The 230686-nt window shown below is 48.5% G+C and carries 196 protein-coding genes, 1 other RNA gene and 3 pseudogenes (2 of these 200 running past the window's edge); 97 read left to right on the top strand and 103 right to left on the bottom strand.

Annotated features, from left to right (window positions below; translation table 11 throughout):
* Both ACJJI4_RS19295 and ACJJI4_RS19290 read right to left on the bottom strand, forming a co-directional pair.
* Positions 1–518: the 5' portion of a LamG domain-containing protein gene (locus tag ACJJI4_RS19295; RefSeq protein WP_444926174.1), read on the bottom strand. Its footprint begins 2002 nt before the window's first position; the window shows 518 of its 2520 coding nt (coding positions 1–518); its start codon is at positions 516–518; its stop codon lies off the left edge, out of view.
* Positions 519–521: 3 nt separating this feature from the next.
* The gene (locus ACJJI4_RS19290; RefSeq protein WP_444926173.1) at positions 522–1748 is read right to left on the bottom strand and encodes a hypothetical protein; all 1227 of its coding nucleotides are present in this window, start codon (positions 1746–1748) and stop codon (positions 522–524) included.
* A 225-nt stretch (positions 1749–1973) separates the two neighbouring features.
* On the opposite strand from ACJJI4_RS19290, the gene ACJJI4_RS19285 reads away from it, so the two are divergent.
* From ACJJI4_RS19285 to ACJJI4_RS19260, 6 genes are read left to right on the top strand one after another with little or no spacing between them, the layout of a single operon-like run.
* Positions 1974–4589: an HzsA-related protein gene (locus ACJJI4_RS19285; protein ID WP_444926172.1), complete on the top strand. Its 2616-nt coding sequence runs from the start codon at positions 1974–1976 to the stop codon at positions 4587–4589.
* Positions 4590–4592: 3 nt separating this feature from the next.
* A complete protein-coding gene (locus ACJJI4_RS19280; RefSeq protein ID WP_444906969.1) occupies positions 4593–5456 on the top strand; it encodes an outer membrane beta-barrel protein in 864 nt (287 codons plus the stop codon).
* On the top strand, positions 5426–6079 hold the full coding sequence (locus ACJJI4_RS19275) for an outer membrane beta-barrel domain-containing protein (protein WP_413663673.1): 654 nt from the start codon (positions 5426–5428) through the stop codon (positions 6077–6079). Before ACJJI4_RS19280 ends, ACJJI4_RS19275 begins: the two co-directional genes overlap by 31 nt.
* Positions 6080–6110: 31 nt before the next feature.
* Complete coding sequence (locus ACJJI4_RS19270) at positions 6111–6587, top strand: TlpA disulfide reductase family protein (protein WP_413663672.1); 477 nt, start codon at positions 6111–6113, stop codon at positions 6585–6587.
* 4 nt (positions 6588–6591) lie between these two features.
* Positions 6592–6807 carry a DUF4266 domain-containing protein gene (locus ACJJI4_RS19265; RefSeq protein ID WP_413663671.1) on the top strand — a complete coding sequence of 72 codons (216 nt, stop codon included), beginning with the start codon at positions 6592–6594 and terminating at the stop codon, positions 6805–6807.
* Entirely contained in the window at positions 6743–7954 is a 1212-nt protein-coding gene (locus ACJJI4_RS19260) for a DUF3570 domain-containing protein (protein ID WP_413663670.1), read from the top strand. The genes ACJJI4_RS19265 and ACJJI4_RS19260 overlap by 65 nt, the downstream gene beginning before the upstream one ends.
* 83 nt (positions 7955–8037) lie before the next feature.
* Here ACJJI4_RS19260 and ACJJI4_RS19255 read toward each other — a convergent pair whose 3' ends face one another.
* Both ACJJI4_RS19255 and ACJJI4_RS19250 read right to left on the bottom strand, forming a co-directional pair.
* Entirely contained in the window at positions 8038–8340 is a 303-nt protein-coding gene (locus ACJJI4_RS19255) for an antibiotic biosynthesis monooxygenase family protein (RefSeq protein WP_444906970.1), read from the bottom strand.
* Complete coding sequence (locus ACJJI4_RS19250; RefSeq protein WP_444906971.1) at positions 8340–8678, bottom strand: NIPSNAP family protein; 339 nt, start codon at positions 8676–8678, stop codon at positions 8340–8342. Before ACJJI4_RS19250 ends, ACJJI4_RS19255 begins: the two co-directional genes overlap by 1 nt.
* Before the next feature lie 89 nt (positions 8679–8767).
* Between ACJJI4_RS19250 and ACJJI4_RS19245 the strand changes: the two genes are divergently transcribed.
* Positions 8768–9460, top strand: a complete 693-nt coding sequence (locus ACJJI4_RS19245) for an ArsR/SmtB family transcription factor (RefSeq protein ID WP_444906972.1) — start codon at positions 8768–8770, stop codon at positions 9458–9460.
* Between the two features lie 8 nt (positions 9461–9468).
* On the opposite strand, the gene ACJJI4_RS19240 is transcribed toward ACJJI4_RS19245, so the two are convergent.
* A complete protein-coding gene (locus ACJJI4_RS19240; protein WP_444926171.1) occupies positions 9469–10059 on the bottom strand; it encodes a DUF998 domain-containing protein in 591 nt (196 codons plus the stop codon).
* Positions 10060–10317: 258 nt separating this feature from the next.
* Between ACJJI4_RS19240 and ACJJI4_RS19235 the strand changes: the two genes are divergently transcribed.
* Both ACJJI4_RS19235 and ACJJI4_RS19230 read left to right on the top strand, forming a co-directional pair.
* Positions 10318–11706: a pyridoxal phosphate-dependent decarboxylase family protein gene (locus ACJJI4_RS19235; protein WP_444926170.1), complete on the top strand. Its 1389-nt coding sequence runs from the start codon at positions 10318–10320 to the stop codon at positions 11704–11706.
* A gap of 332 nt (positions 11707–12038) precedes the next feature.
* Complete coding sequence (locus ACJJI4_RS19230; RefSeq protein ID WP_444926169.1) at positions 12039–12926, top strand: alpha/beta fold hydrolase; 888 nt, start codon at positions 12039–12041, stop codon at positions 12924–12926.
* 70 nt (positions 12927–12996) lie between these two features.
* Here the strand turns inward: ACJJI4_RS19230 and ACJJI4_RS19225 are convergent, their stop codons facing one another.
* Entirely contained in the window at positions 12997–13782 is a 786-nt protein-coding gene (locus ACJJI4_RS19225) for a DUF2884 family protein (RefSeq protein WP_413663664.1), read from the bottom strand.
* A 184-nt stretch (positions 13783–13966) separates the two neighbouring features.
* Here ACJJI4_RS19225 and ACJJI4_RS19220 point away from each other — a divergent pair, with 184 nt between their 5' ends.
* Positions 13967–16360, top strand: coding sequence for a zinc-dependent metalloprotease (locus ACJJI4_RS19220; RefSeq protein WP_444926168.1), 2394 nt, complete (start codon positions 13967–13969; stop codon positions 16358–16360).
* A 51-nt stretch (positions 16361–16411) separates the two neighbouring features.
* Here the strand turns inward: ACJJI4_RS19220 and ACJJI4_RS19215 are convergent, their stop codons facing one another.
* The 3 genes from ACJJI4_RS19215 to ACJJI4_RS19205 form a co-directional block, all read right to left on the bottom strand.
* Positions 16412–17248 (bottom strand): transglutaminase domain-containing protein, encoded by an 837-nt coding sequence (locus tag ACJJI4_RS19215; protein WP_444926167.1) that lies wholly within the window; start codon positions 17246–17248, stop codon positions 16412–16414.
* 4 nt (positions 17249–17252) lie between these two features.
* On the bottom strand, positions 17253–17483 hold the full coding sequence (locus ACJJI4_RS19210) for a DUF350 domain-containing protein (RefSeq protein ID WP_108734840.1): 231 nt from the start codon (positions 17481–17483) through the stop codon (positions 17253–17255).
* 317 nt (positions 17484–17800) lie between these two features.
* Positions 17801–18094 (bottom strand): putative quinol monooxygenase, encoded by a 294-nt coding sequence (locus ACJJI4_RS19205; RefSeq protein WP_444926166.1) that lies wholly within the window; start codon positions 18092–18094, stop codon positions 17801–17803.
* 171 nt (positions 18095–18265) lie between these two features.
* Between ACJJI4_RS19205 and ACJJI4_RS19200 the strand changes: the two genes are divergently transcribed.
* On the top strand, positions 18266–19249 hold the full coding sequence (locus ACJJI4_RS19200) for a LysR family transcriptional regulator (RefSeq protein ID WP_444926165.1): 984 nt from the start codon (positions 18266–18268) through the stop codon (positions 19247–19249).
* Positions 19250–19376: 127 nt separating this feature from the next.
* Here ACJJI4_RS19200 and ACJJI4_RS19195 read toward each other — a convergent pair whose 3' ends face one another.
* Entirely contained in the window at positions 19377–20879 is a 1503-nt protein-coding gene (locus ACJJI4_RS19195; RefSeq protein ID WP_444926164.1) for a S8 family serine peptidase, read from the bottom strand.
* A gap of 745 nt (positions 20880–21624) precedes the next feature.
* Positions 21625–22023 carry a globin gene (locus ACJJI4_RS19190; RefSeq protein WP_413663658.1) on the bottom strand — a complete coding sequence of 133 codons (399 nt, stop codon included), beginning with the start codon at positions 22021–22023 and terminating at the stop codon, positions 21625–21627.
* 589 nt (positions 22024–22612) lie between these two features.
* Here ACJJI4_RS19190 and ACJJI4_RS19185 point away from each other — a divergent pair.
* The 3 genes from ACJJI4_RS19185 to ACJJI4_RS19175 all read left to right on the top strand — a co-directional run bounded on the left by ACJJI4_RS19185 (position 22613) and on the right by ACJJI4_RS19175 (position 26028).
* Entirely contained in the window at positions 22613–23776 is a 1164-nt protein-coding gene (locus ACJJI4_RS19185) for a phosphoglycerate kinase (RefSeq protein ID WP_444926163.1), read from the top strand.
* An 89-nt stretch (positions 23777–23865) separates the two neighbouring features.
* On the top strand, positions 23866–24930 hold the full coding sequence (fba, locus tag ACJJI4_RS19180) for a class II fructose-bisphosphate aldolase (RefSeq protein WP_282930878.1): 1065 nt from the start codon (positions 23866–23868) through the stop codon (positions 24928–24930).
* A gap of 114 nt (positions 24931–25044) precedes the next feature.
* Complete coding sequence (locus tag ACJJI4_RS19175; RefSeq protein WP_413663656.1) at positions 25045–26028, top strand: alpha/beta hydrolase; 984 nt, start codon at positions 25045–25047, stop codon at positions 26026–26028.
* A gap of 202 nt (positions 26029–26230) precedes the next feature.
* On the opposite strand, the gene ACJJI4_RS19170 is transcribed toward ACJJI4_RS19175, so the two are convergent.
* From ACJJI4_RS19170 to serA, 8 genes are all read right to left on the bottom strand, one after another.
* A complete protein-coding gene (locus ACJJI4_RS19170) occupies positions 26231–26671 on the bottom strand; it encodes a DUF6326 family protein (RefSeq protein WP_413663655.1) in 441 nt (146 codons plus the stop codon).
* The gene (locus tag ACJJI4_RS19165) at positions 26668–27399 is read right to left on the bottom strand and encodes a DUF4386 domain-containing protein (protein ID WP_444926162.1); all 732 of its coding nucleotides are present in this window, start codon (positions 27397–27399) and stop codon (positions 26668–26670) included. Before ACJJI4_RS19165 ends, ACJJI4_RS19170 begins: the two co-directional genes overlap by 4 nt.
* A gap of 440 nt (positions 27400–27839) precedes the next feature.
* Entirely contained in the window at positions 27840–29012 is a 1173-nt protein-coding gene (locus tag ACJJI4_RS19160) for an MBL fold metallo-hydrolase (RefSeq protein ID WP_444926161.1), read from the bottom strand.
* A gap of 146 nt (positions 29013–29158) precedes the next feature.
* Positions 29159–29608 (bottom strand): cupin domain-containing protein, encoded by a 450-nt coding sequence (locus tag ACJJI4_RS19155; protein ID WP_444926160.1) that lies wholly within the window; start codon positions 29606–29608, stop codon positions 29159–29161.
* A gap of 138 nt (positions 29609–29746) precedes the next feature.
* Positions 29747–30529 (bottom strand): LytR/AlgR family response regulator transcription factor, encoded by a 783-nt coding sequence (locus ACJJI4_RS19150; protein ID WP_444926159.1) that lies wholly within the window; start codon positions 30527–30529, stop codon positions 29747–29749.
* Complete coding sequence (locus ACJJI4_RS19145) at positions 30526–31602, bottom strand: sensor histidine kinase (protein ID WP_444926158.1); 1077 nt, start codon at positions 31600–31602, stop codon at positions 30526–30528. The genes ACJJI4_RS19150 and ACJJI4_RS19145 overlap by 4 nt, the downstream gene beginning before the upstream one ends.
* A 51-nt stretch (positions 31603–31653) precedes the next feature.
* Positions 31654–32562: an EamA family transporter RarD gene (rarD, locus tag ACJJI4_RS19140; RefSeq protein WP_444926157.1), complete on the bottom strand. Its 909-nt coding sequence runs from the start codon at positions 32560–32562 to the stop codon at positions 31654–31656.
* Between the two features lie 200 nt (positions 32563–32762).
* Positions 32763–34010, bottom strand: a complete 1248-nt coding sequence (serA, locus tag ACJJI4_RS19135; protein WP_413663649.1) for a phosphoglycerate dehydrogenase — start codon at positions 34008–34010, stop codon at positions 32763–32765.
* 150 nt (positions 34011–34160) lie between these two features.
* On the opposite strand from serA, the gene ACJJI4_RS19130 reads away from it, so the two are divergent.
* The 7 genes from ACJJI4_RS19130 (at position 34161) to ACJJI4_RS19100 (ending at position 39301) form a co-directional block, all read left to right on the top strand.
* A complete protein-coding gene (locus ACJJI4_RS19130) occupies positions 34161–34823 on the top strand; it encodes a fumarylacetoacetate hydrolase family protein (RefSeq protein WP_444918466.1) in 663 nt (220 codons plus the stop codon).
* 84 nt (positions 34824–34907) lie between these two features.
* Positions 34908–36416, top strand: a complete 1509-nt coding sequence (locus ACJJI4_RS19125; protein ID WP_444926156.1) for an aldehyde dehydrogenase — start codon at positions 34908–34910, stop codon at positions 36414–36416.
* 269 nt (positions 36417–36685) lie between these two features.
* A complete protein-coding gene (locus ACJJI4_RS19120; RefSeq protein WP_444926155.1) occupies positions 36686–37084 on the top strand; it encodes a hypothetical protein in 399 nt (132 codons plus the stop codon).
* Positions 37085–37180: 96 nt separating this feature from the next.
* A complete protein-coding gene (locus tag ACJJI4_RS19115) occupies positions 37181–37492 on the top strand; it encodes a putative signal transducing protein (RefSeq protein WP_282930890.1) in 312 nt (103 codons plus the stop codon).
* Positions 37434–37925 (top strand): VOC family protein, encoded by a 492-nt coding sequence (locus ACJJI4_RS19110; RefSeq protein WP_444926154.1) that lies wholly within the window; start codon positions 37434–37436, stop codon positions 37923–37925. Before ACJJI4_RS19115 ends, ACJJI4_RS19110 begins: the two co-directional genes overlap by 59 nt.
* A 141-nt stretch (positions 37926–38066) precedes the next feature.
* Positions 38067–38453 carry a SpoIIAA family protein gene (locus tag ACJJI4_RS19105; protein ID WP_413663643.1) on the top strand — a complete coding sequence of 129 codons (387 nt, stop codon included), beginning with the start codon at positions 38067–38069 and terminating at the stop codon, positions 38451–38453.
* Positions 38454–38542: 89 nt separating this feature from the next.
* Positions 38543–39301: a TerC family protein gene (locus tag ACJJI4_RS19100; RefSeq protein WP_444892256.1), complete on the top strand. Its 759-nt coding sequence runs from the start codon at positions 38543–38545 to the stop codon at positions 39299–39301.
* 62 nt (positions 39302–39363) lie between these two features.
* On the opposite strand, the gene ACJJI4_RS19095 is transcribed toward ACJJI4_RS19100, so the two are convergent.
* From ACJJI4_RS19095 to ACJJI4_RS19055, 9 genes are all read right to left on the bottom strand, one after another.
* Positions 39364–39816: a phosphate-starvation-inducible PsiE family protein gene (locus tag ACJJI4_RS19095; protein ID WP_282930894.1), complete on the bottom strand. Its 453-nt coding sequence runs from the start codon at positions 39814–39816 to the stop codon at positions 39364–39366.
* A gap of 55 nt (positions 39817–39871) precedes the next feature.
* On the bottom strand, positions 39872–40468 hold the full coding sequence (locus tag ACJJI4_RS19090) for a lipase family alpha/beta hydrolase (RefSeq protein ID WP_444926153.1): 597 nt from the start codon (positions 40466–40468) through the stop codon (positions 39872–39874).
* 213 nt (positions 40469–40681) lie between these two features.
* Positions 40682–41611, bottom strand: coding sequence for an alpha/beta hydrolase (locus ACJJI4_RS19085; protein WP_444926152.1), 930 nt, complete (start codon positions 41609–41611; stop codon positions 40682–40684).
* 100 nt (positions 41612–41711) lie between these two features.
* Positions 41712–42539: a DUF5694 domain-containing protein gene (locus ACJJI4_RS19080; protein ID WP_444926151.1), complete on the bottom strand. Its 828-nt coding sequence runs from the start codon at positions 42537–42539 to the stop codon at positions 41712–41714.
* 260 nt (positions 42540–42799) lie between these two features.
* Positions 42800–43261: a YccF domain-containing protein gene (locus tag ACJJI4_RS19075; RefSeq protein WP_444926150.1), complete on the bottom strand. Its 462-nt coding sequence runs from the start codon at positions 43259–43261 to the stop codon at positions 42800–42802.
* Between the two features lie 214 nt (positions 43262–43475).
* Complete coding sequence (locus ACJJI4_RS19070; protein ID WP_444926149.1) at positions 43476–44000, bottom strand: nuclear transport factor 2 family protein; 525 nt, start codon at positions 43998–44000, stop codon at positions 43476–43478.
* A gap of 292 nt (positions 44001–44292) precedes the next feature.
* Positions 44293–44523 (bottom strand): hexameric tyrosine-coordinated heme protein, encoded by a 231-nt coding sequence (locus ACJJI4_RS19065; protein ID WP_108734816.1) that lies wholly within the window; start codon positions 44521–44523, stop codon positions 44293–44295.
* Between the two features lie 88 nt (positions 44524–44611).
* On the bottom strand, positions 44612–44989 hold the full coding sequence (locus ACJJI4_RS19060; RefSeq protein WP_444926148.1) for a PH domain-containing protein: 378 nt from the start codon (positions 44987–44989) through the stop codon (positions 44612–44614).
* 231 nt (positions 44990–45220) lie between these two features.
* Positions 45221–46147, bottom strand: coding sequence for a LysR family transcriptional regulator (locus ACJJI4_RS19055; protein ID WP_444926147.1), 927 nt, complete (start codon positions 46145–46147; stop codon positions 45221–45223).
* 161 nt (positions 46148–46308) lie between these two features.
* Here ACJJI4_RS19055 and ACJJI4_RS19050 point away from each other — a divergent pair, with 161 nt between their 5' ends.
* The 3 genes from ACJJI4_RS19050 (at position 46309) to ACJJI4_RS19040 (ending at position 50174) form a co-directional block, all read left to right on the top strand.
* Entirely contained in the window at positions 46309–47754 is a 1446-nt protein-coding gene (locus ACJJI4_RS19050) for an NAD-dependent succinate-semialdehyde dehydrogenase (protein WP_444926146.1), read from the top strand.
* A 126-nt stretch (positions 47755–47880) separates the two neighbouring features.
* Positions 47881–49194, top strand: a complete 1314-nt coding sequence (gene aptA, locus ACJJI4_RS19045; RefSeq protein WP_282930904.1) for an omega-aminotransferase AptA — start codon at positions 47881–47883, stop codon at positions 49192–49194.
* Positions 49195–49589: 395 nt separating this feature from the next.
* Entirely contained in the window at positions 49590–50174 is a 585-nt protein-coding gene (locus ACJJI4_RS19040; protein WP_444926145.1) for an HdeD family acid-resistance protein, read from the top strand.
* Between the two features lie 96 nt (positions 50175–50270).
* On the opposite strand, the gene ACJJI4_RS19035 is transcribed toward ACJJI4_RS19040, so the two are convergent.
* Both ACJJI4_RS19035 and ACJJI4_RS19030 read right to left on the bottom strand, forming a co-directional pair.
* Entirely contained in the window at positions 50271–53009 is a 2739-nt protein-coding gene (locus tag ACJJI4_RS19035; RefSeq protein ID WP_444926144.1) for a M1 family metallopeptidase, read from the bottom strand.
* Between the two features lie 129 nt (positions 53010–53138).
* Entirely contained in the window at positions 53139–54689 is a 1551-nt protein-coding gene (locus tag ACJJI4_RS19030; RefSeq protein WP_444926143.1) for a CocE/NonD family hydrolase, read from the bottom strand.
* Positions 54690–55015: 326 nt separating this feature from the next.
* On the opposite strand from ACJJI4_RS19030, the gene ACJJI4_RS19025 reads away from it, so the two are divergent.
* Both ACJJI4_RS19025 and ACJJI4_RS19020 read left to right on the top strand, forming a co-directional pair.
* A complete protein-coding gene (locus tag ACJJI4_RS19025; protein ID WP_444906998.1) occupies positions 55016–56518 on the top strand; it encodes a hypothetical protein in 1503 nt (500 codons plus the stop codon).
* A gap of 227 nt (positions 56519–56745) precedes the next feature.
* Positions 56746–58953: a transporter substrate-binding domain-containing protein gene (locus ACJJI4_RS19020; protein ID WP_444926142.1), complete on the top strand. Its 2208-nt coding sequence runs from the start codon at positions 56746–56748 to the stop codon at positions 58951–58953.
* Positions 58954–59029: 76 nt separating this feature from the next.
* Here ACJJI4_RS19020 and ACJJI4_RS19015 read toward each other — a convergent pair whose 3' ends face one another.
* From ACJJI4_RS19015 to ACJJI4_RS18980, 8 genes are all read right to left on the bottom strand, one after another.
* Complete coding sequence (locus tag ACJJI4_RS19015) at positions 59030–60091, bottom strand: Kelch repeat-containing protein (RefSeq protein ID WP_444926141.1); 1062 nt, start codon at positions 60089–60091, stop codon at positions 59030–59032.
* A 26-nt stretch (positions 60092–60117) separates the two neighbouring features.
* On the bottom strand, positions 60118–60579 hold the full coding sequence (locus ACJJI4_RS19010) for a GNAT family N-acetyltransferase (RefSeq protein WP_444907001.1): 462 nt from the start codon (positions 60577–60579) through the stop codon (positions 60118–60120).
* Between the two features lie 266 nt (positions 60580–60845).
* Positions 60846–63539 carry an aminopeptidase N gene (pepN, locus tag ACJJI4_RS19005; RefSeq protein ID WP_444926140.1) on the bottom strand — a complete coding sequence of 898 codons (2694 nt, stop codon included), beginning with the start codon at positions 63537–63539 and terminating at the stop codon, positions 60846–60848.
* A gap of 139 nt (positions 63540–63678) precedes the next feature.
* Positions 63679–65019, bottom strand: coding sequence for an omega-aminotransferase AptA (gene aptA, locus ACJJI4_RS19000; RefSeq protein WP_444926139.1), 1341 nt, complete (start codon positions 65017–65019; stop codon positions 63679–63681).
* 233 nt (positions 65020–65252) lie between these two features.
* A complete protein-coding gene (locus ACJJI4_RS18995) occupies positions 65253–65816 on the bottom strand; it encodes a phosphoribosyltransferase (protein WP_413663623.1) in 564 nt (187 codons plus the stop codon).
* 11 nt (positions 65817–65827) lie between these two features.
* Entirely contained in the window at positions 65828–67189 is a 1362-nt protein-coding gene (locus tag ACJJI4_RS18990; RefSeq protein WP_444895840.1) for an NCS2 family permease, read from the bottom strand.
* Position 67190: 1 nt separating this feature from the next.
* Positions 67191–67976, bottom strand: coding sequence for an outer membrane protein OmpK (locus ACJJI4_RS18985; RefSeq protein ID WP_444907004.1), 786 nt, complete (start codon positions 67974–67976; stop codon positions 67191–67193).
* Between the two features lie 764 nt (positions 67977–68740).
* Positions 68741–70348, bottom strand: a complete 1608-nt coding sequence (locus tag ACJJI4_RS18980) for an ABC-F family ATPase (RefSeq protein ID WP_444926138.1) — start codon at positions 70346–70348, stop codon at positions 68741–68743.
* Positions 70349–70850: 502 nt separating this feature from the next.
* Between ACJJI4_RS18980 and ACJJI4_RS18975 the strand changes: the two genes are divergently transcribed.
* On the top strand, positions 70851–71267 hold the full coding sequence (locus ACJJI4_RS18975) for a VOC family protein (protein WP_282930918.1): 417 nt from the start codon (positions 70851–70853) through the stop codon (positions 71265–71267).
* A 75-nt stretch (positions 71268–71342) separates the two neighbouring features.
* Here ACJJI4_RS18975 and ACJJI4_RS18970 read toward each other — a convergent pair whose 3' ends face one another.
* The 4 genes from ACJJI4_RS18970 to ACJJI4_RS18955 form a co-directional block, all read right to left on the bottom strand.
* On the bottom strand, positions 71343–72263 hold the full coding sequence (locus tag ACJJI4_RS18970; RefSeq protein WP_444926137.1) for a DMT family transporter: 921 nt from the start codon (positions 72261–72263) through the stop codon (positions 71343–71345).
* Positions 72260–72850, bottom strand: coding sequence for a cysteine hydrolase family protein (locus ACJJI4_RS18965; RefSeq protein ID WP_444926136.1), 591 nt, complete (start codon positions 72848–72850; stop codon positions 72260–72262). Before ACJJI4_RS18965 ends, ACJJI4_RS18970 begins: the two co-directional genes overlap by 4 nt.
* An 87-nt stretch (positions 72851–72937) precedes the next feature.
* The gene (locus ACJJI4_RS18960; RefSeq protein ID WP_444926135.1) at positions 72938–74464 is read right to left on the bottom strand and encodes a cryptochrome/photolyase family protein; all 1527 of its coding nucleotides are present in this window, start codon (positions 74462–74464) and stop codon (positions 72938–72940) included.
* Positions 74465–74502: 38 nt separating this feature from the next.
* A complete protein-coding gene (locus ACJJI4_RS18955; protein ID WP_444926134.1) occupies positions 74503–76062 on the bottom strand; it encodes an ATP-binding cassette domain-containing protein in 1560 nt (519 codons plus the stop codon).
* Positions 76063–76411: 349 nt separating this feature from the next.
* On the opposite strand from ACJJI4_RS18955, the gene ACJJI4_RS18950 reads away from it, so the two are divergent.
* Positions 76412–77095 carry a glycine-rich domain-containing protein gene (locus ACJJI4_RS18950; protein ID WP_507021922.1) on the top strand — a complete coding sequence of 228 codons (684 nt, stop codon included), beginning with the start codon at positions 76412–76414 and terminating at the stop codon, positions 77093–77095.
* 39 nt (positions 77096–77134) lie between these two features.
* On the opposite strand, the gene ACJJI4_RS18945 is transcribed toward ACJJI4_RS18950, so the two are convergent.
* The 4 genes from ACJJI4_RS18945 to ACJJI4_RS18930 all read right to left on the bottom strand — a co-directional run bounded on the left by ACJJI4_RS18945 (position 77135) and on the right by ACJJI4_RS18930 (position 83014).
* Positions 77135–78331: a CaiB/BaiF CoA transferase family protein gene (locus ACJJI4_RS18945; RefSeq protein ID WP_444915305.1), complete on the bottom strand. Its 1197-nt coding sequence runs from the start codon at positions 78329–78331 to the stop codon at positions 77135–77137.
* 53 nt (positions 78332–78384) lie between these two features.
* The gene (locus ACJJI4_RS18940) at positions 78385–79533 is read right to left on the bottom strand and encodes an acyl-CoA dehydrogenase family protein (protein WP_444926132.1); all 1149 of its coding nucleotides are present in this window, start codon (positions 79531–79533) and stop codon (positions 78385–78387) included.
* A gap of 105 nt (positions 79534–79638) precedes the next feature.
* The gene (locus tag ACJJI4_RS18935; protein ID WP_444907012.1) at positions 79639–81795 is read right to left on the bottom strand and encodes a 3-hydroxyacyl-CoA dehydrogenase NAD-binding domain-containing protein; all 2157 of its coding nucleotides are present in this window, start codon (positions 81793–81795) and stop codon (positions 79639–79641) included.
* 10 nt (positions 81796–81805) lie between these two features.
* Positions 81806–83014 (bottom strand): acetyl-CoA C-acetyltransferase, encoded by a 1209-nt coding sequence (locus tag ACJJI4_RS18930; protein ID WP_444926131.1) that lies wholly within the window; start codon positions 83012–83014, stop codon positions 81806–81808.
* 383 nt (positions 83015–83397) lie between these two features.
* On the opposite strand from ACJJI4_RS18930, the gene ACJJI4_RS18925 reads away from it, so the two are divergent.
* Positions 83398–84642, top strand: coding sequence for an OmpA family protein (locus ACJJI4_RS18925; protein ID WP_444926130.1), 1245 nt, complete (start codon positions 83398–83400; stop codon positions 84640–84642).
* Positions 84643–84735: 93 nt separating this feature from the next.
* Here the strand turns inward: ACJJI4_RS18925 and ACJJI4_RS18920 are convergent, their stop codons facing one another.
* Positions 84736–85770, bottom strand: a complete 1035-nt coding sequence (locus ACJJI4_RS18920; protein ID WP_282930930.1) for an AraC family transcriptional regulator — start codon at positions 85768–85770, stop codon at positions 84736–84738.
* A gap of 364 nt (positions 85771–86134) precedes the next feature.
* On the opposite strand from ACJJI4_RS18920, the gene ACJJI4_RS18915 reads away from it, so the two are divergent.
* Positions 86135–86467: a helix-turn-helix domain-containing protein gene (locus ACJJI4_RS18915; protein WP_413663608.1), complete on the top strand. Its 333-nt coding sequence runs from the start codon at positions 86135–86137 to the stop codon at positions 86465–86467.
* Positions 86468–86492: 25 nt separating this feature from the next.
* Here ACJJI4_RS18915 and ACJJI4_RS18910 read toward each other — a convergent pair whose 3' ends face one another.
* The 3 genes from ACJJI4_RS18910 to rpiA form a co-directional block, all read right to left on the bottom strand.
* Entirely contained in the window at positions 86493–86870 is a 378-nt protein-coding gene (locus ACJJI4_RS18910) for a DUF4168 domain-containing protein (RefSeq protein WP_444926129.1), read from the bottom strand.
* Between the two features lie 313 nt (positions 86871–87183).
* Positions 87184–87810 carry a transglycosylase SLT domain-containing protein gene (locus ACJJI4_RS18905; protein WP_282930933.1) on the bottom strand — a complete coding sequence of 209 codons (627 nt, stop codon included), beginning with the start codon at positions 87808–87810 and terminating at the stop codon, positions 87184–87186.
* Positions 87811–87827: 17 nt separating this feature from the next.
* A complete protein-coding gene (gene rpiA, locus ACJJI4_RS18900) occupies positions 87828–88499 on the bottom strand; it encodes a ribose-5-phosphate isomerase RpiA (protein WP_444892233.1) in 672 nt (223 codons plus the stop codon).
* A gap of 207 nt (positions 88500–88706) precedes the next feature.
* Between rpiA and ilvA the strand changes: the two are divergent.
* Together ilvA and ACJJI4_RS18890 are read left to right on the top strand one after the other, a co-directional pair.
* Positions 88707–90224, top strand: a pseudogene (ilvA, locus tag ACJJI4_RS18895) (threonine ammonia-lyase, biosynthetic); the annotation flags it as partial.
* Between the two features lie 244 nt (positions 90225–90468).
* Entirely contained in the window at positions 90469–90606 is a 138-nt protein-coding gene (locus tag ACJJI4_RS18890) for a hypothetical protein (RefSeq protein WP_192879435.1), read from the top strand.
* Between the two features lie 93 nt (positions 90607–90699).
* On the opposite strand, the gene ACJJI4_RS18885 is transcribed toward ACJJI4_RS18890, so the two are convergent.
* The 4 genes from ACJJI4_RS18885 to ACJJI4_RS18870 all read right to left on the bottom strand — a co-directional run bounded on the left by ACJJI4_RS18885 (position 90700) and on the right by ACJJI4_RS18870 (position 92144).
* The gene (locus ACJJI4_RS18885; protein WP_444915310.1) at positions 90700–91278 is read right to left on the bottom strand and encodes a 5-formyltetrahydrofolate cyclo-ligase; all 579 of its coding nucleotides are present in this window, start codon (positions 91276–91278) and stop codon (positions 90700–90702) included.
* 28 nt (positions 91279–91306) lie between these two features.
* Positions 91307–91487: non-coding RNA, 6S RNA (gene ssrS, locus ACJJI4_RS18880), on the bottom strand.
* Positions 91488–91572: 85 nt separating this feature from the next.
* Positions 91573–91902: a cell division protein ZapA gene (locus ACJJI4_RS18875; protein ID WP_413663605.1), complete on the bottom strand. Its 330-nt coding sequence runs from the start codon at positions 91900–91902 to the stop codon at positions 91573–91575.
* Positions 91902–92144 carry a TIGR02449 family protein gene (locus ACJJI4_RS18870; protein ID WP_444918431.1) on the bottom strand — a complete coding sequence of 81 codons (243 nt, stop codon included), beginning with the start codon at positions 92142–92144 and terminating at the stop codon, positions 91902–91904. Before ACJJI4_RS18870 ends, ACJJI4_RS18875 begins: the two co-directional genes overlap by 1 nt.
* A 169-nt stretch (positions 92145–92313) precedes the next feature.
* Between ACJJI4_RS18870 and ACJJI4_RS18865 the strand changes: the two genes are divergently transcribed.
* The 8 genes from ACJJI4_RS18865 (at position 92314) to gcvH (ending at position 100834) form a co-directional block, all read left to right on the top strand.
* A complete protein-coding gene (locus tag ACJJI4_RS18865) occupies positions 92314–92868 on the top strand; it encodes a UPF0149 family protein (RefSeq protein WP_413663604.1) in 555 nt (184 codons plus the stop codon).
* Complete coding sequence (locus ACJJI4_RS18860; protein WP_444926128.1) at positions 92868–94220, top strand: aminopeptidase P N-terminal domain-containing protein; 1353 nt, start codon at positions 92868–92870, stop codon at positions 94218–94220. Before ACJJI4_RS18865 ends, ACJJI4_RS18860 begins: the two co-directional genes overlap by 1 nt.
* 64 nt (positions 94221–94284) lie before the next feature.
* Positions 94285–95523, top strand: coding sequence for an FAD-dependent monooxygenase (locus ACJJI4_RS18855; protein ID WP_444907017.1), 1239 nt, complete (start codon positions 94285–94287; stop codon positions 95521–95523).
* A gap of 50 nt (positions 95524–95573) precedes the next feature.
* Complete coding sequence (locus ACJJI4_RS18850) at positions 95574–96812, top strand: UbiH/UbiF/VisC/COQ6 family ubiquinone biosynthesis hydroxylase (RefSeq protein ID WP_282930941.1); 1239 nt, start codon at positions 95574–95576, stop codon at positions 96810–96812.
* A 149-nt stretch (positions 96813–96961) separates the two neighbouring features.
* Positions 96962–97903 (top strand): rhomboid family intramembrane serine protease, encoded by a 942-nt coding sequence (locus ACJJI4_RS18845; RefSeq protein WP_444926127.1) that lies wholly within the window; start codon positions 96962–96964, stop codon positions 97901–97903.
* Between the two features lie 5 nt (positions 97904–97908).
* A complete protein-coding gene (locus ACJJI4_RS18840) occupies positions 97909–99024 on the top strand; it encodes a CNNM domain-containing protein (RefSeq protein WP_444907019.1) in 1116 nt (371 codons plus the stop codon).
* Positions 99025–99292: 268 nt separating this feature from the next.
* Positions 99293–100381: a glycine cleavage system aminomethyltransferase GcvT gene (gcvT, locus tag ACJJI4_RS18835; protein ID WP_444926126.1), complete on the top strand. Its 1089-nt coding sequence runs from the start codon at positions 99293–99295 to the stop codon at positions 100379–100381.
* A 66-nt stretch (positions 100382–100447) separates the two neighbouring features.
* Complete coding sequence (gene gcvH / locus ACJJI4_RS18830) at positions 100448–100834, top strand: glycine cleavage system protein GcvH (protein ID WP_444895858.1); 387 nt, start codon at positions 100448–100450, stop codon at positions 100832–100834.
* A 198-nt stretch (positions 100835–101032) separates the two neighbouring features.
* Here the strand turns inward: gcvH and ACJJI4_RS18825 are convergent, their stop codons facing one another.
* Together ACJJI4_RS18825 and ACJJI4_RS18820 are read right to left on the bottom strand one after the other, a co-directional pair.
* Positions 101033–102007 (bottom strand): hypothetical protein, encoded by a 975-nt coding sequence (locus tag ACJJI4_RS18825; RefSeq protein WP_444926125.1) that lies wholly within the window; start codon positions 102005–102007, stop codon positions 101033–101035.
* Positions 102008–103106: 1099 nt separating this feature from the next.
* Complete coding sequence (locus ACJJI4_RS18820; RefSeq protein WP_444926124.1) at positions 103107–103379, bottom strand: hypothetical protein; 273 nt, start codon at positions 103377–103379, stop codon at positions 103107–103109.
* A gap of 1543 nt (positions 103380–104922) precedes the next feature.
* Between ACJJI4_RS18820 and csrA the strand changes: the two genes are divergently transcribed.
* A complete protein-coding gene (csrA, locus tag ACJJI4_RS18815) occupies positions 104923–105111 on the top strand; it encodes a carbon storage regulator CsrA (protein ID WP_444926123.1) in 189 nt (62 codons plus the stop codon).
* Positions 105112–105204: 93 nt separating this feature from the next.
* Here csrA and ACJJI4_RS18810 read toward each other — a convergent pair whose 3' ends face one another.
* The 6 genes from ACJJI4_RS18810 to ACJJI4_RS18785 all read right to left on the bottom strand — a co-directional run bounded on the left by ACJJI4_RS18810 (position 105205) and on the right by ACJJI4_RS18785 (position 109128).
* Positions 105205–105570: a hypothetical protein gene (locus ACJJI4_RS18810; protein WP_444926122.1), complete on the bottom strand. Its 366-nt coding sequence runs from the start codon at positions 105568–105570 to the stop codon at positions 105205–105207.
* A gap of 100 nt (positions 105571–105670) precedes the next feature.
* The gene (locus ACJJI4_RS18805; protein ID WP_444926121.1) at positions 105671–106462 is read right to left on the bottom strand and encodes an MBL fold metallo-hydrolase; all 792 of its coding nucleotides are present in this window, start codon (positions 106460–106462) and stop codon (positions 105671–105673) included.
* Between the two features lie 280 nt (positions 106463–106742).
* A complete protein-coding gene (locus tag ACJJI4_RS18800; RefSeq protein ID WP_444895864.1) occupies positions 106743–106961 on the bottom strand; it encodes a DUF6500 family protein in 219 nt (72 codons plus the stop codon).
* A gap of 99 nt (positions 106962–107060) precedes the next feature.
* The gene (locus ACJJI4_RS18795) at positions 107061–107408 is read right to left on the bottom strand and encodes a hypothetical protein (protein ID WP_444926120.1); all 348 of its coding nucleotides are present in this window, start codon (positions 107406–107408) and stop codon (positions 107061–107063) included.
* A 73-nt stretch (positions 107409–107481) separates the two neighbouring features.
* Entirely contained in the window at positions 107482–107862 is a 381-nt protein-coding gene (locus ACJJI4_RS18790) for a hypothetical protein (RefSeq protein WP_444895866.1), read from the bottom strand.
* A gap of 453 nt (positions 107863–108315) precedes the next feature.
* A complete protein-coding gene (locus tag ACJJI4_RS18785) occupies positions 108316–109128 on the bottom strand; it encodes a hypothetical protein (protein WP_444926119.1) in 813 nt (270 codons plus the stop codon).
* Between the two features lie 340 nt (positions 109129–109468).
* On the opposite strand from ACJJI4_RS18785, the gene ACJJI4_RS18780 reads away from it, so the two are divergent.
* Positions 109469–110410, top strand: coding sequence for an IS110 family RNA-guided transposase (locus ACJJI4_RS18780; protein ID WP_444926115.1), 942 nt, complete (start codon positions 109469–109471; stop codon positions 110408–110410).
* Positions 110411–110443: 33 nt separating this feature from the next.
* Here the strand turns inward: ACJJI4_RS18780 and ACJJI4_RS18775 are convergent, their stop codons facing one another.
* The 3 genes from ACJJI4_RS18775 to ACJJI4_RS18765 form a co-directional block, all read right to left on the bottom strand.
* The gene (locus ACJJI4_RS18775; protein ID WP_444926118.1) at positions 110444–111007 is read right to left on the bottom strand and encodes an ankyrin repeat domain-containing protein; all 564 of its coding nucleotides are present in this window, start codon (positions 111005–111007) and stop codon (positions 110444–110446) included.
* Between the two features lie 107 nt (positions 111008–111114).
* Positions 111115–111465, bottom strand: coding sequence for a hypothetical protein (locus ACJJI4_RS18770; protein WP_444926117.1), 351 nt, complete (start codon positions 111463–111465; stop codon positions 111115–111117).
* Between the two features lie 594 nt (positions 111466–112059).
* Positions 112060–112518, bottom strand: coding sequence for a hypothetical protein (locus ACJJI4_RS18765; RefSeq protein ID WP_444926116.1), 459 nt, complete (start codon positions 112516–112518; stop codon positions 112060–112062).
* Between the two features lie 333 nt (positions 112519–112851).
* Between ACJJI4_RS18765 and ACJJI4_RS18760 the strand changes: the two genes are divergently transcribed.
* Entirely contained in the window at positions 112852–113793 is a 942-nt protein-coding gene (locus ACJJI4_RS18760) for an IS110 family RNA-guided transposase (protein WP_444926115.1), read from the top strand.
* Positions 113794–114506: 713 nt separating this feature from the next.
* Here ACJJI4_RS18760 and ltrA (ACJJI4_RS18755) read toward each other — a convergent pair.
* Entirely contained in the window at positions 114507–115796 is a 1290-nt protein-coding gene (gene ltrA, locus ACJJI4_RS18755) for a group II intron reverse transcriptase/maturase (RefSeq protein ID WP_444926114.1), read from the bottom strand.
* Positions 115797–116991: 1195 nt separating this feature from the next.
* Between ltrA (ACJJI4_RS18755) and ltrA (ACJJI4_RS18750) the strand changes: the two genes are divergently transcribed.
* Positions 116992–118263 carry a group II intron reverse transcriptase/maturase gene (ltrA, locus tag ACJJI4_RS18750; RefSeq protein ID WP_444926033.1) on the top strand — a complete coding sequence of 424 codons (1272 nt, stop codon included), beginning with the start codon at positions 116992–116994 and terminating at the stop codon, positions 118261–118263.
* 72 nt (positions 118264–118335) lie between these two features.
* On the opposite strand, the gene ACJJI4_RS18745 is transcribed toward ltrA (ACJJI4_RS18750), so the two are convergent.
* The 4 genes from ACJJI4_RS18745 to ACJJI4_RS18730 all read right to left on the bottom strand — a co-directional run bounded on the left by ACJJI4_RS18745 (position 118336) and on the right by ACJJI4_RS18730 (position 122784).
* Positions 118336–118854: a hypothetical protein gene (locus ACJJI4_RS18745; protein WP_444926113.1), complete on the bottom strand. Its 519-nt coding sequence runs from the start codon at positions 118852–118854 to the stop codon at positions 118336–118338.
* 110 nt (positions 118855–118964) lie between these two features.
* A complete protein-coding gene (locus ACJJI4_RS18740; RefSeq protein ID WP_444926112.1) occupies positions 118965–119243 on the bottom strand; it encodes an Imm32 family immunity protein in 279 nt (92 codons plus the stop codon).
* A 673-nt stretch (positions 119244–119916) separates the two neighbouring features.
* Entirely contained in the window at positions 119917–122169 is a 2253-nt protein-coding gene (ptsP, locus tag ACJJI4_RS18735) for a phosphoenolpyruvate--protein phosphotransferase (protein ID WP_444926111.1), read from the bottom strand.
* 108 nt (positions 122170–122277) lie between these two features.
* Positions 122278–122784 (bottom strand): RNA pyrophosphohydrolase, encoded by a 507-nt coding sequence (locus ACJJI4_RS18730; protein ID WP_282934628.1) that lies wholly within the window; start codon positions 122782–122784, stop codon positions 122278–122280.
* A gap of 335 nt (positions 122785–123119) precedes the next feature.
* On the opposite strand from ACJJI4_RS18730, the gene ACJJI4_RS18725 reads away from it, so the two are divergent.
* Positions 123120–123788, top strand: coding sequence for a histidinol-phosphatase (locus ACJJI4_RS18725; RefSeq protein ID WP_444928247.1), 669 nt, complete (start codon positions 123120–123122; stop codon positions 123786–123788).
* Positions 123789–123830: 42 nt separating this feature from the next.
* Entirely contained in the window at positions 123831–125015 is a 1185-nt protein-coding gene (locus tag ACJJI4_RS18720; RefSeq protein ID WP_413663580.1) for an imelysin family protein, read from the top strand.
* 68 nt (positions 125016–125083) lie between these two features.
* Here the strand turns inward: ACJJI4_RS18720 and mepK are convergent, their stop codons facing one another.
* From mepK to ACJJI4_RS18695, 5 genes are all read right to left on the bottom strand, one after another.
* Positions 125084–125617: a peptidoglycan L,D-endopeptidase MepK gene (gene mepK / locus ACJJI4_RS18715; RefSeq protein ID WP_282930973.1), complete on the bottom strand. Its 534-nt coding sequence runs from the start codon at positions 125615–125617 to the stop codon at positions 125084–125086.
* A gap of 863 nt (positions 125618–126480) precedes the next feature.
* Entirely contained in the window at positions 126481–127659 is a 1179-nt protein-coding gene (locus ACJJI4_RS18710) for a L,D-transpeptidase family protein (protein WP_444926110.1), read from the bottom strand.
* A 56-nt stretch (positions 127660–127715) separates the two neighbouring features.
* Complete coding sequence (locus tag ACJJI4_RS18705; protein ID WP_413663578.1) at positions 127716–128939, bottom strand: L,D-transpeptidase family protein; 1224 nt, start codon at positions 128937–128939, stop codon at positions 127716–127718.
* A 187-nt stretch (positions 128940–129126) separates the two neighbouring features.
* Entirely contained in the window at positions 129127–131079 is a 1953-nt protein-coding gene (locus ACJJI4_RS18700) for a L,D-transpeptidase family protein (RefSeq protein ID WP_444926109.1), read from the bottom strand.
* A gap of 414 nt (positions 131080–131493) precedes the next feature.
* Positions 131494–132315, bottom strand: coding sequence for an NRDE family protein (locus ACJJI4_RS18695; protein ID WP_444926108.1), 822 nt, complete (start codon positions 132313–132315; stop codon positions 131494–131496).
* An 88-nt stretch (positions 132316–132403) separates the two neighbouring features.
* Between ACJJI4_RS18695 and lgt the strand changes: the two genes are divergently transcribed.
* The 10 genes and pseudogenes from lgt to ACJJI4_RS18645 all read left to right on the top strand — a co-directional run bounded on the left by lgt (position 132404) and on the right by ACJJI4_RS18645 (position 140968).
* A complete protein-coding gene (lgt, locus tag ACJJI4_RS18690) occupies positions 132404–133255 on the top strand; it encodes a prolipoprotein diacylglyceryl transferase (protein WP_413665894.1) in 852 nt (283 codons plus the stop codon).
* A gap of 6 nt (positions 133256–133261) precedes the next feature.
* Positions 133262–134095 carry a thymidylate synthase gene (locus tag ACJJI4_RS18685; RefSeq protein WP_444926107.1) on the top strand — a complete coding sequence of 278 codons (834 nt, stop codon included), beginning with the start codon at positions 133262–133264 and terminating at the stop codon, positions 134093–134095.
* Positions 134096–134104: 9 nt separating this feature from the next.
* Positions 134105–134614 (top strand): dihydrofolate reductase, encoded by a 510-nt coding sequence (locus ACJJI4_RS18680; protein WP_444926106.1) that lies wholly within the window; start codon positions 134105–134107, stop codon positions 134612–134614.
* Positions 134615–134901: 287 nt separating this feature from the next.
* Positions 134902–135684 (top strand): DUF3450 domain-containing protein, encoded by a 783-nt coding sequence (locus ACJJI4_RS18675; RefSeq protein ID WP_444926105.1) that lies wholly within the window; start codon positions 134902–134904, stop codon positions 135682–135684.
* Positions 135681–137051, top strand: a pseudogene (locus ACJJI4_RS18670) (MotA/TolQ/ExbB proton channel family protein). Before ACJJI4_RS18675 ends, ACJJI4_RS18670 begins: the two are co-directional and overlap by 4 nt.
* A 14-nt stretch (positions 137052–137065) precedes the next feature.
* A complete protein-coding gene (locus ACJJI4_RS18665) occupies positions 137066–137593 on the top strand; it encodes a MotA/TolQ/ExbB proton channel family protein (RefSeq protein ID WP_282930984.1) in 528 nt (175 codons plus the stop codon).
* A 112-nt stretch (positions 137594–137705) separates the two neighbouring features.
* A complete protein-coding gene (locus ACJJI4_RS18660) occupies positions 137706–138107 on the top strand; it encodes an ExbD/TolR family protein (RefSeq protein WP_108734754.1) in 402 nt (133 codons plus the stop codon).
* 5 nt (positions 138108–138112) lie between these two features.
* Positions 138113–138730 (top strand): energy transducer TonB, encoded by a 618-nt coding sequence (locus tag ACJJI4_RS18655; RefSeq protein ID WP_444895889.1) that lies wholly within the window; start codon positions 138113–138115, stop codon positions 138728–138730.
* 15 nt (positions 138731–138745) lie between these two features.
* Positions 138746–140098 carry a tetratricopeptide repeat protein gene (locus ACJJI4_RS18650; protein WP_444926104.1) on the top strand — a complete coding sequence of 451 codons (1353 nt, stop codon included), beginning with the start codon at positions 138746–138748 and terminating at the stop codon, positions 140096–140098.
* Positions 140099–140323: 225 nt separating this feature from the next.
* Positions 140324–140968: a TonB family protein gene (locus ACJJI4_RS18645; protein WP_444926103.1), complete on the top strand. Its 645-nt coding sequence runs from the start codon at positions 140324–140326 to the stop codon at positions 140966–140968.
* 42 nt (positions 140969–141010) lie between these two features.
* Here the strand turns inward: ACJJI4_RS18645 and ilvD are convergent, their stop codons facing one another.
* The 6 genes from ilvD to ACJJI4_RS18615 form a co-directional block, all read right to left on the bottom strand.
* Positions 141011–142843, bottom strand: coding sequence for a dihydroxy-acid dehydratase (gene ilvD / locus ACJJI4_RS18640; RefSeq protein WP_444926102.1), 1833 nt, complete (start codon positions 142841–142843; stop codon positions 141011–141013).
* A 127-nt stretch (positions 142844–142970) separates the two neighbouring features.
* Positions 142971–144293, bottom strand: coding sequence for an amino-acid N-acetyltransferase (gene argA, locus ACJJI4_RS18635; RefSeq protein ID WP_413663566.1), 1323 nt, complete (start codon positions 144291–144293; stop codon positions 142971–142973).
* A 59-nt stretch (positions 144294–144352) separates the two neighbouring features.
* Positions 144353–145516 carry an acetylornithine deacetylase gene (gene argE / locus ACJJI4_RS18630; protein ID WP_444926101.1) on the bottom strand — a complete coding sequence of 388 codons (1164 nt, stop codon included), beginning with the start codon at positions 145514–145516 and terminating at the stop codon, positions 144353–144355.
* Positions 145494–146372, bottom strand: coding sequence for a carboxylate/amino acid/amine transporter (locus ACJJI4_RS18625; protein WP_444926100.1), 879 nt, complete (start codon positions 146370–146372; stop codon positions 145494–145496). The genes argE and ACJJI4_RS18625 overlap by 23 nt, the downstream gene beginning before the upstream one ends.
* Before the next feature lie 182 nt (positions 146373–146554).
* The gene (locus ACJJI4_RS18620; protein WP_282930993.1) at positions 146555–147829 is read right to left on the bottom strand and encodes an inorganic phosphate transporter; all 1275 of its coding nucleotides are present in this window, start codon (positions 147827–147829) and stop codon (positions 146555–146557) included.
* A 10-nt stretch (positions 147830–147839) separates the two neighbouring features.
* Positions 147840–148517 (bottom strand): TIGR00153 family protein, encoded by a 678-nt coding sequence (locus ACJJI4_RS18615; protein ID WP_413663563.1) that lies wholly within the window; start codon positions 148515–148517, stop codon positions 147840–147842.
* A 146-nt stretch (positions 148518–148663) separates the two neighbouring features.
* On the opposite strand from ACJJI4_RS18615, the gene tfpB reads away from it, so the two are divergent.
* From tfpB to ACJJI4_RS18600, 3 genes are all read left to right on the top strand, one after another.
* Positions 148664–150439 carry a type IV pilus assembly ATPase TfpB gene (gene tfpB / locus ACJJI4_RS18610; protein ID WP_444926099.1) on the top strand — a complete coding sequence of 592 codons (1776 nt, stop codon included), beginning with the start codon at positions 148664–148666 and terminating at the stop codon, positions 150437–150439.
* Positions 150440–150608: 169 nt separating this feature from the next.
* Entirely contained in the window at positions 150609–153452 is a 2844-nt protein-coding gene (glnE, locus tag ACJJI4_RS18605) for a bifunctional [glutamate--ammonia ligase]-adenylyl-L-tyrosine phosphorylase/[glutamate--ammonia-ligase] adenylyltransferase (protein ID WP_444926098.1), read from the top strand.
* Positions 153453–153511: 59 nt separating this feature from the next.
* Positions 153512–154465 carry a branched-chain amino acid transaminase gene (locus ACJJI4_RS18600; RefSeq protein WP_444895899.1) on the top strand — a complete coding sequence of 318 codons (954 nt, stop codon included), beginning with the start codon at positions 153512–153514 and terminating at the stop codon, positions 154463–154465.
* A gap of 52 nt (positions 154466–154517) precedes the next feature.
* Here ACJJI4_RS18600 and ACJJI4_RS18595 read toward each other — a convergent pair whose 3' ends face one another.
* Both ACJJI4_RS18595 and ACJJI4_RS18590 read right to left on the bottom strand, forming a co-directional pair.
* Complete coding sequence (locus ACJJI4_RS18595) at positions 154518–155861, bottom strand: UDP-glucose dehydrogenase family protein (RefSeq protein WP_444926097.1); 1344 nt, start codon at positions 155859–155861, stop codon at positions 154518–154520.
* A 24-nt stretch (positions 155862–155885) separates the two neighbouring features.
* Positions 155886–157163 (bottom strand): O-antigen ligase family protein, encoded by a 1278-nt coding sequence (locus ACJJI4_RS18590; protein WP_444926096.1) that lies wholly within the window; start codon positions 157161–157163, stop codon positions 155886–155888.
* Positions 157164–157503: 340 nt separating this feature from the next.
* Here ACJJI4_RS18590 and ACJJI4_RS18585 point away from each other — a divergent pair, with 340 nt between their 5' ends.
* Entirely contained in the window at positions 157504–158394 is an 891-nt protein-coding gene (locus ACJJI4_RS18585) for an ELM1/GtrOC1 family putative glycosyltransferase (protein WP_444926095.1), read from the top strand.
* Here the strand turns inward: ACJJI4_RS18585 and ACJJI4_RS18580 are convergent.
* Together ACJJI4_RS18580 and ACJJI4_RS18575 are read right to left on the bottom strand one after the other, a co-directional pair.
* The gene (locus ACJJI4_RS18580; protein WP_444926094.1) at positions 158391–159056 is read right to left on the bottom strand and encodes a YrbL family protein; all 666 of its coding nucleotides are present in this window, start codon (positions 159054–159056) and stop codon (positions 158391–158393) included. The two genes, ACJJI4_RS18585 and ACJJI4_RS18580, sit on opposite strands and share 4 nt — an antisense overlap.
* Positions 159049–160179, bottom strand: a complete 1131-nt coding sequence (locus ACJJI4_RS18575) for a glycosyltransferase family 4 protein (protein ID WP_444926093.1) — start codon at positions 160177–160179, stop codon at positions 159049–159051. Before ACJJI4_RS18575 ends, ACJJI4_RS18580 begins: the two co-directional genes overlap by 8 nt.
* Positions 160180–160416: 237 nt before the next feature.
* On the opposite strand from ACJJI4_RS18575, the gene ACJJI4_RS18570 reads away from it, so the two are divergent.
* Positions 160417–161337, top strand: coding sequence for a glycosyltransferase family 2 protein (locus ACJJI4_RS18570; RefSeq protein ID WP_444926092.1), 921 nt, complete (start codon positions 160417–160419; stop codon positions 161335–161337).
* A gap of 103 nt (positions 161338–161440) precedes the next feature.
* Positions 161441–162766 carry a lipid IV(A) 3-deoxy-D-manno-octulosonic acid transferase gene (waaA, locus tag ACJJI4_RS18565; protein ID WP_444926091.1) on the top strand — a complete coding sequence of 442 codons (1326 nt, stop codon included), beginning with the start codon at positions 161441–161443 and terminating at the stop codon, positions 162764–162766.
* 14 nt (positions 162767–162780) lie between these two features.
* Here the strand turns inward: waaA and ACJJI4_RS18560 are convergent, their stop codons facing one another.
* Positions 162781–164304: a TolC family outer membrane protein gene (locus ACJJI4_RS18560; protein ID WP_444926090.1), complete on the bottom strand. Its 1524-nt coding sequence runs from the start codon at positions 164302–164304 to the stop codon at positions 162781–162783.
* A 350-nt stretch (positions 164305–164654) separates the two neighbouring features.
* Here ACJJI4_RS18560 and ACJJI4_RS18555 point away from each other — a divergent pair, with 350 nt between their 5' ends.
* The 4 genes from ACJJI4_RS18555 to ACJJI4_RS18540 all read left to right on the top strand — a co-directional run bounded on the left by ACJJI4_RS18555 (position 164655) and on the right by ACJJI4_RS18540 (position 168932).
* A complete protein-coding gene (locus tag ACJJI4_RS18555; protein ID WP_444926089.1) occupies positions 164655–165308 on the top strand; it encodes a paraquat-inducible protein A in 654 nt (217 codons plus the stop codon).
* A 136-nt stretch (positions 165309–165444) separates the two neighbouring features.
* The gene (locus ACJJI4_RS18550; RefSeq protein ID WP_444926088.1) at positions 165445–165981 is read left to right on the top strand and encodes a paraquat-inducible protein A; all 537 of its coding nucleotides are present in this window, start codon (positions 165445–165447) and stop codon (positions 165979–165981) included.
* Positions 165974–168358 carry a PqiB family protein gene (locus tag ACJJI4_RS18545; protein ID WP_444926087.1) on the top strand — a complete coding sequence of 795 codons (2385 nt, stop codon included), beginning with the start codon at positions 165974–165976 and terminating at the stop codon, positions 168356–168358. Before ACJJI4_RS18550 ends, ACJJI4_RS18545 begins: the two co-directional genes overlap by 8 nt.
* A 22-nt stretch (positions 168359–168380) precedes the next feature.
* Positions 168381–168932 carry a DUF4136 domain-containing protein gene (locus tag ACJJI4_RS18540; protein ID WP_444926086.1) on the top strand — a complete coding sequence of 184 codons (552 nt, stop codon included), beginning with the start codon at positions 168381–168383 and terminating at the stop codon, positions 168930–168932.
* Positions 168933–169001: 69 nt separating this feature from the next.
* Here the strand turns inward: ACJJI4_RS18540 and ACJJI4_RS18535 are convergent, their stop codons facing one another.
* The gene (locus ACJJI4_RS18535) at positions 169002–170054 is read right to left on the bottom strand and encodes a glycosyltransferase (RefSeq protein WP_444892191.1); all 1053 of its coding nucleotides are present in this window, start codon (positions 170052–170054) and stop codon (positions 169002–169004) included.
* Between the two features lie 36 nt (positions 170055–170090).
* On the bottom strand, positions 170091–171131 hold the full coding sequence (locus tag ACJJI4_RS18530) for a glycosyltransferase family protein (RefSeq protein WP_444926085.1): 1041 nt from the start codon (positions 171129–171131) through the stop codon (positions 170091–170093).
* 146 nt (positions 171132–171277) lie between these two features.
* On the opposite strand from ACJJI4_RS18530, the gene ACJJI4_RS18525 reads away from it, so the two are divergent.
* The 9 genes from ACJJI4_RS18525 (at position 171278) to asnB (ending at position 183855) form a co-directional block, all read left to right on the top strand.
* A complete protein-coding gene (locus tag ACJJI4_RS18525) occupies positions 171278–171940 on the top strand; it encodes an NUDIX domain-containing protein (RefSeq protein WP_444926084.1) in 663 nt (220 codons plus the stop codon).
* Positions 171941–172027: 87 nt separating this feature from the next.
* Positions 172028–172549 carry a DUF1249 domain-containing protein gene (locus ACJJI4_RS18520; protein WP_444926083.1) on the top strand — a complete coding sequence of 174 codons (522 nt, stop codon included), beginning with the start codon at positions 172028–172030 and terminating at the stop codon, positions 172547–172549.
* A 41-nt stretch (positions 172550–172590) separates the two neighbouring features.
* Positions 172591–173415: a 3',5'-cyclic-AMP phosphodiesterase gene (cpdA, locus tag ACJJI4_RS18515; protein WP_444926082.1), complete on the top strand. Its 825-nt coding sequence runs from the start codon at positions 172591–172593 to the stop codon at positions 173413–173415.
* A gap of 344 nt (positions 173416–173759) precedes the next feature.
* Positions 173760–174434 carry a hypothetical protein gene (locus tag ACJJI4_RS18510; protein ID WP_444926081.1) on the top strand — a complete coding sequence of 225 codons (675 nt, stop codon included), beginning with the start codon at positions 173760–173762 and terminating at the stop codon, positions 174432–174434.
* A gap of 102 nt (positions 174435–174536) precedes the next feature.
* Positions 174537–175130 (top strand): YqiA/YcfP family alpha/beta fold hydrolase, encoded by a 594-nt coding sequence (locus ACJJI4_RS18505; RefSeq protein ID WP_444926080.1) that lies wholly within the window; start codon positions 174537–174539, stop codon positions 175128–175130.
* A gap of 12 nt (positions 175131–175142) precedes the next feature.
* Positions 175143–177029, top strand: a complete 1887-nt coding sequence (parE, locus tag ACJJI4_RS18500; protein ID WP_444926079.1) for a DNA topoisomerase IV subunit B — start codon at positions 175143–175145, stop codon at positions 177027–177029.
* Positions 177030–177522: 493 nt separating this feature from the next.
* Positions 177523–178032 carry a hypothetical protein gene (locus ACJJI4_RS18495; protein WP_444926078.1) on the top strand — a complete coding sequence of 170 codons (510 nt, stop codon included), beginning with the start codon at positions 177523–177525 and terminating at the stop codon, positions 178030–178032.
* A 1362-nt stretch (positions 178033–179394) separates the two neighbouring features.
* Positions 179395–181050, top strand: a complete 1656-nt coding sequence (locus ACJJI4_RS18490) for a histidine kinase (protein ID WP_444926077.1) — start codon at positions 179395–179397, stop codon at positions 181048–181050.
* Between the two features lie 870 nt (positions 181051–181920).
* Positions 181921–183855 carry an asparagine synthase (glutamine-hydrolyzing) gene (asnB, locus tag ACJJI4_RS18485; RefSeq protein ID WP_444926076.1) on the top strand — a complete coding sequence of 645 codons (1935 nt, stop codon included), beginning with the start codon at positions 181921–181923 and terminating at the stop codon, positions 183853–183855.
* Between the two features lie 138 nt (positions 183856–183993).
* Here the strand turns inward: asnB and ACJJI4_RS18480 are convergent, their stop codons facing one another.
* Positions 183994–184785, bottom strand: coding sequence for an SDR family NAD(P)-dependent oxidoreductase (locus ACJJI4_RS18480; RefSeq protein WP_444926075.1), 792 nt, complete (start codon positions 184783–184785; stop codon positions 183994–183996).
* Between the two features lie 111 nt (positions 184786–184896).
* Here ACJJI4_RS18480 and ACJJI4_RS18475 point away from each other — a divergent pair, with 111 nt between their 5' ends.
* Both ACJJI4_RS18475 and ACJJI4_RS18470 read left to right on the top strand, forming a co-directional pair.
* A complete protein-coding gene (locus ACJJI4_RS18475) occupies positions 184897–185253 on the top strand; it encodes a winged helix-turn-helix transcriptional regulator (RefSeq protein ID WP_444907094.1) in 357 nt (118 codons plus the stop codon).
* A 60-nt stretch (positions 185254–185313) separates the two neighbouring features.
* A complete protein-coding gene (locus tag ACJJI4_RS18470; RefSeq protein ID WP_444926074.1) occupies positions 185314–186027 on the top strand; it encodes an NUDIX hydrolase in 714 nt (237 codons plus the stop codon).
* A gap of 143 nt (positions 186028–186170) precedes the next feature.
* On the opposite strand, the gene ACJJI4_RS18465 is transcribed toward ACJJI4_RS18470, so the two are convergent.
* Both ACJJI4_RS18465 and ACJJI4_RS18460 read right to left on the bottom strand, forming a co-directional pair.
* On the bottom strand, positions 186171–187586 hold the full coding sequence (locus tag ACJJI4_RS18465; RefSeq protein ID WP_444926073.1) for a nicotinate phosphoribosyltransferase: 1416 nt from the start codon (positions 187584–187586) through the stop codon (positions 186171–186173).
* 206 nt (positions 187587–187792) lie between these two features.
* Positions 187793–188875 (bottom strand): bifunctional nicotinamide-nucleotide adenylyltransferase/Nudix hydroxylase, encoded by a 1083-nt coding sequence (locus ACJJI4_RS18460; RefSeq protein ID WP_444928246.1) that lies wholly within the window; start codon positions 188873–188875, stop codon positions 187793–187795.
* A 169-nt stretch (positions 188876–189044) separates the two neighbouring features.
* Between ACJJI4_RS18460 and ACJJI4_RS18455 the strand changes: the two genes are divergently transcribed.
* Positions 189045–189440 (top strand): hypothetical protein, encoded by a 396-nt coding sequence (locus ACJJI4_RS18455; protein WP_108734714.1) that lies wholly within the window; start codon positions 189045–189047, stop codon positions 189438–189440.
* Between the two features lie 57 nt (positions 189441–189497).
* Here the strand turns inward: ACJJI4_RS18455 and ACJJI4_RS18450 are convergent, their stop codons facing one another.
* Positions 189498–190412, bottom strand: coding sequence for a LysR family transcriptional regulator (locus ACJJI4_RS18450; RefSeq protein ID WP_413663530.1), 915 nt, complete (start codon positions 190410–190412; stop codon positions 189498–189500).
* Positions 190413–190529: 117 nt separating this feature from the next.
* On the opposite strand from ACJJI4_RS18450, the gene ACJJI4_RS18445 reads away from it, so the two are divergent.
* Together ACJJI4_RS18445 and ACJJI4_RS18440 are read left to right on the top strand one after the other, a co-directional pair.
* Positions 190530–191252 (top strand): SDR family oxidoreductase, encoded by a 723-nt coding sequence (locus tag ACJJI4_RS18445; protein WP_444926072.1) that lies wholly within the window; start codon positions 190530–190532, stop codon positions 191250–191252.
* 131 nt (positions 191253–191383) lie between these two features.
* Positions 191384–191914, top strand: coding sequence for a hypothetical protein (locus ACJJI4_RS18440; RefSeq protein ID WP_444895923.1), 531 nt, complete (start codon positions 191384–191386; stop codon positions 191912–191914).
* A 67-nt stretch (positions 191915–191981) separates the two neighbouring features.
* Here ACJJI4_RS18440 and mmsB read toward each other — a convergent pair whose 3' ends face one another.
* Both mmsB and ACJJI4_RS18430 read right to left on the bottom strand, forming a co-directional pair.
* The gene (mmsB, locus tag ACJJI4_RS18435; protein WP_444895924.1) at positions 191982–192875 is read right to left on the bottom strand and encodes a 3-hydroxyisobutyrate dehydrogenase; all 894 of its coding nucleotides are present in this window, start codon (positions 192873–192875) and stop codon (positions 191982–191984) included.
* Positions 192876–192893: 18 nt separating this feature from the next.
* Positions 192894–194405 (bottom strand): CoA-acylating methylmalonate-semialdehyde dehydrogenase, encoded by a 1512-nt coding sequence (locus tag ACJJI4_RS18430; RefSeq protein ID WP_444926071.1) that lies wholly within the window; start codon positions 194403–194405, stop codon positions 192894–192896.
* Positions 194406–194721: 316 nt separating this feature from the next.
* Between ACJJI4_RS18430 and ACJJI4_RS18425 the strand changes: the two genes are divergently transcribed.
* The 3 genes and pseudogenes from ACJJI4_RS18425 to ACJJI4_RS18415 form a co-directional block, all read left to right on the top strand.
* Positions 194722–195774 (top strand): hypothetical protein, encoded by a 1053-nt coding sequence (locus ACJJI4_RS18425; RefSeq protein ID WP_444926070.1) that lies wholly within the window; start codon positions 194722–194724, stop codon positions 195772–195774.
* Between the two features lie 347 nt (positions 195775–196121).
* Positions 196122–196637, top strand: coding sequence for a hypothetical protein (locus ACJJI4_RS18420; RefSeq protein ID WP_413663526.1), 516 nt, complete (start codon positions 196122–196124; stop codon positions 196635–196637).
* A gap of 124 nt (positions 196638–196761) precedes the next feature.
* Positions 196762–196917, top strand: a pseudogene (locus ACJJI4_RS18415) (DUF7661 family protein); the annotation flags it as partial.
* Positions 196918–197128: 211 nt separating this feature from the next.
* On the opposite strand, the gene ACJJI4_RS18410 reads toward ACJJI4_RS18415, so the two are convergent.
* On the bottom strand, positions 197129–197731 hold the full coding sequence (locus tag ACJJI4_RS18410; RefSeq protein WP_282931039.1) for a GNAT family N-acetyltransferase: 603 nt from the start codon (positions 197729–197731) through the stop codon (positions 197129–197131).
* A 461-nt stretch (positions 197732–198192) separates the two neighbouring features.
* Here ACJJI4_RS18410 and ACJJI4_RS18405 point away from each other — a divergent pair, with 461 nt between their 5' ends.
* Complete coding sequence (locus tag ACJJI4_RS18405) at positions 198193–199668, top strand: DEAD/DEAH box helicase (RefSeq protein WP_444919254.1); 1476 nt, start codon at positions 198193–198195, stop codon at positions 199666–199668.
* A 126-nt stretch (positions 199669–199794) separates the two neighbouring features.
* Here the strand turns inward: ACJJI4_RS18405 and ACJJI4_RS18400 are convergent, their stop codons facing one another.
* Positions 199795–201096 (bottom strand): M20 family metallopeptidase, encoded by a 1302-nt coding sequence (locus ACJJI4_RS18400; RefSeq protein ID WP_444926069.1) that lies wholly within the window; start codon positions 201094–201096, stop codon positions 199795–199797.
* Between the two features lie 817 nt (positions 201097–201913).
* Between ACJJI4_RS18400 and ACJJI4_RS18395 the strand changes: the two genes are divergently transcribed.
* The 3 genes from ACJJI4_RS18395 to ACJJI4_RS18385 are packed head-to-tail and all read left to right on the top strand — an operon-like array spanning position 201914 to position 206263.
* Positions 201914–204271: an efflux RND transporter permease subunit gene (locus tag ACJJI4_RS18395; protein WP_444926068.1), complete on the top strand. Its 2358-nt coding sequence runs from the start codon at positions 201914–201916 to the stop codon at positions 204269–204271.
* Positions 204252–205067, top strand: a complete 816-nt coding sequence (locus tag ACJJI4_RS18390; protein ID WP_444926067.1) for an outer membrane lipoprotein-sorting protein — start codon at positions 204252–204254, stop codon at positions 205065–205067. Before ACJJI4_RS18395 ends, ACJJI4_RS18390 begins: the two co-directional genes overlap by 20 nt.
* An 11-nt stretch (positions 205068–205078) precedes the next feature.
* A complete protein-coding gene (locus ACJJI4_RS18385; RefSeq protein ID WP_444915382.1) occupies positions 205079–206263 on the top strand; it encodes a hypothetical protein in 1185 nt (394 codons plus the stop codon).
* Positions 206264–206332: 69 nt separating this feature from the next.
* Here ACJJI4_RS18385 and ACJJI4_RS18380 read toward each other — a convergent pair whose 3' ends face one another.
* Positions 206333–206926, bottom strand: a complete 594-nt coding sequence (locus tag ACJJI4_RS18380) for a TetR/AcrR family transcriptional regulator (protein ID WP_444903287.1) — start codon at positions 206924–206926, stop codon at positions 206333–206335.
* Positions 206927–207278: 352 nt separating this feature from the next.
* On the opposite strand from ACJJI4_RS18380, the gene ACJJI4_RS18375 reads away from it, so the two are divergent.
* The 6 genes from ACJJI4_RS18375 (at position 207279) to ACJJI4_RS18350 (ending at position 214394) form a co-directional block, all read left to right on the top strand.
* A complete protein-coding gene (locus ACJJI4_RS18375; RefSeq protein ID WP_413663518.1) occupies positions 207279–207575 on the top strand; it encodes a hypothetical protein in 297 nt (98 codons plus the stop codon).
* A 60-nt stretch (positions 207576–207635) separates the two neighbouring features.
* Complete coding sequence (locus ACJJI4_RS18370) at positions 207636–207947, top strand: cupin domain-containing protein (protein WP_413663517.1); 312 nt, start codon at positions 207636–207638, stop codon at positions 207945–207947.
* Between the two features lie 329 nt (positions 207948–208276).
* Positions 208277–208585: a DUF1272 domain-containing protein gene (locus tag ACJJI4_RS18365; RefSeq protein ID WP_413663516.1), complete on the top strand. Its 309-nt coding sequence runs from the start codon at positions 208277–208279 to the stop codon at positions 208583–208585.
* A 191-nt stretch (positions 208586–208776) separates the two neighbouring features.
* Positions 208777–209739, top strand: a complete 963-nt coding sequence (gene glk / locus ACJJI4_RS18360; protein ID WP_413663515.1) for a glucokinase — start codon at positions 208777–208779, stop codon at positions 209737–209739.
* 167 nt (positions 209740–209906) lie between these two features.
* A complete protein-coding gene (locus ACJJI4_RS18355) occupies positions 209907–212750 on the top strand; it encodes a TonB-dependent receptor (protein WP_444926066.1) in 2844 nt (947 codons plus the stop codon).
* Positions 212751–212882: 132 nt separating this feature from the next.
* Positions 212883–214394: a tryptophan halogenase family protein gene (locus tag ACJJI4_RS18350; protein WP_444895934.1), complete on the top strand. Its 1512-nt coding sequence runs from the start codon at positions 212883–212885 to the stop codon at positions 214392–214394.
* Positions 214395–214484: 90 nt separating this feature from the next.
* On the opposite strand, the gene ACJJI4_RS18345 is transcribed toward ACJJI4_RS18350, so the two are convergent.
* The 5 genes from ACJJI4_RS18345 to ACJJI4_RS18325 form a co-directional block, all read right to left on the bottom strand.
* Positions 214485–214784: a hypothetical protein gene (locus ACJJI4_RS18345; RefSeq protein WP_444926065.1), complete on the bottom strand. Its 300-nt coding sequence runs from the start codon at positions 214782–214784 to the stop codon at positions 214485–214487.
* A 31-nt stretch (positions 214785–214815) separates the two neighbouring features.
* Entirely contained in the window at positions 214816–216732 is a 1917-nt protein-coding gene (locus ACJJI4_RS18340) for a VCBS domain-containing protein (RefSeq protein ID WP_444926064.1), read from the bottom strand.
* A 287-nt stretch (positions 216733–217019) separates the two neighbouring features.
* Complete coding sequence (locus ACJJI4_RS18335) at positions 217020–219191, bottom strand: tetratricopeptide repeat protein (RefSeq protein ID WP_444926063.1); 2172 nt, start codon at positions 219189–219191, stop codon at positions 217020–217022.
* A 3-nt stretch (positions 219192–219194) separates the two neighbouring features.
* Positions 219195–221192: a DUF3857 domain-containing transglutaminase family protein gene (locus ACJJI4_RS18330; protein ID WP_444926062.1), complete on the bottom strand. Its 1998-nt coding sequence runs from the start codon at positions 221190–221192 to the stop codon at positions 219195–219197.
* Positions 221193–221590: 398 nt separating this feature from the next.
* Positions 221591–222439, bottom strand: coding sequence for a DUF3014 domain-containing protein (locus ACJJI4_RS18325; RefSeq protein WP_444926061.1), 849 nt, complete (start codon positions 222437–222439; stop codon positions 221591–221593).
* A gap of 270 nt (positions 222440–222709) precedes the next feature.
* Between ACJJI4_RS18325 and ACJJI4_RS18320 the strand changes: the two genes are divergently transcribed.
* Positions 222710–224356, top strand: a complete 1647-nt coding sequence (locus ACJJI4_RS18320) for an alpha-amylase family glycosyl hydrolase (protein WP_444926060.1) — start codon at positions 222710–222712, stop codon at positions 224354–224356.
* 67 nt (positions 224357–224423) lie between these two features.
* Here the strand turns inward: ACJJI4_RS18320 and ACJJI4_RS18315 are convergent, their stop codons facing one another.
* On the bottom strand, positions 224424–225275 hold the full coding sequence (locus tag ACJJI4_RS18315) for a universal stress protein (RefSeq protein ID WP_413663505.1): 852 nt from the start codon (positions 225273–225275) through the stop codon (positions 224424–224426).
* A gap of 593 nt (positions 225276–225868) precedes the next feature.
* Between ACJJI4_RS18315 and ACJJI4_RS18310 the strand changes: the two genes are divergently transcribed.
* The 3 genes from ACJJI4_RS18310 to ACJJI4_RS18300 form a co-directional block, all read left to right on the top strand.
* A complete protein-coding gene (locus ACJJI4_RS18310) occupies positions 225869–226639 on the top strand; it encodes a hypothetical protein (protein WP_444926059.1) in 771 nt (256 codons plus the stop codon).
* Between the two features lie 35 nt (positions 226640–226674).
* Positions 226675–227775, top strand: a complete 1101-nt coding sequence (locus ACJJI4_RS18305; protein WP_444926058.1) for a hypothetical protein — start codon at positions 226675–226677, stop codon at positions 227773–227775.
* 2288 nt (positions 227776–230063) lie between these two features.
* Positions 230064–230686, top strand: partial view of an alpha amylase C-terminal domain-containing protein gene (locus ACJJI4_RS18300; RefSeq protein WP_444926057.1) — the 5' end (the start) only. 1927 nt of this gene lie beyond the right edge of the window; the window shows 623 of its 2550 coding nt (coding positions 1–623); its start codon is at positions 230064–230066; the stop codon falls past the right edge of the window.

Below are 230686 nucleotides of genomic sequence, written 5' to 3'. Positions count from 1 at the left end.
TCACGCTCGACAGGTGCGACAAGGGTGATTGTATTGCTTAGGCCGCCGCTAGCCCGAGCCCATTCCTCGATGTAGTTGGTAATAATTTCCGCACAGGCATCATCGCTGGAAAGCCAACAATTGTGCCCACCACCAACCTTGGTTACCAAACGGGATTCATCGGGAACTGATAGGTTAATTAACTCGCGTCCGGCATCGTAGGCAGCATTAATATCATCGCCGCGGACAAAATGTGGACTCTGGTTATTTTCAATATGACAGCTGCCGCATCGATTTGTCGCTGCCAGGTTATCCCAGATGTACTGTTTATATTGATTGACATCATCGGTTTCAGGATCCGGTCCGGAATAGGCAGCGGTGCCATCGTTGTCGCTGGTATCCGGTTGGCTTTCGGTGCCCTCTCCACTGCCACCACTACAGGCACTGATTGCCAGGGCAGCACAAAATAGTGAAGCGATACGAAGCGTGCGAACTATCAGTGTATTTTCTATCACTGGGAGACTTTTATAGGTTTTCATTTTTTAATCTCCCGCGCAGTAAACCGCAGTGTCTGCGTATACCTGCTTAAGTTTGTAGCCGGTATTGCTGAAATCATCGGTAATAGTTTCGATTCGGTTGCGGTCGGTAGAATCTTCCGGCTCGCGCAGACAAACTTGGCGAAACACCTTAGTTACTTGGCATTTGGCGAAAGCTCGGCTGTTAGACAACTCCTCTCCCAGGGATTTGATGCCGTTGCCGTTGCCGGATAAGGTGTCGCTCCAGCCCAGATGCATATTTATGCCCTCGCGCCAGTAGTTAACCCAGCTGTCGTCGGGAATAATAAAACCGTGGGGAAAATTGCCGCTGTTGATCAGGTTTTTGGCCTTAACACGGCTGCCGGTTTTTGGATCTATATCACCGGCTGCGTTGTAATCCAGGGCTCCCTCTTCTCCATCGGGATCATTGTCTGCATCGTATACATAGTCGTAATAAGCGAATGCCTGTGCCATGGGGTCCATGCCGCTGTGGCAACCGATACAGTTATTTTGGAATACCCGACTGTCGCCCCCAGGGCTGCGGCTTACATCCTGGCGAATACGATCCGGTGAGCGGGAAGTATCCTGCACCTGCTCCATGTCGTTACACAGGTGATTGAGCATGGTAAAGCGAAACATGGCGCGATTGGTTCCCGCACTAAAAAAAGCCTTGGCGGCGGCGCGGCTGGTAAGAACGCCGGCGGTGGCATCTGCGGGGAGACCATTGAGAGAGGATTGAGCTTCCTGCACTAGGTTGTCCTGCAGGGAATAACCCCCGGCTTCCAGTGTCTCGTAGTGGTCGTTATTTCCCGTGTTGTAGGAGGGCAGGCCAGAAATATCACCGGTGTAGAGAATATTTGCCGAGAGCAGTTGGCGGAAGTCCATATCGTCCCGAACCATGCCGATTACCGTCGCAGTGTAATCATTTAATGGTTCAAATACGTCCTGCTCCTCATTAGTCCAGGGAGTGGCCAGATTTTTTAGAGTGACATTATAGAAGGCGTCATTCTCCATTGCCGTATACGCCGCAGCGGTGGGATCACCGTTTTCTATATCCTCTGCCATATCCAGCAATACACTCTCGCTGGGAATGGTTCCGGTGATGCGGCTGTGAATTTGGAGAGCCTGGTCCTGCGATGCTGATAGGGCAGAATTACTCCACAAACCTACTCCGAGCAGTGCGGTTACCGTGGTGAGCCGGAGTACACGCGCTCGAGACGAATTATTTTTCATTGGACTATTTTTGTCGGTGAGATCACTGGGATGTGGCAAAGCAGTCTAAAAGCAGATTTCAACAATGTCAGAATGACTTTCAATATTTGCGTCCCAGTTGGCAAACTTTTTGTGCGCAACTTGCGAGAATTAGCCTCAGCGGTCAAAGCCGTATAAAAAAGTTCTTAGGCTAAGAGCACAAAAAAGGCGTGTGCTGCTCGTGCCAAACCCGGGTGGATAACAAAAATGAAATGTTTGCGTGCGCTACCGCTTTTGCTATTGGTGACGGCCTGTAGTGGCGGTGGCAGTTCCAGTGGTGGTGAAGACCAAGCCGAAGATCCCGTGGTGGAGGACTATCCTGTTGCTTTTGTACTTCGTCAATTAAGTAGTGACGATGATGGCAGCCTCCTTCAGGATAATATTTATGAGCCCGCGGAATTTTTTGCCGGAGCTCAACTGATTTTAAAAGACCGTGCAACCGCCAGTGCTGCAGAAACTGTCATTACTGCAAATATATTTGACGGTGATTACGATGTAAAAGATCTGAATACTTCAGCAGATGGCAGCCAGCTTATATTTGCTATGCGGGCACCGGAAATAGAAGACGCTGATGACGATGAGCAGCCTACCTGGAATATTTGGGTATACAACACCGAAACAGAAGAACTCAATCGGGTAATTGAGTCAGATTTAACTGCTGAAGAAGGCCAGGATATCGCTCCCGCTTTTTTACCCGATGGACGCATAATTTTTTCTTCTACCCGCCAGCGGCGCTCCAGAGCTCTTTTACTGGATGACGGTAAACCGCAATTCTCGGCCCTGACTGAAAATCGAGAGGAGCCGGCATTTGTACTCCATGTAATGGAGGCGGACGGAACCGATATCACTCAAATATCGTTTAATCAGAGCCATGATTTAAATCCAGTTGTACTGAGCGATGGACGGGTCCTGTTTAACCGCTGGGACAATGCGGCAGGTATCGATAAATTAAGCTTATATACAGTAAATCCAGATGGTTCTGACCTGGCGGTTTATTACGGTTATCACAGTCAAAATACGGGTACAGAAGAGACCGAGGCCGCCTTCAATCGACCGCACGAAATGCCGGATGGCCGCCTTTTGGTAACGTTGCGCGCTCCCTCTGGGCTCACTTATGGTGGCGATCTCGTGACTATCGACGGCATTGTTTATAGCGAAGCCTACAGTGAGCCGGAGCAAAGTGGTGAAATGGTCGGGCAGGCTTCTATCACTGTCGGAGAAGTCACTACCGACGATACTATTTCTCCCCACGGTACTTTTGCTTCCGCATGGCCATTCTACGATGGGACAAGTCGTTTGCTGGTAACCTGGAGTGAATGCCGGGTTATCAATGAAGAAACCGAGCTGCTGGAGACCTGCCCGGATACTCTTGCCGAAGATGAAGAAGTTCAATTGGCGGACCCACTCTACGGCCTGTGGATTTACGATTATATCGCCGGCACCCAGCTTCCTATTGTGGTTGTGGAAGAGGGAGAAATGATATCCGAAGGGGTTACTCTGGAGCCTCGCACTGAGCCCACCTATATTCCAGACCCCGTCCCGGGAGTCGATGTCGATGCGGATCTGGTGGAGGAATCTGTCGGAATCCTGGATATTCGCAGTGTTTATGATTTTGATGGTGAAGATATTGCCGGAATCGAAACCTTGGCGGATCCCGCCCAAACCACAGCAGATTTTCGGCCTGCACGATTCTTGAAAATCTCCAAGGCCGTGGGCATTCCCGATGATGATGTTCTGGACTTTGATGGGGCAGCATTTGGCCGCAATGGTAATCAGGGCATGCGTGAAATATTGGGTTATACCCCAATTCAGCCCGACGGCTCCGTAAGGGTAAAAGTTCCCGCAGATATGCCCCTGGCAATTTCCGTTGTCGATGCAGATGGAAAACGCATTTTCGATAGTCATAACAACTGGTTACAGCTACAAGCGGGTGAAGTGCGCGGTTGTAACGGTTGTCATACTAGCGATAGCGAAGCTCCTCATGGCCGCACGGATATGCAGTTGGAATCAGCTTGGGTTGGAGCGCCGACCTCGGCAGCACCATTTGCCAATACTGAGCCCGCGCTACTGGCGGAAATGGGCGAGACTATGGCTCAATTATTGGCCCGTTATATTGGTGAGGCTGAACTTGAAGGAGATCTGCACTTTACCGATTTATGGACTGATCCTGCGGTACGGACTAAGGATGATGAGTTATTGCTTTCATACGGTGATTTGAGTACGGATGCACCGGTGGAATCCACTTGTTTAACAGAGTGGGAAAGTAATTGTCGAATCGTCATTCACTATGAACAACATATTCAGCCGCTCTGGGATTTCCCCCGTGAAGTATTGGATAGTACAGGAGCAGTAATAGCTGATTATACCTGTACAGTCTGTCACTCTCCTGTTGATGCTGCTGGAGCAACTCAAATACCCGATGGGCAATTAGATCTCACAACCTCGGCTTCCTCTGTTAATGATGCTTGGTTTGTTTCCTATTCCGAGCTGGTGGCCGATCGCGCTGAATTGGAGTTATCCAGTGGGGTGCTAACACCGCGGCTTGTACAGGAATTTGATGATGATGGAAATCCTGTTTACGAGGTTGATGAGGATGGTGAATTAGTTCTCGACAGTAACGGTGATCCGATTCCGGTAATGGTTACCGTCAATATTTCCTCTCCCTTGACGAGCTCTGCTCTTGAGAGCTCGTTTTTTTCTCTCTTTGAAAGTGGTGGCGCACATCAAGGGTACTTAGAAGATGCCGAGTTGCGCTTGATTGCCGAGTGGTTTGATATTGGCGCTCAATACTATAACGATCCTTTTGCGGCGCCGGCAGATTAAAGCATGTTGAAGTTACACCAAAATTCTATTGGCAGTTTCGCGGTATTTGTATTGCTGCTACTTTTTTCTGGGCAGGCTTCTTCTGGACAAACTTTGATGGAATCTGATTCTTCAGATGATACCCCACAAGAAGAATTGGTTGAGACTGAGACTGAGACTGAGACTGAGACTGAGAAAAAATATAAAGGCCTTGAGGATGCAGAGCCGGTTACAGTCGGTAATGCATTTATTAATATTTACCGAGGCCCGGGGCGCGGTTACCCGATATTCTATGTCGCTGAGTATGGTGAACAAATTTGGCTGCTTAAACGCCGCACCGACTGGGTAAAAGTGCTTACTTCACGCAATAAAAGTGGCTGGGTAAAAGTTGACGACTTACGTGAAATCTACGGAGAAAATGGAGAAATTGTTCGAGTTCCTCTGCCGGATTTTTCCGATGTTGACGACGGTTACTTTTACCTAGGTATGAATTACGGTGATTTTGCTGGAGCGGACTCTCTGGGAGTTAGCCTGGGCTACCAATTTACTGTCAATCTGGCTACTGAAATACGTGCAACCCAGGCGGTAGGTTCCTATTCAGACAGCCAAGTCTATCAGGTGGCAATGGTCCACCAGCCATTTCCACGTTGGAAAATATCCCCTTATTTTGTTTTGGGAGCCGGGATAAATGTTACCTCTCCAAACGCAACTATCGTTGCCACCGAAGATCGGCAAGATACAACGATGTTGGCGGGCGTAGGGTTGCGTACTTACTTATCGCGCCGTTTTGCCATCAGGGCTGAATACACAAATCACTACTTGCTTACTACGCAGGAAAATAATCAGGAGATAGTCGAGTGGAAACTTGGTTTCGACGTATATCTGTAGGCTCTGCGGCGCTTTCCGCACTGGTGGGGACCCAGGTATGCAGTGCTCAGCAGGATGATGAAGTACTTGCGGATATTGTCGCACCTGAACTGGAGCGGCGAGAGATACGTGACGCCCTGATAGATAGTGAAAATATAGAAATTGGTTTGTTTGCTGGTGTTATCAATGTCGAGGATTTTGGCTCAAACTCCCTGTACGGCACTTCAGCGGCCTACCATATCAGCGAAGATTTCTTTATTGAGGCCACCTATGCCCAGACTGAGTTGGGAGAATCCAGCTTTGAAAGATTGAGCGGTGCAGCACCGCTGTTGACTGATGAGCAGCGTGAACTCAGTTATTACAATACCTCTGTGGGCTGGAATATTTTCCAGGGTGAGTACTTTGTATTTGATGACTGGGCTTTTAATGCCAATTTTTATGTTGCGGGAGGTGTGGGAAATACCTCGTTTGCTGACGAGGAGCACTTCACTTACAACTTTGGTGCAGGAGTGAGAATGCTTGCCAACGATTGGCTCGCAGTGCGCCTGGATGTTCGCGACCATGTTTTTGAGCATGAATTATTTGGCGAGGCCCAAGTCACCAATAATCTGTCTGCCCAATTGGGACTTACCATCTTTTTTTAATTGATCATCAAAAAATAACAAGGACTCTTCCATGAAATACCTGGCTGCTTTCCTGACGCTGCTTTTATCGATGTCACAGGCTTCCGCCGCAGAGCCCTCTAAGGATTTTACCTTGAGTTCCAACCAAGGCGGAAATTTGAGGCTTGCAGAGCAGCGCGGCGATGTCATTATGCTGAATTTCTGGGCTTCCTGGTGTGGCCCTTGTCGTCAGGAAATGCCGCTGTTGGATCAGCTACATGCTCGCTATGAAGCTGCTGGCTTCCAGGTTTGGGGAGTCAATGTGGATGCACAGCGTAAGGATGCGGACTCGCTATTAGCGAAAATTCCAGTGGATTTTCCGATTCTTTTTGATAGCAAAGGGGAAGTGAGCAAAATGTATGGTGTTGCCGCTATGCCCAGCACCGTATTTATTGATCGTGATGGCAACGTTCGCTATATCCATAAAGGTTATCGTGATGGGGATGAAGCTGCCTATAAAAAAATGATTAAGGAATTGATTCGGGAGTAGTGTCATGCGTGCACTATTGCTAGTTTGCACTTTCTTGATGAGTACAGGTTGCACTGTTAACCCGTGGATTGCACCCTACGAACGGCAATTTCTTGCGGATCCTATTATGGGCTTTGAGCAGGATCCGGTAGCTGCTCGCTATATGAATCACGTGTATGAAGCTCGCGAAGCTGCGCGTGGAGCTGAAGGAGGCAGTGGAGGTGGATGTGGTTGTAACTAAGCTTCTATCTCGCTGGGGCGGGTTGGCATTTTTGGCACCGCTCGCTGCCGTGGCCGCAGTGCTTCCCGAAGAGCGGGCAGACAATATGTATCACGCCTATAGCGGTGGTGGAGTGACCATTGATGGGCCTTCAGTATTGATTCGCCAGAATGTTGGCAATAATGTTTCCCTGTCTGCCAATTACTATGTGGACATGATTTCCGGGGCCTCTATTGATGTGGAGGCCACGGCCAGTGAGTATTCGGAGCAACGGGATGAGTACTCTTTGGGCGCTGACTACCTGGTGGATAAAACTACGATCAGCGTGGGGTACACCAACAGTTCTGAGAATGACTACGAGGCACAAACCGTTGCTTTCGGCATCAGTCAGGGTTTCTTTGGCGATTTAAGTACTATCGACCTGCGGGTTAGTTACGGAAGTGATGATGTGTTCCGCAATGGCGACGATAATTTTGCCGAGGAAGCGCAACACCGTCGCTACGCATTTAGTTGGAATCAGATTCTCACGCAAAAGCTGATTGCAGAGGTGAGTGTCGAAACTGTATCGGATGAAGGGTATCTCAACAACCCTTATCGCAGTGTTAGGTATCTCGATGAAGCATCTGGAACAGGATTTAGCTATCAGGCCGAGGTTTACCCCAGAACTCGAAACAGTGATGCGGTTGCCCTAAGGGCCAAATATAGATTGCCCTATCGCGCAGCGATTAAAGGGGAGTATCGACACTATGCGGATAGTTGGGGAATCGTTGCAGACAATGTAGAGTTTCGCTATACCCATCCTTGGAAAGAACAAGACGAGTGGGTTTTTGAAGGAAAGATCCGTTACTATCAGCAGAGTAGTGCAGATTTTTACAGCGACCTTTTTCCCTATCTCAACGCTACCAACTTTCGTGCTCGTGATAAGGAGTTGAGCAATTTCACAACCTTGGCCCTTGGCCTGGGAGTGTCCTATGAGTTGCCACGGCGCTGGTCTCTATTAAATCGCAGGAATACAATTAATCTTTACTGGGATCATATTCTATTTGACTACGATGACTTTCTCGATGTCACAGTACACGGTTCAGCTACATCTATCAGTCCCGGTGACGAACCCGCTTATAGTTTCTCTGCCAATGTAATTCGATTATTTTGGTCGGTACGTTTTTAGGAATGGGGGCCTCTGCGTTCTGTTTTTCAGTAAAAGAACAAGATGCAGAGGCTTTATAGTTTGAGTCAAATTTGACTGTTGATTTATTGCATAGAGTAATCCCGAAGAATTTTTCCAATCCTTATACGATAGGTGTCAAATAGTTGTTTTTTTCCTAGGTGTTGTGCATCACAGTGAGCCTTGTGATTTTTCCAGCTCACTACAGATTCTTCATCCCGCCAAATAGAGAGTGACAAAATTTTTTCTGGCTGATTGAGGCTTTGAAATCTCTCGACAGAGATAAATCCATCGAAGCTGGTTAGGTGTTCTTTTAGGTCGGCTGCAACGGCCAGATATTTGTCTTTTCCTGAAGGCTTTGGTGTAACTTCAAATATGACGGCGATCATCAGTGATTTTCCTGTGGGAACTTCAGGTAGGTTTCTGGCACAGCATTTAAAAAGCTTCGCTTCTCTTCAAGAATAAACTTCTCTCTCGTCGCAAACTGAAAATTTTCACTGCCCTGAGGAGACTGCTTAAGCAGTTTTCGATATTGTTCATAATGAGCCAAGCTATCGAAATTAATAATACCAAAGGCCTGAAAGTTGGTGCCCTCAGAAGGTAGAAAATATCCTAATAGTCGTCCGCCACAATTGGGAATGATCTTGCCCCAGTTCTCAGCATACTGCCGGAAAGCATCAAGCTTAAACGGATCGATCTTGTATTCAATAAAACAGGTAACAGTCATCTAAGTTGCCTCTATTCATAATTTGCTGGCATTCTAGATGGTTTAATTTTCTATACTTCGGTGTTCAGCGAACTGTTGCGAGGATAACCATGGAACCTGACATTTCGGTAATATCCAGTTTGATTGGGGATCGGGCGCGCTCAAAAATATTGATGGCGCTTATGAGTGGAAAAGCACTGACAGCAACAGAGTTAGCCTGTGAGGCTGATGTGACTGCACAGACTGCAAGTAACCATCTTTTCAAGCTGGTAGATAGCAAGCTGCTGATAGTTCGCAAGCAGGGTAGGCACAAGTACTTTCAGCTGGCGAGTCATCAAGTTGCCGAAGCGCTAGAGGCACTGCTCAATCTGAGTAGCACCCTGGTACCTCAAAAAGTTACCACTGGACCCGCAGATCCAGATTTAAGGAAGTCCCGCATCTGCTATGACCATTTAGCAGGAATGGCTGGTGTACTATTGTACGAGGCCCTCTTGGCTAGTGAGTTGCTCTCCGAGCAATCACAGCAAGTTTCCTTGACTAGAGAGGGTGAAATATTTTTTCAGGAGCGAGGGGCAGCCGTAGCTAGTTTTAAGCAGCGTAAGCGCCCTGTTTGCAAGTCATGCTTAGACTGGAGCGAACGAAAAAGCCACCTTGCAGGCAGCTTGGGTCAATGGATACTCGAAGATGCCTTGGCAAAGCAGTGGGCGGTAAGAAGAGCGGACTCCAGGGCGATTACTTTCTCCCAGAAGGGGCTTTTACTGTTCTCGAAGCGTTATCAGATTGATCACTCCAAGTTGCTATAAATTATTTGTCAGCTCGTTATCAGATTAAAGGAAAGCCCCGTTAACCATATCAACTGTGCTCCATAGCTGAGACGTTGGTGCAGACCGGGGTTGGTTTTTTCTTCGTAGGCTTTTTTTAAGGTAACAGTAAAATAGATAGAAGCGAGCAAGCAGGCTGTACTAAATAGCCTGAATTCTATTGAGAAGTAACTACTGAAAGTACTTAGCAATGGCGCAATGAGTAAAGACAACAACATAAGCATCCCCGCCCAGGAGTGTATCTGGCATTCAAGACTAGGGGTTTTTGTATAGGGATCTGCATCCATAGGAAAATAACCCGCAACCCAGGTTCCAATACCGTGGATGATAATTAAAACTCCAATGATGGTAAGTACAACTGGGGCCTGTTCAATTTGAATTATATGCAGGCCAAATAAGAAGAATAATATGCCAAGTGGGTAGTTGTTAATGAGGGGGGAGAGCTTCTGGGTTGGGCTTCCAACGGCTCCTAGTTCGCTACAGAATTGTCTTGAATGGCTATAGCCAGAGTATTTTGCTCCTGCCAATGTAACACCTACAACCATCCATACCAGCGAGATAAACCCCAAGTAAGCAAACACTGTATGAGCCCCGACTGGTTATGTTGGGGCAGAAGATAGCACTAGATAAAAAGTCCTTTCAAGTTAATCCTTGTCTTCAAACGTGCCAGGTTTATTGTTATTTCAACTTTATCTAAAAGCGATTCTTGCCATAAAGATAGGTGTTTTTGTCCTTATTGTTCGTATCGTTTTAATTAATTTTTTATTAGTTTAAGTCTAATAGAGTAATTAATTTTTTATACTAGATCAGGTACTGGAAAAGGAGTTGAGGGGGCGAAGATGGATAATAATGACAGCAAAAATTTTTCTAATGCCATAGAAGTACTATCCCTGGCAGCGCGGTACGCTGAGGAGTATGTTTCCGATATTCGCGATCGCCGCGTAAGTCCGTCCGCCTTTGATATTGATCAAATGCAATTTTTTAACAGCGACTTGGCCCGGGCTGGGGAACCGGCAGAGGCTGTTGTCGAGAGCCTGCATCGTTATGGTTCTCCGGCAACAGTTGCCAGTACCGGTGGGCGATTTTTCGGATTGGTGGTAGGTGGGGCTACGCCAGCTTCTATGGGCGCGGCGGTAATGAACGCCGTTTGGGACCAAGTGGCGGTTCTGGAGGCGTCGGCGCCTTCTGCAATTTATCTGGAGCGTATTGCGGCAAACTGGATATTGGAATTGTTAACCTTGCCGATGGAAAGTAGTGTGGGTTTCACCACAGGGTCATCTATGGCCAATATGGTGTGCTTGGCTGCTGCGCGAAATACGCTTTATCAAAAATTAAATATCGACCTGGCAAAAAGCGGGCTAGCCGGTGCGCCGCCACTGCGTATTGTTGTTTCTGAACAGTCCCATGTCACAGTTCACAAGGCGCTCTCTATTCTTGGATTTGGTATGGATCAGGTGATTAAAGCGCTCTGTGATGAACAGGGGAGGGTGCGAGCAGATACTTTTCCCGAGGTTGATGAAACCACCATTATTTGCCTTCAGGCGGGCAACGTAAACTCCGGCAGTTTTGATCCGTTTGCAGACATAATTCTCGAAGCTAAATCCAAAGGTGCCTGGGTACATGTCGACGGTGCCTTTGGTTTGTGGGCAGCGGCATCTCCAGTGAAATCAGTGTTGACTACTGGAGTAGAACAAGCAGATTCCTGGGCTGTAGATGCTCATAAATGGCTAAATACGCCTTATGACTGCGGTTTGGCAATTTGTCGAAAGCCGGGGGCTGTACACAATGTGATGACAACCCAGGCGCCATACTTGCAAGTGGGATCGCTGGTGCCCCCCAAGGATATGGTGCCAGAATTCTCACGTCGGGCCAGAGGGGTGGAAGTGTGGGCGGCGATTCAGGAGATGGGCCCGAAGGGAGTAGCGGCGATGATTGATCGCTGCTGTATCCATGCCCAGCATCTGTGCGAAGGCTTGGCAGAAATGGGCTATGAGATCCTTAACGATGTAGTGTTAAACCAGGTGGTGGCAACTATTGGCACTGCGGAAGACATTCAAGAGATAGTCAGGACCATACAGGAGGAGGGCGTTTGCTGGTTTGGAACGACTACCTGGAGAGGAAAAGCGGCCCTGCGTATTAGCGTCTGTTCCTGGGCGACTACCGATAATGATATTGCCCTTACCCTGGATGCTATTTGCCGGGCGACGGAGGCTCAGATGTCCAGATAACCCTTTGTGTGACTTGAAGTACTAGGGGGCCTTCTCAAGTAAATAGCACTTAATGTTTACGTCTTTTAGGTCAGGCTGGGGTAGTTGGTGAATTATTTGGAGGCCCTCTTGTTTCCACCTTTGGCGGTAGCAGCCAGTTTCAGTTACGAGAGCCGTCTATCCTTGTTGAATGGGCGCGGATCTGGGCCATTATTTTCAAGCTTTTGCTTGCGGTATTACTATTTCCGCCAACTCAGCCACTTTTTCAGCGCATAAAGGTGAGGGGCTCGGGTAGAACGATGACTTTTTGGCTGGTTTTAATTCTTTTTCTAATTCTACTCTGGCTTCTGTGGATGGCGTTTTGTAGTCCCAGTTTAAGTCGCAATGAGCTACTGAAATTCTCTTTTAATCAACTTACGCTAGCCGGTGGTTTATCCGTTAATTATCGCGAGATGGGGCCAATTGATGGCGTTAATATACTTTGCCTTCACGGTGGTGGTGATTCACTGAGCGCCTGGAATGCCTGGGCGACAAAATTGGTAGAAAAATATCATGTTATTTTGGTGGACTTACCTGGGCATGGATTGACCGACCCGTTACCAGGAGGCACTTATACACCTAAGCATTTTGCCGATTTTATTGCAGAATTTGTCGCAACCCTGAAACTTAGGGACTATGTGATCGCTGGCCATTCATTTGGTGGAAATGGGGTTTTACGCTATTTAACAGGACATCCGAATATACCCAAGGCCGCTATTCTTGTCTCTCCCGGTGGTTATAAATGTGGCAAGGGACTGGAAATGCCTGCTGGTATTGCTCGATTTGCCACCAGCCATTGGGGGCGAAAAATGGTTGCGCACATTGGTAGTCGTGGATTATTGAGAAAAATGCTGGCTTCCAAATTTTTCTACAATCCGCAGGCTCTGCCGGGGGAAATGTTGGAACGAATCTATTTGCTTTCCCGCTATGAGAAGAACCGCGGTACAGCGATCAATTTGGTTGCTAATGCCACAATCAATTTCCAGCCGTTGCCGGACTTGGAGACTATTAAAATTCCAGTTTTATTTATCTGGGGGGCAGAAGATCAAATTATTCCCTTGTCCGTAGGAAAGTATTTCTCTGACAAGTTGCCTAATGGAGAGTTAATCGTGTATCAGAAGATGGGGCATATGTCCCATGTCGAAAATGCTGAACAAAGTGTCACCGACGCAATGGAGTTTTTGCAGCGTCAGGGGCTGTGACAATACTGTGAAAAATTTAAAAAAGAGGCCGCAGTGCGGCCGAGTTTGGGGGGATGAAAATCAAGAGCGCCTAATTGATGACAACCAGGCCGGCTTTCACTATGTCGTAGTGACTGAGTTCTGGTACCTGCTGGTGTAGGTCGCTTTCCAGTCGATCGATGGATTCCAATTGTGTACACAAGCGGTTTGCAGACTGCTCAATACTTTTACCGCGCTGTTCCAGTAAGCGCTCCGCCTCTTCAGTGGCCTGTTCTTCAATGCTTTCCCCGCCGGTAAAGGCAGCTTTGAAGGCATGCCAGGCAATAGTCCCCGCGGACTCCATAGCGAGGCGTTCGATACGGGGTTCAAACTCTTCAGAGATGGTTTTCTCTATATAGTTACCCATTTCCTCGTTTCCCAGCTGGTAGATTTCGCCCTCTCGATTGAGGCGGTCCTCAGTGCGCTGGATCAGGTCGGCGGAAAACTGTTGGAGTTCGAGGATATCCGGGTGGTCCGGCCCGGCGAGGGTGCTGATGGCAATGGATAGGCCATCCATTGCAATATCGACCGCCTCAAGGGTGAGTACCAGTGTGTCGCGACCGGCGATGTGTAGCTGTTGGCGGTATTCCTGAAGCAGTTGCTCCTGCTGAGAATTGAGGGACAGCAACTCACCATCCACTGATAGCTGGTTGGGCAGCTGAAATGTCACCAGTTTTCCGTCTTCCCCATCGACGGTAAAGAAGTCCGGGCCTACTTCAATAGCGTAATTCGTAGACACTGTGCAGGTGCTGGTATCGACATGAAAAGAATCGTGGGCCATTGCCTGGGTACTGATACCGAGGCCTATCAAGGTTGAAAGTGCGATTGGCTTCCACATATGCCGGTTTCCTATAGTGTGTCTTTTCAATGTGACGCGCCTGAGTCGCCGAACAGATGCAGGCAGCTAGAAATATTTTTCATTTTTTCCTGACGCAGGCCCGGGGAGTGATGGCCAGGCGTGGATGTTCCAGCGGGTATTCTGTATTTTTAGCCCATAACACTTAATAAATTGAGGGTATTCAATGTTCATAAGCAGGCACATTGCCGCACTGTGCTTCTTGATAGTCAGCACAATGGCACAGGCCGGGAGCATCGCGGAGTACACCGCAGGCATGCATAGGCACAGCGGCTTCCACGACTTTTACTGGGACGAGGCTAACGGCCGGGTGTTGCTGGAGATCGATGAGTTTGAGCGCGAGCTGCTCTTGCTCACCGGGCTGGCCCAGGGACTGGGTTCAAACCCGGTGGGCCTGGATCGCAACCAGGTGGGTGAGAGCCGCTTGGTGAAGTTCCAGCAGTCGGGTAACAAGGTATTACTGCATCAGGTGAACCTGAAATACCGTGCCCAATCAGCAAATGCGGCTGAGCGCCGCGCGGTTGAGGAAGCTTTCGCTTCGTCCGTACTCTGGGGCTTCAAGGTGCTTGCCCAGAGCGATAAGGCGGTACTGGTGGACTTTACGCCCTTCCTGTTGAGCGATCAGCACCGCATTGCTACACGTCTCAAGGGCGCAGAGCAGGGCAGTTACAGTGTGGATAAGAGCAAGTCGGCAGTTTATCTGCCCCGCACAAAAAACTTTCCCAAGAATAGTGAGTTTGAGGCCCAGCTAACTTTTGCTGGATCAGCTCCGGGAAACTATCTGCGCGAAGTGGTTCCGACCCCTACATTGGTGTCCCTGCGCCAGCATATCTCCCTGATTGAATTGCCAGATAACGACTATGAGCCCCGCCGTTTTCACAGCCGCAGTGGCTACTTCCCGTTCGCTTATCGAGATTACGCTACGGCGATTGAAGAGCCTCTGGACCAGCGTTATATCTACCGTCATCGACTGGAGAAGAAGTCGGGTAGCGATGAGGTTGTGGAGCCGATTGTTTACTACGTAGATTCCGGAGTTCCTGAGCCGGTGCGCAGCGCCCTGATCGAAGGGGCGAGCTGGTGGGACCAGGCATTCGCTGCAGCAGGATTTAAAAATGCGTTTCGCGTAGAGATTCTGCCGGAGGGCGTCGATCCTTTGGATGTTCGCTATAACGTGATTAATTGGGTACACCGCTCCACTCGCGGTTGGTCCTACGGTTATTCGGTTTACGATCCCCGCACCGGCGAAATTCTAAAAGGCAATGTTACCTTGGGGTCCCTGCGTGTTCGCCAGGACTTTCTGATTGCTCAAGGGCTTGTACAGCCCTACCGCGGCGACACCGTCAGTACTGAGCAGCTAAAGAATATGGCCCTGGCCCGTATCCGTCAGCTATCCGCTCACGAAGTAGGCCACACCCTGGGGCTGGCGCACAACTTTGCTGCCAGTAGCGAAGAGCGCGCTTCAGTAATGGATTACCCGGCTCCGCTGGTCTCTCTGCTGGGAGGTAAGTTGGACCTGACAGATGCTTACGCCACTGGCATCGGCAGTTGGGATAAGTTGGCGGTTCGCTATGGCTATGGCGAGAGCGATGATGAAAAAAGTTATCTCGACAGTGTTATCGCTGAGGCCGGGGAACAAGAGCTGCGCTTTATTTCAGACCCGGACTCCCGCACCATCAATAATGCTCACGCAGTCTCACACCTTTGGGACAACGGCACCGACCCATTGACGGAATTCCAGCGGATGGTCGATTTGAGGCGTCATGCCCTGGATAACTTCTCTGCGGCGGCAGCGCCGTTATCCGCGCCCCGCTCTGACCTGGAAGAGACCCTGGTGCCTGTGTACTACGGTCATCGCTACCAGGCGGAGGCTGTGGGCAAATTGATTGGTGGCTTGGACTATGACTATGTCTACAACGGTACCGATCAAAATAGCTATACCCTGGTGCCCGCAGAGCGACAACAGCGGGCAATTGATGCACTGCTGGATACACTTTCGCCGCAGTTTCTCACCTTGCCGGAGCAGGTCTTGCAGCTGATTCCGCCCAAGTCCTATGGCTACGAACGTACTATCGAGAGCTTCCCCTCATATACGGGGGTAGCTTTTGATGGGGTGGCTCTGGCGGAAGCGGCTGCTGGGCATACGCTATCAATCCTGATGGACCCGCAGCGCGCGGCGCGAATGAATCAACAGAGTGCCCGCAGCAGTGAGGTACCGGGGTTTGCTAGCCTATTGCAGCGCTTGAGCGCACTGGCTCTGCAGGGTGAGGGTTATACCGGTCTGCAGGCGAGTGTGCACCAGCGGGTTAATCACGCCTATATCGAGCAGTTGATGTTACTGGCCAGTAATGCAAAGGCAGACGAATCAGTGCGGGCCAAAGCGCATTTGGAGTTGGCAAAACTTCTTCAGGAAATTGGTTCTATGCGGCTGTTTGGCGATGATCCTGAGGGCTATAGTGCGCACTATTACTATGAGGCACAGCGCATCGATGCCTTTAAGCAGAGCAAGCTGGAAGTAAAACCTGGTGCGGTTAAAGCGTTGCCGCCAGGATCTCCGATTTGATCTGAAACGGATAAAAGGGGGTGGGCTGTAAACGCTCACCCCCTTTGGGCATTAACCGCGAATAAACTGGGACTTCTTTACCCAGTGATTTCCTCGGTATTGTCGAGTGGGGATTGGGTTTTTCTTCGCCCAGAAAAAGTGGCGGTTAAACTGAAATTCCGCATCGTAACCCTCCGCCAGCGCTGCCAGGGGCATGGCTTGCCAGCTGGTCTGGCGGCGTTTGCTGGTTGCCTCCAGCAGGTACTCTTGATCGTTCAAGATGGCCACTACCCAGGCGTGACCCTGACCTTTATGGGTTCCGAGTGCCACCCGCGCATCAACTCCCAATTCGATCAGCCAATCTGCCAGTAAAATAGCGTGGTCTTCACAGTCACCACGCTTTTGGTAATAGGCCTGCCGGGATGTTTGCCAAATGTCTGACAAACCGGCGTATTGCAGGTGATCGTATTGGTACTCTTTATTCATAGCCAGTGTATAAAGAGGCACCCAAAGCTGTTGAGTCTTAAAGGGCTTGAACCCCACCAGGTAGCTGTTGGCAAAGTGGTGTTGCTGGTCCAGTCCCCGGGCGGAAGCTGTCGCCGCCTCAATTCCCTGCCAGTTCCACACTGAGACATGAGCGCTCTCTTCCAGTGAGCGTTTGTCGACTACTTTCTGGATGGTTTTTTCTTCCAGAGGATAGCGGGTACCCACCACTCGCACTACTCCTTGTTGTGAGTCCACAATACTGGCTAATTGACTGCCGCTGCTACCAAAGCTCCGTAAATTATCGGAAAGGGGGATTTCCGGTGTGCTTTTAGTTGGCGGCTCCTGTGTATTAGCTCGCCGTACAAGTTCAGGGGTGATCAGTGCGAGGGAAAGTATCAGTGTGATAGCCAGCCACTTGCGCATAGTGCTATCCCTTGAGGCCAAACGAAATAATGATGGCAACAAATATCAATATGGTTGATGCAAATATAGATACGGCGATATTGCCATTTTTTAGCTCGCCTTCGATATCTACAGAGCGAAGCAGTTTCTTATCAATGGTAATCAGTGCGGTGATACCAATAAATAACGCTAGCAGCGTATAAATCAGGTTAATGCCCAGGTTAAACAGGGTTGCCGTTAAAAATTCCAGTTCCATAAATCCTTCAGGCTAATTATGTTTATTAGTGACTGTTAATGGAATAATTTAAGCATAGGGCCTGATTGAGTGCAAAGGATGACCGACCCAGATAAACCGACAGCTTAATTTACAGGTGATTATCAACCTTAATTGGCAATCCGAACTTGTTGATTAGTATTTCATTTGGCTGGGTTGCTACTGGGGAATAGCTCTAGACGAAGAGTTGCTCCGTCGAAGGGCTTTTACGCTTAATTTACCGGGAAAGCCTTTTGAAGAAGTGTATTTATTAGCTCGGTGTTATCCAGGCGGGAACCTGGATAACACACCGAGTTTGATTAGTTATCAATCTCGTTCATTTCATTCAATACAAACTCTTCAACGGCACCCTCGGTTGCCTTCATATAGTCTTCCAGGTGCTTATTGTTCATGTGAGTTTGCCACAGATCGCGAGTTTCCCAATTTTCATAAAACAGGAAGTGTGCAGGATTGTCATTGTCTTGATGAAGGTTGTAATTAATGCAACCAGCTTCTGCTCGTGTTGTATTAATGAGTTTTAACAATTCAGATTTCACCAGGTCAATTTTGTCGGCCTTGGCTTTAATGTTGGCAACGATAGTGAGCCTGCTCATGTGAACGCCTCTTTGTTTCAATATGTGTTGGATTAAGGTTTGTACTCTTTTCCTTGATCCTTTCAGAGGAGACCTAGTGAACAGCTTAGCTGCCTCCTGGGTAAGGACTGGGATGTCGAGCTGATGAAGTCATTCTAGATCTAGATTGCATTGCTAGAAACACTATAATCTTTGAATCTTTATCAAAAATATATTGAAAATATGCAGCTTGAAGACTTGAGGGTCATTCTTAAAGTGGCCGAGTTTCGCAGTATCACTGCGGCCGCCGCCAGTCTCGACTTACGCACTGCAACTGCCAGCGCAGCGATCAAGCGTGTGGAGAGCGCGCTGGGAGCGGACTTGTTTATTCGCACTACGCGGCAATTGCGGCTATCCAGTGCTGGGGAAAGGTTTATTCCCAAATGTGAGGAGGCCCTCCTGACTTTGGACCTCGCCCGGCAAAATCTCAAGGAAGACAGCGGTCAGATAGATGGCGAGCTTCGCATAGGTGCATCCTCGGACCTGGGAAGGAACCTCGTAACTCCTTGGTTAGATCAATTGTTGCAGGAACACCCGGGGCTGAGTCTAAGAGTGAATATCAGTGATAGCCAAGTGGACTTTTACCGGGATCCTGTGGATATCGCGTTGCGCTACGGCCCCCCAGCGGATGCCAACCTGTATGGTTTTAAGATTTGTGACGTGCCCCGTTTATTGTGTGCAACCCCGGCCTACTTACAGGAAAAGGGTTCCCCGAAAACACCGGAGGATCTCTCCGCACATAATGGCCTTTTTTATCAGCTTCACGAGATTGTGCACAATAATTGGGAATTTTTTCGGGGCGAAGAGATATACAAGATACGTATGTCTGGGAACAGGTCGTCAAATGACGGTGACCTGGTGCGACGTTGGTGTACCTCTGGCTATGGACTTGCCATTAAGTCATGTCTGGATATGTCTGCGGATTTACTTTCCGGTCAGGTAGTGGCCACTATGCGAGACTATAAACCCAAGGCAACGGAGCTATGGTTGGTATCTCCGGGGAGGCAGTCAATAACACCGACGGTACGATTAGTGCGCGACACTTTGAGAGAACGGTGTTCGGGGGTTTTAAAGCAGCTGCTCGCTGAGGGATTACTCTCTGAGAGCGATTTCAGTACGGGGGTGGATATATCTTGAGTCCCAAATAGTTTCTTAACCCTGTGGCTATCTATAAAAACTCTCAACAGGTTTTTCTCGGTTCTGGCAAAGGAAAGGGGAGCTTTGCTCCCCTTTCTTATTTAAGCCCTAGTTAATCCGAATGGGATCAGGAGCCGGAGCAGCCGTAGGTATCCAGGTAGTCATAGGCTGCTTTTGCCTGGACGAGGCCGTAGCCGTAAGCATTATCTCTTCCCGCATCACCGAGATCTTCCGCTGTGGCCGTAAGGGCGTTGCGGATCTCTGTATTGCTACAGTTGGGGAAGTGGCTCCATACCAATGCGGCAACACCGGCAACGTGTGGGGTAGCCATGGAAGTGCCATTGAAATATTCGTAGCTTGTAGCCTCATTTTCCAAATCTACGCTGGCACTCAGCTGCGTGAGCAGAGTTGCACCGTCAGTGTCAGAAATACCAACCGAGGGAATAGTGGTTACAGTATCGCTCAGGGTTGCGCTGGAGAGTAATCCCTCTTCATTGTTGTAAATAATCGCTCCGATACCACCACCGGACTCACAATTTAAAACTTTCTCCGCAAAGCTGATATTGCCTCTCGCAATTAGGCAAATCTTACCCGCTGCACTGGTGCAAGCGGATTCAGCCGTACCACAGTCTTCCATTGAACCGGTGATTGCACCAGCTGGGGTGCCTGATATTGGGGCTGATTCGATGTCAACACTGCCGACGGTTAAGCTAGAGATTCTGCCAGTATCAGTGGGAACAGAAGATAGAACCTGTACTCCGGGGGCGGAAAGTTCTACCTGGTCAGTCTGCTGAGAGGAGGACCAGATAGCTTTATCGCTATCGATAGCACCGACGGATACAACGGAAGAGTATGAGGCTGGATAGGAGTGCGCGGTGTTGCCGTCGTTTCCGGCTGCCGCGATGGACAGGATTCCCTGGCGATTTAGGTTGTTAAAAGTTCGTCTTTCTAGGAAGTTGGCACTTTCACCGCCCAGACTCATATTGATGACGTTGGCACCATTGTCGGCACAAACCTCTGCAGCTGCCATCAGAGAGGAGGAGTAGGCCCAGCCGTCGCCATCAAACACTTTTACAATATGCAGGTTAATATTACTGCTGGGCATCACGCCAACGACACCGGTACCATTATTCATCGCAGCGATAGTGCCGGCCACATGGGTACCGTGACCGCTTTGATCTTCATACCAGTTACCTGCGCCGCTTGGGTCACTGGTACCAGTGACGGCGTTTCCGGACAAATCTTCGTGAACCAGGTCGTAGCCGGAATCAATAATACAGACTGTGCGGTTGCCGGCCTGAGTATCACCTAGTTGATCTGCCTGCACCATGGTAATCCCGTAGGGGGTTTCCTGGGACATCGGATACCGCTTAACGTCTTCTTCAATAAAAGCAACATCCGGGTTCGAGCGCATTTCTTTTAGGGTTGTTGCAGACATATGTGCTGCCATCGCATTCTGGCGGCGTATTTCAAGAGCCTGTCTTCCGCCTCTCTTCTTCATAAAAGACTTAACGGATTCGCCTTTTCCCTGCTTGAAAGTCACGATATAACGCTTGTCCTCAGCAGTGGCGTTGCCGGTTACGGCGAGCGCTAAAATGCTGGCTGCAAATACAGACAAGGATTTATTCATTGGATGCTCCTGAAGGTTGCTAAGTTTATTTTTATTTTTGTCGACAATTTAATCTAAAATTTTTTTATTATTAACTGTTGTTTCAAGGTCGACTGGCGGAATTTAGCAGGATTTTTGTGTCGTATGAATAATTCTTTTATTTGCATTTTTATTTATGTGTTTGGTTGAATTTTGTTTTTGTTTTACTTGGCTTGTTTGAAGTATATTTCTATGTTGGGTTGCTGATTTTTGAGGGTGTTTTATTTGAATTATTAAATTTTTAGTTTGTTTATTTCTTTGTGCGCATTGTGTGAGATTGTGTAGTTGAATTTAGGTGCATCTTCCGGTACGGGATGCTGGCCAGTATTTAGCAGGCGTGGTTTCTATACGTTATTTTCCATAATAGGCATAGTTAAAATGCCTCGCTCGAATAATAGAGGGATCGGTTTGTTTGTAGATGACCATATAAATTTCATTTGGGTGAATTAATTTCTTACAGTCTACTGTTAACTCGTCCTTAAGATTTCGAAAAATAGAATTTTTTGGGTTTATGCTTTTTCTTACTTTAGCATTTCAATGAGAGTGGGCAGTGAAATACAAGGACATAGGAATGTATATGCTTCGATAAAGCTAGGCTTTGAGCCCCATGCCGAAACAGGAAGTTCTGTATTGGCTTCAGCTGCGAGGTTAGCCGAATTTTGCCGCTACAAAGAGTTAGCTTGGGGCCTGGAGGAGTTAAGTTGTCTTTTTCCTAGAAGCGTGGAAATCAATAAGCTTGACGTATGATTTCAATACCCGGAAGGATTGCTCGATTCCAAGCAGCGTCAACTTCTGGCGAGTATTCTTCGTCGTGCTGCCTAATCGTAGCGAGCAGGGCGTCGAGCCAGAGACGATACCATTCTGGGCGGATATTATAGCCATTGCGATCGTGGCTTTTACCCAGAGCGCGCAGTTTGGTGTCTGGCATGCCGCGTGAATAAAGCACCAGCTGCATAATGCCGTTACGCAAAAGATGGCGCTGGGCCTTCATATCTGTATTGGCAAAGAGCTGGCGGATGTCTGTAGAACTTCCCATAAAGCGATCATAAAAATCCACAAAAAACTGTTCTTTATTGCAACAGCGCCCATAGCTTTGAAAAACGATATCACTGTCCGTTGGTTGCATCGTTTTGGTTACCTCTTATGTTGGCCACTCTCAGTTTTACTTTTAAGTGGCCTCTGTGACTAATATGCATTTGGAAGGGGGGCGGCGATTCTATCGATCGAACTTGGGTGCGGGAAGAGTAATTTGACTGTAAATGCGTGTTATCTGGCGTAATTAAAAAGTAGTTCTCAACCGGCGAATTACTAAATCGCCATTGTCACTTTGGGTTCCAATCAGCTTTCTCCTTATCGCTAGATGCCGATCGTGAGCCCCAGAGCATATGTATGGACCCTTATAGCTACTTAAATAGCGGAGCGATTGCGGCAGGCTCGTGAGGAAATCTAACGTTGCGATAAAGCTGTTTGAAAATTGGCTCCAGGTGTCATCTTAAATGGGAGTGATTGCTCGCTTATAGCGCAAGTCAAGGGCGATAAGCATCGACTACAACTGATTATATGACCCAGAAGACAGTAACAACTGCGCTAATAATGCGTAGATTGGCTGTTATAACAACGTATTCCCCTGTTTTTAATATCGGCATCGATAGGTTCCAGTTGATATAATCGCCGCCCACATTTTTCAGTTAATCGAAGTAGAAGAGGATTGGCTAATGGCGGTCAAACTGATGGCAGATCTCGATCTCGCTGGTAAGCGCTTACTTATCCGTGAGGACCTGAATGTACCGGTTAAGGACGGTCGTGTAACTTCCGATGTACGTATTCGCGCGGCACTACCGACGATAAAAGCCGCCATCGAAGCCGGGGCTAAAGTGTTGTTGATGTCCCATCTGGGGCGCCCCACAGAGGGGGAATACGCGGAAGAATTCTCCCTGGCCCCTGTTGCTGCACACCTGGGTGAGCTGTTGGGCCGTGATGTGGCGCTGGTCAAAGAATGGCGCGATGGCGTTGAACTGGCCGATGGGGAAGTTGCCCTGCTGGAAAATGTACGTTTCAACAGCGGTGAAAAAAAGGACGATGAGTCTCTAGCAAAGGCCTATGCGCAATTGTGCGACATCTTCGTGATGGATGCCTTTGGTACTGCCCACCGGGCCCAGGCTTCCACCCATGGTGTGGCTAAATTTGCACCGGTTGCTTGCGCCGGCCCTCTGTTGGCTGCTGAGCTGGACGCATTGGAGAAAGCCCTGGCTGAACCGGCGCGCCCGCTGGTTGCTATTGTTGGTGGTTCCAAAGTTTCTACAAAATTGACGGTACTCGAAAGCCTGGCTGACAAAGTCGATCAGCTGATTGTTGGTGGTGGTATTGCCAATACCTTCCTGGCAGCCAGCGGCAAGCCAGTGGGCAAGTCCCTTTGTGAGCACGATCTGGTAGATACCGCCAAGGCCCTGATGCAGAAGTGTGATATCCCTGTGCCAACTGATGTAGTCACAGGTAAAGAATTCAGTGAATCCGCTGCAGCAGAAACCAAAAGTGCCGATGCTGTGGTTGAAGACGATATGATTTTTGATATCGGTCCGAAATCCTCCGAGCAACTGGAAGATATTCTCAGCAGTGCGAAAACCATTATCTGGAATGGTCCTGTAGGTGTGTTTGAATTTGACCAGTTTGGCAACGGTACCGAGCACCTCTCTAAAGCCATTGCCGAGAGCGCAGCGTTTTCTATAGCTGGTGGCGGCGACACTCTGGCAGCTGTGGATAAGTATGGCATTGCCGACAAGGTTTCCTATATCTCCACGGGTGGCGGTGCCTTCCTTGAATATGTTGAAGGTAAGAAGCTTCCAGCGGTCGCTATACTGGAAAGCCGCGCACAAGACTAAATAACGAAAAATAAGGCCTGTCGCAATTTTCAGGCAGGTCATAAAAGCAAAAATACAAATACTACGAGTAGACGAGAAAGGAATTAATTATGGCTCTTATCAGCCTGCGCCAAATGTTGGACCATGCCGCAGAGCATGGCTACGGTGTACCTGCATTTAATGTAAACAATCTAGAGCAGATGCGTGCGATTATGGAAGCGGCCAAAGAGACCGATTCTCCAGTAATCGTTCAAGCCTCTGCGGGCGCCCGCAAGTACGCCGGTGCTCCCTTCCTGCGCCACCTTATTCTTGCGGCTATTGAGGAGTTCCCTGAGATCCCGGTAGTTATGCACCAGGATCACGGCACCAGCCCCGCCGTTTGCCAGCGCTCTATCCAACTGGGCTTTAGCTCAGTGATGATGGACGGCTCCCTTGAGGAAGACGGCAAGACCCCGGCTTCTTACGAATACAACGTAGATGTCACCAAGCGCGCGGTGGATATGGCCCACGCCTGTGGTGTTTCTGTTGAAGGTGAGCTGGGCTGCCTGGGTTCCCTGGAAACTGGTATGGCGGGAGAGGAAGATGGTGTTGGCGCTGAGGGCAAGCTGTCCCACGACCAGCTGCTGACCGATCCGGAAGAGGCCGCTGACTTCGTACAGAAAACCAAGGTGGATGCCCTGGCAATTGCCTGTGGTACCAGCCACGGTGCTTACAAGTTTACTCGTCCGCCCACCGGGGACATCCTGGCCATCGACCGTATCAAAGAGATTCACGCTCGTATTCCTGGCACCCACCTGGTAATGCACGGTTCCTCTTCTGTACCCCAGGAGTGGCTGGCTGTAATCAATGAGTTTGGTGGTGAGATCCCGGAAACCTACGGCGTTCCTGTTGAGCAGATCTGTGAAGGTATCAAGTACGGTGTGCGCAAGGTCAATATCGATACCGACCTGCGCTTGGCCTCGACTGGTGCCACACGTCGCTTCCTGGCTCAGAACCCATCTGAGTTTGACCCGCGTAAGTTCTACAAAGCCGCTATGCAGGCGATGAAGGAAATCTGTATCGCTCGTTATGAGGCGTTTGGCACTGCTGGTAATGCCAGCAAGATTCGCCCTGTTAGCCTCGATGTTATGAGCGAACGCTACGCTGCCGGTGAGCTGGAGCCGCAAATCAAGTAACAGTCTTCCACTGTTGCGAAGAGGTGGGCTCTATGCCCACCTTTTTCTTTTCAGGTTGTCTTTCCCGCTACGATATCACTACCCCTACCGCCAAAATGCAGTACCATTGCACTAATGGATACTTTGCAAGACCTCAGCACCTACGATAATAGTCCGGTAATAAAGCGCCCGGACTACTCGGCATTGCGTCAGAAGTTGCCTGAACTGGATTTCGGCGCTGACGAAACCCCTCTGTGCAAAGAGCTGCGGGATTATCGTAATTTTTACGATTTGCATTTTCCCCGAGCCCATAAGACCGGGGTAGGCACTTTTAAAGTTGCCGGATTTGAACTGGTTTCACAGTATTGGATGGTCGAGAAACCCAAGGGCACCTTGTTTATTTGCCACGGCTATTTTGATCATACGGGTATTTATGGCCCGGCAATCCGCTTTGGCTTGGAGCGGGACCTCAATGTAGTGATTTTTGATTTCCCCGGACATGGTTTATCCAGTGGTGAGCGTGTTGCTATCCATACTTTCCTGCAATACCGCCAGGCGTTTGATGGACTGTTGGAAATTGCGCGAAATAAGTTGCCCGGGCCCTGGCATGCAATGGGCCAGAGCACCGGTGGCGCTGCACTACTGGCCCATCTGCAATACAGCCGCTGGCAGCCTCTGGATAAGGTCTTTTTGTTGGCTCCCTTGGTAAGGCCGTCAAACTGGGCCTGGCTAAATCGCTGGAAATATTATGTGGGCCGCCTGTTTATCCGCGAACCCGGCCGGGCCTTTACGATTAATACCCACGATGTGGAGTTTTCTCGACGTCAGGCACTCAGGGACCCCCTTCAATCTCAATCAATCTCTATGAGCTGGCTCAGGGCGATGGTGGATTGGTTGCAGACATTTCCCCGCACGGCACGCAACCCGCGCCCGATCCTTTTGGTTCAGGGAACGGATGATAAAACCGTTGATTGGCGTTATGGTCTTCATGCTGTTCGGAATCGTTTTCCCAATTGCCACCGGGTATTGATACGCGGTGCCCGGCACCAGATGATTAACGAAACCCAACCTTATCGCCATCAAATATTAGCGGCGATGGATGAGTGGTTAACCAAATAGGCTGTGAGCGATAACTTGTATCGCTCAACTCGCAGAGTTTTGACCTGCACTTTTCACTCGGAAAGCCTTAGCGAATCTACTTAGTTAGAAGAAATGAACGCTCTGTAAATTTCCCCGATAAGGTCGAAGACGCCATCCATGCCTTATGCGGCGGTGCCCAAGTACAATATGTTCTTTCCTTCTCCTTTGGTCAAAAACTCTATTAATACTCCTCATGAGGCCAGCGCCAAGCCAGCCAAATAATAGCTAATTTGAGAATAATCTCGATAAATCCCAGATAGAAGTAGAAATACCAGGTGGACATTAAAAATGTTACAAATAAGAAAATAATGAAAGCTGAGGATGTAATAATATTTATCCAGCGAGAGATAGATGGTTTAAGTAATAAAGTAAGGGCAACCATAATGCAGGGGAGTGACACAATGATTGATACAGTAAGTAGTGACTCTTGTGTGACCGCTCCAAATGGCCCGAACCCCTCAATTATTCTATCTATTTTTCCTGTCCTAAATAGCCCAAAGAAATCCCCATAGATGTAAAGTAGTACTACTGAAGCCCATAGCCCGGCTATTTTAATCTTAACATCTATATGACTGTCAGTGAGCTTGGTCGATGTGCTCTTTAAGTTGTCTTTATCGTTCATGACATTCCCTCGATCTTACTGGTAGATAACTTTTGATTTGAATCGGTAATAGTTGGTGGAGTTCTAATGCCCATAATTAGTAACCATAGACAGGTTCCGATCTCCCCTAGAGAGGCGGGTACTCTAATCAAATCGGGGATTTGATATTCAGGGAAAAGTAAATTTGCGCAGAACCTTACTAAATAGCTAAGGCATCCTGCCATTAACAGTATGCCCAGTATTTTTGGTAGTAAGTTTGATTTGTAGACCAGGTATCCGAAAGGAAGTAACCATAATCCCCAGAGAACATGGATTATTTGGATTCCGTTGCTGTACGATTTTAATAACAATAATACCTGGGTATAAATTTGTTCTTTCTCAAAAGTTAGGAGGTATTCTGCTCCGCTGAGAAGTTTGAGAGCATCAACTTTGTTAACTATATTGAGTAGAGTAAATGGTATACTGGTGAGGACAAAAATAACCATTAACAACGCACATTCTCTATTTACAGATTCAAATGTGCGATATAAAGCTAGTGGCAGTATTGAAAACAGTATGTAGAGAAGTATCCCGCCTAAAATTCCTATTCTATATAGAAATTCATATTCCAGGATATTTTGCGCTGTTAAAGATGCATTTTCCCACGCTGTGGGAATTTGAGAAGGCACGTATACTAAAGAAAATATTCCCAGCAATATAACAAGTAAATAAATAAGCCCAGAAAGTCTGGCATATTCTTTTTGAGTCATTTTATAGCCTTGTAAAATCAAATTGATAGATAGAGAGCCAAAAGTTGGTTAGGTCCTAGTCGCTGTAGCTATATAAAGGGTGCTACGGTGAACTTCCAACCACGGTAATCAGCTGGAATTTCATAAGAAGAATATGGTCACCAAAGACGTAATTATGGTGTTGTTCCGTTGTGAATAGAGGTAAAGATTCTGTATCGCTAACGGTACTGAGACTATTGGGTGTGGGGTACTAGCTATTGACGCCATGGTGGTCTCTTTAGAGTCACTGTATGCAAAGAAACCTATTGGAATATTGAGTTGTGCGCTACCCAGCTAGGCATAGGCTGCGGAAAGCGTGGTTTGAAGTGCGGAATAGTGAGATAAGTGATTTGGGATGGTATGGCCATCCAGAAGCTTTGTGAGTCGCCAACCGTATGCGGCTCACACTGTTTAGCCTGCTGTTAATCGGGTTGTTGACTGGCTTTCTTGGATTCGGAGGGACTCGGTGTGGAGGCTGGCTTCTTGCGGGGTTTATCACTTTTCTCCGAAGTCTGTTTTGCACTTGTGGGAACTTTGTTAGTAGGGTATTCAACCTTACAGGTACCCTGTCCATTGTCCGATAGCACAATTTCATCCAGGTCATCCATTACCCGAATTGGGCCCGAATAGAATTTACGCATTCCCTTAATAAAGCCGATCTTGTCAGCTTCAGTAACGGGGGGTGGTATTAGGTGTGTTAAGGCAACCGATTTTACTCCCGCTTTGGTTGCCATCTTGGCAATGTCCAGAGTATTGGAATGGTAGTGGATAATTTGATTTGCCTTCTCATATCGCAAACGAGCGCGACGGTTATCCCCGGTTTGCTTCAGCTTGCTGATGTATTGGGCATAGCTGAGAGCCTCAGAAATCAGTAGATCGGCATCCCGTTCAATTGGCTCTAGCGCATCGAAAACATGGGTATCACCAGTAATGATGACTTTACAGGGGCCAAAACGTATCTCGTAACCAAATGCGGGAAAAACCGGTTCGTGATGTACGGCAAACACAGAGACATAAGTATCCCTGTGGTGCCACACATCTTGTACGACCTCGCTTTGATCCCCGGCAATATTCACTAGGTGGGGAGTGGCGACCGCTAGGACTGGATCGAGAATTCCCTGCCTATTTGCCGATCGAAAAAGGATGTCCGGCCCAAAACTCTTGTTAATTCCATCCAAAATGCGATGGATGCCGTAGGGTCCGTAGACATTAATAGGGGAGTCGGCACCAACAAACCAGGACTCGTTGATCACCATGGCCAAACCACCAAAGTGATCCGAGTGCCAGTGGGTAATAAAAATGGGGTCCAGCTGGGCGAGATTAAGGCCGAGCTGGCCAATTCTTGCTGTAGCTCCTTCGCCGGCATCGACGAGGAATAGCTTCCCACTGCTGCGAATAGCAACGCAGGCGGGATGGCGCAAGTATTGATAGGCCGGATCTGGCGTGCCAGTTCCACAAAAGTAGATGTGCATTTTGCCATCATCTTCCACATAAGGTGGGTAACGCTTCAGAGATTCAGGCTGCTCGGCCAGGCTTGAAATCGCGAAAAACACCCCGAGGGCAAGAGTGGCAAATATATCAACGATCAGTCGCATGGTTTTATAGATTCCAGTCGGTGCGGAAAATACATACCAAGGATATGCAGACATTTTTAAACGTACAAAAAGATGATTAAAATTTTGGTCAAGTATGTAGATAACATGGAGTCAGGCCTTGTAAAGGAACAGGATTTAGGCTGCTATTAACTTAGTTTGTCATCAGGATTTTTATAGATGGTGGTTGGCTGTCCTTCCAGGCCAGAGTAAAAGAGAATAATAGTCACCGGAGTATCACCATCATTGCGCCCATAATGCCATTTGTCGGTAACCTCGATAAATGCCTTACCCGCCCCCAGAGTAAGCGTTTCGTTTTGTCCTGGGAGTACAATGGTTAAAGTACCCTCTGCTACATAGACACCATTTAGCACTGGATGCTTGTGTACGGGCATCTGTTCGCCCACCGGAATAGTAACGCTAACAATCGTTAATTCCGGTTGCCCCGGTTTCATTTTTGGTAGGGAATGTCCTTCCCAGTCCTTTGTAGAGGAAACTAGTGTTTCAAACTTTACGTCGTTGGTTTTGTCCTGGCCAAATATATTTTCCGAGATAAATGCAAGTGTCAGAATGGCAAGGAAAAGGAGGTGGCGGCTCATTGAACTTTCCGGCAATCTTATGGAGATTTATGTAATTCTCGTTCAAGAATTAATGCTGTCCAATAAATTCGGGAAAATCTCTACGGGCCTACATCGGAGAAAAAATTGGCTTTTAAATGCCCCCTACTGACAAACTGATTACATTTGGCGGAATAGATGCAAGTAACGCCGGCTTACGGGGAGTATTTCCTCCCTATTTAGCAAGGTAATTTGAGCGGTATCTCCGTCCCTTATTACGTGGCGGACGGCCTTTAAATTGACGACAACAGAGCGATGAACCTGGGCAAAGAGTTCGGGGTCAAGTTGGTGGGTTAGATCCTTTAATGGTGTGCGAATACAGGCCTCCAGATTGTTGTTGCCGGATTCGCTCCAGGCTACCAGGGTATACTTCTCATCTGAACGCAAATAGTGCACATCTTCTACCGGTATCATCCGCAATTGCTGGCCTATGGAAGCGCGAATCCAGCGCAGGTATGGTTTGTCTCCTTTGGATTGAAGCTGTCTCGCTAATTGCTCGAGTAACTCCTGTTGATGATTGACGGGTTTGCAACTGCTGAGCCTTTCCCTAAGCCGCTCGGCGGTATCGGCGAGCCGCTCAATCTCTACCGGTTTTACCAGGTAGTCCAGTGCACCCTGGCTAAAAGCTTCCACGGCGTAGTTGTCGTATGCGGTAACGAAAACTAAATGGGCCCGACGCCCGATACTCTGGGCTGCCTCAATACCGGACTTACCCGGCATATGGATATCCAGAAAACAGATATCGGGCTGCTTTTCTTCAAATAGTTCTACGGCTTCACGACCATTGCGGGCCTCCGCAACAACCTTCAGCTCCGGCCAAACACTTTTGAGTTTGCGGACCAAAGACTGGCGCAGCAGTGGTTCATCGTCAGCTACTAGGGCGGTGGTGGGCGTGGCACTCATATTTGCTCCTCGGCGGGGAATAGCAATTCGGCACAAAGACCTGTGGGCTGTTGGCCGATCAAACGCAAGCCTGCACTATCGCCATAGGTGAGTTGTAGCCGCTCTCTCAAAGTTGCCAACCCTGTCCCGAGACTGCTGGAATTGTCCTGGATGCCGATACCGCTATCGGTGACTGTGGCAATACAGAGGCCCCTTTCCAGTTTTATTTCAATATCGATACGTCCCCCGTCCTCACTGGGGTCTATGCCATGGCGGACGGCATTTTCAACCAGTGACATCAGAGACATGGGCAGGCAAGACTGACTTCGCACCTCCTCACCAGCGTTGATAGAAAATTCCAGGCGATCCGGCATACGCATTTGCATCAGGCCCAGGTAAGCCTGCACCAGAGTTAGCTCTTGCTCGACGGTACTTTGCTCCGACTCAAGTTTCGGTACTGCGGCGCGCAGGTAGGCAATCAGGTTGTTCAGTAGTGCGGGTGCCTGAGGGGATGAAGACTCTACCAGCTCTTGTACATTGGCGAGTGTATTAAATAAGAAGTGTGGGGCCACCTGGGATTGCAATAAACGCAGCCGCGCATTGAGCGCCTGGTGCTCCAGGGCACCCCGCTGCCGTTCAAAAAATTGCGCCTGCTCTCGTACAGCAATATCCCGCTGGCGCAACAGCGCAGACATAGCGAGCCAGGGCCCGAATAACATGCCGGTCACCGCTATCAGGAGAAAACTCCAGTGTCGGCTGTGGTCCTGCCAAAGTGGAAGTGCCCCCGGTTCTGTCAAGGCAGGAGACAGGATTAGTAATGTCAGTGGAATAGAGATTGCCACACCCACCACCTGTATTACCCAGCGGGGTAATCGTTGAGGCAAGTTGCGCGGCCATTGCTCGAACAGGCAAAAAGTAACCAGTGCTGATATGGCAGCTGTGCTGGTTTGCAGTAGGAGCTCTGTATAAGTACCTTTCCAGCCGAAGCTGAGTAGCAGGGTCCAAAGCAGAGTAGCGAGCAAAACAGTCAGCGACCGCTGCCTGCTGGGTAGCAGTCGCACTTGAGGTGGGTTGGCTGTCGGCGAGTAATTCATGATGGCCGCCTTCGGTTAATTTCAGCGGCCATTCTTACACAGGTTTTACCGTTAAAGCGCTGCTTTACCTTGTAGATGCAGCTTTCTACGCTGTGCCAGTGCATCGACAGAGTAGAGCGCTAGCCCCAGCCAGACAAACATAAAGGTGGTGAGCTTTTCTTCGCTGAAAGATTCACCCAATACCTGGGTGGCGACTACCAGCATCAGAGTGGGGCCTATGTATTGCAGGAAGCCCAATGTGGATAAGTTGAGCCTGCGCGCGGCGATTGTAAACAGCAGCAGGGGAACCAGGGTAATGGGTCCCGCAAAGAGCAGCAGGCTGTTTAGTTCCAGGCTGTTGTTCAGCAAATTACTGGTGGGACTGCTGCTCCAAAACAGGTAGATTACGGCCACTGGCAATAAAAATAGAGTTTCCACCGCGAGGCCGGTAAGGCTTTCCACAGGGGCTTGCTTGCGGGCCAAGCCATATAGCGCAAAGGAGCAGGCCACAAACAGGGCAATAATCGGTATGCGACCAAATTGCCACAGCTCATAGGCAATGCCGGTAGCGGCCAGCGCTACAGCGATCCATTGCAGTCGCCGCAATTTCTCACCCAGGAACAGGACCCCCAGCAAAATATTGATCAGTGGATTGATGTAGTAACCCAGGCTGCCTTCGAGCAAATGGCCGTTATTGATCGCCCAGATAAACACCAGCCAGTTGCCGCCGATCAATACCGTGGTCAGGGCCAGCACACGCATCTTCTTGCCATCGCGCAGGGTTGCCAGAAAATCCGGCATTTTGCGTACAATCAGCAGAATACCAATAGCGAGCACCAGCGACCAGATACTGCGGTGGGCAAGGATTTCCGCTGCAGGGATATCCTGCAACTTGTTGAAGTACAGTGGCGCCAGTCCCCAAATAAGGAAGGCGGAAATCCCGGCGAGAAGGCCGGTTGAGGCGGAATCATTACTACGCAAGGGAGCACCTGCTGTGGATAACTCTGGCTTTGATTCAGGGGTAGCACGTGGATGTGGTCACCTGGGCCTGAAGCAAAAGAATAGGTTTGGCCATTGTAGAAGCGGTGGCCGGAGGGGATCAATCTTTTTTACCGCGTGGAAGGCTCCGATTGGCGTGTCATTGGCGGGTATTTGTGGGTACCCGCCAATGACCGAAAGGCTTAGAAAAGCACGCGGCAGCGCAGGGTGCCGGGGATACTCTTCAATTTTTCCAGTGCCAGATCAGAATACTCTGCGTCCACATCGATCACTACATAACCCACTGTCTCATTGGTTTGCAGGAACTGTGCGGAGATATTGATGGCATTTTCTGAGAACACCTGGTTGATGGCGCTCAGCACGCCGGGCACATTCTTGTGAATATGCAGCAGGCGGTGGGTATCCAGGTGACCGGGCAGTGCTACTTCCGGGAAGTTCACAGAGCTGGTGGTGGTGCCGTTATCGGAGTAGTGAGCGAGTTTCTCCGATACTTCTGTACCGATATTCTCCTGGGCCTCCACAGTGGAGCCACCTACGTGAGGGGTCAGCAGCGCCTTATCGATTCCGCGTAGGGGAGAGACGAATTCGTCGCTGTTGCCACGGGGCTCAACCGGGAAGACATCGATTGCCGCACCGGCCAGGTGATTGCTCTTGAGTGCTTCTGCCAGGGCATCAATATCTACCACAGTGCCGCGAGAGGCGTTGAGGAGAATACTGCCGGGCTTCATCTGCGCGATCTGCTCGGCGCCCATCATCATTTTGGTGGAAGGCAACTCTGGTACATGCAGGGAGACCACATCGGATTCCGCCAACAATTCCGGAAGTGAGTTTACTTGGGTGGCATTGCCCAGCGGCAACTTGGTAATCACATCGTAGAATCTGACTCGCATCCCGATAGCTTCGGCCATAACAGAAACCTGGGAGCCGATAGCGCCGTAGCCGATAATGCCCAAGGTTTTGCCCCGGGCCTCGTATGAGCCCACCGCTGACTTCTGCCAGCCGCCGCGGTGACACACAGCATTTTTCTCTGGAATACCGCGCAGCATAAAAATAGTTTCGGCAATAATCAGCTCGGCAACGCTGCGAGTATTGGAGTAGGGCGCATTAAATACCGCGATACCCAGTTCCGTCGCCGCCTGTAGATCCACCTGATTGGTGCCGATGCAAAAACAGCCTACGGCTACCAGTTTAGACGCATGTTCCAACACTTTGCGGGTTAACTGGGTACGCGAGCGAATACCGATAAAGTGCGCATCGGCAATTTTCTCGATCAATTGATCTTCAGGCAGGGAGGTCTTGAGGTACTCCACATTGGTGTAGCCTCGGGAGCTGAGTAAGTCGACGGCGGACTGGTGTACGCCCTCCAGCAACAGGATGCGGATTTTATCTTTTTGCAGGGACTTCTTTTGATCGGAACTGTGCGGAGCCATAAACTATCTCTTCACTGAGTGCGAATAACAGGTGCAAAGTGCTTAGATCACTTCTTCGGGGGTGCCGCAATTTTGGCGAAGGCGCGATCATAGCACATGCAGCCTCCAAGGCTTTATTCGAAATTTCTATCCTAACTATCTTGTTTATCTATGTACCAGCATCAATTTACCTGTGGCAGTGAAGTACCGTTTGGTTTGGGGAAGGTTGTCTGTGTGGGGCGCAATTACGCAGACCACGCGGCGGAGTTAAATAATCCGGTGCCAGAAGAACCCCTGCTATTTATCAAGCCGGCAACAGCCGCGGTACCTATGGTAGAAACCATCCATTTACCAGCGGGGCGCGGCAGTTGCCACTTTGAAGGGGAGCTTGCCCTGTTGATTGGTAAGCGCTTGAGTAATGCCAATGTGGCAGAAGTCCCCGGGGCAATAGCTGGCTTGGGCCTCTCCCTGGATTTAACTTTGCGCGACCTCCAAGCGAAGCTGAAAAAAGCGGGACATCCTTGGGAAAAGGCCAAGGGGTTCGATAAGTCATGTCCACTTTCTCCCTTTGTGAAACTCGATTGGTTGCCGGACTGGGACAAGCTCAGCTATTCCCTATGGCTGAACGGTGAACTGCGCCAGCAGGGTAAAACCGAAAATATGCTGACACCAATTCTCGATCTGGTGGCCTATGTCAGCAGTTACTTTACGCTCGAACCCGGCGATGTGGTTTTGACGGGCACACCGGCGGGAGTGGGCGAATTACACCACGGCGATAATCTGGCGATGCAGTTGGAAGATGATTGGCTGCGTGTGGAAACGCAGGTGGCCTAGTTTAGAATGACTTTAGCTCTTTGATTTGTGATCACATTTTCGATATAACCGGGAAAACTATCTCCAAATTAAATGAGGTGTGTCATGTCAGCGAAAAATAATATCCCCCAAAACCTGCAGGAATGGCAGGCTCTGGCGGCCTCACTGAAGATCGAGGGCCGTGCCTTTATCAATGGCAGCTATGTCGATGCCCTCTCCGGTGAAACTCGCGCCACTTTTAATCCCGCAAATGGTGAAGAGCTGGCGCAAATTGCCAGTTGCGGTCCAAATGACGCGGACTTGGTGGTAAAGGTGGCTCGGGAAACCTTCGAGTCTGGCGCTTGGTCGAAAATGCCGCCAATGCAGCGCAAAAAAATTATGGTGCGCTTTGCAGAGCTGATTGAAGAGAATCTGGTGGAAATTGCCCTGCTCGAGAGCCTCGATGCGGGTAAGCCGATTGGCGATACCATGGCCGTGGATGTCCCTGGAGCGGCCACTACGATTCGCTGGAGCGGTGAAGCAATCGACAAGATTTACGATGAAGTGGCCCCGACCGGCCCCGGTGAGCTGGGCTTGGTTACCCGTATGCCCCTGGGGGTGGTGGCCGCCATTGTGCCCTGGAACTTCCCTTTATCCACCACCGCCTGGAAACTGGGGCCGGCCCTGGCCACCGGCAACAGCGTTATCCTGAAGCCCGCGTCTAACACACCGCTGACCGCGATTAAGCTGGCGGGCCTGGCTAAGGAAGCGGGCCTGCCGGATGGCGTGCTAAATGTGCTACCGGGGCCGGGAAGTAGCTTGGGTAAAGCCTTGGGCCTTCATATGGATATCGATTGCCTGACCTTTACAGGTTCTACCGAAGTAGGCAAAACCCTGACCGAGTACTCAGGTCAGTCCAACCTCAAGCGTACTTTCCTTGAGCTCGGCGGTAAAAGCCCGAATATTGTATTTGCCGATGCAGATCTGGATAAGGCGGCAGAAGCTGCGGCCCTGGCCATTTTCTACAACCAGGGGGAGACCTGTACCGCCGGATCGCGTCTGCTGGTTGAAAAATCTATTGCCGATGAATTTATTCAAAAGGTGGCTAAAGCGGCAGAGTGCTTTAAGCCCGGGCATCCGCAAAACCCAATTACCCGTATGGGTGCCCTGATCGATCGCAGCCAGTTTGATACGGTTGAATTTTACGTGGCCAAGGGCCTGGAGCAGGGTGCCCAATTGGTTTGCGGCGGCAAACCGGTAGATGAAGTAGCAGGCGGTTACTACTATGAGCCAACGGTATTTCGCGGTGTCACCGGTGACATGACGATCGCCCGTGAAGAAATCTTTGGCCCGGTACTGTCTGTTATCGAGTTCGAGACAGAGGAAGAAGCACTCGCCATTGCCAACGACTCAATCTACGGCCTGGCGGCGGGTATCTGGACCAATAACCTGGGGCGTGCCCACCGTATGGCCCGGGATATATACGCCGGCTCTGTTTGGGTAAATAACTATTTTGGTGGTGATATCACTGTACCATTTGGCGGTTTTAAGCAGTCTGGAAATGGCCGCGATAAGTCGCTACATGCGCTGGATAAGTACTGTGAACTCAAGTCCACCTGGATTGATTTGAGTTAGCTTCTCAGATTTGAGGGCCGGACTCCCGGTCCTCATGCATTTTTCCCACTCACGCCGGAATTACCACTAGACATACAGGGCTCCGGTGTAGTCAGTGTTTATCTCCCTCTACCTCCATACCAGCTGCCGGATCGACGCGCAGTGGATTTTCTGGCGTGAATTATCTAGTCAGCTATACCTAACTTATTGCCCTGAGAAAAGTTTGGGGCGACATTTTCAGGATATGAGTATTCCAGTTCACGAGTTTTATAGCGTGTAGGGGTGCTGATTTGAACAAAACTACCGTTCTATTTGTGGCTTTAAGTGCCATTGGTGCGACCTATGCCCATGCTGAAAAAGCGCCAATTTTTGGCGAAATAGCAGGGCTTGTTAGCGCAGAAAAAATTTATACCGGTATGTCTCACAATAACAATCTCAAGCAGAGGCAAAGAGAGTGGATCAGGCTATTTGTCAATCGTGGTGATCAAGTCAGAAAAGGGCAGAAAATTGCTGAGCATCGCAATAGAAAAGGAAAAGTTGTCCTTGAATATATTGCCAATCGCTCAGGCAGAATTCTATTGAACAGCCGTTCAGCAGTTGACTCCGTAGAGTCTATTCTGGAGATCATTACGGTTGGAGAAGAGAAATACTGTGAATATGAAAATTGTGGTTTGATCGGTGTGCGCTGAGAATTTTCAGGAATTGCCTGCTTGGCAGAAGCAGGGTTTGTTTGCAGATTAATAGCTGTGTAATCTGGGGATTCCTGATATTTGTGCGGCCCAATTATGAAACTTATTTATACCCATGAAAACCGTTTGTTGGTTGAGTTGGCAAAGAGTCGACTTGAAGTTGCGGGAATAAAAACACAATTAAAAAATGAATATGCCCAGGGGGCTACTGGTGAATTAGCCCCCAACCAGGTTTGGCCCGAATTATGGTTAGAGCGTGACCGCGATTTGGAGCGGGCCCGACAGGTCCTGGCTGAGGCTGAGGTGGATTCGAATAGCTGGTTCTGCCAGGCATGTGGGGAAGATAACGGTGCAGCTTTTGATTACTGCTGGCAATGTGGAGAACCCAAGCCAGCAGGAGCTGACTAAAGCGGAGTTTTGTGGGTCGCATATCACAATGCAAGTACTTCTCAACATTGATGTCGATGACTTAAACCGGGCGATCAATTTTTATCGAGATGCATTTGGCCTTTACGAAGGTCGCCGCCTGGGAACGGATATGATTGAGATGCTCGGTGGCACTGTGCCTATATTTCTACAGCAAAGGGATTCGGGGATCTGGCCGATAAACAGTAAAAAAAATATAGGTAGCTATGATCGGCACTGGACGCCGGTAAATATGGATATTGTTGTAGAGGATTTGCTTCTGGTAATAGAGCAGGTGGTCGATGCTGGTGGACAGATACAGGGTGAAATCCAGAAAAAAGAATGGGGAGTTAAGGCTTCATTAACTGATCCCTTTGGAAATGAGTTCTGTCTGGTACAGTTTGATGGCAGTGGTTCTGATACTATCAGCTTGTAAGAGAATAGCTATTCAAATACTTAAACCTATCACCTTTCAACTAATATGAACTTGTTATCTTAACTCATGAATTCATGGCTTTTTCGATGATTAAAGTATGGATTATGTAGTGATAATTCGTAAGAGATTTATAGGTGTCTTATGACTGTTACGTCCCATGGTGTGTCTATCGGTTTGGAACAGAAATCCGATTATATTTTCCTTACTGTGAAGGCCCGTGGTAAGTTGACCCATGATGATTACGAAACCATGGTGCCAATGTTGACCGCAGCGATAGAAAAAGTTGAGCACCCAAAGATAAACGTATTTATGGATGCTCGAGAATTGGAGGGGTGGGAGCCTCGGGCGGCTTGGGATGATTTTAAGTTGGGTATTGAATACGGCCGGGAGTTTAACCGGGTTGCCGTACTTTCAGATAAGCGCTGGCTGAAAGTCGCCGGAAAAGTAGGTAGCTGGTTTATCGGTGGTGAATATCGAACATTTGAATCAGAAACTGAGGCGAAAGCTTGGCTGGAGGAAGATACCTAGATTTTGAAGTGATAAAGCCAGAATAGAAAAATAAAATATTTGTCCATTAAAGGCTTATTAAATAATAAATTATATAAGGATTAGACCGTATGTTTGAGTGGATAGCCAGCCCTGAGGCCTGGATAGCACTGGCCACATTGGCTGCCCTGGAGATAGTGCTGGGCATCGATAATATTATCTTTATCTCCATTTTGGTTGGACGGTTGCCTCCAAAACAGAGAGAGCCCGCGCGCTTTATCGGTCTTACCCTGGCAATGGTGACCCGGTTGGCTCTGCTTTTCTCTATTGTATGGATTATGGGCTTGGTCGAGCCACTATTTAGTATCTATGGCATGGAGATTTCAGGGCGTGATATTATTTTGGTTGGCGGAGGGCTGTTCCTAATCGCTAAAGCTACCCATGAAATTCACAATAGTCTCGAGGGCGAGGAGGAGAGTGCATCCTCTCTCGGCAGTGCGGGATTTTGGATGGTGCTACTACAAATTGCACTATTGGATATTGTCTTTTCCTTGGATTCTGTAATTACCGCTGTCGGATTGGTCGACGAGATCTCAATCATGGCAATAGCGATTATTCTGGCGGTAATCGTTATGTTGGTAGCGGCTAAACCAATCGGGGATTTTGTTGATCGTCATCCTACCGTGAAAATGCTGGCACTATCCTTCTTAATTATGGTGGGCTTAACTCTGGTGGTTGAAGGGTTTGATGTCCATGTACCTAAGGGATATATCTACTTTGCTATGGCGTTTTCAATGGCTGTGGAGTTCCTCAATTTGCGTATGCGCAGCAAGAAAGTCCGTAAGACCCCACCGGTAAGGTTACATCACGCTCTACGTGAAGATAGTTAATATAGTGAGAGGGTGGAGGTGTTCCTCCACCCCGGATTACTGTCTGGTTTGCAATAGTACCCTTAGTTACTATTTTTAAGCTTCAATATTAAGTAAGTAAGGCCCAGCGCGAGAGTGGCAGTAGATAACCCCAAAAGCTCGCCAGCATTGACCTTATCCAGATCTAAAATAATAAATTTTCTGGATAAAGCCAAAATAGCAATAAGTACGACAACTTTGGTTTGAATAATACTCTGTTGACGTGTAACTACATATTGAAGTGTATGGCTAAATTCCAGTGCAATCAGTAAAGTAATAATCTCGCCAAATATTGTTTGAAATACCTTGTGGTCCAGAGGGTCCTGCATGCCCACCAGTAACATATTGTATACAGAGTATCCCAATCGGCTGATCGCGACTATTACGATTACAACAATAATAAAAGTCAAAATTAGGGCAATCAGGCTTTCAAATTTTCGATAGTAGTTGTGAATTGCCTTATCTGTAATCGAAGTTTTTTCTTCTGGGCTGTCCATGCCTTACTTCTCGTTAAACTCATAAAATTAAAGCTAGTCTCTGTCAGTGAGCTTCTTAATCCAATCCTGATTTAATTTCCTGTTTTAGTAATGAAATTACCTTGCTACTTAGCGGCATCATTCGATGTAGTATCACTGGAACTTCGTAGGATGTTCCCAAGCCCAGGATAGCACTACTATGGGGCATAATGGTTATGTCATAGGGTGTCCAGATTGAAGCCGGTTCGGTAACCTCCAATTTTTGAATGCCTAAGTTCAACGCGCGTAAAAAATCACTGCCGATCCGCAATTGTTTCCCACCTTTGTAAGGAAGAAAGTTTGCCCAGTAACTACCATGGTGGGGAGAGGAAATTGATATAAATTTATGCACCCGCTCCAAACCATTAAGGGCTTGTAAATAATACCGAGCGATTATCCCTCCCATGCTGAATCCCACCAGGGTACAGGTAGTTTCTTTATCTACGACATGCTCCAATTTTGCGAGAAGCTGGGACGAAAGGTGTTCCATACCATGCCAGCCGGAGTTATAGCGTAGGTGGATATAGTGTACGTCATAATTTTCGGCAGCTAATTCGTGCTGCATTCTAAGTAAGGAGGTTCCTCGATCAAAAATTCCAGGTATTAAAAGAACTGTTCGGCTTTTACGTTTCATTCTTGTCGCAGGAGAAGTGATGCGTTAGGAAAAGCTTCAATCCCAATAGTTATTTGTCTGCCAAAAACTATTGGGAGCTTGATAGAGAAGTGTAGTTGCAGAACTATTGTTGGATGCCACAAAGTAGCAAAGTAGTCTTAAGGGATAAGTTGGAATGCCGGCAACTATGTCTTTTATTTATATAGACGCCGGCATCTGAAATAAAAAAGTAATTCAAGCGTCTGTTTGAGGGTTTCCAAATAGAAATATTAATATTTCATCGAGTCTAGAATTCCATGATTTCTCATCATGGGCATGACCTTCAAATACTTGGGTTTGCCAATTTGAAAAGGAATACCCTTTCTGGCGCATGATTTTATCCACAGTCCGTTGCAGAGGTGGGTAATAAGCATCCAGGGTTTCTGTACCATGGTCAAAATAAAATCGGTGACTTCCAGGCTTAGGTAAATTTGCCTCTAGATAGTCGCGAATAGCCTCAGCTATCGGTAGTTTGTCGTCGGGGTTAATCCCTGGCCAATGGGTGGATATAGCTGCAGCCGTAGAGAACACTTCGGGGTACTCTGTGACCGCATAGAGTGATATTAATCCCCCCATACTCGCGCCGGCAATAAAGGTGTCGCTGGGATCACCACTCACAGCGTAATGACTATCAATATAGGGTTTCACCTTGGTCACCAAAAATTGTAAGTAAAGATCTCCACGCAATTCGGCTTGGTTAAATGGATGTTGGACCTGTGAAGCTTCTTTAGGTAAAAAACTCCGAGCTTTCTGGGGGAAGTAGTCACCGTGGCGAAGTGTCTCAATGTTATCGATAGCGACAACTATGAAGGGACGTACCTTCTTTTCTGCTATTAACCGAGAGGCGACTTCATCCATGCCCCACTCCTGACCATTCCAGGTGGTTTTACTGTCGAACAGCATCTGTCCATCGTGCATATAAAGGACGGCATAGGGTTTCTGTGTAGGATATTGATCAGGCAGCCATACATGAATTGGGCGCTCAGCAAGTCCTTCCAGTGTCAGGGAGGGCAGTGTTTCAAGCTTTCCTGCCGATACTTGTACTTCTTTAGGGGGTTCTTCAGCTGTACACGGTGGTATTAGACTGAAAAGAATACCGAATAATAAGGTCTTATAGATATCCATAGCGCCCTGCCTTTGGGGTGTAGATAAAGTTCTACTCTATCTATAAAACCAGTGGCAGGGCTCCTCCCTCTAAGGGGCTGACTTTGGTGTTGAGCCCTCTTTAGAAATAACTGCGGACATCCCAGGTTTCACGTTTATCATCCAATTCGAGCATCGGTCTCATTATAGAGCTATGCCCCTGTCCACCGAGAACGAAAACTTTGGTACCCGGTTGGGCGACGGCTTGGATATTGGCATACATACGGAAGTTTCTGGACCACCATTTGGAGGATAGATCGGCCCCGATAAAGTTATCACCTTGGCCAACATCATTGAGCATTATATAGGAGCCTACGTTTACTTTATCTTCAGTGGGGTCATTGTGCTTATCCAGAACTTCCTCCAATGACAGTGAGGCATGTATCTCATTAAATCGAATGCCCCAAGCCTTCAAAAATTCATCAGTTATTTTTTTTCGCTCGGGCGAATTACTTTCTAGATAGGATAAAAGTTCGCCATAGGGGAGATCTTGGCTAGCATCATAGCAGATGACCTTAGACAGGCCGGCCTTCTTGGCTATCCTGAATCCCAGCTGTTCGCTTTCTCCTCTATTTAGCTTGTGCTCACCCTTGACATATTTGGTAAGGCGCTGATTCATTTTACTTTCGTCATTGGTGTGGCATTCCAGAAGAACATGTGTTGGCGAGTCGGCGGCAATCCGTGAGGATAGGTCCTCCAAATACCTTTGACTTTCTTCGGTAAAAACATCAATAACTTGTGTTTTCACCACATCTTTGCTGGGTTTGCTGAAGTGGCTAAAGTGAAAACTACCAAAAAGCATAACTTGTGCAGGCTCTGTAGTTTCTACTGACTCAGCATAGGCACTTAGGCCAATAAGCCCCAAAGAAAGTATAATTGAGCTAGTGACTTGTCTTGCTATGTTTTTCATTTAATACCCTAGTTGTTTATTTTGTTTCTATAGTTTACCTATGCATTACACGAAATGAATAGCTTTACATTTTATGGTATTAGATGGACTCAAGGTTGAATGTACTAAATTAGTAGTGTCTACTTATAACAAGGTAAACAGAGTGATTTTTCTGATCTGAAAAAATTTTTTATTAATTTATTGCGGTGGGACTTGACAACTCAGGGCTATTTTAGCAATAGCCCTAAGTTGGTACGGTATCATTGTTAATGTATGTTTACTTAAGTACCACTTCTTAATCTGGTCACTTCAACATCGGCATTACGCATTTTAGCGGAATGGGCTACTTCCTTGCTGACAATAGTCTTTCCTATCGGAGAGAGTGAAATTGCTGCAAGCTTAAGGTGCTGCAAACCAAAAGGTATACCAATAATGGTAATAAAACAGGCAATAGCGTGCAGAAGGTGGCCAATAGCGAGCCAGATGCCAGCCAATAGGAACCAGATAATATTTCCTACTAAACCAAAGCCACTTGTCCCAATATCACCGCGCAGGGTGAGTTCTTCTCGGGAAATTGCCTCCTTGCCGAAGGGGAAAAAAGAAAATTTGCCGATTACAAAGCAGGCTCTTCCCCAGGGAATACCAATAATACTGATAAAGGCAACCAGCGAGCAAAACCACCAGCAGAGTCCCATAAAGACACCGCCAAGGATAAACCAGAGGAAATTTCCAAGTGTTCGCATAACTACCCCTACCAATTCGGTAAAATTTATTAGTGAAAACGGTAATCTACTGATGTTACCGCAAATCCTAATCGCTATATTGTTTATTTAAATTACAGTAGTTAGACGCAAATGCCCACGCTTTGGATTCAGTTATGGCTATTTTCGCTGGCCTATTTATGACCGATCGGTCAGATTGGTGGCCGGCTTGGATTTTGCCCTTTGGGTATAAAAGTTACGGTATCAGCTCATTTGCCGGAGCATTACTATTTAGCAAGCGATGACATTGACTACTTCCTGTTACTGGTAGACCTGACTGCAATATACCCAATTGATCCAATACAGTCGCTTGGTCCCAGTAAATATGCTCAGAGCTGATTTTTCTATTGGAGAAGCTAATAATTCCCACATGGGGGACTGATAGCTTCTTCCCTGTTGCTTCGATACCAGGTGCGAACCAATCCATACGAATAGAATGGGTAAAGTGAAGAATAAACTCATCCACTAAGCTGTCTTTGCCCACGGTGCGGGAAAGAAGCTGTAAATTTATATCCGCTGGCATTTGAGGAATAAATATATCCCTATAAAATTTTCGTAAGGGTTCTTTTCCCGTTGCGCCGGTATTAACCGGTACATGAATTAATACGGGATTTTCTGTCATGGTAGCAATTGCGGCGTCGGCATCTTTTTGATCGAATTCGGCCTCGGTATGGGTTTCCCAAAGTTGAATTAAGTACTTTTCATCGTCATTGTATTCCATCTCATTCACCTTCCCATTTGAGGCGCAATATTACTGGTCGTTGAGTTAATCTATCTTGTGCCAAAGACAGTATCGCAATGTTTATAAATATCAATAAGGTCGAGAGCGTCAACAGTGAATATGACGATCTTGCAGCTACCTATAGTGATGGCTAATTTTTAGTACAGAATCAGAGTGTTTGTAGTACTAAAAGACCATAAATTATTGAGGGGAGGATGGAGGAGGATTGTTTGAAGCTTTGTAGATCTAGAATGCGTTACCCGTTCCATAAGGGTAACGCATTTTTAACCCTTTAGCCGCGCCAGTAATTATTGGCTGCTGCAACGGTTTGGAAGTTAATGGCAACAACCTGAGAGGAGGCGATCAGGCTGTCTGCATTTTCCTCATAGGCGGACCTCAGCTTACCCCGTACTTCATCTGAAGGCTGGGTGTATTTTACTCCCATCCTGGATAGTTTCATTGCAAGTTCAAAGCCTTGTTGTGCATTTTCAGTAATTAGGCTTTCTAACCAGATTTGCGACATGGACATCCCTCTCTACTATCGGGTTGATTGATAAAGTTGTGGGGGCTGCTGAGCCCCAGTTATTTTGTATATTTACTAAGGGTTGAACTCAGTCCAATATGTATTGGCTGATATATTTGTTGAACTGAATAAGATCGAAAGAACCTCTTATTTCGAACCTTACCTTACCGATCTCGCTTAAATAAACTTCTATTTCACAGTCCAGATCAAAAGTGCTAGCGGTCTCAACAGAGAATGCCTGGATCTTGCTGAAAGGCAAAGAGGTGTAGTCTACTTTTGAGCCGGTGATACCCTGAACATTGGCGGCAATAATACGTTTGTTGGTGAAAACTACCTGATCGCGAATAGTTTTAAAACCTGCAAAAATAAACTCCCCCTCGATCAGGAACTTATTAAAGTCATCCCTGGATTCAGAGATATCTATAGGCTTGAGTTTAAATACTGGTGAGTTTTTAAAATCTATCACGGGTTATCCCTGTAATTCTATTGGAGGAGGAGATTACCACTGTGGCGTATTAAGTTACAGATGATTTACTTTTTGGTTGTGTTTTTATGTTTAAATTTATTTAATTATCATGACAACTTCCACAATAGAGGATCGATCATAAGTAGTTGGTAATTTTTGAAATGCTTATCTCTCTATTCACTGGATTCTTGACTCGATTATTTCAGTATCACTAGGGATAAACAGCAGTGGCTATATCTGTCTATTGATTTGTAAGGCTTCCAAAAAAAGCTGCACAGCGGGATGAGTTGTTGCACTTTTTTTGAAGGTGACAGCATTTTGTATTTGGTAGTGAAACTTCTCCGGTAGCAGGGGGAGCAGGGTTCCTTCTCCGACATATCTGCGGGCCAGGTATTCCGGTAGGAAACCCACAAAGCACCCAGAAAGTATCATCGCCAACCTGGCCGCCATATGGTTGGCTGTGGATCGCTTGGGAAACAATCGATACAGGTGCGCCGCACCAGAGAGAACAGTATGACTGGGCGCAGCTAACTCCTGCTGGGTGAGTAGCTCCTCATCAATAGCTGACACCTGGGCACAGGGGTGGCTGTTACTGCAATAGAGAATCGATTGGTGATAAAACAGGGGTTGGTACTCCAGCCCCGGTCGACGTGAGTGCAGGGGGTTGATACCGATATCGGCGCGGCCTGCGAGGATTTCCAACTCGAGTTCCTGAGGGGCGGCCAGTTGTACTTCGAGGTGCAGTTGTGGGGCCTTCTCACGCAGTTGGGCAATAGTTCCGGGCAAGTTCAGTTGCGGTATTTCCAATACATCGTCGGGCATTACCAGGCGCAGGGTACCGGTGAGTTGGGATTGGATTGCATTGACCTGGCTTTTGAAGGTATCCAGGTGCCCATCGAGCTCCAAAATAGCCCGATACAAGGCCTCCCCCTCCGGGGTCAGTTTGAAGTCGGCCCTGCCTCGAGAGCGCAAGCACAACTGCATACCCAGCCGTGTCTCCAGGTCGGAGATATGCACACTGATCGTAGAGCGGCTGATATTCAGAGTGACTTCGGCAGGGGTGATGCCTCCGGCGTGCACAACCTCGCGGAAGACGCGCAGCAGGCGCAAATCCATATCGCTGAGGCGGCCTCCCAGGGCGTTTTTGGTTTTGCTCATAGCTGCACTTCCTGGGGCGCTGAGATGGTTTCTGGCTGTAGATATAATTAAAGTTTGATAAATATAAACTTTAGTTGGAAAAATACTACTATTCTCCTCAGTTAGCTGCGGCCAGAATCGCCGCATACTACTAATAACATCTATTTACTAGGAATTTCCCTGTGAAACTTGCAAATTCGGACCTGTTGAAATTTCAGAACTATATAGCGGGCGAATGGCGTGACGCTGCCGCCACTGTAGATGTATGTGACCCGGCCAATGGTGAGTTGCTGGGCCGTGTGGCCGACGGTACCGCAGAGGATGCCGAGGCGGCAGTGGCGGCGGCCAATGAAGCCTTCCCCGCTTGGAGCCGCCGTACAGCCGGTGAGAGAGCTGCAGTTCTCAAGCGCTGGTACCAGCTGATCGTGGATAACAGCGATGACCTGGCAATGATCCTTAGCCTGGAGCAGGGCAAGCCGGTAGCGGAAGCGAAAGGTGAGATTATCTACGGGGCTTCCTTTATTGAGTGGTTCGCGGAAGAGTGCCGTCGGGCCTATGGCCAGACGATCCCGACTCATAACCCGGCCATGCGCCTGAATACCATCCGCCAGCCGGTGGGTGTGGTGTCCTGTATTACCCCCTGGAACTTCCCCAATGCCATGATCACCCGCAAGGCGGGTCCGGCACTGGCGGCGGGCTGTACTGTGGTGATCAAACCGGCCCTGGAGACGCCACTATCTGCTCTGGCGCTGTGCCAATTGGCGGAAGAAGCGGGCCTGCCCAAGGGGACTATCAATGTAGTTACCGGCAGTGATTCCCCAGGAATCGGCAAGGTTCTGACCCAAGATCCCCGTGTGGCCAAATTCACCTTCACCGGCTCCACTGCTGTGGGCAAGCTGTTGATGTCCCAGTGCGCCAGCACCGTGAAAAAAATGTCCATGGAGCTCGGCGGCAACGCGCCGTTTATCGTATTTGACGATGCGGATATGGATACCGCAGTCAGCGCCTGTATGGCGACCAAATTCCGCAATGCGGGCCAGGTGTGCGTGGCCACCAACCGCATTTACGTGCACGAATCCGTGCACGATGAGTTTGTGGAAAAGCTGCGCGAGCAGGTTGCCGCCCTGAAGATCGGCCACGCTACCGAGGAAGGGGTTAATATGGGCCCGATGATCTTCCGCAGGGCTGTGGACCGGGTTCAGGGGCTTGTACAGGACGCGGTTGAGGCCGGAGCAAAAATTGAAATTGGCGGTGAGCAGCTGGCCAATGGCGATAACTTTTTTGCGCCAACCATCCTCACTGGAGTTACCGATACCATGCGTATCGCCAAGGAGGAAATTTTTGGCCCTCTGGCGGCGATACAGAAGTTTTCCGATGAGGAAGATGTGGTTCGCCGTGCCAATGAAACGCCCTACGGCTTGGCGGCTTACGTGATGAGTGAAAACATTCGCCGAGCCAATCGTGTGGTAGAGGCGCTCGACTACGGCATGATTGCCTGTAACACCGGGGTTTTCTCCACCACTGTGGCACCCTTCGGTGGTGTTAAAGAGTCCGGCATTGGCCGCGAGGGCGGTGTCGAGGGTATGGCCGAATTTTACGAGACCAAATATTGCTGTTTCGGGGCCTGAGTCCGGGTCTGAACACAACTGGCCTGCGCTTGTCCTAGGTGACAAGCGCTCGAACAGATTTTCGGGAGCCTGTGGCTCCCCTAATTAAGAGTTTGAAACTTCAGGGAACTTGCGGAGATTAATACTATGTCTGAGATGCAAACCGATGCTTTCTGGATGCCGTTTACCCCCAACCGCACCTTTAAGTCTGCACCGAGAATTGTGGAGCACGCCGAGGGGATTTATCTCACGGAGAAAGGCGGTCGCCAGGTTATTGATGCGACTGCGGGTTTGTGGTGCAGCAATGCGGGCCACTGTCGTTCTGAAATTGCAGAGGCAATTTACCAGCAGGCAAAAACACTCGACTACAGCTCTATTTTTAATTTTGGTCACGAGTTGGGTTTTGAGTATTCCGAGCGTCTGGTAAAGCACACTCCCGATGGCCTGGACCATGTGTTCTTCGGTAATTCCGGTTCCGAGGCAGTTGAGAGCGCCCTGAAAATTGCCCTGCAATACCAGCGTGTACGCGGCAAGGGCACTCGCACTATGTTTATCGGCCGTGAGAAGGGTTATCACGGAGTAAACTTCGGCGGTATTTCTGTGGGCGGTATTCCTCCCAACTACCAGGGTTTTGGCCAGCCGGTGAAAGCCAACCATATGCGTCACACCCTGGATATCGAGCGCAATGCATTCAGTCGTGGCCTGCCGGAGCACGGTATTGAGTTGGCTGAAGACCTGGAGAGACTGGTAGCTTTCCACGGTGCCGACCAGATTGCCGCTGTGATTGTTGAGCCATTTGCCGGTGCCGGCGGTGTGGTATTGCCTCCCAAAGGCTACCTGCAACGCCTGCGGGAAATTTGTGATAAGCACGACCTGCTGCTGATTTTTGATGAAGTCATCTCCGGCTGGGGCCGTACCGGTTCTGCATTTGCCTCCACGGAGTTCGGTGTGACCCCGGATATGATCACCTCCGCGAAGGGGATTACCAATGCCACAGTGCCCTTGAGTGCGGTATTTGTCAGCGACGAAATTTATAAAACCGTGATGAATGCGGCTCCCGATGGTGCGGTGGAATTCTTCCACGGTTATACCTACTCAGCACATCCGGTTGCTTGTGCGGCGGGTATGGCGACTCTGGATATTTACGAGCGCGAAGGCCTGTTGACCCGCGCTGCCGGTGAAATTGGCCAGCACTGGGAAAATGCTTTGCACAGCCTGGCTGACCTGGACAATGTGATCGATGTGCGCAATTACGGTTTAGTGGGCGCTATTGAGCTGCGCGCGCCGCAGGATCTGAAAGGGAAATACGGAGCCAAAGTCTCTGGTATGGCCTGGGAAGCTGGAGTGATGGCCCGTGGTATTGGCGATGCCCTGTGTATGTCCCCACCGTTGATTATCGAGAAGCACGAGATCGATGCTGTTGTGGATAAACTGCGTGGTGTGATCGGCGCTCTGGCCTGATTATGCTATTGCGGCAGCCCGTTCGGGCTGCCGTTCTCTCCAAATTACTCTTGTGTCAGAAGGAAAGAATATACATCTCTCGAGACGCTCCGTGTATACATCCCTGTAAACTCATAATCGGCATCCATGCCTCATACGGTCCCGAGTGCAGTCTTGCCTTATTAGTTTTCTCCCTTCCTCTCCTTTCATGACCCGCAGGGCAGTTTGCGTAACTTCCCTATTGTCGTTTAGAGCTACACTGAAAATAGTGGTCTGCGGCGCGGTCACAGTCTTTGCAGAGTCGACTGCCTGGCCGCGCTCGTAGGCTGCCTTTAAAAACCGCCGGGGAAAAATTCAATTCCCTGATGGTAAGGGACTCTTCAATATGGAAAGTTACTCAACCTGGGGACTTTTCTATGTCCGCTGACACTCCTCCCCTGGCGACCGGACCTATTTTGCAGGTGTTGTCTGCAAACTGGTGGCTACTCCTGCTGCGCGGTATTGTCGCGGTGATTTTTGGCGTGCTGACTTTTGTCTGGCCGGGATTGTCCCTGTTGACCCTGGTGTTGCTTTTTGGGGTTTACGCTTTCCTGGATGGTATTTTTTCCCTGGTTGCAGCGGTGATGGGGCGGCATAAGTCCACTCCACTGTGGTGGTTGATTGTCTCGGGGCTGATCAGTTTGGCCGCGGGAATTGTGACTTTTATTTTCCCGCAGGTTACCGCTTTAGTGTTGGTGATTTTTATCGGTGCCTGGGCCCTGGTGCGGGGTATCTTTGAAATTGTCGGCGCTGTTCGCCTGCGCAAGGAAATTGATAACGAGTGGCTGCTGATCGCCATTGGTGTTCTCTCGGTGATTTTCGGAATTGCAATTTTAGTCAGCCCCGGGGCCGGTGCTCTGGCGTTGCTCTGGGTAATCGGTGCCTATGCGATTATTTTGGGGCTGCCATTGATCTGGTTATCTTTCCGACTGCGCAAGCATAATAAATCCGCTTCTTCATAACCGTTTAACTCAAATACGCTCAGTAATAAAAAAGGCCGGTATTACTTAGTAATACCGGCCTTTTCGAATTGCTATTTAAATAACAACTTCTGTTTTTTATTGCTTAGCGGCGAGATTGACTGCCTTCGGCAATGCCCCCATTAACGCTTTGCCTTTTTTCTCCAGTGCCATACACAGCTGGATTCGCTCCTCGGCTTGCGCGAGGCTGCGCTGGTACCCGGGGGCTAAATCACCTTGCTGGGCAAAGAGTTGTTGCAGTTCGCCCAGGTGCTGTTTATCGCAGAAGGCAGCGGCAAGTGATGGGGTGCGGCGGCGGATCTGGGCCGGAATCTTATCTACTACCTTGTCAAAGTTCTGTTGCAGCCACTCCCAGTGCTGTTCCTGAACCCTGGGCTGGGCCAGGGCGTAATGGATCAGGCCAAATGATTCTCTCGGCCCCATTTCGTCGCTGAGCGCTAATGCTTGAATGGTTTCCACTTGCTTGGGATTGTTGCTGGTACCGATGGCATTGGCACTGGCATTTTCAAAGCGGGGATCATCCAGCTCGGCGCGGACTTTGATCAGGTGTGCGAGGAAATCCTCCCCCGCATCCTGTATTGCCACACTCAGGGCTGCCTGGTATAGGTCAGAGCTTAACGCCTTCGCATCCCGTTCCTGTTTAAAGCCGGTAAAGGCGGTTGCCATTTCCTGTAACTGCTTGCGCGAGTCAGGATCTTCTGCAACTTGTGCCATAAAGGTTAGCAGGTCGCTGTGCAGCATCTGCTGGTCGCTATCACTGCTATTGGCGCTGCGATTTAGTATCGGCAGGTACAGGTTCTGGGCAAAATTTAGGAATGCAGAGCGCTGGGATTCACCCAGGTAATTATCCCGGTACTTCTGCAGGTAGCGCAGTGGCATGGTGATCACCTGGCGCTTGTCCGCCACTGCGGATTTGCGCACTACTTCCAGCAGTGGTGCCGCAGTGAGATTGCCGGCCTCGAAAGCTGAGAAGGCGCTGTCGATAATGGACAGCTGCTCAGTGGCAGAGAACAGGGCAAATTGTTTAATCAGTGCCTGCCACTGCGTCTTGGGAAGGTTCCAGCGGTAGTAGCCGCTGCCCTGAGCATTGGGCATTACCCAATTTGGGCAGGCACCGCCGGTAATCTCCAGGGTTTCCCTTGCCTCAGTCAGGATCTGGCACTGCTGCACGCCGCTATCGGTGCTGAAGCAGAAGGGGATGCTCCATTTATCGCTGGCGTCGGCGATAGGGGAGCCGAGTGGCTTGTAACGGCTCTGCTGAACCACTAGCGAGGCCTTGCCGTCGCTATTGCAGTCCATGGAGATATCCAGTTGTGGAACCCCTTTTTGCTCGACAAAACTGCGGAAAGTCTCGGTCAGTTCCGGGGTGTTGGTTTCCTGGCCGATCACTTTGTAGAAGGGTGGTGAGTCGGCCACGCTGTCGGAGAAGGTTTCCAGGTAACGTCCCAGTGCCGGGCGGAAGTTTTCCGCTCCGAAATAGGTGTCCACCATGTGGATAACGCCCAGGCTCTTCGAGTAAGTGATCGAATCGTAGGCGTTGCGAATGTTGTTGTTGTCCGCGATGGGCTCACGAATGGCGCGGGTGCTGGCCAGGGAGTCTAGCTGCATGGCGCCGATCGCATAAGTCGCTGCGTTTAGGTCGTGCCCCTCTTCAGGTTCCATAATGGTGAGGGCCAGCGCCTCCCCCCAGGTAGCAAAACCTTCCTTCAGCCACAGGTCGTCCCACCAGGGGGGGGTGACCTGATTGCCAAACCACATATGGGCAATTTCGTGCGCATGAACTTCTACGAGAGCCAGGCGGGTGCCGGGAGCCGGGTTGTCGCCCACCAGGATACGCTGTTCGCGATAGGTAATTGCCGCGGACAATTCAGTAGCGCCACTGGGCCATTGGGGGGCGGCAATAATGTCCAGCTTCTTGAATGGGTAGGGGCGTTGCAGCTGGGTCTCGAAGGTCTCCACCATTTTGGGGGTGATATCGAGGATGTAGTTCATATCTTCACCGCGACCTTTACGGGCGAAGCCTCGCAGGGGAATGGGGTCCTTGCGGTATTTACTCGGCGGAATGGCTGGGCGCTCAACCTGGTCAAAGGGGCCGACAGACAGGGACAGCAAATAGGTTGACATCGGTGGTGTGGTGGCGAAAGTGACTTTCTCCATGCCGTCACCTGCCGCTTCGCGCTTCAGCTCGGGCCCATTGCTAATCGCTGCGTAGCCTTCGGGTATTGTCAGGCTGACGGTAAAGGGCGCTTTCAGGCCTGGCTCGTCGAAACCGGGTAAATACTTGCGGGCCTGGATCGATTCGGATTTTGCCAGGGCATAGGCATCGCCCTGTTCCTCGACCTTAAAAAGCCCGGCCAGGTTGCGATCAAATGCAGCACTGTAGTCGATGTGCAGTTTGAAAGTGCCCGCATCGATCTTCTCAGCAAACTCTACTGCGGCAACACCACTGTCCAGTACTTCCCGGTATTCGGCCGGAATCTGGCGGCCGTCATCGAGCTGTGCGTAGATTTCGCCCACATTCAGGTTTTTGCCATGCAGCCAAATATGTCGGGCACCTTCCGCCAGCTGGATATCGATATCCACCTTGCCGGTGAAGGTGTCTTTGCGAGGGTCCAGCACCAGTTCCAGCTGGTAATCCAAGGGGGTAGTGCCCTCGGGCAGGCGCCCTTCGGGAGCCTTATCAAAATCGAGGCCTTTAGCCTCGACTTCCTGGGCAGTATTGGTTTTTGCTGGTTCCGATGCTTTTTCTGCGGGGTTACAACCTGCTACTGAGAGCAGGGCCGCAGTTAGCAGGGCGAGCGGGATGTTCTTTTTCATGGTAGGGGGAGCACTCAGCCAAAAGGCTGATTGTACCGCTTTGGAGAAAAATTACGCGATGCAAATAGTTGGGCTGAGGGGAAGGTGGGAGGAAACCCGGCAGTGGATGCCGGGTTTCTGTAGTGAGACTTACAGGTGCGGTACGGTCAGGCTAGAGACCTTGCTGCTGCTGTAGGGCACTGTGATGGTGTAATTGGTATTTTCCGGCTTCTGGTAGATGTACCCCTGAGTATCGATGGCCAATACTACACGGTGGCCAACCGGGACATCGTAGCTGGTGGTGAAAAAGTCCACTTCGAACTTTTGTTTTTGCCCAGACTTGTCTGAATGCAGGGTAATGGGGGCGTGAGTTATCAGGCGTCCCAATCCCAGCGGACCCACATCGTAGAGGTGCACGTTGAGTTGCACTTCTTTTTTGCTGGGTTCCACCCACATTTCGAGTTTGGGTTCGCCGCGAATCTTCAGGGTTTCCCACTGAATCGGTGATTTGTACTCGATGGCGTAGTAGCCGTTGATAGCGATCATGGGCGCGTAAACGGGGATACCGAAGCCTTCCAGTGCATCGGAAACCAGCGGGATACCGGTGCCTGCAAAGGTATCTGAGCCGCCGTGGAATTCGTTACTCCAGCTCCAACCGTCGTACTTGTCGCTCTCCATTTTTGCATTGTTAAACATGGTAAAGCGTGGCTGCAGGTACCAGGTGGTGCTTTCGTCCGTTACCGGGTAGTCCTCGAATTGCTCCAGCTCATTGCTGATGCGCACAGTCATATCCACCTTGGGTTCGGTGTCGATCCCGTTGTCCTCGCCTTTAAGGTGGTGGTCGAACCAGCGGAAACTGGTGGACCAGATATGGCCATTGTTACCGGTAAGAGTCTCGGTAATCGCGTGGGTGCCGGGGTTTAGCATGAGTTTCTTGGGCCCTTCGAGCAGGGAGTAGAAATCGGTCATGCTATTCGGCTTAAACAGGTAGTCGGCGAAATTGTTTGAGAGCAATACCGCTGTGCCGTTTCGATTGATTTCGTCCACGTAACTCATTGCGGAGCGCTCAGCACCGAAATTAATTACCTGTTCCATATTTTCGCCGTCGCGCAGGTTGCTCCATACCTGCTCGAGTTCGGCCTCTTTCTGGAAGGCCGTAGTAACAAGCAGCGTGCCCCATACCAGGTTGACGGTTTCATTGGGGTACAAAGCTTCTACTACATCTGCCCAACCGGATAGCGCAGCTACTGCATCGACGCGAGGGTGCTTGGCGGCACTCAGTAGTGAAATTCCACCGCCGTAGGAAATTCCGGCCATACCCAGCTTGCCCACCGGGTAATTGGTTTCCAGCCAGTCGATCAGGACTCCCACATCGTTAAGGCTGTTATCCCCTGCGACGTCAACAAGTCCTCCCGAGTGCCCAAATCCCCGGGTGGAGTAGCTGAGCACCAGGTAGCCGTTTTCTGCCAGCTCTTTGGCCTGGAAGTGGTACTGGTGCTTCTCCAGCCCCCAGCTGTTGGTAAAAATAACGGTGGGGTAACCGTCTGCTGGTGCGGGCGTCTCCGGGATAAATAAGTTCGCATCCAGGACCGTACCGTCAAAAGAAGTAATATCCACGTCGGCGATATATTCCGGTGCCGACCAGGCATGAGCAGACATTAGGGCGCCGCCAAGCAGCGCCAGTAGTGGCTTGGTATTCATTAGTTTTCTCTCATCTGATGAAATCATTATTATTTTTTTGACCAGGATTCCCTCCTTGGTCGACCCCGTACTATAGGAGTTCATCCTAGTTTTGTACGTAAACAGGGCTAAATTTGAGACGTTTGTCTCGCTTCATGTCGCAATCTGCTGCAGAAAACTATCTATGAACAGCTATCTATTTTGTGTCTTTCCGGTCACACAAAAACAGGCGAAAAGCCGTTTTGTGATCAAATTGATCTTTTTTTGATCAGTGAAAACCGGTACTGTGTCGTCTTCGCTAATCAGCTAGGGAGGGCTTCAGCAACAATGACTCGGTGGCCCGAACTATGGTTTCTCGTTCAGTTGTTCTATTAGTACTTTGTTTCGGATTTATCGCTTCAGCCTACGCCGCGCCGCGCAGCTTGGGGCAGGTGACCTGGTATGAAGTCGACAGTGATAATTTTCGCGTGATTACCGATGGTGATCCCAACGCAGTCAAAAGTCTGGTAGCAGACCTGGAGCGCTATCGCGCAGTGGCCTTGGAGTTACTCGATGCAGATCCAAAAAGCGAGCGATTAACTATTTATGCGGCCGCAGACCGGGACACCTATGCAAACCTGGTGGGTGTTGAGCTGGCGGATATGACCAACGGTTTGTTCGACACCTCTGCGGAGGGTAACTATGCCCTGGTAAACCTGGATGGTCGCAGCGTTGAGAGGCAGCTCAAAGCGCGCGAATTCCTGTTCCATGAATACACTCATTTTCTGAGCTATAACGGCAACACCACCCACTATCCCTATTGGTATAGCGAGGGGTTTGCTGAATTTATGGCAACCATGTCATTCCCGGAAAAAGGCACCTACGAAATTGGCTCCATTCCCAGCGAACGGGCCATGACCCTGATGTATACCGGGCTTATGCCGCTGGAAGACCTGTTGCGCGCGACGGTGTACAACACCGATGCGGACGAAAAGGCAGATGTCTATGCCGGAGGTTGGATTCTGTCTCACTGGTTGATGATGAAAAGCGGCAAGCAGGATAATTTCGATAATTTCGTCAAAGCCTATAACGATGGTGCCGACCCAGTACTTGCCCTGGAAGAAGCGCTGGGGATGTCGGTGAAAGAAATTGAAAAGGCCTATGTCGCCACTTATAAGGCGGATAGCTTTGAACATTTTAGTGGTGCTATCCCCGCGGACTTTAAAGAGGCCAGCCCTACGGTTAAACGCCTCAGCAAAAGAGAGTCGGTGAGCATCCTGGCTGGATTTATCGCCCAGTCCGGTTACAACCTGCTGGCTTTGGATGAGTTGATTGAATATGCCTACAGTACGGGTATTTACAGTACTGAGCTGGCTGCGATTAAAGCGAGTGCCGATCTGCGATTGGGTAATTTCCCCCAGGCCAGCCACCTTTTGGCCAGTGTCCCCACTAAGGACCGAGGCCAGCTCTGGTACTTGAGTGCCCATGCCTGGTTAACGGTTAATCAGCAGGCGGTGGCGCCCGGTAGTAAGCGGGATCTTCGCAGCTTAAAAATGGCGCGGGAGGAGTTCGACTTCCTGGTGAAGGAAGAACCGAAAAATGCATCTCACTGGTTTGGCCTGGCGATGGCTATGGAGATGCTGGATTACCCCCGAGAGGAATATCTGGAAAAGCTGGAGCAGGCTTACAAGCGTGCCCCCCGTGAGCTGCATATTGCCCAGTGGCTGGCAGAAGAGCTCTACCAAAAGAAAGATGCGGAGTATTTTGCCCGAGTGGCGAAGCCGCTGATGTTCGAGCTTCCAGACGAGGAGCAGAACAAAGAAATAAAAATGAGGTTGGCAGAGCTGAAGGGCAAACCCAAGTCATCATAGCAACCATAAGAGCGCTCACTGAATAAAAAAGGCTTGTCACTCTGTGTAAGAGACATCCGACATTCGCCAACGTATATTTGCCCGGCAATTGATTTTGCCGGGCTTTTTTTTAGGGGATAATTTCCCAGCAAACTGGTACGATTTCTGTAACAGCGGCAATTCCATATTGTGAAGCATAGCGTGCGCGTTAAGGGTAATGCTTCTCATAGAATAAGAAAGGGTGCACTGTGAGCAGAAAACGGTTTTTCGTTATATTTCCGCTATTTGTCTTAATATTGCTGCTTGCCGCATGCGAGAGTAATAGAGATCCTGTTGTAGAAAACTCACAGGTTTTAACGGAATCTCCCCAACAACCGATACCAACGCCGCAGAATAAACAGCCCGCAAAGCCGCAGTTTGAAAATTATGTAGAGCAAGGAGATTTGCCAGCCCTGTTAGAGCGAGGTGTATTGCGCCTGTTGGCCCCAAGGGGCCCCCAGGAGAGCGCCTTACCACGAGAAGGACTACCTGCAACAGAGTGGCGAAAACTTGCGGAAAGTTTTGCTCGTAGCCGCGGATTAAAGCCTCAGTGGGTTTACGTAGATAACTTTTCCGATTTAATTCCAGCGGTTGTTGATGGACGTGGGGATGTAATTGCCACCAATTTTTCCCGCACCGAAGAACGCAAGTTATTACTGGGTTTTACCCGCCCATTACAATATGTTGATGAGTTGCTAATTACTCATAAAGAGTTCGAGGTGGAAGAGGCTGTGCCCTTACAAGTCGTGCTGCGGCGGGGCAGTGCATTTGCTGAAACCCTGGAGCAGCGAGCCGATACGGAAAATTACAGAATCACTTACCTCGATAAGCCGGTTGCAACCAGCGAGCTTATCGCGGCTGTAGCAGCGGGTGAATACCCCGCAACAATTATTGATAGTAATTTGGCCGATGTACTTCTAACTGATTACCCTCAACTCACAGCCACCACAGAACTCGATTCCCGCAGGCCTATCGCCTGGGCTGTACGCAAAAATGCTATCGCTTTGAGGCGTGAGTTGAATGAGTTCTTTACCGCAGAATTGGTATTGGCCAGTCAGAACCGAGAGCAGCCACTGAGAGATTGGCAGGCAATAAAGGAGAGCGGAACTTTAAGGGTGCTTACTCGCAATCACCCCGCTTCCTACTTTATCTGGCGCGGTGAGTTGATGGGGTTTGATTACGATCTGCTAAGGAAGTTTGCCCGTGACCATAAATTACGCCTGAGCATGATTGTACCCGATAAAGATCAGGATTTGGTCGAGGCATTGAATGATGGAATGGGGGACATGATTGCTGCATCCCTTACTGTTACCGAGGCCCGCCGCCAGCAGGGATTGGCATTTTCCAAGCCTTATATGACAGTTACGGAACAGGTAGTAGCCGCAAAATCAAAGGTGCCTGATAAAGAGCTACCCCTTCCAGAGAACCTGCTTTCTGGGCAAACAGTAGTGGTTAATCCCACCACGAGCTATCACGAGAGTCTGGTCAAAATAATGGAAAAGCAGCACGGGCAAGATATGGTGCCGCTACAGATCCATCGTCTAAAAGGCGCTACCAGTGAGTTTCTTATTGATGCAGTAGCCAGGGGTATTTTTCCCTATACCGTAGTTGACTCACACTTGGCCGCCATTGAAAGCACTTACCGGGATGACTTTACTGTAGTGGGGGAGTTGCCAGGGGAGCGAGATATCGCCTGGGCCGTTCGAACTGGCCAGCCGGTATTATTGGAACAACTGAATAACTTTCTGAACAAGCACAATCGGGACCTGTTCTTTAACGTTACTTACAATAAATATTTCAAGGAGCAAAAGCGTATCCTCCGACATCAAGGGCAGCGCCTGCGCAGCACTGATGAGCTATCGCCCTTTGATCCCATAGTAAAGAAATATACTGAGGCTACCGATCGGGATTGGCGTATGGTGGTTGCGCAGATGTACCAGGAGAGTCAATTTAACCCCCAAGCGCGCTCCTTTGCAGGTGCTCAGGGCTTGATGCAGGTATTACCTCGGACTGCACGACAGATGGGAGTTAAAAATTTGTATGATCCTGAAAACGGTATCCGCGCAGGTGTATCTTATCTGGGGTGGTTGGATAAACGTTTTCCTGAAAATATACCCCTAGAGCAGAAGATCTATTTTACCTTGGCTGCATATAATGCGGGTCACGGTCATGTCAGGGATGCGAGGGCGTTAGCCCGACGACTGGAGTGGGACCCTAACCAGTGGTTTGGCCATGTTGAAGAGGCCATGTTGCTGCTGTCCCAGCCTGAATACTATCGCAATAGTCGTTTTGGTTACGTGCGCGGCAGGGAGCCAGTTAACTATGTGCGTGAGATACGGGATAGGTATATTGGATATTTAGGAGTTGAGCGCCATCAGATTTATACAGATATTGATGGCAGCATTGCTCCCAATTAATTAATGTATCCCATCAATGGGCCTCTGCAAGCCAGAGGCATTGTGGGTTTGCTCAAGGGCACTTTATTATTGCCCCTTAGCTCCAGTGCAGCTGTATTGCGGAAGCGAGAGTTTCTTGCGGTCCAACTTTAGAGGCTCCACCAATCAAGTAGAGGTTTTCTCCTAGGGCTACTGCTCCGTGACCGTGTCGTGCCTGGGGCAAATGACCCTGATTGTTCCAATCATCTGTGACTGGATCGTAAATCCAAATATTGTTAAATGCTGTACCAGTCTTCCATTTGCCATTGGGGCCAAATGCCTCACCGCCGGTAACTATTAATTTATTATTTAATGGGGTTACTGTGAGTCCGGCAGCAGCCTGGGGTAGGGGGCGGATCTTTTCCCATTTATCCAGGCTGGGGTCATAAACTTCGGCATAAGTTAGATTCCTAGCCTTGCTACTATTGTCGCTAACCTGGCGGCCACCAACAACATAAATTCTGTTATTTAAGTTTGCCCCACCTGCGGAGGTTCGCTTGATACTGGCTGGCGCTGCTTGCTCCCAATGATCCCCTCTTGTAAGCACATAATGAGAATTGGTATCTCTATTTTTAGACTGTTCGTCGGGGGCCTTGCCGCCAATGACATGGATGTTCTCCCCAATGTTGGTGTAAATAGATTCAGCCAAGGGCCGGGGGAGAGGGCTGGTTTCTATCCAATGCTTATATTCGCCGGAAAGTTTATAAACTGTATTTCGGGCTTGCCAAGCGCTATCCGAATCGCCAAAAAACCCACCGATGCCATATAGACTGTTGGAGTTACTGGCCATACCGAGGTGATGCCTTGACTCAGGTAAATTGGGCCCATGCCTCCAGTTTTGTTCCCTTGGAGAAAAGATATGTGTTTGTTTAGTTGGAGAGAGACCGAAGAAAACTGCCGTATCCGATGGGATAAATCCCCCTGCTACATAGATCTCACCAGAAAATACTGCGGGGTAAATCTCCTGTAAAGGTATTTCCAGGCTGGGAAGATTTGATATAGATAGACTGGAATTAGCCTCTTTAGCGGTTAGATTGACTCCACCGAAAGTAAGGGAAGCTAAGCTGGAATATTTAATAAAGGATCTTCTGGATAGCGCCATGGTAACAAACACTCTCATACTGACTGATAAGGGATACCTATTGACTATAATTTTTTACCTAAAAATAGGCTAAAAGGGTCATTTTTATAGTGACTGAAAGGGGCGCAATCGTCAAATCCATAACGGCGATAGAGAGCGATTGCGGGAGCAAAAGCTTCAGCGCGACCTGTCTCCAGCTTTATCTCTTTATATTTACGCTGCTTTGCCTCCTCCAATATTCTTTCTATCAAGGCGCGGGCAACGCCTTTGCGCAGGAATAGAGAATGAGTTTTCATGGATTTTATTTCGCCCAAATCAGGGTTGATCTCTTTTAGGGCACCACAGCCGGCCAAAACTCCATCAATTCTCGCTCCCCAAAAGGTAATCATGGGGTCATTTAACTCATCAGGATTTAGTGCGTGAACGCTTCCAGGTGGGGAATGTCGGTACATTTCCCGTAGATGAGCTTCAAGAAGATTGTTAATGGAGCCATCGGACAGGTCGTCTAATTTTACTGATATATACATCTTTATTTGATTGTCTTTCTTTTTAAAACAATGGTTTAAGTAGGGACGCCCGTTAATTTTTTGGGCTTTGAAATGTCACTGTAACAAGATTTTTAGAGAAGAATAAGTATAAGTTAGCTGGTGCAATAGATATGCTTTATTCGGGGGCATTTAGATAAAATATGCACCGTTTTATTACGCGTAATACCCGGCCAAAAGCCTGGTAAGGGAAACTAAGGGCTGGATATTGCCCTTAGTTCAACATTAATAGCTAGTTTAAAGAAGATCTAGAGTAATCGCTTCCCGATATTGATACAGCGTTCACCGGAATAGCGATGATTTTTTAGTGCTTTTACCAATATGGGCTTAAGTTGTGGTTTTTCTTTTAGTGACTTAGTAATCTCATTTACATTTTCTCTAGAACACATTAGCGGTAGGGCGTAAGCATAAGCAGTAAGCAATTCCTGAGATTCATCTTCATTGACCTGAGCCAGTGAGTCAAAAATCGGTTGGCCGTGGATGTTAAATAGCTCTATTTGCTCTGGCGCAAAAAGGGACTCTGTAATTTTTCGAATTTCACTTAACTTGAATTTGTCTCGATTAGATATAAGGTTATCTACCCACTTTGATTTGTTTTCGGATTGGGGGCGAATAACTTCAGCAGATAGTGCGTTGAGTTTAGATCTGTCGGAGTTATCTTTTGCCAATTCTCTTGTGATTGCCTGCTCATAATCTGAGAATAGATAACGATTCTGCAACTTGATAAGTTTCCAGCGCATATCAGGATCGAGTTCCAGTCCTTTAATGGCAAACTCTCCCATTAACAGGTCTCTAGCATGACTTAATGCTGGTGTGGAGTGGGCGATATTGGTAAAAACACCAAACCAGACTTTTTGTTGATCACTACCTTCAGCCGCCTCTAGTAGTTGACCCCAGACAAAGCTCTCAACAGTCTGAGTAAGTTCGTTACGACGCTTTGTGCTTAGGGGGATTTGAGTCAGGAAATCGTAAGTGAATTCAATATATCTGGCATTCAAACGAATAATGTTGATGTCTCTTTCGTCGACGCCATTATTCACTATAAAACTAATATACTCATCCAGGGGCAGTTTTGCGTCATAGGTGCTATCAAATAGGCTTTGCCAGAACATTAGTCGTGCAAACGGTTCTTCAATATCATTGATATGCTGAGCCATATTCTTGATGGTAACTTCATCCAGATTTACCTTCACATAGGCCCAATCTTCTTCATTGGGGTATAGCCCCTCTGGGCAGGGTAGCCCCACGGCTTCTTTTACTTCGGTTCTGGCACCACTATAAAGCACTGGAAGGGTTGCAACCCGTTTCATACTTCCAGCTTTCCTTTGGTAAACCCCCAGCTGTGTGCGCTGTTCCCTTAATATCGGGTATTCCTCTGGTGCTGTTTGCTGAATTACCAGATGATTGATTTTGTCATCATCGCACTGGAAGCTGGCTTCAATTGTGTTGAGGCCGGCCTGGTAAAGCCACTGTTGCTGCCAGGAATTAAGATCTTTATCCGCAGCTTTGCCCAGGTGGTTGATAAAGTCATTGAGGGTTGAATTGTCATAAGATAAGGCCTTTAAGTAATTACTGACGCCTTTGCGAAATTCTTCTTTGCCCAAATAGTAGGGCAATTGCTTGAGTACTGAGCCGCCTTTGCCATAAGTAATTCCATCAAAATTGGCAAAGGCTTCGTCAGTATTGTTGACTGGTAATTGAATAGCGTGGGTAGTGGGGCGTTGATCAGTGTGGTAGGCCCATTGCTTGGCGCCTAAGTAATAGTTCTCCCAAGCGGTAGTGAATTCGCTATTTTCGGCTAGAGCCAGATTGGCCATGTAAGTGGCAAAGCTCTCATTGAGCCAAAGGTCATCCCACCAATTCATGGTGACCAAATTACCAAACCATTGATGGGCCAGCTCATGGGCAATAACATTGGCGAGGCGCATCCGCTGGGCCTGGGTCTTTTTTCCTCGGGATATGTAAGAATCGTTAAATGTTACAGCCCCAACATTTTCCATAGCGCCGGCGTTAAAATCAGGTACTAGTATTTGATCATATTTTTTAAATGGATAATCAATTTCAAAGTAGGGCTGAAAGAACTCAAAGGATTGTTTGGTGAAGGTAAACCAGTCTTCTGTTTTTACGTAATTTGCCAGGCTCTGTCTTGCCATTAAGCGAAGGGGAATATCTCCTGCCTTGTCTTCCCAGATGTGGTAAGGACCTGCATGTAAAGAGAATATGTAAGATGAGAATTTCTTGGTTTGAGGAAAAAACCAGTGGTTTGATTTTCTTTTCTCTTCTACTCTCTCCTCTCTTTCCGCGCTAACTACTACCCAGTCTTTTGGAGCCTTTACATCCAGGGTGTAGCGTGCTTTCAAATTGGGTTGGTCAAAATGTGGGAATAGGCGATTGGCATCATAAGGTTCAAAGTCCGTATATAAATAGACCTTTTCGTCTTTGGGGTCTTTAAAGCGATGTAATCCTGAGCCATTGTTAGAGTACGGGTGTTGATAATTCACCGTAATCGTGTGGGATTTTTCTGGTAGATTTTGATAATCAATAGAAATAAAGTAGTTGTTGTACTCAAATGGAACAGATCTTCCATCGACCTGGATTGAATCAACCGCACCGCCGGAAAAATCGATAGTGAGCGGCTGTTCAAGTATCTTTCTAAAATTAATATCTGCGTGCACAATTCCGGAGAAGTTCTTAGCTTGATCATCCAGATTGATGCTCAGCCGATAGTCCACTTCAGCAATTTGCTGACGACGAATGTCAGCATAAGATTCTGAAAGTCCTGGGGCTGTGGTTCTAATAGGAGATGAAATTTTCTTTGCTGGTGAGCTTATTTCTTGTTCAGTAGCTCTTTGCTCACAGGAACTTAATAAAATACCACATAGAATCGCTATAACCACTTTGTACTTTAGTAATACCTTTGTAAGGCGAATATATTTGTTCATGGCGCTATTTTTAATATAGAGTTATTGAATTACTATTTGTGATTTACTTTGTATCATTAAAGATAGCTAGGCGGCGATATAAATTTTCCGTATCAGGAGGGGGAATCTTTTATACAGAGTGAGAAGGAATAGGTTCTGGCTACTGGCCGTTTGCGACCTCAGTAATTGATTCCACTAATGCGTTGATAACTCCGTCAATCTCCTCTGCCTGTGCTATAAATGGGACGCCGATTTGCAATGTGTCGCCGCCGTAGCGAATATAAAAGCCTTTTTCCCACATCTTCATAGCAATTAAGTAAGGCCTGAGTAATGGCTCATCTGGAGCTGATTCGATTGTCAGGCCTGCGGCAAGTCCACAATTACGAATATCTTCTATTAACGGTAATCCATTGAGTTGATGGATATGGTCTTCCAGGATATGGGCAAGCTCCGCAGATCTCTCAAATAAATTTTCTTTCTTTAAAATATCCAGTGTCGCCAATGCCGCTGCGCAGGCTAGTGGGTGCCCAGAGTAGGTATAGCCGTGGGGAAGCTCCAGTTGGTATTGAGGTCCTCCATTTTCCATGAATATCTCGTAGATATCTTGACGCACAGCCACAGCGCCCATGGGAACAGCGCCATTTGTAAGCTGTTTGGCTGTATTGAGCATATCCGGGGTCACTCCAAAAAACTCTGCTCCGGTGGCTTTCCCCATGCGTCCGAAAGCGGTAATGACTTCATCAAATATCAACAATATGTCGTATTGAGTACATATTTCCCTAAGGCGATGGAGATAGCCTTTTGGTGGGGGCAATACTCCCGCAGACCCCGCTACGGGCTCGACAATAACAGCGGCAATGTTTTCAGAACCGTGCAGTTTGATAAGTTCCAGCAACTCGTCTGCCAGGAAACTTCCCTGTTCAGGCTGTCCTTTAGCAAAGCGGTTGTGGGGTAAAAGGGTGTGGCGAAGGTGGTCAGAATCTATAGATGAGCCAAAGATTGCTCGATTAGTGCTAATTCCGCCCACACTAAGACCGCCAAAGTTAACTCCGTGATAGCCTTTCACGCGTCCGATAAATTTTGTTTTCCCTGGAGCACCCATCTTCTGCCAGTAGGCTCTAGCTATTTTTAGAGAGGTTTCTGCGGATTCAGAGCCGGAGTTTGTAAAGAAAATACGATTGAGCCCCACGGGCATCATCTGGCTGACACGCTCCGCTAGTTGGAAGGCTCCCGGGTGGCCATATTGGAAAGCGGGGGCATAATCCAGAAGGGCTGCTTGCCGGGTAATGGAGTCAATTATCTCCGGACGGTTGTGTCCGGCACCACAGGTCCACAAGCCAGAGAGACCATCGAAAATGGGGCGGCCATCAGCACTACGGTAATAGCAGCCGCTGGCTGAGGTAATAATACGGGGATCTCTTTTGAATTGGCGATTCCCGGTAAAAGGCATCCAGTAAGCATCGAGCTGCGATTTACTAAGTCCCGCTGATTTGTCGTTCATTTTTATTTTCCGACATTTGGCCTTATCGCATTAATTTTGGACCAACTTTTCTACTTTATAAATTGATTCTCACTAACTTTAGTTTCATAAGTGGGATTTATTAATAGAGTAAAGAAGTATTGCCTATGGCAGGAGTTGAGTGCCGGGGGAGGGTTTGCCGGAATGGCCTAAGGGAGAGAGGGAGATGAGAGGAGAAGAGAACCGGGGGCATTAGCCCCCGGTAATATTGCTGATTAAACAGCAGTGGCGATTCTGTCCACATAGGGGGCGAGTTCTGGTTTGTTCTCCAGAATCTCCTGCCGGGACAGACCGTCGATCTCGTGGGGGAATACCAACCACTCTTCGGTCTTGTGGATAAAGTAATCCGGCTCGCGCTTGGCCTTGTTGTTCTTCGGCTTGTAGTAAGGGGTCGCGATACGAATCTCCGGCGTGTTCTTCTTACAGGCAGCGCGCAGGTCTTCGATAGTTTGCTCAATACTCAGGCCAGAGTCGTGCACATCGTCCACGATCAACAGGGAGTCATGGGACTCCAGGCGCTTGATCAGGTAGTTCAGGCCATGCACGCGCACTTTCTTATCACGCTCACCGATACCGAGATAGGAGGAAGTGCGGATAGCGATATGGTCTGCATCCACTCCCATCACGTGCAGCAGCTCTTGTACAGCGATGCCCACAGGAGCGCCACCGCGCCAAACACCGACAATATAGTTTGGGCGAAAGCCGTCCTTATAGATTTGCTCGGCGAGAGCATAAGAGTCTATCAGGAGCTGCTGTGCGCTAATAAAGTGCTTTTTCATCAATGTACCCCTCAGAAAAAGGCAAACTTGGCAACAAAGAGTGCCGCTAACACGTAGACACTGATGCTGACGTCTTTGCTACGTCCGCTCAGCGTTTTAATAACTGCGTAGGAAATAAAGCCCAGGGCGATTCCGTGCGCGATCGAGAACGACAAAGGCATCATCACTGCGGCGATTACTGCCGGTGCGGCCTCGGTAATGTCATCCCAATCAATAGATGACATACCGGAAGTCATCAGGACGCCAACATACAGCAGAGCACCTGCGGTTGCATAGGCCGGAATCATACCGATAAGGGGCGAGAAGAAGGTCGCCAACAGGAATAGCCCGGCGCAAACCACAGCGGTCAGGCCTGTGCGACCACCGGCGGTAATTCCTGCAGTACTCTCTACATAACAGGTAGTAGTGGAGGAGCCCAGCACAGAACCAACGACAGATGCGGAGCTGTCGGCCATCAGGGCCTTGCCCATTCCAGGCAACTTGCCATCTTTATCCAGCAGTTTGGCGCGATCAGAAACGCTTAACAGGGTGCCTGCGGTGTCGAACAGGTCGACAAACAGGAAGGCAAAGATCACGCTGATCATGCCTACTTCGAAGGCGCCAGCGATATCCAGCTCCAGGTAAGTCGGTGCCAGGCTGGGAGGTGCGGATATCAGACCGGTGAACTCTACCTTACCAATTGCCAGGGCGATGACGGTTACCGCAAGGATACCGATCATCACTGAGCCCAGCATACGGCGGTAGGACAGGGCCACAATAATAAAGAAGCCCAGTGCTGCCAGGATCGCCTCAATTGACTTGAGGTCGCCCAGGGTTACCAGAGTAGCGGGGCTGGCCACAACGATACCGGCACTCTTCAGGGCAATGATCGCCAGGAACAGGCCGATACCCGCTGCCAGGGATTGTCGCAGGGAGAGGGGGATACTATCGATAATCCACTCTCGCAGCTTGAAGATACTGAGCAGCAGGAAGATTACCCCTGATATAAACACCGCACCCAGGGCTACTTGCCAGCTGTAGCCCATTTCACCGACGACAACGTAGGCGAAGAAGGCATTGAGGCCCATACCTGGCGCCAATGCGATGGGGTAGTTGGCGTAGAGTCCCATAATCAGGCAGCCAATAGCGGCTGCAAGGCAGGTCGCCATAAACACAGCGCCCTTATCCATACCCGCTGCAGCCAGGATATTGGGGTTCACAAAGATGATGTAGGCCATCGTCAGGAATGTGGTAACGCCGGCAATCACTTCCCGGCGAACATTCGTCTGGCGCTCTGAGAGCTTGAACAACTTCTCCAGGAATGAGGCATTGCCTCCCACCTGTGGGATGTCGGACCCAGGGGTCGCCGATGTTTGGATATCAGTGGGTTTCATATCAGAAGTGGTACTTTACTAGCAGGTTAACGTTGCGCTCGTTGGAATCGACACCATAAGTGCCATCTTTGATTCCGAACTTGTCGTTCCAGTGTACGTACTCAATACCCGCGTACAGGGTCTTGGGTTCACCCCAGGTGGCGCCGGCATCCCATTTCAGCTGGGAGGTAAAGTTAGTGCTCGGATGTGAATCTTCAGAAGCACTGGTCCAATCGATAAATCCGTCGTAGACAAAGCTGGCATCACCCAGGGTAAAAGGCATGGCCCAAACCAGGGTCAGCTGCTCGTTGCTGGCCTTGTCATCGTTATCGCGGTGGTAAACATTCGCCTGTACAAAGGAGAAACCGGGAACCGCGAGATCAAAGCCCACACCTGTCAGGTAATTGGTGAAGTGGGGGCCGGTTGCTGCCAAGTGGTCCGGATCATCCATATTGCCCAGCTCAACTGCTGTGGCGATCAGTACATCGGTAACCGGTCCGAAAGCCAGTTCACTGCCGCTGAGCTTGCCTAAGCTCAGGCGGGGAGAAATCTCACTATACAGTTCTTTGGAGCCATCTTCCGAGTCCAGGTAGTCGGCAAAAATAAAGAGGTCACCCCAGCTGTGGCCACTGGCGTGCTCAAAAGTTACTACGGATCTCTCAGAGTCATCCGTGTTCTTGCTGTAGTTGACTTTGTAATCGTGGCCGTAAAGAAGGCTCAGGCTGTTGTCACTCCAGGTCATCTCAGCTTGGGCAGCTACGCACAACAGGCTAGAGGCCAGCAGTAGCAGGGGCTTGGTTGGTTTCATTCTATTACCTCTGTTACAGCGACAGGCGAATTTCGCACTGGCGGCCGATGAGAAAATCGGCAGTTGGTTAAAAAATAGTCGCGGAATGTACCAGAACTTAACCCCTGTTTTCCAGTGTTTTTTCTCGGCATTTACGCTTTTTTCCGAGCTTTTTAAGTAACTCTGCACCAAAAAATCACGCTTGGGGAAAACGAGATACTCATTTATTGGTTAGCGATGGGTCGGTGTAGCAAAAAAGTATTGCTTGATTGGTTTGATAGTAGGGAATCGCTACATTGCAGGGGCAAATTAGGTAAATAGTCCAGAAAGTCGGCATCTGCTCCCCAGTGGTGCTTGCACAGGCAACATGAATACTTTTGGTGCTTTTAGGGTTCGCGATAATAGATGTTGTTTAACTTTGATGACACAGGAAGTCATCCGCTTGGTAGCAGAATAAGGATGGTTGAAATGTATCTTCTGAGCGCTTTCCTTATATAGGCAGGCATCGGCCTGAGGTCGATGATGATGGTTGGGAAAAGTAAATCGACTTTTAACCTGTATAAAAATTATTTGGCTGTTTGGTTTTTTTGCTAGTTCGTAGGAAATTGGCTCAGGAAGGAGTCTGGATGGGATTGCAGTAGCGGGGGGGCGACTTTAGGGGGGCGCAGGTAATGCCTACCGAGCCCCGTATTATCTGGTGGTGATTGGTTACACTTTGCAGCTTTTGAGACCTGGGGCGAGTATTGTTATCGCCCCAATATGCCTTTTCCGGTTCGAGTTTGGAATCAGGCTACCTGCTGTTCTGTACCTGACTGGTGCGCCAGGTATTCCTCGTAAGTGCCTTGAAAATCGATCAGTGCTTGGTCTTTGATTTCAATAACTCGGGTTGCCAGGGATGAGACAAACTGACGATCGTGACTCACAAAAATAAGTGTGCCCTCATATTTCTCCAGTGCCTTGTTTAGGGCTTCGATGGCTTCCATGTCCAAGTGGTTGGTTGGCTCATCCATGATGAGCACATTGGTGTCCATCATCATTAGCTTGCCAAACAGCAGGCGATTTTTCTCGCCGCCAGAGCAGACCTTTGCCTTTTTATTGGCATCATCTGCGGTAAATAATAGTCGGCCCAGAATACCTCGCACGGCCAGATCATCGTGCTTGGGGGTGCGCCACTGGGACATCCACTCAAATATTGTCAGGTCACCATCAAAATCTGTACTGCTGTCTTGCGGGCAGTAGCCGATAGCGGCATTTTCTGACCACTTGACGACTCCGCTGTTTGCTTGGATCTCATTGACAAGACAGCGCAGGAAGGTTGTTTTACCAACGCCGTTCTCACCGATAATTGCCAAGCGCGCACCGGCTTCCAGCAGCATTTCGCCGCCTTGAAATAGCGTTTCACTGTCAAAACCATGGGTAAGCCCCTCAAGAGTCAGCGCCTGACGGTGCAATTTTTTACACTGGTTAAACGTAATATAAGGGCTGACCCGACTGGAGGGTTTGATTTCGTCCAGCTTGATTTTTTCCATCTTCTTCGCGCGGGAGCTGGCTTGCTTGGCTTTGGATGCATTGGCAGAAAAGCGGTTCACAAAGCTCTGTAGCTCGTCCAGTTCGGCACTTTTCTTGGCATTCTCTGCGTGAAGTTGTTCTTGTATTAGCGTGGAGGCCGCAACAAAGTCCTCATAATTGCCGGGGAAAACCCGCAATTCACCATAATCTATGTCGGCCATATGGGTGCAGACAGAGTTCAGGAAGTGGCGATCGTGGGAAATGATGACCATTGTGCTTTTGCGTTGATTCAGTATATCTGCCAACCACTTGATGGTGTGGATGTCCAGGTTATTGGTCGGCTCATCCAACAATAAAATATCCGGGTCGGCAAATAACGCTTGGGCGAGTAATACACGCAATTTCCAGCCGGGAGCTACCTGTTTCATCAGGCCAAAATGCAGGGATTCGTCGATGCCAGCTTCAAGCAGGATTTCTCCCGCACGGCTCTCTGCACTATAGCCATCCAGCTCAGCAAATTGGACTTCAAGCTCGGCTACGCGCATGCCGTCTTCTTCGCTCATTTCCGGTAGCGAGTATATACGGTCACGTTCCTGTTTAATTTCCCACAGGCGGACATCTCCCATGATGACCGCATCGACGACGGTGTACTCTTCAAATGCAAACTGGTCTTGGCTCAAAGTACCCAAGGTGCATCCAGGCTCAATGGATACGTTGCCGGCCGAGGGCGCCAAGGCACCACTCAAGATCTTCATAAAGGTTGACTTTCCACATCCATTGGCCCCGATAAGGCCATATCGGTTGCCATTGCCGAACTTTACAGAAATGTTTTCAAACAGTGGTTGGGCACCAAACTGCATGGTGATATTCGCGGTGGAGATCAAGAGCGTATTCCTGAGGATTACAAATGGGCTCTGGTAAGCCAGTTTCGCCAAAATAGGAGGCGTGATGTGGGGGCCGCACTATAAGGATTTGGCGCTGAAGTGTCGAGGAGTACGTTCAATAACTAAGCAGTTTCTCCGCGGGTTCGATATTAGAGATTGAAATATATATGTTAAAGTATGCTCCTAGGCTAGGAGAATATTCCATTTCGGGGTGGGGTGCGATGATATGCATCTGTATACTCCCTGAGTTCGGGCTCTTTAGCTAAAGCTATGGGCCCTAATATTAGGAATATTCCCGGTATAAGTTGCCAGCGCGTAAAGCGGCCACTTTTATTTAAATAATTAACGGGATCACTTGATCTTATTTGTATCCTTTGGGTGGCTCCGACGGCAAAGTAAATGTTAATGCTGTCAGGGGGGAGGGTTGAAGGGCTAATGACTAGCAGATGTCAGTCAATCAATTTTTGATCTCTATGAGGAGCTAGCAAAGGCTGGAGGCTATATGAAATCGAATTGTTTGCACCTTGCGATTCCGGCAGGGGATCTGGAAACCGCCAAGAAATTCTATTGCGATGTCTTAGGCTGCAAGACCGGCAACAGTGAAGAAGGTCGCTGGGTAGATATCGACTTTTGGGGTAACGAACTCACCCTGCACCAGAGTGAGGAGAAGCTCCCCAATGTTCGCCACAAGGTGGATATGGGAGAAGTGGCTGTTCCTCATTTTGGCATTCACCTGCCGGAAGATGAGTTTCAGGCACTGAAAGGCCGTATCGAAGCTGCCGGGCTGGAATACCTGGACAAGCCCTACCGTCGCTTTGTCGGCAATGAATACGAACAGGAAACCTTTTTTATCGAAGATCCAAATGGCAACGTTCTGGAAATGAAAACGATGGTTAATCCTGAACTGATGTTCAAGTAATCGTCTGGGCCCTGCAGATAATTGAATCTGTGGGGCTGGGTTTCTCCGGCTATTCCCTGTCCTCGCTTATCCTTGCTAAGAATGAGATGCCTTAATCTGGGGTTGAGTTCTGATCGCCTGAATAATACCTCCGATAACTATCAGTAAGCTGCCGGCATAAGTATTCCAGGTTGGGAGTGTGCTATAAACAAACCAATCCAATATGCCGGAGAAAATCAGGCTTGTATATAAATAGGGAGATAGGCTGGCAGGTCTGTTTACCCGACGATAGGCTTTAGTGCGCAAGGATTGATTACTGATTGTCGCCAGGCTAAAAGCAATAATCACAATCACAAAACTTACCGATTCCGATAGAGATACCGCGACTTTCGTAAGCTCCCCAAGATTTCCTTCAATCAATAAAATGGCAAGCATATAGAGGCTGGATAGGCCGAACATTTTGGTGGTTGAAGATATCGTATTTTGCTTCTTTGATGAGTGGTGCATTACAAACTGTGAACAAGCTCCAAAGAAGCCCGATAGCAGACCCACTATCATATAGCTATCAAAGCCAGCAGTTGGCTTCAATATAAAAGCAACGCCGATAAAGCTGATTAAACAGGCCGCTAATGTCTTCTTTTTTATCGGATCCTTTTTGGCAAACCGGGTAATAAAAGGGAGAAATAAACCTGACGTTGAAAATAGAAGGGCGGCGACAAGTAGAGAGCCTTTGGACAAATAATAAAACAGGCAATACTGAGCGAGACAAGTGAATAACGCCCTTGCACCATCAATCCTGTCTATTCGATGAGTCACAGGGTTTTCATCAAAAACAACGAGGCAAATCCAGGTTAGGAGTAAAAATGGGGCAAAGAAACGAATAAAGACCACCAGGGATAAGGAGCTAAAAGTAGTTAGTTCTTTACCAAATAGCCCGGTTAGCGACATACAGCTGGCCGCCAGAATTGCGGTAATGACACTGAGGGCAAATTCTCTATTGGAAATACGGGTATTCATAATTTACTAGCGCCCTCACTAGCAATAATCTCATCGACAGTTTTTACACTGCCTATCTTCGTGAGGAAGTTCAGGCTATTCTGTTTATTGTTTTCCGTGTCAGATTCACAGGCATCTGAGGCAATGAGTACTGAAAAGTCTCTATCGTGAGCTTCCCTGGCTGTCAGTTCGACTGTATTTTGTGTTGATACCCCACAGAGAATAATCCTTTCTATATTGTGGCTAGCAATAAGTATTGGGAGTTCGGTCCCATAGAAGCCACTGACACGCCTCTTATAAATAGATATATCGCTATCAGTAATATTGAGTTCATCAACAAAAGCAGTGCCCCAGCTTTTCTGACGGAGGGCGCCTATATCTTTGATATAGCTGAAGAGGGGAGAGTTAGAGGAAGATTCCCTGTAGTCGGTGGAAAAAGCGACCCTGATATGGCAAATAAGATGACGTCGTGCTCTTCCCCACGTAAGGAGTTTATTGGTGTTCCCAATAACTCTATTCTTATGGACTCTTGGGGCCGCTGCTGATATTTGTCCCTTTGGATGACAAATATCGTTGATAAAATCGAGGGTAATGATTGCAGTCTTCATGACCAGAGTCTATTGAGGCGAGTATTGGTTTAGTTTAGTAATGATTAAGGAAGCCTTCGATAAAGGATTTTATGATCTATATAGAGTTTACGATTTCTTTGTCATAAATTGCTTTGCCCTTTTTTTTATTGCTGCCACTTCACTCTTCTCAAGCTTATCCAAAAGGCTGAACATCATTGTCATTCTATGATTGCCCTCTAGCATTTTTCTTTTTTCAATTAAGAAATTCCAGTAGAGGCTGTTAAATGGGCAGGCCTTCTCTCCAGTTCGTTGTTTGACATCATAAATACAGTCGCTGCAATAGTTGCTCATTTTGTTGATATAGGAGCCACTACTAATATAGGGCTTTGTTGCAACCAATCCACCATCGGCGAACTGGCTCATTCCCCGGGTGTTAGGCATTTCAACCCACTGAATAGCATCTATGTAAATACCGAGATACCAACTTTCCACCTGGCCAGGGTCAGTTTGTGTTAATAGCGCAAAATTACCGGTAATCATAAGCCTTTGGATATGGTGAGCATAGGCATTTTCCAAACTATTCCTGATGGTGTTGTGAAGGCAGTTCATGGACGTTTTGGCATCCCAGAAAAAATCTGGCAAATTATTTTTATTCTTCAACTTATTCTGATGCTCATAACTGGGCATAGACATCCAGTAGACACCGCGCATATATTCTCGCCAGCCCAATATTTGGCGTACAAAACCTTCAATCTGGTTAAGTCCTATTGAAATTTTTCCATCTTCCCAAGATTTTATCGCTGTATCGATAACCTCTTTTGGAGATATGAGTTTACTATTTAGGGAGAAGCTAATTCGGCTGTGATAAAGAAAGGCTTCATCTGGATCCATTGCGTCCTGAAAATCGCCAAAATGAGCAAGTAGATTTTTACAAAAATGACGAAGTAGTTTTATAGAATCCTCCCTGCTGGTTGGCCACATAAAATTCTCTGGATCAATCTCTCCAATACTCTTAACTCCAGACTTTTTTATACGGGATAAAGTTGAAGTGACATTGCTTGTTATTTTTCCCTGCTTGGGTTTGCCCAGCTTTCCATTCCATTTCTTTCTATTGCTTTGGTCGAAATTCCATTTTCCTCCTTCAGGTTTTCCATTGTTCATCAGAATGTCATGCTTCTTCCGCATATAGTGGTAGAAGCTTTCCATAAGTAGCGATTTTTTCCCTTGGAAGAAGTCTGCCAGCTCTTTCCGGGTGGTCAAAAAGTGCTCAGTGTCGTAGGCTTGAAACTCTATTGATAGTCTCTTCTCTATTTGTAGCAGCTGCTGATCTAGTCGGTACTCATCGGGAAGCTGATACTCAAATTTTTCAATTTTGTGTTTTCTAATAATATCTTCGATATTTTTTGTGAGGTTTTGTTTGTTGTTTTTATCATCTATTCGGTAGTAGATGACATTGCAGCCCCTATTTTGAAGCCACTCAGAGAAAATCTGCATGGCTTCAAAAAAGGCAACGATTTTTTGGATGTGGTGAACAACGTAATCGGTCTCTTGGCGCATTTCAGCCATAAAGTAGATCTTATCCTCCTGGTTACCTCTAAACCAGGAGTGTTTTTGGTTCAATTGATCTCCTAATAGCAAGCGCAGCGTTTTCACATCTCACTTCCTTTATTTAGGTCATACTAGGTATATGCCTATAGATAGACCTTTCTATTCACTCCCACATTTTCTACAAAAGTAGAGTCATGGGAGATCAATAAAAATGTTCCGGGGTATTCTACCAGCGCAGTTTCCAGCGCTATACGCGACTCCAGATCCAAGTGATTGTCCGGTTCGTCCAGTAGTAGCAGGTCTGGTGCCTCAGTGCCACGAGTAGCGGCAAGTAACGCAACCTTTAGTCGCTCCCCTCCACTTAACGTATTGGTAGAGCGAAGCGCAGAATCACCTCGAATATTCAATGTAGCCAGAGCTGTGCGCCAGTAGTTGGAATTTTTATCAGGGTGCAGGCGGGATAAAGTTTCCAAGGCAGATAGATTTCCATTTAGTTGTCTTAGGTTCTGATCCAGATAAAAACAGCTGCCAAAAGTTTTACACAAACCGCTGCGAGGTTTAACTCGACCAGCAATGATCTTTAGTAGCGTTGTCTTTCCGCTACCATTGGCGCCACAAATATGCCAGCGATCGCCACTGTGCATGGTAAGTGATATGGGATCACTCTGAATACCGTAGGGCAGTTTGAGATCCTCAACATGCAGACGAATACCACCCGTTAGCCCTGTTTTGCTAAGTTGCATATTTGGGAGCTTATGACTCTTATAGTCCTTTTGGCAACTTTCTAAATCTAGCTTTAACTTATGGTGCTGACGATCCAGGTTTCTAGTCAGCTTGCCTAAACTTTGCCCTGCACGATCTTTTTTCGCATCTAGTAGCGATTTACATTGGGAACCTTTTAACTTCTTACCCTGGTTTTTTCTGGTTGTAGTTTTTTCAGCAGAACTTTGCTTAAGTTTGTTTAGGCTTTTTATATTCTTTTTGGTACTTTCAATTTTCTTTTCTACAGACTGTCTCTGTATCTCTTTTTCTTTCTTGTAGTGTGAATAGTTGCCACCATATGTGCGTATTTTTCCTGAATCTAGTTCCACTATCGTGTCAGCTTGTTGGAGTAAGCTTCGATCATGACTGACCATTAGGATTCCGGCAGAATGGTTTCTAATTTTCTGCTGTAACCATTTTCTACCGTCTGAATCTAGGTGATTACTAGGCTCATCCAGTAGCAGATAGTAGTTTTTATAAGAGAAGGCATTGATTAAAGCCAGTCGGATTCTTTCACCGCCGCTAAGATTGCCGATAGGAGTGTCTAACGTGAGATTTATTCCGGCGCTGTATAAATGCTGTTGCCAAATTGTAGGTAGCTCCCATGAATCTGAGACACGTATCAGATCTTCGTCACTCTGATTGCCAGATTCAATACGTGAAAAACAGTCATAGAGGCCCGTAGGGTCGAATATATCTACAATTCTCTTGTTGGAATTGCTGCTCACTTGATCCACTTTAAGGTAGTCCGTATACCAAGTAATACTTCCCTGTTCAGGCTTTAGTTTCCCAATCAAAGCCTCTAAAAAAGTCGATTTTCCACTGCCATTATTTCCCACTAAGCCAGTAAATCCAGAATGGAAGTCAAGATGGATCCCCTTAAATAGAGATTTCTCAGGGACGTTTAAGTAAAGATTTTTTATAGAACAAATGCTCTGCATGTCACCCTCCGGTAGTCGGAATGGGTGGCGCAATACCATGATCTTGAGAGAAAGTTGTAGAGAATGGAGTACGCCACTTGCACGGGAATTGATGGCCTCTTAAGAAACCGGTTTATCTCCAGTGTGTGCAAGGCTTAATTCATTGGCGTAGATAGCTCCAAAAAGAAAAGTTGTTAAGTGTTAGCTTAATAAAGATTCAAAAATACTTCAAGCCCCAACCTAAAAGCGCTCACTTGGTACTCTCAACTCTTAAAATAGAGTGGTATAAGAGTATTATTGATATTACATTGAGATGATGCATTTTTACGACTTGATTTAGAGCAATAAGTGTTTATAAGCGGGGGTTACTATGGTATCTGAAGGTTTTATAGCAATTTGTCTATTGATCGTAAGTACTATGCTTTTTTTCTTTTACCGAAAATCACAGCGGGAACGATTTTTAAGAGACTATCAATTCCATCCGTCTCTCAAACAAAGAGTGAAGAAAAAATACCCTCATCTCAGCAACAAGCAGCTGGGTATGGTACTCGATGGGTTAAGGGAATATTTTATTATCTGCCAAACGGCTGGTAGACAAATGGTCGCTATGCCATCTCAAGTGATTGATGTCGCTTGGCATGAATTTATATTAAGCACACAGATGTATCGAAATTTTTGTAATAAATCTTTTGGACACTTTCTGCACCACACACCCAATGAAGTTATGCCAGATAGGGATACAGCTAGTGAGGGGATTAAGAGAGTGTGGCGAATTGCTTGTGTTCGTAGTGGTATAAGTCCTTCCAAGCCAAAATCGTTACCTCTGGTTTTCTCAATTGATAAAAAGTTGGGGATTAAAGATGGATTTCATTATTCGCTAAACTGTCGATCGAGAAATAGTCCCGCTGCGGATCACTGTGCCAGTCACATTGGTTGTGCCGCGAGCTGTCAAGGCGGAACTTCCGGCAGTGCCTTCTCTGGAATTTGGGGTGGCGGCTCCTCCTCAGACTCTGGAGGCAGCTGCGGCGGGGGCTGTGGTGGAGGTGGCAGCTAAAGGCAGCTATCACTGCTCTAGCAACCCTGTTCAAGGTGATTAATGAGTGACACCCTGAACATCGCAAAGCTCTTCAATTTCTTCAGCGCTAAAGCCGAGCTCACCCAGCACAACGTGATTGTGTTCTCCCAGAGCTGCCCCTCGGTTAAATAAGTGGGGCTTTTGGCCGTTAAATCTAAAGGGCGTGTTGATCTGTTTAATGTCTCCATTCACAGAGCAGATCATCTCTCTGGATTGGATAAGATCGCTATCAGCAGCTTCTGTAAAATTAAGTACGGGTTCAATACACGCATCAATATCCTGAAATATATCAATCCATTCCTTTTGGCTTTTTGTGGCAATAATTGCTGCAATATCTTTCTTAAGTGTTTCTTGTTGTCCGTCTTGGATAATGCGAGCCAGCCACTCCTTTCGGCCTATTTTTGTTAAAAATTGCTCAGCAAATTGTGGCTCTAAACTTCCCACAGAAAGATAGCGGTTATCTGCCGTGCGATAGTAATCATAATAACTTCCACCGTTTAGCAGTTCGGATTCCAGCTTGGGATCGGTATTTAAAGCCAGTGCATTGGCCCCACTAATTGCGTTTAACGCGAAACTACAGTCCGTCATACTGATATCGATATAACTGCCTTCACCGGTTCTCTGACGATGATATACCGCAGCCAGTATCGACATAACCGCATGGTGTGAACCGCCGGCGATGTCTGCTATCTGTGTGCCGCTCAGGCAGGGGCCATGGTCACGGTTGCCGGAATAGCTGGCCAGGCCAGATAGTGCGAGATAATTGATATCGTGCCCGGCACGTTGCTTTAATGGTCCAGTCTGGCCATATCCGGTAATCGAACAGTAAATAATGTCTGCGCGCTGTTGGCTTAAGCTTTGGTGGCCAAGGCCCAGCCTATCCATCACTCCGGGGCGGAATTGCTCGATCACAATATCGTATTGCTGAAGCAGTCGGTGAATCACCGCTTGCGCCTTTGGATTTTTTAGATCGATCGCCAGGGAGCGTTTGTTGCGGTTAATGGTTGCGTGGGCGGCGGATAGGGAAGCCGTGTCATCGACTAAAGGGGGAAAGCCCCGTAGTAAGTCTGGCCGTGTGGGAGACTCGATTCTTAGTACTTCTGCGCCCAAGTCTGCCAATAACATAGTGGCATAGGGACCGGGAAGTAGGGTAGAAAAGTCGAGTACTTTTAGCCCCTCAAGAGGGGCGCAGTGATTCTTCGTTTGCTGTTTCACTTTTTATTTCATTATTTTAATTGAGAACAGAAATTTCAATCTAGCACTTTAATTTAGTCATCGCGCAGGAGGTCTCGGGAAATAATTAATTTCATAATTTCATTGGTTCCGGCATAAATACGTGCTACACGAGCATCGGCCCAAGACCGGGCGATGGGGTATTCCCACATATAGCCATAGCCGCCATGTAACTGAACACATTCATCCAAAAGTTTGCATTGGAAATCTGTACTCAATAACTTGGCTTTCGCTGCAGTTGCAACGTCGAGTTCCTTTTTATAGTGAAGCTCTAAGCAGCGATCGATAAATACCCGAAGAGCGGTTAACTCACTATCCAGCTCAGCCAGCTTGAATTGTGTATTTTGGAAGGCAGAGATGGGTTTGCCGAAAGCCTTGCGATCCCGTACGTAATCAATCGTCCATTGCAGGGCTGCTTCTGCATTAGCTATTGCATAAATTGCTACACTCAATCGTTCCTGGGGCAATTCCTGCATTAAATAAATAAATCCTTGCCCCTCTCCTCCGAGAAGGTTATCCACAGGAACTCTGACATCATCAAAAAATAGCTCTGAAGTATCCTGTGCCTTCATGCCTATTTTTTCCAGATTACTACCTTTCTTGAATCCTGGGCTAGCTGCCTCTACAAGGAATAAACTGACTCCAGAGGCCCCTTCGTGAGGGTCAGTTTTGGCTACTACGATAACCAGATCTGCTTGTTGCCCATTGGTAATAAAAATCTTGGAACCATTTAACAGGTAATGATCTCCCTTGCGTACGGCTGTAGTTCTCACCCCCTGGAGATCCGACCCGGCACCGGGTTCCGACATAGCAATCGCGGTAATCATTTCCCCGCTAATGCATTTAGGTAGGTATTTTTTCTTCTGTTCTTCTGTACCGTAATTAATAATGTAGGGCACGGCGATATTGGAGTGCAGGCCCCAGCCAATACCGGAAAGTCCCGCTCGGGCCACCTCCTCATCAATAATGGAGTTGTAGCCATAGTCCAGCCCCAAGCCACCATACTTTTCGTCAACTTGCGGACACAGAAAGCCCATTTCTCCAGCTTTATTCCACAGTTTACGATCTATCTGACCATCTTTTTCCCACTGATGGTGGTAGGGTACAGCTTCATTTTCTAAAAATTTACGTAAAGTTTCTCGAAACTGTTCGTGATCTTCGTTGTAAACAGTTCTTGGTACCATCCTTACACCACCGCATTTTATTACTGAAAAATTGAACCAGTGTTTTGATTGGCGATGTAAACAGCGAGATTTTAAAAGCCTGTTTACATCGCTCAAACCCCTGGGTTAAGGGTTGTCCGCCAGAGCTTTTCCTGACTCTGCCAGATCCAGCAAAATTGCTGGCGGGGCAAATCGATCTCCATAGGCATCAGCCAGTTGCTGGGCGCGTTGGGTAAACGCTTTCAGGCCAAACTGGCTGATGTATTGCAATGCACCACCGGTCCAGGGTGGGAAGCCGATACCGAAGATAGAGCCAATATTGGCATCGCGTACGCTGCGTAGCACATCCTCTTGATAACAGCGAAGTGTCTCCAGAGCCATAATAAACAGCAGCCGTTCCTTCACATCTTCTATCGGCAGTGCCTCTTTGGCGGGGAACTCCTTCTCAAGGCCACTCCATAAGTGCTTTTTCCCGCCCTCAGGGTAAGTATAGAAGCCGCCACCTGCGGCCTTACCAGCGCGACCAACTTCAAGCATTCGGTCGATCACTCCGTCGGCGGGATGCGTGGGGGCGGGTTTACCCTCTTTTTGCAGGTCATTGATGGTCTGCTGGCGTATCCGGCTCATCAGCGTTAGGGAGACCTCGTCACTAACAGCTAGAGGGCCGACTGGGAAGCCAGCTAGGGCTGCGGCATTTTCAATGGTGGCGGGATTAACCCCTTCGCTGAGCATGCCGATACCTTCATTGGTAAAGCAGCCGAATACCCTTGAGGTGAAGAAGCCACGGCTGTCGTTAACAACGATAGGAGTCTTGCCAATCTGCAATACAAAGGCGAAGGCTTGGGCGAGAGTCTCATCACTGGTTTGCTCTCCACAGATAATTTCCACCAGTGGCATCTTGTCGGCAGGGGAGAAGAAATGTAGACCGATAAATTGCTGGGGACGGTCGGAAGCTTGAGCGAGCCCAGTGATCGGCAGTGTCGAAGTGTTGGAGGCAAATACTGCATTTTTCGGCAGCTGTGCTTCGGCTTCCTGGGTAACTTTACGCTTGAGTTCCCGGTCTTCGAAAACTGCTTCTATCACCAACTCACAATCAGCCAGGTCGGTATTGCTGTCTGTGGGCGTGATACGGGAGAGGATCTGATTGACCTTGTCCTCGGTAATGCGACCCCGCTGTAAGCGTTTTTGCAGGGATTTCTCTGCATATTGTTTGCCGGCTAAGGCACCTTCCATGGATACATCTTTTAATACGACATCAACACCTTTACTGGCACAGGCGTAGGCAATGGCTGAGCCCATCATGCCGGCGCCGAGTATGCCAATTTTTTGCATGGGCGACGTTTTATGATCGCGGGCGGCGGCGGGCAGTGATGCTCCGGCTTTGACCTCATTGAGTGCAAACCAGAAAGTACCGATCATGTTTTTGGCAACCTGCCCGCAAGCGAGGCCTACAAAATGTCGGGATTCAATTCGCGTAGCAGTTTCGAAGTCGACCCGGGACCCTTCGACAACGGTTGCCATTATCGACTCTGGCGCCGGCAGACATCCCTTGGTTTTTTTCTCCAGCATTGCTGGGGCGATCATCAGTAACTGCGCATTTTTAGGGTTCTTTGCGTCCCCTCCCGGCATCCGGTAATCCGGTTGATCCCAAGGCTGAGCAACAGGTTGCTCACTATTCTCTCGAATATAAGTGACAGCCTTCTCTAGTAATTCATTTTCACTGGTAACGAGCTGATGTACCAGACCGGCTTTGAGAGCCTGTTGCGGCCTCACCTGTTTTCCTTCCAGTAAGTAGGGTAGAGACTCCTGGATGCCTAAAAGGCGGGGCATACGTACACAGCCGCCACCACCAGGTAGTAAGCCTAATGTGACTTCAGGCAATCCCAGTTTTATTGCGGTGCTATCGATAACAATACGCTGATGGCAGCTGAGGGCAATTTCCCAGCCACCGCCCAAAGCTGTGCCATTAATCGCAGCAACGACGGGTTTACCCTGGGTTTCCAACCAGCGCAGGTTGGCTTTCATTGATTCGCAAGATTCGAAGAAAGGTTTAGCTTCTTCAATTTTTGCCGCAAATAAAGATTTGAGGTCGCCGCCGGCAAAAAAGGTATTTTTTGTGGAGCGAACAATAATTCCAGAAAATTCTTGCTGCTTGAGTTGTTCAACCGCTGCGCTCAGTGACTCGGTAAAATCCCGGTCCATCACATTGGCTGAGGCATTGGGGTTGTCCATGATCAGGTGGACAATATTGTGATCGTCTTTTTCCAGGCGAATGGATTTCATAGTCTGCCCCCTAAACTCTTTCGATAATGGTTGCTACACCCATACCGCCGCCCACACATAGTGTGACCAGGCCGTAGCGAAGTTGCCGTTGTTCCAGCTCATCCAGTACTGTGCCGATCAGCATTGCACCGGTCGCGCCGAGGGGGTGGCCCATAGCGATTGAGCCGCCGTTAACGTTGAGTTTTTGTGGGTCCACGTCTAACTCGTGTTGGAAACGCATCACCACTGCCGCGAAGGCTTCATTCACCTCAAAGAGGTCAATATCCTGCACCGTCAGGCCTGCGGCCTTCAGGGCTTTGCGAGTGGCGGGCGCGGGGCCTGTGAGCATGATAGTAGGCTCAGTGCCCACTACCGCAGCGGAGACAATACGGGCGCGGGGGCTGAGCCCCAGATCCCGCCCGGCCTGTTCACTGCCGATCAGCAGGGCGGCTGCGCCATCGACGATGCCTGAGGAATTTCCCGCAGTGTGAACATGGTTGATTGATTCGACCTGTGGGTAACGGGATATGGCAATGCTGTCGAAGCACAGGTCACCCATCCCGGCAAAGGACGGCTTGAGTTGTGCCAGGGCCTCTATGGACGCATCTGGGCGCACCAGCTGGTCGTGATCGAGAATGGTCAGGCCATTTTGGTCGCGTACGGGAATCACAGATTTTTCGAAAGCACCGCGCTTCCAGGCGGCTGCCGCTTTGTGCTGAGAGTCCAGCGCAAAGTTATCCACATCCTCGCGGGAAAATCCGCCGAGTGTAGCGATCAAGTCCGCGCCAATGCCCTGGGGTGCAAATCCAGTATCTATTGCTGTACGTGGGTCCATCGCCCAGGCGCCGCCGTCGCTGCCCATGGGCACCCGCGACATGGACTCTACGCCTCCGGCCACTACCAGATGCTCCCACCCGGAGCGAACTTTGGTAGCGGCGAGATTGACCGCTTCGGCACCGGAGGCACAGAAGCGATTTAGAGTTACGCCACCGATATCCCAGTCCCAATCGGCAGCTAAAGCTGCAACTTTTGCGATATCGGCACCCTGATCTACGATCGGTGTAACACAGCCCATAACGATATCGTCCACTTTGGCAGTGTCGAATCTATTGCGGGTCTGTAATTCTTTCAGGAGATCTGAAAGCAGGGTGATAGGTTTGACTTCGTGAAGGGCACCGCTGGATTTGCCTCTGCCCCGCGGGGTGCGGATAGCATCGTAGATGTAGGCTTCGGTTGGCACGGTTTTAGCCTCTTTTTATTTTATGGTTTCGCTTATTACCATAGTGCGGTGCAGCTTGGGTTCAATGATAAAAATTGCCACGGAAGATGACTCAGCTTCCAGGTACTACCGAAAATTCCTAGTCAAATATCTTTTTATTTATTCCAAATTAACCTAACCATGTGGAGGTACTGCCGTACACTCAAGTAAGGCGCCTAAATCTATTGAAATTTTGGCACGGTAAATTGGCACTTAAATTATCTTTGCGGCTGGAGGAATTCCATGTCAGGCAGGGTAATGGGGATTCAGGGCAGCTGAGAAAAATTTGAATGGGTAACACACGGGTGGCCCCGGACAAATAAATGTACTTTGACGGTCCCTGAGGTGGTGAGCGAGGTTTGGCTATGGCGGATAATGTTTTGGATATGGCTACCGGCCAATTGGGCTCCGGGGGTATTGATGCGCTGACAAAGGCTTTGAATTTGCCGGCAGGGCAAGGTGAAGCTGCACTCTGCTCAGGCGTTGCTTACATACTGGCTGGTATGTTGAACAGGGCCAGTAGTAAAACAGGAATGGGTTATTTATTTAATTTAATTTCTGAAAGTGAAGCGCTGGATTTGTCTAAATTCGCCACCGCTATTTCCTCACCAGAAAAGTTGAAGTCAATTACAGACATCGGTGAGAAAATGCTGGGAAAAATTTTCAGCAGTCGTAAAAAAGAGGTCCTGGAAGTTGCAGCGAATAATCTGGGTAAAGAGGGCGGAGATCTATTGAGTGTATCCGCACCGATAGTTACTTCGTTGATGCAAAGCCAGGCCAAAGCTCAAAAAATGGATGTTTCCGACTTGGCCTCATTCCTGATTGGGCAGCGGGAGCATTTACAGGGGTATATACCGGATAACCTTCTTCAAGCAATCGACGTTCCAGATTTTGGAAAGTTGGGAGACGCTCTGGTTACCCATGGCCACGCCAAACCCCAGGAGCCTCGGGCTACAGCAATTCAAGGGCCCGAAGAAAAACGTAAACCGGTTAGTTTCAGTAGCTGGTTTTTTCCTTTGCTGTTGGTACTTGTGGTTCTCTACGCATTGAATATGTGTATGTTGAAAGGGAAAAAGGAAAATTCAGTAAGCAATCCTTCCATGACTTCCCAGGAAGCGAGCTTTATGGAGTCCGCTTCACAGCCGGTAGGGGATTCCCCCCTTGAGAAAGCGGAAGAGGAAGCGCAGCTGGGTCCCGATAACTTTTCCAGTAATTTGCGTGATTATCTCAAGAGCTTTTCAGACAATCCCGACCGGGAATTCCCCATGCGGGTGAACTTTGAAAAGGGAACCGCAAAAATCACTAACCCTGCAGCTGAGGATATCGATGCTCTGGCAAAAATCATGCAGGACAACCCCAACTTAACCATTGCTATTGAAGGGCATGTAAAAGGTGAGGGTAATGAAATTGCAGAGCAGGAAATTTCCCAAGAACGTGCGGATGTAGTGAAAGAACTTCTACTGAAGAAGGGGATAGCGGCAAATCGTATCACTGCAACAGGAATGGGCTCAGCTAAGCTTGTCCCGGAAGATATGGCGGAGAAGAGGGACCAAAAAGCCCTTAATGTTGAGCGAGTTAGTATCCGGGTAGTGACAAACTCTCAGGAGTAGCCGGGATACGGGAATCCCTTTAAAGGATATTTTCCAAGGTGGATTTAATTTATAAAAAATCCCGGTCTTTTGACCGGGATTTTTAGTGTCGCCTTAACTACGGAATTTATCCCTGTAAGCTCCGGGAGCTAGCCCTGTCCACTTTTTAAATGCGCGATTAAAAGCGCTGGGTTCGGAAAAGCCCAGGCGCTCGGCAATTTCAGCTACAGCGGTTTCCTGTTGCTTTAACTGGTAAACCGCCATATCCCGCCGAACAGAGTCTTTAATATCCTGCCAACTGTTGCCCTCCTCTTTGAGGCGGCGGCGCAGTGTCTGTGGAGATGTGTACAAGCGTGCAGCGACATCATCCAGTGACAGATTTTCGATACTGTTTTGCTGTTGCAGCATACGGCGAATACGACCGGTGAAACTGTGGTCGGATTTGTATTGGGTCAATAGGCACTCGGGGGCGCGTGACAGGAAGTCTGCCAGCTGTTGCTCATCGCGTACCAGGGGCATTTGCAAATAGCGAGTGTTAAATACCAGGCAGGTTTCACCTTGGTTAAAGTAGTGCCTGCAAGGGAACATATCGCTGTAGTCTTCGTTGTAGTCGGGCGGGGGAAACGCCAGAAGAACGCGCTCTAATAAAATGGTACGGTCGATCAGCCAGCTAAAAAAGCGCAACCAGATTACCGCGATAGATTCGACGAAAATTTGGTTGGGCAATTTTTTTTCATTGGTGTGGTGAATGATCAGTCGAGCTTCTTCACCATCCTCGACCAGCTTGATGTGCAAGTCGTCACTCACCATGCTGATAAAGCGGCTAGAGCGAAGCAGGGCTCGGCGCAGGTTGGGACAGGTGATACAAGCGTGCCCCATCATGGCAAAAGTGCCCGGCAGCCAAGGGCGCGCCAGGAATCCTCCTGACTCATCGTTCAGAAAATCCCACTCAAGGCGTAACAAGTTGGCCATCTGCTCCCGGCCAACGCGGCTATCGGGATCATCTAGCTGGGCGGGGGCGATTCCGCTATCGATGAGTAGTTGTTGGCAGTCCAGTCCGGTCGCTTGTGCGCCAACCAGATGGGCCTTTACCGCAGCGGCGGGAATACCTAGCCCCGCTTCGCGGAGTTTGGGGTTTTCATTGTCCACTCTTTCAGCCTCACAATTATTTTCTGTCTGCTGCTGTATTACGGTATGGATTATGCGCAAACAGAGAGAGAAAGTCAGGCTTCTGCTTAATTTATATGCAACTGCCTGTGCTTTTATTAGTGGTGACAGTTTCGAACTTGATGGGCTTATGGAATAAAAGTTGTCTATTTCTGTCTTTTAATGTGTATTTTTTGCGTTAACGACTGAAAATCCCAGTTTTGCTCTCAACAATTTTCTATGCTTGATCCTCTGTGGACTGACAGTTCTTTTAAAGTTTGATAGCGATAGTGAATCACTATTTCCTCGACCTGTAAGTCATATTCGTCAACAATAGGAAAAATTCCGTTAGTGAAGGACTGGTCAAATGTCACCGACGTCTGTTGCAAGTCTGTTAAACCCGACCATCTGCCGGCGAATGTTGATTGCTTACCTGATCGAGCATATTCCGCGTCCCAATAATCCTACTTTGGAGGAGGCAACTGGATGGCCTCGCCGTACGGTGCAGGACATTATTGCGAAAGGATTGCCGGGGCATGGCACAGTTGTAGAGTTCATTCAGGAAGGCGTGCGCCATAATGACGGCTACTACCTGCTGCGTGATTGGGGGTCTTTTGACAAGAATTGGGTGAAAACCAATTTGCCGATTATTTGCCAGGTGTTAGATGTAAAGCTGGATTTGAGTGACGCAATGAGCTGATCAGAGCGCCACTCACAAAATTGGATTACTGCTGTGGCGCGTGGCTTTGCTGAAGAATTTTGTTCACTTTCTCCAGTAGGGCGGGATTCGATTTAATGCTGTTGGCAATTTCCTGGTATTTGGTTTTGGAAAGGCCGGCTTTTTCAATTGCGGCGATCATTTTTCCCTGTGCTTCTTTGTTGATCGCTTCCGCTTCCTTGATATCGGCAGCCGCTTTCAGTTTGGGAGCGTATTCTCGACTCAGCATCACGATAGAGCGATAGGCGTTGGCAAATTGCTTGAGCTGCGGTTCGCTAAACGAAGCTTTGGGGGCGGTTGTTTGGCCGGTAGCAGGTTGTGCGAAGGTCATCGGCACGCTGAGTGATATTGCCAATACAGCCAGGTATTTCAAAAAGAGCTTCATCGGGCACTCCAAAAAGTATAAGGACGCTTTTGCTTCTCAGAGGGAGCACCCAGCGTCACGTTGGGGCTGTAAATTTATGCTTGTGGCGGAGCTTTAGTGACCTGTACCAAGTCTAAAGCGGGTAGCTATTAGTCTTCAGCGTAGTCAGTTTCTGGCGCCTTGTAGCGCCTTTTTCCGCCAGCAAGGAGAATTTTTCCTGGAGTGGTTGTGAGGTCATAAAATTTAGTGAGCGACTGCCGCCGCTCATAATGCAGGAAAACTGCACCGGATTTAAACCGAGGTGGGCCTTGTGACTAACGGTCGCTGTGATCAGCTAGAAAATCCAGAGAAATTTCTTGCGTTTTTTCAGCGACTGTTCGCAGCTATTGAGTTGTTGCTGATATTTTTGCGCCCTGGCAGATACCTTGTGGGATACATTCTTTAGCCAGGCTTTATTCTGGAAAGTGCGCCGATTAAAACCACCGTGCCCCTCGTGGTAGGCGAGGTAAAGGCTGTAGGTGTCATTGGCGCGTATCTGGCACTGGCGTGCACTGGTGTTGTTATACCAGCCGATAAAATCGATGGCGTCGCCAAAATCATCCCGATCGGCACCGTAGTTAAATGAAGACCTTTGGTAGTGGCGCCAAGTGGTCCCCAGAGCCTGGGGATAACCGTAGGCATCGGACGGCCTCGGGCCGGGGATAAAGCCCAGGATCTTGGTGCGCGGGGGCTTGGCATCATGCACAAAACGGGATTCCTGGTGCATGATTGCCATCATCACTGCAATTGGAGAGCCCCATTTTTCCTCCGCATCTTTTGCCTCGCCGTACCACTTCTTTTTTTCCTGGAAAATAGAGCAGACGTTGTCGAGATTACTTGGAGGCGCGGTTGCACAGCCGCTGCTCAGTGCAACAGCACTGAGCAAAACCAGCAGTCCGCATTTTTTATTTTTTTTGTGCATAACTATTTACGACATGTTTAAACGGTAATGGTCTTCACTCCGGCACTGGTGCCAAGCAGTAAAATATCGGCGGAGCGCTTGGCAAAGATACCATTGGTCACCACACCGGTAATGTTATTGATGGTTTCTTCAAGGACAGTGGGGTGTTCGATACGCAGATTGTATACATCGAGAATGGCATTGCCATTATCTGTGATCACACCTTGACGATAAACCGGATCACCGCCCAGTTTAACCAGCTCCCGGGCAACCAGCGAGCGTGCCATGGGGATAACTTCAACCGGTAGGGGAAACTCTCCCAGGACTTTTACCCACTTGCTCTCATCGGCAATGCAGATAAATTCTTCAGAGCAGGCCGCCACGATTTTTTCTCTAGTCAATGCAGCACCACCACCTTTGATCATTTCAAGGGCCGGGTTCACTTCATCGGCACCATCCACATAGAACTGGATGCCGTCGACGGCATTAAGCTCATAAACGGGAATGCCGTGGGATTTGAGTCGCTGTGCGGAGGCTTCAGAACTGGCCACAGTACCGTCAAAGGTACCTTTGATCTCCGCCAGGTAATCGATAAAGAAGTTAGCGGTGGAACCGGTACCTACGCCGACAATGGAATTGTCCTCCAGGCGCGGGGCGATATAGTCGATAGCGGCGCGAGCTGTCGCCTGTTTCAATTCATCCTGGGTCATACTCTGGATAGTTTCCTTTGCAATTATTTCGCCTTAATTTGTATCTGACGATAAAAAAAAGCGCGTCTGGTTGTTTTTGGTGGCAAATATGCTTCTCAAGGCTTAGACTGTCATGCCGGTGCTGCGCTTCACACAGGGCCTTTGTAACCCTGCTATTAGTCTACGCTGAGTCGCGCACAGTAATTAACCGCTACGGCCGTCAAACACGTCATGCCCAAGTCCTATATCAAGCGCATTTTAGACGCACGTATTTACGATGTCGCTACCGAGACGCCATTGGAGCAAATGCGCCAACTCTCCCATCGCTTTAACAACCGGATTCTGTTGAAGCGCGAAGATCTGCAGCCGGTGTTTTCCTTCAAGATTCGAGGGGCATACAACAAGCTCCTGCAGTTGCCCGCCGAGGAGCGGGCCCGGGGAGTGATTGCTGCATCGGCGGGTAACCATGCCCAGGGGCTTGCCCTGAGCGCTGCCCAAATGGGAGTGCGCGCCACTATAGTGATGCCCAAAACCACCCCGCAAATTAAGGTGAGTGCTGTGCGTATGCGCGGTGCCGAAGTCGTGCTACATGGAGATACTTTTGATGAAGCGGCGGCGAGGGCTCGCGAGCTGGTTGAAGAGCGGGGGTTGGTATTTATCCACCCCTACGATGACCCCGATGTAATCGCCGGCCAGGGCACCGTGGCTATGGAGATGCTGCGACAGCACTCGGGTAACCTGGACGCGGTGTTTATTCCGGTCGGAGGGGGTGGTTTAGCTGCGGGTATGGCCGCCTATATCAAATATGTTCGCCCGGAAACCAAAGTGTACGGTGTAGAGCCGCAGGATGCTGCCTGTCTGGAGGCCGCGCTGAAAGCCGGCGAGCGCGCTCGGCTAGCGGAGGTGGGCTTGTTTGCCGATGGTGTTGCCGTTGCACAAATCGGTGAGGAGACCTTCCGGGTTCTGCGCGAAACCGTAGATGGGGTTATCACTGTTAGTACCGATGAAATCTGTGCGGCCATTAAGGATATATTCGAGGATACACGCTCTATCGCTGAGCCGGCCGGGGCCGTCGGTTTAGCGGGGCTGAAGAAATATCTGGAGCAAAATGACAATCGCAATGGCACCTTCGCCACAGTGTGCAGTGGAGCCAATATTAATTTTGATCGCCTGCGCTACATTAGCGAGCGCACTGAGATCGGTGAAAAGCGCGAGGCGGTCCTCGCAGTAAAAATTGCTGAGCAACCGGGAAGTTACCTGCAGTTCTGCCGGGATTTAGGGGACCGCTCAATTACTGAGTTTAACTATCGTTTTGCCAGCGATAACGAAGCGCATATCTTTGTGGGCCTGCAGGTGGTATCTGAGGAAGACCGCAGCCAATTGGTTAGTCAGCTTGAGTCCAAAGATTATCAGGTTACAGATCTCACCGATAACGAAATGGCGAAACTGCATATTCGCCATTTAGTGGGAGGTAGAGTGCCGGGCTTGCCCGACGAAGTTATTTACCGCTTTGAATTTCCCGAGCGCCCGGGGGCCTTGCGCAAGTTCCTCGAGCATCTCGCCGGGCGTTGGAATATAACGCTGTTTCACTACCGCAATCACGGGGCAGCTTATGGGCGTGTCCTTGTGGGATTGCAGGTGGAGCCGGCAGCGAGGGACGAACTACAGACACTATTACACCAGCTTCAATTTCGTTTTTGGGATGAAACACAGAATCCGGCTTATCGGTTATTTTTGGGCGCTTAAACCATCGCTTCCCGATACCTGAGAAAGACGTCTCATTTATCGAAACGTGTATAGACTGCAAATCCTGTTTTGTCGAACTTGCTTGTCTAATTTTGAGACAAAAAACTCATAAAATATCCAATAAACGGTTACTATTACGCCGCTTCTTGAGTATTGTCTATTCGCGTGGAACTTTTGCTGTGGCTCTGGTCATAAGCGGGGCGAAACGCATATAAAAACAAAATTATCGTACAGGATGGTCCCAATGAAAGCCGATGCGCTGACAATCGCTGTGGTTGTCTTTGTCGCGGGCGTTCTGTTGAGTACCAGTGGTTTATCTGAGGTATTTTCTTCCGAAGCTGAACCGCCGGCTGCTCTGCAACAGGGAGTGGTTACCCGTTAGGCTGATGCCGGGGGGGCGCTCTGCCCACGAGCAAACACAAAAAAAGCCGGACACTTAGGTGTCCGGCTTTTTTTGTGTTCCACTACCCACTTTTTAGCGGCAGCGGTAAATCCTTTGCTCTGTAACCACCATATCCAGTGGAATATCCCAATTGTCTGTGGGCAGGTTATCCACACATTGTAGATGGTGCGCCGCGCCGATAAGTTGTGGTCCAGTGCCTGGTAATAACTGTTTGCGCTCAAAAGTCCGATCGTAGAAACCGGCCCCCATACCCAAGCGCGCTCCGCTGGGGTCGAAGGCGACCAGAGGAACCAAAACAAGATCCAGGAGCTTGGGAGCGCGGTAAGTTGTGCGCACAGGTTCTGGAATGCGATAGCGATTGCGAAAAGCCAGGGGTTCGCCTTGCCAACGCCTGAACCGGAGGTGGGGGTGTGGTTCTGCCGGCAGCTGTGGCAAATAAAAATGTTTTTGTGGAAAACGTTGCAGCAGATAGCGGACATCCAGCTCGCCATCAGTCGGCCAATAGATACCGACATGCACTGCTCGATTCATTTGTGGGATACGGCTCAGGAGAGTGATGGCTGCACGGCCATGCAAACGCTGTTGATAGGCGCTGAGTTCCCGTCGCCCCGCGCGCATACGGCGGCGCAGTTGCGTTTTGGTTTCAGTCATTGTGGGAAGAGAAGAGCGTGAAGAAATAGGGTACCCCGAGTGTGCGGCTGTAGACGGAGCCTTGAACCGTAAGGTTCAAGGTGGTGGGATCCGGAGTACATAAGGCTTTCCGCTACAAGGCGGACTTGCTCACCAGCACCCGCTGGAAACCACCGGGGTAAGATTATCGGCTCAAGGACATAGTCTGCTGGCCAACACCCCAGGGTATGAATCAATTATAACTTGTAGAGCGGGGGGCTGTTAACCAGAAATTTAAATGAAGTGACCGGTAGCAGAAAGTGGCTTCTTGTCACCTTACTCCTGAAGTTTTTCTTCCGAGTCTATTTCGCCCAGTGCACTTTGCACCTTATCAGTAAGCCGCTCCAACATTTCCTCTTGCAGGGGAATGGAGCTGAGCTCAGCTTTCGCCTGGATAAGCTCGTGGGCAATATTAAGCGCTGCCATTACGGCGATACGCTCTAAGCCGATGACAGTACCTGTTGCGCGGATGCGGGACATGCGTTCGTGTAGCAGGTGTGCCGAAGCCTGCAGTCCGGCACGCTCGCTTTCCGCGCAGGCGACACGGTACTCTTTATCGAGAATAGAAACAGTTACAGTTTCGGAGGGTGATGCGGTTTCAGACATCAGGTATCTTGCGTTAGCCCCTTAAGACGGTTAATCATAGCTTCTACCCGCGAGCGGGCGGCCTCGTTATTTTTTATCAGGCGCTGGCGTTCACGCAGCCAGTCGGCTTCCTGCCGGCGTAATTCACGATTGTCATCCGCCAATTGTTGACAGCGGGCAATGAGTGAATCCACGGTGCTTTCTAGCGCTTGCAGCTTATCCATATTTCCTGCATTTGAGGTCGACGTCTGAGTTCGCAACACGACAGACTGCGAGGGATTCCGCTACTATATTGCCGGCGTATTGGTGGGTCAATCGCTGCACCTGCGCGGACAATCACAAAATTGTCTCTTAATGCCTCAAATTCCCGGTTTGGCACCAGTGTGACGGCCGGATTGAAAAGCCTAATTTACAAAAAGCTGTACGGTAACCATGACTTCTGAAGCTAGCCGATTTGAACTCCTCGCCAACGCCATTCTCTCAGCTGGGGGGCAGGCTGATCCCAGTGAATTGCACGGTTTTATCTGTGGCATTTTGGCGGCGGGCGAGCGACCGGACAAACAACGTTGGCAGAATGAGCTGGCCGGATTGCTCGATGTGGAGGCGGTGCCGGCAGATCTCAATCGGGATTTTTTCCAGCTGACTGAGGAAAGTCACAAGCAGCTCGACGGCTCTAACTTCGATTTTCAGTTGGTGTTGTGCGATGACGAAGATGTTGTCTCCCGCGCTCTGGCGCTGGGTCATTGGTGCGATGGGTTCCTGCACGGCTTTGGTGTCGGCGGGGCCCGGGAAAAATTGATGCCCACCAGTGACGAAGCTTTAAAAGATATTAGTGCCATCGCCCAATTGGATGCCGAACATGTTGAAGAGGGTGAGGAAACTGAGCTGCAACTGGTGGAACTGCAGGAATACGTGCGCGTAGCCGTACTCAATATATTTACTGAGGTAAAGGGTAAGGACTCCAATAGCGAGCCCACCATTCACTGATGTCTAAGACCCCGAAAACCACAGCGGGAATCAGTCGATCTGAGTACGCCCGCCGACGCAACCGCCTGATGGCAGAATTGCCCGCAGGTAGTTTGGCAATCGTGTCATCTGCTGGGGAGCAACTGCGTTCCCGGGATACTTTTTTTCCGTTTCGCCAGGACAGTGATTTTTTGTATCTCACTGGGTTTGATGAACCGGAAGCGCTGCTGGTTTTGGTGCCGGGACGAACACAGGGAGAAACCCTGTTGTTCTGTCGCGAGCGCGATGCGGAAAAAGAAAAGTGGGATGGCCCGCGCCTGGGGCCGGAGCGCGCGATGCAGCAGTGCGGCTTGAACGATGCATTTCCCATCGGTGATCTCGATGATATTTTGCCGGGGCTGCTAGAAGGGCGCGAGCTGCTCTATTTCCCCATGGGCCGCTACGCCCATTTGGATAAGCGAATCCGCAATTACCTGGAGCGGATTACCGCAGCGCCGGATACCGGGGGTGCACCGGAAATGGTCGACCTCGATTACCAGTTGCGGGAAATGCGACTGATTAAGTCGGCCCAGGAAATTCGCTTAATGGAGCAGGCGGCCAAAATCAGTGCCGAGGCACACAGCCGGGCTATGACCCGATGCCAGCCGGGCCTTTACGAATACCAGCTGGAGGCTGCCCTCCTGCATACCTTTGTCGACTCCGGAGCCCGGGAAACAGCCTATCCCACTATCGTTGGGGGTGGCGGCAATGCGTTGGTGATGCACTATTGCAGTAATAATGCCCAGTTGCGCGATGGGGACTTGGTGCTGGTGGATGCGGGCTGTGAGTACCGTGGTTATGTGGCCGATATTACTCGCACCTATCCGGTTAATGGTTCATTTAGCGGACCGCAGCGCGCACTTTATGAGATCGTTTTGGCGGCACAGCAAGCGGCGATTGAACAGGTTTCAGTGGGCAATCACTGGGACCATCCCCACGCTGCCAGTGTTGAGATAATCACTCAGGGGTTGGTCGATTTAGGACTGTTGCGAGGCGACACCCAGGGGTTGATAGAGTCTGGCGCTTATCGGCAGTTTTATATGCACCGGGTTGGCCATTGGCTGGGCATGGATGTGCACGATGTGGGTGATTATCGCATTCATGGAGCCTGGCGCCAGCTGGAAGCCGGAATGGTAATGACGGTCGAACCCGGAATTTATGTCCCGGAGGACGATGAGAGTATTCCCGCAGGATTTCGCGGGATCGGGATTCGAATCGAAGATGATGTCGCACTTACCAATAGAGGGCCTCAGATCCTCTCAGCAGCGGCTCCAAAAGCGATTGAAGATATTGAATACACCATGCTTCACGGACGGGACTTACTGACCCGTTAGAAGTGATTGTTGGATTGTTCGGCCAATAATATTTCAATGCCGAATAATCAAAGGGGGAATTGGGATGGGTGAGTCGGCGCGTAAAGTAGATGTGGCCATTGTCGGTGGCGGTATGGCGGGAGCCAGCCTGGCATTAATGTTGTCACATTTTTGTCCTCAACTCAGTGTGGCGCTCCTGGAGCAGAGAGCACTGCCGGATGCCGCTGCCAGTATTCAGTTGCCGAGTTTCGACACGCGAGCCACGGCCATTGCCGCAGGCAGCTTGCAGTTATTTGCGGAGCTTGGACTCTGGCCTGCTCTGCAAGCCTATAGCGCCCCGATTGATCGTATTCATGTGAGTGACCGGGGGCATGCATTTGGCGCCTCCCTCTCGACCCGTGAGGGACAGGGAGTCAACTTTGAGGGCATTCTGGGCACAGTGATAGAAAATGCAGCGCTGGGCCCGATTCTCCACAGTGCACTGACTAGCACTTCCACCCAATTATTAGCGCCGGCGCAGGTTACTGACATTACCATGACCTCTGCGGGCGCAAACCTGTTGTGGCGATCCGAGGATAATTCCCCCGATCAGGCACTGTCCTGCGGATTGGTGGTCGTTGCCGATGGGGTGAACTCTCCCCTTTGCCGCCAGCTGGGAATAGAAATCAGCTCGGTTAAGTACTCTCAGAGAGCGCTGGTCGCTACGGTCGCTCTGCAACAGCCTCACCAAGGTGTGGCTTACGAGCGCTTCACCCGAATGGGGCCCATGGCACTTTTACCGCTGCCAGATAGAAAAGGGCAGCACCGCGCGGCACTAGTGTGGGCTTGCGAGGAAGCAGAGGCTGAGCGTGTCGGTGTAATGCCTGAGGCTGAACGCCTGAAAAAACTCCAGCAGGTATTTGGCTGGCGTGCCGGACGTTTTATTAAGGTTGGAGCCGTTCAGGGGTATCCACTGAGTTTATCGATCGCCCAGGAACAGTGGCGCCGGAATGTGGTGTTGATGGGCAATTGCGCCCACTTTCTGCACCCAGTAGCAGGGCAGGGTTTTAACCTGACTCTGCGGGACTGTTATGGATTGGCACAAGCCCTGTCGACAGTGACGTCGGATACACTGCCAGGGCGGCTCGATTTCCTGCAGCAATACGGAGAAATGCGCCAGCTGGACCAGCAATTGACGATTGGATTCAGTGACCGTATTCCCACACTGTTTTCCTCTTCCGGTTGGCTGCAACAGGGAATTCGTCAGTTGGGAATGCTCGGCCTTACAATGGTCCCGCCGCTGCGCCGGGAATTTGTCAGTCAAGCGGCGGGATTTGGGCTTTAAAAGGTGCAGGGTCGGGGACGGCTGCTGCCACTTCAGCGGAATTGGCTTTTATGAACAGACATCGTTTGGATTTTGCCATTGTGGGTGCGGGCATGGTGGGCATGGCCCAGGCAGCGCTGCTGGCAGTTCGGCACCCGGGCATGCGTCTGGCCTTGCTGGAGGCGTCCCCGGAGACAACGCCGCAATTGTCACCGCAGTATGAACCCCGCGTGGTGGCTCTGACACAGGCCTCCCGCGAGCTGCTCGAAGAGGTGGGAGCCTGGGATGATATTGCCAGCCGCCGCGCCTGCCCCTATGTGGAAATGCGGGTTTGGGATGCAGATGGAACCGGCTCAGTAAGCTTTAACAGCCGCGATGTGCAGCTGCCGAATCTCGGTCATATCGTCGAGAATAATGTCATTGTCGCCGCGTTAAGAGCACGGCTGGAAACCCTGCCCAACGTGGAGTTGGTCAATGGTTTTCGCCTGGAGAGCTGGTGGCGCGACTGCGGACTCTGGCATTTACAGCCTCGCGGTGAAGACCGCTTAAATGAAGAGGATGGCCTGCGCGAGCAACCTGAGATAGTGCGTACCCGCCTGTTAATCGGTGCCGATGGCGCCCGCTCTAAAGTGCGAGACTTACTGCATATCCGCTCCCAGGATACCGATTACCATCAAACTGCGTTGGTGTGTGTCGCGCGCAGTGAGAAATCTCACCGTCACACCGCTTGGCAGCGTTTTTTACAAACGGGTCCACTGGCATTTTTACCTCTCGCGGGGTTGGGGGATGACAATCACTGCGCCGTGGTTTGGTCTGCGGATGAAGAGCTGGCGCAAGAGCTATTGATGCTGGATGACCAGGCCTTTGCCCTGAACCTGGAAAAAGCCTTTGAGAGCCGTTTGGGCAAAGTGGAATCCGTCAGTGAGCGCTTTTCCTTCCCCCTGCGCGCGCGCCATGCGGAACGTTATCGCGGCCCTGGCGCTGTATTGGTGGGAGACGCCGCCCATAGTATCCACCCCCTCGCGGGCCAGGGTGTAAATCTTGGGCTGCAGGATGTGCGGGTGCTGGCAGATGAAATTGACCGCGCTATGGCACGCGGCCTGGAGCCCTCTCACTCTTCAGTGTTGGCCCGCTACGAGCGCCGCCGCCGAGGAGACAATGCCGCCACTATGAAGGCGATGAGCGCCTTTAAGTCTTTGTTCGGTGCTGGCGATGTGCACTGGCGCTGGCTGCGTAACACTGGGTTGAGCATGGTAGATGCCAGCCCCATGTTAAAGAAGCGGATTATTATGCGGGCTATGGCGGTTTAAATTTGCTATCCCCGTAAAAATGGATCGGGAGAAAGTGCTCAGTGGGGGTGTCAGAGAAGTTGCTGGTGTTTACCTATCTACTAAGTGGCTTTTCCCTGAGGCAGAGGGGAATTAAAAGCCTTGCCGTCGGTAAAAAAGGTTAATTTCAATTGAGTCACTGGATTACTGTTTACTCATTTCCTATATCAAAGGATCTCAGCGCGCTTTTTCGCTTAATACAGCGTTACCAATTGCCATTGAGAATTGCTGAGGAAAAAAATCAGCAGGCGTTGTTGACGACAGATTCAGGTATAGCTGAATTGCTGAAGCCGCTGTTGCAAGATTGGGAGCGGGGATTAGTTGATCTGGACAGAGTTCAGCTAACAAAGGCAGAACCAGAGGCCGGCGACCATTTACCGGGTGAAGAGGGACAAGCAACAAAAGAGAAAGCACCTGTAAGCCCCTCATTTTTACCGACTTTCCCAATGGATAAAACACCGATTAGTTTATTACTTATCGGCCTGTGTTTTTTTGGTTGGTTTTTACATTCCAATAATCTGTCTGCACCGCTTTTAATATATCCAGATACCAGTGGTGGCCCAATTTTCTCACAGTCGTCTTTAATGTGGCACTTGGAGAGAGGGGAGTTTTGGCGATTGTGGACCCCTGCAATCATCAACTTGTCTTTTCAGCATGCCCTGTTCAATGCCCTGGCTATCTGGATACTTGGGCGTCCACTGGAAGCACGCGGAGGGCCATTTATTTATAGCCTTCTGGTGTTGCTCGGCGGGATTGCAGCTAATTTATCCCAATATGCCTGGAAGCCCGAGGTGATATTCGCTGGAATGTCGGGTGTGGTATACACGCTGGTCGGGTTTGCTGTGGTGATGCAGCGTTGGCAACCGGCATGGAGAGATATACCCCCGGGCATTATTACCCTGGCGATTGTGTGGATGATATTGTGCGTCCTTGGAGTGATTACCTATTTTACTGGGATCGGCATCGCCAATGCTGCGCATTTAGGAGGCTTTTTTGCTGGTTTTTTGATTGCGCTGGTTTACTGCGTTGCTGGTGGTGCGCGAAAATTTAACTCTTATCCCGCTTCAACCTGAATTTTATGATTTTACTGATAACCTACGTTTTTATTGCCCTTGGCTTTTCTTTTCTGTGCTCGATAGCAGAGTCAGTTATTCTCAGCGTAACAACGCCATACGTACGCTTGATGGAGCGGGAGGGGCATAAAGCGGGGTCTTTGCTGCGCAAATTAAAATCCGATATTAATGCCCCCCTGGCCGCAATCCTCACTCTGAATACCGTCGCGCACACAGCGGGTGCTGCAGGTGCTGGTGCCCAGGCAGCAGCGGTTTTTGGCAATGAGTACCTGGGTATCGCCTCAGCGATCCTGACCCTGTTGATCCTGGTTTTTTCTGAAATTATCCCCAAAACCCTGGGAGCCGTGTACTGGCGCCAATTGGCCCCAAGCACCGCTTATGTATTGCGCGGCCTGGTTTGGTTACTCCACCCGTTTGTAAAAATGTCCGAGTGGTTGACCAAAGGACTGTCCCACGGCCCAACTCTGACGGGCTTCAGCCGCGATGAGTTCGCCATTATGGCGGAAATTGGCGAGGCCGAAGGGCAGTTAGAGCAGCGGGAGTCCAGCATTCTGCGCAACCTGTTCTTCACCCTGCGGGACCACTCCGTGCGCGAGGTGATGACTCCCCGCACAGTGGTCTTCTCCCTGCCGCAGGACATCACTGTGGAAGAGGCCTACGAGGATGCAGAGAAAGGGCGTTTCTCCCGTATCCCGGTCTATGAAAATCGCGACCCGGATTGTGTGGTGGGTTTTGTATTGCGACAGGAGCTATTGCTGGCCTACGCCAAAGGCGAGCACCAGAAAACTCTGGCGGATTATCGCCGTGAAATGTTGATCCTGCCGGAAACAGCCACTATCTACCAAGCGTTCCAGAAAATGCTGTCCCGCCGCGTGCAGATTAGTGCTGTTATGGACGAATATGGCAGTCTCGAGGGCTTGGTGACCCTGGAGGATCTGCTGGAGACCCTGCTCGGCGAAGAAATTGTCGATGAGGCAGATAAAACACCCGACCGCCAGGAGCTGGCTAAGCGTTTGTGGCGCTGGAGATCGAAGAAGTACGGCCTCAAAGTCGACGAATCTGCAAACACAGAAGAGAACGCGGAAGAGGCTGGTCAAGGGCGCGACCGGGGCAGCGACTGATAAGAGCTTCATTGGTTGAAAAATGATCATTTCTGCGCTAGCCCAACACAGTGGGTATTGGGTATTGCCCGATTCCATAACGCGAGCGAAAGCAGGATAGAGCGCCAGCGGAATCTTTGACGGCCTCTGTGAACCTGGACAGGTTTTACTACCAATGCCTGCTAGGCTTGCAGAGCATATATATTGCCGCGCCTGCCCCGCTGGCAAGGCCGGTACCCAAGCCGCTAGAATACGCCGCTTCGGAACCTGACGGACTGAGATTTTAAAAATGGGAAATAGAACTCCTCTGTATGACACGCATGTCGCTATGGGCGGCAAAATGGTGGATTTCGGTGGATGGGACATGCCGCTGCACTACGGTTCGCAGCTGGATGAGCACAACAAGGTGCGCACCGATGCGGGGATGTTCGATGTCTCCCATATGACCGTGGTCGACGTAGATGGCGCCCAGGCCCGCGACTACCTGCGCTACCTGCTGGCCAATGATGTGGCCAAGCTGGATGGCAACCCGGGTAAGGCCCTTTACACCGGCATGCTCAATGACAAAGGCGGTGTGATTGACGACCTGATCGTCTACCTGCGCGATCCCGGCTATCGAGTGGTTGTTAACTGTGCAACTCGCGAGAAAGACCTGGCGTGGATGCGCAAGCAGGCAGAGTCCTTTGATGTGACCATGACTGAGTGCCCGGATGTAGCGATGGTCGCTATCCAGGGCCCCAATGCCATCGAGAAAACCAAAGAGGTTTTGGGCATTGATTGGACTGCCGCGATTGACGCACTGAAAGTTTTCCAAAGCGTTGCCCGGGGTGGCTGGTTTGTAGCGCGCACCGGTTACACCGGTGAAGATGGCCTGGAAATTATGTTGCCGGGTGAAGACGCCAGTGGTTTCTGGCGCGCCTTGGCCGAAGCGGGCGTTTCTCCCTGTGGACTGGGTGCACGCGATACCCTGCGCCTGGAAGCGGGTATGAACCTGTACGGGCATGAGATGGACGATGAGACCTCTCCGTTGGTTGCCAACATGGCCTGGACGGTTGCCTGGGCACCGGAGAGCCGCAACTTTATCGGCCGTGGTGTTCTGGAGCAGGAAAAAGCCGATGGCGTTAAGCACAAGCTTGTAGGCCTGGTGCTTGAAGAGCGCGGTGTATTGCGCGCAGGTCAACCGGTAGTGGTAGACGATAGTGATGACCGGGGTATCATTACCAGCGGCACTTTCTCCCCCACACTGGGTTACTCTATCGCCTTGGCGCGAGTTCCGGTGAGTGTTGGTGATACCGCACAGGTGGAAATCCGTAAGAAACTGCAGCCAGTCAAGGTGGTTAAGCCCTGCTTCGTACGCAACGGCAAGTCAGTTATTTAAGCGTCGCCCAGAGGTGTACGCGTCACTAAGACAATAAACTTAGATGCTTAATCAAGGGATAACAGCATGAGCGAAATCCGCAATGAATTGAAATACCTCTCCAGCCACGAGTGGGCACGCCTGGAAGAGGACGGCACCGTAACCATCGGCATCAGCGATCACGCTCAAGATGCCCTGGGTGATGTGGTTTACGTTGAGACTCCAGAAGTGGGCACCAACCTGGCTGCTGGTGACGAGGCAGGTGTAGTTGAATCCGTTAAAGCTGCCAGCGATATCTACTCCCCGGTTTCCGGTGAAGTAGTTGCTGTCAATGAAGCTCTGGAAGACGCTCCGGAAACTGTAAACTCCTCTCCTTACGACGATGGCTGGTTCTTCCGCATCAAGCCCTCCGACGTGAGTGAGCTGGACAATATGCTGGATGCAGACACATATCGCTCAGAGTCCGAAGACTAATAGAACGAATGTGCTGAAAAGCATATTAAAAAAAGGCTGTGGGTAATCCCCACAGCCTTTTTTGTTTGTCATGAGTTTTTTAAAATTTTCTATCTTCTGAATTTGTATGCCTAGAGTATGAGATAAATCCCTAGTTAAAGGTTTCGAAAAATGCAATGTCAAAATGAGTATCTACTTAATTCCTGTGCTTTTATTTCTTCAATTTAAATTAAATTTCCTACTTTTATTATCAAAAACCAATGATGAACGATTTAATTTCAGCCATTCTTTAAGCTCACCGGGTTGTAAATTTTGATCTGTAAGATAATTGAAAAAATCTATATTACTTCTGTAAGGGTTGTCGTATGTGCTTCCATTTTCGTTATTTGCAAGATAATCTAAAACAGGTATAAATCCTGTGATGCCCAATGGGTATGCCAAATACGCGAGTTCTAGTTTATTGACATCAGGGGACTGCCATAGCTTTTCTAATGAGGGGGTTAGAGTCAGCCATTCTAATTTTTCTATTCTTGAATAAAATATATGGCGATTTGCGCCACTATTAAAGAACGATTTCAGTATTAGATCCTCTGTGGCTGGATCATTTATCTGGAAAAATGCTGTCGCGAAGTGATAGTTAACATGACCATTCTTGTTTTCAACAAACTGTATGATTTCTTCTTTGAAATCTTTGCTCCAGCCATTTCTAGTTATGGCTTCGATAAGCCAAGGATAATTAGAAAAGTGCTTTTTCACAAAGTCTTTCATGCCCCTATCGGATATCATGGAAATGTAAGCATCGGATATATAAGAGTTCGGTGAATGCCAGTTAGATTTTGCCATTGGTAAGAAGTCTTCTTCATTACCTTTTAATGCACGAGAAATCATACTGACTTGCGGGTCGGTTTCTGTGTAGCTACGCTGGTTGCTTGATAGATAGAGTATTGTTTCAATGAAATCTTGTTTTTGGCAAAGAGAAGCATTCGAGGGTAAGTGTACTTTTTTCAATAAAGTAAAATCTGGTTTTCGATCTTTGGCGGAAATTCTCTTGATAAGTTCTTGATCAGACATCCCGTAATTTATTTGGAGACAATTCACTTCTTCATTACCAAGAATAATTTCCCGATTCTCTGGGTTCTCCGTGCATCCAAATAGAAGCAGTGATAATGTAGTTAGTTTTATGTTTTTCTTCATTTTTTTACCTCTAGATTTTCACAATAACCAACATGCTTGACGATAAAGAATGAGGCAAGCTGCTAAGTGGTTGGTTAGCCTCCAAACAACAAGCCAGTAATCCCATGGGATCGCATACCAACCAGCTGACCACGAAAGAACGATACCAGATCGAAGCCTTCAATGAACAGAAATATTCAGCTTGAGCCATTGAGTTACTACTTAATTTTCCAGCAAAACCAGCTTTGTAGACCTCAATAGATTTATCTTTACTGTATAGAGAATTATCACAGCAAAGCATTACGAAGACAGCATGGGCTTTGTAATTAATCTAAGTTCGAATTCACTATGAAGATATAATGCGACTATTGGCTTAAAACGTAAAACCCGTACCAATTGCGGGTTAAATGAAGCATGGCAGATGTTAAAAAATAGTAATTTCTGAAAATTTATCGCTGGATAGGTAAGCTCAATAGGAGATTGCGGCTACCAAGGAAGGCAAAGCTGATCGAAACCGTTCAGGCTTTCTTAGTAGAAGGTAATCTAATTCCAGAGGGCAATGAAATTATAGAAGGAATGAAGATTGTCGATGAAAACACCAAACTTGGCAAGAGGAAGGGAGATACAGTTTGTGGTCAAGGTAGCTATCTTGTTGCATTAGTTGTTTGGGTTTCTAAGTTATTGCTTGCTCGGGATTGCCAAATAAGAGTAAGAAGACAGTAAATGGTACGATTTAGTAGCTACTGAAGCCGAATCAGGCAGTATCTAAGACAATAACCTTTGGTATTGGAGGTTCGAGTTAAACGAAAACACTAATTTCCGACTGAGGCTTTCCCTAAAGACATGGAAATTGGAAGATACTAAAATTCGAATTGATGATACAGTATTTCGAACTAATGATCGGCCAAAGGAATTTTTAAACTACTTGAGCACACTAGGATTTCTAGTGGACAGGCGTGTGCCAATTGTTTTGGTAATATAGAGTCTGGCGCCGAATAATAAAATACAGTTAATTAGTCAATTTTTCACTATGGTTACATTTTCAGATTGCACCGTTCACGCACTTCACCATAACCTATTATTAAATAGGTACATACCACAATAGCTAGAAACGTGAGTTTTACAAATTTACGTAACAATTAAGTTTGGACCCTGTAGCTAATAAAAATACATCTATTGACAAATTCTCAGTGCCGGTTGAACTAGTACCTAAGACACTATTTACACTTACTTCTGATTTTTCAAAATTAAATACAAGGTCATAAATATTTCCATTAAACTCTCTAAAAGCTATTGATGGGTTAAGCGTAGCTTCTTCAGCAGTGGCCTCAATACGCCCAATAAAGAATTCGGAGAGTTCTACATGAATAAAATTTTCTAGCAACACACCCATTGTTAGGCCTTTCCGCTAATTAGGTTCCACCTCTGTATTAAACCAAGCGAATAGGTTAAGCCGAGAATTAAACATATGCCAGAGCTGGTTAGCCAAAAAGTTAGCGAATTATCTGGGAAGGCTGGCATTATGAAATAAAAACCCAGCGCACGAGCTAAAAATATCGTTGAGATTAGTATTAGGCCGAGCCGAACTAGCGGTAACCTAACAATTAAACCCGCTCCAGAAAAAGCATAGCTAGCCCAAAGCAGTAGAACGGCTGAAATTACGCTAGTTACAATAGTTGGGTAGAGGTGGCCACTTTCAGCTAGTTGAGCCATATGCTCACCGGCACCAAGAAACCGATACCAATCACCGCCAAATACTATACACCCGATATGAACTAAAGCAGCCAACACTGTGAGTATCCCTGCTACCTGCAAATAGTTAATTCTCTGACTGACCATTTACTCTCCTTGGCTGGTCTATTCGTATATTCGAAAGTGGACAAAATCATATCACTTATCAGCATGCACAGAGAATGAAAAATGACTCAAATCAGGGAAAGATACCCACTAGTATACTAACCAGTATCGATTGAAGAATATTCCAGTGGCCATATCTCGCGTACAGTATATTCGCATTGAGCCCTCTTTTAGAAAAAATTGTTATAAATCAATAGGTTAGGGTGCTTGCTGCAATATTTTTAATATCAGAATGTATGATAAGTAGCACCCAGCCAAAATATACGGCTTGAGAAGAGTAATTAATGAGTTTTCAGGGACATTGAACTTTTAAATAGGTACGATCATGCAGGATATCTCTCCTAAATTACTGGCTGAAAATCAGAGTGCGAATGCCAATGGGTAAGTCGCATAAAACCCACGGCAATATATCCAATACTTAGAAGATACTTAGCCTTTCTCTTTTGAAATGAGGAGTACGTTTATGTATTTATTTTTGATTGTCTTGTGCCTTGAGGTTCTAACGTAAAGGCCATTAAAGATTGCCAATACGATTGGCCATTTTCTACATAAGCCGATATTTTCCAAGGCGGTAACTTAAAAAAAATAGGCACAAAAATGATCTTATTGAAATTTATTAAGTTTGTTTCAGTGTCAAATCTGCGTAAAATCGATGGACATTTATTGGTATTTTGGTCATAAATAGGACGCTTTTTGAAGACCTATAACCAAAGAAACTCAATAGAATAAGGTTTTTATAAAAGATCCACCCTCTCAAAGGAGAACGGTAGCGTGACGTAAGAGTAAGTAAAAGGCGCTGACCCAAGGTGCGGGAACACCTGGGGCCAGCTAACCAAATTGATATCATACCTATCAAAGTGGCTATATGGATCATACGCTAGAAACCCGCTCGTCTTCAATAAAGTCGAGTACATCCAGCGGCTTGGAGAGACTCCCAAAGCTCTGGCAGCGTTGCGTCCGCCTTTTCTTCTTCTATGCCTATCGTTCTCGTGCTCCTCCTGCGTTCTTCAACAGATTAGTTTCTCAGCCGTCCATCAATAAAAAGTCTACCCATGGCTTGAAAAGCAGAGAATAGAAATATGTTGATCTTAAAGCGTAGAGCTGGTGAAAACCTAAGGATCGGAGCCAATGTCTCAATCACAGTATTGGAAGTTAAGGGAAATCAGGTAAAGATAGGAATACAAGCTCCCAGATCACTTCCAGTTCACCGTGAAGAAATTTACATACGTGTCCAGAAGGGAAGGGTGCAGGGGAATAGAAACTGTTGAGAACTTGGCCCTAATTGTGGAACATCCAAAGCATCGGCATCAAAACCTTGGCAGAGCCGCGGTCTTGGTGCCAGGTGCCGTTGCTAGTTATGTCTATTCACCTGATGGTACCACTTGATAAATACCGGCCTCATCTAGTAAAACGCCATTGGACATCATATAAGTAAAAATTAACACAGATAAGATAACTACAGCTAAATGAACCTTCGTTGCTGAATTGGCGTACTTAGAAAGATAACCCAGGCTATTCTTTTGGCCTGAAGTGGCTGCAATGGCGAATGGTAATAATACAACTATTGCTAGTCCAGCTAAGAAGAAGTATGAAAGATATTCCTCATAATAATAAGGGAACCATGACTCATAGAAAGCTGTAAAAGTAAGATAATATGCGGCAAGTGCAAGTAGGAGTGTAATGGTAAAAATCAATAGTTTCTTCAAATCAAATACCAAGACTTTCAATAGAGCGTAGGCTCCTGTAGTTAAAAAGTTTTACAGTGAAGGGTTCTTCCTCAGAAGAATAATAACAAAAGATGGGTGCTAAATCCCCCTATCAATGAGCCTATTGCAAACTCTCTTCATTATCTATCACGGAGATTGTTCTCTCTATGAATCTTTTGTAAGCCTTTTCAGGTATAAATGTGGCTTTATCGCTCGCGTTGAATTTCTGTAAAATACTCTTTAATTGTGTATCTGCCATTATTTTCTCTAGATCTGATTCTTTATGATAAAGTTCTCGAACTCTATTTATCCATGAAAAAGTATTTTCTCTAAATTCAATTAGAGATGATTTATTGGCAGTAACACCATGCCCGGGGATGATTAAGCTTTGATCATCACCCATGTTTAAAATAGTATCAATTGCGTTGCTGAAGCCTTTAGTTCCACCAGTATAAAATGTGGGGTGCCAGCTAGTATCGAAAATATCACCAACAAATATTGAGTTACTCTCCTTATGATAAAATATATTGTCAATCGATGAATGAGATCTAACTCTTATGTGAGTAAACCCTTCTAGGGGAAGGTCACCCTCTAGAAATTTTCCACCTTTATTCTCAAAATACTTATTGCCTCCAATGTGATCAGAGTGTGCATGTGTATTTAAGATGAAAATAACAGGCTTATCGTAGATTGACTGAATTACTTGGTCTAATTCATTCAGGTGATTATCTCCCGGCATAGGGTCAATTAATATCAAGCCATTTTCTACAGCTATTAAACCGATATTAGTACCATATTCCTTTCCACTTAAGATATATAGTTGTTCAGATATTTTCACCTTAACTATGCTTGATGAAGCAGTGGAGCTGATGAGTATGAATATTAATGGAAGTAGAATTTTAAAAATACTCAAAGCTAATCCTTTTGCATTTAGTTAAATTTCATCGACATGTTAAACACCGTAAGACATGGTAATCAACATATCGTGAGTTTTGATTCCTAAGTTTTGCTTACCTTACGTAATTTAGATACACCTCTGTGTCAGGGCTAAATCTAACTCTACAGGGTGTCTAATAAACGTGATTAAAAGCCCACTGTGAAGACTGGAAGTTCGTCAGCGCCGGAGTTAAGCCCGTAGGGCGTCGTTGACAGTATTGTTATGGTGTTGGAGACTTTGTACGGAAATCACCATGTTAAACACCAGCCTTGATCATAGACTTGATTTTTTCTGCCTTTTCAAAGTGATCAAGTTGGTGTGTTTCTATCCACCATCTCGCAGCCTCCATTAGAATTTCTGGTTGATCATTCTTGTTTTTAAAAAATGCATAGAAAGATACACCTACGTTGCTGCCTTTCTTTTCTATCTTTTGATTACAAACATCAATGATCTTTTTTCTAAGCTCTGTCCTCATCAAATGTTTTCCTTATTTTCTCTTACTCCACTCAAAATGGTAGGCGTCTACTCAACGGGGGAGGTTTCCTTTTTGCGCTGGCGATATTGCCTACCCTTGTTAACTGTTTGGCCATAATAAATTCTCTACTTGATCATATTTCTCAGCTACTTTAAGAAATGGCTCGGCCCAGCCGCTAATTAAGCTAACTTCTTGCAATGGTCCAGTTGGTGCAAATAGAACAGAAGCTTCGACTTTTTCCGGTAAAGCATACGACTTTGCCATATTAAGTAGTTTCTGGATTTCTTTAGTTGCCTCTTCAGAGTCATTCCATGAAGACCAACAAAAGTCATTATCTGGAATCTGTACCAGCTCTATCGCAGATTCCAGTACATGAACTAAAGCTTCATAAGGCTCTGTCTCATTGATTGTGCCGTGTATTAATTCATTTGTGCGATCTAATTTCATAGAGACAGTTGACGCCTCGCATCAGGCGCAGCCTTTTGGAGGTCGCTCTGCATGCATGTGTTATAAGGCATTTTCATCCTATCTGCTTCCAAATTACTGCAGATCCAAGACTGACTAGTCCAATTACGAATGCAAGATATTGAAACCCACTTACCCAGCCTATAGAGATTTTATTTACTAGGGGCCAATCGGCTATGGGGGCCTGTTGAACTGAAGAAGGCATTGATTTTCGACTAAGGACCCATGGCACTGCACCAAGTACAATCCCAGCACATACTATTGAAAGCCCAAATGCAGTAATCGCGACTTTAATAAGAAAGCTACCAAGTTTCAATTGCCCCGAATTAAGAAGCGTAATCAGAAAACCAAAAATTGCAGTTTGAACACCAACCATCCAGGCGCTTGACTCGCGAAGTAGTTTTAATGACTCGAGAGTACGTTCGTCCTCTGTCATTAGATGATTCCTCTGAGGTTAATGCCTTATAACGTTGCCAGCAAGGGCAGCCGAAGCGGAGCGTAGGCTGTCCAGCCCAGCCTCCGGCTGGGCGATCTTGGCTGGCCACTGCCCGATTAATTTACAGGGAAAAGTACCATACTTTCCCCACCAATTAACTATCTGGTTGGCACTCCACAATGCGGCAACTAACTTGCAGAACTTGTCGGCTTAAAACGAAGACACTTGAACGAAACTGCGGTACCAGTTTGCAGGAGAACTCTCTGGTGAAGTGTGTTTAGGTAGAGATTGTTACTTGCAGCAACTACAAACTATCTAAAAATTGACCGCCACAATAACGCCGCGCTCAGCCGCAACTTGCTTTATACGCATTTTGCGCGAAAATGGGAGCGTAGCGACCGCGCAAAATATGCATAAAGTAAGCTGCCGGTCCGCAGCGCTTTGTTAAATTCCTTAGAACTTTTTTTGCAGAGCTCCACCGTAGGCTACTTCTGGTGATTTTGTAAAATCTTCTAGTGAATGAGCAATATCAGCTAGCCTGGATTGCTTTATTATTCTCAGAGATTTTAGATTCATTGCTGTTTTTTTACATGGATGCAAACACTTTAGTTCATTCAGCTTGAAATTTTGCCAAATTTTAAAATCTTGCTCTCGGCAAGCAACGACGTAAATAAATAATGAACCGATTAAAAAGCTTATAGTTTGGGTGTTCCGTTCCAAACCTTTTAAGTCCGTCATTGGGCCGTCTTTTGAAAATGCTATTGTCGAAGTATGACGATGGTAAGCTGCGACACTATCTGTACTGTGCCTACCTAGAAACACTCGATAGTATCCAGGAATAGTAAGTGATTTAAAAAACTGCTTGCGATCACAACTTGGCGTCACTTGTGTTCCATCATGGTTATTCTCTGCCACAATAACTTTCATGACCGCCCACTTAGAAAGTGCTTCTATATCGTTTTCTTGAAGTGTGTAATCAGTTTTTTCTAAGCCGGCTTTTAGTATTGGTTTAACAGTATTATCTAATTGACTCATCCAGCCATTATTACAAGCTTTGCACACAACTCGAAACTTTAACGTTATCAAGTTTCCAGATCTTTCGGTCCGCTTTTCTAGAGCCGCCTCTGATTTTGCTTCTCCAGAATAGACTTCATTCGCGTGCTTATCGGATATCGAAAGATTTACGTTTCCGCGCATCCAATTAGGCCAAAAATGCTCCTTACTTAGACCGCTTTCACCACAAAATATACAGAATTTATGACTCATAGTGATTCTCAGACTAGCGGCTATCGTTGCCCACTCGCATTTAACGCTTGGCGCACAGGCCGGAGCACCAAGTGCGGAGGTCCAGCCCACAAAGTGGGCGATTGTGCCGCCACTTGTATGGTTGTTCTTGCCTAATTCTGATGTTGAAAATCCTTTTCGCTAACGGGTAAATTGAGACCCACCTTCGGCGGCCACCGAAGGCCTTGTTTGTCACAGTTCGTTGCTGCGCCGGTTTATAAAGACCGTTAACAAGTAGGAACGTGACAGACACTCACTAGGCATAACTCGGATAGTCATGTGGGCCTCGAGCCCGAATAGCAAGGCGGAGATAGCTTATCTTATGGAACCTCAAGAGATCAATGTCGGTATCGATACCAGCAGTAAACAACTCGATATTTATGTGAGACCTACTGGCCAATTCTTTAGTGTTGCCAATGATAAAAATGGCATTAAGGATGCCATTAAACAATTACAACCTCTTAAACCTCAAAGAGTATTAATAGAGTCTACAGGAAGACTCGAATTAGAGTTTGTTTGCGCCGCTGACAAAGCAGGATTACCTGTTGTTGTTTGCAACCCTTCACAGATAAGAAGCTTCGCTAAATCCGCAGGGCGCCTCGCCAAAACTGACAAGCTAGATGCAATGGATATTGCACATTTTGGTGAGGCCATGAAGCCAAGACTATCGGAGCTAAAGCCAGAAAAGCTTAGGGAGATCAGTGACTTACTGGCGGTAAGAAGTCAGTGTTTAGAGATGAGCACAATGCAAAAGAATCGGCTTCAGAGGATGCCTAAATCAGTGCACAAACCTATACAGGCCATTCTAAACACCATCAAGAAAGAGTTAAAAGGTATCGACAAGCAACTGGATAAACTGGTTAACAGTGTGTCTGAGTGGCGGCAAAGGCGGGACCTATTGTTGAGCGCTAAAGGGGTTGGAAATGTATTGGCTTATACATTGATGAGTGAACTTCCCGAGCTAGGAAAATTGAACCGTAAAGAAATCGCTGCACTTGTCGGTATCGCCCCGATGAACCGTGATAGCGGCAGCTTCCAGGGAAAGAGATATATTCGGGGTGGAAGGCATCGTGTACGAACGGTTTTGTTTGTTTCCATCATGTCGGCCATACAGCATCATCCCAAACTAAAGCCGATGTACAAGCGATTAGTCGACGCTGGCAAACCTAAAAAGGTCGCTCTGATTGCCTGCATGAGAAAGCAGATTACGATCCTGAATACGATGGTGAAAAATAACACCTACTGGGATGAAAGTATGGCTTAATAACTTGACGAACAACCATAGTCACTTGTTAGGCTACTTTGTTAGGTTCATCATCTCTCTATATCTATTAAAGCGGATATTTACTGCTTCTTTGATACTGATATCTAAAGGAAAGCCCAAATATTCAGCCTCAAAGCTGTCTATTTTCATGTTAGGGTCAGCCCCCTTTGACAATAGATATGAGTAAAAATCAAGATCCGCAGCGATAACTGACCTGTAAAGACAATTTGTTTCTCTTTCATCAACTGCATTAATATCGCCACCATTTGATATTAATAGATCGATTATCTTCGTATTTTGATTATTTGTCGCGCAAGCTCGTTTAATTGCCTTATTAATATATGTTTCGACTATTGGTTTATGCTTAGACAATAAGAAAGATACTATTTCTACTTTCTGAAGGAATACTGCTTGCTCCAATAGCGACATGCTAGAATTTTCATATATTGATTCCAGCTCAATTTCTTCAGACAAAACACTGTCGATCTCCTCAATATTTCCATCTTTTATTAAATTGAAGAAATACTTAGAAGTGTATTCTTCCGCAAAGACATTAAAAGACAGTACTAGCAAGATAAATAATATCAATTTACTCATATAGTTACTCTTATATTTGAGCCTAACGCCCAAAGCACCCGAATTCCGGGCGCTTTAATGGCCTGTTTTTCTAGGCCATTGCCCGCAGTTTCGGGTGGCTTTGTTTGTTAAATGTTTTCAATTATTAACTTTCCGCCCTGGATTTTATGTGGGAGCACTATAAGCGGCTGGGCACCCTTGTAGCCATCATTGTGGACTATTTGGCCAGCGTAGCCATACAGGATTGCATTACATTTGTTCCAAAAATAAAAAAACTCCTCTTTTACGCTCCCTGGCTGGGCGATGGTATTGCATTCCTCCGCTTTGGGATCGCTGAATTCAGCGATAGCGTTTAAAACTACAATAGCTCCCCCAAAAACCTCTGAATCATCATCCTTCAGACGATGTACAAATACTTCGGTATCGCCCAGATCAAATAATTTAGGATATCCCTTGTTAAGAGCTTCAACTTCAGACATGTCTATACTTTTTGAAGTGCTATCGTTTTCGCAACCACCAAAAAATAAGATACAGAAAGAAATAATAATTAATTTAAAAATGTTGTTTAGTATCATGATTTAAGTATTACATTTAACGCCTTGCTAAGGGGCTGCGAAGCGATAGCGCAGCAGTCCCGCGGAGGCCGCGCTGTTTTGCGGTCGGAGTAAACTTAAGCAACTTGTTATGTTTTTGAGCACTTATAAATTTGGACATAATACTCTAACTGGGCTGGTTTGGAGTGCAATGCTATTTCGGGCCCGTAGGGGCTATATATAGTGTCACCACCGTGCTTGGCTGCTGCTCGCTTAGCCTTTTGATACAGAGCACTCTCGTTTTTAGCTTTTACAGAGAGCCACTTGAGCTTTTTGCACCCAACAACTTCGCCCTTACTTGCAGCGATAGTAATTTCTGGAATAGCACTACATCCAGTAAGAAATGCGACAAAAAATATAAGAAGCACTTTACTCATAGGAAAACATAACGCCTCAATAACCGGCCGCGTTGTGGCGAAGCCACGCTTTTATCGGTCCGGCGCCGAAGGTGCGTAGTTGATTGACTTGTTAAGTTTTTTACTAGCCATTTTCACTTGGACAAACCTCCTGCTCAAAGAAGTATAAGGATATTAAGCAAGCAAGTAGATGGGAGGTATTGTAACCGCTAATTTTTACCCAGCCATTTCTTTCTTTGAACAATATTCGTGAATAACCCTCATACTCGACTGTAGCTACAGTGCTTCCTTTGCATAATATTTCTGCTTTTTGAGGGTTAATGGTTTCTTCGGTTTCAATTATATGATACTTATTTTCCCCAACTACAAACTCTTTGAGATTGTAGAACGGCAAAAGTCCTTTTTCGAAGGAACCAATATACTCTTGATCAAGATAGATTTTTCCTAAAGCTATTTTTAGCTCACCTTTATCTTGAATTAAATACTTAGCTCCAAATATCTCCCTTTTATAAAAACCTATGGCTTGATTTTCTTCCTTTATGGAATATTGCCCAGGGTAATCTTCGGTACTGATCTCTATCATTGCCCTAGAAACCTAACGCCCGGCACAGCGGCACGGTGAGACTGGCGGCTTTTGTGCGGCTGTTTGCACAAAAGGTGACAGGATTGCTGTGTCCTGTTGCTGCCGCTTGTATGGTTGTTCTTGCCTAATTCTGATGTTGAAAATCCTTTTCGCTAACGGGTAAATTGAGACCCACCTTCGGCGGCCACCGAAGGCCTTGTTTGTCACAGTTCGTTGCTGCGCCGGTTTATAAAGACCGTTAACAAGTAGGAACGTGACAGACACTCACTAGGCATAACTCGGATAGTCATGTGGGCCTCGAGCCCGAATAGCAAGGCGGAGATAGCTTATCTTATGGAACCTCAAGAGATCAATGTCGGTATCGATACCAGCAGTAAACAACTCGATATTTATGTGAGACCTACTGGCCAATTCTTTAGTGTTGCCAATGATAAAAATGGCATTAAGGATGCCATTAAACAATTACAACCTCTTAAACCTCAAAGAGTATTAATAGAGTCTACAGGAAGACTCGAATTAGAGTTTGTTTGCGCCGCTGACAAAGCAGGATTACCTGTTGTTGTTTGCAACCCTTCACAGATAAGAAGCTTCGCTAAATCCGCAGGGCGCCTCGCCAAAACTGACAAGCTAGATGCAATGGATATTGCACATTTTGGTGAGGCCATGAAGCCAAGACTATCGGAGCTAAAGCCAGAAAAGCTTAGGGAGATCAGTGACTTACTGGCGGTAAGAAGTCAGTGTTTAGAGATGAGCACAATGCAAAAGAATCGGCTTCAGAGGATGCCTAAATCAGTGCACAAACCTATACAGGCCATTCTAAACACCATCAAGAAAGAGTTAAAAGGTATCGACAAGCAACTGGATAAACTGGTTAACAGTGTGTCTGAGTGGCGGCAAAGGCGGGACCTATTGTTGAGCGCTAAAGGGGTTGGAAATGTATTGGCTTATACATTGATGAGTGAACTTCCCGAGCTAGGAAAATTGAACCGTAAAGAAATCGCTGCACTTGTCGGTATCGCCCCGATGAACCGTGATAGCGGCAGCTTCCAGGGAAAGAGATATATTCGGGGTGGAAGGCATCGTGTACGAACGGTTTTGTTTGTTTCCATCATGTCGGCCATACAGCATCATCCCAAACTAAAGCCGATGTACAAGCGATTAGTCGACGCTGGCAAACCTAAAAAGGTCGCTCTGATTGCCTGCATGAGAAAGCAGATTACGATCCTGAATACGATGGTGAAAAATAACACCTACTGGGATGAAAGTATGGCTTAATAACTTGACGAACAACCATAGTCACTTGTATGTTTTACAGCCTGCGTTATGACTATATTACTACCTTTAGGAACAACTAAAAGTACTTTTGGTGAAAGGTGTAAACCCTTACTATTTATTAATTTTGGCTTTGAATGGCCGCTACCAGGGCTGTGAATAAGATACAGATTTTCTGTGGTAATTGACTCGCTGCCAACTTGACTCGGATATAAGTGGTCTATCGAGTTGTGTAAAGTACACCCCGCCAACGAAAGAAAAAGAAAGCTAAATAGTAAACGCATATCCAATGAAATATAACGCCTGGCGCAACGGCGAAGCACACAGTGCTGAGTCCGGCAGCCAAAGGCTGCGTATTGCCGCCACTTGTTATGTGTAGTCATGCTCACTTGTCTGAATCCTCAGTCCTGGACGAATCTTCTTCAACAGATTCGTCCAATCGCGCTTTCTTTTTCTGGAGCTGTTTTCTCAACAACTCATGTTTCCTTTTGTAATAGCGCTTATCTATCTGCCAGATAACAAGCCACAAGATGAAAGCGATTCCAAGACCATAAATGTAACCCTTTCCGTACATTAATTTTCCCTTTCATCCGTCTACGCCTACACAGTAGTGGTAGGACAGCCGGTTACCCTAACTGCCCCCACGCAGATCCGGACGTGCGGAACTACCGCATCCGGCTCTTCAGTAATATATTCGCTCGTGTAAAGCACGAACCCTAATACCAGTCCACAAGTATACTGCGTTTGTATACTCGCGGTGGCTTTAGCCCAAAATATCCCAGCATTTCCTTTAGACCATTCCAGTTGTAACTCTTGCGCTGACTCCGCCGGTTGAGCCATTTGTGTATGCTGTGTAAAACATAGCTGTACAAACGGGACAAGCTTCGACTGTTGCCTGGTAGACCGAAGTAGTTCTGGAACCCCTGTAGCTTGCGCTTCAGTGTGGGCAGCCATTCTCTCAGACGCTCACTGCGCTTGGCTTTGATCCAGTGGTAGAGCGCTTCCATTGCGCCCTTCTGTTTCTGTGCGGCAGTCCGGCGTCTGAGCCTGGGGCGTTTGTTGACGTCCAAGCTCCAGTAGAACTCAAAACCCAGAAACTGGAACTGCCGTTTTCGGCCCGGATGGAAGCGGCTAAAGCGCTTCAGGTGCGTTTTCTCGGGGGCTAACTGCAGGCCAAACTTGTTCAGCCGTTGCGGTAGTACCCGGTAAAAGCGCTCTGCATCCGTTTTCAATTGGAAAGCCACTACATAATCATCGGCGTACCGGATTAGCATGGCTCTGCCACGCATACGCGGCTTAACTTTCTTCTCGAACCACAAATCCAGGACGTAGTGCAGATAGATGTTCGCCAGTACCGGACTGACCACACCTCCTTGCGGGGTGCCTGCTGCCGCTTTACTGAACTTACCATCTGGAGTTTGCACGCGTACTTTCAGCCACTGCTTAATCAGTGTCAGCAGGGCTTTGTCGTCGATACGAAGGGCTAGCATCCGCAGTAACCAGTCGTGATCCAGCTGATCAAAGAAGCCTTTAATATCGGCTTCAACGATGTAGCCGTAGCCTTTGAATTGCAGATTTAAGCCAAGACTGTGTACGGCTTGGTGGGCGCTTTTCCTGGGACGGTAACCGTAGCTGAAGGGCAGAAAATCCTGCTCCCAGATACTTTGCAGTAGCTGCGCTACGCTCTGCTGCACCAGTTTGTCTTCCACCGTAGGCAGCCCCAGTGGGCGCTGCTTGCCGTTGCCTTTGGGAATCAATACCCGCTTAATCGCCTGGGTGCGGTAGCGTTTGTCACACAGCCGTTGATGTAGGCATTGAATATTTTGCGGCAGTCTTTGCCGGTAAACTTCGGTAGTTACTCCGTCGATACCGGGGCGGGCCTGCTTATTGAGCTGGCCCCAGCTTTGATACAGCAGGTTGGAATTTAGCAGTCCGTATAAATTCTGAAACCTGTGTCTGGGGTGGCTCTGTGCTTTAAATGCGATGGCGTGCAAGGCGGTTGTCATAGTGTCTCCAGCCCTACTTTGTCCGGACTATGTTTCTGTTGCACACCGATATTACTGTCAGCCCCTTCGCCATGTAAGCGGCTTTCCCGCTCTCGGACTACTATGAGCTGATCCGACTTCCGAGTGGTCTTCGTTGGTTTCGCCATTAGGCTTAACGTCTCTACCTGCTCCTTCAGGAACCTGCTCGGATCTCTCAAGTTCTCAATACTTCTCTTTCTACATGCCACGGCTTAATAACCCCGCCGATCCGCAACAACCTTACCATTACGGTTGCATTGCCTGGACTTCGATGGCGTTACACATCTCGTCAATCGGAGCTCACTTTATTATCGGAGCGATACCAGCACTTCAGGATCACGATAATCCCTATGGCCTATAGAATTCTCTGTGTACGCTTCACATAGTTTGTTCACAGTTGAAAAAAAAGATAATTATATTTTCTTTCCCTTCTGTTCCGCCCTACGCGCAACACTCGATACAGGTGGCTGGTTAGGCCTTACCCGACAGGGACTTCCACCCTGCAAGAAGCATCAAGCTTAGCTTGACGCACTAACGCCCACATAAAAGGCGGAGCGTCAGCGACGTCCAGCGCAACGAAGTGGAGCGGTTTTTGATGTGCTTGGTACGCCCAGCATGGGCGTGAACTAATGGGGTGAAAGTCCCCTGTAGGAGGATCACCGTTTAATGGATTCCATTAAATGCTAACTACTAGCGAATGGCAACTGCAACACCGTGAGGTCTTGTGGAGAGGAAGCCGCTAGCAAAGCTACGAGCTGACGGACAGAAACATCATATAAGGCTTAGCCTGGAGGCGAGGTGGCCAAGAACACCGAAGCCATGTGATCTAACGGGTAAAGTAAATGATGCAGTTGTGTAGTGAAAGTTCACGTTCTTATCTGGGGAGATCTGTTCAACCTGCTGCTGTAAAGCTGTCAGCGTGGCCGCTGACTCATAAGTAGGCCCAGCCCGCTAGCCACCATCGAGGGGGTAAACAAAATTGGTGGAACACAGCGGCGCCTCGGCCAGTAATGGCCAAGGTGATTGAACAGAAGTCAGCCGACGGCATAGTAGCCTAATGCCAAGATTAATACCTTGGATACGGTGAAGGCTTGAACCCAAAATCCACGAGTTAAAAGACAGGGCTAGCCTACCGATGTGTTGCCAGCCGGATATAAAATTGACGTAGCGCACTGCCATGACACTCAACTCAAATGAAAATCTGCTTGAAGTCATCCTCAGCAAAGAAAATCTTAATGCTGCATGGAAACACGTGCGAAGCAACAAAGGTGCAGCAGGCATTGATGGGGTCACCGTTGATGATTTTGTGCAGCACTTCAAGGTAGTTGGGAATGAAATTATCGAAGCCATTCGGCAAGGTCATTACCAGCCGTTGCCTGTTAGACGCGTCTACATTCGCAAGTCAGATGGTGGTCAGCGAGGGCTAGGGATACCTACGATTTTTGATCGTGTTATTCAGCAAGCTATCGCGCAAATCATCAACCCTATTTTCGATGTGACTTTTTCAGAGTTTAGCTATGGCTTCCGGCCAAAGCGATCACAGCATCACGCGGTGAAAAAACTACAAAAGTATATCGAGGGTGGCAAGCGAATAGCGGTGGATGTCGATCTATCCAAGTTCTTCGATCGAGTGAATCATGACTTTCTCATGAGCTTACTCGGCCAAAGAATTAACGATAAGCGTTTACTCAAACTGATCGCAAGCTACTTGCGCGTAGGCTGGGTAGAAGATGGATGTTGGCAAGCGTGTTATGAGGGGGTGCCGCAAGGTGGCCCTTTATCGCCGCTGCTATCCAATATTGTACTCGATCTGCTCGACAAAGAGCTGGAAAAACGCCGACACAATTTCGTCCGCTATGCGGACGATTTCGTGATTGTCGTTTCCTCTAAACGCTCAGGTGAACGGGTTATGGCCAGCATCAAACGCTTTGTTGAGCGCAAGCTTAAACTCAAAGTTAACGATGCTAAAAGCCAAGTAGTCCCCGTTAGCCGGTGTAAGTTTCTGGGGTTTTCTTTCCGTGGAGCAAAGCTTGTCTGGCATGATAAGTCGCTGCGCCAATTTAAATATCACGTCCGTCAGATTACAGGGCGATCCCGTGGTATTTCGATGGAGAAGAGAATGAAAGAGCTTACCGTATTCCTCCGTGGCTGGATTAATTATTTTGGTATAGCACAAGGCTACCAAAAATGTATTGATCTAGACTGCTGGATACGGCGGCGATTAAGAATGAGCTATTGGAAGAATTGGCGTAGGGTAAGAACGAAAGTTCGAAATTTGCTACGCATGGGTGTGAGTGAATCGCTGGCAGTTACCTGCGGCTCGTCTGCTAAAAGTTACTGGCGAAGCGCAAAAACTGAGGGTATTCATATTGCGCTTAATAATGAGTTCTTCGAAGAGATGGGCTTGATCTCATTGCGAGATCGTTGGGTAGAGATTCATTACGGATAGGGAACCGCCCATTGCGGACCCGCACGATGGGTGGTGTGGGGGCCGGTAGTTAGAAACTACCGGCTACCCGATTTAACGCTTGAGTTCGCCGATGGTAAGCCGCTTCCATTTGCCACTGAGTTCATAGGACTCTCCCTGCATTTCGTAGCTTATACTACATGGTAATTCAGATGGGCCATATATTGATGTGACATCTACGATAGGTCTAGATAAGACCACTGCCGCTGATGCCACCTCAATTATTTGAGGTTGGTACTTCCTACTGAAGCTTCCTACACCTTCCCCAATAATTAGCTTGGAAAGCTGAACCGGGGCCTCACTGTGATTTCGGATATAGACTTCATTTACCGAGAGAATAGCGTCCGGGGATGAGAGGTACTTTTCTTGGCTCGGGGAAAGAGAATATGTATTTGGTAGGCGCTCTTTACCCAGAGTGATGAAAGCATCAAAGCTGATGGTATTGTCTTCTGAGTAGATAAGACACTGAAAATATTCACTGTATTCTACGCCCGAAGAATCTACCACCCGGCCGCTTGGGGTGCAGCCATAAGCGAGAACAAGAAAGAAGACAATACTTAGGGTTCTAACCACCAGTCTCCTCCATGAGCGTTAACGCTCACCACAAAGGCGAGCAACTTGTTGCGAGTCCAGCCCATGTTTTTATGGGCGATTTGATGGTGCTTGTTAAGTTTCGGCTCCACCTAGCTGCCGGACCTTCCAATAATAATTTCCAAGTTATCTGGTTTAAGAGATACATTTGGCAATTCAACATCGTCTAAATGTTTGTGATAGCTTTGAGTATCACAATGAGCTACCTCAATTAATTTTTCCGCTAGCGCCAATAACCCACTTTTGTCACCTGAAAGGTAAACTGTTTTGTTACTAACATCTAGTTCGATGACACCAGTGTGCTCTTTTTCGCTAAACGGAATCCCACTTTTATTTAAAAAAAATTTATGAGTAAATTCTAATTCTTTCATGTGAACCTAACATTTATATAGTATTCATTCTGACCACTTTTATCATGATTACTATTTCAGAATCAATTTTCCCGCTGTAATGAAAATTTTAAATTAAAACCATAGAGTTAGATGTAATTACTACTAAAGTACAAACTACAAAAATGATCACTTTGACTACTATCCCGGTTTTTAACTCGACTTATAACTTACTGATTTATAAAGTATTTTTAAACATTCTATGTAAACCTCAAAAATAACGGTCAAGATGATCATAATTACCTGAGCTGGCACTCACTAACTTGTCAGAATAATCGAGAATTAAGAAGTGTGATGAGGCCAATGCTTCAGGGTTGAGTGTTGAGAAGAGTTAGATGTTTTTTTGGTTTGAGTGTACTAATTGAGTATCACGCGTATTTAGTAGTTATTTGTTTTTTCTTTGGGTGGGGGACATTCTGCTATTCCATTGACACGCTTAAAAATAAAATGAGCTTGCCATTTCTGAAAAAGCAGCTTAAGGATTAGGAAACATTGAGAAGCTATTTGGTGGGTCAGAATAATGTTGAGCGATATAGCTCTTCATTAGTCGCTTGGGCAAATATCTTGCTGTTGTGAGGGGCAAACAGTTTGGTTATTAGATATTGAACTCAGGCTTTATAAAATCGGTTAAATTTAGATTTAAATACCTCATCATTTACGGCTGCAAAGAGACCTTCAACCCTGCCTCATTAAGAAACCCTTTCACGGTACTTTCAATTTGCTCTGGGCTATTCATTTGCAAAACCTGTTGCAGGAGCTGCTCAATATCGGCTCGGCTAATGGCGCGCAGTGTGGCTTTTATTCGCGGTAAGTTAGTGGCGTTCATCGATAGCATATCGTAGCCCATGGCTACTAATAACAATGCACCACTAGGTTCTCCTGCTAGTTCTCCACAGATCCCCACTTTGGTGCCAACGGCATGGGCTGCAGTTACGATTTCCTGCAAAGCGCGCAGTACCGCTGGGTGCAGGGCGTGGTAAATATTGGCTACGCGGCTGTTATTGCGATCCACCGCCAGGAGATATTGGGTGAGGTCATTACTGCCTACTGATATAAAGTCTGCATGCACGGCGAGTTCCCGTACTTGGTAGACGGCGGAGGGCACCTCTACCATTACCCCGAGAGGGGGCATAACAATTTCATAACCTTCCTCAAGCAACTCCCGGTAGGCTCTTTCCACCAGTTTGCGCGCGGCTTCGAGCTCGTTTAGGCCGCTGATCATGGGGAGCATAATTCGCAGGTTATTTAGCCCCAGGCTGGCTTTCATCATGGCACGCACTTGCGCCAGGAATATTTCCGGGTGGTCGAGAGTTACGCGAATACCGCGCCATCCCAGAAAGGGATTGGTTTCCTCTATAGGGAAATAGGCCAGTGCTTTATCGCCGCCGATATCCAAGGTGCGCATGGTGACGGGAAGGGGGGCAAAGGCTTCCAGTTGCTCCCGGTAAATTTCCCGCTGCTCTTCCTCGGAGGGGAAGCGGTCTCGCAATAGGAAAGGTACTTCGGTGCGGAAAAGTCCTACTCCTTCAGCGCCGCGTTCCAGGGAGCGAACAACATCGGCCATCAGCCCAGTATTTACCATCAGGCGAATGCGATGGCCATCGGAGGTGATTGCCGGGAGTTGAGCCAGGTGGTCCAGGTTGCGGGCCAGTTGCTGCTCTTCTGCAACAATGTCGTCGTAGCGGCGCTTGAGTTCTGCGCCGGGGTGAATATGTAAGTCGCCCCGGTAGCCATCCACCACCATATCGACACCGTCGATGGTTTCGTAGGGCAGGTCCTGGACTCCCATTACAGCGGGCAGTCCCATGGCTCGGGCAATAATAGCCACATGGCTGTTGGAGGAGCCTTTAACGGATACGGCTCCGATCAGCTTTTCCCTGGGCACTTCTGCCAATACTGCTGCGGTTAGCTCTTCGCCGATCAGGATGGTGTCATCGGGGAAGTCTCGGTCGCTCTGTTGCTGTTGTCGCAGGTGCATCAGCACTCGAGCGCCCAGGTCGCGAACATCGGCGGCCCTATCGCGAAAGTAGGAGTCGGACATGGCTTCAAAGCGCCGCACATGTTCCAACATAACTTCGGCCCAGGCCCGCTGGGCACTGAGCTGCTGTTGGATGCGATCGCACACTTCGACGGCGAGGGAGCTGTCATCCAACATGCTGATATAGGCATCGAATAGCGCCCGTTCCTCGGGGCTGAGGTCGCTCTTCAGGCGCTCACCGACTTCGCGAATTTCCTCTTGGGCGGCAGTCAGGGCCTGTTGAAACAGGGCCAGTTCAGTGTCCACATCCTCGCATTCGGAGTAGGGCACTGTGCCGAGATTCGCATGCGGGGTGACAATATGTACCCGCCCGATAGCCACACCGGGGGACGCGGCAATGCCAGAGAAGTGAGTTTCCCGTTGTTGCTTGCCAATACAGGCCAGAAGACCGGTAGCCTCGGCGTGGGCGATAACGCCGGCGAGCTGCGCCGAGAGTGTAACCAGGAAAGCTTCTTCCCATTCGTCGAATCGGCGTTTCTCCTCTTGCTGCACAACCAGGACACCCAGTACGGCGCGGTGGTGAATAATCGGTGTGCCGAGAAAGGCGCTGAAGCGCTCTTCTCCAGTAGAGGGGAAATATTGGAAGGCGGGGTGGGCTTCGGCCCTTTCCAGATTAATCGGCTCTTCGCGGGTAACTACATTGCCCACCAGTCCCTCGCCGGGGGCCAGGTGGACCTGGCCTACCGCTTTGGGGTTGAGGCCATCGGTGGCCATCAGGACATAGTTACCGTGTTGCTTGTCGCGCAGGTATACGGAGCAGACGCGGGTGTGCATGATTTCCCGCACGCGATGCACAATGATTTCCAGCACCGCGGTGAGGTTCCGGGCGGCATTTACTTCCTGAACGATACTGCGCAGAGATCCGAGCAATGGCCTGTCCTCGCCAATCAACGGAGAAATTCGATGGCCCCGGAAAGTAGAAGTTCGATGCTGATCGGGGCCATTTTGTGAAGATACGCTGCTAACTACCCTGTGCGGTCAGCTGTCCTGTCCGCGCAGCCAGCGTCTCTCCAACTGTATTTGTTGTGGGGCCAGCTCGGTCAGTGCGCGCCGGTATACTTCACGCTTAAAGGTCACCACTTTACTCAGTGGGTGCCAGTAGCTTACCCAGCGCCAGTGGTCGAATTCAGGTTTGTAACCGTTGTCGAAGCTGATAGAGGCTTCTTCTGCCTCGAGCCTCAGCAGGTACCACTTTTGCTTTTGCCCGATGCACAGAGGTTCGGAGCGACGTCGAATCAGCCTTTGAGGCAGGCGATAGCGCAGCCAGCCTCGGGTACAGGCAATCATACTGACTTGATCGCGAGTTAGGCCTACTTCTTCGTACAGTTCCCTATATAGCGCCTGTTCAGGGGTTTCGCCCGGATTAATACCACCCTGGGGAAATTGCCAGGCGTCCTTGCCACCTACCCGCCGCGCCCACAGTGCCTGACCGCGGGCGTTGAGCACGATAATACCGACATTGGGGCGGAACCCCTCGGCATCGATATTGCTGCTCTCGCCACTCGTGCCCCGGTTCTTGTTACCGGCCGGAGCTTTATCATTGCGATTCGAATGCTTGGCGGGCTTACGGCGGTTCTTTCGTCCGGCCTGTGCCGGCTTGCCGTCGCCCAAAATACCATCCTCAATACTGTTGTGTGCGGCCGTGCGCTGCACTTACTTGTTCTGCATTGTTCCACAGCAGGGGGTTTACAGCAATTCAGTGACGCAGTCCGTGTGCTGTCGTGCGGCGCAAGGTAAAATTAGCGGCCGCGCAGGGGACGTTTCCGGCTTCCTGGCGGTCAAATGCTTTTGGGGAACCTATAGTTATGGGAGAGTCGACGGTGCACTTGGCAATCTTTGATCTGGATAACACGCTGATAGGTGGTGATAGCGATCATGCCTGGGGCGAATTTCTGGTGGAGCGTGAACATGTCGACGGGACCCGTTACCGCTCGGCTAACGACCGCTTTTATCAAGATTACCAGCGCGGTGAATTGGATATTTTTGCCTACCTGGAATTTGCCTTGGAACCCCTGGCGCAGCTTTCCCGTGGCCAATTGGAAAACTTGCAGAGCGAGTTTATGCAGGAAGTTATCAGTGAATTGTGGCTGCCTCGGGCTCAGGCGCTGATCGGCGAACACCGCCGTAAAGGCCACCACATCATGATTATCACTGCGACCAATCGCTTTGTGGTTGAGCCTATTGCCTCGCGCCTCGGTGTCGATACCCTGCTGGCCACTGAGCCTGAGGAGGATGAGGGGCGGTTCACCGGAAAGGTCGTTGGTGAACCCTGTTACCAGGGGGGAAAAGTTGTCCGGTTGCGCCAATGGCTGGCCCACAACCCGGAATATGCCAACAGTGAAAAGTGGTTCTACAGTGACTCCAACAATGATCTGCCCTTGCTGGGCGAAGTTGAGCACCCAATTGCGGTGGACCCAGATGATCGCCTGCGCGCAGAAGCTGAGGCTCGCGGCTGGCCGGTGATCAGTTTGCGGGAAGAGAGTGAGTAGGTGCTTGCCAGTATTTGTGAAATGCATAAGATGGGGAATTGAGTGAACGGATCTATTATCCAGTACCGGGCCCTGGCTGTTTTAATCGGGGCCCTGGCCGGACTTTCTGCCTGTGAACAAAAAGCGGTAGAAAAACCGCAGCAGGTATCGCAACAAAGTATTGCGCCGCAACCTGTGAATGAAAAGGCTGCGACCGAGTTATCCCTGGCAATTTGGCAGGCGGGTGAGGCCCAGGTTATCCACGCCCATGCCGCTGTTGAAACGTTGCAGCGTGAAGTGGATGGGCTCCTGGCTCAGCCGAATGAAAATAAGCTGGAAAATGCCAGGCTCGCCTGGCTGGATGCCCACAGGGAATTTGCTGCTGCACTGCCTTATATCCAGTTGGCTTTTTCTTCAGGAGAGTTGCGCAGCCAGGGTAGAAAATTACTGTTATCAGTAGATAGTTGGCCGGCCCAGGCGGGCTACCTGGATACAGTGCCGGGTTATTCTGAGAGCGGTATCGTTAACGATACGGCCATTGATCTGACTTTAACGAACCTGCGCAAGCAGCACCGCCTGACGGCACATGAAGAGGCCAGCACCGGTTTTCACGCCCTGGAAATCATGCTCTGGGGGCCCACCAGCGAGCGGGTTGCGGAGCAGTTTTTGGCTAAGTCCGATGGGGAAAAACCCGAGGCCCTGGCCGTCAATCGGCGCCGTGAACTAACCCGCTTGATCGTTAAAGGTGTGGAAGAGGATATGGCAGGCTTGGCCCGCCGTTGGCCGACGGCAGCCAACAGCCTGTCGCGGCCCTATTTATCCCTTGGACCGGTTGCCCGATTGCAGCAAATCCGTGCATCGCACACCCGGGTGATTGATGAGCAGCTGTTGCGCAGGTTGCCGGAGAGTTCCGAGAGCGATGTGGAAAGTAGCCGCGCTGCCGATTCAAAGCAGGCGATATTGGCAATTATGGCAACTCTCCAGTCAAACTGGATTCCCACCGGTGGGGGCGGCTTGGCGGAGCTGTTGCTGGATCGACATCAGGTGACGGCTTTAGAGCAGGCTTTTGTGGATTTCGAGAGCTTGTTGTTGCAAATGGAAGACCCGATTGAACTGGCGGAGCTGACCCAATTGGCGCAGGCACGCAAACTTCTCGAGCGTATCGCCGGGTTGATGGCAGGTACTACCCAAGTGCCAGTATCCGATCAGGATGTGATGCCGGTTAGCTTGCCGGTTGATGGTGAATAAATCTTGCTCTCACAGGCATAACAAAAAACCCGGCGACTGCCGGGTTTTTTGTATCTGTTGGGTGGGGATTACCAGCGACGTACAGGGCCAGTATCCACGTGTACGAAGTTACTCTTCGGGTAGTATCCGACACCGCCCGCTTTCAGGTTGAGTGCTGCCTGGCGCAACTTCGACAGGGACACACCCGGCATACGGATATCCAAGGCCATACCACGTGTGTGGTAACTGCGTTTCGCTACGCCTCGGCCAGCTGCACGCAGCTTGGCATTGGTTTTAGGTGAACGGTATCCAGAGATAATCTCAATGGTGCCGTTGTAATTGAACTTCTCCTTCAGCTTGTAGACGATATCTAGAAGCTTGGGGTCCATTCGGGTCACTTCGTTGGCGCGGTGGTCACGAAGCAATTTGTTGAACTGCTTCAGGCCTCCGCTGCTGTAATCTCCGTTAGTCCAGTAGGCGGCCTCCAGCTTCTCCCCGGTGTGCAGGTTGCGCATTTTCAGGGTGCGGGAGCTACCTACTTTTGCGAAAGTCGGTCCGGCGCTGACGGCCGCCGCAGTTGCGCAGGTCACTGCCAGGAATCGACGTCTGGATGGATTCTTCATAATTCCGCCTCGTCGTTTAATCTCTCGTCGGTTTGCCTTAGTTGGCGCAACCGGGTACGGCGGAAAATGTACAAAAAATAACCAGTTGTTACAAACCTGAAGCTGCTAATTCGGAAATAATTAGATAGCCTGGGTGGTATATTTTTTCTTTTCTGCCACCTGAAATTGGAATTTTTATTGCTGATCAGTCGATAGTGCTGAATAGATTGGAGACAGCGTTGTCATTGCACGCTAATCACTAAAAAATTATTTTTCTGCGACTTATAAGTTTTACCGGGCGGTTTCGTCAGTGTACTTGGGAGCTATCCGATCACCTCTTCGGTCATGAGCTCGATAGCCTTCTTTATTAGTAGCTGGTTTACCCATCTATATACAGAGGACAACCTAGATATATAGAAGATAAGAATTTGTATGTACATGTATATACATGCAGATTGGATTCTGCCAGCGTAGTATTTCTCCGGACATACAGCTGTTTAGGTTATCTGGCAGACTCTGGACCGCCCTATATTTGGGGGGCGTATTGATCTCGATTTCCTGGAGCCCGCCAGTAGCAGCGGGCGGTAAAAAGAAACCTGGAAAAATTAGATCCGGCCAGTATTGCTACCACGGTTGTGAATATGGCAAATCTCTAATTTTTTAATGACAAGGATGTAGTTTCCAAATCAAGGCCAGGGTTTAAATAGGAATGTGAGTAGTGCTTTGAAAAATTAAATCAAACTTGCTTAGGTGGTTATTCTGATCGGTGTCTTTCAAGTTCTATTGTTTGGAGAACTTTAGCGTTATAGAGCACTGCCAGCGAAAATGAGAACAGGCAAAGCCCTTTATCGATACTTAGTATTTTTCACTTGCCGATAAGCTCCCTAATTTGGATAAGGCAGCTCTTTGTCTCGATGATAAATATCAGGGCGGAATTGGGGGCGCCCATCCCTATCTATCCAGGCGGTCATATAAACGATGTAAATACGGGGTGATCCCTTCACCTTTACATTCAGAGCATCGTGCCCATTGGCTGCCTGCGCTACCCGAGTTCTGTCCCACCCCTGGTCACGAAGAAGAAAGTACGCTAATTCTTCTGGTGCTTGTAGCCTTACGCATCCGTGACTTAATGCCCGCTGGCGAAGTTTAAACAGGCTTTGAGCTTGGGTGTCATGGAGAAAAATAGCCTGCTTATTGGGGATAACAAATTTCACTTTCCCCAGAGTATTCTCAGGGCCACTCAATTGCCTCAAAGTAGCGTGCCCACCAGCTGCCTTGGCAATAGTCTCCTCTGTAATAGGGGACGATTTACCGCTGCGATATTGCACTACTCGATAACCCCGCTTGTGCATGGCTGTTGGGTTGTGTCGTGCCTTGGGCAAAAGCTCGGTGACAAGAATACTTCGGGGGACTGTCCAGGTTGGGCTGAAAACAATATTGGTTATCCGCGTGCGTAAATTTGGTGTGCGCGTACTGCTTTTTCCCACGACGGTTTTCATATTGAGAGCGACCGAACCATCTTCAATAAGCTGCAATCGATAGTCGGGCACGTTGACGATTACGTAGCGATCATCCTCTGGGAGCTTTAGCTGCTCCCATCGGGATGCATTTAATTCCATTTGCTTAGCGCGTTCCATTGGCGATATAGCCAAGGCTGCAAGTGTGTCTTCATCGGCGATACCGGTAACTTTCAATCCGTGGCGTTCCTGAAAGCGCTCCACTGCAGCTTGGAGCGCACTGTCAAATCTTCGGGGGTCTTTTTGCGGAGCGGAAAGCGGCCCGGGCTGACCGTGATAATCCTTATACATTGCCAGTAAATTACGTAGTTGTAGGACACGAGGGCCTTTGTCTCCGGGCTGTAAAGTTTTTCCCTGGGTAATCGGTCGCCAGTTTTTCGCTAACACTCGGTAGGCCTGAGCGGTATCGCGTAATTGCTGGGTCGAACTGATTGGCTCAATAATGATATCGGTCCGCCCAGTGAATGAAGCATTCAAAGGGCTGGCCGAGGCAATTACGAGGCTTATCAGTGCGGCGATGCCGAGCTGGAATGGGCCATTTGCCATACTGATAACTCAGTAGTCCCTGTAGCTCTCAATCCGCTTCACTCTGTTACCTCCTATTACTGATCCCGGTTATAGATATCCGGCCGAAACTGAAGCTGCCCATTTTCATCGATCCAGGCAGTCCAGTAAGCGATATAAACCGGTAGGGGATTTTTAAGGGCAACGCCATGGGTGCGACCACTTCCCAGCGCGCGATTGATGCGAGCATCACTCCACTTGTTTTGCTGAGCTAACATCATGCGAGCAAACTGCAATGGTTTTTCCAGACGAATACAACCGTGGCTAAAGGCTCTTTGTGATTTTTTAAATAAATGCTTGCTATTTGTGTCGTGTAGAAAAATGGCCTGCCGATTGGGGATAACAAATTTCACTCTTCCCAAAGCATTTCCCGGCCCGCCTTTTTGTTGCAGTGAAACTTGTCCTCGACGCACTGCGGCTACATTTCCACGAGTAAAAGGCACCGATCTGCCCCGATGATTCATCAGGCGATAACCTTTTGCCCTAAGGGCGGAACTGCCCTTGGGTAAAAGTTCCCGCAGCGCAATACTGGGCGGGACACGCCATACAGGATTAAATTCCAGTCGCGTCATACGGGTAGCGATTTGTGGTGTTTTGTGTTTTGGTTTTCCCACAACCACACGCATACGGAACTGCTCTTTATCGCCTTCAATTAGGCGCAAATTAAATTCCGGGACATTCACGATGATATAGCGAGGCCCTAAATCCTTGGGGAGTTGTTTCCAGCGTTCAATATTTGCTGCCAGAATTTTGGCAACTTTAGCTGGCGGGGTATTGAGTCGACTCCGGGTTCCCTCATCAACAAGTGCCGTTTGCTTTAATCCGTGACGTTTCTGAAACCGTTTAACGGCCTGCTGCAGTTTTTTGTCGTAGACATCTGCTTTAGAAGTATCTGCTCCGTACTCTTCGGGGTGGTGATCACCATAGAGCATTAGCAGGCTTCTCAATTGCGCAACCCGGGGACTGCGACTGCCCGGTGCGATAGGTTGTCCAGCACTGAGCGGTTTCCAGTAGTTACCTTGTGCCAGGGTTTGATAGCGTGCTAACGCTTCGCTGAGTAGGGAAAATTGCCTGCCCTGAGGTAAAAAAGGATCGCGACTGCCGATCAAGTCAGGTTCGACGGTATCTTTAGCTTCGGCGAGTATTTGTGGTGAGTGAATGCCCAGCGATATTGCTACGGCAATCGCAGCGGCACTCGCCCTGAGGGAGGTTAGTTGGTTGCGTGGCAAAAAAGCGCAAAGTGAATTGTTGGCAGCACCCATAAGTCACCCCTGCAAGCACTGAGAAATCAGTGAGATTTATCACTGTGCTCACATTGATAACTTGTGACTGATAGTCTTTAAATAATTTTCAGCAATGGTGCTGCTTAAGAAAGGATAATTAATGGAATAACACGCTCAATAATTCCCTGGTTATAACCGGGGCGACGTATAGCCGCCCCGGTTTCTTTTAAAATTGATTATCGGTCAGTCCATCTTTGCCATAAATATCCGGGCGGAAGTTCAGGTTGCCCTGGCCATCGACCCAGGCAGTCCAGTAGGTGATATAAACCTTTACCAGTTGGGACATATCCACTTCCGTGGTTTCCTCTCCTGTGGTCAATTGATCGATACGCCATTGATCCCAATCCCCTTGGGGACGAAGCAGCGCTTCGGCCAAGTGGCGGGGTTTTTCCAGGCGGATGCAGCCATGGCTATAGCCCCGTGAGGTCAGGGAAAAAAGTTTGCGCGCGCGCGTATCGTGCAGGTACACGTCGTGAATATTGGGGATTTCAAATTTGACACGTCCCAATATGTTTTCCTCACCGCCCATTTGGCGCATAAGGTAGGAACCCGCACCTGCAGCAGATAGGTTTTGCGGAGTCAGGGGCAGTTTTTCACCCCTACCGCTAATCACCCGGTATCCCATTTTTTCCATACCCGCAGGGTTTTTACGAGCTTTGGGGAGGATCTCATTCACCAGGATACTGCGCGGTACTGTCCAAGTGGGGTTAAAGACTACCTTGCTGACACGGGTGGTTATTTCAGGCGTTGCGTGTTTTTTCTTACCGACGACGACATTCATCGCCAGTTTGACCTGGTCGTTTTCCACGTACTTGAGACGGTACGCAGGAATATTGACCTGGATAAAGCGGCTACCCAATTGTTCCGGCAACTCTTCGCGGCGCTTGATATTCATTTCCACAATGCGGGCGCGTGCAGCAGGGGATAAGTTCAGGCGCTTGCGAGTTGAGCGACCGACAATACCATCTGCCCTCAGGCCGTGACGCTTCTGGAAGCGCACCACCGCTTGGTGAAGGCCCCGATCGAAGCGATTGCGATCAGTGCCGCCGTAGCTGTAGTAAGACTGGTAATCACCGTATAGGGAGAGCAGGTTGCGCAGGAGGCCTACATGTGGATGGCGTGCACCCATGGTCATGGCGGGACCTGCCGGGATCGGACGCCAGCGACCGCTGGAAGAAATCTTGCGCAGCCGTTGCAGCTCACCGCGCAGCGCTCTTACATCGTTGCCATAGGGCCGGTTTTCCTCGTAGTAAGGCCCCTCACTGTTTTCAGACCTCACCGGCGGGGCGGCAGTATTTGACCGCCCCTGGTTGTAATAAACGCGACTGCCAGAACCCGAGCCACTATTGTTGTCCCGGTAGGAACGGTATCGACTGCGCTCATAGGTGCGAGCGCTACCGGAATAATTGCGTCCTGAGTAATTGCCGGAAGTATCCGCATTGTATTCCCGCGAGTAATAGCGGCTGCGTACATTGCTGCCGAGATTGGCTGCGCGATCATATCCGCGGAAGTACTTGCGCCCGCTGGGTTCACTGGAAGCCTGCTGCTGTGCGGTGCTGGTCGCAACCAAGCGGAAACCTTCGCTATCCCGCAGAACCGGTGTGACACCCCGGCGCGGGCGGGTTTTAGGCTTGAGCCTGTCCAACTGGGTATCTTGCGCGTAGGACACAAAGGCATCGGTCAGTAAGATATCCAATACGGCTGCCATCTGCAGACGTTGAGGCGTATCGCGAAGGGTGCGATCGAAGTACCCTAGGTGGTAGCGGTAGTCGACCATGCTACTCGGATTGCCGGAGCTGGCAGCTGTGAGTTGTTTCAGCAGGTCATTGGCACTATCACTTAGGCTGTAGTTATCGAACCAAAGCAAGCGGTAATCCGTGCGCTGGTAGATCTTGCGCACAGCGGCGGGGTTAAAGATGGGGTCCTGGGCTGGCCAGGCATCAGGGTTTTCCTCCAGCCAATGCACTAAATGAGGGCGAACAGCGTTCTCCGGTAAAACGGGTACGGTCTTCTGGTTTGCTGCGAAAGCATAATAAAGAATGAAGACACAGAGGCTACCCAGCGTCAGCAGTGGAAGTACAGATTTGCGTCTACGATGCTCGGGGTTGAAATACGACATGGTACCTCAGCGATTCTGCGGGAGCCCGGTGCGATATTTTGGAAAATGCCGGGCGCCAGATCGTTCATACCTTCCCAACCTGTGGCGAGCCCATCCAGATACTCAGGGATATTATCGGTGACTCGCACGTGTCATGCGTCCCGCGCGACTTCCTTTTATTAAGACTGTTGTCGGTGTCCTGCTTGCGCGAAACTCAACCAACTTCAGTCTGTGAAAGTAAGTATGGCAATAAATGCAAAATTTGCTTGGCGCTTCATTCTTTTTAGAGTAGGGATTTGCGAATGATGAGTTTTGCGTCAAATATTTCGCTCGTGGGTGAAAAAGGGGCGTGTTTACTGGGGCTTATTTGAATATGGTGCAGAGGCTTGCACAAAAAGTTATGCACAATTTCTCTGCCATTAGCATTGAGCCTGCTTAATTGGGCGACTGGGTAGTGAAGTAGCGCAGGGGTCCATTTTCATTGCCCTGTATAAAAGTCTGCTCCCAAAGTTGGCCACACCCCCTCTGGTCGATGGTGATCACGGTACTCGCGCGGGTACCGTAGCCTCCATTGCGAAGCATTGGTTCTGTCGCCGAGCTATCGGCATCAATTTGAATGAATATCGGAGAGAGTGCCCGCTCAATCTCCAGTGGTAGCCCGGTATGAGGGAGTTGTTGGTCCGGCGCGGGGGTGCGATCTTTGAGTAGTGCCAGTGCTGGCTCCACAAAGCTCTCGATTGTTACCAGTTGGTCGGCCGCAGGTATTATTTCTGCCAGCCCCGCTTTGCCCCTTTCCACCTTTGGCCAGGGCTCGTCCGGCGCTCCGTTGGAGATACCGTGAATGCCCGGTTCAAAAGTAAATGGCTTGTGCCGGTTCCCGGCACAGAAGAGAGTGTTTTGATTCTGAATATCAAACAGCAGGGCGTTAAAGCCTCGATATTGCTGGGATTCCAGGTAGTGGATGAAATGCTCAGGGCTAATTTGTTGGCTGAGGAATTTCTGCGGTATTTCTCCGCGGGAAAGCGCTCCTACAGGTTCCGGTGTCCCAGGCTCCCGGATATTGGTTACAGCCGCGACCCGGCCGGGGGATACGCCGGCCCAGGTTCCCTGAGCTTCAAGGTCTCTACCCGCAATTAGCCCGGTCCCGGGCCAGTGCTCCGCTGCTGCGGTTGGCCTTTGATAGAACTCATCCCGATTGGCGATCAACAGCAGCGGGTATTTCGGGTGGCATTGATAGGCGAATAGCAGTAGACACATGGGGATCTTCCCTAGGGGCAAGCTGCCCTTCCACAGCGGGGGGCTTTACGACCATAATACGCCCTTTATTAGCAATCGCGATTCCCCCATGCTGACCTATCCCGAAATTGACCCGGTAGCCTTTGCAATAGGCCCCTTAAAAGTGCACTGGTATGGGCTGATGTACTTGGCTGGCTTTGTCGCGGCCTGGTGGTTGGCATTGCGCCGAAGTGCCAAACCCTGGTCACCGGTTATTAAATCCGAAGTTGAGGACTTGATTCTCTACTGTGCCATTGGTGTCGTTATCGGTGGCCGCTTGGGGTACATGTTCTTTTATAACTTCCCCCAGTTGCTCGAAGACCCGATATCACTGATCCGGCTGTGGGAAGGAGGGATGAGCTTCCACGGCGGGCTGATAGGGGTAATGTTGGCCACGGCACTCTACGCACGCAAAATTGGTACAACCTTCCCGGCTCTAATTGATTTCGTTGCTCCCCTGGTGCCCATAGGTCTTGGGCTTGGGCGGATCGGTAATTTTATTGGCCAGGAGCTTTGGGGGCGTGAAACTGAAGGCCCTTGGGGCATGGTCTTTCCAAAGGACCCGGACCTTCTGGTCCGGCACCCATCCCAGCTGTATCAAGCCTTCCTTGAGGGGCTGGTTCTCTTTGCGCTGCTCTGGTGGTTCTCCAGTAAGCCGCGCCCTCGACTCGCGGTGGGTGGTATGTTCGTGACGCTCTACGGTGTATTCCGCTTCCTGGTGGAATTTGTCCGGGAGCCCGATGGGCATATTGGTTTTGATTTATTTGGATGGATGACACGTGGGCAGCTTTTGAGCCTGCCGATGATTATTGCCGGCATCGCATTGCTGGTGTGGAGTTATAAAACTCAGCCGCTTCCCGAGGGGAGAACTGAGCAGAAAGGTAAGAAAGCAGGGTCTTCCCGAGTTAAAGGCGGAGCATAGCAGTAGATGAAGCAGTATCTCGATCTAATGCGCCATGTGCGCGATAACGGCACCGTTAAAGGTGACCGCACCGGCACTGGTACTCTCAGTGTGTTTGGCTATCAAATGCGCTTTAATTTGGCGGAGGGTTTTCCGCTGATCACCACTAAAAAGTGCCATTTGCGCTCGATTATTCACGAACTTCTGTGGTTTTTGCAGGGGGATACCAATATCCGCTACCTCCAGGACAATAAGGTGCGGATTTGGGATGAGTGGGCGACAGAGGACGGTGATCTGGGCCCTGTATATGGCCATCAATGGCGCTCCTGGCCCACTTCGGATGGCCGCCAGATCGACCAGATTGAGCAGTTGGTACATCAGTTGAAAACCCGCCCGGACTCCCGGCGCCTGATGGTTAGCGCCTGGAACCCTGCGGATCTGCCAGATGAAGGTGTTTCACCTGCTGATAATGCCCGTGAAGGACGCATGGCCCTGGCTCCCTGCCACGCCCTGTTCCAGTTTTATGTCGCTGACGGCAAGTTGTCCTGTCAGCTGTACCAGCGAAGCGCAGATATTTTCCTGGGGGTGCCTTTTAATGTCGCCTCATACAGCCTGTTGACCCTTATGCTGGCACAGGTATGCGGTTTGAAGCCCGGCGATTTTATCCACACCTTTGGTGATGCTCACCTCTACTCCAACCATATGGAGCAGGTCGAACTGCAATTGCAGCGCGACCCTCTGCCTCTGCCACAAATGCACTTGAATCCAGATGTGAAAGATCTGTTTTCTTTCCGCTTCGAGGACTTTGAACTCAAAGGTTACGAAGCCTATCCACATATTCCGGCACCCGTAGCGGTTTAAGGGGCAGTAATGACGGTTTCTATTGCTTTGATTGCGGCAGTTGCCCGCAATGGTGCTATCGGCAAGGATAATGAACTCCCCTGGCGCATCTCCGGCGATCTGCAGTTTTTTAAGCGGACCACTATGGGAAAGCCAGTAGTAATGGGACGAAAGACCTTTGAGTCTATTGGTCGCCCACTTCCGGGGCGTGTCAATATTGTCATTACGCGTAATGCTGACTGGGTTGCGGATGGCGTTGAGGTGGTCCAGTCTCTGGATAAAGCCCTGAGTCTGTCCCAAAGCTGCGCTAAGGACAGCGGCGCCACTGAAGTGATGGTTATTGGCGGAGCACAAATTTATCGCCAGGCACTGTCTCTGGCTGCCCGTTTATATGTCACCGAAGTTGACGCAAATATCGACGGGGATGCATACTTTCCCGACATAGATGACTCATGGGTCGAGTCGGCACGAGAGTGTTACCCGGCCTCGGACAGGAATGAGTACAACTACTCATTAGTCCAATATGACAGATTTAAATAAAAACAATTTGATCAAAAGTTGATCGATCTGTTAAATTCTCCAACAGCTTACACAAGGAGCGTCGCCGCGAATGTGTGAATGTGACCCGGGGATGTTACCCAAGTGTTACTTTGCTGCCCAAGCGGGCCGATGCTGGCAATCGGCATTTGAATAATCAAATCGGCTGTTTACAATGTGCGGCTCTTAGCTGTCTTCTAACCAATGTTTTTAAAACAAAAGGACACCGCGTTGTGGCAGCTATCTCATCGCGACCATGTTGTGAAATATTGAACCCACTGGGGGGTCTAATGAAAACCAAGCGATTCATGGCTGTGGCGCTGACCACTGCGCTGTCTGCTGGCGCGCTCTACGGCAGCGTAGCCACTGCGGATACTCTCGATAACGTACTCGCCGTCGGCCAGCAGAAAACCACTGCGGCCCAGGCATCGCAAAAGCGCATCGACAAGATTGCCGACGAAACCAGCAGCCTGCTGCAGGACTTCAAGGTAGTTAATAAAGAAATCGATGGTCTGCGTGTATACAACCGTCAGTTGGAAAAGCAGCTGGCTAACCAGCTCGAAGTTATTAACGATCTGGACGAGTCTATTGCCAACGTTACTGTTATCGAGCGTCAGATCCAGCCGCTGATCCTGCGTATGCTGGATGGCTTGGAGCAGTTCATTGAGTTGGACGCACCGTTTAAGCGCGATGAGCGTATTGCGAACCTCAACGGTGTTAAGAGCACCATGGATCGCTCCGATGTCAGTGTTGCGGAGAAATTCCGCCAGGTATTAGAGCTGTACAACTTTGAGGCGGAATATGCCCGCAAGATCGATTCTTACCGCGATACCCTGACCATTGCCGGCCAGGAGCGTGAGGTAAGCGTTTTGCAAATCGGTCGTATCGCCCTGCTGGCACAGACGACAGATGCCCAAATTTCCCTCGCTTATGACAAAGAGCAGAACAAGTTTGTAGAGATCGATGCTGGTGAATACCGTCGCGCTCTCATGAACGGTCTGAAAATTGCCAAGAAGCAGGCCACTATCGACATCATGACCATGCCGATTCCGGCTCCGGAGGCAGCGCAATGAAAACCTCTTTCGTCAAACGCGTTTTAGTGGCGGCAGCAGCTGGCCTTATCAGCTTCTCCGCAGTTGCACAGGAGAAGGCCACTTCTCTGGATGACCTGTTGAAAAAGGTCGAAAGTTCCAAATTTGCTGAGTCCAAAGAGCATAAGCAGCGTGAAGCTGAATTTCGCCGCCAGAAGGCGAATCAGAATGCTTTGCTGAATCAAGCTAAAAACACTCGTACCGCTGAAGAAAAGCGCTCTGCTGAACTGGAAAAGAAATACCAGGAGCAGGAAGTGGCTGTAGATCAGAAACGTCAACAGCTGCAGGAGCGTATGGGATCTTTGAATGAGCTGTTTGGCCATATGTCCTCTACTGCGGGGGACCTGCGTGCCAATATCGGTTCCTCTCTGGTTTCCGCCCAATACCCTGGGCGCACAGAATTCCTCGACGGCCTTCTGGCTAAGATGAATACTGCTACCAAACTGCCCACTATCGAAGAAATTGAGCGACTATGGTTTGAGATTCAGCGTGAAACTGTTGAATCCGGGAAGATCGTTAAGTTTAACGCGACCGTGATCAAGCCAAATGGTGAACAAGTTGATCAGGAAGTGGTTCGCGTAGGTAACTTTAATCTGGTTTCCAACGGTAAATACCTGGAAATGAACAATGCCTATAAAATGGCTGAACTGATACGTTAGCCAGACGCAAAGTTCCAAGGCATGGCTGAAGCTCTGCAAGCTTCTACCAGTGGTTTCAGTGCCTTCGGTGTAGACCCGACAGGTCCCACCGGTGGCTCTTACCTGAAAGCCATGATCAATAGCCCGGACCTCGTAGAGCGCTGGCACCAGGGTGGTATCGTTGGATACATTATCTCTGCTGTTGGTGCTTTCGCGATGTTACTGGCTATCTTCCGCCTGATCGTTCTGACCGGCGTTGGCGCTAAAGTGAATGCTCAGCTGCGCTCCTCTACTCCGAACACCAATAACCCGCTGGGTCGTGTACTGGCTGTTGCGGAAGAGAACAAAGGAGTAGACGGTGAAACTCTTGAATTGAAGATGGAAGAGGCGGTGCTGAAAGAGCGTCCGGCAGTCGAATCCGGTCTCAACCTGCTGAAGATCATCGCAATGGTAGCTCCTCTGCTGGGTCTGCTGGGTACCGTTACCGGTATGATTATTACCTTCCAGGCGATCACTATCTTTGGTGCGGGCGATCCTAAGGCTATGGCCGGCGGTATTTCATCGGCCCTGATCACGACCGTTCTTGGTCTGGTTGTGGCTATCCCAACCGTTCTGATGCACACCGTAGTTAATGGTCGTGCCAAGCGTGTCCTGCATATTCTGGAAGAACAGAGTGCCGGTATCGTGGCAGAAAACGCCGAACGCAAATAAGAGGAGGCGGCAACATGCACGCATTAAATGACGCATGGGCCGCCGTCAACGCCTTTATGGCGTCGGGCGGGCCAGTACTGTTCCTGATCGCCGGCCTGACCTTCTTTATGTGGACGCTGATTTTTGAACGTGTTTTCTACTTTAACAAAGGGTTGAAAAGTGACGTTCAAGGTGCGGTAGACCAATGGGAGGGGCGCGGTGAGCGCAAATCCTGGGCTTCGCACCAGATCCGTTATGCAATGATTTCCCGGGTATCCGAGAAAATTCAGGACAATATGGACATGATCCAAGCCTGTGTCGCCCTGGCCCCTCTGTTTGGGTTGTTGGGTACGGTTTGGGGCATGATCAACGTGTTCGATGTTCTCGCGATTACAGGTGGCGGTGACGCTAAGCAGATGGCCAGTGGTGTATCCATGGCAACTATCCCAACAATGGCGGGTATGGTTGCAGCCCTGTCAGGTGTATTTGCCAACACTTATCTAGCCCGTAAAGCTGAGCGTGAAACCCAGCTGTTGGAAGATCATCTGACAATGGATCACTAAGCATACACTAGCGAATAACTCCGTTTATTTGCTGTGAAGGTTTAGCCAAGCCAGATACTTTTGCCGGGGGCTCCCTGAGCCCTCGCTGGAAAAGTTCGCTAAGAGAGTTGCTATGAGCAAAAGACAAAATACGGCAGAAGAAGAAGCCGGCGCAATTGACCTCACGCCCATGCTGGACGTGGTGTTTATCATGCTGATCTTCTTTATCGTCACCGCGACTTTTATTAAGGAGCCGGGTGCTGATGTTGAGAAGCCGGAAGCGACAACCGCTGAACTCAAGGCCGCCTCTATCTTGGTAGCGATCAACGACAGTGACGAGGTTTGGATTGCTAAAGAGAAGGTTGATGAGCGCCAGGTAAGAATTGTCCTGGAGCGTCTCTACTCGGAAAACCCGAAAGGGTGGTTGGTAATTCAGCCCGATAAGGGAGCAAGCATTGAGAAGATTGCCCTGATTGCAGAAGCAGCCAGGAAGATTGGTATCAAGAAAGTTTCCGTCGCTACAGAGAAGAGTTAACAGCTATGAATCCGGTAAGACTTCTTGGGGCAGGTACACTGGCGGTAGCCACAACCTTTGGCCTCATCTTCACCATGCATCAGCTGATTGCAGCAAATATGAAAGCTCCTGAGGAAAAGGAAACTTTCAAAGTTGCCGATGTGGTGATGCCTGATACGAAGATTGAAACACAGTACGATACCGCCAAGCCGGTAAAACCAGATGAGCCAGACACTCCGCCGCCGGAGATGCCGGAGCCTGACTTCGAGGAACCGAATATTGATGGCAACATCAGTATTGCTGCTCCCAAAGCGGGTGGTGATGTTAAGCTGTCTGGCTTCAGTTTTGGCGAGGGTGATTACCTGCCGATCGTTAAAGTACAGCCGCAATACCCTCGTCGTGCTCAGCAGCGTGGTATAGAAGGCTATGTAATCGTTGAATACACCGTAACGACTAATGGCTCTGTACGTGATCCGATAGTGATTGAGGCGTTTACGCTGAAGGGTAAGCCCACAACTGTTTTCAATCGCGCAGCTTTGAAGTCCGCGTTGAAGTACAAGTACAAGCCGCGAGTAGTCGATGGCAAGCCGACCGAAGTTCCTAATGTTAGAACTAAGATCAGCTTTAACATGGCTAAGGACTAAAGAGGGGGAAGCACTATGAAGTTGACGACCATCACTAAAGGTTTGTCCAAGTTCGCTCTGCGCACGTCAGTAGCGCTACCCTTGGTTTTGGCACCGACGGTCAGTGTTACCGTGTTGGATGCGGTGGGTGTATCGGCTCCTTTCGCTTCTGCACAAGCGCAGGAGCAGAAAAAGCAGAGCAAGCAAAAGACTCGTAAAGTTCCGGCAATGCGCGAATCTGCGTATAAGAAGTTGGAAAAAGCCCAGGAAGCTGCTGATGCAGAGGATTGGGCAGCGGCACTAGTTGCACTGCAAGATATGGATGCAGCTAAGAAGCGCTTCAACGGCTATGAAATTGCCCAGATGTATAACTTCTTCGGTGTTGTTTACTACAGCACTGAGCGTTACAAAGAGGCGATTCCCTACTTTAAAAAGGTTCTGGACCAGGGTGAAAAAAACCTGCCGGTAGCTTTAGAAGTAGGCACTTTGTTTACACTGGCTCAGCTGTATTTTGTCACTGAGGATTACAAGCAGGCGATTAACTACCTAAACAAGTGGTTTAAGGTCTCCGATCGCATCACTGCGGACTCCTATGCCTTGCGCGCCCAGGCTTACAATCAGATTGGTAACCAGGACAAGGCTCTCTCGGATATCAATATAGCGGTATCCATGTATGAAAAAGAGGGCAAGACACCTAAAGAAGCATGGTATGGATTGCAGCAGTACGTTTATTTCGAGCGCAACGACTACAAGAGCGTAGCCGCTGTTCTGGAAAAGCTGGTGCAGTACTACCCTAAGCCTGTGTACTACAAAACGCTGGCTGCCATGTACGGTGAGCTCAAGCGCGAGAAGGACCAGCTGCATATGATGGAAGCAGCTTACCTTGCCGGAGCTTTGGAAAAGGATAGAGACCTGTTGAATATGGGGTATCTCTTTATGGGGCATGAAATGCCTTATAAAGGGGCTAAGGTGATAGCTAAGGGTATTCAAGAGAAGAAGATCCCGCGTACAGCTAAAAACCTGGAAACCCTGGCTCAGGCCTACCAGATGGCACAAGAACTTCAGAAAGCTATTCCGCAGCTGGAAGCAGCAGCTCAGCTTTCTGATAAAGGTGAGATTTACTCGCGCCTCGCAGGTATCTACCTGGATCTGGATCAGAACGAAAAAGCCATTGCTATGGGCAAAAAAGCCATGGCCAAAGGTGGTGTTAAGCGTATTGATCAACTACAAATTGTTATGGGTATGGCCAATGCCAATCTGAAGCGCTATGACTCAGCTTTGAAGAGCTTCAAGCTTGCACTGAAAAGTGAGAAATCTGAAAAAATGGCTAGGCAGTGGATTACCTTTATCGAAGGTGAACAGAAACGTGAGAAGCAGTTGGCAATTTAAAGCCAATTAACTTTTTAAGTTTCAAAAAAGCCGCGCAGTAATGCGCGGCTTTTTTTATGCTTTTTTTTCTTCTCGCGGCAATACAAAATTTCGAGGCAACCTGTATAAACAGACTATTTGCATTTTTTTGTAAATTGACTAATGATTAATGGTAGCTGATCAGCTTTTCCATTTTCGGCATATGAATGCCGCTTATCGCACCCTAACAATAATAGGAGAGGTGTTATGGACAGAGCTTGCCAGTCAATTTCCAACCCCTTATTTTTCCCCCCACATTTACTCGCGGGTTACACAAAGAGCCTGGGTTTTGCCGCTGCAATCACAGTTGGATTGATCTTTTTGATGAGTCAACTAGTGGCTACTGATATCGAGGAGCCCAAAGTCAGCTTGTTGCCTGCGATAAAACCGGTACATATGCCAAAAAAAGAGATTGTTACCCAAACTTATGAGGATCCTACACCGCCACAAGCTGTGCTGGAGCAGCCAACGATGCGGGTTGAAGAAACTGAGGTAGCACCGGTTACGATGAATGTAGTGATTGGTACGCCCACTCCTGTTACTTCTACCGGGGTGCAAATAACGCGCGACCCTTTGCCAGTTTATAAAGCTAAACCGCGATACCCCAATGCGGCACTACGCAGGGGGATAGAGGGGTATGCCGTTGTAGAATTTACGGTAACCAAAACGGGGGCGGTACGTGATGCTCGTGTGGTTGGGGGCTATGACTCTAGTGGTAACCCCACGAGCGTATTTGATCGCTCCGCTGTAGCCGCGGCAGAACGGTTTAAGTATCGCCCCCAAATGGAGAATGGCCAGCCAGTGGAGCGCTACGGGGTACGCAATCGAATCAGTTACAAAATAGCGGAATAAAAAAACGGCCCTTTGGGGCCGTTTTGTTTAGAACAGTTTTAATCAGTCAATTTCCCTCACCGCCCCGCGGTCTGCACTGGTGGCAAGCATGGCATAGGCTTTCAGTGCCTTGCTGACCTTACGAGGGCGCTTTTCGATTGGCTTCCAGCCATTGGGATTTTTTTCCATTTCCCTGCGTCGCTTATCGAGTTCACTTTCCTCAATAGCGATTTCAATTTTCCGCCCTGGAATATCAATACGTATAAGGTCTCCATTGCGAACCAGAGCGATGTTACCTCCAGAAGCTGCCTCAGGTGAAACATGTCCGATAGAGAGGCCCGAAGTACCGCCTGAGAAGCGGCCATCGGTAATCAATGCGCAGTGCTCACCGAGTCCTTTGGACTTTAAATAACTGGTGGGGTAAAGCATCTCTTGCATTCCAGGTCCACCTTTAGGACCCTCATAGCGGACGATAACAGCCTCACCTTTACTAACCTTCCCTTCGAGGATATTGGAAACCGCCTCTTCCTGGCTTTCTACTACGTGGGCGGGGCCTTCGAACTTCCACAGGGACTCATCGACGCCGGAAGTCTTCACTACACAGCCATTGGGGGCCAGGTTACCAAAGAGAACGGCGAGCCCTCCTTCAGAGGAGTAGGCGTGCTCAGCAGAACGGATACAGCCACGCTGGCGGTCTGCATCTAAAGTGGACCAGCGGCATTCCTGGCTGAAAGCTGTTTGGGTGGGAATGCCTGCGGGGCCCGCGCGATAGAATTCCAGTACAGATTGGTCGTCCGTGCGGCAAATATCCCAGCGCGCCAGGGCATCGGCGAGCGAACCACCGTAGGCGGTTGGCAGCGAGGAGTCGATAAGACCTGCGGCCTCCAACTCCCCAAGGATAGCCATTACACCACCAGCGCGGTGTACATCTTCTATATGGTATTTCTCGGTATTGGGGGCAACTTTGCACAGCTGTGGAACCTCACGGGAGAGGCTGTCGATATCTTCCAGGGTGAAGTCAATCTCACCTTCCTGAGCGGTTGCCAGCAGGTGCAGGATGGTATTAGTGGAGCCTCCCATGGCGATATCGAGTGCCATGGCATTGCGGAAGGCTGTGTGGTTGGCGATATTGCGCGGCAGGGCACTCTCGTCATCCTGCTCATAATAGCGTTTGGTCAGGGTTACGATCTCGCGACCAGCGCGCAGGAATAGCTCCTTGCGGTCGGCGTGAGTCGCAAGCATGGTGCCGTTACCAGGGAGTGAAAGCCCCAGGGCCTCGGTCAGGCAATTCATGGAGTTCGCTGTAAACATACCTGAGCAGGAGCCACAGGTCGGGCAGGCAGAGCGCTCATACTCAGCAACTTCCTCGTCGGAGGCCGTATCTGTAGCGGCGATCACCATAGCATCTACTAAGTCGAGCTTGTGGTCAGCCAGCTTGGTTTTGCCGGCCTCCATCGGGCCACCGGAGACAAAGATAACTGGAATGTTCAGGCGCATGGCTGCCATCATCATTCCCGGTGTGATCTTGTCGCAGTTGGAGATACAAACCAGGGCGTCGGCACAGTGTGCATTGACCATGTACTCCACTGAGTCAGCGATAATTTCGCGGCTGGGCAGGCTATAGAGCATACCGTCGTGACCCATTGCGATACCGTCATCCACAGCGATCGTATTGAACTCCTTGGCCACGCCGCCGGCGCGTTCAATCTCCCTTGCGACAAGCTGACCCATATCCTTTAGGTGTACGTGTCCGGGGACAAACTGGGTAAAAGAGTTTGCGATGGCAATGATTGGCTTATGGAAGTCCTCGTCCGTCATACCGGTGGCACGCCACAAGGCGCGGGCTCCGGCCATATTGCGACCGGCGGTAGAGGTGCGGGAGCGGTATTGGGGCATAGTCACAGATTCCAGCTGGCAACAATGAATGCGCCAGCTTAGCAAAAAACGGACTTTCCTGGGATGTTTTTGCGCCCAAACTACCCATCAAAGGAGTAATAAGGATAGATATTTCAAATTTCTGTGACTAAGTGGACTGACTTTTCCCCAGACGTTTACGCAGGATTCTCGAATTGCGCTGAATGTTGTACAGGGACTTTCGCGCGGTAGGCAGCTCACTGATACCGACTTGCTCAAAACCCTGCTCGATAAACCAGTGCTCTGTCTGGGTGGTGAGGACGTAGAGTTCATCAACCTGGACTGTTTGCGCCTGCCTCTCAAGGTGGCGCATCAGCTTGGCACCACGCCCGCCACCGCGAAATTCCGGGTGGCTTGCAAGGCAGGCAACTTCGGCTGCTGTGGTAGTGCCCTTATCATCCTTAATGGGATACAGAGCTGCACAGGCAACTGGAGTACCATCCACTTCCACAAGCGTGAAGTGTTCAATTTCTGCCTCGAGCTTCTCGCGGGAGCGCCGTACCAAAACGCCATCTTTCTCTAACGGGCGGATCAGTCCAAGAATGCCGCCCACATCGGTAATTCGCGCTCTGCGCACAACTTCGTAGCTGTCCCGGTAAATCATGGTACCGGCCCCTTCACGGCGGAACAGCTCCTGAATTAAGGCGCCGTTTTTACAAAAGCTAAGTAGGTGTGTACGGGCGATCCCTGCATTACAGGCCCGAATGGCACAGCGCAGGGTTGCGCTTTGCACCTTGGGTGAAACCTGCTCTGCCTGCAAAATACTTAACTCGTGTACCGGATTTCCGTCCACTTGAAGTTGCTCAGGTTCGCGGAATAGCACTAGTTTCTCGGCGCGCAATACTCTGGAAGCCTCAGCGGCCAGGTCCAGGTAATTGATATTGAAAAGCTCCCCGGTTAGGGATGTGCCCAGGGGAGAAAGGAGTACCAGGGAACCCTGATCTAGGTTTTGCTCCAGAGTGTTGGTGTCCATGCGTCGCACGGTGCCGGTCCAGCCCAGGTCCACGCCATCTAGCACGCCACTGGGACGGGCGGTAACAAAATTGCCCGAGACTACCTTGAGGGCCGAACGTGCCATGGGCGAGTCTGGCAATCCCTGGGAAAATGCGGCTTCAATATCGAAGCGCAGTTTACCCACGACAGACTTAACAATCTCCAATGTCTCTCGATTGGTAATACGCTGGTTCTCGTGAAATCGATTTTCAATGCCGCGCTCATCCAGGGCTCTATTAATTTGTTCCCGCGCGCCGTGCACAACAACCAAGCGAACCCCAAGGCTGGCAAGCAGCGCCATATCGTGTACTAGATTGCGGAAATTGGCGTGCTCTAAAGCGTCGCCGGGGATACCAATTACTAAAGTGCGACCGCGCAGGTCGTTGATGTAAGGTGCCGCGTGGCGAAACCAGTTCAGGGAGGCGTTATCGTCGCTCACTAATTCTTACCGTGTGCAAGTCTTGTGGTGTTAAAGCCCCGGAGGCTGTCGCAGGCAGATTAAAGGCAAAAGCGGCCAATCAAGTCGCGCAGAATGTTGACCATAGGGTTGATACGATCCAGGGCGAGAAATTCATCCGGCTGATGAGCTTGGTCAATATCGCCGGGGCCGAGCACGATAGTGTCAATATTCAAACTCTTCAAGTAGGGCGCTTCAGTACCAAAGGCAACACTTTCAGCGGGATGGCCACAAAGTTGTTCTGCAACTTTTACTAACTCTGAATGGGCATCCTGTTCAAAGGGCGCAGTGCCAGGGAATAAAGAGGCCACTTCCACCTGAATTTTATTGTCTTGTGGAATGGTAAGGATACGTTTGTTTAGTTCTTCCCGCAGGTCCGTAAGCTGCATTCCTGGCAACGGGCGAATATCAAACTGGAGTTCTGTGTGGCCGCAGATCCGATTGGGGTTGTCACCCCCATGGATACAGCCTAAGTTCATCGTGGGTACTGGAACGGCGAATCCGGGGTTGTTGTATTTTTGTTGCCACTCTTTTCGCAGTGTTAATAGTTCACCAATAACTTTATGCATGGCCTCGAGCGCGTTGGCCCCCAAACTGGGATCTGATGAATGGCCGGATTGCCCAGTAATACGCACTGCTTCCATCATAACCCCCTTGTGCATACGTATCGGGCGAAGCCCGGTGGGCTCACCAATTACCGCGTAGCGCGCTTGGGGTTTGCCAGCCTGCACCAGGGCGCGGGCACCACTCATACTTGTTTCTTCATCGGCTGTTGCCAAAACAATCAATGGTTTTTGTAAAGGCTTGTCGAGAAAAGTCTGCGCAGCCTCGATAACCATAGGGAAAAAACCCTTCATATCACTGGTGCCGAGACCGTATAAGCGGTTGTCGCGCTCTAAAACCTTAAAGGGGTCCGATTGCCAGCGCCCCGCATCAAAGGGGACTGTATCAGTATGTCCGGATAGAACGAGCCCGCCTTTATCACCATTTTTACCGCCGAGAGTAGCAATCATATTGGCTTTGTTGGGAGATCCCTTTAAAGGCATTATCTCTACATTGAAACCAAGTCCTTCCAACCATCCACCCAGTAGCTCAACCACCGGGCGGTTACCCATATCCAGGGAAGGATCGGTTGCACTGATACTGGGGCAGGCTATCAGTTGATGTAATTGGGTCTTCAGGTCAGGTACTGCGATACTCGCCATGGTGACTTTCCCTACTCTTGTTGCGCCATTCATTCAAGATAACAGCGGCTCCGATCAGTCCTCCCCCAAAGGCGAGACGGGTTAGATCGGCATCCCGATTCCAGATTAACAGATTTACCAATAAGCCAGCGGGAATCAGTGCATTATTCATTGCGGCCAGGGTACCAGTAGAGACCTGCGTAGCACCCTTGTTCCACAAAAAGTACCCCAGACCTGATGCCACCAACCCCAACCAGAGTAGAACACCCCATTGCTGTGAGCCCTGTGGGTACTGCGGTTTCCCAAGCAGGAGCCAGGCAATAACAGTGATCAAGCTGGCGCCTACAAAAAACCAAGCGAAGGTTTGTCTCGGGAGGGGGCCTTGCTCTCTGGACATCAGGCGCTTGTATGCCACCTGCCCCACGGCAAAACATAGGTTGGCACCCTGGACGACTGTAAACCCAATCCAAAAGTCGTTACTGGGAGAGTCCCAGCGAATAGTGGCTGCTCCGAATACGGCTACGGCTGCGATAGTGAGGTTCCAGACAGAAAAGTGCCTGTTAAGGAAGTCCTCAAGGGCGGTGATATACAGGGGCGTGAAAATAGTAAATAAAAGTACTTCAGGGACACTGAGCAGTAAGAATGACTGGTAGTAAAACAAGTACATCAGTCCCAGTTGTACTGCGCCGATGACAATTAAACGTATCACGGTACGGGGAGGGCAACCCTTCCATTTCAGCATCGGTAGAAATACCGCTGTGGCAAGGAGTACCCGTGTCATTGCGGAAAAATAGCTATCCACCTGTCCGGCCAGGTAGGCGCCTATCAAACTGAAGGAAAAGGCCCACAGAAGAGTGACAAACAACAGTAATGGCATCAGGGTGAATTCGCAGGCATAGATTGGTCGGCGGGCTCGGCCCAGTTTATTTCCCTAAATATTAATGCCAGAGGAGCGAAATAGATATCGACATGGAGCCTTACTAAAGTGGTGGATATGAGAGGCGTAAAAAAGGGGGCTTTAGCCCCCTTTGCTGATCTGCTCTGTGTGCTGCTTCGGTTTTAGCCGAACAAGCCTTTGAAGAAGTAGAAGAACAGGATCGCAATACCTGCACCCGCTGGGAGGGTAACTACCCAGGATGCGGCGATAGTGGTGATCATACGCAGGTTCAGGGCACCAATACCCCGCGCTAGGCCAACACCCAATACCGCGCCCACCAGAGTGTGAGTCGTGGAGATTGGCAGGCCGGTACCAGAAGCCAATACGACGGTGGAGGCCGCACCCAGCTCGGCAGCGAAGCCACGGCTTGGGGTCAGCTCGGTGATTTTCTTACCGATAGTGGCCATTACCTTAAAGCCGTATGTCGCCAGGCCCACCACGATACCGATACCGCCGAGCAGTAATATCCAGGAAGGCATAGTGGATTTAACGGTAATAGCGCCGCTCTGGATGGTGTTAACTACGGCAGCCAGAGGACCAACGGCGTTGGCGACATCGTTGGAGCCGTGAGCGAAGGCCATGGCACAGGCGGTGAAGACCATCAGGATCGCAAATACGCGCTCGACGTTGGCGAAACGATTTTCAGCTTCAGCTGCCGGGTCCCGCTGGACGCGCTTGAGCATGGTGACCCCGATACCGGCGACAGCAAGGCCCACCAGGGCGGCAATACCGGCATCCTGGATAAAGCTGAGCTGGATATTGGCATCTTTAAGAACGTGCTTGAGGCCCTTGGTAAGGGTCACCATGGCAATCATCCAGCCCACTGCAAACATGTAGAAGGGGATGTAGCGCTTGGCATTGTTGAAGGGGTCTTCCGTGTCTAGGATCAGGCGCTGGACACTGCGGAACAACAGGAAAGACAGGGTACCCGCGAGAACTGGGGAGACCACCCAGCTAGCCACGATGCTGCCCACTTTCCCCCAGGCCACTGCATCTGGGGATATACCTACCGCAGAGAAGCCGACAATTGCGCCGACAATAGAATGGGTGGTGGATACCGGCCAGCCGAGAATACTGGCTACCAGCAGCCAGGTGCCCGCCGCCAGCAGTGCCGAAAGCATACCGTATACCAACAGCTGCGGTTGGGCGGCGAAGACTTCAGAATCGATAATGCCTTTGCGGATGGTTGCGGTAACCTCTCCGCCTGCCAAATAGGCGCCGGCAAACTCAAAGATCATGGCGATAACAATCGCCTGCTTGATAGTCAGTGCACGGGAACCTACGGAGGTACCCATGGCGTTGGCTACGTCGTTGGCACCGACGCCCCAGGCCATAAAGAAGCCTGCTACACAGGCCAAAATCAATAATATATGGCCGTATTGACTAATAATTTCCACGCCAAACCCCCTAACGTGCTAACAACAACTGCAATCGGTTGCCCACGCTGTGGGCGCGATCGGCGAGTTCACCGATCCATTCAATAACCCGGTAGAGGAACATAACGTCCACCGGAGGTAAGTCTTTCTCAATAGCAAACAACGACGCGCGAATTTCGACTTCAAGCTTGTCTGACTTGCGCTCCAGTTCATCCAGCTCTTCGGTCATGCGTTTGGCGATATCCACCTCGCGCCCGGCAAAGCCGCTTTCCAGCAACTCGTCCAGTTCGTTGATCGCGCGCAGTGCTTGTGCAGAGGTGGCGACAGCGCTCTCCACAAAGGTGGTCATCAAGGATTGGAGAGGTGCGGGAATCTGCATCTTCCTGCCTACAGCCAGACCAGCGATATCCTGGGCAGTGTTGGCTACCTCATCCTGGGCATGCAGCAATTCCAGCAAGTCGGTCCTGGACACTGGCATAAACAGGCTGTCCGGCAGATGCAGGCGCAGGTCTCTCTTGATATCGTCAGCGCGGTTCTCCGAGGCGGAGATGCGCAGTTGGATCTGTTCTGCCTCTTTGAGGTCACCTTTGATCAGTGCTTCAAAGAAGGGGATCAGGTCAGCCGATGCCTCGTGGGCCGTAGCCATATGCTTCTCGATTGGCTTAATCGGAGAGCGGCCAAATAAGTTGGCAATATTCGACAGGGCCATGGTTAGCTCCATTGCTCAGAATGCGAAAACGGCGGCATGGTACCCCAATCGGGGCAACTTCGTAACAGTGCGTTAACAGCGCACTTTCACAGCTTGATGATAGGGCTACAATGCAACGTCGCCATATGAGAATAAAGGGGTTGCCAATGGCAGAGAGCAGAGTTGCAGACCGCATACTGGAACTGCGCGGATTACTGGAAGATTTGGTGGGGCAGGGCTTTGTTAGCCGAGAGGATGCCAACCGTATTGTCGGGACCCCGCGGACAGCAGAGCAGGCCCAGATGCACCCGCTCAGCTATATCGCCAGTTGTGACCTGGCCAACCGCAAGCAACCGGGTAGTCTGCTCAATAGCGAATCCCTCAGTGCCTGGTTAGCGGAGAGCTCTTCCCACCCCTTGTATCATATTGATCCTCTGAAGGTTAATGTGAGCGCTGTCACCGAGGTGATGAGCTTTCAATTTGCCAAGCGACACCAAATTCTCTGTGTCGAGGCGAGTACGGAAGAGCTTCTGGTGGCAACAGCTCAACCGTTTACCCATGGCTGGGAAGAGCAGCTGGAACATACCACCGGCCGCAGGGTCCGCCGTGTGGTAGCTGATCCGGCCGATATCAAACGACACTGCGTCGAGTTTTACTCCCTTTCCAATTCAATCTCTGGTGCAAGCGGCCTTCAGGGAACCTCAGCGGCAAATAATTTTGAACAGTTGCTGGAGTTGGGCGCCTTAAAGGACCCTGAAGCTAACGATCAACACATCGTCAATATCGTCGATTGGTTGTTGCAGCACGCCTTTGACCAGCGCGCCAGTGATATCCATATTGAACCACGCCGGGAAGTGGGACGTATTCGCTTTCGTATCGATGGCGTATTGCACCCGATTCATGAGCTTCCAGACCAGGTAAATGCTGCGGTTACCAGTCGCCTGAAAATCCTCGGGCGCATGAATGTGGCGGAGAAACGCAAACCTCAGGATGGCCGTATCAAGACAAAAAGGCCAGATGGCAGCGAAGTGGAGTTGCGCCTCTCCACACTTCCCACAGCCTTTGGCGAGAAGTTGGTAATGCGGATCTTCGATCCAGAGGTTCTCGCGCGATCTTATTCCGACCTGGGACTGGGTGGTGATGACTTGGCTCGTTGGCAGGCGATGCTGTCACGGCCCAATGGTATCGTACTGGTCACCGGTCCTACCGGTTCGGGAAAAACCACCACTTTGTATACAGGCCTCAAGCAGCTGGCGACTAGTGCGGTGAATGTCTCTACCGTTGAAGACCCTATCGAAATGGTGGAAGAGAGCTTTAACCAAACTCAGGTTCACCATGCTATTGGCTTTGATTTTGCTGCAGGTATCAGAACCCTGATGCGCCAGGATCCAGACATTATCATGGTGGGCGAGATTCGCGACTTGGAAACTGCTCAGATGGCGGTACAAGCGGCACTGACAGGCCACCTGGTTATCTCAACCCTACATACCAATGACGCTCCAACAGCGGTTACCCGCTTATTGGACTTGGGCTTGCCGCATTATTTATTGAAGTCCACCATTCTCGGGGTGATGGCCCAGCGCTTGGTACGGACACTATGTCCCAGTTGCAAGCAGGAAGACAAAATTGAAGAGGCCGATTGGCAGTCTCTGGTGAAACCCTGGAGGGCGCCGTTGCCGGACAAAGTCTACCGGCCGGAAGGTTGCCTGGAGTGTCGTAATACGGGCTATCGTGGGCGTCAGGGTATTTATGAAATCCTGCCATTTAGCGAGTCGGTACAAGCTATTGTCACCTCCGATTGTGATCTACAGCAACTGCGGCGCCAGGCGATGCGCGAAGGTATGAATAGTCTGAGGCTTTCCGGTGCGAAAAAAGTAGCGGCGGGTTTGACCACTGTGGCAGAGGTATTGAGGGTGGCCCCACCGCCGGATATCGCTTTCTAGCTTGGGTGGCCTCTCTGAGATAACTGTTTGAAGATGTAGAGGCCAGTGAAGTGACGCGAGGGGCGGGCTTGCTCGGCCACTCATCATTATCCGATACCATCGATAGCTATCGGAATGCCGATAGCTAGGCAGAATTGCCCGCTGATATTCGCACCAAGGATCGACCCTCATGTTTGACAACATTCAGTGCCCAAAACCCATCCGCGCTCAACTTCAGTCACTTTGGCATGACTGGTGTGAACTGGCGGAGGCCGCGCTTGTTGTTGAGGTGGAGAGCTTGCTGGCAGAGCCATTGCTTGCGCAAGGAGTGGCTCGGAGCTTAATTGGTTCAGAATTTTTTTATCAACAGTGCTGTCGCCACCCAGAGCTTTTACGGGATTTGTTGCTTAAACAAGATCTTGGACTCTCCCTGCCGACCATAGAAAGTGATGAGGAGTTAGACCTTCAATTGCGCTTATTACGCAACCGGGTAACGACTGAGGTCATATTTCGCGATTTTGCCGGACAGTGGGATATTCCCCAGGCATGTCTGCGCCTTAGTGAATTGGCAGAGCTATCCATTCGCACGACGATGCAATGGCACCATGAAAAGTTAGTGGATCGCTATGGGGAGCCTCGTAGTAGAGCTGGCGATAGTCAGTCGATGGTGGTGTTGGGGATGGGCAAATTGGGAGCTCGGGAACTCAATCTCTCATCGGATATCGATCTGATTTTTGCTTACCCAGAGCCCGGTTATACCGATGGCGAAAAGAGTGTAGAAAATCAGCAGTTTTTCCAAAAACTCGGCCAGCGCTTGATTAAATCGTTGGATGGAATCAATGCGGATGGTTTTGTTTTTCGTGTAGATATGCGTTTGCGTCCCTACGGTGACAGTGGTCCCCTGGTAAGCCATTTCGCTGCTCTGGAGGACTATTACCAAACTCAAGGGCGTGAATGGGAGCGCTACGCTATGGTCAAAGCTCGCCCTGTTGCTGGCAGGGAGGAGTTTGCTGAAGAGCTGATGGAGTTGTTGCGCCCATTTACTTATCGCCGCTATATCGATTTCAGTGCTATTGATGCTTTGCGTGAAATGAAAGCCCTGATACAGCGGCAAGTGCGCGCTCGTGGTTTAACGGGCAATATCAAACTTGGACGGGGCGGCATACGCGAGTTGGAATTTATTGCCCAGGCATTCCAGTTAATTCGCGGAGGGCGCGAACCCGCGCTGCGCGAGCGCAGCTTGCTCAAGCTACTGCCCCTTTTGGAAAGTGATGGCCATGTTGAACCAGGAGTGGCCAGTGAACTGACCAGTTGTTATTTGCTGCTGCGGAGAGTCGAACACGCACTGCAAGCTTACCGGGATCAGCAGACACAGGCGCTCCCAGCTGAGGAGGAAGAAAGGGAAAAATTGGCATTTGCCCTGGGCCGCGATAATTGGGAGCAATTGGAGAGTGAGCTGGTCGATGTTCGTTCCTTAGTTGAGCGGGAGTTCGATACTGTAATCGCTCCACCAGAGGAAATGGCTGCCCCCAGTGTGGCTGAGGAGTGGCAGGGACTTTGGGCAAGTTGCGGCGACGAATCTGCAAATGAAGAGAATTTACAGATTTTGGAAAGTGCAGGGTTTCTTCCGCCACTGCAGGCACTCGAGCACTTACCGGAGCTGTGCCAGTCAACAATGGTTGCGGCACTACCTGCTTCTTCCCGCGCGCGCCTCGATCAATTTATGCCTACGCTACTGGCCGCAGCAGGGTTACAGGCTGATCCCTTGTTAGTGCTAACCCGTGTTTTACCTTTAGTGCGCTCAGTACTGCGTCGCAGTGCCTATCTCGTCCTGATTAATGAAAATCCCCCCGTGCTCAACCAGCTGGTGCGTCTTTGTAGTGCCAGTCCATGGATTGCTGAGCAACTTGCGCGCCACCCAATTCTGCTGGATGAGTTGCTGGATTCCCGCAGGTTACTGGCACCCTCTACTGCGGCAGAGATTGCCAATGAGCTGCGTCTCGAATTGTTGCGGATTGATCCTGAAGATCTGGAATTGCAAATGGAGGCGCTGCGATATTTTAAGCAGAGTCAAAGCCTGCGCATTGCGGCACAAGAGGTGAATGGTGCCCTGCCTTTGATGAAAGTCAGTGATTCCCTTACCTGGTTGGCAGAGGCGATATTGCAGCAGTCATTGCAACTCGCCTGGACACAGATGGTGGATAAATACGGCATGCCTGCGGGGGCCTCGGCAGAGGATATGCACTTTGCCATTATCGCCTATGGAAAGCTGGGGGGATTGGAGCTTGGCCACGGTTCTGACCTGGATATTGTTTTTGTGCACGATGCAGATGCGATGCAGGTTACCGACGGTAAAACCAGTATTGATAACCTGAGCTTTTTTACCCGGCTAGCACAGCGACTCATCCACATATTGCAAACCCGTACACTCAGCGGGCCTCTTTATGAGGTAGACACAAGACTGCGCCCCTCGGGTAATTCAGGACTCTTGGTGACTTCATTGGCTGCCTTTGAAAAATACCAGAGGGAGAGTGCCTGGACCTGGGAGCATCAGGCGCTGGTGAGAGCTCGATCTGTCGCCGGTAGTCTCCGCCTGAGTGAGTCGTTTCAACAGTTGCGTACGAAATTGCTTTGCCAGTCGCGAAAGAGCGATAAATTGCGTGATGAGGTGGTGGAAATGCGCAATAAAATGCGTGCGCACCTCGATAAGAGCAACGATAAAAAGTTTGATCTAAAGCACGGTGAGGGCGGTATTGTCGATATTGAATTTATGGTTCAATATGCTGCTCTGGCCTGGGCAAAAACTTCGCCCTCGATCGTGCGGTATACCGATAATATTCGCATTCTCGAAAGTCTAATTGACGCAGGCCTGATGCCGGCCCAACAAGCCGGACATCTGATCGACGCCTACAAAGCCTACCGATCTGAAGGTCATCGCCTGGCACTACAACAACTGCCAGGGATTGTGAGCGATGACCAATTCACAGCGGAAAGAAAGACCGTTCAAACAAACTGGCAGCAATTGCTCGGTTAATACCGGGTTTCTACCTGCTGCCCGATTAAACTGTTTTTCAGGATTTGTAGGAGTTACCCATGTCTTTTGCCGACCGCGACGGCGTTATCTGGTTTGATGGTGAATTGGTTCCTTGGCGCGATGCCCGGGTGCATGTCCTCACTCATACCCTGCACTATGGAATGGGGGTGTTTGAAGGCGTACGGGCTTATGAAACCGGTAACGGCACCAGTATCTTTCGTTTGCAAGAGCACACCCGTCGGTTGTTTCGCTCTGCAAAAATAATGAATATCCCAATGCCCTATAGCACTGATGAGCTGAATGAAGCTCAGCGGCTTGTGGTGCGCGAAAATAACCTGCGCCAAGCGTATCTAAGGCCAATGGTATTCTACGGGTCAGAGGGAATGGGGTTGCGGGCAGAAAATCTTTCAACCCATGTGATTGTCGCTTCCTGGGAGTGGCCCAGCTATATGAGCCCCGAGGCGCTGGAGCAGGGGATTAAGGTGAATACCTCCTCATATACCCGACACCATGTGAATATCAGCATGTGTAAGGCGAAAGCCAATGGTAACTATATAAACTCGATGCTGGCGTTACAGGAGGCAGTGCGCAATGGTTGCGAGGAGGCGTTATTACTGGACCCCGAGGGCTATGTTGCTGAGGGTAGTGGAGAAAATGTCTTCATTGTTCGCGATGGGACTATATATACCCCGGAGCTGACGTCGTGCCTGGATGGAATTACCCGCGATACAGTTATTGAGCTGGCGCGGGAGTGCGGCTATAGGGTACTAGAGAAGCGTATCACTCGGGACGAAGTCTATATCGCTGACGAAGCGTTTTTTACTGGCACAGCGGCGGAAGTATTGCCCATTAGTGAATTGGATGGGCGTTCTATCGGCAGTGGTCGTCGCGGCCCTATTACCGGGCGTTTGCAAAACCTTTATTTTGATGTGGTACATGGGCGTAGTGCCGCACATCGGGGCTGGCTCAGTGATGTGGCGGGCCAGGCGGAAGTAAAAATGCGAATAGCATGACGGAAAATAAAAACCCGGCAGATGCCGGGTTTTTATTTTAAGTAAGGTTTACTTAGTAAGAGCTGGTGGTGTCCGGGCGCCCTACGCAGTAATAATCAAAGCCTGCCTCGCGCATTTCCTCTGGTTCGTACTGGTTGCGTCCGTCAAACACAACCGGGGCACTGAGAGCGCTGCTTACTTCATCGATATCAAGAGATTTGAACTGTTGCCATTCGGTCGCGACAATCAGGGCGTCGGCACCCTGTAAAGCCTCTGTCTTGGAGTCGCAAAGGGTCAGGTCTTCGCGATCGCCAAAAATTCGCTGACACTCCTCCATGGCCTCAGGGTCAAATGCCCGCACCTTCGCACCTTGCTCCCACAATCGAGCTAACAGCACACGGCTTGGGGCTTCGCGCATATCATCTGTATTGGGTTTGAATGACAGGCCCCAGAGCGCAAAAGTTTTGCCCTGAATATCTCCGTTAAAATGACGTTGTATTTTTTCGGCGAGATAGTGTTTCTGGCGCTCGTTGCGGGATTCCACGGCGGCGAGAATATCTGCAGCAATGCCCAGCTGTTGAGCCGAGGAAATCAGGGCTTTCACATCTTTCGGGAAACAGGAGCCACCGTAGCCGATACCTGCGTAGATAAACTGGTAGCCAACTCGTGGGTCTGAGCCGATTCCGGCCCGAACTGCTTCAATATCAGCGCCCACTTTATCGGCAATATTTGCCATTTCATTCATAAAGCTGATCTTGGTTGCCAGCATGCAGTTGGCGGCATACTTGGTCAGCTCCGCACTTTTTACATCCATCACCAGGATTTTTTCGTGATTTCGGTTGAATGGTGCGTACAGGTGGCGAAGCTTCTGCTCTGATTCCTCTTCGGAGGTGCCGATAATAATTCGATCCGGGCGCATACAGTCATTGAGCGCCGACCCCTCCTTGAGGAATTCAGGGTTGGAAATAATATCGAATGGCAGATCAGATCGGTCCCGCTTGGAGAGTTCTTCCTCAACGGCAGCCCGCACCTTATCGGCAGTCCCCACGGGTACTGTGGACTTATTGATAATGTATTTCTTGCACTCCATGTGTTTGGCGATGGTTCTGGCGACAGTCAACACATGGCGAAGATCCGCTGAACCGTCCTCATCAGGAGGGGTGCCCACAGCGATAAAGATCAGTTCACCGTGTTCTACCCCAAAGGCGGCATCGGTTGAAAAAGATAGATTGCCTGTGGTGATACTGTTCTTCACCATAGGCTCGAGGCCGGGCTCATAAATGGGGATAATGCCCTGCTTGAGACGATCGATCTTGTCCGCGTCTATATCGATACAAACTACTTTATTGCCAGCTTCAGCTAAGACTGCTGCTTGCACGAGGCCCACATAGCCGGTGCCAAATACGGTTACATTCATCAGTGTGACTCTATCTCTCAGCGGTTACTGTTTTTGAGGGTTACTGTCTTGGATAGTTTTACATTGGCTCAAGCCCCGGTCTTCAATGCTGCTTCGTGCCAGCAGGATAGCTAGGGGAATCCAGTAAAAGAACCAAATATAATTGGGCTTAACCAAAGGTTGCTGGGCGTATGTCAGCATTGCCAATACACCGAAGACGAACCAGGTGAAGTACAAACCGGGAATCCAGCTCAGAAGCCTCTCTTTGGATCTCACTGTCCACAGGGCTGAGAGTCCTTGCCAGGCACAAGCGGCCACCCCCAATATTCCACTGAAGCGTGCGATATCCAGGAGGAAATTATGTGGATGGGGCACCATTCTGTTTAGCTCGATAAACTTCTTGTGCACCAGGCCTTGACCAAACAATGGGGATTGCAGGAACTCTTCAAATGTCTTTTGCCAGAGCGTCATACGAATGGAATAAGCACTACCCCGGTGTAGAAGAGGCAGATCACCATATAACGTAAAATAGGCTAAGGGCAGCGCGCAAACTATGGCAACAACAATGATTATCTTCAGCAGTCGTGAAAGGTTGCCGAATACAACCAAAAAGATTGAGAAGCCCGCCATAACAATCGGGACTTTGGTTTGTGACAAAACTATATATATGCAGGAGGTGAGTAAGCCTGCACCTGATAACCAGCGCCAAATACGGGGGTTCTGGTAGAGACCGTAGCAGCAAAAAAGAGCGTGGAAGCCAAATAGCATTCCTGTTTTATCAATGTTTCCCTCAAGAGATATACCGCCAATCCGGCGGAGATCCTGTAGTCCGCCATCAAGGGAGTAAGCAATTAGCGAGGCAATACCGGATAGCAGTCCTATCACAATAAGTGAGAGCAATAGCTTATGGAGGATGTTGTCGCCGTATTGTTCCAACAGGAAGAAAACAACGAAATAGAATAGAGATAAGTATAAAACCAATTTCCAGTAGTAATCGGGTTGCCTATAAACATCTGCGGTGTCCGGTGAGGCCCACAGTGTTGATAGCGCTAGAATGATTGGCAGGCTACAAAAGGTTAGGAATTGCCAGGAAATTAAGAAGTGATAGCTCCTCCTCCATGCCAGTAGCAGAAAGGCTGTGGGCAATAAAGTCAGGTAAAAGCTGGTTTGTACCCCTGAAATCTTGGGGGAAACATAGTAGCCACATACCAGCAGAAATAAACCAAGAAAGGCCCATTTGAGCAGACCTGAAACCCACAGTGAGCTTTGCTGGCGATAAACGGGCTGGGAAAGCTTGTTTAGAGTACTTCCAAGTTCAGGCATAGGTGCAACTGTTGGCCATTCAGAAAATTTTGTATTTAGGTGCGCGGAAATAGGCTGTATGGGAGGGTACTATATAAAAGTCTGTTGTCCATGAACGCTCAAATTTTGCTTTTTGGTGATAATTGTGGGGCTTTACACAAAGTAGTAGCGGAGGTCTGTTTGGCTGAGCGCTTTAGCGGGGTCTCCTGAGGCATAATTCACCGGGGGCGCCCTTTGGAACTCCCTGGAAGGAGTATACTGGATGTTTTGGGGCTCCCATAGCCTTGTTACAGTAGCTCCACAGGCATGCGCTAGGTACACTGCCTTATATGCCGGTATTTCAGTAGTTTAGGGTCCTATCTTGCAACTTACTATTTGGCGTTTTTTAGATGGCAACCGGGCCCATGAAAAGCAGAGCGCAGCTCTGATTGAAGGGTTGCGCCGGAGCTATATCGGGGAGGTGCAGGTTTTTGATATATCACCAGAATATACAGCTAGCCGCATTCTCCTAAAAGCGGGAGAGGAGCTGGAAGAGTTGCCAGCCCCTGACTTTTTGATTGGCACAGGTCGCCGCAGCCGGCTTCCTATGTTGTCTGCCCGTTGCCGGTTTGGTGGTCGCGCGGTGGCAATTAACCGCCCTTTGTTGCCCTACAGCTGGTTTGACTTCGCCATCGTTCCGGAACACGATCGCCCCCCGCCCCTACCCAATGTCATCGTAAGTCAGGGCGCCTTGACCGAACCACTCCAGGAAAGTGTGCCGCAACCTAGAAAGGGGCTTATTTTATTGGGCGGACCCAGCAAACATTACAGTTGGAACTCCGCTTCAATCAGGGAGCAGGTTGAGAAGTTATTGGCGCAACCCTTGGACTGGTGTATTTCGGATAGTCGGAGAACTCCGAAAGGCACTATGGAGGGGCTGGGGAAAGGGGGCGCAGAGTTGGTTGATTGGCTCTCGTGTCCGCCGGGTTGGCTTCAGAAGCAACTGTCTCAAGCAGAGAGAATTTGGGTAACAGAGGATAGTATCTCTATGTTGTTCGAATCGCTGCAAAGTCAGGCCCAGGTCGGTGTGATTCGGGTTCCGAGTCGCAGTAAGTCAAATAAGGTGCGTTCAGTGGTTTTACGGCTTTTGGATCAAGGATTGATCAGCGAAGAACTCGAAGTGTTGAAAACAGGGATACAGCACGAACCCTTGGACCAATATCTGCTGTGCGCCAAAGCATTGTTGCGTCGATCGGGGTTATCAAGTCGTTAGCGCTTGATCCCCTCTGACTCAAATTTTCGCCAGGGCGTTTCTTTATCGGAGATCTCCCACTCGACTCTTAGCCACATACGCTTGATACGGCGGTGGATATAGCGTTTCGCGAAGTAGCTGGAAACTTTTGGTAGAGGCAGGAAGGAAGCGCAGCCCAGCCCATCAATCAGGTAGGTTTGCAACTCCCCCTGTTCTTTTCGTAGAACTAAGTTGTGGGCAATTAGGTTTTTGGTGAGTACTTCGTATTCGAGCAGCCACTCGGAAAGGCGCTGTAAAGAGGCGCGGACCTCAGTATTGAGGCCATATTTGTTTAGGTATTGGCGCAGAGTAGGTGCTGGATCGCCATCATCGTCAAGAATCATATCGGTGACAGCTGCGGGGCCTAAATTGGTTTCCTGTATTCCATACCACCTCGGTAAATGTTGCCATAGCCCATCTCGATTATTGGCAATAGCTCGCTGGCTATACCCCTCCTGTTCACGAAGGTTGTCATCGAAATAGGATTCACCTCTCCAAGTTTTATACCAGGGGGCTCGCTCCAATAGTTCCGCTGTTCGACCTGGACGCATCACTTTTACACAGATCTCAGGCCGTTCCGGGTGTCGGTAGCAAAAGCGATTGCCCCCACTGGCAAACGGCTCGCTTTGGCTTAAATCAATCACTCGGGCTCGCTCCGGTACGCTCTGTAAGTAGATTTTTGTAGATTTCAATGGTGTGTTCAGCCTGTCTTCCCAAAGTGAAGTCGGCAGACAGCTGAGGCTTCTGCTCAGGGTCGTTGAGCAATTCCTGAGTGCGCGTGAATAAAGCTTCTGAATCATTGATATCAACTAACCCTTGAGGGAAACAGGCGTTCAGCGACTCTGCCGGGCCCCCGATGTTATAACCAATGATCGGTGTGCCAATTGCTGCGGACTCTATAACAGTTCTACCAAATGGCTCGGGCCGGCGTGATAGGTTATACACTAAACTAGAGGCACTATACCAGTGGCGTATATCATTACGATGACCGGTAAGTGTTACGTGTTTTCCGAGACCCAGCGAGTGGATTTTTTGTACCAATTCATCGGCGTAGTGCTGCTTATTCTGTTCTGCTCCGCCGAGAATGATGCCATGAATGTCAGAATGACTTTGTACCAGTTGCTGGATTAGATTAATAAAGTCCTCCTGCCCTTTCCAGCGAGTTAGTCTACCTGGTAGAAGTAACCAGCGCTTGCCGGCAAGCTGAGGGAACTCCATATGCACTTTTTGATACCAGGATTCCGGTGGCTGGACACCGGGGTTGAACTCGTCTGTATCTACACCGCGGTAAACTACTTTTGGGGGGCGCTTTAAGTCGCTTGCGTAGTTCTCTAGTAAATAATTATTTACACACTCTGAGATAGCGATTACCTGTTCAGTTTTCGCCATAATTGCACTGTAAGGGTTTATCGAATAAAGACCGTGAGCAGTACTGACCAGGCGAGGGCGTTCAGTTGGATCAAGGTTTCGCCAGGCAAGGTAGGTTAACCAAGCTGGAACCCTGGAGCGGACATGAACAATATCGGGCTTCTCACGGGTAATGACCTCTCGAAGAGGCCTCACCTGTAATAAGCTGAAGATAGATTTTTTGTGAATGGGTAGTTCAATATGAACTGAGCCTTCAGCGTTAAGTTGATTAACCATACTTCCTCCGCTGGAGACAACGATTGACTGATGACCGTCTGCTACCAGAAAGCGAGCCAGATCAACGGTCCCCCTCTCAACCCCCCCAGAATTCAGGGCGGGCAAAAGTTGCATAATTTTCATGGGAAGTTATACCAGCAGTGATAGAAATTATTTTTAAATAAAGTTGACTAGTGAGTTGTGTATTGGTTGGAGGGTTGGACATAAGCCTAAAGTGATATGGAGCATTGGTGCTCGATAAAGCGTTTGGCAAAAGTGGTATTATAGACAGGTCATTCCGAAGGGTATAGGCTGGTGTTTTTTTAATCTAGTCTCGATACTTTCACCCGATTTGTACCTGGCCGTAATCTGGAGTTTACATTGCACCCCTTGTTAGTGATCTGTATTTGTACTTATCAGCGACCAGAGCGGCTTCGCAGTTCTCTGCAAAGTCTGGCCAAGCTCCAGCTACCTACAGGCTTAAATGTGGCTGCACTGGTTGTCGATAATGATTCGGTCACTCAGGCTGGTAGAGAAGTTGTGGAGGAGTTGTCGGGAAGCTTTCCCTTTACCCTCAACTGTGCTGTAGAAGAGCGGCGGGGAATCCCTTGTGCACGCAATCGCTGTATCGATGAACTGGATAATATAGGGGCTGACTACCTGGTTTTCATTGATGATGATGAGTGGGTAGAGCCCGATTGGTTAATCCAGCTATATGATTACTCACAAAAGCTGGGGGGCAGTAGCGTGGTTTGTGGCAGTGTTGTTCGGCGTTGGCCGGATTCTGTGCCTGCCTATTACTCACGTATTTTTTATCGGCAGAAACGAAAGACTGGAGAACAGCTCAACTACTGTGCGACCAGCAATGTATTAATACCGATGAGCAGTATCCGCTCGCTAGGCCTGAGGTTTAATGAGCAGGACCCTCTAGGTGCCGGTACAGATGTGATTTTTTTCACAGAGTTTAAGGCCAAGGGAGGAAAGATTGTTTACTGCCTGGAGGCGAGGGTTTACGAGGCCGTACCGGAGAGTCGCGCCAATATGCGTTGGTTGTCGCGTAGAAAATTCTCCGCTGGTATTACTCTCGCAAAGCATAAGCTTGCCAAAGGTCGCGGTCATACCAGTATTTTTGTATCGGCTCTGGGGCAACTTTTGATCTCCAGCATAGGCTGTATTTTAGGATTGATTTTCGGTGGTAAGCGCTTGGGTTCTGGGCCTTGGCTCCGCGCCTGCCGTTCAGCCGGCATGGCTTGTGGTGTTTTTGGGGTGCGCTCTGAGTTTTACCGGGTGGTCGATCACTAATGGCCTGAGGCCTTCCTTACGGGGGTGTTTTACCTGGAAGAGATAACCGTCATCATTGCACTTTCTTTGGTGGCAATATTGATCTTTAGGTGATCCCTGCTTCATGCAAATATTTTATTCCTGGCTCTTCCGCCTGTTTTTACCTATTGTCCTTCTACGTCTCTGGTGGAGAGGGCGTAGCCAGCCGGCCTATCGGTTGCGTTTAAGAGAGCGTCTGGGTCAGGTTCCAAAAAGGCACAGCCGGGCACCGTTAATCTGGGTCCATTCTGTATCTGTAGGAGAGACCCTAGCCGCCGTACCAGTGATCTCTAAATTGGCTGCGCTACATACAGACTGGCAGTGGTTGGTAACGACTACAACTCCAACCGGATCCGAGCGCGTACAAGAAGCCTTGCAGCCAATTCTTGGTGGCCGCTTACTTCACTACTACCTTCCCTATGACCTCCCTGAGTGCCTGGTGCCATTTCTCAATGCGCTTAGCCCGAGTGCATTGGTGATTATAGAGACTGAGCTTTGGCCCAACCTACTCAAGCTCTGCTCGAGCAGGAAGATCCCAATTTTATTGGCCAATGCACGGCTCAGTGAAAAATCTGCACGAGGTTACGGGCGTTTTCCCTCTTTGAGTCGAACAATGTTAAACAACCTGGATCGTGTTGTTGCGCAATACCCTGCGGATATGCAGCGGTTTATCGATCTGGGGTTACCAGCGGAGAGAGCAGTAGCCAACGGCAATATCAAGTTTGACCTCAGTATTGATATGGGACTGGCCAGTGAAGCTCAGGCGCTGGCGCACCAGTGGCGGGGGGAGTCTTCCAGGCCTATATGGCTGGCGGCTAGTACCCATGTGGGTGAGGATGAGGTGATCTTGGATGCCTTCTCTATTTTGAAGAGAGAGATTAAAGATCTTTTACTCGTGTTGGTGCCCAGGCATCCACAGCGTTTTGATGGTGTTGCCCGCCTGTGTCGGGAGCGTGGCTTTGCCCTGGTTCGAAGGAGTGAAGGCACAGCCATTAAAGCTAGTGATGAGGTTATTCTGGGAGACACCATGGGGGAGTTACTGCGTTTCTATGGAGCCAGTGATATTGCTTTTGTGGGAGGTAGCTTGGTTTCTGTTGGTGGCCACAACATGATTGAACCCGCTGCCTGGGGTGTGCCAGTTATTTCCGGTCCCCACCTGCATAACTTCGCCACTGTATCCAGTTTGTTGCAGGAGGCTGGAGCCATGGTTGTAGTCGAAGACAGTGAGTCGATGGCTTCACAAGTTCAGGCTTGGCTGGAAGATGTGGGGCAAAGAAAAGCCGCCGGTCAGAGAGGGAAAAAAGTAGCTTCAGAAAATAGCGGTGCTTTGCAGCGCTTACTGGGCGAGGTGGAGCGGCTGGCTACACAGAATGAAGACCAGAGAGAGAATAAAAATCCTGCTCTCTGGTAGATGCGTATACGCAGTTACTTCGAAGGTGCTGGAAGGCTGGTACCGCCAGTTTCCTCTACGCGAGAGACATTATTTGCCGGGTTCAGCATCATATCCAGATCCTGAAGGTCTTTAGGGGATAAGAGCCCTGCAGCTTGCTTCAAACTCAGTGAATTCAGAATGTAGTCGTACAGCGAGTTGGCGTAGTCAGTTTGTGAATCAAACAGGGTCCGCTGAGCCAGGAGCACATCTACAATATTTCGGGTGCCTACTTCGTATCCCGCCTGAGTGGCATCCAATGCACTCTTAGCAGAAACGACGGCTTGCTCACGGGCCGCTACTCTCGATACATCGGTGACAACAGCGCGGTGCAGGGTGCGCGTGGTTTGTATGGTATCTCTCTCTGCAAGAACACTAAGGTCCTGGGCCTGGAAGGCTTGGTTTCTAGCCTGGCGGCGGTTGGCACTGAGGAGGCCACCAGTAAAGATGGGTACGTTTACAGTCACCCCTGCACTTGTTCCCCATTGGTCAATATCTTGGGGGTAACGCAAAAATTGGCTGCCCGTTATGTCGCTGAATCGACTTTTCTCGTTACCATCTTGAGTGAGTTTATTATAAGAAAGCGAGCCAGTGACAGTGGGTAGGTGTTCACTGGCTTCTGCCCGAGCGTTATAGCGGGCGGCATCGGCGCCAAGCCGTGCAGCTTTAAGGACAAAGTTGTTGACGAGGGCAAACTCAACCCAATCGGCGCGATCTGAAGGCACCGGCGGAGCTACCTGGAAGTCATCTACCAGAGGAGCTACTTGATCATGGTAGCCTCCTGTCAATACTGATAGAGCATCAAAGTTACTGAGGAGGTTGTCTTGAGCTGTTAAACGCCGGGCAACGGAACTGTCATAGGCAGCCTGGGAGTCGTAAACATCAGTAATTGCTGTTAGGCCGACTTCGAAGCGCTGTTGCGTCTGTTCCAGCTGTTTAGCCAGGGCTTGTTCTTCGGCAGCAGCTGCCTCGAGGACGTCATAAGCACGTAATACGTCAAAGTAGGCGGTGGCGACACGGATCATCATTTCTTGCTGATTAGCACTGAATTCTGCTGTCGCCTGCTCTGATAATCTCTTGCCCTGTTGATAATCGAACCAGGCAGGGGCATCAAAAATGGCCTGGGTCAGGCTGGCACTATAGGTTCTTTCTTGTAAGGAATCGCTAGTTTGGCTCCTAAAGTCCACTAGTTGGACATCACTGTCGTCGCCATTTTCACTCAAATCCAGTAACTGAGCAGAATTTCGGCTCCTATCAGAGTGAGTTCTAGCAGCTTCGAAAGTAGCATTCACCTGAGGAAGTAATAGTGCCCGGGCCTGGTATTTAGTTTCGATACCTGCATGGTAAGCGGCGCGATCAGCTGCTAATTGGGGATCATTCTCCAGGGCCTGTGTATAGATATCCCACAGGGTGTCGGCTTGTGCCTGCATGGCGCCCAGGCCCAGCAGCGTAGCGGCGATTAGTTTTTTCAGCGGACGCAACTTGCGGCCTTGCGGCTCTGTGCGGTTACTTCTTTTCATCTGTTTCGACTTCCTGTGGAGGGTACGGTCTTCAAGCTTTTGCAAGTTATTTGGAGCTGGTGTCATGTAGTGGGGATATAGAGGGCTCCAGCTTGCGGTTATTACTAATATTGCCAGTCTCCCCAATAGCAGTCGCGAGAGTTTACCCGGGGTCAAACCGACCGTCGAGACGGCAATCGGCTTTTTGCTATATCTTCGTTAAACCGACACCTATGTGCGTTTATCGGTAATTTCTTGGCAATAACTAGGGCCCATTGAATAAGGTTGAGGGCCTATATTTCAATAGACGCGCCTCATAAGCATTTGGATGCGGCAAAAATTGTGCAGAATAAGGCAAGGACTGACTGTCCATGAATGAGGAGCGCAACGCAGTGCTGACCAATTGGCAGAGGGTCTGTCACGAATGCGATCTACTTTTAACCGGCGGCTTGGCGCCTCCGGGACAAAAACTAATTTGCCCACGATGTCGCTGTACTTTGCATCGCAATGGCAATCATAGTATTTACTACACACTGGCTCTCAGTCTAACCGGCCTATTACTGTTTATTCCCTCTGTCAGCTTGCCATTGCTCGACTTCTCCCTGTTCTCATTTGGTGCAGAAAGTACCTTGCTAAATGGCGTTTACTCTCTTTTCAAGGCGGGGTTTATTTGGCTCTCGGCGCTGGTGCTTTTCTGTAGCGTTCTGGCTCCGGTAGGTAAATTTGCCCTGTTGTTATTTATTTGTTGGGGCAGTGCTTGGGCCTGGCTTGACCGGCCGGTATCCAATGCTGTTCGTTTTTACCAGCACTTAAAAGAGTGGGGCATGCTCGATGTCTATATGCTCGGAATTTTGGTAGCCCTGATTAAATTACGGGACTTGGGCAAGATGGAGGTAGAACCTGGTCTGTACTGTTTTGGTGCCATGATGCTACTGGCAAATCTCTCTTCCCTGAGTTTTGACCAAACAGCAATTTGGCACCGCTTAGCACAGCGTCGTGCGCTTAAGGGACAAGCTTGTGAATAGCGTACCAAATAAAGGTTTAAAAAAAGGCTTAACCAGCTGCCTGTGCTGTCATCAATTAATTATTCTTCCCCAAAATGGTCGTTGCCGATGTCCGCGCTGTGGAGCGAGAGTACACAGCAGAATCGAAGGAAGCTTAATGTTAACTTGGGCTCTGACGATTACTGGCACTTTATTGCTTTTACCTGCCAATGTGTTACCGATAATGACGGTAGTTTATTTAGGTGCCGGTGATCCCAGCACTATCATTAGCGGGGTCATGCAACTCTATAACTCGGGAATGTGGGGAATAGCTTTAATTGTCTTTGTTGCCAGTATTGCAGTTCCTGTGATGAAGCTACTGGGATTGGGATTGCTCCTGATCCAAATTCAGTTGCGTCTGTCCTTTGACCCCATTCAGTCCATGAAAATATATCGAGTAGTTTCCGGCATCGGGCGCTGGTCACTCTTAGACTTATTTATGATTTCAATTTTGGTGTCGATAGTGGATATGGGATTTATTTCCCAGGTAACTGCTGGAGCTGGTGCGACAGCTTTTGCCTCTGTGGTAGTGGTAACCATGTTGGCGGCACGAACTTTCGATTCCCGTTTAATTTGGGATGCCTATGACGGAGATTTATATGAGTCTGCAGTAGAGCCAGAAACGGCTCATAGGAGCGCCGCAGAAAATGGCTGATGAGCTGCCCCCGCAGGATACGAGTGATGCGTCTCGCTTGGATGGAGGCGCTCAGCGGGGAGTAGTGCGCGCAAGCAGGGGGTTACCCCTAGTGTGGATTTTACCTTTGATCGCGGGGCTGATTGCTCTCTGGTTGCTCTATCAGGATTTGTCAGAGGGAGACGTTAAAGCCACTATTTTATTTCATTCTGGCGACGGCCTGGTAAAAGGAAAAACGGTGGTCAAATATTCCGGGGTCGATATTGGTATGGTCCAGGATGTACGCCTTGTACCTAATGCGAAAGAGCTGAATGGAGCCGATGGCGTTCTGGCCGAAGTTAGTTTAAATCGCAGTGCAGAATATTTATTGGTAGAGGGCACTGAGTTTTGGGTAGTAAAACCCGAGTTATCTATTACCGGTATTAGCGGTTTGGAAACTCTACTTTCAGGCAATTACATTGCCGTTGAATCAGGTAGTGGAAAGCGCAAGCGCAACTTTGTTGCCCTGGATCAGCCTCCTGCATTTATCCGTGGGGATGGTTTGCGTGTTGTTTTGCAGTCCCGGCGTTTGGGCTCTTTAAGTCGAGGATCGCCAGTATATTATCGTCAGCTGCGAGTCGGTCAGGTAGCGGATTACCGTTTGGATCGAAACGGAACTGAAGTCAGTATCGAATTATTCATTCGTCGGGAATATGCCTATCTGGTTCATCGGGGCAGCCGCTTTTGGAATAGTTCAGGGATCTCTATCGAAGGCGGTATTAGCGGTATCAGTGTCAATTTAGAATCCCTGGCAGCACTTTTTGCCGGAGGCGTAAGTTTTTATACCCCGGAAAATCAACGTCAGTCTCCGCTCGCTGTAAATGGCAGTGAGTTTGAGTTATATAAAAATTTTGCCGCAGCAGATGCGGGAATTCCTGTGACATTAAATTTCGATCAGGGGGTGAATGTTACTCCGGATTCTACGAAGGTTTACTATCAGGGCATCCAGGTAGGGGAAGTCAGTGGGACCAAGGCAAACCGCCGTTTGAATGGTATGGAAGTCAAAGTTCTGATGGATCCTACAACGGATGAATTGCTCACCGAAAATACCCGTTTTTGGCTAGCCCCTCCGAGCTTCGATTTTACTGGCGGACTAAACGATTTAATCCAAGGTAATCGCATAGAAGTAGATTTGCGCAAAGGACAGCGCTCCCAGCGCAATTTCACTGCGCGAACCTCTGCGCCACCGATGGACCCCCGTGTGCCGGGGCTGCATTTACGCCTCACTTCACGCAATCCCGGGTCTTTGCAGCGGGGCGCACCGGTTTATTTTCGCCGTATAGAGGTAGGAAAAGTGCAGGGAATGGAATTGCGTAGGGATGGCGAGGGAGTAGAAGTATATGTGGTGATAGAGCCCCGTTATGCCCACTTTGTGCAGGAAGGCGTTCGGTTCTGGAATGTGAGCGGGTTGCGGGCTACAGCAAGCTTGACCGAGGGGGTGGAAGTGGAGGCAGATTCGCTGATGTCACTTCTGCGCGGCGGTATCGCCTTTGGTATACGCCGGGAAGACCTTGGAAAAGGCGGGCAGGCAAAAAATGGAGACCAGTTCCCTCTTTTCAGCAGTCGGGAAGCGGCTATGGAGGGGGGAATACAAATTCAAGTCAGCCTTGTCAGTGCCGAGGGGCTGAGAGTTGGAGCACCGTTGCGCTACCGCGGGGTACAAGTTGGAGAGATTACTCGCCTGAGACTCGATCGCTCTTTGGGCGAGGTGTGGGCCAGGGCCAAGCTTTATCACCGTGGAGAGCAGTTTGCTCGGGAGGGTACTCGTATATGGGTGGTTTCCCCGCAAATTAGGATCGATAAGATCGCCCATTTGGATACCCTGATTACAGGGCGCTACCTGGCGCTTGAGCCCGGCTTAGGTGATCCTCAGACAAAGTTTTACGCTTTGGAACAGGCACCGGAAGAGGATCTTGCAGAAACTTTTACCCGCCCTGGACTGGGAATTATCCTGGATGCTGCGAGGCGAGGATCTCTGGTAGCAGGGAGTCCGGTTTATTATCGCCAGGTAAAAGTGGGAGAGGTTACAGGTTTTTCCTTGGGGGAGTATGCTGATCGAGTGTATATCTATGTTCATATCGAACCCCAATACCAGCCCCTGGTGCGAGAGCACACGGTGTTTTGGAATGCCAGTGGCGTCGATGTGAATTTCGGTCTGAAAAGTGGGCTTAATATCAACACGGAATCGGCCCAGGCCCTGTTGCAGGGGGGGATCGCATTTGCCACGCCAGAAGCCCCTTTTATGGGATTTGAAGTGGAGTCGGGCAGCCATTTCCCTCTTTACCCGAAAGCTGAACCCAAGTGGTATACCTGGAGTCCTAAGATAGAACTTTACGGCACGGTCGAACCAGTAAAATAAGTACGGAAATGTGGGAGTTTTTATGCGCTATTTATTAACAGGCTTGCTGAGTATCTTGGTATTGGCGGGTTGCCAGGAGATACAGGTTGAAAAAGCCGCTACCGGGGAGCCACCGGTTGCCTTTGCCACGTATAAATGGGGGGTAGCGCCGTTGAGTGGCTCAGAAGAAGCCTCTGCCCAGCTGGTGGAGTTGGATGAAGAAATGCGCGATACCGTTGCCGCAGAGTTACAGCAACGAGGATATCGCCAAGTCTCCCAGGACCAGGATGCGGATATGGTGGTGGATTACCAAGTTGCGGTAGTCGATGAGTTTTTCTCCGGTGATACCCGGGATCCCAGCTGGGACAAGCAGTTTGATAGCAATGCGCCACAAGATGTGGTGGAACTACCGCCCCTGACAGATGCGCCGTTGGTTATTATGAGCGTGGGTATTGGGCGCCCGGGTGGGGCTGTGATTTGGGGGGGGAGAGCCAGCGAACTGTTAACACGCCCCGATAGTATTGAGCAGCGTCAACGACTGATCGCCAATGGGGTTAGCGCTCTTTTACGGGATTTGCCTCCGGCTTATCAATAAGCACGAATTGGCACGAAACGAAAAAATAAGTTTTGCAGCCACCGGGTATTCGGTGGCTGCCATTCACCGCTAGCGCCCTTTCTTCATCAGGTTTTCGTATAGATCGATATAGGAATCGACGATAACCTGTTTCGCATATGTCGTTGCGTACTCCTCGGCCGCATTTTCGATCAGGCTTTGGCGCAATTCCGGCGACTCGATAACAGACTTCATGGCTTTGGCCAGTTCATCGGCATTATCGATAGGTGTAATCAGACCGGTTTTGCCATTGGTAATCACTTCTCCAGGGCCCTGAGAGTCCGTCGCCACTATAGGGCAGCGATGGGCCCAGGACTCCATCACAATAGAGCCTAGGCCCTCATGTCGAGAAGGGCACACGAACATATCCGCAGTGCGCATCAGCGTGGTGACATCGTTGCGCCAACCCAGGAAGCGAACCCGCTCTTCCAGGCCGAGTTGATGGCACAGGGATTTCAATTTACTCTCTTCGGGACCGCTACCGGCGAGCCACAAAGTGGCATTGGGAACCTGGGTGAGTGAATGCAGGAGGGTGTCGAACCCTTTATTGATATGCAGGCGGCCTGCAGCCAGGATCAGGGGCCGGTCTTCCGGAGTATTGAAGCTGTTTCTAGGCAGCGGATTAACTGGTGTCTCATCGGCAAAATTGGGGATATGGAAAATTTTATCCTTGGGGATGCCTCCATCCCTTAAATGCTGGCAGATACCTTTGCTGATGCCGATCCAATAATCTGCGTGACGGTAATACTTCAGGTTGTAATAGTGCCCTAGGCGGCTTACCAACCGGTATTTTTCAGAGTTCGGGGTGATTGAAGTTGCACGTCCCATCCAAGTCATCACGATATCCGGTTGCCATTGGTTCAGGGCATCCCGGTATTTTTTTCGGCCGAGAAAATCCAGCTTGCCACCAAATTTAAAACCTTCGGTTTCAACACTGTTGCTACGCAGTGCCTGTACCCGGTGATCGTGGTTGCGAATAAACGCTTTTTCTGTAATTTCGCTGCGGGGATTTAATCCACTGACGAGACGCACAAAGAAATTCTCAGCACCACCGTGCTCAGCACCGGCGAGTATCTGTGCGACTCGAATTGGGTTATTACTCATAATCTATTGCATCTGATCGAATAGAGTGGTGCAACACTACCTGAGTGTGCCATCCAGATTGATATCTTGAGCCCAAGCATAGTCGTGGCTAAAAGGCTGTAAGCTTGTGGCTTCGACAATGTACTGAGCGTAGAGCTTCGAGTTCATTTCATTGTGGAAAAACTCCCTGGCCCGTGTGGCCCAGGCGCGTCGCTTGGCATCGTCACCGTTAAATTCGCGGATTTTTTCTAATAGGTCCTGCTCATCGGAGAAATAAACGACGCTCTCAGCAGGCAACAAGTCGTCAAAATGTAATTTATCACTGGTGAACTGCAAAATACCGTTGCCCGCCAACTGCGCCATACGTGCTGAGGAATACCAGTAATGAGTATCCTGGCGATTGAAATTCAACCCCATTTTGGTTTGAGATAGAGCGTGGTCGTAGTCGCGACCCCAAACGGGTGCCTCGCCGAAGCTGCCATAGGTTTTAAAGTTCAGCGAATTCCCCAAGGCATCTTTCAGGTTTTTAACCATTTGCAAACGCTTGGTGAAATTATTGCTGTTACTGCAGAAAAGCAGGTCGATGGCTAAATCTGTGCGTTCAGCGTTATTGAGGTTTTCAATCGAGGGTTCAACCGGGTTCGGCATGTGATAAACACGAGCACCAAAGCCCTCAAATATTTTCAGTTCTCTTCGCCCGGTGGATACAAAAACTGCATCGGCGACTTCCGCGCGGTATTTGATTCGCTCGACATTGCTGGGAACAAAGAGGGGATCATTATTGCAGTGAGCGATAAAGCAATTGGGCAGGCGTTGCTTAATGGTCTTCAGGGTGTCGTTCGTGATCATATCGCAGTGGCCTGCGATGATCAGGTCTGGCTCAAAGGCCTCGACAGTTTCCAGCAAGCGTCGGTTCGCCTTTTTTACACCCAGATCGCGAATACCAAAGGGTGCTTCAAACGCGGCGATATCGCGGTCGCTGAACACTTGGGTGTAGTGGTCATTTTTAATCAGGCCGAAGGTAAGCTTTTGTGCCCAGCTAACCCTTGTCTTGCCATAGCGCCGTAGCTGCTGATAGGCGATATTCAGCACTCTCATGTTGTGTACTCTCGAAATTCAACACGGAAACCCGGATAGCCTCTGCAGTCAGCGGCTGGTACGGTGGGCGCAGAGTATAACAGCTGGTACCCCGGTCTTGTCGCGGAAGCAGCGCTGCAAAACCGAAACCTAGGGAAAGACGAACCATGCCACAAGATAACAGTCGAACTGATTTAAACCCGGAGTTCACCGCTGATTCGGTAGACATAATTTCCAGGGAAACCGTGTTTAAAGGATTTTTCACTATGGTGCGCCTGCGATTGCGCCACCGCTTGTTTCGCGGAGGTTGGAGCAATGAAATAGAGCGGGAACTGTTTCAGCGCGGAGAGGCCGTTGGAGTCCTACTTTACGATCCTGTCAGGGACTTGTTGGCGCTAACCGAGCAGTTCCGAACAGGTGCACTGGGACGCCCAGCAGGGCCTTGGTGTCTTGAAGTGGTAGCCGGTATGGTGGAGAAAGGGGAGAGTCTGGAGGATGTAGCGCACAGAGAGGTATTGGAAGAGTCTGGATGTACTGTGGACGACCTGCATTTTATCCACAGTTATATCCCCAGCCCAGGGGGCAGCTCGGAGCGGATACATCTGTATTGTGCCCTGGTAGATTTGGAGCAGGCCGAGGGCGTATTCGGCTTGGCTGAGGAAAATGAGGATATCCGTTTGCGGGTATTCCCGAGGCAGAACGTCGTAGATGCGATGCGGGGGGATTACGCCCCGGGAGAAAACCCGATAGACAATGCCACCACACTGATTTCGGTGCAGTGGCTAGAGTTAAATCGGAAGCGGTTTACTCATATGACGCCACCAGCCTGAGCGGTCACAGCTCTTTGCGCTACTTTACCTGCACAAAAGGTAAACTGAGATGTAAGTCACGGCGGCAATTGAATTGGAGTGTTGATAATGGCTCTAGTGCGTGAGGTAGGTGCGCGTCAGCGCAGGCAGATGAAAATGTCGCCAAATGGCAACGGTAAAGCAGTATATCGCGTCGATTTACCGTCTTATCATGCCGACTGCGACGCTAACTACCTACGTCTACTGAGGCTGCTACCTGAGCTTTCAGAGAGAGAGCAATGGTGCTATCAAATCCCTGGTGGCAGCCTAAAGCTGAGAGTGGTAGCGAGATCCAGGTACACGACAGAAGTGTCACTGGACGCAGAGGTAAATCTCAGTGAAAGCCACTGGCTGGCATCTCCTAACCTGACCGCTCGTCTCTATCACGATGCGCGGATGGCAGAGGTGATAACAGTTAATGGCTGTGGGCCGGTAGGTGGTAAAGGAGTGGATATCGCTTACCCAAATCCCCGTATGCAGCGCGCAGATGAGAGGCCTCAGGCCAACCGTTTTCTCGGTGAGTGGCTTGAGTACTGTCTTGCAAATGGTCGCGCAGAATTTCAATTAGTGCTGGATGGCCGAAAAATTTAATTCTGCGGTAGAACACATGGATGTGATTACAAGGTGAGCAAGTGATTCGCGAGCACAATGAGCCTAGCAGGTCCGATGAGACCAATTCATATCGTCTGATCCAAATAACAGACCCACACATTGGCAGCCGGCCGGATTATCAATTACTGGGTTTGGATACCGGTCATACTTTGGATGAGGTACTGTCCGCAATCGTTTCCAGACAGCAGGCAGCGCAACTGCTGGTGGCGACAGGAGATATTAGCGCGAATGGGGCCGAGGCCTCTTACCGCCGGTTTCTTCAGAAAATGCGCAGGGTGCAGAAACCTTGGTATTGGCTACCGGGGAATCACGACTTAAGCTCTCGTATGAAACAGCTGGCTCCACAACGCTGTACAGAAGTGGTTGCCCTAGGAAATTGGCGCCTTTTGCTTCTCGATACCAGTGTTGAAAACCAGATATGTGGCGGTCTCAGCGAAGCTCAGCTTGAGCGTTTGCAGCTGCTGCTTTGGGAAACCCGGGAACACCCGGTAATGATCATGATGCACCACCAGCCGGTACAGGTGGGTAGTAAGTGGATTGATGGCCATATGCTGCGCGAGGGACGTGAGCAACTCTTGCAAATGGTATCCAAAGCGCCCCAAGTCAAAGCGCTCGTGTGGGGCCATGTACATCAGCAGTTTGATAATCATGAGGGTCGGGTCGGCTTACATGCGACACCTTCCACGTCTGTACAATTTACTCCGGGTAGTGGGCCTTTTGCTGTAGACGACGAGATGCCGGGATATCGTTGGTTCGATTTATATGATGACGGTAGCTATAAAACCGGGGTCGAACGGGTTGAGGTTTCAAAATATTCTGTCGATTTTGCATCTTCCGGCTACTGAGTTACTTCTCCTTGAGATGTGCCTGCTTTTTTGAAGTCCCACTTTGTGGGATTTCTATCGTGTTATTTAAGAGTTTCTAGCTCGCCTTTATTTGTAAAGCCTCCCTTTACGAACTTACCATTATCTTTTTTGTCTTCTGACCGTACAATGAAATTTCCCCAGACTTATGATTATTGATGATATTTGTTTAATGGGGCATACCAGAATCAATAGCAGTATTTGACAGTTGATAAAATACGCTAATAGGTACTGGGGTTTTATTTGTGCTACTGCCCCTCATTTCATGCGTATTTTGCAGCTACTCCGTCCGCTAAGTGGATAACATCGGGAAGTGAGGAATAATAATGAACAGCATATTTGTTTTACCGCTCATTGGCTTGGCGTTATTAGTCGGTGCCTGTGCTCATGATCCCAGTATGGTGGGGGACTCAAAGTTGGCTGAACAGGAGGATAGCCAAGGTTTGGTTCCCAGATCCAGCTCGCTGGATGAAGTTGCCGCGGCCTTTGCTTTTGATATGAGCGGCTCCAAAGTGTTTATTGCCCCTGTGCAAATTGACTACACCAAGCGTTTTTCTTCGTTGCCGCGCACCCGCTACAGAGAGAAAGATTACGAGCTGGATGATAGGGACCTACAGCAGATGAATGCACTGTTGGTCAAAACGTTTGCCGAGAAGTTTCTCGAACCGCGTAACAGCGTGGTAGCAGAGGAGCAGGAAGAGGCAGATTACACATTGTCCTTATCCCTGGAGAAATTTTCGGTAGCTGCGCCATTGGACCCCTCTCCCTGGACCTGGCGCGTCTACACCGAGCAGAGTGCCTATGGCGTACTGGTTGGAACTCTTTATGATCGAGAGGGCAATGCAGTGATGCGCTTCCGGGATCGCCGCGATATCGGTGAGAACTTTGGTGCCTATGGCCCGGGTGGACGCTTGGAGCGCTTTACCAGTGTTACTTTCTGGTCTGATATGCGTGTAGATATGGGGCGGGCCTTTGCCAGTTTGAATCGCACATTGCTGTGATTCCCACACGGTTTGAGGCTTCTGGTTACATAGCGTCCCCGATTGACGATATGGGCGCTATAATCACCGCCTATGCAAACTAATGATCTTCAGGGAAGGCCGGTGCTGATATATCTGCACGGCTTCCTTTCATCACCACAGTCCTTCAAATGCCAGTTGATGCGGGAACGGCTCCAGGCCCAATACCCGCATGTTACCTTCTGTGCACCGCAGATTCCTCCCTATACAGAGGAGGCGCAGAAATCTTTGATGGCACTTGTGGAGGATCTCCTTCGGCAGTCCGATAGGGGATCCATTGGACTGGTGGGGAGCTCTATGGGGGGCTTTTGGTGCACTTACCTTGGTGAGCGCTTCCGATTGCCCGCGGTGCTGATAAATCCCGCAGTGCGCCCCGCGCGCTTTATTCCAGCCTATGTGGGAAAGGTTTTAAAACCCTATAGCGGCGAAGATGAGGAATTTTGCCTTTCCCAGGTTGATGTAGATGCCATGCAGCGGGTACAGGCTGAATTGGAGAAGCCGTTGCAGAGTCGTTACTGGTTGCTGGCCCAACGTGGGGATGAAGTTCTGGATTATCGCGATGCGCAGGATTTCTACCAAGGGCAACGTCAGACCATTGAAGACGCTGGCGATCATAGTTTCCAGGAGTTCGCACGCTATTGCGATCCCATCACCGAATTTCTATTTAACGAGCAGTAATCAATAAGAATTATGGCCAATTATTCCGCCGAAGATATTGAGGTACTCACGGGACTAGATCCGGTGCGTAAGCGCCCCGGGATGTATACCGATACCGCACGCCCAAATCACCTGGCTCAGGAGGTAATCGACAACAGTGTCGACGAAGCCTTGGCCGGACATGCCAAGAAAATTGAAGTGGTGTTACACAAGGACCACTCGCTTTCTGTCAGCGACAACGGCCGCGGCATGCCTGTCGATATCCACCCTGAGCAGGGACGGCCTGGTGTAGAGGTTATCCTCTCCACTCTGCACGCCGGCGGTAAGTTTTCCAATGATAATTACCAATTCTCCGGTGGCCTTCACGGCGTCGGTGTTTCGGTGGTTAACGCCCTCTCAAAAGTTCTGGAGGTTACTATCCAGCGAGATGGCAAGGTTCATCGCATTGGCTTTAAGGATGGTGAAAAGGCCTCCGATCTGGAAGTAGTAGGTGAGTGCGGCAAGCGCACAACAGGCACCAGTGTTCGCTTCTTACCAGATCCCCAATATTTTGATTCCGCCAAATTTTCAGTGGTGCGCCTAAGACACCTTCTGCGTGCCAAGGCGGTGCTCTGCCCGGGTCTCACTGTTACGTTTATCAATGAGCAGGATGGCGAGTCCGATGAGTGGTATTACGAAGATGGCCTCAAGGACTATTTGGCCGCTGCAAATCAGGGTTGGGAAGTACTGCCAGCAGAGCCATTTGTAGGCAGTTTTGCAGCTACTACTGAGGCGGCAGACTGGGCGGTTCAATGGTTGCCAGAGGGCGGAGAGGTCACCGCTGAGTCCTACGTAAACCTGATTCCCACTGCTCAGGGCGGTACCCATGTCAACGGTTTGCGGGCTGGCCTGCTGGAAGCAATGCGCGAATACTGTGAAATCCGCAATCTGCTACCGCGCGGAATTAAATTGGGACCAGAAGATGTTTGGAGTCAGTGTTCTTACGTTCTCTCTGCCAAACTGGCTGATCCCCAATTCTCGGGCCAGACAAAAGAAAGACTTTCCTCCCGTGAAGCGACCGCATTTATTTCCGGTGTCGCCAAAGATGCATTCAGCTTGTGGCTGAATCAGCATACGGAAGAGGGCGATAAACTGGCGGAACTGTGTATTGGCAATGCACAGAAGCGCATGCGCTCCGCGAAAAAAGTTGCACGTAAAAAAGTTACTCAGGGACCGGCCTTGCCTGGCAAACTGGCAGACTGCTCCAGTGGCGATACCACGCGCTCCGAACTCTTTCTGGTGGAGGGTGATTCGGCCGGTGGCTCCGCCAAGCAGGCGCGAGACCGGGAGTTCCAAGCTATCATGCCTCTGCGCGGTAAAATCCTGAATACGTGGGAAGTTGACTCAGGGGAAATTCTCGCTAGTCAGGAGGTGCATGATATTGCTGTAGCTCTCGGTGTGGACCCGGGCAGCGATAACCTGGAAGGCTTGCGTTACAACAAGATCTGTATCCTCGCCGATGCCGACTCAGACGGGCTGCATATTGCTACGCTGTTATGCGCGCTTTTCTTACGTCATTTCCGTCCGTTGGTTACTAACGGTCATGTCTATGTGGCCATGCCCCCACTATTCCGAATTGATATCGGTAAAGACGTTTATTATGCGTTGGATGAATCTGAGAAACAGGGCATTCTCGATCGTATCACTGCGGAAAAGAAAAAGGGCAAGATTCAGGTAACCCGATTTAAGGGATTGGGAGAAATGAATCCTATGCAATTGCGTGAAACTACGATGGACCCCAATACCCGACGTCTCGTACAGCTTTACATAGATTCAGGAGATGACAGTAATCAACTACTAGATATGCTCCTGGCTAAAAAGCGTGCTGGAGACCGCAAGCAGTGGCTGGAAAGTAAAGGGAATCTGGCTGAAGTGGGTTAAGCTCTTAGCTTTCTAACATAGGTATTGGTGTTGCCTTAGTGTACTAAGGCAACAGATCAATGCATATGATTAATATGGGGCGCTCTTCCTTTTGGGGCGCTCTATCTCTCTTTCAGAAGTTGTATCAGTTATCCAGCATTATGGATGCTAATTCAGCTGCATATTATTTAATTCCTTCAATTTAAATTTCTTGTTTTAGCATTATACTTATTTAAAACAGATAACTTCATTGATACGAAAATATATAGCCTTAGCATCTATGTGATATTTTCGATAAAAAAGAAGTGTACAAATCAATCCATTTTATTGGTTTTACTATTTTGTCATTTCTAATTATCTATAGTCTAATTTTTTTAAAAGATGAAATAAGCACCATGTGACAAGTGCCTATATAATGTCTCAATAGTAAGGCTAGCAGTGTTGGGTATTTTGAAAGTCTAAAGTGACAGCATCAAAGGTTATATAATTAATACCTGCTTGACGAGATTAAATTTTGAGTATGCTGTGGGATACATTAAGTGCCGTTGGTGAGCTTGTTGGTGCCTTTGCGGTTGTCGCATCTTTAGTCTATCTTGCCGCTTTAATAAGAGTTCAGAATAAAGAATCGAAGATTGCTTCTATGCATGAGATATCCATTGCTCATCGAGAAGCTGTGGCAGCAATTTGTGACGGACCAATGGCTGACATCTTTGCGAAGGCGATGAAGGATTTTGATTCTTTGTCGAGTGCCGATACTTTAAGGATCATTGGTTTTGTATATCGTTTTTTTAAGATCTGGGAAGAAGCTTATTTCCAATACAAGGCAAACAGGTTGGATTTTACTATTTGGGACTCAATGACTCGTCAATATACAGCATACTTATCAATGGCACCTTTTAAAAGGATATGGGAGTTGCGCTCTGAATATGTAGCTCCCGAATTCCGTGATTATGTCAATTCAAGAGAACCAGTGGATTTGGTTTTACCAAATTCAATTAGTAATAGGGGTGACTCCAAAGGTTAATCTTAAATCATGCCTTAATAGGGCTGTGATTTATCTAGATGTTGTAAAAGGAATCGTCATATTAAATTTGTCTGCTGGTAGCATCACTCTCAACAAGATCAATAATAATCCAATTGTGAAAGAGGTATTTTCTCTTTCTGAGTACCAATAGAAGGTTGTGTAACCGATAGTCAACCTATTGTGAGGTCATGGGAGTAAGTAAATCCAGGATGAAGGTGTGGATTCGAAAATTACGTGCAGAGCGAGCTGGAAGAGTAGTTGAGTATCTAATAGCTTGAGTTCCAAATTAATATTGGAATATTCACAGATTTTTTTTACAAGAAATGAATACTACACGCTTTTAAACTGCTTTCATATATAAAAAGTATGAGATACGATAAAAATATTACTCTATTATCTAAATGGAAAGAAGCTCACATCTCTTAATTTTGACGTCCGAAAATTGTTAAGCTGTCATCTCTTCATCGATTTATTTTGTGTAATCATGTGGGATATCTGGCTTAAAATTGCTAAAAGCTATCCGTATCTTTTTTTGCTAAGAAATTTTTAGTCATATTTCTTTATGAAAACGTACCCTCAAGTTCGGACAGATGTCTAGCCATTTAAGACTTTTAGTTGGACCTGTTGTTCTAATTCGGGGGGGCAAAAATATTTTTTTTAAAAAAAGTTCACTCTGTCAGTTGAATCTTGTAGGCTGCTTAAAAGTATCAGAATGTTTAGATATCAGTTTCATTATGAGTGCGTTATAAAGTCTCGGCTGTAATGTAAAGGGTGATAGTTTATAGGTTAAATTAATAAGTTATGTTTATAGGTATTGCTATTGATTTTGTATTGGTCGGTTGCTCCATTTGGTGTGCAGGATAATTAGCGCAAACCCAATGATAAAAGATAAATAGTGTAGACGTTGATTAGAGTTTTACACTTTGTTTAGTAGTTGTTACTGCCGGCTGCTGAACAAATAAAATATATATAATAATGTCTGCTCGTCTGAGTGTTTGCTTTATATGTTTTTTCATGCTGGTTATTTCGGTCTTAAAGTTCATATTGGCTATTGTGAGTTCAAGAAGTGAATTTCTAAGTCTTAACTGGCAAATTAATAAAGCAGTCTTAGCCCTTAATCCTGTCAAGGCTTTAAAAGAGAATCAAATCTAAATCTATAAAAGGGGTTTTTTATTTACGAATATATTCGAAGTTTATTCTAATTTTACCTCTCGCAGTGGTTCTTGTTGGAGATATTTTAGTGCTAAGGCGATGCGAGAATAGTCTGTATTTTCGTGTTGACAATAAAAATTATATCTAATTAAGAGCTAAGGATAAGAGAGTTTTGAAAAATTATACGATGACCTATAAGGAAAGCATATAGTGAAATTTAATATTAACCTAGCAATCTTGATGTTCAGTGTATATCTTTCAGGTTGTAATGGATCTTCGAGCGGGGGAGATGATCCAGACACAGGTGGCGAGCTTACAGCTGCTACGATGGCGGTCCATTATGAGAAACCTAAAACGCTAACCTTTCGCTGGAGTGATGTTTCTGGGGCAACTTATTATCAGTTATTTGAAAATGCTGATGGGCACTCTGGGTTTGAACCTATTGGAAATCCCATTGCGCCAAAAGAAGAACGCATTGAATTAGTGGTGCCTTTATTCAAAAAGCTTAATGCTCAATACTTATTGCAAACCTGCGATGATCAGAGATGTATCGATTCTGATGCAGTAGCGATTGATCAGGATGTGATAGGTAGTATCGGTTATTTTAAACCCAGTAATACGGATGCTGACGATCAGTTTGGTTGGAATCTAGCAATTAGCGATGATGGCAACCTGCTTGCAGTAGGTGCTCCTCGCGAAGATAGCGGTGGTGACCAAGAGGATAACCTGACACCTGATTCAGGTGCAGTTTATATTTTTAGTCGGGAAGATGGCGAATGGACACAGCAAGCCTATCTTAAGTCTCCAGATCCTCAAGAAGCTGCAGAGTTTGGAACTGCATTGAGCCTTAGCGATGATGGTTATACGCTTGCAGTAGGGGCATTCAAGGAGAACGGGGAAAATGATAATTTTTCTGCGGGCGCTGTTCATATTTTTTCCCGAAGTAATGAAGGTTGGGTCCATAGCGCCCGACTTCAAGCAGACAATCAAGGAAATAATGACCTATTTGGCTATGCCCTTAGTCTTAGTGGGAATGGTTCTACTTTAGCAGTAACCGCACCCAGTGAAGATGGTGGTCTTGATGGCGATTCAATTGAAGATTCTGGAGCGGTATATGTGTTCCGTAATGAGGAGGGAGGTTGGTCGCAGTATGCCTACATTAAGGCTACTGATAGTTCTGAGGGGTTAGGTTTTGGTTCTTCGATAAGCCTTGATGATGCCGGGGCTTCATTCGCAGTTGGGGCTTATGCTGACAATGCAGAGGCAGGTTCCGTTTATCTATACCAGTTGGATGGTGAATCTTGGGTAGAAGATAGAAAGATATCGGCTAGTAATCCTGTCGCTGGTGATTGGTTTGGATTTGCGCTCAATTTAAGTGGTAATGGGCAAACTCTAGCAGTTGGCGCCCCATTACAAAGTGGATCTAACAGTGGCGCTGTCTACATTTTTTCTCGAAAAGAAAACGCTTGGGAGCAAACTGCCTATTTGAAAGCTTCCAATCCTCATGTATCGGCTTACTTTGGAGAGGCGGTAAACCTGAGTGATGATGGCAGTTTTATCGCCGTGGGAGCATGGGGAGAGAAAAGCTATAGCCAAGGATTGTTCGGAGATAGTACAGACGAATCTTCAAATAAAGCAGGAGCAGTTTATACCTATATATTTAATGGCGTAGACTGGTCTAGTGAGGCTTATATTAAGGCGAGCAACACAGACTCGGGAGACAAATTTGGTGGCTCTGTTGCGCTAAGTGGAGATGGAGCTAGTTTAGCAGTAGGGGCGAACGGTGAAGGAAGTTCCGATAGTGGTTTGCTCGCAAATCCTGAGAACAATGAAGCTTATTCTGCAGGAGCGGTTTATATTTATTGATTGGACTGTATAATTTGTATTTATGTATAAAGTTAGTTGTTTGATTTTAAATGGTATTGTTATCATTAATCTAGACCGAACGGAATACGTACAATGTAAATTTTAGAGATCTTTATTCTAAGTATAGATTTTAGGCTGCTCAGGTAAATCAAAAGATTTTCCTAGAGCAGCAATATATCTAGAGTTTTAGCTAAAGCTTAGCTGGATAGTGAAAGAAAAGGATATCTTTAAAATTTATAACTCTCTTTAAGTCTGAGCTTGTAATCAAGCTACTGGTAGTAGGGTGTCTACAAGAGAGCTATTCTGCTCAATAGTTTTGCGAATTTTTAAAAGTTTCCATAGAAGCTTATTTTTGGTTTGATGCCAGATAAACCGAAAAGTAAGGAAAGTAAAAATACACTTTCTCGCTGTAATATATATGCCATAAGTTTGATGGGGTACATTAAGTTAAATGTTGGAGTTCGGATGTGAGGAATATTCTATGAATACTCCCGCGAAAATGTTTAATATTGTTTCTAGAGTGTTTAAAGGTCCGGTTTCTATGTAAAGTGAAAATTCTGAATTTAACACCTGGAACTCAAGAATGCACTGTATATTTATCGGCGACCCATTTTGAAAGGGTATGGGAGCTTCGATCTGAATATATGGCTCCAGTGTTTTATGGTTATGTAAATCCAAATGAACTTGTTAGTTCAGCTGGTCAAGCTCGTCTAGTGAAGTGTAAATTCGGCCCTGAATATCAACCTCATATCTTTATTTAATACAATTCCTTAATGCAGAGTCATTTGTCCTATTTTTCGTGAGAATGGCGTGAAACTCCTTTTTGCTAATCTGAGACAATCCTTTTATCGATACTGGGGAGGCAGTCAAATGTGTGGGCTGCTAGGGGTATTCTCTAACGCTGTTAAGTATAACCGGGAACAAATCTCTCGTGCACTACAGACTCTTTCCCATCGAGGACCAGACGGTGAGGGATTCTGGTCATCAGGAGATGGCCGAGCCAGGCTGGCGCATAAAAGGCTCAGTATTATTGACTTAGAGGGTGGTCAGCAGCCTCTGTTGAGCAGTGACGGGGAAATAATTTGTATTGTTAATGGTGAGTTTTATGATTATGTGAAAATAAAAAATGATCTTATTCGACGAGGATATAGTTTTCTCACGCAGTCGGATAGTGAAATTCTGATTGCTCTATATCAAGAGTATGGTGTTTATTGCCTGGACTATCTTCGAGGAGAGTTTTCTTTCGTACTTTACGATAGAGGTAAGAAACTAATATTCTCTGCTCGAGACAGGTTTGGAATAAAGCCTCTTTTTTATTACTGGGCAGATGGATGTTTGAGTTTTTCGTCAGAGGTTAAGGCCTTAAAAGCCCTTGGCTTGCCGGTAGAGTGGAACCCGCATACTTACTGGCAAGAAATTAGTTTCTTGCATGCTCCTGCTTCTAGCTCATTTAGTAATATTTTTGAATTACCTCCTGGTCATTACGGTATTGCCTATTTGGATGACCTGCAATTTTCTACCCATCTTTATTGGGACCTCTATTTCCCTACTATTGTTGAGCAAAGAAAGATTCAGTTTAGAGAAGAAGAAGTTATAAGCGAAGTGCGCAAAAGATTTACTGAGGCGATTAAGTTAAGACTCAAAGCTGATGTGCCAGTTGCTTGCTACTTGAGTGGAGGATTAGATGCATCCTCTGTTTTAGGAATTGCTCAGAGCATGCTTGACAAGCCAATAGATGCATTCACCTTGTCTTTTGACCACCCGACTTATGATGAATCATCCGATGCCAGGTCCATGACCGAATATGCGGGGAGTAATTATCATCCAGTTGAAATTAATGGCGATATATTGGTTTCCTGTTTTGAAGAAACGGCCTACATCGGTGAAAAAATGTTCTTCAATGGGAACGCTATTACTAAATATGTGCTTAGTCGGGCTGTCCGAGATCGAGGGTATAAAGTCGTAATAACTGGGGATGGGGCTGATGAGGTTTTTGCTGGTTACGGTTGGTTTAGGCAAGACTTTATCGAGAATTACTTAGAAGATCTTCCCCAGGAAGAAAAAGAATTGATTCTAAAAGATTTGGAGAGTGGCGACCCTGTTTCTGATGGAGTTTTTATGTCCTCTGCGAGACTGCATCAATCAAGGGTAGTGAAGTCTGCCCTTGGTTTCTTTCCAAATTGGATGCAGAGTTTTATGGATATGGGTATAAAAATATTTCCATTATTTTGTAAAGATTATGCTGATTATATAAAGAACAATCAGATTGCAGATACTCTCATGGAAAATTTAGGTGGCATGTCTGTATTAAAAAATAGACCTGTTTTATCTAAAAGCTTGTATACCTTTACCAAGTCTATGTTTCCTCATTTTGTCTTAACAATGATGGGTGATAGAACAGAAATGGCTCACTCGATTGAAGGTCGCCAACCATTTCTTGACCACCACTTAGTAGACTATCTATCAGTATTGCCAGAAAAATATAAAATTCGAGGATTAACTGAGAAATATGTATTGCGAGAGGCTATGAAGTCGGTGTTAACAGACAGGGCCTACAAGAAGCAAAAACAACCGCTATGGACTCCGCCTCTTACAGATAAGAAAAACAAGAAACTTCATGAGTATATGAAGGATATTATCCATAGCCGTGAGACTCTAGATATGCCATTTCTAGATCAAAAAAAGCTCATTAGATTTTTTGAAAAAGATGAGGGGCACTCGCAGGCAGACCAGAATGTCGTTGATGCTATTAAATTTCTTACCGTTAGTAGTATATTAATACATAAACGATTGGTGATGTGCTAGAAGTTAATTCTCTACTCTAGGCGGTTTTGATGGTTTACTCTGGATATTAAAATAAAATTTCTTTAGCAGGAGTTGCAGTGCAGGAATTTATCTAAATTGAGCCCGAATAAAATACTTCTATCCGGGCGTTTTGGTATTCTAGTTTCTCCCAGCAATTACCCCGCCATCAATGTCCCAAATGGCTCCAGTTACCCAACTTGCTTTGTCGCTTAAAAGAAAATCTACGACATCAGCGATGTCCTGGGGAGTACCAACTCTGCCAATAGGGTGAAAGCTATCGAAGGAGGCAAGTGCTTGGTCTATTTCCCCCGGATCGATAAAAGATTCATAAATAGGCGTCTTAACCACCGCAGGGGATACTGCATTAACACGAATATTGTGATCGGCCAGTTCCATCGCCATATGTTGGGTGAGCGAATGTAAACCGGCTTTGGCCATTGAATAGGCTGAGGAGGGTGTCGCCTTTACGGATTGCTTGGCCCACATGGAGCCAATATTCACTACACTGCCTCCGCCGTTGTCTACCATGTTTCTTGTTACGGCCTGGCTAATAAAGAAGGTGGCACGGTTGAGGTCGAGATAAGTGTCGTAGTCTTCCCGGGTATGTTCAAGAAATGCAGTAGGATTAAAATATCCAGCGGCGTTTACCAGGTATTTAAAATGATGATTGCTGGATTTTATATATTCGATAATATTGCTGATATCAGCCTGTTGATAGAGGTCTGCCTGAAGTGCTTCTGCAGAGCCCATCTGAGTTAATTCGTTGTGGGCTCTTTCAAGTTTGTTGAGATTATTGCCAATAATAACTGTGTGAATTCCCTGTTTCACCAGCAGGTTTGCAATGGCGAGTCCCATACCACTGGAACCACCAACGATTAAGGCAACTTCTTTTTGTTCAGTAGAATCTGGTCTTTTAGTGGAGTCACTCATATTATTTCCTCACTGAGATATGCTCATTACGTGAGTGGAGTTTAGAAAAGAACCGGATAGGTTGAAAAGTAAGCACAAAATGGTGCACTAGTTACTTTTTGGTAAGTATTGATGAAATCAGAGAAAAATATGCTCACGCGAAAGCGCCCGCCCAAGAGAAGTGCCAGAATGGTTGAGACTATCTATGGCTGTAAATGGTCCCTTACTGTCTATCAGCTTCTGGCTAGAGGGGTAAATCGACCGGGGGAAATGGTTCGCAGCGTTGAGGGTTTGACTACCAAAGTCCTGAATGAATGTTTACGTAGAAATATGGAGTTTGGGATACTGGAGCGGATCAGCTATGCAGAGATTCCTCCCCGTGTGGAATATAACGTTACAGAATTTGGACAGAAATTCCTGAGAATTCTGGACGACTTGGAAAAGCTACAAGAAGAAATTGACGGCTCAGATTTATCTGAAAGTAAATAACTTTATCCCACCAATACCTTCGAGTTACACTAAGTGTCTAAATGATACTTGTCGTTCCCTATGAATGAAAAAGACTATATAGCTCGTTATGAGAAGCGTAACTTTGACGCTCCTTTAGTTACTGTGGATGCAGTTCTATTTACCTATCACGAAGGCTTTCTCAAGGTGTTATTGGTTAAGCGCTCTGCTCACCCAGAGAAAGGGAAGTGGGCTTTGCCTGGAGGATTTGTCTCTGAAACCGAAGATAATAGTCTGGAGGCGACAGCTAACCGAAAGCTAAAAGAAAAGACATCAGTTATACCGCCTTATTTAGAGCAGCTCTATACTTTTGGAGGGCCCAGCAGGGATAAACGGGGGTGGTCGGTAACGGTTGCCTATACTGCCTTGATTGCCCACCAATGCTGTGCAAGTGCAATCAATACTGTGTCGAGTGTGGATTGGTTGCCTTACTCTCAGATATCTCAATTATCTCTGGCTTTTGATCATCAGGAAATTATTCGTCGTGCCCATGAGCGTTTGGTTCAAAAAGCGCTCTATACGATTGTGCCCGCATTTGCATTACCGGAAACCTTTACCTTGCCAGAGTTGCAGCAAGTACATGAGGCAATAATTGGGAAACCAATACAGAAAAAATCATTTCGCAGGCGAATTGAGCAGGCAAATCTGTTAGTAGATACTGGTGAAAAACGTTCCGAAAAAGGCCGGCCTGCAGCGCTCTATCGTTTGAATGAAAGCTCCGCTGATCATAAGTTTGTACGAAATCTGGAGCTTTAATAGTGTGATTTTTTGAATCCTTATGTCGATTAAATTTAATCCTCGTGGGAATTTTTGAAAAATCGGTTGTGCTAGTAATTTAAATGTAAGCGAGCTTGCGAATTTCAAGCTCGCTAATAATGCAAATTTTCTAAAAATTTATCTCAACTGGCAGCAGCCAATATATCTCTACCCTCAACAATAACTGCCCGTTTCCGAATAGTTTCCAGGTCTTGTTCTATAAGTAATTTCCCGTTGCGGTAGACGGTTTCCAGCAGATTATTACGGCCGCCAATATCTTGCTCACGAATAGTGTAGGGCGTTCCGTCGGTACGATTTATTAATGCCAAGCGCCCTCTCTTGGAGCGCTTACCGCTATCGGTGGCGGGGTCTTTGTAAACATCCCGCCATAGGCCATCGACTCGAACCGCACTGGCTTTCATGGCGAACCTCATGGTATCTCGGTTAACTTTTTGTAAAAGCTCACCTCCCATACCGAAGCTAATATTTTCAGCGCTCTGTTTTCTGGCCTTCATTGCGCTGAGGATGCCCTCAATGGTGTGTAGAGAAATCCCGTCACCCTGGATCACCCGGATAAAGTCAGGAAGTACTCGGAAACCTTTACTATTAATGGTCGCTCCGAATATTCTCATCAAGCGCTCAATAGTCTGAGTGACTATATCAACGGGATCGCCGCTATCCGGGCGAATTACCAGGGTGCCGCCATTATTTTCTACCCTCTCCTTTAATTCACCGCCCCAGATATTCTCGATAGCACTCCAAAGATCATAGCTGTCACTCACTACAGCGACCAGACGATTGTCACCGCTGAATTGCGTCAGCATATTTTCATAGGCTTTGGCTTCCTGCTCGCGTCCCCAACTGGTCATGGTGCTGTGCTCTGCAGCGGGTATTGAAAATCCGGCCATTGGGGCTGCGTAGTAGCGGCGGCCGGCGAGTACGGCGGCAATGGTGTCTGTGCCTTGGAAATTTACCAGGTGGGCCAAGCCCCCAATCGCAGCTGTCTCTTCGCTGCTAGCACCGCGTGCGCCAAAGTCATGTAGCTTGAAGGGCAGTGAGTCGAGACCCTCAGCAGTTTCCAGTAAATATCGTTGAATGACCTTTTTGGCTTCCCGGCTTTGGGTGGCAACTGTGGTGGGGTACCAAATTGCGCGCAGCAGGGCGGTTTCGATATAGCTGGTTAGCCAGAAGCACTGAGGGTCTGTATTGACTATTTGGACTAAGACATTCCTAGTCGGGATAACGCTGCCCTCGGGAACTGCTTGAATCTCAATGGGCAGGTAACCCTGATGCTCTTGGAGAATGTATTCCCATCCCTCGCGATTAAATGGCAGGCCATGGGCCAGACAGAGCTCCTCTGCCTCTTCGATGTGCTCTGCGCTGATCGGCGTAGTCAGGTACTGCTTGATAAATGCCTGTAGGCCAAAGAAAACAGCCTCTTTGAACTGGCCACCCCGGCTCTCGATATAGCTGCTGACATACTGGGTTCCCTCTGGGTACTGAAGGTAGTGGCTGGTTTTATAGCTGTCGACATTCAGGATTGGGTTGTACTGATTCATCGCGGAAATCCTCCGTGAGTAGTTGTTAGCACCGGTCTCTCCAGTGCGGGTCCTGCTAATTATTGTCGAAAGGACACTAATAGAGCTAATAGTGTCTTTTGGATACTAAGCTGTCAAGTATCAGCGTGTTTTTTTTGGGGTATTGGTGGAGGTAACGCGAGCTGTTGAATGTGCAAGAGGTGGCAATTGGCCACCTCCTACCAGCTTTAGGCACCGCCAATCAGGGATTGAATGATGTAATAGTGGTCTTCAAATAGCTGCTGAGGGTCCAGATCAGCGAGGGGCACCCAGCGGGCATGGCGAGCGTCGTCACCGCCCTTTACCTTGGGAAGCTGTTGGCTGGGAGCCAGTTCTATGTAATAGGCGTGCGTGATGGTCCTTCCACGAGCCGAGCGATAGGGTTCATCGAATACATCCTGCCGGCGTATAGATCCTTTCAACACTTGTGTCGGGACTTTAAGGCGTGTTTCCTCTCGCAATTCTCGCAGGCAGGCATCGATCAGTCGCTCACCGGGGTCGACAAAACCACCGGGCAGCGCCCATAAACCCCGCCCGGGAAAAGCTCGTCGCTCTATCAGCAGGATATGGCCAGATTGGACCACTACAGCATCGACAGTAACGTGAGTTGGCGGATAGGGAGCGGTGGCCCAGGAGGATCTGTAGCGATGGATAAATGCCATTTCTTCGCGCATTTCGCCGTAGGCTGGATTGGTCTCCACAAACTCTCTTAAAGCGCCAATAGTGCCCTCTGGCAATTGCTTTTCTTGGTTGAGTGAATTCAACAAGCTATCGGCGCTGTCGGTAAATAGTGCCTCCCTAAAGGGGGTTGCACTGATTTCGTTGTGATTCTCCACCCCAAGGGATCCCCACTGGGGGAAGAGGTTGAGGTAAAAACCGCTCTGGTCTTTCTGGTGCCCGATTAATGCAATTTGAGGTGGCTTGTGGGGAATGGTGTGATGAGCGGTCACTATGCCGTTAACGGAGTTTTGTACATTGCGTACCCACAGCTCATCGTTATAGGGCACATCCATTAAAGGTAGGCAGGTCAGGCGCTTGTTGTCACTCTGGCTTAAGCTTTTCCTGATAAATTGTTCCCGCTCGCGATGAGTCCAGGGGTTGCGAGGGTTGCGGGGCTGGTTGGCGGAGCCAATCAGGATAATCAGGTGCTGGGCCTGAGCTAATCCGCACTGGACTACTTTTAGATGTCCGGAATGAAATGGCTGGAATCGACCGATGAAAACGGCAAAATCGTAGTGCTGGGCCATAGCAGCAAGCTCCTTGCTGTGAATAAACCCCGGTCTCTCCAGGGCTTGAATAATAGGTCTTGAAATATTATGTGTCTAATAGACACTAATGGCAAGTGGGCTCAAATTCAATTTTTAGCGATTTATCGAAGAGGTGGGGTTATATTCCAGTGTTCGAGCCGATTTACTTTTTTCGAGTGTGTGAGTAGAACTGATGTGCCGCTGGTTATTGTTCATTTCCTTATTGAGTTTGGAAGCCTTTGCGCAGGAAATAGAACCATTTACTACTGATGGTTGTAGCGCATTTCCCGATGGAACTTTTGATCAACAGGAGTTGTGGCTCGACTGCTGTATTGCCCATGATTATGCCTACTGGAAAGGGGGCACATACGATGAACGCGAGCAGGCGGATAAAGATCTGGAAGTCTGTGTAGCTGGAACCGGGGAAGAAGAAGTTGCACTAATGATGTTACTTGGAGTTCGGGTTGGCGGTACGCCTTTTTTACCCACCCCATTTCGCTGGGGGTATGGCTGGCCCTATTTGCGTGGCTACAAGGCTTTGTCACCGGTGGAATTACAGGCAATTAAAAAATCAGAAGGTGAACTTTGACGGTAATTAGGAAAAGCTAGTCACAGAGACAAATTGTTCGCGTTTATTTGAGGTACTTTATTCAATAGGGCTAACGGCTAAAGCCTGTAAATAAATATCTGCAAAACCCTCCTTGAGCCACTGCATCAAATTGCGCACCCGTAATAATTGGTGGCGTAGGGGCGGGCATACCATCGAGAGCTCGGTAGACTCAGACCAGCCGGGCAGAATTTCAACCAGGCGTCCACTGGCAATATCTGCCTGGACATAGATATCTGCCAGCCGGGTAATTCCAAGTCCCTCAATTGCAGCGCGGTGCATTACCCTTCCGCTAATCAATTTAGTGCTGTTTTCAACTTGCACAACCTGTTGGTTCTTACCTCGTGTCAGCAGCCATTGATCCACACTGCCGGAAATTAGCGGTACAGATGCTAAGTCAGCAGGTTTTTCTATAGGCCCATATTCTTGAAGGAACTTTGGGCTGGCTACGTATCGGGTTTTGATAGTGTGAAGTTTACGCACGATTAGAGAGGAGTCCGGCAAGCTGCCCATACGAATAACCAAATCGTACTGGTCTTGAATCAAATCTACTCGGGTGCTGGAAAAGTCTAGATGAACTCTAACTCCTGGATTGGCCTGCTGAAACTTGATCACCAGCGGAGCAATTAAGCTCTCTCCGATAACGCCACCAACAGCGTTGATGCGGATGTTTCCCTCCAGTCCTCCCTTTGATTCACTGGCCCACTCGGCGGCTGAATCCAACTGCTGCATCGCTTGCTTGCAACGCAAATAGTAACCCTCACCAATCTCGGTAAGACGCAGTTGTCTTGTCGTGCGGTAGAGAAGCTGTATATCCAGGGTTGTTTCCAGCTCTGTGACCAGTTGGCTCAAATTGGCCTTGGAAAAGCCGCTGTCCCGCGCTGCAGCGGTGAAGCTTCCGGCATCGGCCACCTGAATAAATGCACGAATAGCGCGCCATGAGATATTGTTCATAAAAACCAAACAATGTTTTCCGATTGGTTGGGCTAATCATATTAGTCGGAATTCCTATACTGGGTCTACTTAAACAAAACTATCCGCCGGGATAACTCATTGAAGGAGAGAGAGCCCATGTCCAAACCACTCGTTGTTATTACAGGAGCCAGTTCAGGTATTGGTGCTGCCATTGCCCAACATATGTCTGCTGGCGGGCATCCTTTATTATTGTTGGCAAGGCGTGTGGACAAACTGGAAGCTTTAAATCTGCCAAATACTCTTTGCAGGAAAGTGGATGTGACTGATATGGCAGCCTTGCGTGGGGCAATTCGTGAGGCTGAGACTCAGTTCGGTCCGGTTGACTGTCTGATTAACAATGCCGGCAAAATGTTACTGGGCAATATTGAAACCCAGAACCCCGATGAGTGGCGGCAAATGTTCGATGTGAATGTATTGGCCTTGCTTAACGGTATGCAGGCAGTTTTGGAAGATATGAAAACTCGCCATTCCGGGACCATTATCAATATCAGTTCTATTGCTGGAGTAAAAACATTTATCAATCATGCTGCGTACTGTGGTACCAAATATGCTGTCTCTGCTATTGGTGAAACCGTGCGCGAGGAAGTGGCGCCTACCGGGGTACGTGTAATGACCATATGCCCCGGCGCGGTGGAAACAGAGCTGCTAAGCCACACTACCTCAGCAGAAATTGTTGAGGCCTATCAACAATGGAAAGAATCCATTGGTGGTGCAATTAATGCAGAGGATATAGCTCGCACAGCTATGTTCATGTACTCCCAGCCCCAGCATGTAAATATTCGAGAGGTTCAAATTGCAGCAACAGGGCAGGGACAGTAATCCTGACTTTGTACCGCCCAAGCACTAATCGTTTTTCCAGGTAATATTTCTTTTGCTAATATTCCCAACTTAAGCCAGCTAACCGGAGCTGGCTTAGGCTGGAATGGATAGTAAAGGATATGGAGATATCAGTGCGAAGAACGATTTTAATTGCCGGCCTGATTTTATGTTCCTCTGCGTTTGCACAGCAAAATACAGATGAGCAAGAGAGTGGCGTAGCGGAAACGGCAAAATCAGTGATGTCTAACATCGTCAGCTTTGGTAAAAACCTGATGGATGGTGCCAGTGAAGGTGTGGTTGATGGACGTAAAACAGGGCAGAGTACTGATGGTGCTGTACTTATCAATACGCTGGAAGATCTCAATAAGTATCTGGAAACCGATGTTATCGCAGTGACCGCCCATGCAGAGAGTGGTTGCTATGTTGAAGTTGGTTTTAAAAATCAAAATGACTTCCCCGTGCGGTTAATCGACCTGGATAGCTCCGAGGCAGTGATCCTTATTGACCAGGATGGCTATGCAACCAACTTGTTTAGGGGCAAAGGAAACCCTGAAGAACTCACGATTCCCAGTAATGCTGGACGCAAACAAAAGTTCTACTTTGCTATAGAGTGGGATCAAGTGCGTGAAATCCGAATTCTCGGTAAAGTCATGCAACCATAGCCAGTAACTGGTGCTGGAGAGAAGTGGAGCTGCGGCTGGGGTTGTGGATACCCAGCCTGCTACGCGGCTAATCCACTTCTTGAAATAGCTTTTGAATAGATGAGAAGTCCAAATCACTACCTCCCCGCAAATTGAGAATTCCATAGAGATTGCGCGCCATTGAGCCGAGAGGCGTATAGCTCTTACTCTGAGTGGCTGCTTCCTGAGCCAACCCCAGGTCCTTACACATAAGTCTTACCATAAAACCACCGCTATAGTTTTTACTCGCTGGAACTTCGGGCATTACTCCGGGATAGGGATTGTAATTCTGTAGGGACCAGTTGGCACCTGAACTCTTTAACATAATGTCGGAGAGCACATTGGGGTCGAGTCCATTATCTACCCCCATTTGTAGGGCTTCAGCGGTACCAATCATATGAATAGCCAGCAGCATATTGTTACAAATCTTTGCTGTTTGGCCAGATCCCGCTGCTCCGGCATAGAAAATATTGCTACCCATTGGCTCTAGAACTTCCCGGGCCCTGTCGACATCACCGGCCTCTCCCCCACACATAAAACTTAGAGTTCCTTTGCTAGCACCCGCCACTCCCCCAGAAACGGGGGCTTCAATGGCTTGCAGGCCTTTGATTCTGGCTTCACGAATAAGGCGCTTAGAACTGTTGGAAGAAATAGTGGAGCAGTCGATAATCAAACAGTCGCGAGAAATACTGTCGAGCAGTTTATCGGTATCAATATACAGGCACTCAACCGCCGCGCTATTAGGCAGCATGCTTACCACAAAATCTGCTTCCTCAACGGACTCTTGGGGAGAGGAACACTTTTTGATACCGCTTTCTACAGCGGTATCCAGTATTTCAGTGACCGGGTCAAATCCTTTAACTTCAAAGCCCGCCTTGACCAGGTTGGTGGCCATAGGCAGTCCCATATGGCCCAACCCTAAAAATGCGACTGTTTTAGTCATGCTGCTCTCCGGTTAACATTATTTGAGCTGTATGGTTAAGTTGGTGTGCTCTGCATGCTCTATATCACTGTCAAACCAGCGTGCCGTAACAGTTTTGGTTTCGGTGTAAAACCGCACAGCTTGTTTTCCATAAGCGTGTTGGTCACCATAAAAAGACGCTCGCCAGCCGGTAAAGCTAAAGAAAGGTAACGGCACTGGAATAGGCACGTTAATACCGACTTGTCCCACTAATATTTCGTGTTGGAACTTACGTGCGGCAGCGCCACTAGACGTAAATATTGAGGTGCCATTGCCATAGGGGCAGTTATTGATTAATTGGATTGCTTCTTCCAGGGAGTCGGCATTTACCAGGCAAAGTATGGGACCAAAAATCTCGTCGGTATAGATCGACATGTCCGAAGTTACATCGGCAAATAGGGTGGGACCAACCCAGTTTCCATTGGGAAACCCTTCGACAGTAATTTCAGAGCCATCTAATACACAGCGGGCGCCTTCCTTTTTGCCCTGGGCGATATACCCAAGCACCCTCGCACGAGCAGCGGGAGATATTAGTGGGCCGAAGCCCGCTTGCGTATCCTTCCAATGACCGGGCTTGATAGCTGACATAGCGTCTTTAATGTCGTCTACCCATTGTTGTGTCTCCCCAACAAGTACAGCGACGGAAATCGCCATGCAGCGTTGCCCGGCAGCTCCGATGGATGATCCAACAATATTATTAATAGCCGCAGCCTTATTGGCATCGGGCATCACGACCATATGGTTTTTTGCACCGGCAAAAGCTTGAACTCGTTTTAGGTGCTGGGTACCCATCTGGTAAATATGCCGCCCCACGGGGACTGAACCAACGAATGAAATGGCCTGAATGCCGGGATGCGTTAGAAGAAAATCCACCTGTTCCCTGCCGCCATGTACTACCTGTAAAACACCTGCTGGAGCCCCCGCTTCAGCAAATAATTCGGCCAGTTTGCAAGGCGTGACAGGATCCTGTTCAGAGGGTTTCAGAATAAAAGTATTCCCACAGGCAATCGCCATTGGAAACATCCACAGTGGAATCATTGCGGGGAAATTAAATGGTGTGATCCCCGCACAAACTCCAATAGGTTGTAGATAGGAGTAACAGTCGATGGTGTTGGCAACATTCTCTACGGTTTCACCCATCATTAGTGAAGCGATATTGGCTGCATGCTCAACAACCTCAATGCCGCGCCAGACGTCCCCTTTGGCATCTTCAAAAGTTTTACCTGTTTCCTCGCTGAGGATTTCAGCCAGCAGTTCCTGATTTTCTTTCAGAAGCGCCTGGTACCTCAACATAATCCGTGCTCTTGCGGTAACCGGCGTATTTCGCCATTGGTCAAATGTTTCTTTGGCGGAAATTACTGCATTCTCCAGTTCAGTCGGGGTAGGCAATGGCGCCTGTGTAATAACATCGCCGGTAGCGGGGTTGGTTACATCCAGCCACTCAGTACTTTTGGACTGAATCCACTCACCACCAATCAATATTGGTAACTTGGAAGGAATATTCTTATTCATGTTAATTAAAGCGCCGAGAGGAGGGAATTTTATCCAACAGTTTAGGTGTTTATTCGCGATTAAAGAGGAATATCACGCTGCTTTTATGACTATCCACTTTTGCTGAGCAGAAGGTTGATTGACCAAAAAATTAAAATAAATGTATTTGATTATCTTTGTAGAATAGATCGCAAATAATTAATACCTATAAGAAATGCAAAATAATCTTGCACTGTACGGCTAGTATCTTGTGGCTGGTAATTCGGCTTTGGATTAATGCCCAGCTTAAACGTTGTTGTCGTAATGTAACTAGTGAAGAGTAAAAGAGGATTATTCAATGTATTTTATGATAAAAAGAATACTGATTGTAATCGGATTAATGATATCTCCCATATTTGTTGGTGCTACCACTCTAAGTGACTTAAGTGCACATGAGCCTAGCTCTGATGAAACCTGGGCTGAGCAATGGTTCTATAACATTGCAATTCCCGATGTGGGATATTTCAAATTTAGCTTACAAACCTATATTGCACCTGACTTTGCAGTTGCCAAGCCTAAAGCCTATATCCATTTAGCTTTTTCTTCAGAGACCGGAGCTACCACGAAGTATGATCTCTTTTTTGATGAAGTGATCTTGAAGCACCCTGAAGGTATTGATGAGTTCTACTATGAAGTACCGGGAGTAGTTGTGGCCGATGAGCAGGGTGTACAGGTCTTACACCCAGATTTCCTGTTTAATATGGAGTGGGCTGGTGAACACCACCATTACTGGCATGGGTTAAACCCCGGTCAAACCCCTTTTGGATTTATTCCTGAGATACCTGGGGTAGGAGGAAAGTGGTTCCTATATACGGTCGGTACCCCAGTCAATTACAGTTACTTTGATGGTTCTATGTCTCTAGCCGGTGTTGGCTATGCGCAATTGGATAAGGGCTGGTATGACAAAGAATCCAGTGCCGGTATGATCTATTCAATGGGGCTAACAGATGACCTCTACTATATGATTACCGGAGCTAAACTGGGTGACTCAGAGATTGAAATGTGGGCGGGGCGATATGTTTCTGAAGAGTATGACCTGATTTTTTTACCGGCTTTTAATGGTTTCTCTGTTAAGCGGGAAGCAGATGCCTGTTCTGGTTATCTACAAGTTGAACTTAACAAAATTTCATACAAGTTAGTTGTCGAAGCAAAAGCAGACATTGCCAGCTTTTATCCGCTGGAGTTTCCCTCTGTAATTATTTTTGGTGGTGAGCAGAGTTATATGAAGTCCATGCAGGCAGATGTCAACTTCTATCTGTATCAATTTGGACAGTTGAAGGAGCGAATTCAAATGCCCCAGGCCTTGCTCGAATTTAGTGGGCCATTGGCGTGTGATGATTTTTTTGACTAAAGAAGAGTGATATAAAAGAAGAACTTATTGGGTTTGCAGGAGTTAAGTTAACTCCTGCAGATACCCTATCTCATCGAAGCTAGGGGCCGTTCTTGTGGTAAGCGTACTATTTACACTATAGGTAATGGATTTCTGGGGACGTTGGGCAATAGTGCTTTTCTTTGTAGTAGCACCGATTGTAATTACTGCTTATTGGAAAGTTAATCCTTTTTTCCAGATGGTGTTCTATTGATGGCAGTTGTTTCTAACTGGATACATAGTGGCAAGTTGACAAGTCTCGATGTTACATTTCTGTTTCAGTATGGTTTTCGTTGAATAGAGGTCTCGCTCTTAAGGAGGGTTTATCTATGAAATACTTGTCATTAATAATTATTAATTTTCTTATTGCGTCGTGCTCCTGGGTGGACCTTCCTCAAAAATGTGCTTCTAAGGCCCGGTATTATATGGATGATTTCAGGGAAATTTTTCAGGAAGACCGGCTGCTGCCAATAGCAAGGCTGGCTTCGAAGCGTGAAAAAAATTTCAATGCTCTTCAAGCAAAGCTTGCTATTTCGCAAACACCAGATTACTGGGAAAATTTGACTGCTAAAGGACAGAAGCAGTACGCTTTTGAAGTTATTGAGTTGGCTGAGCAAAGAGTAATAATCAAGCAAGAAGAAGTTGAGTTGTTAATAATATTGTTACATCTGTATTCTTTACATGTTATGGAGTTGAAGAAAGAATTTAATCAATTGGCCCCAATTGTAGCAAATGGCGAGAAATGTGAGGCTTTAGATTTAACCCCAGAGTTGATTGAAAGAATCATCGGTAGCTATCAAGTACTTACACAAAATAGGGATGGTATAACTGAGAATTTACAATAATTTTCATGTGGGTAACTGTAAACCTGTGGAGTTTTTTTATTCTATGTAGTTTTTTATGAAAAAATTTAAATATAATATTTTTGATAAAGAGATGTTTATCGAAAGGTAGTCGAATAGCTGGGCCACATTCTATCAGAGCAATGAAGGTAAGCGTCGCAGTGCCGGGATATCAATACCTTCGGAAATTAGTGAGAAAGATTTAGCCCAATGCTTGGCAGATATCTGCCATGAATGGGTAAGTGAGCGGTACCCTGCTGTGGAGCCTATAAATACAAAATAAGTATATGGAAATTTGGCGGACGGTGGTGATCCAACTTTTCTTGAGGTCGTATTATAAAAGACCAATAACTGTAAGTAATTTGAGGTCGCCAAGACTGTATTAGGAAAACGATGTACAGTTAAGTAGAAAATAGGTGAAGCAAGTACCAAGGGCACCTGCTTCATATAGATAAATAAATATAAATATGGACTTAAATTCTTAAATTACTAACTTACTCCAAATTTATTCGGGAAACTTCCTCTTTGTGACTAAAGCCATTAGTCTCAAGATTAGTTTTCAATTCTAGTGTATAGGTGAGCAGGGTATAGTCTTTGGCATCGGCTTTACAGGTAAAGCCCATGGATTTTGCGAAACTGTCCACTCGTCTATTTTGTGCTGACTCAATCGAATAGATTCGTTCAAGCCCCTGATCCTGAGCGCAGTTGATGAGTCGCTTTAACATTAAGCGTCCCAAACCTAACCCCTGCCAGTCATCGCTCACCACAACGGCACACTCACAAGCGCGTCCGTCAACGTCAAGTGCGTAGTGTGCTATAGCAACAGCTCTCTGTGCTCTGTCACTACTGCAGAGTGCAATAAAAGCTTCATGTACATGGTGGTCGTTATCTGTGAGTAACTCCAATAGCTTTTGGCTGGCTTTACAGCTTCCGCCAATAAAGCGATCGCGGCGAGTTTCTGGAGACAACTGTTCAATTAGTTCTTTCTCAAGCTGGCCATCACTGCGACAGATGGGGCGTATTGAGACTTTGCGTCCATTGCCGAGGGTGATCAGCTCAACTTGGTGTTCAGTATTCACACTGTTGTTGGGTGACATAACGGTTCCTATCCTGGCTGCTTTGAGCAGCTTTGTTTTACAAGTTCGCAACGGGATGGGGTACCTCAAAGATAGACGCTCGCGCTGCGAACGTGAAACTATGTTACGGTCCTGAAGACGACCTCCCCAACAACTGCTCTGTATAAACCTATAAAAGAAAGGAGTTTGGCTGGGTGAAACTATACAGTCAGCCTTTGTGTGGTATAGTACCGCCGCTGATTTTTCTCAGCTGCGTCATTTGTAGGCCGGTGATCCGCCGGTAGCCCCTCCGGAACTTTTCAAAAATTCTTCCAGGAAATTTCTACTGAATGCCGCGCGCCGGTTACGAGGACTGGCGATTAGACGGCTGTACACGCTGGGAGCAATACAGGCTCCCGATGTCGACTCCGATTTCTCTCTTCATTCCCTCAGGGGGAGTGAGTGTGTTTGATTGCGCCTGCGGCGCAGTTCGAGGTTTTTTTATGTTGTTTGAAGATCTGGGCCTTGCCCAGGAGATTGCCCGTGCCGTTGCAGAGCAGGGATACACTGCGCCCACACCAATCCAGGCACAAGCTATTCCTGCGGTAATGAAGGGCAGCGATATTATGGCTGCAGCCCAAACTGGTACCGGTAAGACGGCGGGCTTCACATTGCCGCTGCTGCATCGTCTTAGTCAGGGGGAGCGCGCTAGAAAAGGGCAAGTACGCGCACTGGTACTCACTCCAACCCGTGAATTGGCGGCTCAGGTTTTCGATAATGTGCAGGGGTACAGCCAGTACCTGCCTATGCGCCATGCGGTGGTGTTTGGTGGTGTGAAGATCAACCCCCAGATTTCTCGTCTGCGAGGCGGAGCGGATATTTTGGTAGCTACCCCTGGGCGCTTGCTGGATCTGCACAATCAAGGGGCAATTCGCTTCGATCGCTTAGAAGCCCTGGTACTTGATGAAGCAGACCGCATGCTGGATATGGGCTTCATCCACGATATCAAACGAGTATTGAGGATTTTACCGGCTAAGCGTCAGAACCTTCTATTCTCCGCAACTTTTTCACCAGATATTCGTCAGCTGGCGAAAGGCTTGGTAAAAGATCCGCTGGAAATTGATGTCAGTCCACGCAACTCCACTACTAAAACGGTGCGACAGAAGCTCCATCCTGTGGATAAGGCTCGAAAAACGAAACTGCTTAGTCATTTGATTAGGGATAATAACTGGCACCAAGCTTTGGTCTTTAGTCGAACTAAACATGGTGCCAACAGGCTGGTAAAACAGCTCGAAGGTGACGGCATCCTGGCAGCAGCCATTCATGGTAATAAAAGTCAAAATGCACGAACTCGTGCCCTGGCGGACTTTAAAGCCGGCAAAGTACAGATTCTTGTGGCGACTGATATCGCAGCCCGAGGCATCGACATTGACCAGCTGCCCCAGGTAGTAAATTTTGATTTGCCCAATGTGCCTGAGGACTATGTCCACCGTATTGGCCGCACAGGGCGTGCGGGTGCTCAGGGGCAAGCGGTATCCCTTGTTAGCGCTGATGAGATTAAGCAGCTTCGCGATATTGAGCGCTTGATCGGCAAGCCAATTCCGCGTGAGGAGATTGAAGAGTTTGAGCCGGACCACCAGGTGCCCGCATCCGGTAATCCAAAGCGGGGTGGGTTGCAAAAGCCCGGCTCCAGTAAGCGCCCAGCGGGTAACTCTCAGAAGAGTGAAGGGCGGCGTGAAGCGCGCGGCAATAGCGAGGAACGTCGGGGCAACCGCGGCAATGGACGCGGTAAGCCTGAGGGGCGTGGAAATTCTAGCAGCCGCAGTGGTAACGCCTCTGCGGGTAAAGGGGCCCCAGCCAAGCGCGCGGGCGGTAACGGTAAAGGGCGCGGTGCTGAGGCTGGTCGCAGTGATGGACAGAAACCACAACGAGCTCCGAGACGGCGTCCTACTACTAGAGGGCGCTCTGAAAGTGCCTAGTATTTTGCTGGACTCTTAATGCCGATAATAAGGTATTCACCTGCGAAGGTGTTGTAATCTTTAATATCGAGTTATAAGAGTAACAAGCATCTAAAAAAGAGCCTCAAAATGAGGCTCTTTTTACATTTACTGTTTTTTATAGTTCGCCATATAATCCAAAGTTAACAGGGTCAGCGCTTCAGTGCCCTTGCGCAAAGCATCCTCATCCACATAGAAAAGCGGTGAGTGATTGCTTGGCGCTTGGCTGGCATCCTGATCCCTAGGAGTTACTCCCAGGAAATAGAAAAAGCCAGGGACCTCATTGGCGTAGTAGGAGAAATCTTCTGCCCCCGTGATTTTGGGTACTTCTACAACATTCTTGTCGCCGACAGCAGATCTCAGAATAGGCAGGGCCATTTCTGTCAGCTCTGCATTATTTATCGTTACCGGATAGCCTTCCAGAATCTCCACATCTGCGCTTGCACCGGAGCTTTTAGCAATTAACTCCGCAGTGGTTTTTAAGCGTTTGAAAATTTCTGCACGGTTATCCATATCAAAATTACGGATGGTGCCATTCAGATAGACACTATCGGGAATGATATTGTTGCGGACACCACCGTCAATACGTCCGAAAGAAACGACTGCGGGCTCTTTGGTGATGTCGATCTGGCGGCTGACAATGGCTTGGGTGCCCATTACGACTTGTGCGGCGGCGACAATAGGGTCCACTCCACCCCAGGGGCGTGAGCCATGGGTTTGGCGGCCATTGATGGTAATACGGAATTCATCGGCAGCGGCCATAAGCGGGCCCGAGCGATAGCCGATGACGCCGGTGGGTAGCGAGGAAGTGACATGCTGGCCAAAGGCCACGTCCGGCTTGTACTTCTTGAAGATCCCTTCTTTGAGCATCAACTCCGCGCCACCTTCTTCATTGTCCGGTGCGCCTTCTTCTGCGGGCTGGAATATAAACAAGACGTTTCCAGCCAGCTCATCGCGAAGGCCTGCCAGGACCTCGGCAGTGCCCATCAGCATGGCCACATGGGTATCGTGGCCACAGGCATGCATAACGCCAACATCTTTACCTTGGTAAGTGGTTCTCGCTTTGGAAGCGAAGGGCACATCGGTTCTCTCGGTGACTGGCAGAGCGTCCATGTCCGCGCGCAAGGCAACAGTTGGTCCCGGTTTTCCGCCTCTCAAAAAGCCCACAAGGCCGGTATGGGCGATACCTGTTTCAACTTCAAGGCCCAGTGCACGTAAGTGTTTTTCAATATATTTGGCTGTTTCAAATTCGCGATTGCCCAGTTCTGGGTTCTGGTGCAGGTGGCGGCGCCACTCAATCACTTTGGACTCAGTATTTTCCAGCAAATGCTGAGGCTTAGGGTCGCTTGCAGAAGTATGGGTAGCTAGCAGCGATGCACCGATTGCGATGGGCAGGAGCAGTTTTTTCACAGCACAATTCCTTCATTCTCATTATCGTCGGCCGATTCTACCTCAGATTCTGCGCAGCAGACTCACTCAGGCTGGATTGCATTTATATATTTTGAAATTACGTTGTTGACATGATGAACCGAACGGTTCAAGATGTTCTGCATGGATTGTGAAAAGGGCTGTAACTACCGAGTAATAAGTACGACAGGAGGTTCTTAGGGGCTTTACAAGATTCGGTGACACAGGAAGCGATACTTGCTGGTCACAGTTTAGGCCCAATAGAATGTCGAGAGTATATCTATGAGTTGCAAGACTAGTAGTATTGCTGTGGATGTTAATGCGCGATTAAAGTGATAGCTGAAAATAATCAGAAGGTGTTTAACGAATAGAGCCCTTTAGTTGTTTTTCACAGAAAAATTAGCAAATTAGTTAATAGTGATAATAATAGGTAGGTTACTGATATATCTACGTGCCTTAGGCATATATAAATCATTATAGTATTTATTGTTAGGTTTACAATTTTGTAAATTAGATGTCTGCTGAATTCTGAGGTTATCCGGGAATCACCCCTGTATTGGGGAGAGGTAAGTTTTGCCTTTTGATTCACTGCCGCTAATTATAAAGAAGAACTTCTTAAAGTGTATAAATAGACGATTTTTTTATTAATCTCTCGGCTATCTTCAAGTTTTTGTTGATGGCATTAGTGTGCCTTTTTATCAAATTTTGTAGCTGATCTTATATTGGCTATTACGGGATTCTGTGGCCGTAAGTAAATATCCATTTGCTTAGGTTGTTGATTAATTATTTTTTCATCAAGTTGTTTGAAGGAGTTGATTTAATGTCATCCCCCCAATTACCTTCGAATTGGGTCAGCCGTTATGCGGATTGGCTTATTCGATATCGATGGCTGGTAGCCATTGGCGCACTACTGTTAGCCTTTTTTGCGGTAAGTGGAGCAAGATTCCTGGGTTTCAACAATGATTACCGGGCATTCTTTAGTGAAGCTAATCCTCAACTACAAGCTTATGAGCAAATCCAGCGCACTTACACTAAGAATGACAATATTCTGTTTGCGGTAGTGCCTAAAGATGGCAATGCCTTTTCCAATGATGCCCTGGCAGCCGTAGAGGAGATGACCGAGAAATCCTGGTTGTTACCCTATGCGCTGCGGGTGGATTCAATCACCAACTTCCAGCACACCATTGCCGAGGAAGATGACCTCCTGGTACAGGACTTGGTGGAAAATGCCAGCAATTTAGATGCCGAAACCCTGGCCTATATCAAGGCTGTAGCGCTGGCAGATCCCACCTTGAAGGAGCGCCTGGTAAATAGTGATGGTTCCGTTACAGGGATAAATATCACCTTCCAGCTTCCACAAAAATCCATGCATGAAACCCCTGAAGCGGCTGAAGCTGCACAGGCATTGATGGAAGAGATTGAGGCAAAGTACGATGTAGAGGTCTATGCGACCGGTATTATTTTACTGAGTAATGCATTTTTTGAAGCCTCTCAGTCAGATATGAGCACCTTAGTTCCGCTCATGTACCTTGTGATTATTACAGTTGTATTTTTGTTGGTGCGGAGCTTCAGTGCGACTTTTGCAGCGCTGTTGGTTATCGTCTTCTCCATGGCTGCAGGCATGGGTTTGGCCGGTTTTATAGGTGTTAAATTGACACCGCCCTCCGCTTCTGCGCCCACCATTATTATGACACTCGCAGTGGCGGACTCGATACATATATTGGTGAGTCTGTTTGCTGCAATGCGCCGTGGACTCAGCAAGCACGATGCAATTAAAGAGAGCTTGCAGCTCAACATGGGGCCTGTGTTCTTAACTTCGATCACTACCGCCATTGGCTTTTTGTCGATGAACTTTTCCGATGCGCCTCCCTTCCACGATCTGGGTAATATTACCGCGATGGGTGTGATGGTGGCTTTCTTCTTATCGGTTACCTTACTGCCTGCATTGATGGCGATACTGCCAGCCAAGAGTCGCGCCAGTGAATCCAAAATTGGACGCTCCATGGATACTCTGGGAGATTTTGTGATTCGCCGTCAGCGCCCAATATTACTCGCGGGAGTCATTGTCTCGTTGGGATTACTGGCAATGATTCCAAACAATGAGATTAATGATGACTTTGTTGGTTACTTTGATGAATCTGTGGAGTTCCGAACCGATTCAGATTATATCAATGACAACCTATCTGGTATTTACCAGCTGATTTACTCGATCGAATCCGGTGACAACAATGGTGTCAGCAATCCGGAGTTTCTTGCCAATCTGGAGCGTTTCACTGAGTGGATGCAGGCCCAGCCTGGCGTGCGCCATGTCAATACCATTGGCGATACTTTCAAGCGCTTGAACAAAAATCTGCATGCTGACGATCCGGCCTACTACAGGTTGCCTGAAGAGCAGGAATTGGCAGCCCAGTATTTATTACTGTACGAGCTGTCTCTTCCCTATGGCTTGGATTTAAATAATCAGCTGAATGTGGCTAAGTCGTCGACGCAGATTATTGTGACTCTCGATAACCTCAAGTCGAAAGAACTCAAATCGGTAGCGGATGCCGGCAGTAATTGGCTGGAGAAAAACATTGGTGTAACTGCCTATGGTGTAGGTCCGGCGATCATGTTTGCCAATATTGCCGAGCGCAATATGGAGGGCATGTTGGTGGGCACTCTGGTTGCGCTGGTGTTAATTTCTGCACTGATTGGTATTGCCCTGCGCAGTGTCAAACTCGGTTTCTTAAGCTTAATTCCCAACTTGTTGCCGGCCGGCCTGGCATTTGGCCTCTGGGGTGCACTGGTAGCTGAAGTCAATGTGGCTGTCACTATGGTGACCGGTATGGCACTGGGTATTGTGGTAGATGACACAGTGCACTTCCTCAGTAAATACCTGCGCCAGCGCCGTGCAGGCTATAACGTGGAGGACGGACTGCGTTACGCCTTCTCTTCAGTGGGTGTAGCGATAGTTGTGACCTCAGTCATTCTAATTGCCGGATTTATGGTGTTGGCCCAGTCCTCCTTCGGTATGAATTCTTCCATGGCACTTCTGACCGCAATTTGCATTTTGATGGCCTTGCTGGCGGATTTCCTACTTCTTCCGATTCTCTTGATGAAGCTCGATGCCAAGGCGTACGACCCCGCTATCACCCCTATTGAAAATAAGGAGCAAAACTATGCAACCCAGCCGCTCTAATAAACCGTTTTTGACACGGGCCCTAGCAGGTGCCCTGGCTCTGGCAGCTTTATCTGTTTCTGCCAGTGAACTGGATCTGGCCGCAGAAAAAGGTCTGGAAATTGCCAAGGAGGCGGACCGCCGCGACTTGGGATTCGGCGATCTCAGCAACAGCCTAACAATGACCCTGCGCAATAAATATGGTGAGGAGAGTGTGCGGGCTATGCGCACCAAAACTCTGGAGCAGGAAAATGACGGAGATAAATCCCTGGTGATTTTTGACAACCCTCGGGATGTAAAGGGCACAGCATTTTTGTCCTTTACTCATAAAGTGGGCTCCGATGACCAGTGGCTCTATTTGCCTGCCTTAAAGCGAGTAAAGCGTATTTCCTCCAGTAACAAGTCTGGACCATTTATGGGTAGTGAATTCTCCTATGAAGATATCGCCTCACAGGAGGTGGAGAAATACACCTACAAATATTTGCGCAACGAGTCTTTCGATGGCCGCGATCACTTTGTTCTGGAGTTGGACCCGGTTGATCCTAAATCCGGTTATTCCATTCAACACCTTTGGGTTGATACAGAAGAGTACCGCGCATGGAGAACCGACTATTATGACCGAAAAGGGGACCTGATGAAGACCCTCACGATTTCCGACTACAACCAGTACGCCGATCAATACTGGCGAGCTAATAAAATGGAAATGGTTAATCACCAGACTGGTAAGTCCACAGAGTTGTTGTACGGCGACTGGGTATTTGGCAATGGTTTTACCGATCGCGACTTCACCAAAAATAGTCTCTCCAGGGCGAAATAGGGATTGCGCCCATGGTTAACCGAAAAATACTCACTTTGTTGCCACTATTGGCGGCGTTGAGTCATATGGCTGGAGCAAATGAGTTGAGCGGTTATGCGGGCCTGGAGGCCCGCGCATTCACCGCAGACCCTTTGGATTCAGCACAAAGTGATGCCGGTCTTTCTGCGTCTTTAAATCTCGAGTACTACCGGGATTTTGACGATGGAAACCAGCGTGTTGTGGCCAGCGTCTTTGGGCGCTGGGACAGTGAGGATAGCGATCGCAATCACGCGGATCTCGGCGAGCTTTACTGGTGGAAAGCTTACGATAGTTTCGAGCTTTACGCCGGGGTGCGCAAAGTATTTTGGGGAGTTACTGAAACCGTGCATTTGGTGGATGTGATTAACCAGGATGATGCGTTGGAAAATATCGATGGTGAAGACAAGCTTGGTCAACCCATGATTAACCTCCTGATGGAGCGTGATTGGGGAACACTGGAGGTGTACGGTTTACTGGGTTTTCGCGAGCGTCAGTTTGCTGGCCGGGAAGGGCGGTTGCGTGCTCCGCTGCCGGTGGATGAGGATGCTGCGGTCTATCAATCTGACCGGGAAGAGAAGCATATAGATTGGGCCTTGCGTTACAGCCATGTACTTGGAGATTGGGACCTGGGCCTCAGCCATTTTTCCGGCACTAATCGGGATCCATTATTATTGCTTACGGAAGATGGCTTGCTTGCGCCTTACTATGCACAGATCGATCAGACGGGTGTGGACATCCAAACTACCCGTGGAGATTGGTTGTGGAAGTTTGAAGCTATTTCATTTAAACCTCGCGGTGAAGATCGACAGACAGCAGCTGTCGGCGGTTTCGAATATACATTTTATGGTATTGGCGAAACGGTCTCAGATCTTGGGGTATTAATGGAGTATCAATTTGATGATCGTACCGGACCTTGGTCTACGGCCAGTCAAAATGACATTGCAATAGGTGCGCGATACGCCCTAAATAATACCCAGGATACGGAGCTTTTATTTGCCGTAAGTACCGATTTGGATAACGGTAGTCGTTTTTCCAATCTGGAACTGACCCACCGACTAAATGACCGCTGGTTAATGGAAGCTGAGGCGCGTTTTTTCGGTAATGCCGATGAAGAAGACCCTACCTACAATTTGCGCAACGACGACTATTTTCAGCTGGAATTACGTCGCTATTTTTAAAAGTTAATTCTCACAGGAATACCCCCATTCCCACCCCAAAGAGGCAAGAAGTTTTGGGGTGGGCTTTTTTTAGGGAAGTGTATACTGGTCCAGAATTGTGGATAGCTGTTGGTAACTGTTTTTGCCTGCTGTGGTACTGCCCGTGCCTTTATTCAGGGCCACTACGCCTCGGCTTACCGCCATAACCATCGCGGCGAGGGCGGCACAATCGACACCGGCTTGCAATTGGCCATCGTCAATAGCCTTCTGCATACGGGTTTCGATCCGGTTCAGCATATCATTGGTACCCTTTGCTACCAGATCAGCGAGAAATCCTTCACTGGCACCCACCTCCATTGCTGCCATAGTAGCGATACAGCCTTCAGGAGTTTCAGAGCTCTCCATACCAGACTGAAGCATTTCCAGGAAGCCGCCCATGGCTGTGCGGAAGTCCGGGTGATTCAAGGTATCCATAGCATCGCAGGCGTATTGGGTGTGGAAATGTTCCAGACAGCGGCCATACAACCCTTCCTTGCTTTGGAAGGTGTTGTAGATACTGGATTTATTCAGTCCCATGGCCGATTCAAGATCCGACAAGGAAGTTGCTTTGTAGCCTTTTTCCCAGAAAACGCGCATGGCCTTGTCTAGTACTTGTGACTCATCGAACTGCTTGCGCCCACTCATTTATCGTTACCAAACCTCAAAAAAATGATAGTGACACATCAATCTGGGGTGGGCAAGACGAGAGGGGGAGAGTCTCGAAATTATAGGGGTAAATAGGTTTTGGCATGAATAATCCAGCGGATTTGCCGCTTCATGAATAGGTGGTCAGCTTATTTTGTACAAAGGCCTGGTGCTGACTAATGGGCCCCTTTTAACTGGTTACTCAAAGCCTCTGCTGTAAGTGACCAGCTCGTCTTAACCTTTGATTGTTGTTGCCCCGAGGTGGAGTCAGGGCTACCTGCTTGTGGTTCCTAAAAATAGATATTTAACTTATGATTTCGGCCGCGAATGAATAAAGAAGGAATAGGAAATTATGGGTATTTTTGATAAAGCCAAGGAACTCGGTGAAAGGGTCAATGAGTCCGTAACCGCTTTTAGCAGTGATGAAGTAATAGCCAATACCGTTATCAAAGCGGTTGAGAAGCAGGAGAAGGTGAATGCCATTCTCAAAGCCAGGGGATGCAATTATCGTGTTGCGGACATCGATCTGGGGATGGGAATTCCACCAACGGTGACTTTTGGGGTGAGGCGAGTTGATGAGCTGGCAGAAAAAAAGGCTGATGAAAATGGTGTCATGACTTCACCTGCGCCTGAAGAATCCGCCTTATAGTTACCGACTCTCTAAATGATGGTTCCGGAAATTTTATAAAGCGATATTGGAATAAACATTATGAAAATAGTGCGTAGCAGAGATTTTACCGGTAGTAAGCCCTGGGAATCGCAACTTATCGCAAATATGAACGGGATTACCACTAAACTGCATTGGACTAATAAACCTTATATTTGGCATATCAATGATGGCCAGGAAGTCTTCGCTGTTCTCGATGGTCATGTAGAAATGTTTTACAAAGTGGCAGGTAGAACCGAATCGGAACTTCTTGAACCTGGTGATATATTCCACGCTTCTGAGGGCACGGAACATGTAGCTCATCCTGTTGGTGAGGCTCGCATTCTGGTTGTGGAATCTGAGGGAAGTGTCTAAGTTGGTTTTCCTTTCTTAGAAATTAATTAATGTGGTTATCTTATCAAGAGATAGTCATCAATTTGATGGCTTGGATAAGCATTTTGCAATGTTGATTTTGTAACAGTTGAGCATGTCGGAATTTGTCGATTTACTGTCATTTTAATACCACTATTGGATAGAGTAAGTCGTTAATATAAAAAGCTATTTAATCTTCCATATATAAAGCTTATACAGGTTTTATGTAGTTATTTTCTGTTGGGATAACTTCCTTTGTGTAGGGAGGTTGAGCGAGAAATTAAGACTAATAAACTTCAAAAAATTATTTAGCGAACAAGGAGGGAACTGGGATGCTGGAGTTAAGGCCGAACTGTGAGAATTGCGATAAAGATCTACCGCCAAACTCGGAAGAGGCGATGATATGTACTTACGAATGTACTTTCTGCCAGCCCTGCGTCGAGACATTTCTCAGTAACGTCTGCCCTAACTGTGGCGGTAATTTTTGCCCCCGCCCCATTCGGCCCCAGGTTGCACGGCGTAGCGGTGTGGGTATTAGCTATCAACCGGCCTCACAGAAGCGAGTCAATACTCGATTTAGTAAAGATGAAATCTGCTCGTTTACCGATAGCGTGAAAAATATCCCCCCCGCTGATCGCTAAAATAAAGTGACTGAAAGTTGCAGTTTGGTTTTCTGTTGCGAGGTTTACCGAGCTTATCTGGGTCATGCATGGGGTCATGCGGTTTCTTTATAGGGTGAGTTGTCCTCTGTAGTAAGCTTTGGGGCTGGCAATATTTTGTCTGACGCCTTAAGTTATATCGCCTTTTTTAGGGGGAAGTTAGAAGGATAACTATGACGAGTATCGTAGCGGATATCGGTGGGACCAACGCCCGATTTGCCATCGCCAAGCCTGTAGCAGAGGGTTACCAGCTGGAAGAACTCAAAGTCGTTGATTGCCAACGCTTCGAGGGATTTGATGCAGCACTACAGCACTGGCTTGATGGGTTAAACCAGCCGCGCCCGGAAAAGGCGTGTATTGCAGCAGCCGGTCCGCTGGAGATGACTCCAACAGGTGGAAAGGTTTATATGACCAATCTGGGCTGGACTATTGACGCCGGGGAGCTGGCGCAAGAGTTTAGCTTTCCCCACCTAGAGTTGATTAATGATTTTGCCGCCTTGGCTCAGTCTCTGCCCCGTCTGGCCGAATCAGATTACCAGGTACTGCGCGATACTCCCCGGCAGGCAGGTGCCCCTATGGCGGTGCTCGGTCCCGGAACCGGCCTCGGTGTTGCCGGACTGGCTGAAGCCGATGGCCGATACCATGTGCTGGCGGGAGAGGGCGGGCATGCCAACCTGACAGTCTCCACTGAGCGTGAATTGCAGTTGCTGCAAATCCTGATGAAAACCCAGTTACCTGTTTTCAACGAATGGGTTTTGTCGGGCAATGGGCTGGTTAATCTCTATCGCGCAGTTTGCGAGCTGAACGGAGAGACCGCTGAGGACCTGACGCCTCCCGATATCAGCGCCCGAGGCCTTGAAAGTTCAGATCCGCTGTGCCGTGAAGCTCTGATAGATTTCCTGAATTTCCTCGGCAGTGCGGCCGGGGATGCGGCCTTGTACATGGGCGCTCGTGGCGGGGTATTTTTGGGCGGTGGTATACTGCCCAGGATCGCTGAACTGCTACCTGAGAGCGAGTTTGAGCAGCGTTTCCTGACGAAAGGGCGTGTCGCTCAATGGATGGAGGCCGTTCCGGTATACGCGTTGAATGCGGGTTATCAGGCTCTGATTGGCGCTGCAGTACAGCTTGAGGGGTAATTGCCCGCTACTTTTGTTGGGTTATGGCCTGACAAACGTGTATTAAATTACACCTGTGATTGATCTCACACTTTTTCCCGTCTCCTCCCCCCTCGGGGGAGGATGTTATGGATTAGGGGCCGCCCTAGGATGCAGGGTCTCAACATAACGATAAGTCCAGGGAGAAGATGATGAGTCTATCCAATAAAGGTAAAGGGGCGCTCAGACCCACTTTGCTATCTGCTGCCATCGCGGCCTCCGTGTCCACCTCGGTTGGGGCCTATGCTCAGGAGCAGGAAACACTGGAAGAAGTAACAGTTACCGGTATTCGCACCAGCGTTTTGGACTCCGTTGAAGCCAAGCGCGCCGCCGATGTTGTGGCCGATGTGATAGATGCGGGCGCGCTGTCATCTCTTCCCGACCAATCAATCGCCGATGCCCTGGGCCGTCTGCCCGGCGTAACCACCGTGCGATCCAACGGTCAGTCCTCACAGCTAAATATCCGCGGTATGAACGGCGACTTCCTGCAGACCACTCTGAATGGTCGTGAGCAGGCCTCTACCAGTGGTTATACCGAAAGTACTCGCTGGATATCTTTTGACCAGTACCCAGCAGAGCTGATTAATCAGGCGGCGGTCTACAAGACTCCGAAAGCCTCTCATATTGAAGGTGGTGTAGCGGGTTCTGTAGAGCTGAAAACAGCCAATCCTCTCGACGCCGAGAAAGAACACAACTTTAATGCCAATGTACGCATGTCGTTTAACGACGCAGCAGACGACGTCGGTGCCGACGAGTTCGGTGAGCGTGTCACGCTGTCGTACATGGGTAAATTTATGGATGACAAGGTGGGCGTCGCCCTGGGTTATTCCCACCTTGAGCAGCCGAACAACTTTACCAAAGCTCGTGCAGGTGCTGACGATCAGCTCGGATATTTCACTGGAACTACGGAAGATGAAGAGGAAGTAAATGTTCCTCGAGCCTACCAATGGCAGGCTGGAACAGGTACAGATACTCGCGATGGCTATCTGGCGAGTGTTGTATTCCAGCCTACAGATAACTTCAAGGCTCAGCTTGACTATTTCAAGTCTGAATTTGAGCGGATTGATACTCGCCACGGTATTACTGTTGGCAACTTAGAAAAGACCGATGGCTACACCCTTAATGGAATGGTAGATGGGGGAGTTGCAACCTCAGGCACGGCAACTGTCACCGATACAACTGTTGGTCCTTGGTTTGAAGCGCGCTCTGAAGATCAATCCACCCAGGCAGACAGTGACAGTATTGGCTTAAATTTGGAGTGGAGTTTTGCTGATCAGCATACTTTAACTTTCGATTATTCATACAGCGAAGGCACCAAGACTCGCAAGGACCAGATTGTGTCCATGCATGCGTATGACTTGGGGTATGACGGTAGCGGTGAACTGGAGACTTGGCAGGAAGCGGCAAATCAAAGCTTTGCTTACTCAATGAAAGGTGATGGTATACCTTCAGCTGCTTTTGCCGGGGTAGATTTTACTGACCTGGATACTATGCGTCTTTCTCGATATGAGGAGTATCCTCACGAGTACACTGACGAGGTTGAAGCCTTCAAACTGGACTACCAATTTGACTTGGAATGGGGAGCGATCGCCTCTATTGAAGCTGGTCTTCGTTACTCTGAGAGAACTTTTGATTCTGACCGTGGAACCTTCCTGTATGGTAGCCGCGATGGGCAGTATAACGGTTACTGTGAAGACAACCTTTCAGAAATTGAATGTATGCCACAGGAGCTGGATGGTTTCGTAAAAGTTCAATCTGTTGACGGTGCTCCCGATCATTTCGTTATCACTGACATGGATGGTCTTGCGTCAAGCATTTTTGGTGCTGGTAACTACCACGGTGTAAAAACTTTCAGTAATGGTAAGGATTGGACTTACATTGAGTCCGGTGCAGTAACTGAAGAAGTGTTCGCCTACTATGCGATGGCGAATATTGATACCCAATTGGGAAGTATACCCGTAACCGGTAACTTTGGAGTGCGTGTTGTCGAAACAGACGTTAAATCAAAGGGTATCCAAAAAATTGGTGATGGCCTTGGTACCGCGATTACTGATGATCTGGGTGTGACTAGCACCGACTATGGCCATGTCGAGTATGGCCCTGAATATACTGATACCTTGCCTTCATTAAATTTAAACTTTGAGTTATCAGAACAAGATTACATTCGCTTCGCTGCTGCAAAAGTTATGGGGCGCCCACCGGTTGGTCAGCTAAAGGGCGGTGCAGGTTCTTGGAACTCAGCGGGAGAGAATGATTATAATGTTTGGACCAAAGGATCTCCCTACCTCGATCCCTTCCGTGCGAATCAATTTGACTTAGCTTATGAACACTACTTTGAAGATGGTGGCGCGGTTACTGCAGCAATCTTCTGGAAAGATATCGAGAGCCTGATCGAGAAGCAGTATATTTACCTCGACAGCCAGTCTGAGCGTACAGCCTTGTTTGAATCTTTAGGTATCGATGTTCCGGAAGGCTTTGAAGCTGGTGCATTTGAAACCTACGTGAATAATGATAAGGGGGGATATATTCGCGGCATTGAGCTGGCTGGTACCAAAACCTTTGATCAGCTCCCAGGAATTCTATCTGGGCTAGGTATGACCGCTAGTTATTCTTACACAGAAAGTGAGACTGAGGTTACCGGTGGTAATCTCGCTGGCGAGACAATGCCTTTGCCAGGCCTGTCTGAGAACGTCTGGAGTACTACAGTATTTTGGGATGTTGGGAACTTCAGCAGTCATGTAAATGTGCGCTATAGAGACGAATTTACAGAAGTAATGCCAATCCCTGGTAGCTCTACAGTAGTTCCGGCTCGTGAATATACAACTGTGGATGCACAAATATCCTATGCCTTTGATAATGGTATTGATGTTGTTTTATCCGGTAATAACTTGACGAATGAAGCTGATGTGAAATCTTATGGCGTAGATGGCGTCCTCGGTGAATACACTGAGTTTGGGCGTCAGTTTTACCTCGGCTTGAACTATAGCTACTAAGTATCACTGGTTCTTTCGGTGTAAACCGAAGATGTGATAAAAGACCGCCCGCTGAGCTACGCTTGCCGGGCGGTTTTTTTAAATATTAAAGGGCCCGACAATAAGTGCGGTGCCGAATTTTTGAGGGTCGCCATGAGCAATCAACGCAAAAAAATAATTATTCTTGGCGGGGGTACCGCTGGCTGGATAACCGCCAATCTGATGGCGACCCATTGGCAGAATAAAGGGTTTGAAATCACCCTAGTGGAATCACCGGATATTGGGATTATCGGTGTGGGGGAGGGATCAACTCCGCCACTAAAGGGTTTTATGGAGACTATAGGAGTTAGCGAATCGGAGTGGATGCCTGCTTGTAACGCTACTTACAAGGTCGGTATTACCTTTAAGGATTGGTCGGTCAAACCGGGCTTTACCGAGTATGTTCATCCCTTTGTCGGCCAGCCGGACCAATTTACTATTCCGGCATTTTTTCATAATAGTTACCTGCGCAGGAAAGGCGTTGACTTGGAGGGGCATCCGGACCACTTCTTTCTGGCCACTGAGATGATTCGGCAAAAATTATCTCCAGTCGCGCCGGAAAACTTCCCTTTTGAAATTGCCTATGGCTACCATTTTGATTCTGGTTTATTGGGCCAGTTCCTGCGTCGTGTTGCAGAACAGAAAGGCGTTCGCTATAAGGTGGCGACAGTGGCTGGCGCCATGCTCGATGCACAGGGGAATATTGATCACCTGAAAACTACTGATGGTGAGGTTCTTAAAGCGGATCTGTATGTGGATAGTTCCGGCTTTCGTGGAAGTCTTATACAACAATCCCTGAAGGTTCCTTTTATTAGTAGCGCTGAGAGTCTGTTTAACGATTCTGCGGTTGTATTTGCTACAGATCAGGAGAAAGAGTATGCACCGCATACTATTTCTACTGCGATGAAATATGGCTGGGCCTGGAAAATCCCACTGACTAATCGCAATGGCAACGGCTATGTTTATAGCTCTAGCTTTGTCGACGATGACAAAGCAGAAACGGAATTTCGTGCTTACTTGGGGTTGTTGGACAGTGATGTCGAGGCGCGTAGATTAAAGTTCAAGGTGGGGCGGGTTGCCCAACACTGGGCCAAGAACTGCCTGGCGGTGGGGCTCTCCCAAGGCTTTATTGAGCCTTTGGAGGCAACGGCGCTTGATATGGTTCAGGAGACTGTTGTGCGCTTTATAGAGGCCTATAACAAAGGTGATCATACAGATAAGTATAGGGATGATTTTAATAATCGTATCAGCGCTCGTTTTGATGCAGTGCGGGACTATATCGTCTGTCACTACCGTATTAGTTCGAGAACAGATACGGATTATTGGGCTGCCAATGGCACTAATGAAAAGATATCTCCCTCCCTGCGTTCAATCTTGATGTCCTGGATGGCAGGCAAGAATATTACTGATGAACTACTGGATCAAAAGCTGGATGTCTATTTCCCGAATGTATCCTGGAATTGCCTGTTGACTGGCAAGGGGATTTACCCGGGGCAGGAACAGTTGCGTCCAGGTAATGAGTTTGCACATAAATATAAACTGGAAGAAATCAAGGATTTTAACCGCCGCTGTGCTCTGAACTTTATGCCGCACATGGATCAGTTAAATCAATTAAGGGTGGGGTAGAAGAAAATCTGGAATAGTGCTCGGGTTATCTCTGAGCACTATTCCACTTCAATCAGATAGGGAGGTGAATCGTTTTTAATTAATAAATGACTATTCGCTATCCTTTACTTCTATTTTCTCTGATTCTTTTATACGTAGTATGTGCTTTTCTCCACGCTCACCACGAATTTTAACCCGATCTCCAGATTTCATACCTTTGAGCTTGGCCTCATCCGCATCCAGGAAAAAGTAGTGGCCAGTCTGCTCATCTTTCAGGGAAAACTTACGCTCGGATTTTCCTGTTTCAAAATCTTCAGAGATAATTTCTTCCAAGGTGCCAATTACAATCTCCTCTGCTTGTACAAACAGGGAGAAGCTCAATGCAAACGCTATTAGAATGAACTTTTTCATAGTATTTATCCTACGGTAACGGATTTATAGTCTAATCACTGTAACTGACTAAGATAGTGGCCGACTGTTTGTCTGAGGCCATAGATTGAAACTCAATGGTTAAGCCAATATTTGAGTCGGTAAAGCTATCTCCTGGCTCCTTGAGTTCTGCTACATGGTTAAAGAGTCTATTATCGAGATAATGAACAGATACTGAATTTTCCATATGAGACGATGGGTTCAGTATGTCATGGCCTACATGGTAGTTCACGTAGTAGTAGTCTTTTCCATTCTGACTACCCGCACTTTCAACTTTCAACTGCTGGGGCAGATTTCCTGAGAGCTCTCCCGCAGTCAGCTCAATAGCCTCAATCTCCACCTCTTCTGCGCTGCCGGCGGTCTGGGTTACCGTTTGGGTATATTCGGGGAATAAATCATACCAGCCCATGTACTCTCGGTGACCACTGCCAAATAAGCGCGAAGTCCAGGCGTTCCCCATAAAGCTTCCATCTGTTCCATACTCGCTTTCGCCACTATCAATGGTATCGCCATCATTGTTGTTGTCATTGCCGGCATGGCTGAGTCCAATATTGTGGCCAAGTTCATGGCCCATTATTATCTGGTCTGTATAAGCGGTAACGATGCTCCACTTACCACCCACAGAGGCAACACCAGCCCCAATCAGCCCAGCACTCTTGGCCTTTGGCGGGTAGATGTAAACACGGTGGCGCCAGTCGCTTAGATTGATAGGGTTGTTATTGTTATCAACTAAATTGGTTTCCGCCCATTCTGTTGCATTGTCACGCCAAGTGTATCCTCCGTCTGTATATTCTCCTCCCTGGCTGGAGCGGGCTGCCGCATCGTCAACGCTTAAAGTGCCACCGTCTTGGTTATCCGGAATGTTGTAACTGATACAGTCAATGGAGCTATCTTCATTGCTACCTTCTCCATAGCAGTAATGCTCCAGGGAGCTGTCGCTGATGCGATGGCGCAGGAATTTTAGTTGTCCCAATGAATTCTTTAGGTAGGTATTATCGAGAGAGTCTTCATCGTTAAAGACCATATCTGCAATATCAGAGATATCAGTGGTATCTGTAGGTACAGCATCAGAGAAGTTCATGAAAATGAATACGATACTGCTTTCATCAGGCTCTAAAGTGACGACAGAGAAGGTAATCGATTGAGTAGTGCCATCGCTAAGTTGGAATGAAATGGTATCTTCTGTCGTTTCACCATTTTTTAAACTGTCTGCAGAATCATTCAGGCTGTATTCCCAATCTCCGTTGCTGTATAACTTGAAATCGCCGTAGGATCCGTTAAGAGTTTCCTCGACAAACTCCGGAGTATTGCCATCGACATCCTCCAAAAGGAATGTTCCTGAAGAAAATTCCTTACCTTCAACAATCAAAGTGGCCAGTGGGCTGGCGGGGTTGAACGTGTAGGCATCGTCGTAACCGGTTATGGAAATGGATATAGTGGCTTCTGAATCACTGGAGCCGATACCAATATTAAATGCGTCGGTCACTAATTCTGAGCCAGCAATTGGATCGGATAGTTCACTGTCCAAGGTATAGGTCCAGCTGCCATCGCTGGATATTTCAAGCTCTCCGTAAGTCCCTTGAAAATTTCCGGATTCAAAGGTTTGATTGCTGTTTGAGTTATCGACCAGTTGCCCTGAAACCGTTGTCTCGACATCTTCACTGACGCTGCCGCTGTCACCGCTTATGCTAGGCGAGTCATCGCCGTCGTCGTCATCCGAATCTGAACTGTCATCATCAGAGCTGGAGCTGTCATCATCAGAGCCAGTATTGCCATCGTCATCATCGCCGTCAGAGTTTGCCCCTGAATCGCTATCGCTGCTTACTGGAGTGCCGTCAGGTTCGTTGTCATCGGAGCTTCCGCCCCCACCGCAAGCAGTAAGAAATACAGATAAACTGATAGCCGTGAGTAACTTCAGTGAATAGGTCATATCGCCTCGATAGATCCGTTAAACCAAATGTAATTGGCGCGGAGTATAAAGAGCTGTCAGTCATATTCTGTGATGGCTGGCTTGCTTTTGAGGCTGATCTTTTGCTTGAGCAAAAAATGGTGCTATCGGTCGCACCTAGAAATTTTTGTCAATAAAAATAAAGAAAATAGGTCGGAAAATAGTTGAGGATTTTAAGGTAGGAAAAAGAGTGGTTTGGGATCCTGTTGGCAAAATAAAGTTGAACGCGGTCAACTATTCGCTGTGAATAGTCGACCGCAAAAATAATCTTATTCTGCAGGGAGTCCACTCAGAAACTGTTTTAAGTGTGAGACATTGCACTCTTCGGTGTCAGCGCAGTTTTCCAGGATTTTTTTCAATTGTTGGTCGTCACTCTGTTCAGTAGCTAATTTCAAATAGTAACGTACCTGATCAAGGTTTTTTCCTGGATTATCGTCTTGACTATAGGCCTCAGCAATTTTCAGTGAAGCTATGCCGTGCCCTCTCTTTGAGGCTTCCTCGTAGAGTGACATTGCTCGATCTAGATCAACTTCTACACCAAGCCCCTGTTCATACATACGGGCTTGGTTAAAGTATCCATACTTTGAATTTTGATTCGCTGCCTGCTCGAACCAATGAAGAGCCTCGGGATAGTTGTTGAAAGAATCACTACCGGAGTCCAAATATATGAGCCCCAGCTTATTCATAGCGCTTGCTAATCCCCTCTCTGCTGCTTGAGTGTAATAATAGATTGCCTGTTCCAGGTCCTTTTCTACTCCGTTACCTGCCTCGTAGAGTCCGGCCAACCTGGCACTGGAGTTGGCTGAACCTTCCGCAGCTGCGAGCCTATAAAGTTGTGCTGCATGGGTCGGATTTTGTTCCACTCCATAACCATTTTCGGCGGAGTAACCCATATTGGTAATACACTCCAGGTGGCCGGCCCGTCCACACAATAAATACCAGGCATAGGCAATATCGGCGTTGGCATCTGCAATAATATTCTTGGAGTGCAGGATCCCCATTTTTAATTGTGCAGGAAGATGATTGCGATATGCCGCAGCTTGATAGTCCCTGATAGATTGTTTGATATTAACCGGTTGGTCATGGGCGCCTAGTTGTGTGATACGCCCTCTCTCAAAGAGTGCGGCGGGGTTTCCTGCAATTGCGGCCTCATTGAGAAGTGCCATGCCCCCACTGGTTTCTTTTTTCTCCTCCAGCAGGTAGCTGGCGTAAAAAAACTGGGCTGGTGAAAAGCCGCTATCGGAAGCTTTTTGAATAAGCTTTTCAAATTGATAGTAATTATTCTGCTCAAGGTAACCAATAGCCTGGGTAAAGTGGGCTACGGGGTAACCTTTATTAGCGCTGGCTTGCAAGAATTGTGCAGCACCGGATTCGTTAGCTGAGTTAAATTCCTCTGACGCAAAAAGGGAGTAGAGTTCATACTCCGCCTGGCCCTTTTTCAGGTGTTGTTCGGCACTGGAGAGTAGTGAAGTTGCTAATTCTTTGTCCGGATCAATTCCCAGGCCCATAAAGGCTATATAGGCTAGGTAAACCTTCGCCTCTTCGAGCCCCAGGTCCGCAGCAGTAACAAATAATTGTGCGCACTCGTTAACTGCGAATTTTTCAGTTTTGCCACTGAGACATAGCCGCCCTAAACTGATATTGGCGGAAATGGACCCCATAACAATAGCGTCCAGATAAGCTTGTTCAGCCTGTGGATACTGCCCCTCCGCATGAAACACAATGCCTTCGGCGTGTCGAGCGGCATAATCTGTAGAGGCTAGTACCTGGATCACATCTGTATAGAGCTGATCTGATGTGCCGGCAAATGGATACCGGATCGCGAGCAGTCGATGTAGAAAGCGGGCATTATCGAAGTAGATTTTCGATACCTGATAGCCGCCTACTTCCTTTACGTTATAAACGCGGTATATAGCATTGCGACTATTTGCAAATTCAAAATAGCTATCAATAATTTCATAGCCGGATATGGTGAGCAGGTCTTCTGCATCTGCCCAGCTCCCGACCTCAAAGGCACTGTAGCTATACTCACCACTGCGTCCGGAGAGGATACCAGTAGCAATAAATTCAAACAGGTTTTTATGGTAGTTGGCTGCTTCTAACTGTCCCACAGACTCATAGCATTCTGCAGCGCTGAGATGGGGCGTTAGTGACAGGATGTTGTTGTTTGTTACGGCCTTCCAGTCCACGGCTTCACAAGACTTATCCCCAGACTCAATCGCGGATAGCTCCGCCTGGTAGCGCTCTCTGGCCGCGATATTATTCAGGGGTTGCTGAGACTCAAGATAGGCAACCCAGAAATCCTCATAAGCAACTGTATCTGGAGCGCTAGCAATTTGTTCGGTTAGCAGTCTTATTTCACTATCGCCGGGTTCGATGGAAGTGTGGGCCGCACAAGAGGCCAGTAAGTAAATAACGGGGGCAAAAAGGAATTTTTTCATTATTTACTTCCTGATCAGTGACTTAACCAGGTTTTTCATTGCCTTGCTGGTTTCCTGAGTATTCGAATTATCGCCCTTGGCCCAGAACTGATATTGAAGTGCTTCATCCAGTTTATCGAGTTGCCCCATATACTCGGCAATATCCGTATTGCGGACATGGTCCGCTTTGGATTTAAAGGCGTAGTTCACCGAGATGTTATTGCCAATATGATCGGAGGTTCTGGAGAAGGTGAACCAGGGATTGTCTATCTGTAGATCCTGGGATTCCTCTCTCCACAAAACCTCTCCAGTAATTTTGGCTACTGCTTTGTGGTTGATATCCACAGGATGTGCCAGCGCTAATGGGCTCTGGCGAATACGCTTCTGGGGGCTGGTAATATAAGAGGCGATACTGGAGCCATACAGTGAGAAAATCTTCCGAGCAGAGTTCAACTCGGCAAAATCACTGATCTCATATAGCTCCGATACCTGAAGTACATTTTCACCCCGATTGTCCTGGTGCTTGATATTGGATGTGATTTCAATGCCGGGGTAGTAAGTTGCCATAAAGTTTGCGTAATTACTCTTTATGTATTCAGAGTCTGCTGACTGGAAAAATTGACGCATCTGCTCCGCTTTGAGAGCGCTGTAGGTGGATTCAACAGTTAGCCCTGCGGTATTGGTACCGGCATTGATTTCAAAATTTTCGGTGACATCCAGTTGCAGAGTGCCGTTGGCGGGATAAATCGTGGTTACTTGTTTTAATGCTCGGGTTCCCTTTCGAATGGGGAGTGCCAATTCATAATCAAAGAAGCCTTTGCTCTTGATATTGGAGCCCTGTCCGGAAGCGGTGCCGTCAACCCAATAATCTTGTCCATTGAGCTCAATGACGCTGATTACATGATCAAATGAACTGGGAGAGGGGATATCATTGGCAAGGTCACGACCGCGTCCTGAAGACACCAAAGCGGGGTAAGAGTTAACCCCCAGGTGAGACAACATAGCGGTTATTAATATGGCCTTGTCTTTACAGTCGCCATAGCGCTTATCCAAAGTCTCTCTCGGCGTTCGCGGTTGGTGTGAGTTGATTCCAAACTCGATCCCAAAGTAGCGAATATCCTCCTGAACGTAGGCAATAGCCTTGCTGACAGCTCCCTCAAGACCTTCCTCTGCGCGCCATTGATCCAATTGCCCGGTGAGTTCCTGTGGCAGGGAGAGGTCAATATCGTAGAGTGTCATTGCCCAGTCGTTTACTTCAGCCCAGCTGTTATAGCCTGAATATTGGATGTAGTTGAATGGGTCATGCCAGTGAGGGTATTCCCCCTCCTGAAGTATCGGAGATACCTGCTTCAGGTCCAGCGTGTACTGGTAAGTGTCGTTATTGCGGGTAACGTTCACCGGTACTTTTTCATTGTTAAAACGGTAGTTGAGCTTGTTGTCACTGGTAATTTTTACATAGCGCCTGTCGATGGCATCCGGCCATGACAAGTAGAAAGTACCAAAATCCCCGCGTTCAAAAATAGGATTGCTTCCCTCGAGTGTATAAGCGTAGGAGATTTTGTCACCAGGTCGGATATCCTCAAGAATGTAAAGCGCATTCCACATTTCAGAGTAGAGTTTGCTGGATAGCTCCTGCTCAGACTGGAATAACTTGAAGTCCTGTTTGTCCAGGCGATCAATCACTTGATCATTGCGGGTGACGGTAATTTCGTGAACGACCAGCTGCTGGAACGCGGGGTAAAAACTAATGTTCAGTTCCGATACCTGTTTAACCCCCTGCTGATTGAGGGGCTCCATCACCAACTGAAAATAGTATTGGTGTTGTTCGTTCGTATGGGATATCTGGGAGTTGCTCAGGTGATACCTAACACTGCCTTCGGGTGTAGTGACACTACTCGAGAGGTCGACGGCATCCACCCAAGTGGGTGTTGGGGCTATGTTAATTTCAGGGGCAGCCTGAGCCAGCGACACAGCAAATAAGATAGTCACAGCCAGAATTTGGCCGAAGGAACGATATTTCAAAATGAGCCTCGATTGTTATCTACAGCCTATACCGGCGGAGACAGAATAGATCTTGGGTGGGGAGTAAGCAGAAGGGGCACGCAGGGCACCCTACGATTGATTCGCTCCTGTTGAACCCTGGATCTTTCCCTATAGGGCAGTGCCTGTTGCCGTTTGGCAGCGGCGCTCCGTTACCGCTTGGTGTTGGGATCGTTTAGTGAACAGCCGGTAATATACCCCAATGGCTATGGGCTGAGTATCGGATGGGTATGACCGCTGGCGTTTTGAATAAGTTTTTCGGCGGTTCAAATTGATGAAGGCAGGGATTGTTGTGTCCAGGCGATAAAATGGTTGAAAAACAACCGAATCTTGAAGGTGGGAGGCCACCCAGCTTGTGGGCTGAGTGACCTGGGGCATGCTTATTGGGCCTGCTCCTGAACAGGCATTTCTTCGAGCTTAGCCTTTATCTCTTTCAGCTTTTCCTTAACTCGGGCTGCATTGTCGGGGCCCATGCGGATCATCAGCTTTTGTATTCCAGGGAGTTTTTCCAGTTTTGGATCGGCAAATTTGTAATACACCGACGGGCGTATCAATTGAATAGGGCCTTCAACATCTGGCGCTGCCAGTACATTGTCGATTGCTCCAATCACCACCTGGTGGAATGACTTGTTGCGAATCCCCAGCTCGCCGTAGGCCTGGGCTAAACGGGGGTACCAGTACTGATACAGCGTAATGATGGCATCAGTGTTAGCCAGTGCGAACAATCGTACTGGTTGGTCGTAACGGCGATAGTTCTCCGGGGATAGCTGGTAGCCTTCAGCGGATGACCCGGTAACGGTGATGGGGCCGCGAATGGTTTTCAGCGGGCGATGCTTGTGAATCAACTCACCACGGGATGCTGCGTTGGCAGCGGCTACCCATTTACGTATTACTTCATCAGGTACCAGCCAGCGGGACAAGGCGCCGTCGGGTGCCAAGGACATTAATTCGTCATATGCGGCCTTATCGCTCTCGTTCAGGGGGGGAGGTGGCTCTCTGCCGGGCTCCTCTTCGATGACCGGCTCCTCGGGCGGTTGGGCTGGTTCCTGGCTCTCAGGTTGTACCAGGGCTTCTGGCTCGGGAGCAGTTTGGGGTTCTTCGACAACACCGATGGTGGGAATTTCTTTTTTCTTTTCCTCGCCGGTCCAGAGCCAATAGGCTGCTGCAGCGACAACGACCACCACAATAATGCCGATGATCCACCCTTGCCTAGATTGTTGTTCCGACATTCCCTGCCTCCTTTGACTGCTAACAGAATGTGACGCTTGGACCACGACAAAGCGCTGCGGTTTCTCGCGATCTGCTGGCTTTACATTACTCTGCAAAAGCGCCGCTCGCAAAATAGTTTTACTATGGGGTAATTGCACAACCTTATTGCCGGTCTTATACCCTGCACAGCACCTACGCCCCCGTGCGGGAGGATGTTTGATTTACTGGGCCTATTAGAGTGGTCTGGGGAGCTTCTGAATAATTCTGAGCGGCGAATAAAAGAGAGAACAATGGGAAAATTCACCAGCTTATTGATTGGCCTGATGCTGGGTGGTGTACAAGCTGCCGTGGCTGCAGAGCCGGTAGACCCTTATTGGCGCAATGCGACAGTCTATTTTATGTTGCCGGACCGTTTTAATAACGGCGATAGCAGCAATGATTTCCCCTACGACCGCAAAGATGATGCGGCATACCTGCGCGGCTTTGAGGGAGGGGATCTGCGCGGCATTATCGAGAAAATTGAAGCGGGGTATTTTAATGATCTCGGAGTCGATGCTATCTGGATGGCCCCGGTGATTGAGAACATCCATGGCTACAATGAGTCCGATAAACGCACCTACGCTTTCCATGGCTACTGGCCTAAGGACTGGACTGCCGTAGATGCCAACTTTGGCACTGAAGCAGACCTGGCGGAATTGATTGAGGTAGCTCACAGCCAGGGGATTCGCGTACTGCTGGATGTAATTCTCAATCACACCGGGCCAGTCACTGAACAAGATTCCAGGTGGCCCTCGAGTTGGCTGCGCAATAGCCAGCAATGCGATTGGTCTGACTATGCCGGCAATGTTGAGTGTGCAATTCACGCGAACCTGACAGATATCCTCACGGAGAGCGAGAAAGATGTCGAGTTGCCGCCGCAATTGGTGGCAAAGTGGAAAAAAGAAGGCCGCCTGCAGCAAGAGCAGCGCGAACTGGATGCCTTTTTCGAGCGCACTGGCTATCCCCGCGCCCCCAAATATTACCTGATCAAGTGGTTAACCGACTGGGTGCGCGAATACGGTGTCGATGGTTTTCGTGTGGACACCGTCAAACACGTAGAGCCACAAGCCTGGGCAATACTGAAAAACGAAGCGGATATAGCCCTGGCGGAGTGGAAGGCTGAGAACCCGAAGAAGAAATTGGACGATCGCAATTTCTTTATGGTGGGTGAGGTTTACCACTTCGGCGTTAACAACTTTGGTCCCAGTGTTGGTCGCTCTTACGATTATAGCGATCGGAAAGTGGACTTTTATCAGTATGGTTTTGACAGTCTGATTAACTTCGATTTTGCCCAGGTTGCGGGCAAGCCAGCGGAGGATATTTTCTCCAGCTATTCCTCCTCCTTGAACAGTGGTGAACTAAAAGGGTTCGGTGTCCTAAATTATCTAGGCTCCCACGATGACCATCATTCATTTGACCGCGAGCGCCAGCACACACTGAGTGCCGCAAGTAAACTGATGTTAGCGCCCGGTGCTGTGCAGATATATTACGGTGATGAACTGGCGCGCCCCATGATTGATGATCGGGCATTCGGCGACGCCTCTATGCGCACCAATATGAACTGGGATGACTTGGAAAAGCCGGAAACCCGTGCATTGCTGGCTCATTGGCAGAAGCTTGGGCAGTTTCGTCGATCGCACCCGGCAGTTGGCGCTGGTGTACACCAGAAGCTGGAGGATAAGCCTTATACATTCTCCCGCACCTTATCTGGTGAGCAGCCGGTAGTTGTGGCGATGGAACTGTCCGCGGGTGAGAAGAGCGTATCAGTTAAAGGTGTGTTTGCCGATGGTATCGAACTGACCGATTACTATTCGGGCAAGCGAGCCAAAGTTGAGGATGGCAGGGTGACTTTTGATACAGAGGGAACTCTGCTACTGCTATCGGCTAAATCGCAGTAAATCCAAAAAAGAAAGCCCCTGCAGATAGCACTGCTGGGGCTTTCAGCATCCTTGAAAATGGGATGACTTAATCGTTGTTCATTGTTGTTGTGGTGAACTGGTTACATACCATCACATCAACGTCCAACTGGCCAATTACACGCTCGGCAGTATTGCCACGCAGGAATGAGCCGGTCTCGCCGTACTGATTCATGGTTCCCATCACGACCAAGTCTGCATCGATCTCACGGGCCACCTCCTCAACAACATCACTGGTATAGCCGCGCTTTACGTGAATGCGATGGGTGGGGACACCGGTTTTATCGGCAAGCTTGGCCAAAGCACCGCGATCTGGGTAGAGCATGGAATCCAGGAAGGCGTTTACGAGGTGTAGCTCTGCTCCGTAATGACCTGCGATATAGGTCGCGCGTTCGCTGATCTGGCGATTGAGCTCGCGCTGCTCGAGGGTTTTTGCCTGGTAGTTAACGGTAGCCAATACAACTTTGCGCTCGTCCTTGGCGCCGGGGCGAATCAATACTACTGGGCAGCGCGCTGTTTTCAGGACTCGCCATTTGGATTCGGCGAAGGTAAAGCGACGGCTGCTCTTCGCGTGTACTGGTAGGTAGATCATTTCTGCGTTGCAACGCTTTGATTCCTGCACGATGGCCGCCTGCCAATCACTGGACCAGCAAACAGTGATCTCACAGGAAAGACCAGCTTCTGAGATGGGTTCACGAATTTGTTCACGGAACCACGACTCATCGCGAAATAGGTGGTCGTTAACTGCACGGGTATCCACCGCTTCACCATCAACTGCGACGAATACAGCCAGTCGCGGCTGAGGATTGCGTCCACGTGAAGTGATCAGGGCTCGCTCCAGAGCTACATGCTTCTCATCGTTAGGGTCCACTACAACGAATACGGTGCTTTGCTGCTCCATTTTTTCTCCTCAACTAAGCGTGTTACTGGCCAGTGCGACCTGCAGTTGACCAAGAGGTCTAATCTATCATGATGGGGGTGCCTGCCGGAGTGCCAGGCTGTCCCATTTGTCGAATTTGGCGCCTATCTCATCGAATAATTTTGTTGCGCATAATGGCGTAGTTGGGGAAGATCTTATTGAGGTAGATCAACTTCACCAGCCCCAAAAGCCTCACTCAATAGATTAAAGTGGAGATCTCCCGTATGGGGACTTATCCTCAGATCCCCATGGAGACAGGCTCAACGGTAACGGTTAGTTGTGGAATTCTTGAAAACCAGAGTAGATCCGGGGAAATAATTTACTCCCGATGAGGGGGAGGGTTAACTCCTGCAGATTAGTTCAACTAGCATCCAAAAGCTTGCGGTATTAAAAGGTAATTGCGCAAGGTGCAGCGCAGTCATGTGTGGCCATAGCGCGGTAAGTTTATGGCGTAATTTAAGGCACGTACAGATAAGCCCGTGGGTTGAATTTAATTGCCCGACTACAGGAGTAATCTAAAGCTGCGTCCGGATTACTCTGATACTGTGAGACTGCTCTATAGAGAGATTTATTGCTTGTCTCTGAAATATAGCATCGCTAAAACCGGTGAACCTGCGAGTGTTTACCTGCCGGACTACTCCTTTAATATCTCAGCTAGAACGGGTGACACATGGATACCTTTAGATGCTAGCTTTAAACAGTATGAATTTACTGAAGGGCAAGATCTGGAAACTAATGTGCCTTTTGATGCGCAAAGACTAGCAGATGAAATCACTCAAACTGCAATTATCGATGAAGAGCAAGGCTTCGTACAAAGTGTTGATCAGTTGGTGATTGAGGAGGCATTAGTCAGCTATCAGCAACAAGTAGAAGATTACATTAACGGTCAAAACCCTGATGCAACGATGGAGGAAGTCCAGGGTATTCAGCGTGTTATTGTACAAGAATATCATCAATTAGCGGCTGGGCTACCCTATGAGTTAATTGTTCGTACCAATAAGTATTCAATTTTACCAGATAATTTGCGGCACCGTTTTCGGTATACTTTGGGGACTGAAGTCTTCGGTCAAGAAAATAGCCGTTTGATCACCTTTGAGCAGTCTTTACCTGAACTAGCCGGAAAAAAGCATGCTTTGTCATTCCGTCCAGCTACTCAAGCGGATGAGGATTTAATTCTTAGTTATATTCCCGAGCTCGGATCTGATACAGGTGAAATTGAGCTTGGTCAATTACCAACTAGTTTGCCAGGTTACTTGATACATTTAGTTGCTGAATTTCCTCAAGACGGTAATGTTGTACATAGTGCTGCGGCAGGCACGATGGGGGGGAGCTTTACGAAACCTTAGCGTTGTGGTCACCTGCTTTTGGTTGGGAAGAGGCCGTGAACCATCCCACTATAGGTGAGTATCGGGCGCTCGGGATTGATCTTCAAGGTGCTAATATAAAAAAAATAAAACAGCTGCGAGTTGATATCCAAGGGATCCAGGATGTATTGGCCAGCGGTGACCAAGCTCAAATTGAAAGACTGACAAAAAGTGAAATTGTTGGGAGCCTACTATACTCTACGGTCCACCTCTATTTGGCCTTAACTTATTTACAAGACCAATTGGAGGCGAAAGCTTCAAATATCGTTAACTATAGAATGCCCAGTTTTGGTATTTTTAGTACCAGCTTACAGGCAAACTACTTTTTTGGAGTTCCGAGGAGTGTGCACTCCAGTGGCTTATTGATTGATATTGATCGGCTATCTATTCAGGCTATTGCAAAGGATAACGATAGAAAACGCCTTGTTAACCATATGAAAGCAATTGGATACAGAGCTTCTGCTATGGAACATGACGTACCTGAACAAATTTTTTCAACTGAAGATATTCGTGTACAAGGTATTAGTGCAGTGAAGGCACTTAAGATAGCTGTTTCTGAAGGACAGCGTATTTGGACAATTGATATAAATAACATTAGTGAAGCGTTATCTGTACTTGATTTTAGTTCAGATGTGAAAGGCGAGATTAGAAATGCAGTGCTGGCGGGTAAAGTTGTAACTACACATGAGAAGGAAATTGATTTTGCAGGCGGCAAAAACTTGGGTTACTTACTTATTGACCCAGATACTGGTGCTGGAGCATATTTAATTGCAAATGGTGCCAGCGGAGGTTTTTTGAGTGATGATGACGCAGGGATACTGGGTGCAATAGGTCTATTTACTGGTACTGTTGGAGCAGCATTTACATTCACACCTTTAATAGTTGTAGCAGTGCTATTGGCTGCTTTTCTGGCAGTCGAGCTTTACCTTGATTTTATAGCATTGAATACTCGCTGTGATGCTCTAGTGTCACTTATTGCAGTTGCAATTATAGTCACAATTTTAGGAGCTTTGGTTGCTCCTCTTTTGGCTATTGTATTAGCATATACAGCTCTCCTCGCTGGTAACGGAGCGATAGTTGCGGCAGGCTCATCATCCTGCAGGGAGGGGGATGGATGATATGAACCCTATTGAATTAGCGCTGGACATATGTGTTTTTGTATATTTTTTTGGCCTAATCTATGGAGCCTTAGCGAAACGCTTGTACTTTGCAGGGTGGCATTATTATGTTGATAATAAAAAGAAATACTGGGAGGTTTTTTTCTCTTATGTACTGATGATAGCTGGACTTATCTTTATTAGGTATTTGTTATTGTCTAAAATAAGTAACTTGCCATCTTAGGTTTATAGTCGTTTTATCAATGCCGGTATCTTTCGTTATAGCTCTTGTCTTTTTTAGTCAGGTAGAATATTTTACTCTGCTATGGGTGGGGGGGTAAAGGATGAAAAAAGATAGCAGTGGGTCGAGGGTTAAAATATCCGTGTCATAGTTTGGCAAGTACTGGTAATAGGTGTCTCAATTCGATGCAATTAAAAATTCGATAAAGATGTTTTTTAGAAGGCGATTAACAGAGAAATAGATGTGTAGGTTGCAGGTGTCACAGCTGTTTCTGTGTTTGAGCGATGGTTCTTTTTATTTGACAAGGTGCGAGGCTAAGAAATTTTTACCAGTCCATGTGCTCAGTTTTTATCGAACTGAATTTGAGCTTATTGTATAGCCTTTTATGATCCCATTAAATCTTTGAAATGTCTTCAAAGCTCCGACTTAAGTAGGATCAGTATTTTACTTAAATACCCTGCCACTTTAAAAAAGAAGCTGTTATGAGAAATTGTACCGATATTTTGAAGGCTAAATGCCGACTACTCCAGTCAACTAATATCAAATAATGACCCCACCGAAAGAAATGGAAGTCCTTTCTCTTAGATTTTACAACAAGAGATAGCCCCTGATTTACGCATCTGAGCCTGTAGCGTGAGTATGCTGCTGAATATAGGTGTAATCAGCTCTTTAGGATTTTTATATCATCGTGATCAAGTGGGACACCCGGAATGAAACGATTAACAAAGTTTGAACCTATAAATAGTTTACGTTTGCGGAGAGTGGTTTCAATATCAGACCAGGCTTTGGCGGTTTTGGAAATGATGTTGAACGCAATATGATAATGATAGATGTTTACAAAATATTAAGTGATATTAGGGGCAAAAGAACCAGTCAGTTATTGCGTTATGGTTTTCATCCACTGACGTGGGCGTTCGGAATCCCTTCCTAGTTGAGTATCTTTCTCACAGAAGATTTCCCTGGGACTCAAAGAGAGGGACAATGATAGTAAAGGGTTGCAACCAGAGAAGTTTGAGAGCGGCGAGACTGAGCGCCAGGTAGGGAATAGACTGTTTAAGTGTTATAGTCTTCGTGTTGTATTAATGGCTGTGGTATCTAAAAAAAATCTTTTTAGGTGTCAAGTTTGAGGAGCTAGAATCTGTATAAAGTCTTTTGTATATATCATAGAAATTTAAATTTGAGAGCTAACTTGATTCGTTCTGATTCTAAAGTCAGTACTATACTGCTCGACTATAAAATGATTTCGTGCACTTGAGGCTGTAGCTACTGCCGTAAAGTTTCGCTCTCCGTTGAGGTTATTACAAAAGTGTCTCTTCACTAACAATAAAATTACCCCATTTCTTAAGTTGTCCAAATTTTATAGATTAGCTTATTGAGCTTAGTGCATAGATACAACGGTCACTAAACACCTTGTCTTATTTAAGCAGTTCTAGTTTGCTTAATTTTTAGCCTTTTAAGCCAAGTTATACCCAAGATCAATATCTGAAGCACAAATATCTACTACGCCCCCTACAAGGAGGATGTGCTCTCAAGCACTGGTTATTAGCCTTCCAAATGCCCGAATAGTTGTAATTTCGGGTTTGCAGTAGCACAGGAGGTGCATATTACCGCTGTTGTTCGGTATTTGTTCACATATTACCGGTTTATTGATGCCTTTGGTGGTCTGTGGATATCTCAGGATGAGTGATCAATTGGTCGGGTATAGCAATCCAACGGTTTAGATACTGTTAGCTTGGTTCCTAAATGTCCGGCTTGAATTGCAAAAAATAATAAATGGTCACCTGTGATGATAAGCATAAACTTTTCTTCGCCGCTTGCGGTGCTTCTTACAAATTCTTTTCTTGAGCGAATGTCTATTAGTTGTGTCGCCTGAGGAGAATATTTCTAGCTCCTACTGTGGGGCGAATGCAATCCAAGTATTTGCAAGCGCCTGGGAAAAGGCGTGCTTATAGGTTGACCCTACTTATGTAGAAATGGAGAGCCATTAATCATTGGTGGGCAACTGCCCCTGGGGTTCTCCTTATACAAAAAAATAACGGCTACAGATGAGAGAAAAAGGAAAGCTAAAATGAAAAAACAATTTCCGTTAAAAGGACTTCTGGGAGGTGCGAGTATCGTACTCGGAGCCATATCCAGCACCCATGCCAGTGCAGGCACAGCCTTTGTGCATATGTTCGAATGGAGCTGGAATGATATTGCCAATGAGTGTGAGAATTTCCTGGGTCCAAAAGGTTTTGACGCAGTACAGATCTCTCCTCCCCAAGAGCACATTTCTTACCATACCTGGTGGGCGCGCTACCAACCGGTAACCTATACCAACCTCACTAGCCGTAGTGGTACTGAGGGAGAGTTGCAGGATATGATTAATCGCTGTCATGCGGCAGGGGTTAAAGTTTATGCGGATGCAGTGATCAACCATACTGCAGTCTGGGACGGGAGTGGCACAGGTTGGGGAGGAACTGATTGGTCCGAGGCTAACCATCAGGAATTTTCCTCATGGGATTATCATGATAACTGTACAATTGACGGCTATGGTGATGCTAATACTGTTTGGAATTGCAGATTGGAAGGCATGCCAGACCTAAACACAGGCAATGACTATGTTCAGCAAACAATAGCGGATTATCTGAATAAATTGCAGGGTATGGGTGTTGATGGCTTCCGTGTGGATGGTGTTAAACATATGTCCCC

This window comes from Microbulbifer maximicatervae (SeqCode) (genome assembly GCF_052467305.1).
Note: the sequence above shows the minus strand (reverse complement) of the source record. Positions and strands in the feature narration are given on the sequence as shown.

Coding starts and splice junctions, on each gene's coding strand:
- ACJJI4_RS19290 (WP_444926173.1), bottom strand. CDS start 1,748: ATGAAAAATAATTCGTCTCGAGCGCGTGTACTCCGGCTCACCACGGTA.
- ACJJI4_RS18530 (WP_444926085.1), bottom strand. CDS start 171,131: ATGAGAGTGCTGAATATCGCCTATCAGCAGCTACGGCGCTATGGCAAG.
- ACJJI4_RS18860 (WP_444926128.1), top strand. CDS start 92,868: ATGTCTAAGACCCCGAAAACCACAGCGGGAATCAGTCGATCTGAGTAC.
- ACJJI4_RS18840 (WP_444907019.1), top strand. CDS start 97,909: ATGATTTTACTGATAACCTACGTTTTTATTGCCCTTGGCTTTTCTTTT.
- ACJJI4_RS18615 (WP_413663563.1), bottom strand. CDS start 148,517: ATGGCCCTGTCGAATATTGCCAACTTATTTGGCCGCTCTCCGATTAAG.
- waaA (WP_444926091.1), top strand. CDS start 161,441: ATGCAAATATTTTATTCCTGGCTCTTCCGCCTGTTTTTACCTATTGTC.
- ACJJI4_RS18595 (WP_444926097.1), bottom strand. CDS start 155,861: ATGAATGTAACCGTATTTGGCACCGGCTATGTGGGCCTCGTGCAAGCA.
- ACJJI4_RS19285 (WP_444926172.1), top strand. CDS start 1,974: ATGAAATGTTTGCGTGCGCTACCGCTTTTGCTATTGGTGACGGCCTGT.
- ACJJI4_RS18395 (WP_444926068.1), top strand. CDS start 201,914: ATGTCATCCCCCCAATTACCTTCGAATTGGGTCAGCCGTTATGCGGAT.
- ACJJI4_RS18430 (WP_444926071.1), bottom strand. CDS start 194,405: ATGAATAAGAATATTCCTTCCAAGTTACCAATATTGATTGGTGGTGAG.
- ACJJI4_RS18855 (WP_444907017.1), top strand. CDS start 94,285: ATGGGTGAGTCGGCGCGTAAAGTAGATGTGGCCATTGTCGGTGGCGGT.
- ACJJI4_RS18865 (WP_413663604.1), top strand. CDS start 92,314: ATGACTTCTGAAGCTAGCCGATTTGAACTCCTCGCCAACGCCATTCTC.
- ACJJI4_RS18950 (WP_507021922.1), top strand. CDS start 76,412: ATGGTATCTGAAGGTTTTATAGCAATTTGTCTATTGATCGTAAGTACT.
- ACJJI4_RS19095 (WP_282930894.1), bottom strand. CDS start 39,816: ATGGACAGCCCAGAAGAAAAAACTTCGATTACAGATAAGGCAATTCAC.
- ACJJI4_RS19035 (WP_444926144.1), bottom strand. CDS start 53,009: ATGAAAAAGAACATCCCGCTCGCCCTGCTAACTGCGGCCCTGCTCTCA.
- ACJJI4_RS18465 (WP_444926073.1), bottom strand. CDS start 187,586: ATGAATCAGTACAACCCAATCCTGAATGTCGACAGCTATAAAACCAGC.
- ACJJI4_RS18445 (WP_444926072.1), top strand. CDS start 190,530: ATGTCCAAACCACTCGTTGTTATTACAGGAGCCAGTTCAGGTATTGGT.
- ACJJI4_RS19085 (WP_444926152.1), bottom strand. CDS start 41,611: ATGGATATCTATAAGACCTTATTATTCGGTATTCTTTTCAGTCTAATA.
- ACJJI4_RS19260 (WP_413663670.1), top strand. CDS start 6,743: ATGAAGCTCGCGAAGCTGCGCGTGGAGCTGAAGGAGGCAGTGGAGGTG.
- ACJJI4_RS19015 (WP_444926141.1), bottom strand. CDS start 60,091: ATGAGAGTGTTTGTTACCATGGCGCTATCCAGAAGATCCTTTATTAAA.
- ACJJI4_RS18685 (WP_444926107.1), top strand. CDS start 133,262: ATGAAGCAGTATCTCGATCTAATGCGCCATGTGCGCGATAACGGCACC.
- aptA (WP_444926139.1), bottom strand. CDS start 65,019: ATGAACGACAAATCAGCGGGACTTAGTAAATCGCAGCTCGATGCTTAC.
- ACJJI4_RS19175 (WP_413663656.1), top strand. CDS start 25,045: ATGGATACTTTGCAAGACCTCAGCACCTACGATAATAGTCCGGTAATA.
- ACJJI4_RS18355 (WP_444926066.1), top strand. CDS start 209,907: ATGATGAGTCTATCCAATAAAGGTAAAGGGGCGCTCAGACCCACTTTG.
- ACJJI4_RS18545 (WP_444926087.1), top strand. CDS start 165,974: ATGGCTGATGAGCTGCCCCCGCAGGATACGAGTGATGCGTCTCGCTTG.
- ACJJI4_RS18480 (WP_444926075.1), bottom strand. CDS start 184,785: ATGAGTGACTCCACTAAAAGACCAGATTCTACTGAACAAAAAGAAGTT.
- ACJJI4_RS18655 (WP_444895889.1), top strand. CDS start 138,113: ATGAATCCGGTAAGACTTCTTGGGGCAGGTACACTGGCGGTAGCCACA.
- ACJJI4_RS19125 (WP_444926156.1), top strand. CDS start 34,908: ATGTCAGCGAAAAATAATATCCCCCAAAACCTGCAGGAATGGCAGGCT.
- ACJJI4_RS18385 (WP_444915382.1), top strand. CDS start 205,079: ATGGTTAACCGAAAAATACTCACTTTGTTGCCACTATTGGCGGCGTTG.
- csrA (WP_444926123.1), top strand. CDS start 104,923: ATGTTGATCTTAAAGCGTAGAGCTGGTGAAAACCTAAGGATCGGAGCC.
- ACJJI4_RS18985 (WP_444907004.1), bottom strand. CDS start 67,976: ATGAAACCAACCAAGCCCCTGCTACTGCTGGCCTCTAGCCTGTTGTGC.
- ACJJI4_RS18425 (WP_444926070.1), top strand. CDS start 194,722: ATGTATTTTATGATAAAAAGAATACTGATTGTAATCGGATTAATGATA.
- ACJJI4_RS18625 (WP_444926100.1), bottom strand. CDS start 146,372: ATGCCATTACTGTTGTTTGTCACTCTTCTGTGGGCCTTTTCCTTCAGT.
- ACJJI4_RS18375 (WP_413663518.1), top strand. CDS start 207,279: ATGGGTATTTTTGATAAAGCCAAGGAACTCGGTGAAAGGGTCAATGAG.
- ACJJI4_RS19220 (WP_444926168.1), top strand. CDS start 13,967: ATGTTCATAAGCAGGCACATTGCCGCACTGTGCTTCTTGATAGTCAGC.
- ACJJI4_RS19065 (WP_108734816.1), bottom strand. CDS start 44,523: ATGTCGCAAATCTGGTTAGAAAGCCTAATTACTGAAAATGCACAACAA.
- ACJJI4_RS18350 (WP_444895934.1), top strand. CDS start 212,883: ATGAGCAATCAACGCAAAAAAATAATTATTCTTGGCGGGGGTACCGCT.
- ACJJI4_RS19205 (WP_444926166.1), bottom strand. CDS start 18,094: ATGAGCAGGCTCACTATCGTTGCCAACATTAAAGCCAAGGCCGACAAA.
- ACJJI4_RS19130 (WP_444918466.1), top strand. CDS start 34,161: ATGTACCAGCATCAATTTACCTGTGGCAGTGAAGTACCGTTTGGTTTG.
- ACJJI4_RS18955 (WP_444926134.1), bottom strand. CDS start 76,062: ATGCAGAGCATTTGTTCTATAAAAAATCTTTACTTAAACGTCCCTGAG.
- ACJJI4_RS18995 (WP_413663623.1), bottom strand. CDS start 65,816: ATGAAAAAGCACTTTATTAGCGCACAGCAGCTCCTGATAGACTCTTAT.
- ACJJI4_RS18325 (WP_444926061.1), bottom strand. CDS start 222,439: ATGTCGGAACAACAATCTAGGCAAGGGTGGATCATCGGCATTATTGTG.
- ACJJI4_RS18890 (WP_192879435.1), top strand. CDS start 90,469: ATGAAAGCCGATGCGCTGACAATCGCTGTGGTTGTCTTTGTCGCGGGC.
- ACJJI4_RS18710 (WP_444926110.1), bottom strand. CDS start 127,659: ATGGCAAATGGCCCATTCCAGCTCGGCATCGCCGCACTGATAAGCCTC.
- glnE (WP_444926098.1), top strand. CDS start 150,609: ATGTTTGACAACATTCAGTGCCCAAAACCCATCCGCGCTCAACTTCAG.
- ACJJI4_RS19160 (WP_444926161.1), bottom strand. CDS start 29,012: ATGCGACTGATCGTTGATATATTTGCCACTCTTGCCCTCGGGGTGTTT.
- ACJJI4_RS18315 (WP_413663505.1), bottom strand. CDS start 225,275: ATGGAGCAGCAAAGCACCGTATTCGTTGTAGTGGACCCTAACGATGAG.
- ACJJI4_RS18885 (WP_444915310.1), bottom strand. CDS start 91,278: ATGACTGAAACCAAAACGCAACTGCGCCGCCGTATGCGCGCGGGGCGA.
- ACJJI4_RS18875 (WP_413663605.1), bottom strand. CDS start 91,902: ATGTCTGAAACCGCATCACCCTCCGAAACTGTAACTGTTTCTATTCTC.
- ACJJI4_RS18925 (WP_444926130.1), top strand. CDS start 83,398: ATGGCGGATAATGTTTTGGATATGGCTACCGGCCAATTGGGCTCCGGG.
- ACJJI4_RS18700 (WP_444926109.1), bottom strand. CDS start 131,079: ATGTCGTATTTCAACCCCGAGCATCGTAGACGCAAATCTGTACTTCCA.
- ACJJI4_RS19255 (WP_444906970.1), bottom strand. CDS start 8,340: ATGATCGCCGTCATATTTGAAGTTACACCAAAGCCTTCAGGAAAAGAC.
- rpiA (WP_444892233.1), bottom strand. CDS start 88,499: ATGACCCAGGATGAATTGAAACAGGCGACAGCTCGCGCCGCTATCGAC.
- ACJJI4_RS18335 (WP_444926063.1), bottom strand. CDS start 219,191: ATGAAAAAATTCCTTTTTGCCCCCGTTATTTACTTACTGGCCTCTTGT.
- glk (WP_413663515.1), top strand. CDS start 208,777: ATGACGAGTATCGTAGCGGATATCGGTGGGACCAACGCCCGATTTGCC.
- ACJJI4_RS18575 (WP_444926093.1), bottom strand. CDS start 160,179: ATGAAAATTATGCAACTTTTGCCCGCCCTGAATTCTGGGGGGGTTGAG.
- ACJJI4_RS19105 (WP_413663643.1), top strand. CDS start 38,067: ATGACTGTTACGTCCCATGGTGTGTCTATCGGTTTGGAACAGAAATCC.
- ACJJI4_RS18420 (WP_413663526.1), top strand. CDS start 196,122: ATGAAATACTTGTCATTAATAATTATTAATTTTCTTATTGCGTCGTGC.
- ACJJI4_RS19070 (WP_444926149.1), bottom strand. CDS start 44,000: ATGGAATACAATGACGATGAAAAGTACTTAATTCAACTTTGGGAAACC.
- ACJJI4_RS18340 (WP_444926064.1), bottom strand. CDS start 216,732: ATGACCTATTCACTGAAGTTACTCACGGCTATCAGTTTATCTGTATTT.
- ACJJI4_RS19265 (WP_413663671.1), top strand. CDS start 6,592: ATGCGTGCACTATTGCTAGTTTGCACTTTCTTGATGAGTACAGGTTGC.
- ACJJI4_RS18935 (WP_444907012.1), bottom strand. CDS start 81,795: ATGAAATCCATTCGCCTGGAAAAAGACGATCACAATATTGTCCACCTG.
- ACJJI4_RS18645 (WP_444926103.1), top strand. CDS start 140,324: ATGGACAGAGCTTGCCAGTCAATTTCCAACCCCTTATTTTTCCCCCCA.
- ACJJI4_RS18370 (WP_413663517.1), top strand. CDS start 207,636: ATGAAAATAGTGCGTAGCAGAGATTTTACCGGTAGTAAGCCCTGGGAA.
- ACJJI4_RS18410 (WP_282931039.1), bottom strand. CDS start 197,731: ATGTCACCCAACAACAGTGTGAATACTGAACACCAAGTTGAGCTGATC.
- ACJJI4_RS19100 (WP_444892256.1), top strand. CDS start 38,543: ATGTTTGAGTGGATAGCCAGCCCTGAGGCCTGGATAGCACTGGCCACA.
- ACJJI4_RS18475 (WP_444907094.1), top strand. CDS start 184,897: ATGAAATCAGAGAAAAATATGCTCACGCGAAAGCGCCCGCCCAAGAGA.
- ACJJI4_RS19280 (WP_444906969.1), top strand. CDS start 4,593: ATGTTGAAGTTACACCAAAATTCTATTGGCAGTTTCGCGGTATTTGTA.
- ACJJI4_RS18555 (WP_444926089.1), top strand. CDS start 164,655: ATGAATGAGGAGCGCAACGCAGTGCTGACCAATTGGCAGAGGGTCTGT.
- ACJJI4_RS18975 (WP_282930918.1), top strand. CDS start 70,851: ATGAAATCGAATTGTTTGCACCTTGCGATTCCGGCAGGGGATCTGGAA.
- ACJJI4_RS19165 (WP_444926162.1), bottom strand. CDS start 27,399: ATGACTCAAAAAGAATATGCCAGACTTTCTGGGCTTATTTATTTACTT.
- ACJJI4_RS18795 (WP_444926120.1), bottom strand. CDS start 107,408: ATGAAATTAGATCGCACAAATGAATTAATACACGGCACAATCAATGAG.
- ACJJI4_RS18825 (WP_444926125.1), bottom strand. CDS start 102,007: ATGAAGAAAAACATAAAACTAACTACATTATCACTGCTTCTATTTGGA.
- gcvT (WP_444926126.1), top strand. CDS start 99,293: ATGGGAAATAGAACTCCTCTGTATGACACGCATGTCGCTATGGGCGGC.
- mmsB (WP_444895924.1), bottom strand. CDS start 192,875: ATGACTAAAACAGTCGCATTTTTAGGGTTGGGCCATATGGGACTGCCT.
- ltrA (WP_444926033.1), top strand. CDS start 116,992: ATGACACTCAACTCAAATGAAAATCTGCTTGAAGTCATCCTCAGCAAA.
- ACJJI4_RS19210 (WP_108734840.1), bottom strand. CDS start 17,483: ATGGAACTGGAATTTTTAACGGCAACCCTGTTTAACCTGGGCATTAAC.
- ACJJI4_RS18450 (WP_413663530.1), bottom strand. CDS start 190,412: ATGAACAATATCTCATGGCGCGCTATTCGTGCATTTATTCAGGTGGCC.
- ACJJI4_RS18990 (WP_444895840.1), bottom strand. CDS start 67,189: ATGAAACCCACTGATATCCAAACATCGGCGACCCCTGGGTCCGACATC.
- ACJJI4_RS18940 (WP_444926132.1), bottom strand. CDS start 79,533: ATGGTACCAAGAACTGTTTACAACGAAGATCACGAACAGTTTCGAGAA.
- ACJJI4_RS18525 (WP_444926084.1), top strand. CDS start 171,278: ATGCCACAAGATAACAGTCGAACTGATTTAAACCCGGAGTTCACCGCT.
- serA (WP_413663649.1), bottom strand. CDS start 34,010: ATGGCTCCGCACAGTTCCGATCAAAAGAAGTCCCTGCAAAAAGATAAA.
- ACJJI4_RS18650 (WP_444926104.1), top strand. CDS start 138,746: ATGAAGTTGACGACCATCACTAAAGGTTTGTCCAAGTTCGCTCTGCGC.
- ACJJI4_RS18600 (WP_444895899.1), top strand. CDS start 153,512: ATGTCTTTTGCCGACCGCGACGGCGTTATCTGGTTTGATGGTGAATTG.
- ACJJI4_RS18970 (WP_444926137.1), bottom strand. CDS start 72,263: ATGAATACCCGTATTTCCAATAGAGAATTTGCCCTCAGTGTCATTACC.
- ACJJI4_RS18915 (WP_413663608.1), top strand. CDS start 86,135: ATGTCACCGACGTCTGTTGCAAGTCTGTTAAACCCGACCATCTGCCGG.
- ltrA (WP_444926114.1), bottom strand. CDS start 115,796: ATGACAACCGCCTTGCACGCCATCGCATTTAAAGCACAGAGCCACCCC.
- ACJJI4_RS18390 (WP_444926067.1), top strand. CDS start 204,252: ATGCAACCCAGCCGCTCTAATAAACCGTTTTTGACACGGGCCCTAGCA.
- ACJJI4_RS18800 (WP_444895864.1), bottom strand. CDS start 106,961: ATGAGGACAGAGCTTAGAAAAAAGATCATTGATGTTTGTAATCAAAAG.
- ACJJI4_RS18550 (WP_444926088.1), top strand. CDS start 165,445: ATGTTAACTTGGGCTCTGACGATTACTGGCACTTTATTGCTTTTACCT.
- ACJJI4_RS19250 (WP_444906971.1), bottom strand. CDS start 8,678: ATGACTGTTACCTGTTTTATTGAATACAAGATCGATCCGTTTAAGCTT.
- ACJJI4_RS18320 (WP_444926060.1), top strand. CDS start 222,710: ATGGGAAAATTCACCAGCTTATTGATTGGCCTGATGCTGGGTGGTGTA.
- ACJJI4_RS18665 (WP_282930984.1), top strand. CDS start 137,066: ATGCACGCATTAAATGACGCATGGGCCGCCGTCAACGCCTTTATGGCG.
- ACJJI4_RS19225 (WP_413663664.1), bottom strand. CDS start 13,782: ATGTGGAAGCCAATCGCACTTTCAACCTTGATAGGCCTCGGTATCAGT.
- ACJJI4_RS18520 (WP_444926083.1), top strand. CDS start 172,028: ATGGCTCTAGTGCGTGAGGTAGGTGCGCGTCAGCGCAGGCAGATGAAA.
- ACJJI4_RS19040 (WP_444926145.1), top strand. CDS start 49,590: ATGTCCGCTGACACTCCTCCCCTGGCGACCGGACCTATTTTGCAGGTG.
- ACJJI4_RS18780 (WP_444926115.1), top strand. CDS start 109,469: ATGGAACCTCAAGAGATCAATGTCGGTATCGATACCAGCAGTAAACAA.
- ACJJI4_RS19080 (WP_444926151.1), bottom strand. CDS start 42,539: ATGAAAAACATAGCAAGACAAGTCACTAGCTCAATTATACTTTCTTTG.
- ACJJI4_RS19055 (WP_444926147.1), bottom strand. CDS start 46,147: ATGAGCAAAACCAAAAACGCCCTGGGAGGCCGCCTCAGCGATATGGAT.
- ACJJI4_RS19025 (WP_444906998.1), top strand. CDS start 55,016: ATGGTTTCTCGTTCAGTTGTTCTATTAGTACTTTGTTTCGGATTTATC.
- ACJJI4_RS18695 (WP_444926108.1), bottom strand. CDS start 132,315: ATGTGTCTACTGCTATTCGCCTATCAATGCCACCCGAAATACCCGCTG.
- ACJJI4_RS18510 (WP_444926081.1), top strand. CDS start 173,760: ATGAACAGCATATTTGTTTTACCGCTCATTGGCTTGGCGTTATTAGTC.
- ACJJI4_RS18380 (WP_444903287.1), bottom strand. CDS start 206,926: ATGAGTGGGCGCAAGCAGTTCGATGAGTCACAAGTACTAGACAAGGCC.
- ACJJI4_RS18785 (WP_444926119.1), bottom strand. CDS start 109,128: ATGAGTCATAAATTCTGTATATTTTGTGGTGAAAGCGGTCTAAGTAAG.
- ACJJI4_RS19190 (WP_413663658.1), bottom strand. CDS start 22,023: ATGCAACCAACGGACAGTGATATCGTTTTTCAAAGCTATGGGCGCTGT.
- gcvH (WP_444895858.1), top strand. CDS start 100,448: ATGAGCGAAATCCGCAATGAATTGAAATACCTCTCCAGCCACGAGTGG.
- ACJJI4_RS19155 (WP_444926160.1), bottom strand. CDS start 29,608: ATGAGCCGCCACCTCCTTTTCCTTGCCATTCTGACACTTGCATTTATC.
- ACJJI4_RS18770 (WP_444926117.1), bottom strand. CDS start 111,465: ATGTCTGAAGTTGAAGCTCTTAACAAGGGATATCCTAAATTATTTGAT.
- ACJJI4_RS18345 (WP_444926065.1), bottom strand. CDS start 214,784: ATGAAAAAGTTCATTCTAATAGCGTTTGCATTGAGCTTCTCCCTGTTT.
- parE (WP_444926079.1), top strand. CDS start 175,143: ATGGCCAATTATTCCGCCGAAGATATTGAGGTACTCACGGGACTAGAT.
- ACJJI4_RS19195 (WP_444926164.1), bottom strand. CDS start 20,879: ATGAATAAATCCTTGTCTGTATTTGCAGCCAGCATTTTAGCGCTCGCC.
- ACJJI4_RS19230 (WP_444926169.1), top strand. CDS start 12,039: ATGGCGTTTTGTAGTCCCAGTTTAAGTCGCAATGAGCTACTGAAATTC.
- ACJJI4_RS19270 (WP_413663672.1), top strand. CDS start 6,111: ATGAAATACCTGGCTGCTTTCCTGACGCTGCTTTTATCGATGTCACAG.
- argE (WP_444926101.1), bottom strand. CDS start 145,516: ATGGCGAGTATCGCAGTACCTGACCTGAAGACCCAATTACATCAACTG.
- ACJJI4_RS19115 (WP_282930890.1), top strand. CDS start 37,181: ATGAAACTTATTTATACCCATGAAAACCGTTTGTTGGTTGAGTTGGCA.
- ACJJI4_RS18820 (WP_444926124.1), bottom strand. CDS start 103,379: ATGGGTGTGTTGCTAGAAAATTTTATTCATGTAGAACTCTCCGAATTC.
- ACJJI4_RS18590 (WP_444926096.1), bottom strand. CDS start 157,163: ATGCCTGAACTTGGAAGTACTCTAAACAAGCTTTCCCAGCCCGTTTAT.
- ACJJI4_RS18405 (WP_444919254.1), top strand. CDS start 198,193: ATGTTGTTTGAAGATCTGGGCCTTGCCCAGGAGATTGCCCGTGCCGTT.
- fba (WP_282930878.1), top strand. CDS start 23,866: ATGGCTCTTATCAGCCTGCGCCAAATGTTGGACCATGCCGCAGAGCAT.
- ACJJI4_RS18740 (WP_444926112.1), bottom strand. CDS start 119,243: ATGAAAGAATTAGAATTTACTCATAAATTTTTTTTAAATAAAAGTGGG.
- ACJJI4_RS19235 (WP_444926170.1), top strand. CDS start 10,318: ATGGATAATAATGACAGCAAAAATTTTTCTAATGCCATAGAAGTACTA.
- ACJJI4_RS19150 (WP_444926159.1), bottom strand. CDS start 30,529: ATGAGTGCCACGCCCACCACCGCCCTAGTAGCTGACGATGAACCACTG.
- asnB (WP_444926076.1), top strand. CDS start 181,921: ATGTGTGGGCTGCTAGGGGTATTCTCTAACGCTGTTAAGTATAACCGG.
- ACJJI4_RS18470 (WP_444926074.1), top strand. CDS start 185,314: ATGAATGAAAAAGACTATATAGCTCGTTATGAGAAGCGTAACTTTGAC.
- ACJJI4_RS18660 (WP_108734754.1), top strand. CDS start 137,706: ATGAGCAAAAGACAAAATACGGCAGAAGAAGAAGCCGGCGCAATTGAC.
- ACJJI4_RS18905 (WP_282930933.1), bottom strand. CDS start 87,810: ATGCACAAAAAAAATAAAAAATGCGGACTGCTGGTTTTGCTCAGTGCT.
- ACJJI4_RS18535 (WP_444892191.1), bottom strand. CDS start 170,054: ATGAGTAATAACCCAATTCGAGTCGCACAGATACTCGCCGGTGCTGAG.
- ACJJI4_RS18965 (WP_444926136.1), bottom strand. CDS start 72,850: ATGAAGACTGCAATCATTACCCTCGATTTTATCAACGATATTTGTCAT.
- ACJJI4_RS18560 (WP_444926090.1), bottom strand. CDS start 164,304: ATGAAAAGAAGTAACCGCACAGAGCCGCAAGGCCGCAAGTTGCGTCCG.
- ACJJI4_RS18910 (WP_444926129.1), bottom strand. CDS start 86,870: ATGAAGCTCTTTTTGAAATACCTGGCTGTATTGGCAATATCACTCAGC.
- ACJJI4_RS18765 (WP_444926116.1), bottom strand. CDS start 112,518: ATGATAGAGATCAGTACCGAAGATTACCCTGGGCAATATTCCATAAAG.
- ACJJI4_RS18775 (WP_444926118.1), bottom strand. CDS start 111,007: ATGAGTAAATTGATATTATTTATCTTGCTAGTACTGTCTTTTAATGTC.
- ACJJI4_RS19030 (WP_444926143.1), bottom strand. CDS start 54,689: ATGAATACCAAGCCACTACTGGCGCTGCTTGGCGGCGCCCTAATGTCT.
- ACJJI4_RS18790 (WP_444895866.1), bottom strand. CDS start 107,862: ATGACAGAGGACGAACGTACTCTCGAGTCATTAAAACTACTTCGCGAG.
- ACJJI4_RS18760 (WP_444926115.1), top strand. CDS start 112,852: ATGGAACCTCAAGAGATCAATGTCGGTATCGATACCAGCAGTAAACAA.
- lgt (WP_413665894.1), top strand. CDS start 132,404: ATGCTGACCTATCCCGAAATTGACCCGGTAGCCTTTGCAATAGGCCCC.
- ACJJI4_RS18705 (WP_413663578.1), bottom strand. CDS start 128,939: ATGGGTGCTGCCAACAATTCACTTTGCGCTTTTTTGCCACGCAACCAA.
- ACJJI4_RS18365 (WP_413663516.1), top strand. CDS start 208,277: ATGCTGGAGTTAAGGCCGAACTGTGAGAATTGCGATAAAGATCTACCG.
- ACJJI4_RS18540 (WP_444926086.1), top strand. CDS start 168,381: ATGCGCTATTTATTAACAGGCTTGCTGAGTATCTTGGTATTGGCGGGT.
- ACJJI4_RS19185 (WP_444926163.1), top strand. CDS start 22,613: ATGGCGGTCAAACTGATGGCAGATCTCGATCTCGCTGGTAAGCGCTTA.
- ACJJI4_RS19010 (WP_444907001.1), bottom strand. CDS start 60,579: ATGTATATATCAGTAAAATTAGACGACCTGTCCGATGGCTCCATTAAC.
- mepK (WP_282930973.1), bottom strand. CDS start 125,617: ATGAAGAATCCATCCAGACGTCGATTCCTGGCAGTGACCTGCGCAACT.
- ACJJI4_RS19215 (WP_444926167.1), bottom strand. CDS start 17,248: ATGCGCAAGTGGCTGGCTATCACACTGATACTTTCCCTCGCACTGATC.
- ACJJI4_RS19245 (WP_444906972.1), top strand. CDS start 8,768: ATGGAACCTGACATTTCGGTAATATCCAGTTTGATTGGGGATCGGGCG.
- tfpB (WP_444926099.1), top strand. CDS start 148,664: ATGGCAGAGAGCAGAGTTGCAGACCGCATACTGGAACTGCGCGGATTA.
- ACJJI4_RS18675 (WP_444926105.1), top strand. CDS start 134,902: ATGAAAACCAAGCGATTCATGGCTGTGGCGCTGACCACTGCGCTGTCT.
- aptA (WP_282930904.1), top strand. CDS start 47,881: ATGTCTGAGATGCAAACCGATGCTTTCTGGATGCCGTTTACCCCCAAC.
- ACJJI4_RS19075 (WP_444926150.1), bottom strand. CDS start 43,261: ATGCGAACACTTGGAAATTTCCTCTGGTTTATCCTTGGCGGTGTCTTT.
- ACJJI4_RS18455 (WP_108734714.1), top strand. CDS start 189,045: ATGTGCCGCTGGTTATTGTTCATTTCCTTATTGAGTTTGGAAGCCTTT.
- ACJJI4_RS19145 (WP_444926158.1), bottom strand. CDS start 31,602: ATGAATTACTCGCCGACAGCCAACCCACCTCAAGTGCGACTGCTACCC.
- ilvD (WP_444926102.1), bottom strand. CDS start 142,843: ATGCCCCAATACCGCTCCCGCACCTCTACCGCCGGTCGCAATATGGCC.
- pepN (WP_444926140.1), bottom strand. CDS start 63,539: ATGAACAAATATATTCGCCTTACAAAGGTATTACTAAAGTACAAAGTG.
- ACJJI4_RS19090 (WP_444926153.1), bottom strand. CDS start 40,468: ATGAAACGTAAAAGCCGAACAGTTCTTTTAATACCTGGAATTTTTGAT.
- ACJJI4_RS19170 (WP_413663655.1), bottom strand. CDS start 26,671: ATGAACGATAAAGACAACTTAAAGAGCACATCGACCAAGCTCACTGAC.
- ACJJI4_RS18850 (WP_282930941.1), top strand. CDS start 95,574: ATGAACAGACATCGTTTGGATTTTGCCATTGTGGGTGCGGGCATGGTG.
- ACJJI4_RS18680 (WP_444926106.1), top strand. CDS start 134,105: ATGACGGTTTCTATTGCTTTGATTGCGGCAGTTGCCCGCAATGGTGCT.